The sequence below is a fragment of the Streptomyces sp. NPDC002276 genome (assembly GCF_053891435.1).
Genome location: NZ_JBSFCQ010000005.1, coordinates 278,330 through 491,396, shown reverse-complemented (window position 1 = coordinate 491,396; position 213,067 = coordinate 278,330). Strand labels below are relative to the sequence as shown.

Here is a 213,067-nt window from a genome sequence, read left to right as displayed (position 1 = left end):
GCGGGGGGGCCACGGCGGGGTGTCGAGAGCCCCACCGTGCTCGGCGCTGCGCGCCTCCGCGCGCTGGGGCTCTCGACACCGGCGCGCCCCTACGGCTCCCTCTCGGCCGGCGCGTGGGGACAGTGCAAGTGGGTGGGCCCTTGCCCCGAGTTACTCCGTGGCGATGGCTCGGAGTAGGTCCAGATGTGCGGCTCGGCGGGCTGGGCGGAGGCCTGCCAGTGCGCCTGCTGTTAGGCCTACCAGGGCTACCAGGAGGAGTTGTTGGGGTGGGATGGAGAAGGTGAAGGTGCTGTCGCTTGCTCCGTCCGAGGCCTTTACCAGGACCCAGCCCAGGAAGGCGCCGAGGGTTAGGCCGCCCAGTGTGCCGAAGGCGGCTAGCAGGATTGACTCCCAGCGGATCATGGCCCTGAGTTGGGGGCGGGTCTGGCCTACGGCCCTCAACAAGCCTAGTTCTCGGGTGCGTTCGTGGATCGCCAGGGTCAGTGTGTTGGCGATGCCCAGGAGGGCGATCAGGACTGCGAGGGCTAGTAGGGCGTAGACGAGGGTCAGCATCATGTCTATGCCGCCTGCCGAGGACTGGACGTATTCGTGGCGGGTCTGGACTTGTGGGGCTCCGTAACGGTCGGCGATCTGCTGGACGGCCGCTTTGCCCTTCGCCGTGCTCACGCCCTTCGTGAAGGAGACTGCGATCAGTGTGTCCGAGTCCTGGGTGCGGTGTGGGGCCCAGGCGGCTCGCGTGATGACGTAGTCGCCGGCGAGTTCGGACCGGCCGTAGACCGCGCGGACCGTGAAGGTCTTCTTCTTGCCGTCGGTGAAGGTGAGTTGGGTTTTGCTGCCGGGGGTGAGGTGTTGGCGGTTCGCCTCTGTGCGTGTGATGGCTATGCCGTCGGTACCCAGGGTGGTCAGGGAGCCCTGAACCTTGCCCAGGTCGAAGGTGCGGGCCAGGGCCGTGGGGTCCGTCACCGTCAGCGCCCTTCCCTTGCCGTTGACTTCGGCCACTCCTCGGCCCAGGCCCACTGCTGTGTCCACCTCGGGCAACTTGGCTATGGCTCCCGCCAGTTGAGGGCTCAGTCCGCTGCCGCCCGCGCCGAAGGACGGGGTGCTCACCGCCACGTCTCCGGCGAAGGACCGGGACACGGTCTGGTCCATCGTGGCCTTCAGTGAGGCTCCGAACACCGTGAAGAGGGATACCACGGCCACGCCGATCATCAGGGCGCTCGCGGTGGCGGCCGTGCGGCGGGGATTGCGTAGGGCGTTGCGGCGGGCCAGGGCGCCGGTGATGCCTCGCAGTCGGTCGAGTGGGATGCCCAGGACTCGTACTGCCGTGGACGAGGCTACCGGGCCCAGGACCACGAAGGCGATCAGGGCCAGCAGTGCCCCAAGTCCCGCCAGCGGCAAGGACGGTGAGACCAGTACGCCCGTGAGTGTCGCGGCTACCGCGAGGGTGGCCAGGGTCATTCCGGTCACTGCTCGGGTGCGAGATGCGCCGGACTCGTCGACCGCCGTCTCACGGAGTGCGGCCAGGGGGGCGGTGCGGCCCGCGCGGATGGCCGGCATGAGGGCGGAGGCCAGACAGACGATCGTGCCTACCAGGAGGGGGAGGGTGAGGGAGAGCGTGTGGATCACCAAGTCGCCGTTCGGGAAAGGGAATCCGATGGTCGGGAACAGTGCCTGGAGTCCGGCTGCGATGGCGATGCCGCCTGCAAAGCCCGCTGCCGACGCCGTTACGGCTACCACGCTCGCCTCGGTGACCGTGGCTGCGGTGACCTGGCGGCGGGAGGCACCCAGGGCACGCAACAGGGCGTTCTCGCGGGTGCGTTGGGCGATGACTATGGCAAAAGTGTTGTGGATGGAGAAGGTCGCCACCAGGAGGGCGATGCCTGAGAAGACGAGCAGGAACGTGGTGAAGATCGTCAGGAATTGGGAGGAGATCATGTCCGTGTTCTCCTGTGCCGACTGCTGGCCCGTGATCGCCTCAACTCCCTTGGGGAGGAAGGGAGTCAGGCGGTCTACCAGTTGGCGCTGGCTGATACCGGGGTCCGCGCGCACGCTGATGCTCGATGCCTCGCCGGGCTTGGCTGTGAGGTACTTCTCGGCGTCCGTCTGTGTCATGCCGGTGAACGTCACCTGCGCCATGCCGTCCTCGCCTGCGAAGGTCGCCAGGCCCACGATCTTCACCTTGACGGGGTTCGGTGTGCGCAGTGTCGTGGTGTCACCTAGCTTCAAGTGACCCTTGTCCGCGGCGCCTCGGTTGACCACCACCTCGCCGGGGGCGGTGGGAGTGCGGCCTTCCGCCAGGCGGTACGGGTTGAGTTTCGGGTCGGTGATCCAGTTGCCTGCGAGGGTGGGCGGGCCCTTGCCGCCGATCGGTTTGCCGTTGGCGCCCACCAGTTGGCCTGCGCCCTGGATGCTGGGGGCGGCGGCCGCGACGCCGGGGATCTGGGTGATGGTCTTTGCCAGGGATGTACTCACCGGTTGTCGTACGCCCTGGCTCTCGCCTGGGGTTGTGATGGCGTCCGCGCTGCGGACCACGGCGTCCGTGCCGCTGGTCGCGTCGCCGAACATCGTGTCGAAGTTGGCGCGGAGAGTGTCGCCCATGACCAAGGTCCCGGCGAGGAAGGCGACACCCAGGAACACGGCGAGGAACGTACCGGCGAAGCGCCTTTTGTGGGCCCGCAGGGAGGACATGCTCAGGCGTACGGACGCGTTCATGACCTCACCTCGAAGGCCTTGAGGCGGTCCAACACCCTGTCGGCCGTGGGAGATTCCATACGGTCCACCAGGCGTCCGTCGGCGAGGAAGACGACCTCGTCGGCGTGGGCGGCGGCGACCGGGTCGTGGGTGACCATGACGACCGTGCGGTCCGTCTGTCGTACGGCGCGGCGGAGCAGGCCGAGGACCTCGCCGCCGGAGCGGGAGTCGAGGTTGCCTGTCGGCTCGTCGGCGAAGACGACCTCGGGGCGGCCCGCGAACGCCCTTGCCACGGCGACGCGTTGCTGCTGGCCGCCGGAGAGTTCGGAGGGGCGGTGGTGGAGGCGGTCACGCAGGCCTACGACGTCGATGAGTTCGTCGATCCAGTCGTGGTCGCCGCTGGTGCCGGAGAGGTCGAGGGGGAGGGTGATGTTCTCTGCGACGGTCAGGGTCGGGATCAGGTTGAAGGCCTGGAAGACGAAGCCGACGCGGTCTCGGCGGAGGAGGGTGAGACGCCGGTCGTCCAGCGCGTCGAGTTGGGTGTCGCCTATGTAGGCGGCTCCGGAGGTGAGTGTGTCGAGTCCGGCCGCGCAGTGCATGAGGGTGGATTTGCCTGAGCCGGACGGGCCCATGATCGCGGTGAAGCGGCCGGCCGGGAAGTCGACGCTCACCCCGTCCAGGGCGCGAACGGCGGTGTCGCCGACGCCGTAGACCTTCACGGCGTCGACGACCCGCGCGGCCGTGCGGGTGGTGGTCCGGGTGGTCACGCCGGGCCGCCCTTGCCTACGCGGCCGAACTGCTCGTCCAGGACGGACAGTCGGCGCCAGTACTCGTCCTCTTCGATCTCACCGGAGGCGAAACGGCGGCCGAGGACGGCCAGGGGGGAGTCGCCGGTGGGTCGCATGTCGTTCATGGCGCGCCAAGGGGCTCCGCGTCCGCGCCAGGCCGTGCGGCGGAGCACGGTCACCACGCCTACCACCACGGCCGCCCAGATCAGCGGGAAGAACAGGATCCACGGGCCGGGGCCGCCGCCGTTCCAGTTCGCCAGAGTCTGCATGTCGATTCATCTCCAAGGAGTCCTGAGCCCTCAACGGGCTTCCTGTGATGTATCGAGACTGGCTCCGGGGAGGGGTCGGGGTCGTCGTACGGCCAGCGGCAGTGTGTGTACCTCCCGGGGAGTATGTGGGGTTGTTCCGGCTGCTTCTTGGGGTCTCGACTTCTGTAACTACTAGTATGTACAGTCGTTGTGTGAGCACTTCGGAGCGGTTGATCGAGTCCACTCGCGAGTTGTTGTGGGAGCGCGGGTACGTGGGCACCAGCCCCAAGGCGATCCTGGAGCGCGCGGGCGCCGGGCAGGGCAGCATGTACCACCACTTCAAGGGCAAGCCGGATCTGGCGCTGGCCGCGATCCGGCGGACGGCCGAGGAGCTGCGTGCTGCCGCCGAGGGAGTACTCGACGGGCCGGGCACGCCGTACGAGCGGATCGAGGCGTATCTGCGGCGCGAGCGCGATGTGCTGCGGGGGTGTCCGGTCGGGCGGCTGACGATGGATCCGGATGTGATCGCCAGCGCCGAGTTGCGTGAGCCGGTCGACGACGCGCTCGACGCGATCCGTGAGCGGCTCGCCGGAATCGTCGAAGAGGGCAAGGAGCAGGGGCAGTTCGGGACGGAGCTGGACGGTGAGGAGATCGCGTCGACGATCCTCGCGACCGTGCAGGGTGGGTATGTCCTGGCCCGTGCGTCCGGTTCGGCAGGGGCGTTCGACGCGGGTGTCCGGGGGCTGCTGTCCCTGCTCTCCCCCATGTCCTCCACTACTTCCATGTCCTCCCGATAGGAGTCCAGGCACGTGCAGATCAGCAGGAAGCGCCCCGACACGCGGCAGGGTCCGGCGGAGAACTTCACCGGCACGGTGTGGCTCGACGAGCTCGCGGCGCCCGAACCACCGTCCCGGATACGGATGTTCAGCGTGCACTTCACGCCCGGCGCGCACACCGCGTGGCACACCCATCCGCACGGCCAGGTGCTGTATGTGACGGAGGGCGAGGGGCTCGTGCAGCGCAGGGGCGGTGCCGTCGAACCGATCCGCGCGGGCGACACCGTGTGGATCGAGCCGGGCGAGTGGCACTGGCACGGCGCCGGACCGCGCACGTTCATGACGCATCTCGCCGTTGTCGAGGCCGCCGAGGACGGTACGACCGCCGACTGGCACGGGCCCGTCGATCCCGCGAACTACCCCTCCTGAGGAGGAACTTGATGCACGCCATGCAGTATGAACTCACCCTGCCCGCCGACTATGACATGGGCGTCATCCGGGGGCGGGTGGCGCGGGTCGGGCAGCTGCTCGACGACTGGGACGGCCTCGGCTTCAAGACGTATCTGCTGCGTGAGCGCGGGGTGCACGGTTCACCGGTCAACCAGTACGCGCCGTTCTACCTGTGGAACACGGTGGAGGGCATGAATCGCTTCCTGTGGGGCGGCGCCTTCCAGCGGCTCACCGACGACTTCGGGCGGCCGGAGGTGCGGCAGTGGACCGGCCTCGCCTACGAGGAGGGTGGGGCTGCGGGCTCCCCCGCCGCCGTCGCCGTGCGCAGTCGGCGGCCGATACCGGAGGGGGTTGAACTGGCCGCGGTCATGGAGGACGCCGTCGGTGAGACCCTGCGGCTGGCCGGGGAGGACGGCGCGGTGGTCGCCGCGTCGGCCGTCGACCCGCGCGGCTGGGAGCTGGTGCACTTCTCGCTCTGGGAGCACGACAGGCCGAAGGCGGAGGGGGACGTGTTCCAGGTGCTGCACGTTTCGGAGCCCGGGCGGGGCGCGTTGCCACGCGGTCGGCAGTGGTAGGGGGGAGTGGCGTCGCCGCCGTTCGTACGGTGCTGGGGGATGTGGAGCCAGGGGAACTGGGGGTGTGCGACGCGCACGACCATCTCTTTCTGCGCAGTCCCCGACTCCCGGGACAGGAGCTGGAGGACGCCTCGGCCGCGCGGGCCGAGTTGGCCGCGTTCCGTTCGGTGGGCGGTGGCGGTGTCGTGCAGTGGACGCCGTACGGGATGGGGCGGCGGGTCGCCGATCTGCCCTCGCTGTCCCGGGGCGCGGGTGTCCATGTGGTGTGCGCGACCGGGTTGCATCAAGCGGCCCATTACAGCCGGGAGTTGTTGGCCGGCCTGCGCGGTCGGCTGGCCGAGGTTTTCGTCGCCGAGTTGACGGAGGGCGTCGGGCCGTCGGGTGTCCGGGCCGGGGTGATCAAGGTCGCGGGCGGCTTTCACGGACTCGACGCGCATGCACGGTGGACGATGGCCGCTGCGGCCGAGGCTCACCGTGCGACGGGGGCGCCGATCGCCGTCCACCTGGAGATGGGCACGGGCGCGCTCGATGTACTCGACCTGTTGTGCGGGGAGTTGGGCGTCGAACCGCAGCGGGTGATCCTCGGGCATCTCAACCGCTCCCCCGATCTCGTGGTCCAGCGGCAGGCCGCGGAAACGGGGGCCTACCTCGCGTTCGACGGCCCGTCCCGCGCCCACCACGCCACGGACTGGCGGATGCCGGACGGAGTGCGGGCGTTGGCCGAGGCCGGTTTCGGTGACCGGCTGCTGCTCGGCGGGGACACGGTGGTCGCGGGCGCCCGCTCGGTGGACGGGGGTCCGGGGATGCCGTATCTGGTGCGGCGGGTCGCGCCACGACTCGCGCTGGAGCTGGGCGAGGAGCTGGTGGGGCGCGTTCTCAGGGAGAACCCCGCGCGGGCTTTCGCCGTCGACTGGCGTTGAGAGGAGGGTGCGGTACGCCTCCGCGCCGGAGGCGGTCGTCGAGGGGTGACGAGGGCCCGATATGTTCGACGCGGACATCGAACATGTGGAGCTCGTGTGCAGACGACAGTGGAGCCGCCCAGAGCGGCGGAGGCTGAGGATGTCGCGGCGGCGGGGTGGCCCAGGTCCTGGCCGCTGCTGTTGCTGGGGGCGGCCGTTCTTCCCGGGCTGCTGCTCTTCTCCGTCGGGCGGTGGCTGGACTCTCCGGCCGTGCAGGCCTGGCGGACCGTCTGTCTGGCCATCACCACGCAGGCGCTGCCCTTCCTGCTGCTGGGCACGGCGCTGTCGGGGGCGATCAACGCGTTCGTTCCGGCGCGGGTGTTCACGCGGATCCTGCCGAAGCGGGCCGCGTTCGCGGTGCCGGTCGCCGGAATGGCGGGGGTTGTACTGCCGGGGTGCGAGTGCGCGTCGGTGCCGGTCGCGAACAGTCTGATCGGGCGCGGGGTGACCCCGGCCGCCGCGTTCGCGTTCCTGCTGTCGGCGCCCGCGATCAACCCGGTGGTGCTGACCGCCACGGCGATCGCGTTCCCCGCCAGTCCGGTCATGGTGCTGGCCCGGCTGCTCGCCTCGCTCGCCACCGCCGTGGTGATGGGCTGGCTGTGGCTCTGGCTGGGGCGGGAGGAGTGGCTGCGTCCGGCCGTGCGGCATGCCGGGCACCAGCCGGGGCAGAGTCGCTGGACGGAGTTCCGGACCGGGTTCCAGCACGACTTCCTGCACGCCGGTGGGTTCCTGGTCGTGGGGGCGATGGCGGCGGCGACCTTCAATGTCGCCGTACCGCGTTCCGTGCTCGACACGTTCGCCGGTTCGCCGTGGCTGTCCGTGCTGTTCCTGGCCGCGCTCGCGATCATCCTCGCGGTCTGCTCCGAGGCCGACGCGTTCGTGGCGTCCTCGCTCACGGGCTTCTCCCCCACCGCGCGGCTGGCTTTCATGGTGGTCGGCCCCATGGTGGACCTGAAGCTGATCGCCCTCCAGGCCGGCACGTTCGGCCGGGCCTTCGCGGCCCGCTTCTCCGCTGCCACGACGGTCGTCGCGGTCCTGTCCAGCGCGCTGATCGGAGCCGTACTGCTGTGAGACGCCCCCTCCAGGTGACCCTGCTCGTCCTCAACGGCCTGGGCCTGCTGCACGCCTCGCTCTTCACCGACCTGTGCCTGCGCTACGTCAAGCCGAGCATGCGCCCGATGCTCGTCGTGTCGGGGTTCCTGCTGATCCTGCTGGGCATCGCGGAGGCATGGTCCCGCCCGAAGGCGGACGCCGGTCACGACCACGCCGAACCCGCTGAAGAGCACGCGGGCCACAACCACTCCAAGGTGCCCCGCGTCGCCTGGCTGCTCTTCCTCCCCGCGCTCAGCCTCCTCTTCTACGCCCCGCCCGCCCTCGGCGCCTACACCGCCTCCCGCGCCGCGCCCAAGGCCGTCCCCCAGCAGGACTCCTTCGATCCGCTGCCCGCGACCTCGCCGCTGCCGATGACCCTGACCGACTTCACCACCCGTGTGCAGCAGGACCGCAAGGGGACCATCAAGGGCCGCACCGTCCAGATGACCGGTTTCGTCACGCCCGACGGTGGAAGCACATCCTGGGACCTGACCCGCATCATGATCTCGTGCTGCGCCGCGGACGCCCAGTCCATCAAGGTGCGGGTCTACGGCATTCCCGCCCTGGCCGCCAACACCTGGGTGACGATCACCGGGACCTGGCACGCGGGCGGAACCCTGGGCACGAGTTCCGCCCCGGCCGCGCTCGACGGCGTCACCGTCGAGAAGGTCGCCAAGCCGGTGAACGCCTATCAGGACGCCCTGCCGTTCCCGACTTCCCGGTGAGCGGGGTCTAGGCCACGGAGATGTCCACGGACGGGCGCAGTTTCGACGCGGCGGCCAGTGCCTCGTGCATGGGGTGGGTGTCGAAGGCTGTCAACAGGGCTTCGTTCGGGGGGAGTTCGGACGCCGGGTAGGCGATCTGCTCGTAGGCCGCCTGGAAGCGCGGGCCCCAGCGGCGGGTGCCAAGGCGGGCCGTGCGGGAGCAGTTGTCGACCATGTACGCCACATCGCGGGCGTGCATGTAGGGCAGCAGGGAGTCCACCGCCTCGATGACCGACTCGTTGACGATCTCCGACCAGGGGTGGCCGCGCTCGGCGAACTCGTCGACCTGGGCGGTCATCGTCGCCACGAACACCCCGGCGGTGAACGGCTCGACGGGCAGGGCGCGTTCGGCCCGGCAGGCGCGGACCTCCGGTCCCGCGGCCCACATGGGTGAGCCGCCGATCCCGCTCATCTCCCGTGCGCCGAGCCGCCGTTCGGCGAGGACGACGCTGCGCAGTTCGGTGCCGTCGGCGACCTCGTCGTAGATCTCGGCGACGATCTCGCGGGCGGGGCCGTAGGTCGCCGAGTACGCGCGGTCGAAGACCTCGCGTCCGGCCGGGTCCAACTCCTCGCGGACGGCGCGGAGTCCGGCGTGCGAGATGGTCCGGGCGATGGGTCCGGTGACGTTCTCGCAGGAGCGCTCGTACGCGGTCACCGGGTCGTCGCCGGACAGGCGGTAGCGGGTGTAGAGGCTCTCGACGATGCCGTGGACAGCGCCGAGCAGGATGGCGCGTTCGCCCACGATGTCGGAGCGGTACTCGCTCTCCAGGGTGGTGCGGAAGGTGTACGGCGAGCCGAGCGCGACCGACCAGCCGAGCGCGCGGTCGGTGGCCTTGCCGTCGGGGTCGGCGTGGACGGCGTAACTGCTGTTGATTCCCGCGCCGTTGATCTCCGCGCCCTGTTCGTAGAGGCGGCGCACGGAGTCGCCCATGCCCTTGGGGCAGACGGCGATGACGCCGTGTCCGGACGGGAACTCGCCGCCGGTGGACCGGAGATGGCCGAGGAGGAAGCCGTGGGAGAGGCCGATGGTGGCGCCGGGCTTGAGGGCCGCGAAGATCTCCTCGTGGTGGGCGGCGAGGGCCGCGTCCGCGATGAGGAGGATGACGAGATCGCTGTCGGCGGTGACGGCGAGCCAGTCGCCGAGTGTGCCGTCCTCCTCGGTGAAACCGTGGGCGCGGGCGTCGGCGGCGGACGCCGAGCCGGGGCGCAGTCCGACGCTCACCGTGATGTCCGTACCGGCGAGGGAGTCGCGCAGGTTGCGGGCCTGGGCGCGGCCCTGCGGGCCCCAGCCGATGACGCCGATGCGGCGGACGCCCGCGAAGGCCCGCGGGAGCAGCGGGAAGAGGTGTCGGCCGCCGCGCAGGATGGTCTCCGTGCCGCCGGGCACGTCCATCGTTTCGAGGGTGAAGACGGCGGAGGTGTGCGTGGTCGAGGTCATGGTCGAGTTGTAGGCTCCGGGCGGGTGTTGCGGCAAGCGCAATCTGTGCAGCGGGCTGTTGCGAGAAGTGAAAGGGCGAGGTCGAGGGATGCGGGACGACCGTCGGGAGCTGCGTCTTTTCCTGCATCTGGCGCAGACGCTGAACTTCGGGCGGACGAGTCTGGACTGTCATGTCAGTCCGGCGACGCTGACGCGGACCGTGCAGCGGCTGGAGGCCGGCCTCGGGCACCGGTTGTTCGACCGTGGGGCGCGCGGGGTGTCGTTGACGGCGGAGGGGCACCGGTTCCGTGAATACGCCGTCCAGGCAATGGAGTTGTGGCGCGCCTACCGCGAGGAGCATCCCGACCCGGCCGAACTCACCGGCAGGCTCGCCCTGTTCGCCACGGTGACCGCCTGCCAGGCCCTGTTGCCCGACCTGTTGGCGCCCTTCCGGGCCGCCCATCCGCAGGTACGGCTCGATCTGCGCACCGGTGACGCGGCGGCCGCGCTGGCCCGGCTCGACGAGGGTGAGGTGGACGTGGTGGTCGCGGGCATTCCGGCGCGGCTGCCGGAGCCGTTGGTGAGCCGGACGGTCGCGGTGAGCGAGCTGGTGCTGGTCACCGCCCTGGACCGTCCCGATCCGGGGCTCGACGGCCCGTTCGTGCTGCCGCACCGGGGGCTGGTGCGGGAGGCGGCCGACCGCTGGTTCCGGGCCCGGGGCACGACACCGGACGTGGTCTGTGAACCGGACGGCCACGAGGGGCTGTTGACGCTGGTCGCACTGGGCTGCGGGACGGGCGTCGTGCCCCGGCTGGTGCTGGAGTGCAGTGCCGTACGGGAGCGGCTGGCGGTCGTCGCGGCGGATCCCGCGCCGGAGCCGCTCCCGATCGGGCTGTGCGTACGGCGGGCCGACCTGCGCCGCCCGCTGGTGGCGACGCTGTGGAGCCTCACGGCTCCCTGGTAGGACCGGTGCCTGCCTTCGGAGCGTCTGCTAGTCCAGGTCCACCGGACCGTCGTCCTTCTTGTCGTCCTTCTTCGCCGGGAGCTGGAGCAGGTTCTTGACGTCCTCGCCGGGGCGGCGGCCGTCGTTGTCCGCGTTGCCCAGGTTGCCCCGGACCGAGTCGAGGATCGTGAGGCCCTGCGAGACCAGTCCGGCCGCGATCTCGCCGAGGCCGTCCGCGCCGTTGAGGACGTTGACGTTGGCGCCGGCGAGGCCGCCCGCCGCTTCCTTCACGATCTGCGGGAGCTGGTCGATCAGCATGCGGTCGAGCGCGACCCGGTCGTAGGAGGCCGCCGCCTCGGCCTGGATCTTCATGCGCTCGGCCTCGGCGATGGCGAGCAGCTTGATCCGCTGGGCCTCGGCCTCGGCCGGCTTGACGATCTCGGCGACGAGCTGCTGCTGGCGCAACTCGGCCTGGCGCTGCGCGAGTTCGGTCTGCGCGGCGAGCACTTCCTGCTGGGCGTGGGCCTGCGCGAGCGGTCCGGCCTGCGCGGCCTGTGCCTGGGCGCGGTCCACCTCGGCGGAGTACTCGGCCTTGACGACGGCGGTCTGCCGGGCGTACTCGGCCTGGTTGCGGGCCGCGGCCTGCTGCGCCTCGGCGGAGGCCTGGGTGGCCTGGGCCTGGGCGATCTGGGCCTGCCGCTGGATGGCCGCCTTGTGCGGGGCGGACATGGCCTCGATGTAGCCGGTGTCGCCGTCGTCGATGGACTGGATCTGGAGCGAGTCGACGATCAGGCCGATCTTGGCCATCTCGATCTTCGAGGTGTCCAGCACCTCGGCGGCGAGCTTCTGCCGCTCGGTGACGATCTCCTCGACCGTCATCGAGCCGATGATGGACCGCAGGTGACCTGCGAAGATCCGGCCGGTCAGGACCGACATCTGGTCCTGGTCGGACAGGAAGCGCTGGCCCGCGTTGATGATGCTCTCGGTGTCGTTGCCCACCTTGAAGGCGATGACGGCGCGGACGTTCAGCGCGATGCCCTGCCGGGTCACGCAGGTCTCGGTGACCTCTGCCTCGCACATCGCCAGGGTGAGGAAACGGGTCTTGCGGAAAACCGGGAGCACGAACTTTCCGTGCCCCGTCACCACTCGGAACGGCGCGCCCCCCAGTCCCCGCCTGCCACCCGAGATCAGCATCGCCTCATCGGGAGCGGGAACGCGGTAACCGAACATTGGTACTCCTCACTCTGCGCCGGCGGGGTCCCCGCCCAGCGCGTCCAATGGATCCACCCATTCGATGACGTGGACCTCACGACCCCCACGCGACTCGATCACGAGCACGGTCGCCCCCGTGGGCAGAGGATCGTCAGACCAGGCGAGGAAGGTCTCGGAGCCGCCGCGGACGCGCACCAGGATCTCGCCGGGGCCCGCGCTTCCTCGGGTTCCGATGATCACCTGCCCCGTGCATCCGATCACGGGCTCATCCTGCGGCATCACCGGCCGCCCTCCATCCTCTGGCCTTAGGTTTCCGACGATAGACCTACTCTGCCCCGGCTCCCAACGGGCTGGTCGATTCCTTCCGTCACGTGCCGTCCGCGCGGTCAGGAAAGGGCCGCCAGCGGGTCGTCGAGCACGGGCTGCCACGCCAACTCGGCGGCGCCGACCAGGCTGTTGTGGTCGAGGGTGCAGGCGAGGATCGGCACGCCCCCGCTCTGCCCCCACAGGCTGCGGTCGGCGACGACCGCGCGCAGCCGCTCCGGGTCGGCGTCCAGGAGTGTGCGGTGCAGTCCGCCGAGGATGATCCGGTCGGGATTGAGGATGTTCACCAGCCCTGCGAGCCCCAGCCCGAGCCGGTCGATCAGGGTCTCGGCGGCCCTGCGGACGGACGGGTCGTCGTAGTGCCGGCGGATCAGGTCGTTGGACTGCTGGAGCAGGGACACCTCGGGGCCGGGCTCCCGACCGGCGGCCGTGAGGAAGGCGAGCGGGTCGGCCTCGACGTCGAGACAGCCGCGGCTGCCGCAGTAGCAGGGGCGGCCCTCGGGGTTGACGGTGAGGTGTCCGACTTCGAGCGCGAGCCCCGAACTCCCCGTGTGCAGACGCCCGTCGAGGACCAGCGCGCCGCCCACACCCCGGTGTCCGGTCGCCACGCACAGCAGGTCGCGGGCGCCCCGGCCCGCTCCGTGCCGGTGTTCGGCGAGCGCGGCGAGGTTGACGTCGTTGCCCGCGAACGCCGGTCCGGCGATGCCCGCCGCGCGCACGCACTCGGCGAAGATCCGCCGCACCGGTGCCCCAGCGGGCCAGGCGAGGTGGAGGGGGTTCAGTGCCAGCCCCTCGGGTTCGGCGACGGCGGACGGTACGGCGAGTCCGGCGCCCACACAGCGCCGACCCGTCTCGCGCAGCAGATCCGCACCGGCCTCCACCACCGAGCCGAGCACCTTCGCCGGGTCGGCGTCCACGGCCTCGCAGCCGGGGGCTGTCACCACGATCTGGCCGCCGAGCCCGACGAGCGCGGCCCGGAAGCCGTCGGCGTGCACCTGGGCGGCGAGCACGACGGGTCCGTCCTCGGCGAGGGCCAGCCGGTGCGAGGGGCGGCCCTGCGAGCCTGCCGCCGCGCCGGGCCTCGCGTCGACCCTGATCAGGCCCAGCGCCTCCAGCTCGGCGGCGACCGCGCCGGCCGTCGCGCGGGTCACGCCGAGTTCGGCGGTGAGCACGGCGCGGGTGGGGGCGCGGCCGGTGTGCACGAGCTCCAGTGCGGGGCCGAGGGCACCGCGGCCCCGGTCCAGCCGCGCTCTTGAGGTTGTCCCTTCGCCGCTCATGTGGGGGAGTCTCCCATGATCCGTAGAGAGCCGTTCGGGGCGTGTTCACAGTTGCGGCCGGTGGGGGCTGGTCGCGCCCCTGCTGAGTTTGCCCCCGTTTTAGAAGCCGCTGACCCTCAGCGTCACGTTAAGTCTCCCCCTCAGCCCCAACTCCCCCGGCGCCGTGCCCTCGTACACCCTCGGCACCCCGTGGTACGCCAGTCTCGACGCCCCGCCGAACACGAACAGGTCGCCGCTCCTCAACTCCACGTCCGTGTAAGGCTTCGTGCGGGTCTCCGTGTTGCCGAAGCGGAAGACGCAGGTGTCGCCGAGGCTCAGCGACACGACCGGTGCGGTGGACTTCTCGTCGCTGTCGCGGTGCATGCCCATGCGGGCGTCGCCGTCGTAGAAATTGATCAGCGCGATGTCGTACGACGCGGTCGGCGTCCCCAGTGTGTCGGTGACCGCTTGTCGCCCCAGCTCGTCGAGCCAGGCCGGGAAGGGTTTGACCGGGGTGCCGTCGCCGTCGGTCGTCGTGCGGGAGTAGGCGTACGGGTACCAGTGCCAGCCCAGGCACGCCTGGCGGGCGGTCATCGTGCCGCCGCCGGGGGTGTGGACCGTGCGCAGGCCTGCGGGTGGGCGGGCCCAGTCGCGGCAGGCGGTCAGGAGGTCGCGCTGGCGGGCCGGGTCGAGCCAGTCCGGCACGTGCACCGCGCCCGGCGCGATCTCCGTGCGGGCCCGGGGGAACAGCTCGGCGTCCATGCGCACCATCCTGCCCCGACCGGCCGTGAGCTGGTACTCGGTTAGCCTTGGCGCACGATGGACGACCATATCGACCGCATGACGACACCGTGGGGCGACCGCGCCCTGGCCCGCTTCCCCGAGGACCCGCGCGACCGGCTGCGCGCCTGGGACGCCTCCGACGAGTACCTGCTGCGACACCTCGCTGAACAGGACACCCCGCCGTCCGGGACGGTGGTGATCGTGGGCGACCGCTGGGGCGCCCTGGCCACGGCGCTCGCGCAGCACGGCCCGGTGCAGATCACGGACTCGTTCCTCACCCAGGAGGCGACGAGGGCGAACCTGGCCCGGAACGAGGTCGCCGCCGATTCCGTACGGCTGCTCACCACCCAGGATCCGCCGCCCGAGCGCGTCGACGTCCTGCTGGTGCGGGTGCCCAAGAGTCTCGCGCTGCTGGAGGACCAGTTGCTGCGGCTGGCGCCCGCGGTGCACGCCGGTACGGTCGTGGTCGGTACCGGCATGGTGAAGGAGATCCACACCTCGACGCTGAAGCTGTTCGAGCGGATCCTCGGCCCGACCCGGACCTCGCTGGCCGAGAAGAAGGCCCGGCTGATCCACTGCACGCCCCGGTCGTCGGGGGTCCGTGCCACGAATCCGTGGCCGCACAGCTACGTCCTGCCCGACGGCATCGGTGTGGTGTCTGGGCGGACCGTGGTCAATCACGCGGGTGTGTTCTGCGCCGAGCGCCTCGACATCGGCACCCGGTTCCTCCTCCAGCACCTGCCCTCAAGTCGCGGTCCCCGCCGGGTCGTTGACCTCGGGTGCGGCAACGGTGTCGTCGGTACGGCGGTGTCGCTGGCCGATCCGGAGGCCGAAGTCCTGTTCGTGGACGAGTCGTTCCAGGCCGTCGCCTCCGCCGAGGCCACGTACAAGGCCAACGGGGTGCCGGGGCAGGCCGAGTTCAGGGTCGGGGACGGGCTGACCGGGGTCCCGGCCGAGAGTGTGGACCTCGTGCTGAACAATCCCCCGTTCCACTCCCACCAGGCGACGACCGACGCGACGGCCTGGCGGATGTTCTCCGACGCGCGGCGCGCGCTGCGGCCGGGCGGAGAACTCCACGTGATCGGCAACCGGCATCTCGCCTACCACGTGAAGCTGAAGCGCTTGTTCGGCAACAGCCAACTCGTCGCCAGTGACGCGAAGTTCGTGGTGCTGAAGGCCGTCAAGCGCTAGGGCCTGGTGCGGCGAGCACGCCGATGATCCGGGAGACCGCCCCGGCCATCGCCTCCCGCCCCACGCTCAGGTACTTGCGGGGATCGACCGCCTGGGGATGTTCGGCGAGGTAGGCGCGGATCGCGCCGGTCATCGCGAGGTTGAGGGCGGTGCCCACGTTGACCTTGGTGATGCCGCCCGCGACGGCCGCGATCAGCTCGTCGTCGGGGACTCCCGAGGAGCCGTGCAGGACGAGGGGGACGTCCAGGGTGGCGGCGAGCCGCTTGAGGAGGTCGTGGTCGAGGGTGGCCGTACGGGTGGTCATGGCGTGCGTGCTGCCGATGGCGACGGCGAGGGCGTCCACGCCGGAGTCGGTGACGAAGGTGCGGGCCTGGGCCGGGTCGGTGCGGGCGCCGGGTGCGTGGGCGTCGAGCGGCGGCTCGCCGTTCTTGCCGCCGACCTCTCCCAACTCGGCCTCGATCCACAGTCCTTGGGAGTGTGCCCAGTCGGCGGCGGCGCGGGTCGCGGCGAGGTTGTCGGCGTACGGGAGGCGAGCCGCGTCGTACATCACCGAGCTGAACCCGGCGGCGGGTGCCTGTCGGAGCAGGTCGTCGCTCTGGACGTGGTCGAGGTGCAACGCGACGGGTACGGCGGCCCGTTCGGCGGCGGCTACGGCCGCGCGGGCGAGCGGGAGGAGGCGGCCGTGGCGGAACTTGACGGCGTTCTCGCTGACTTGGAGGACGACGGGGGCGTCGGCGGACTCGGCGCCGGTGATGACGGCCTCGATGTGTTCCAGCGTGATGATGTTGAAGGCGGCCACGGCGGAGCGGGCCTCGGCGGCGCGGGTGACGAGTTCGCCGGTGGTGACGAGGGGCACGGCTTCTCCTGTCCTTTCAGGGGGCGAGGATCACCGAGCGGGTGAGGTGGCGCGGGCGGTCGGGGTCGAGGTCGCGGTGTGCTGCGACGGCGACCGCGAGGCGTTGGGCGCGGACGAGTTCGGCGAGCGGGTCGAGGCCGCCCTCGATCCACAACCCGCCGGTGGCGCGCACCTGTTGGGCGAGTCCCTCGGGTGCCTCGCCGAGCATCCAGGTGGCGGTGCCGTGGGTGGTGATGCTGATCGGGCCGTGCCGGTACTCCATCGCCGGGTAGGCCTCGGTCCAGGACAGTGAGGCCTCGCGCATCTTCAGCCCGGCCTCGTTGGCGAGCCCGACGGTCCAGCCACGGCCGAGGAAGGTGAACTGGGTGCAGGCGACGAGCTGTTGGGGCAGTTCGGCGGCGAGTGCGGTGCGGGCGTCGGCGACGGCGGTGTCGGTGTGCAGGCCCAGGTGGGCGCGGAGCAGGGTGACCGCGGTGGTCGCGAACCGGGTCTGCACCACGGAGCGTTCGTCGGCGAAGTCGAGGACCACTATGTCGTCGGCGGCCGTCATGACGGGTGTGTGCGGGTCGGCGGTGATCGCGGTGGTGCGCGTGCGGCCCTTCAACTGGCCCAAGAGTTCCAGGACTTCAGTCGTGGTGCCGGAGCGGGTGAGGGCGAGGACCCGGTCGTACGGGCGGCCGTACGGGAACTCGGAGGCGGCGAAGGCGTCGGTCTCGCCCTGGCCCGTCCCCTCGCGGAGTGCGGCGACGGCCTGCGCCATGAAGTACGAGGTGCCGCAGCCGACGATCGCGACCCGCTCCCCCGGCACCGGCAGCACGTCCCGGTACTTCGGCGCCTGTGACGCGGCGCGTGTCCAGCACTCGGGCTGGCTCTTCAGCTCGTCCTCGACATAGGTCATGCCGTTCCCCTCCCCGGTGGTTATGCTCGTTCCTGCAAGATATAGCGAGCTTTCGAGCACAATCAAGCAATTGGACCGAGGGGGCGTGCGTTAGGGTCGCGGAGAATCGAGGAACGGAGAGTGCGGATGTCGCGCGACGCCCGCTGGAAGGCGCTGCTGGAGCTGCTCGTGGAGCGCGGACGGCTCGACGTCGAGGAGGCCGCGGCCGACCTCGCGGTGTCGGCCGCCACGATCCGCCGTGACTTCGACCAGCTCGCCGAGCAGCAGATGCTGGTGCGCACCCGGGGCGGCGCCGTGGTGCACGGGGTGTCGTACGAACTGCCGTTGCGCTACAAGACCGCCCGGCACGCCTCCGAGAAGCAGCGCATCGCCAAGGCGGTCGCGGAACTCGTCGCGCCGGGCGAGGCGGTGGGCCTGACCGGTGGCACGACGACCACGGAGGTGGCCCGCGCCCTGGCCGTGCGCGGCGATCTCACGACCGGAACCCCCGCGCTGACCATCGTGACCAACGCGCTCAACATCGCCAACGAGCTTGCCGTACGGCCCCAGTTCAAGATCGTGCTGACCGGTGGGGTCGCGCGCCCGCAGTCGTACGAACTCGTCGGGCCGCTCGCGGACGGGGTGCTCTCGCAGATCACCGTCGATGTGGCGGTGCTCGGTGTGGTCGCCTTCGACGTGACGCACGGTGCGGCGGCCCATGACGAGGCGGAGGCCGCGATCAACCGGCTGCTGTGCGAGCGCGCCGAGCGGGTGGTCGTCGCGGCCGACTCCAGCAAGCTCGGACAGCGGGCCTTCGCCCGGATCTGTTCGGCGGAGTCGGTGGACACGCTGGTGACGGATACGGCGGTGGCGCCGGAGACGGCGAGGCGGTTCGAGGAGGCGGGGGTTCGGGTCGTGGCGGTGTGACGGCCGGGCCGCGCCGGAGGTCCGAGTCGGTGCCCGGTCAGGGCTTCAGGACTTCGAAGCGCAGGTGGGTGATGTCCGGCGACTCGCGCGTCCAGAGCCGGCGGAGTTCGACGGGGCCGCCGAGATGGTCGAAGAGCCGTTTGCCCGCACCCAGCAGTACGGGGACGAGCATGATGTGCACCCCGTCCAACAGCCCGGCGTTCAGCGCCTGTTGGGCCGCACTCGCACCGTGGACGCCGACGTCCCCGCCGGCGGCGGTCGCCTTGGCGCGGGCCACCGCGGACTCGATGCCGTCGGTGACGAAGGTGAACACGTCGGGGGCGACGACGTCCGCCGGATCGGGGGCGTGATGGGTGAGGACGACACAGGGCACCTTTCCCACGGGCCCTCCGTCGCCCCACCCACCCTCGCCTTCGCACAGGTCGTAGGAATGCCGCCCCATGAGGACGGCGCCGACGCCGTCGGCCATCTCGGCGAGGACCCGGGCATCGGTGTCGTCCATCTCCCGGACCCATCGGTGCAGACGGTCGCCGCCGATGCCCAGCGGATGGGCACGAGTGTCGTCCGGCGCGGTGATGAAGCCGTCGAGGGACATGGACATACCTGAGATCACTTTTTCGCTCATGCCGGGTAGACCTCCCCCGGCGCCGGAACTCATCGGTCGTCGCGGTTCCTTTGGCCGCTCAGCAGTTGACGATGCGTCAGCCGAAGATCTTGACGGCCTGGTAGTACGTCCACGCCGTGCTGTCGCAGGCGGTCGCCGTGGCGCCGCTGTAGGCGGTGCAGACGCGCTTGAGGTCCTCGTAGAAGGCGCTGTCGAGGCGGGACTTGTTGGCGTCGAAGGCGCCTGCGGCCTTGTAGTTGCGGTAGCCGAAGTCGTGGCGGGCGCAGGACGTGGCGAAGGGGAAGCCGAAGGGGTTGTCGGGCGAGTCGGAGCAGTAGTCGGTGGACCAGTCGAACTCGTAGGCGGACCAGGCGATTTGGTTGGCGCGAGCCGCGGCCCAGAGGTTGTAGCTCGACGCGCTGGTCTGCGTCCAGCTGGAGAGGACCTGGGGCTTGTCGGCGGGTACGGCGGTGGCGGCTGTCGCGGTGGCGACGACGGCGACCAGGGCCAGAGTCGAGGCGGCGAGACCGGTGGCGAGTCTGCGGTGCATCCAACACCTCCATGAGACCGCGATCCGCCCGTCGGATCGCAGGTTCATGACAAGATGATTTCCGGCTCGACCCCACCTTCACACCGCATGTGCCCCAAGGACCCGTTAACTCTCGGATGTGGCAGGAGATCGGGACATGAACCCCGCGGGAGCGGTCGGCGGCGGGCTCGGGCGGCCGGTTCCGGGGCAGTGAAACCGTCGTGAAACCGCGCTGAATGCGGCCTGCCGCACGCTCTGCGGCATGACGACAACGACATCGCACTCACTCGGCATCGCGGCCAAGGGGCTGCGCAAGGCCTACGGGGACAAGACGGTCCTCGACGGCATCGACCTGGCGGTACCGGCCGGCACGGTGTTCGCCCTGCTCGGCCCGAACGGCGCCGGCAAGACCACCGCCGTCAAGATCCTCTCCACCCTCATCGCGGCGGACGCGGGCGAACTGCGCGTCGGCGGCCACGACTTGGCCGTGGACCCGCAGGCCGTACGGGCCGCGATCGGCGTCACCGGGCAGTTCTCCGCCGTCGACGGTCTGATCACCGGCGAGGAGAACATGCTGCTCATGGCCGATTTGCACCACCTGCCCAGGAAGGAGGGGCGGCGGGTGGCCGCCGAACTCCTGGCGCGCTTCGACCTCACCGAGGCCGCGAAGAAGCCCGCCTCCACCTACTCCGGCGGCATGAAGCGCCGCCTCGACATCGCCATGACGCTGGTCGGCAGCCCGCGGATCATCTTCCTCGACGAGCCGACCACCGGCCTCGACCCGCGCTCCCGCCACACCATGTGGGGCATCATCCGCGAGCTGGTCTCCGATGGGGTCACCGTCTTCCTCACCACCCAGTACCTGGACGAGGCCGACGAACTCGCCGACCGCATCGCGGTGTTGAACGACGGCAGGATCGCCGCCGAGGGCAGCGCCGAGGAACTCAAGCGGCTCGTCCCCGGCGGACACGTCCGGCTCCGCTTCACCGACCCGGCCGCCTACCAGTCCGCCGCCACCGCCCTGCGCGAGGTCACCCGCGACGACGAGGCACTCTCGCTCCAGATCCCCAGCGACGGCAGCCAGCGCGAACTGCGGGCCGTCCTCGACTGGTTGGACGCCGCCGGTATCGAGGCCGACGAGCTGACCGTGCACACCCCCGACCTCGACGACGTGTTCTTCGCCCTCACCGGCGACAGCAAGGTCCCCCACCAGCCGAAGGAGAACGCCCGATGAGTACTCTCGCCCTCGCCGTCCGCGACTCGTCCACGATGCTGCGCCGCAACCTGCTGCACGTCCGGCGCTACCCGTCGATGACCCTGAACCTGCTGCTCACGCCCATCATGCTGCTGCTGCTCTTCGTCTACGTCTTCGGCGGCGTGATGAGCGCGGGCATCGGTGGCGGCGGCGCCGACCGCTCCGACTACATCGCCTATCTCGTCCCGGGCCTCCTGGTGATGACCATCGGCAGCACCGTGATCGGCGCCGCGATCTCCGTCTCCATGGACATGAACGAGGGCCTCATGGCCCGCTTCCGCACGATGGCGGTCTACCGCGGCTCCGTCCTCATCGGGCACGTCGTCGGCAGCGTGCTCCAGGTGCTCGCCAGTCTGGTCCTCGTCGGTGCCGTCGCCGTGGCCATCGGCTTCCGGTCCACGGACGCCACCGTCCTGGAGTGGCTGGCGGCCTTCGGACTGCTCGCGCTGTTCGCCCTGGCGCTCACCTGGATCGCGGTCGGGATGGGCATGGCCAGCCCCAACCCCGAGGCGGCCAGCAACATGGCGACCCCGCTGATCCTCCTCCCGCTCATCTCCAGCGCCTTCACCCCGGCCGACACCATGCCGGGCTGGTTCCAGCCGATCGCCGAGTACCAGCCCTTCACCCCGGCCATCGAGACCCTGCGCGGCCTGCTGCTGGGCACCGGGATCGGCAACAACGGGTGGATCGCGCTCGCCTGGTGCGTCGGCCTCACCGCGCTCGGCTACCGCTGGTCGACGGCACAGTTCAACCGCGACCCGAAGTAACCGCCATGACAGCGCGGGCCGCCTCCCGCAGCTCGTCCCGCTCCAGGGCGGCGTACTCCGACACCGCGTCGGCGTACGCCGCCCCGTCGGCGTCCCGGGCCGCCCGCCGGGCACGCTCCGCCGACATGGTCGGCTGGAAGTCGCGCAGCACCCGCAGCCGTTCGCCGAGCGCGATCAGCCGTACGGCGGAGGCGTCGCCGGAGACGATCCCGGCCATGCCGAGCGCGTGCAACCCCGTCCCGAACACGGGGAGTTCCATGGGCGAGCGGGCCGGGCCCGCGAGCAGGTCGCGCAGCCGACGCCGCAGCCGGTCGGTCACGTCCGTGACGAGCCCGAGCCGGTCGGCGTGCGCGTGGGCCGTCACCGCCGCCGACTGGACCTGGAGCAGCCACCGGTCGTAGAAGGGGTCGTCGCTCCCCGTCGAACCGGCCGCGGTGATCGCCTCCACATTGCGGCGCCACAGGCCGAGTCCGACCTCCGTCAGCCCGCGGGCGAGCGCGATCTCGGCCCGGCCGCCGAAGTCGGGGCTGTAGACGTCGTCCTTGTGCGTGGGGTTGCGCTCCTCCGCCTGCCGCAGCCAGAACTCGGCCTCGTCGGGTTCGCCGCGTTGCAGACACGCGAGGACGAGACCCCAGCGGACGCCGATGGAGTCGTGCTCGTCACCGAGGCGCGGCAGCGCCGCGAGTGCCGCCTTGAGACTCTCGTACGCGGCCTCGCCCTGCTCCGTCTGTAGGCACAGCTCGCTCAGTCGGGCGTGCCCGAGGACCTGGAGGAAGGGGTGGTCGATCGGTGCCAGTGCCTCGATGCTGCGCCGGGCGGAGGCGAGCGAGCGGTCGATGTCGTGCTCGTACTCCCAGACGTAGGTGGCGACGCACTCGGCGATGCCGGCGAGCAACGGCCGCTCGCTGTCGCAGAGTTCGCGCAGCACGCCGTAGTCCGGGGGCAGCATCTCGGGGACCGCGCCCAGCACCGCCGAGATGGCGCGCAGCAGGGTGTCCGGCGGGGCCGGGGGCAGCCGCCGGAGGGTGACGAGCTGGCGTACGACCTGTGGGCCGTAGCCCATGAACAGGCTCGCCGTGCACAACACCGCGGCGGCGCGGGCGACTTCGACGTACTCGGGCTCGGGACGGTAGTGCGACAACGGCGGGCCGGTGTCCGCGGCGAGCGCGGTGAGGCGGGGGTAGCTGGAACCGGTCGACCACAGGGCGGCGAGGACCGCGGTGAGGGCGGCGATGGTGGGACAGTCCGTACGGGCCAGGGCGTACCGCAGGGCCAGCACGAGGTTGTCCTGCTCGACCCGAATTCGCTCCCAGGCCGCGCGCGGCTCCGAGCCGAAGAACCAGTCGTGGTAGGTGACCCCGAAGTCCCGCGCCCAGAGCAGGAATTGGTCTACGGCCGCCTCGTCCTCGCCCGCCTCGGTGCGGCGGGCCGCGCTGAACTCCCGTACGGTCTCCAGCATGCGGAACCGTACGCCCGCCGGGGTGTCGGCGACGGTGAGCAGGGACTGGTCGGCCAGTTGCTCCAGGAGCAACAGCGGGTCCTCGCCGAGGACTTGCTCGGCGGCCTCGGCGAGGAAGCCGCCGGGGAAGACGGACAGGGTGCGCAGTGCGGCCCGGGCGTCCTCCGCGAGGAGGTTCCAGCTCCAGTCGACGACCGCGTGCAGCGTGCGGTGCCGCTCGGGTGCGTCGCGGGCGCCGCCGCGCAGCAGCGCGAAGCGGTCGCCGAGGCGCCGGGCGATGTCCGGCACCGAAAGGACCCGGACCCGTGCCGCGGCCAGCTCCACGGCGAGCGGCAGCCCGTCGAGGTGGCGGCACAGCTCGGTCACCGCCTCCGACGGCAGCTCCACACCGGGCCGGGCGGCGCGCGCCCGCTGGGTGAACAGCTCGACGGAGGTGGCGAGGCCCAACTCCGGGAGCGCGTACACCACTTCCGAGGTCAGGCCCAGCGGGGCGCGGCTGGTGGCGAGCACCCGCAGGTCCTTCGAGGACGAGACGAGGGCCTGGACTAGGGCTGAAGCACCCCGGACGATCTGCTCGCAGTTGTCGAGGACCAGCAGCGCGGGCCCGGTGCCGAGGACGCCGAGGACGGCGGTCACCGGGTCGCCGGAGGCGGGCCCGCTCATACCGCCCGCGCCGAGCGCGGAGGCCACCTCGGCGGCCACGTCCGCGTCGGCCGTGACACCGGCGAGCGGCACGAAGTACACGACGCGCTGTTCGGCCCGGCGGCTGACGGCGTGCGCGAGCCGGGTCTTGCCGAGTCCGCCGGGGCCGACGACGGTGACGGCGCGGGAGGTGTGCAGCGCCCGCTCGACGGCCGCGATGTCCTCGTCCCGGCCCAGCAGCGGGTTCGGTTCGTGCGGGACGCCGTGTCTGACCGCCGGTGCCTCGCCGTTCAGCAACTCCTTGTGTACGGCCCTGAGTCCGGCGCCGGGGTCGGTGCCGAGGTCGTCGCGGAGTTCGCGGCGGTAGGCCTCGTAGCGCATCAGCGCGGCGGACGGGCCCGCCGACGCGGCCTCGCCGCGCAGGAGTTCGGCGAGCACCTCCTCGTCGCGCGGATACTCGGCGGCAGTTGTGGCGAGCGGGCCCGCCGCCTCCGCGTGCCGTCCCAGGCGGGCGAGCGCGAGGGCCCGTGCGCGGGCGAGCGTGGCGTGGACGGGGGCGCGTTCGGCGCGCAGTACGGCCACCGGGTCGGCGCTGTCGGGGTCGCCGTCGGGGGTGCCCTCCCACAGGGCGAGTCCGGCCTCGGCCGCGGCCAGCGCCGCCGCGTGGTCCCCGGCCCTGGACCGGTCGGCGCTGGCCGTGGCGTGCAGCAGCAGGGCGGAGCTGTCGACCTGGTCCTCGGCGAGGGTGAGCCGGTAGCCGGTCGGGGTGCTGGCGATGACGTCGGCGCCCAGCTGGGCCCGGGCCCGGGACACGAGGACCTGGACCGCCTTGCCCGGCCGCTCCGGCAACTCGTCCGGCCACAGTCCCGCCACCAGCCGCTCGGTGCTGCACCCCGTGCGCAGGTCGCCGGCGAGCAGCGCGAGGAGGCCGCGCAGCCGGGGCGCGGTGACCTCCTGTCCGCGGTGGGCGACGCGGGGCAGCAGGGTCAGGTCGGTGGTCACCCGTGCAGGTTAACCAAGGTCGGGGCGTCGCGACTCCCGCTGCCCCAACGCCCGTGTCGGCAGCGGCGGTTCGCGTCAGCGGGTGGGTGTGAGGGGCAGGTCGTCCGTGAAGGCGTTGACGGGTTGGGCGATGGGCCGGGTGCCGTGGACGTCGAGGGCCGCCGCCGCGGACTTCGTGCCGAGGGCGCCCTGGGTGTGCCAGGTTCCGGTGACGGCGAGCCAGGTGTTGGCGGGCGGGGCGGGGGTGCCGTACATCCGGATCTTGACCGTCTGGGCGTCGGCCGCGCAGCAGGTGAAGATGATGCGGGTCAGGTCCCAGCCGCCGTGTCCCGGTGTCACGAAGCCGGTCATCTCGACGGTACGGCCCTTGATGGCGCGTTGCTTGTCCTGCTGGACCCGGGTGGTGAAGTCCGTGAGGGTCATCGGGAGGGGTGAGGTGGCGGGCAGTGCGGCGAACCCCTTCTGCTGCTTGACGGTCTCGCTGCCGGCGTGCGCGGCCGTGTAGGCGCCGAGGGCGGGAGGGGCGTAGAGGAGGAGGCTGAGCGCGGGGAGGAAGAGGAGCCAGGCGATGCGGGGTGCGGAGGAGTGGTCGTGCCCGTGGCCGTGGTCCTCCTGTTCACCCGTGTCGTGGTCGAACGCCGCGTGGGCCAGGCCCAGGAGCAGCAGGAGAACACCCGAGATGATCAGGAGCGGGCGCAGGCCCTCCTTGACGTAGCGCAGGTAGAGGTCGGTGAAGAGGGCGGTGTGCAGCAGGCCCAGGCCGGTCAGGATCAGGAGCGGGATCTGTGCGGTGCGCTTCACAGGAGGGCGCCTCCGATCAGGACGCTGGCGGCCACGGCCACGACGGTGGTCGCGGTGGAGAAGCGGACCGCGAAAGCGCGGCCGAAGGTGCCGGCCTGGAGGGCGATCAACTTGAGGTCGACCATGGGGCCGACCACCATGAAGGCCAGCCGGGCGGTGGGTGAGAAGCCTGTGAGTGAGGCCGCCACAAAGGCGTCGGCCTCGGAGCAGACCGCGAGGACGACGGCGAGCGCGGCCAGGAACAGCACGGACAGCCAGGGCGAGCCGGAGAAGGTGTCGAGGACGGAGCGCGGGACGGTCACGTTGAAGGTGGCCGCGGCCATGGCGCCCAGCACGAGGAAGCCGCCCGCGTGCAGGAAGTCGTGCTGGAAGCCGAGCCGGAACTCGGTGAAGCGGCTGTGTCCGTGCTGGTGCCCGGTGTGCCGGACGACCGGGCGCAGCCATTCCGCGCGGCCGAGCCAGAGCCAGAGCCAGCCCATGACGGCGGCGGTGGCGAGCGAGGCGAGCAGCCGGGCCAGCACCATGGCGGGGCTGCCGGGGAAGGCGACGGCGGTGGCGGTCAGCACGATCGGGTTGATCGCGGGCGCCGAGAGCAGGAACGCGAACGCGGCGGCGGGAGTGACGCCCCGGCGGATCAGGCTGTTGGCGACCGGCACGGACGCGCATTCGCAGCCCGGCAGGACGGCTCCGGCGAGCCCGGCCACGGGGACGGCGAGCACGGCGCGCTTGGGCAGCACCTTGGTGAACAGGTCGGCCGGCACGAAGGCGTTGATCGCCCCGGACAGGGCGGTGCCCAGCAGGAGGAAGGGCAGCGCCTGCACGGTGATGGCCAGGCAGACCGTGCGCCAGGCGGCCACGGCGGGGCCGTTCAGCCACGGTGTGCCCGACAGCAGGAGGGCGGCGATCGCCAGACCGAAGGCGGTGAATGCGGCCGTCGCGGGCGAGGGTCTGCGACGCCGTCGCTCGGGTGGGTGGACGGTGGCCGGGGCCACCGCCGCCGTCACATCAAGCAGCTCATCCGTTTTTGGCATTTTTGCTCCGAATGTCTGATGTTGTGACAGAACATAGCGAGGAGTACGGCCGTCACCGCGCCCACACGCCGTGCGGCGGGCCCGGGCATGATGGCCGTATGCGCATCCGTATCGACGCCGTCGACCTGCCCGGCCGCACCTTCCCCGCCCCCGCCGACAGCTCCGTCCCGGGGTACGACGACGTCCATGTCGCCGTGCAGCGCAAGGACCGGCCGGCCGAACTGCTCGATCCGCAGGCGGGGGACGCGGCGTCCGCGACGTGGACGCTGGAGTGCGCGACGGAGGCCACGCCGGACGGGATCGTGGTCGAGGGCCCTTATGTGCAGCACCGGTTGGGCCGCCGGTTCGTCTATCTGTCGTGGGGCACGGTCGACGGGGACGGGGTCTTCACGATGTTCCGGCGCGCCAAGCTCATGCTCGACTCCGTGCCCGCCGACGTCCTGGCCGCCGCCGCGAGCGACGGCCTGCTCGTCGGCCGTCTCGGGCTGACCGACGCGAACGGCGGCCCGTTGTGCGCGCGGGTGGATCCCCCGCGCATCACCTGGACCGCCGCCGCGCGCTAGTTCTCGGTCAGGACGCCGAGTCCTTCTTGTTCGTCGCCGCCCGGTACGCCTGGGTCGGGGTCATCGCGACGCCGTTCAGGCTGACCGTCTTGTAGGGGCTGACCTTCGCGCAGGACTTCGACTGGTCGGCGGTCGAGGCCTGGGCGTTGGAGGTGGCCGCCTTGGTGTCGGCCGGGGCCGGGGACGAGGAGCCGCCGGGGAGCGTCGTACCGCTGGGCCAGTCCGTGCCGATCACCAGGGTCAGACCGGTACCCGTGCCCTGCTTGAGGTGCGCGGAGCCGAGGCCGATCGCCTTGGCCACGGTCTGGGCCTCGGCCTTCTGCCCGGTGCCGTAGGTGAGGGTGGTCGTGGTCGCGCTCACGGAGGCGTTGCCGGTGGTGGTGTCGGAGCTGAAGCCGCCGTCTATCAGGCCGGTGGCGACGGTGGAGGCCCGGCCGCTGATGCTGGTGCCGTTCTCCACCGTGACGGCGATCTGCGCGGCCGGTACGGCGACCGCCGTGGCGGTCGCGGTGGCCGCCGCCGACTTCTTGCCGGACGAGCTCGTCAGCGACTGGTCGTTGGCGATCGTCGCGAACAGGCTCTTCGCGGCGGCGGCCGGTACGACCCGGTTGGCGTTGGTCGGGTCGGCGCCGGTCTGCATCGTGGTGAACGTCATGCGCTTCGTCGGGACCTTGTCCAGGTCCGCGGCGAGCCCGATGAGCTTGTTGACGGTGCCGAGGCCCGTGTCGACCGTGAGCGCCTTGGTGGCGGCGTCGGCCAGGTTGTAGACCGCCGAGGGGTTGGTGAGGGTGCCCGCGCTCTTGAACTTGCGGATCATCGCGCTCAGGAACAGGTGCTGGGAGACGGTACGGCCGAGGTCGCTGCCGTCGCCGAAGCCGTGCCGGGAGCGCACGAACTCCAGGGCCGCGGTGCCCTTGAGGGTGTGGGTGCCCTTGGCGAGCTTCAGGTGCGAGTAGGTGTCGTAGACGTCGGCGTCGACGCACACCGAGACCCCGCCGACCGCGTCGGACATCTTCACCACACCGGAGAAGTCCATCTGCACGAAGTGGTCAATGGTGATGCCGGTGAGCGCGTGGACGGTCTTGACCTGGCACTCCTGCCCGTACTGGAGCGCGCTGTTGATCTGCCCGTAGTAGCCGGACGTCGACTGGCTGCTCTTGGGGTCCTTGCAGGCGGGGACCTGGGTCATGGTGTCGCGGGGGATGCTCATCACGGTGGCGTTGGAACGGTCCGCCGAGATGTGCACCACCATCTCCACGTCCGCGTTGCCGTTCCCGGACTGCACACCGGTCGTCGAACAGCCGCCGCCGAGCTTGCAGTCGGTCGCGCTGGACCGGGCGTCGCTGCCCATCACCAGGAGGTTGATCGGCGTCCGGCCGAAGGCGTCGGCCTTCTCCTTGCCGCCCGCGCCGTCGTCGATCGGGACGCTGTTGATGTTGCCGTTCAGGTGCTCGTAGAACCACCAGCCGGCGCCCGCGGTGACCATGATCAGCACCGACAGGGATATCGCGGTGATCTTCAACACCCGCCTGCCGCGCGGAGCCTGCTTACGGCGCGAGGCGGCACGACCGGCCGCACGGGATCCGCCGCGCGGCGCCTGGCGGGCCGCGGCGCGGGAGGCTGCCCGGCCGCCGGTGGGCAGCGGCTCGTCGGCCTCGCCCTCCCGCGGTCTGGGTACCCCTCGTGTGCGGCTGCGCGTGGCGTGTCCCACGGGGCCGTCCCCGAGGTCGGTCATCTGGCACTCCCACAAAACGGTCGGGCCGTTCAGGCCGTCGGTGCTGCGGCCAGGGGCGCGCGGCCATGTCAGGTCGGACGAGGCGGGGTTCCCGACTCGCTTGCGTGGTTGCGCAATATAACAATCTCAGATGAGAACACCGCAGGGGCTTTCTCATTTACGGACTTTCATTTTGCGTCAAGGTCGGTCAACTGGTCGGAATGCGGGCGCTGGTGAGGGTCATCGGAGTACCGGTGACGGCGATGAGAAAAAAGCGCGGATGCGAGCCGCCCGGCACCCGCCGCACACCGCCGGGCGGCTTCACGACATACGTCGCGGAGGCGTGCGGGGCGAGGGACGCCGGGCCGCCGGAGGCGGTCCACCAGTCGGAGGCGCCCTGCCCGAGGCGGCTGGCGAAGTGGGGGGTGAGCCGGGTGGCGGTCGTGTTGACGACCCGGGCGACGAGCCGGGTGATGTCACGGTGCCCGGAGCGCTCCACGATGTCCGCCGTGACGTTCATGCGCAGCGGCGGCGGACTGGCGGCGGCGATCGTCACGCACACGACGGCGGGCGCGAGGAGCCCCGCGGCGAGCACGGCCCGGGCCGGGCGTGCGGTCAGGTGCGGGATGCGGGGCTGCCAGGCCGAGGCGAGCGCGGAGGCGGGGACGGTCGCGGCGGCCGCGAGCCACAGCGGGGTCATCATCAGGAAGTAGCCGTCCTGGGACCTGGTGGCGAGGTAGAAGCTCAGCCAGGGCAGCACGGTGATCGCCGGGCCGAGCCGCCGCGCGAACAGCAGCGTGGCGGCGAGCAGGCCGAACAGGAGCAGGAGACTGCCGTAGGAGTAGTAGTCGAGGTGCCTGCTGCCCGCGGTGAAGTAGTACGAGATCCCCATCAGGCCCTGGCCGTGCAGGATCGCCTTCTGGGTGATCGGGAGCAGCAGTCCGTGCAGCCAGGTGGAGAAGTCCTCGGCGGCGAAGTAGGCGTTGATCGCGGCCCAGGTGAGTGCTGCGGTGCCGGTGTAGCGGGCGACGACGCCGAGGGCGAGCCGGGGGCCGAGGTCGCCGCGGCGGACGGCGTAGAGGCCGACGAGGAGGAACGGCGTGAGGAACCAGGCGAGTTGCTGGGTGGCGCAGGCCGCGCCGAGGCAGAGGGCCTGGAGCACTCCGGGGAGTCCGAGCCGGCCACCGGCTCCGGTGTCGGGCCACCTGACCACGACCGGGATGAGGAGCGCCAGGGCGAGGACGGCCGGGTAGCCGGAGTAGGCGTAGCCGGGGAGGAAGCCGAAGCCGAGGCACACGGCGGTGGCGGCGGACCGCCAGGGGGCCGGGAGCAGCAGCCACAGCAGGACGGCGCCCGCGAGGAGCGCGCCGGTGGTGACGAGGGTGGCGGCGGCCGTCGAGTGGATCACGGCGTGCACGGGGGCGGCGAGGAGTGCGGTCAGCGGTGGGTAGCCGTAGGTGTAGTCGGCGCCGCCCGACATGGTCTTGGTGATGCCGACGGACGAGGAGTCGAAGAGCCAGGGCCAGGGCTGGCCGTAGACGGGGTGGCCGTGCAGGATCTGGTTCGCGGCCTGCGCGGTGAGCACGCCCTCGTCGGTGCCGGCGTGGTTGAGCCAGTAGCCGCAGAGCACGAGCGCTACGGCGAGCAGCAGGACTCCGGCGTCGACCCTGGTCAGGGCGCGGCGGGTGCGGGTGGTGAGGGCGAGGACTCCGGCGACCAGGATCCCGGCGTAGCAGACGGAGATGATCCCGGCGACGGGCGGGCGGGAGGTCATCGCCCTCGTCCAGGCGTCGCGGGTGCCGATGAACAGGCTGATCGTGGCGATCAGTGTCATGCCCCGGTGCAGTTGCTGCGGAGCGGCGGGCCCGGTGGTGAGCGGCCGGGTCAGCGGCGGGCCGGTGGTGGCGGGCGCGGGCGCGTCACGGCGCCGCAGTCGCAGACCACCGCCGGCGCGGGGACCGTCATCCATGGCGTCCTTCTCCTCCTCGTTCCGCCCTCGTCGGCCGGTGGTTCATGCCGGGGCAACCTCTACTACATGTTGTAGAGGTGAAAGGAGCCGTCGAGGTTCATCAAGGGAAGGGAAGAGCTGGGCAAGAACCGCGGATCACATCGGCAGTGACTGGCCCCGATCAATTCGGCGGCGGCTCCGACGCGATGAAGCGCTCGAAGCCGGCGTGGAAGGCCGTGCCCTTTGGGTCGGTCGCGCTGTAGTGGAAGGCGGCCACCCCGCACCCCCGCGCGTCGAAGGCGAGGCCGGTGTACGAGGCGACCCGGGTGCCGTTGACGGCGAGTGCCACCTTGATCCGGCCCGTACCGGCCGAGGAACAGGTCATAGACATGTCGACCTGCTGCCCGCTGTCCACCTCCAGACCCAGGTCCGCGAGGTCGACCTCGACGACCCGGTCGTGCTGGAAGGCTCCCTTGTACCTGAACTCGCGCACGATCAAAGCTTCCTGATCCGTCGTCAGATAGGTCGCCCAGCGGGAGCCCTTGCGATAGTCCCCCGAGCCGTCGCACCACAGCCCGACCCCGCCCTCACCGCCGTACCACTCCGTCTGGGTGCTCAGCCGTACCGCGAACGACGACGGCTCGAAGGGGGCCTGCGGCCACACCTCCAGCTCGGACTTGGGATCCACCAGCATGGTCCCGCCCTTGTGCGTGATCGTCGCCAGGGTCGGGTCCTTGTACGACCAGTCGCCCGAGTCGGTCAAGTCGTCGGTGTACGTGAGGGGTTGGGAGCTGGTGGATGCCCCGGAGCCGTGCGTCTGCGGGCCGTTCTCCTTCGCGGAACCTCCCGAGGTGGTGCTGAGGACGATCGCGAGCAGCACGGCCACCGCGGCGCTGCCGGCGGCGAAGCCCCACAGGCGCAGCTGTTTGGCGCTTATGCCGGGGGCGGGAACGGGGTCGGGGCCGGATGCTGGAGGGGAGCCGCTGCTTCCGCCGCCGTTTCCGGGTGGTGGCGTGCGCGTCTCCGTGCGTGCGCCGTCCTCCCGCTCCACCGCTTCCGCGAGCCGGGTGACGAGTTGGGCGGCGGTGGGGCGTTCCGCCGGGTCCTTGCGGAGGCAGTCGGCGATGGCCGAGCGGACCGGTTCCGGTACCGCCGTGAGATCCGCGTCGCGGGTGGACACGGCGACCAGTACCTCGTAGTCGCTCTCCCCCTCGAAGGGATGTCTCCCCGTGGCGGCGAAGTAGAGCGTGCCGCCGAGGGAGAACACGTCGGTGGCGCTGGTGACGCGGAGAGACTTGACCTGCTCGGGTGACATGTACGCGGGTGAGCCGAGCACACTTCCCGGTGTGGTGAGCGCCGACTCCAGCAGGCGGTCGTCGCGGGCGATACCGAAGTCGATGATCCTCGGTCCGTCCGGGGAGAGCAGGATGTTGGACGGTTTGATGTCGCGGTGCACGACACCCGCCCGGTGCACCTGCGCCAGCGCGTGCGCGACGGCGAGCGCCAGGGACTGCAACCGCCCCGAGGACAGCGGGCCGCCCGCCGCCACATGCTGGTGGATCGTGGGACCCGGGACGAACTCGCTGACGATAAAGGGGTGTCGGCCGGACAGGTCCGCGTCGAGGACCCGGGCCGTGGCCAGTTCACCGACCCGGCTCGCCGCGCCGAACTCCCGACGCACCCGGGCGAGCGCGACCTCGTCGTACTCCTTGCCCGGCAGCAGGAACTTCACCACGACCTGCTGTCCCGCCCGGTCCCGGGCGAGCCACACCACGCCCTGTCCGCCGCGGCCCAACTCACGCTCGCAGACGTACCCGCCCACCGACAACTGCATTCGCGGATCCATGTCCACGCCCCCAGCCCCGCCCCCGACATGGCTGTCGTTCAGCGTATCGGCTCGCCGGTCACCCAACACCGGGGACGGACGGACACGTGCACCGTCATGCCGGCCGGTGCTTCAGCCGATGTCGATGCGCGCTCCCGCGCCGGCGACGCGGACACGCGGGTCGCCCGCGCGCAGCGTCACCGTGAGTTCGCCGGGGCGGCCCAGGTCCTCGCCCTGATGCAGCGTGAGGACGATGTCCTCGGGAACCAGGCCGAGTTCACGCGCGTACGCGCCGAACGCGGCGGCCGCCGCACCCGTCGCCGGGTCCTCTACGACACCGCCGACGGGGAAGGGGTCACGGACGTGGAAGACGGTGGCCGACTCCCGCCACACCAACTGGACCGTGGTCAGGTCCAGTTGGTGCATCAGGGCTTCCAGGCGCCCGAAGTCGTAGGCGAGATCTGCGAGTCGGGCCCGCGTCGCCGCCGCGAGCACGAGATGGCGGGCACCGGCGAAGGCGATACGGGGCGGGAACGCGGGGTCGAGGTCGGCTCGCGGCCAGTCGAGCGCGGCGAGCGCCTCGTCGAGGTCGGCGTCGGCGATCTCCTCGATGTGCGGTGCGACGCTGGTGAGCGTGGCCCGGAGCGTCCCGTTCTCCTCGGTCACCTCCACGGGTACGGTGCCCGCGCGCGTCGCGAACACCAGCTCCCCCGTGCCGGTCCGCTCGGCCAGCGCGACGGCGGTCGCGACGGTGGCGTGCCCGCAGAACGGCACCTCGGCCTTGGGACTGAAGTACCGGATGCGGTACGCCCGCCCGTCCGGACCGCCGAGCCCCTCCGGGGGTGCGGTCAGGAACGCGGACTCCGAGTATCCGAGCTCGGCGGCGATGGCCAGCATGTCGCTGTCGGCCAGGGCGGTGGCGTCCAGAACGACGCCCGCGGGGTTTCCGCCCTCGGGGTCGCTGGAGAAGGCGGTGTAGCGCAACACCTCGGGCTGCGGCGCGTTCGTCGTCATGGTCGTGGCAACGCGGCGCGGGCCCCCGACCATTCCCGGACGCGGGGACGCGGGTGAGGCGATCGCAGGTCAGGCGTCCCCCGTGGGACTGGTTCTCAGCCCAGTTGCTCGGCCAGTCCGACGATGATGCCCTCCGGGCCGCGGACGTAGCAGAGCAGGTAGCTGTCCTCGAACCGGGCGATCTCGCCGAGGAGTTCGGCGCCGTGCGGGCGCAGGCGGGCCACGGTGTCCTTGATGTCGTCGACGGCGAACATGACGCGGTGGGTGCCCAGGATGTTGTGCGGCCGGTCGCGCGGCCCGTCGCTGATCGCCTCGGGGCTGCGGTACTTCGCGAGTTCGAGCCGGCTGTGGCCGTCCGGGGTCCGGAGCATCGCGATGTCGCAGTGGACGCCGTCGAGTCCGGTGCACTGGTCGGCGAAGAGGCCCTGGACCTCTCCCCTGCCCTCCAGCTCCATTCCGAGTTCCACGAAGAACGCGACGGCGGCGTCCATGTCCTCGACGACGATGCCGACGTTGTCCATCCGCTGAATCGCCATGGTGGCTTCTCCTTCTTCCTCGTGCGGCCGGTGGCGGCCGGTAACGGCCGGTGGCGGCCGCCGCTGTCCCTGGGACGGAGTCGGTGGCCCGTTCTCGACATGCGCGGACCACCGACTTCGGAACAGGTTGCCGACTTCTCCGGTCAGGCCCCGGCTTCAGCGTCCTGCGCGGAGGCAGCGAACTCCTCGGGCCCCTGCTCGGCCGCCGCCGGGTCCATCCACATGACCTGCCAGCCGTGACCGTCGAGGTCGTAGAAGCTGCGTGAATACATGAAGCCGTAGTCCTCGGCACCGTCCACCTCGGTACCGCCCGCCGCGAGCGCGGCGGCGCTGACCGAGTCGACCTCCTCGCGGGAGGACACGCTGAAGCAGTAGAGCGCCAGCGTGTGCGTGGTGGGATCGGCCAGCGGCAGCTTCGCGAACTCCGCGAACTTCTCGCGGGTGAGCAGCATGACGAAGGCCTGCTCACCGACCAGCATGCAGGTGGCGGTCTCGTCGGTGAACTTCGGGTTGAAGCTGAACCCGAGCTTGGCGAAGAACGCCTTGCTGCGCTCCAGGTCCACCACGGGGATGTTCAGGAACAGCATGCGGCCGGGGTGTGCGGGAGTGGTCATGATGGGTCTCCGGTCAGTGGCTCGATGGTGTACGTCCTGGTAGACCGGGCCCGTCGGCAAAACTCATCGGTGCTCGTCGATGCCGCTGCTGCTGCCGCTGTCGGACGGCGACGGCCCGGAGCCGCGCGTCGCGCGCGTCGACCGCTTCCCACGTGGACGGCACGATGAGTTCGCCGCCGTCCGTGACGCTGTTCTGGGCGAACCGGGCGTCGAGGTCGCGGTGGTCGCGGTCGAGGAGCCTGGAACGCAGGAGGAACACTCCGAACGCCCTGTTCTTGTAGCGGGCGATGCTCGCGAGGTGGCCCGGGTAGTTGTACGGGGGGGGCTGGTCCGGTCGGCCCGCGCTTCGGTGGGCAGGTCGGTGAGCGCGTCGACGGAGTCGCCGTGGACGATGTCGGCCGACGTCGGCAGTGCGGCGGCGAGCGTGCGTATCAGGTCCTCGCGCGCGATCTCGATGTGGTCCCCGGAGTCGCTCGTCTCCTTGACCGGCAGACGGGCGGCCACGGAACCGTCGGCATGGACGAACACACGGTGCTCCGCGATCCGGAGGCGCTGCTCACGGATTTGGGGCAACACCCCCATCCTGTCAGCGAATTCGATGGCGTCGCCGCGGATGTCGATCGGAGCGCGGTCGTCCCGCAGGCGTGCGGCGCGTTCGACGAGCGTCACCTGGTGGCCATGTGTGACAGCGCCCCGGAATCAGGACACACCCGACACACCTGACACACCCGGGCCAGCAACCGCGCGGCGGCCTCGGGGGGCGCACGGCCCGCACACGTGCCGGTCCGCGCTACAAGGAGGTCGCCGAGCCGGCCGGAGTGCACCGGACGCGCCTCTACCGCAACTGGCCCGACCGCGACGGGCTCATGAACGCGGCTCTGCTCCAGCACTCGGGCACGGTGGAGCTGGAGGACACCGGGGACCTGCGTCACGACCCGGTCGACTACCTGGTGGCGCTCGCCGACCTGTTGTCCACCACGACCGGCCGTGCCCTGCAACAGGTCGTGGACCATGCCGTGGCCCGCGGTGAACTGCCGCCGGTCGACGGCTACTTCCTCGCCGGGCTGCGCCACACAGCCGGACACTACGGCCGCGCGCCGACAGCGCGCGGCCGGGTGTCTGACCGACGAGGCTTGTCGGTCAGACACCCGGCGTGTCCCAACTGATCGTCACTTCTTGACGATTGACTCCACCCAGCTGATGAAGTTCGTCGTCGGGTCACCGGTGCGTTCGGCCATGGTGTGCGCCATCGCCCACACCGTGGCGAAGTCGACGTCGCGGATGCCGTAGTTCCGCAGGGCCAACTGAAGGTTGATCTCAGTGGTGTTGGCCGTGTCGCCCTGCATGATGCCGGTGCGGATGCGCCAGTGGCGTGCCACCTTCGACTGCCGGTAGCCGGCGAAGGCGGGCGAGAGGAAGTACATCGGGTTGTACGCCTCGGCCCGCCAGGCCATGTCCTTGCCGACGCTGTCCTTCTTCGCGAAGTCGCTTTCGTAAGTCGCGGCGCCGTAAGCGGAGTTCCAGTCCGCGTACGTGGCGTACCTCGTCTCGTTCGCCTTGACGACATCACGGGTGAGGGGCGCGAAGTGCGAGGGGACGCCCAGCCCCATCGCGAAGACGCTGTTCTCGCCCTGCCCGCGGGATACCCCGTCGAAGGCACCGACCGGCTTGTTCGCGTTCTTCTGGCTGTTGACGAAGCCTTCGAGGCCGGACACCGTCGCGGTGTTGGTCGTGGCGTCGTAAGTGACCCATGTGCTGGCGGAGTTGAGGTAGGCGATGTAGTCGTCGACCGTCTCGTACGTCGTCGAGGTCCCCGTCTGGCCCGATCCGGGCGGCCCGCCCATCGTCGTGATCGTGTACGGGAAGGTGTTGTCCGACAGGAAGTGGTTCAGCGAGGTGGTGATCACCTCGATCAGGTGGTCGTAGTAACTTCCCGCCAGGTGAACGCCGTTGGTGGACTCGGTCAGCTCCAGGCGCCTGCCGTGCTCGTCGCGCAGCCCCAGCCGGTTGACGTACGTGGGCCAGGCCTTGGCGAGGTCCGTCGAGTAGGCGCTGGTCCACGTGCCGGACGCGCGCGTGCCGGTCGAGGCGAACTGGCCCATGTTCCACTCGTAGGACAGGTTGGCCTCGTGCAGGTTGGTGATCGGGCACCAGGCCATGACGCCGGCGACCGCGTCGCTCAGAGGGCGGCCCTGGGCGTCCTCCATCGCCGCGCCGATCGTGCGCAGGTACGGGTGGTACAGCGGGCTGTCACCGGACGTGCCCGCCACGGTGTCCTGGGCGCCGCCGCCGCTCATGCCGAACAGGACGATGTCGTCCGAACTGCCGGGCAGGACACTCTCGTTGTACCGGAGGAAGCGGACCGCGGCCTTCAGGTCGGTCACGCCCCAGGGTGCCGCGTCGGAGCGGGTGCTGGTCGAGCTGTCCCGGCCGCGCAGGCCCGGCCACACGTAGACGAGCCCGGCCTTGAGGTACTGCGACACGGCGGTGTAGCTGTAGGACGTGGCCGGCGCCTGCTGGGCGTAGCCGGGGGTGTTGACCGGGATCACGATCGGCGCCGTGCCTCCCGAGTACGGGCCGACGGTGCCCTTCCGGTTGGGCTTCGCGGTGTACGTGGTCCCGTCACTGTTCGCGGTCGCCGTCAGATAGGCGCCCGGCACATAGATCGACAGGTTCTCGTAGTCGCTCGCGGCCGGGTTGGCGACGTACACCTTCCCGATCTGGTAGTACACGTCGTTGGTCGCGTCGTACGACCAGGCGGTGGAATCGAACTCCAGCGAGTACGCCGAGGACGTGGTCGACGAGCTGTTCGACGACGAGGCGGCGGCGAACGCCGTGCCCGCCGCGCCCTCGGCGACTCCGAACGCGGCCATGGCTGCGGCGCCCCGGATAACGGTTCTGCGGTTGAACTCCACCCGTAGACCTCCTTGTACAGCGGGTTGCAAGTGCGGCTCATTCGAGTCCCTGACTGTAGGCAAGGAGGCCCAGGATTGTTGACAATTTCGATGATTATTTTGTTAGAAGGTTGCCCGCGGCCACCGCGCGGCCGACTCCCCACCCCTTGCCCCCGCGCCAGGACACACCTAGCCTGATTTTGTGCCGCAAATAAACAAACCCCGAACGCACAACGCCGTGCCGGGCACCGCCACCGACCTCACCCGGCTACGAGCCGTCCTGACCGCCTTCTTCGCCCTCGACGGCTTCATCTTCGCCGGGTGGGTCGTCCGCATCCCCGCCATCAAGGAGCAGACCGGCGCCTCCGCCGGCACCCTCGGCCTCGCGCTCCTCGGCATCTCCGCCGGCGCCGTCGTCACCATGATGCTCACCGGCCGCCTCTGCCACCGCTACGGCAACCACCAAGTCACCGTCGCCTGCGCCGTGTTGCTGTCCCTCAGCGTCTCCCTCCCGCCGCTCACGCACTCGGCACTCACCCTCGGCCTCGTCCTGCTGGTCTTCGGCGCCGCCTACGGAGGGATCAACGTCGCGTTCAACAGCGCGGCGGTCGAACTGGTCCGGGCCATGCGGCGGCCCATCATGCCCAGCTTCCACGCCGCGTTCAGCCTCGGCGGCATGGTCGGCGCCGGCCTCGGCGGGCTGGTCGCCGGTGCCCTGACCCCGACCCAGCACCTGTTCGGCCTCACCGTGACCGGTCTGCTCGTCACGGCTCTGATCGGCCCCGCCCTGCTGCGCCTCCAGCCCCCGGCACCTCCCGATCCCCCCGCGGACTCTCCGAAGGGCGCATCGCATCCCTCGTCCGTCGAGGCGGTCCCACCCCGCCGCCTCGACGCCCGCACCCGTGGTCTCGTCGTCACCTTCGGCCTGATCGCCCTCTGCACGGCCTTCGGCGAAGGCGCCCTCGCCGACTGGAGCGCCCTGCATCTGCGGCAGGACCTCGACGCCACCGCAGGCGCCGCCGCCATCGGCTACTCCTGCTTCGCGCTCGCCATGACCGCCGGCCGACTCAGCGGCACGCGGCTGCTCGAACGCCTCGGCCGGACCCGCACCCTCGTGTCCGGCGGCACGACCGCCGCCGTAGGCATGCTGCTCGGCGCGCTCGCGCCCACCCTGTGGGCGGCCGTCCTCGGCTTCGTGATCACCGGGCTCGGCCTCGCCAACCTCTTCCCCGTCGCCGTCGAACGCGCCGGCACCCTGGCCGGTCCCGACGGAGTGGCCATCGCCTCCACCCTCGGCTACGGCGGCATGCTGCTGGGGCCGCCCGCCATCGGTTTCATGGCGGACTGGTACTCCCTCCCCGCCGCCCTCACCAGCGTGGCCGTCCTCGCCGCCACGGCCGCGCTCATCGGATTCCTCACCCGGCACGCGGCGGAACGCTGACCCCCGTTCACCCGGGGTGGCAATCAAGCCAACGGGCGGCCGAACAAGGGTGGTTGGGACCGGCGGGGCGCATGAGGCGAGGCGTGGGGGAATAACGTGGGCCTCCACGACCGGTGTTCGACGGTTTCGTGGCTCCCACCACGGACTCACCGTCGCTCTCACCACGTACACACAGGAGTGACCATGACGGACGAGACAGCGAACTCCGAGCAGGAAGCGCTCTCCAAGTTCGACACGACGGTGCCGCAGTCGGCCCGGATCTGGAACTACTGGTTAGGGGGCAAGGACAACTACGAAGTGGACCGCGTCGCCGGTGACGCCTTCCGCGAGATCTTCCCCGGGATCGAGACCGGGGCCCGCGCCGCCCGCTACTTCCTCGCCCGCGCCGTTCGTCAACTGGCCGCCGAGGAGGGCATCCGGCAGTTCCTGGACATCGGCACCGGCCTGCCCAACGTGGACAACACCCATGAGATCGCCCAGCGGGTGGCCCCCGAGAGCCGCATCGTCTACGTCGACAACGACCCGCTGGTGCTGGCACACGCCCGCGCACTGCTCACCAGCACCACCGAAGGCGTCACCAACTACGTCGACGCCGATCTGCGCGACCCGGACACCATCGTGCGGGAGGCCGCGAAGACGCTGGACTTCGACCAGCCCGTCGCGCTCATGCTGATGGGCATCCTGGGCCACATCGAGGACTACGACGAGGCCCGCTCGATCGTGCGGCGACTGGTGACGGCCCTGCCCGCCGGAAGCTATCTCGTGCAGTACGACAGCACCGACACGAGCGCGGACTACGTCGACGCCATCCGGCAGTACAACGAGGGCGGTTCGATCCCGTACATCCTGCGCAGCCCCGAGCTGATCGCGGGCTTCTTCGAGGGGCTGGAACTGCTCGAACCGGGCGTGGCGTCGTGCTCGCGCTGGCGTCCCGACGACAGCGCCTGGGGCCTGCCCGCCGAGGTGCACCAGTACGGCGGAGTCGGCCTCAAGCGCTGACCCCGCCCGGTAGCCCGGTTCGGCACCCGTCCCGGCTCAGATCTCCTGAAGGATGCGGTGCAGGATCGTCGGAGTCTCCTCCGGCGATTCCGCCTCGACCACCAGCCGGTTCATGACGTCCCAGTAGCACTCGATCTCGTTCGGCCGGTCGGGATAGAGAGCCGTGACGCGCTGTTCGAGGTAGACCATGTCGGGCAACCGGCCGCCGGGCAGCCGCAGGATGGTCACCGGACCGGCCTCCGCGGCATGGCCGCCGGCGAGGAACGGCATGATCTGGACGGTGACTTGGGGCAGCCGGCAGATCTCGATGAGATGCCTGAGCTGGGCGCGCATCGTGCGGATGCCGCCCACCGGGCGGCGCAGCGCCGCCTCGTCGATCACGGCCCAGAGTTGCGCCGCGGGCCGCCGGCGCAGGATCCGCTGGCGGGTCATCCGCAGCATGACCCGCCGGTCGAGCTCCTCCCCGCGAGCGTCCGAGTGGGCGAGCCGCAGGGAGGCGCGCGCGTAGTCGGGGGTCTGGAGCAACTGGGGCACGCGCTGGACCTCGAAGCAGCGGATGAGGCTCGCCGCCTGTTCGGCACCGAGGTAGGCCTGCGTCCAGGTGGGCACCACATCGTTGAAGTACTGCCACCAGGCAGGGGCGTTGGCCTCTTCGGCCAGGGCCAGCAGGGTGGCGCGCTCGCCCTCGTCGCGGACGCCGTAGAGCGTGAGCAGGTCGGCCACGTCGCGCAGTTTGAATCCGTGTCGGCCTGCCTCAAGGCGGCTGATCTTGGACCGGGAGGCGCGGATCACCTCGCCCGCGGCCGTGCGGGAGATCTGTCGCTCCTCCCGCAGTTCACGCAGCCGCGCGCCCAGGACCAGACGCGGCACCATGGGGCCGGCCGAACGGCCGTCCAGGAGAGCGCTGTCGGGCGGTGTGGTTAAGACCTCGTCGGAACCCATGGTCGATCTCCCTGCGGTGCACGCGACGTTGTGTGGGGACGAACGCTACGGTCAGTCATCTTAAGGGCAGTTGGCTGTCATCTCGCCGTGCTCAAGAGTTTGCTTTCCTATACGATTTTTTCGATCAGTGGAAGCTTCAGGGACCAGGAACACCCTTGCCACCACCTGCCGTTGCCGCAACCCTTGACGCGCAAGGGTTCCTGTCCCACGATCGCCGCATCCATTTCCTATTTGATTTGGCGAGGGTCGGGCATGCACCTCCCAACCAGATCCGTCCTGCCCGGAGTTGTCGCCATCACGCTTCTCGGCACCGGGACGTCGGCCTGCGGCTGACAGCCCGCCCCCCAATCCCCACGACAGAAACCGGAACCGCCGGATGAGCATCATCACGACCGCGAGCGCCAGGTTGGTCGACATCGCCGTCGAGCAGGACCGCACCGACGCCGTCCAGTCGTTCGTCAAACAGGAGACGATCCTGGTCGACGTGGAGACCTGGGACGGTGCCACGGGAACCGGCTACTCCTACACCATCGGCACCGGCGGCACCTCCGTACTGGCGCTGCTGCGCGACCACTTGCTGCCCGCCCTCGTCGGACAGGACGCCCGCAACATCGAGGCGCTGTGGCAGCGGCTGTTCGCGCTGACCCGGGCGACCACCACCGGAGCCATCACCTCACTCGCCCTCGCCGCCGTGGACACCGCCCTGTGGGACCTGCGCTCCAGGCGGACGGGCGAACCCCTGTGGCGACTGGCCGGCGGCCACCGCCAGGAGGTGCCGGTCTACGACACCGAGGGCGGCTGGCTCCACCTGAGCACCGAGGAACTGGTCAAAGGCGCCCTGCGCGCCCAGGAGTTGGGCTGGGCGGGCGTCAAGATCAAGGTGGGCAAGCCGCACCCGGCCGAGGACGCGGAACGGCTGCGCGCCGTACGCGAGGCCGTCGGCTCCTCGCTGCACATCATGACCGACGCCAACCAGTCGCAGACGGGCTCCTCGGTGCTGCGGCTCGCGGCGGCGCTGGAGCCGTACGACCCGTACTGGCTGGAGGAGCCGCTGCCCGCGGACGACATCAGCGGGCACGCCCGGCTCGCGGCGGCGACCCGCGTCCCGGTCGCCGTGGGCGAGTCCATGTACTCGCTCATGCAGTTCCGCTCCTATCTGGAGTCCGGTGCCGCCTCCGTCGTGCAGGTCGACGCGGCCCGGATCGGTGGCATCACCCCGTGGCTGAAGGTCGCGCACCTGGCGGAGAGCCACAACGTCATGCTCTGCCCGCACTTCCTGATGGAACTGCACGTCAGCCTCGCCGCCGCCGTACCCAACGGCCAATACGTGGAGTACATACCGCAGTTGAGGGCGGTGACCCGGACCGAGCTGACCATCCGCGACGGCATGGCGGTGGCCCCGGACGTACCAGGCATCGGCATCGACTGGGACCCGGACGCGCTGGACGACCGGCGGGTGGCGTGACGACCTCCGTCGGCCCACCGGACACCGTTGTTGCGGGACACCTCCACCCTCACCGTGGTCGCGCTCCGCTTCCTCCACGGCGCTAAGCGCATCGGCCGCGAGTTGCTGCTCGCCGCGCTGGCCGGGTTCATGGCGGCGGCCGGCACGGGCACGTTCCGTGCCTCCATCGGCGACGACTTCATGCTGCATCGTCGTCATGACGGACCACCGGGTCCGCGGCGAGGTCGACAACTCCCGTGACTACGACCGTGACTACGACCGCGTGAGTGGCCGGGTGATCCGTCTGATCCACGACCGCGACGCGGTGCGCTCATGAGGCGGGCGGCCCAGGTGATCGCCGTACGCCCGGAACTGCAGGACGAATACCGGGAGTTGCACCGCGCCGTGCCCGAGCCGGTGCTCGACCACCACCCCCTGTTACGGGGGCGGGTCCCAACTCCGGCTGCTGCGGGGGCCGTTCAGGCGACAGGCTCCGCGCCGCCGTCGATCTGCCGCTCCAGGCTCCGGGTGAGATGCTCCGTCATCGCCTCGGCCGCCCGCTCGGGGTTGCGGCGCAGGATCGCGCGGACGATCCGTTCGTGCTCCGCGACGGTCGGGCCTTCGGCGCCGACCACTTTGCTGAGCCGGAAGATGTGCAGATGGGCGTGGAGCCGTTCCACCGCGTCCGCGAGCAGCGGTCGGTCCGTGGCCTGTCCGATCGCCTCGTGGAAGCGCTGGTCGAGCGCGGCGAAGTCACGGTAGGAGGCATACCGGTCCTTGGGGCTCGGGTGGGCCTGTAGTTCCTCGACGATCCGTTCCAGGCCGTCGAGTTGCGCCTCGGTGGCGTTCACGGCGGCCAGCGCGGCTGCCCTGGGTTCCAACAGCAGCCGCATCTCGAAGAGTTCCTCAAGGCCCCGGCGGGTCAGCAACTGCGTCGCCCGGTATCCGGAGAGCGCCCGCTTCACCACCAGGCCCTCGGACTCCAGCCGGGCGAGCGCCTCCCGGACGGGGGTGGGCGAGACCTTGAGCGTGCGGGCCAGCGAATCGATGCCGACCCGTGCGCCGGGGGCGATCTCGTGGTCCATGACCATCGCCTTGATGCTCTCGTACACGCTGTCCGACAGCGCCAGCCGGACGGGCGGCACGCTCGGCTCGTCGCCTTCGTCCGGAACCCCGGCCGCGGAAGGACTGTGCGGCGGCATCCCCACTCCCCCTCAAAGGCTTGGCGTATCCGCACAGTTTAGCCAGGTGGAGAGAGCGGGCCGCCGTGAACGGAACACCTCGGTCCGGCGACGGCGACCGTCACCCCGCCTCGGCGGGAACCGCCGCTTCCTCGCTCTTCTCGGCCAGGTCGAGGCTGCTGCGCAGGCCGGTCGGCTTCAGCAGGATCGCGGCGATCACCGCGAGCAGGGCCGCCCCGGCGGAGAGCAGGAAGATCTGCGCGGTGGCGTCTCCGTAGGCGACACGGACGATCTCCCGTACGGCACCGGCGTCCGATCCGGTGGCGGTGCTCCGCAGTCCGGCGTCGGCGAGACCGTGCGTGATCTGGTCCTGGACGTGCCGGGCCAGTACGGCGCCGAGCACGGAGACACCGATCGTGCCGCCGAGCGAACGGAAGAAGGACACCGTGGAGCTGGCCGCGCCGATGTCCTTCAGCGGCACAGTGTTCTGCACGACGAGCACGAGGTTCTGGAGCGTCATCCCGACGCCCATCCCGACGCAGAGCATCTCCACGCTGAGCAGGAGGATGGGCGTCCTGGAGTCGAGGGTGCCGAGACCGGCGAAGCCGACCGTGAGCAGGAGGGCGCCGGTGATGATGAACGGTTTGATCTTCCCGGTCCTGCTGATCAGCCGCCCCGCGACGGTGGAGGCGATGAGGATGCCGGCCATCATCGGAATGGTCAGCAGACCGGCCTCGGTCGGACTGTGCCCACGGCTGAGCTGGAAGTACTGGCTGAGGAAGACGGCGGCGCCGAACATGGCCGTACCGACGGCGAGGCTGCCGACGATCGCCAGGGCCGTCGTCCGCTGCCGCACGATGCCGAGCGGTACGACGGGTTCCGCGGCCCGCGACTCCACCCACACGGCGACCGCGATCAGCGCCAGCCCGCCGCCCACCATGGCCCCGGTCTGCCAGGAGGCCCAGCCGAAGGAGTTGTCGACGAAGGACACCCACACCAGCAGCACACTGACCCCGGCGGCGATCAGGGTCGCCCCCAGGTAGTCGATCCTGACGTTCTCACGGCGGATCACGGGCAGGTTCAGCGTCCGCTGGAGCAGGAACAGGGATACGACGGCGATCGGCACGCCGATGAAGAAGCACCACCGCCACCCCAGCCACGAGGTGTCGACGATGACCCCGCCGAGCAGCGGCCCGCCGATGGTCGAAGTCGCCGTGACACTGCTGAGGTAACCGCTGTAGCGACCGCGCTCGCGGGGCGGGATCATCGCCGCCAGGGATATCTGGACGAGGGCCTGCACACCGCCCACACCGACGCCTTGCAGGGCCCGCGAGGCGATGAGCTGCCCGGCTGTCTGGCTGATCCCGGAGGCCACGGCGCCCAGCACGAACACGGCGATGGACGCCTGCACGAGGGTCTTCTTGCTGAACAGGTCGGCGAGCTTGCCCCAGATCGGTGTCGTCGCCGTGGTGGTGAGCAGGGTCGCGGTCACGACCCACGTGTACTGGGTCTGCGATCCGTGCACCGCCCCGATGATCTTCGGCAGCGCGCTGGAGACGACCGTACTGCTGAGGGTGGACACGAACAGCGCGAGCAGCAGCCCGCTGAGCGCCTTCAGCACCTTGCGACGGGCCGCGGGGGACGTCTCCGTGGGACTCGCCCCGTTCACTGCCGTGCTCATCCGACGAACCCCCAGCGACCAGCTCGCTATACGCCATGTATAGCGACATCGGTTCACCATACATGGCGTCCAGCGGCGGGAGACAGTGCCGTCATGTCCGACCTGCTGGGACGCGGTACGACACGGTGATCGACGCGTGCGGGGCGCGCGGCGGCAGCGTGAGCGTCAACGTGTGGGTGGTTCGGTCGAAGTGGTAGTCGCCGGGCGGCAGTTGGACCCCTCCTGCGCGCACGGTGCTCGGGGCGGTGACGCCGAGCTGGGAGACGGTCCACCGGCGGGTGCGGACCGGTCTGTCCGGTGAAGTAGTCGGTCCACCCGCTGCCGGGCGGGAACCAGACCGAGGTCGTGGCCGTGGTGACGGGGGCGACGAGCAGGTCGGGGCCGTAGAAGCACTCGCCGCCGGAAGTGGCGTACGCCTGCGGCTCGTTGGGGTATTCCAGGTCGGTGGGAGTCCTGGTGCGGGACGTCGCCATGACCGCCCGCTACTGGGTTCCCATGCTCGATCCCACGTCCGCGGCGCCCCTCTACCCCGCGAGACCGGACGCCCCGACGCGACTTCGGATCCTCGCCGACAGCTACGGCCTCTCCCCGCAGGACCGCGGCGAACTGCCCGACGTCATCGAGCAGGCCACCGCGTCCTGCCGGGCCTTCGTCTCCGACCGAGTGGCCGACGGTGACCCCGTCTTCACCCAGGCGCTGTCCGAACGCGGTGGTTGGCGGCGGCGTTGGGACCGCGTCCAGGAGTGGCTGGTGGCTCAGCGAGGTGTTCACGGCCGCCCTGTCGGGCTGACGGCTACTTCAGGTTGAGGGTGTCTCCGGCCGACGCCTTCAGCGAGGTGGTCGTGGTGCCGGGGAAGTACCAGCGCCAGCTGCCCGCCGAGGTGACGGTCACCTTGGTGCTCAGTTGCCCGACGTTGCCCGTCGTGACGGTCTTGACCGTGGCGTAGTGGGCGGCACCCTTCTTCCTGAACTGGAGCTTGACCTGCTGTCCGGGGAACCCGTAGTACTTACAGTCCTCCCAGTTGGCCCGCGACAGCTTGCCGGTGACCGTCACCTTGGCGTTCTTGGCGACCTTCTCGGGGCCGATCACCGTGGTGAGCTGGGCGGCCCGCTTGACCTTGTACTCGGCGATGTGGTCGGAGATCCAGTAGTCGCCGTCGTTCGCCTTGACGGTCGCGTTGATCTGCCAGACGCCGGCGACCTTGTTGGAGTCGATGTCGTCGCTGTCGGCGATCCAGGCGGGGTCGATGGTCAGCGTGGCCCGGCACACCGAGGTCGTCGCGCTCTTCTTCGTGCAGGACGAGTCGTCGTTCCAGGTCGCGAAGGTGTAGGCGCTCGTCTTGTTGAAGGTGCTGACGTGCGTGAGCCCCTTCACCCCCGAGTTGTCCTTGACGGTGATGTCGACCGGGTAGCGGATCGTCCGCGCCGTACCCACGATGACGTTGCCGCCGCCGTTGACGACGGTCTTCACCACCCGGACGTCACCCCGCCCCTCCGCGTGTGCCCCCGTCGCCGTCACCAGCACCAGGGCCGCGGCCCCGCCGGCCGCGGCCCAGGCCGTTCTGCGTCTCATGGTCCTCCCCTTGTCGTGTGCGTGCCAGGAGAGGTTATGTGATCGGCCGCGGTGATTGTTCCGTCTACCGCCGGTCCAGGTGGGCCAGCAGCAGGTTGGGGTCCTCTGCGGTGACGTAGGCCGCGCTCAGGACGTAGGCCGTGTCGCCGCGCAGGGCGATGGAGGTGGGATTCCGCAGGCCGTCGGCCTTGGTCAGTACGACGGTGTTGCCGATGTGCGGCTCGACGAGGACGACCTCGTTCGAACCGTTGACGGTGGCGAGCAGTTGGTCCCCGCGGCCGGTGAAGGCGAAGTCGTCGATCCCCGGCAGGCCGGTGGCCTCGGTGCGGACCCGGCCCGCGCGTCCGTCGCGCAGGACGGGGATGCGTACGACGGTGCCCTGGTCGAGGTTGGTGACCCAGAGCGCCCCGCCCCGGATCTTCAGGCCGTTGGCACCGAGGAAGCCGGCCGAAGCCAGTTCCGGGGCGGTGGACCAGGCGGTGGGTGTTCCGCCGGAGACGGGCACCTTCCAGACGGTGCCGAGCACGGAGTCGGTGACGTACAGAGTGCGCGAACGGGCGTCCAGCGCAAGGCCGTTGGGCAGTCCGTCCGCCGGGAGCGCGGCGATCCGCTCCGGTGTGCCGCCCGGCCGCAGCCGCCATACGCCGGTGAGGTCGGCGGTGCCGGTGGCGTACAGGAAGTACAGCGTCCCGTCGTGGGCCCGGACGATGCCGGACGTCAGCGCGAACCCCAGGACGGGGGTGTGGACCCCGCCGTCCGCCGGCGCGGGCAGGGTGGCCAGGATCCGGGTGGCGCCCTTGGGCGAGAGCCGGGCGATCTGGCGGGCGGCGGCGAAGGTGACGTAGGCGCTGCCGTCCGGGGCCAGTGCGATGTTCTCCGGAGTCTGCCCCTTGGCCAGGTCGAAGTGGCGGGCGATCCGCGCGTCGTTCAGCGGCGCGGAGACGGCCGAGGCGGGAACCGAGGAGAGCACCGCGGTGGCGGCCGCGACGACGACGGCCGCGGAAAGGGCCGACTTGGTGAGCGTCTTGCGCATGGGTTGGTTCCTTCTTGAGAGGTGAATGGTGAATACGGACAGTGCTTTCGGGCACCGCTTTTGGGCACTGCTTTTGGGCATGCGGCAGCGCGGTGCCGATGCGCGGGTCACATTGAGCGGGCGGCGGTCGACCGCCCTGGACGGGGTCAGTCCGTACTGACCCGGGTCCGGTTCGACGCGGACTCGGCCGGTACGGCGGCCTGGGCGAGCAGGGCCAGTGCCGCGCGTGAGGGTGAGTCGGCCGGGGTGGTGGCGACGACGAGGCTGATGCCACGCCCGAGGCCGAGGCTCTGCTGCACGACCGTCAGCGGACCCACCAGCGGATGCCTCATGTCGTACGAGGCGAACATGTGCGACTTGACGCGGTGATCGGCCCACATCGAGGCGAACTCGCCGCTCTTGGCGCTCAGTTCACCGACCAGCGCGTGCAGCGCCGCGTCGTCGGGGAACCGGCCCGCCATCAACCGGAGGTTGCCCACCGCGACCCTGGCCTTGCTCGGCCAGTCCGCGTACAGATCGCGGGTGTGCGGGTCCAGGAACACCAGCCGGGCCAGGTTGGGGCGCTCGGCCGGCCGGTCCGGGGCCTCGGGGTCGAGGTGCCCGGCAAACAACGCGTGCCCCAGCCGGTTCCAGGCCAGCACATCGGCGCACCGGCCCTGCACGATCGCGGGAGTGTCTCCCAGTACGTCCAGCAGTTGGGCGTTCTCCTCGGTCACCCGCTCCGGCGGGAGCCGTCGGCCCCGGGGGCGCTGTCTGCCCGCGTGGGCCAGATCGTGCAGATACCGCCGCTCGGGTTCGTCGAGCCGCAGGGCACCGGCCAGCGCGTCCAGTACTTCCGGCGACGCGCTCGGCGACTGTCCCTGTTCCAGCCGCGTGTAGTAGGAGACGCTCACCCCCGCGAGCAGCGCCAGTTCCTCGCGCCGCAGACCGGGCACGCGTCGTCGTTCCCCGTAGGTGCTCACCCCGACGTCCGCAGGACGGAGGTGAGAACGCCGAGCCTTCAGAAAATCCCCGAGCTGCGTTTCTCCGTTCACGGAACTCAGTATGGGCAGCGATTGCACCCGTGAGCCTGACCCAACTCTGGGTAGGCAACGCCGGGTCAGGGTCCCCGGCCCGTCGCGCGCGCAATCTCGCCGTCACTCCAAGTGAGCCCGCTTGACACGATCTCGTTGTCGATTCGACAGTGTCGGGCGTGACATCCTCCGCGGTACGACCGGACGGACATCCGCTGCGTCTGCTCTGCGAATCGCTGCGGTCCCGGCTCGACGAACTCAGCGTCGAGCTCACCGACGACATCAGACGCGAGATCCCCTCGTACGCGGCGATGCCGCTCGCCGAGCAGCGCCGGACGGTACGGGTCCGCCTCGGCTATGTGCTGCGCGGCCTCGCTCTCGATGTGGAACCGACGGCCGAAGACCTGCTGGAGGTGCAGACCGCGTCCCGCAGGAGGGCGTACTACGGGCTGCCCGTCCAGGACGTGCTCGCGACCTTCCATCTCGTCTCCCGCCGGCTGTGGGACGAACTGCGCACCGCGGCGCGCGGTACGGCGGCCGAGGACACGGCGATCGAGCTGGTCGCGCCGCTGTGGCTGTGGGTCCAGGCGATGAGCGGTGTCGTCGCGGACGTGTACGCGGACGAGGCCGGGGCACGCTACGGCCGCGAGGCCGGTCTGCGTCAGCGCTTCCTGGAACTGCTCCGCACCGGTGGGGCACCCCGCGAGCACACCGCCGAGATCGCCCGTGAACTGGGCTTCGACCCGGACGGCGAGTTCCAGGCCCTGTGTACGACGGCCGCCGTGTGGTCCGCGGAAGGGCGCCTGGGCCTGTTGCAGCGCGCGGCACAGCAGGTCACCGGAAAGGTCTCCTGCGGCCTGAGCGGTGAACTGATGGTCGCCATCACCCAGCGGAGCGACCCGGCCGACCTCGTCAGCCGCGTGATCAAGCTGGGCGGCGACGACGCTCTCGTGGGCGTCGGCCTCGTACGGCCCGGGCTGGCGGGCGCGGAGATGAGCATCAGCGACGCCGAGCGGGCCCTGGTGGTCGCCGAACAGGGCGGCCGTGCGACGGCGTTCGAGGACGCCTGGCTGCGGGCTAGCCTGGTCGACAGCCGGGACCGGCTGCTGTCCCTGTTCACTGAAATCCGCCGGGTCGCGGGCGAACAGCCCCAACTGGCCGAGACCGTCCTCGCGTTCGCCGACGCCGGGCTGTCGCTCGCACATACCGCCGACGCGCTCCGGATCCACGCCAACACGGTGGCCTACCGGCTCGGCCAGTGGCCCCATCTGCACCTCAAGGTCGCGGCCCCGGGACACCAACTCATCACCACCCAGCTGTACTTCGAGGGCGGCGAGCACGTGGCCGACGACATCGCCACCGCGGTGAAGCCGGAGCTGATCCTGGCCCCCACCCCGGTCGCGGACGGCGACGGCCGGGAGGTCACGTACGACTTCGTTCTCGACAAGGCGTGATGCGGCGTGCTGTTCGCCGTACACACGCAGGTCTCCCTCCCCCGCGACCTCGCTCCCGAGATCCGCGACGACCTGGTGACCCGCGAGAAGGACTACTGCCGGGAACTTCAGGAGTCGGGGCGGTGGGTGCACATCTGGCGGTGCGTCGGCCAGTACGCCAACATCAGCGTCTTCGACGTCGCCGACAACGAGGCGCTGCACCAACTCCTGTGGGATCTACCGCTGTTCCCCTACATGACGATCGAAGTGACGCCTCTGGCACGTCACCCCTCGGCCCTCGCGGCGGACGAGAGATCGGCCTGAGGAACGGTGACCGCCGGTTCGAGCAACGACAACGTCCGCTGCCCGGCGTCCAGTTGGGCACGGACACCGACCGGCATCGGCAGATTCGGCCCGGCATGCCCGATCTCGACGTTGCCCAGGACCGGGATGTCACGATCGCCAAGGACATCGAGAACTACTTCCCGAAGGGTCGGGAGCCCGTCGTCGGGCGTCCCGAGCCCGTCGATCTCGTGCGGGACGCCCACGACCATGCCGGAGATCCGGTCGAGGATGCCGCAGTGCCGCAGCACGTGCAGATAGCTCCAGATATACGCCGCCTGGCCGCCCATCTCCTCCCAGAACAGCACCGCGCCGTCGAACCGTTCGAGCGGCGGCGCCTGCGCGAACACGATGCGATTGATCACCCCGCCGATCAGCGGGCCCTCGGCGCGACCGGGACGCCAGCACTCCCAGGACGGGGTGGTCGGCAGCGCGCCGATCGCCTCGCCGCCGGTCAGTAGCCTCAAGTAGAGCCGCTCAAGCACCACTTGGCGCGTGGTCGACGCTCGCTGCCAGTGGCCGCCGAGTCCCGGGGTGGCCAGGTCGGCGTGAAAGCCGACGAGACCGGTGCGCGCGTAGAGCACCAGGTGCAGCAGCGAGATGTCGCTGTAGCCGAGGACCGGCTTGGGATCGGCGACGACCGCGTCGAAGTCGATCAGGTCCAGATAGCCGAGCGCCGTCTGACCGCCGTCGTGCGCGACGATCGCGCGCACCTCGGGATCACGCAGGAGGCCGTTGAACTCCTCGGCGATCTCCGCGGGCCGCGCCGCACTCCACCAACGCTGCCGCCCCGCCCGCAGAAGGGGCGCCCGCCGCACCCGGAACCCCATCCGTTCCAGCACGACCTCCGCCTGCTCAAGGTCGGGCTCGTAGACGGCGTGCAGCGGCCCGGACAGCGAGGCGATGACGACGAGATCCCCGGGCACCAGAGCACGGGGCCGCAGCAGTTGAGGCAGCAGGGTACGGGTCACCGAGGCAGTGTCCCGACGCCCGCAACACCCCGCCACTCATTTACCGCCGGGTCCCCTGTGTACGCGCGCGTAACCCCAAAAACGTAACGGTCGTTGCGTAAGCGCACATCACAACCATCGCAAAAGACAAGAGGACCCGTTCAATGCCTCACGGCAGCGCACTGCGCAGCGCGATCACCGCTTCCGGCACGACTCCTCTGATCGGCGTGTACGACATGTACTCGGCGTCGATCGCCGCCCAGCACTACGACGGCCTCTTCGTCTCCGGGTTCGGATTCGCGGCGTCCTTCTACGGCCTGCCGGACATCGGTTTCATCGCGTGGCCGGACATCGTGGCCTTCACGGAACGGCTCCGCTGGGCCTTCCCCCGCCATCACCTGCTGGTGGACATCGACGACGGCTACGGCGATCCGGAGGTGGCCTGCCATGTCGTACGGCGGCTGGAGCGGGCCGGTGCCTCGGGGGTGATCCTGGAGGACCAGAAGCGTCCGCGCCGGTGCGGTCATGTGGCGGGCAAGCAGCTCCTCCCGCTCGACGAGTACCTCGACAAGCTCGAACGCGTGCTGGCCTGCCGGACCACCGATCTGACCGTGGTCGCGCGGACCGACGCGAGCGACGAGGCCGAGATCCTCACGCGCGCCAAGGCGCTCGCCGCCACCGACGCCGACGTGGTGCTGGTGGACGGGGTGCGCGACGTCGGCGCGATCCGCCGGATCCGCGACTCCATCGGCGACAAGCCGCTGCTGTTCAACCAGATCGCCGGCGGCCGCTCCCCCCGTTTGTCGCTGGGCGAGTTGGCGGAACTCGGCGTGGATGTCGCGATCTACAGCACGCCCTGTCTCTTCACCGCGCACGAGGCGATGGACAGGGCTCTGACAGACCTCAAGGTGACCGACGGACGGCTCCCGGAGACGGGGGACACCGGAGTCGGCGTACCGCAGTCCGTCGAGCTGCTCACCCGCAACCTCCAGGGATCACCGGGCACTCGCCACGGCTGACACTCCGGCGCTCTCTATCTCCGGTTGGACCCGGTGATCGTCCCGCGGCACGAGGACGGCGCCCCACCCCCGCCATAGCCTCGATCACATCGAGAAAGCGCGCGGCCCCTCGACGGAGCCGGCCGCCCGCTCTCCGGTACGCGGCGGCGCGGGCAGCACAGCGCGCCGCGTCGATCCCATCCCACGAGAGCGCGGAGGCGTTGTGCCCTTTTTCGGATTGCCCCCTTCCCCTGGCCGACGGTCGCGAAATCGCCGTACCGTCACGGCAGTTGTGGTCACCTCGGCCGCCGCGTTCACGCTGAGCGCGCCGACGGCGACCCCCATCTCGGCCGTGTCCGCCGGGACCTCGGTGGTCGGTACCGGCGGCGGATCCCCCTACGTGGCGCTCGGCGATTCCTACGCCTCCGGCGCCGGGCTGGCCGGGGTGAAGGACGCGGAGTGCGACCGGACGAGCGGCAGTTACCCCAGTCTGATCGCCAGGTTCTTCGCCGCCGTCGGACCGCGCCACGCCTTCAAGGACGTCACTTGCAGCGGTGCCACCACGCGCGACTTCTGGAACGGCAAGGGCGGCAAGCCTCCGCAGATCGACGCGCTCGCCCCCGACACGAGACTCGTCACCCTGACCCTGGGCGGCAATGACGTCGGCTTCTCCAGCGTGCTCGCCACCTGCGCGCACCTCGCCGCCTCCGACCGGGACGGCAGCCCCTGCGAGCGGTACTTCACGGCGGACGGCAAGGACGTACTGGAGGAGCGCGTCACCGCGATGGAGGGGCGTGTCCACGACGTGCTCGCCGACATCAGGCGACGCAGCCCGCACGCGAAGGTGATCGTCGTCGGGTATCCCGCGCTCTTCCCCGACGACGGCGTCGCCTGCGCCGAAGTCCCGTTCGCCAAGGGCGACTTCGCCTATCTGCGGGACACCACGAAGAAGGCCAACCAGGCGCTGGCGCGGCAGGCGGTGGCCGCCGGGGCCGGTACGTCCTTCGCGGACACCTATACGCCGACGATCGGCCACGACATGTGCCGGCCCCGCGACGAACGGTGGATCGAGTCCCTGAGCCCGGCCGCGAACACCGCGGCCGCGCATCCCAACTCCCTCGGGCAGTCGGTCATGGCGGCGTCGGCGCTGTGGCAGATCTACAAGCCGTTCCACAAGCCGTAGCGGTCGACTTCGCCGAAGCACCAGGTCAGGACGGCATCGCCGAACGGGCCGCGCCCCACCCGCCGTATAGTCGCGACATGCAAGAGACTGGGCGGATGGAGCCGACGCCCCGCAGGAACCTGCGCGAAGAGCAGAAGATCCTCACCCATCGCCGACTGCTCGAAGCGGCCGTCACGGTGTTCACCGAGAAGCCCTTCCTCGACGCGCGGATGGAGGACATCGCCCAGGCCGCTGGGGTGACCCGGGTGACGGTCTACGCCCACTTCCCCGGCAAGGCCGAGATCGTGGACGCACTGGTGGAGCGCCTGTACGGCCTGATGGGCGAGGCCTACGGCGAGCTGGCCGCGCTGCCCCGGTGGACGCCGACGGACATCCGGGCGTGGCTGGAGGATGCGGCGGACCGCTGGCGCGAGATGGCGCCCATCCGCCGTGTCGCCAACGCGGCGGCCCCGACGGCGCTGCGCAGCCTGGGCGACGGGCGGACGCAGTACGTCGAGGCGCACGAGCGGTATGTCGGGATGCTGGTCGGCGATCACGGGCGGTGGCGGGGCGTGGATCCCGCGGAGTCCCGGCAGCGTGCGCTGATGGCCGTACTACAGACGGAGTCGTTCTTCTCCGCCTGGATCGCCGTGGAGTGGCCGTTGGAAACCGCGGACCCGCTGCGGCTGTTGGCCGACTCGCTGTGTCATCTCCTCGCCCCAGCAGTGGAGAACGGCGACACCTCGGCCTGAACGGACCCTATGACAAGGGCGGTTGGCCGTCGGTGTCGTAGCCGAGGGTCAACCACCCCTGGAACAGCGGCCGTCGGTCAGCCGGTCTCGCCGACGGCCGTTGCCCCGGCGGCCGTTTGGGTGGCCACAACGGGCTCCGTGTGCGGGGCGCGGGCGCGGATGCCGATCGTGACGAGGGCTACGGCGGCTGCCACGAGCATGCCGACTCCGCCGACGAGGGCGCAGGTGTGCAGGGCGTCGGTGAAGCTCGCCCCGTAGGCGGTCAGGGCCCGGCCGGTCGCCTCGCCGGAGTCGAGGTGCAGGAAGGCGCCCGCCTGGATGCCGACGCCGTTCACCGTGCCGATGACCTGGCCCTGGTCGGCGGGGCTCAGGCCGGACGCGGCGACGTGGCCGGGCAGGGTGTCCAGGGTGCGGTTGGTGAGGATGACGCCGAAGATGGCCGGGCCCAGGGCGCTGCCGATCTGGCGGAGCGCGCTGTTGGCGGCGCCCGCGGTGCTGCCGAGGCGGCGCGGCAGGCTGTTCATGGCGATCGTGGTGATCGGGGCCATCGCGAGCGCGATGCCGATGCCGAACACCGCGATGACCAGGGCCGCTTCGCCGGTGCCGGTGGTGGCGTCGAAGAGGTTGACCAGGAGCGCGCCGATACCGCCGACGAGCAGGCCGGTCACCAGCACGAGGCCGGGCGAGAAGCGGTGCATGAGGCGGCCGACGACGGGGCCGAGGACGACGGTGAAGCCGTTGAGGGCGATCAGGCGCACTCCGATGTCCCAGGTCGAGGCGTGGTGGACGAGGCCGAAGTACTCGCTGAGCGAGAAGACCAGGCCGACCTGGGCGAACAGGGTGAGCGCCATGACGAACGCGGCCCCGGAGAATGCCGTGGACTTGAACAGGCGCATGTCCAACATCGGGCAGCGGGACCGCAGTTCGACGACCACGAAGGCCGGCAGCGCGAGAGCGGCCACGACGAACGCGGTCACGACCTCCGCCGAGCCCCAGCCCGGAGCGCCGCCACCCTCGATGACGCCGTAGACGATGGCGGTGACGGCGACGATCGCGAGGAGTTGGCCGGGGATGTCGAGGTGGCGTTCGCGGTCGGAGCGGGAGTCGACCAGGACGAAGGCGCCGACCAGGATCGTGAGGGCGCCGATGGCCAGGGTGGGCAGGAAGATCCAGCGCCAGGTGGTGTGTTCGACGATCAGGCCGTTGAAGAGGGGGCCGAGGGTCAGGCCGAGGCCGAGGGCTGCCGTCCACAGGGCTATCGCACCGGCCCGCTTGCGGTGGTCGGGGCAGACGTGGCTGATCAGGCCGAGGGTCGCGGGGAGCAGCGCGGCGGTGCCGATCCCGGTGAGCGCCTGGCCGACGCAGACCTGGACGACGCTGTGCGCGGTGAGGGCGACGAGACAGCCGACGCAGGACAGTGCCAGGCCGATCAGATACATCTTCTTGCGGCCGAAGAGGTCACCGATGACACCGCAGGTCAGGAGCAGGGCGGCGGTCGGGAGGATGAACGCGTCGGTGATCCACTGGAGCCCGGTGGTGGAGGCGTCCAGCGCCTGCTGGATCACCGGAAGCGCCACCGACACACCGACGACCGGCAGATAGGAGACGAAGACTCCCAGGCAGGCCAGCAGGATCGTGGCGGTGACGTGGCGGGACGGGGAGTCCGGCCTGGGGGACGGAGGCGAGACTTCGGAGACCAGGGTCGGCATGGCACCTCTAGACGTCGTCGTACGGGGCGTACGGGGCGGATTGACCGGGTGTGAACTGCGCGTGGCGTTCCGTGCCTGGCTACGGCGGGGGTGACGGTGCCGACTCCGTCAGTCGTGTCCCGTGGCCCGGAGGCTGACGTGGTTGTTCGGCTTGAATCTCCATTGACGTAAGCCATTTCGTTGCGGGAAATCGCTTCGGACCGTATACCGGGGACCCGGTCCTGGAGATGCCGTTGGACCTGCAAACTAAGCTGAACAGCGGCGACGACACACTGCTCCGCGGGGCGTGAACGCGCAGGTGGGAGGCCGGTCAGCCGGCGGCGACGTTGGCCGTGATCAGCCGGAGGAGCTGCTTCGCCAGGGCGTCCTGGTCGGGGGTCAGACCCATCGCGTCACCGATCGCGAGGGGCACGGCGGCGGCCCGCTCCCGCATCTGCGCGCCGGTGTCGGTGAGCCGGATGGCGACCGAGCGCTCGTCGTCGCGCCGGCGTTCGCGGCGCAGCAGTCCGTTCGCCTCCAGCCGCTTCAGTAGCGGGGAGAGCGTGCTGGATTCCAGCTGGAGCGCGGCGCCCAACTCCCGTACGGAGATCGAGTCCTGCTCCCAGAGGACGAGCATGACGAGGTACTGCGGGTAGGTCAGGCCCAGTTCGTCGAGCAGCGGCCGGTAGCGGGCGGTCACCGCGCGGGAGGCCGCGTACAGCGCGAAGCACAACTGGTCGTCGAGGAGCAGCGATCCCTCGGCCGGATCCGCGGCGGCTGGGCTCATGGTGCGACTCCTCGCTCCGGTTGCTCCGGTGCTCCGGTTGCTCCGGTGCTCTTCAGGGCGATCCCCACCATATCGTTCAGGTCCGGTCGATCCTATCGAGCACGCTTTAGTTGTGCACGACTTAATCGCACGCTACTCTCATCCTCGTGCCGCACCACCGGCCCGGACCCCACCGGGCCCGTCCGCGGCACCCGTTCGTGAGGAGACCGTCATGACCGACAGCACCGCACCCCGCCCCGTCCTGGAACCCGCGGCCCAGGCCTTCGCCGAGGCGACCGCGAACCCGCCCTACCTCTTCGACCTCGCCCCGGCCGAGGGCCGCAAGGCGGTCGACGAGGTCCAGTCCGGCGACATCGCCGAGCCCGCCGTCGACGAGGAGTGGATCACCGTCCCCGGCGGACCGACCGGCCAGGTCAGGACCCGTATCGTCCGCCCGGCCGGGGTCACCGGCCCGCTTCCCGTGATCATCTACATCCACGGCGCGGGCTGGGTCTTCGGCAACGCCCACACCCACGACCGGCTGGTGCGCGAACTCGCGGTCGGCGCCGGTGCCGCCGTGGTCTTCCCGGAGTACGACCTCTCCCCCGAGGCCCACTACCCCGTCGCGATCGAGCAGAACTACACCGTCGCCAAGTGGGTCGTGGAGCAGGGCGCGACCAAGGATCTGGACGCCACGCGCATCGCCGCGGTCGGCGACTCGGTCGGCGGCAACATGACCGCCGCGCTGACGCTGATGGCCAAGGAACGGGGCGATGTCCCCCTGGTCCAGCAGGTGTTGTTCTACCCGGTGACCGACGCGAGCTTCGACACCGCCTCCTACCACCAGTTCGCGGAAGGCTACTTCCTGCGCCGCGACGGCATGCGGTGGTTCTGGGACCAGTACACGACCGACGAGGCCGAGCGCGCCGAGATCACCGCGTCCCCGCTGCGCGCCACGACCGAACAGCTCACCGGGCTGCCCCCGGCCCTCGTCATCACCGGCGAGGCCGACGTCCTGCGCGACGAGGGCGAGGCCTACGCCAACAAGCTCCGCGAGGCCGGGGTCCCCGTCACCGCGGTCCGCTTCCAGGGCATCATCCACGACTTCGTGATGCTCAACGCGCTGCGGGAGACCCACGCCGCCGAGGCCGCCATCACCCTGGCCGTCACCACTCTGCGCAAGGCGCTCGCCACCGGCTGATCCCGGGAGCACCCGCCCCCGCCTTCCGTACGGCACACTCGCCCCCATGGACACCGATGCGTTCGTGGGGACCCTTGACCGGGAGGGCGGCCTGCTGGCCTCGGCCGCCGAGGAGGCGGGCGTCGACGCCGAGGTGCCGCCCTGTCCGGGCTGGCGGGTGCGGGATCTGCTGCTGCACACGGGGATGGTGCATCGCTGGGCGACCGCGTTCGTCGCCGAGGGGTACACCGCGTACCACCCCGACGGCGGCCTGCCGGAGCTGGACGGCGCCGAGCTGGTGGCCTGGTTCAGGGAGGGACACCGCTCGCTCGTGGACACCCTCGCCGCCGCCCCGCCCGACGTGGAGTGCTGGCACTTCCTGCCGGCGCCGTCACCCCTCGCCTTCTGGGCGCGGCGTCAGGCGCACGAGACGACCGTGCACCGGATGGACGCCGAGGCGGCGCGCGGCGGAATGGCCGGCGAGATCTCCGCGGACTTCGCGGCCGACGGCATCGACGAGTTGCTGCGCGGCTTCCATGGCCGCCGCCGGAGCGGGGTCCGCAGCGCGGAGCCCCGGGTGCGGGCGACGGACACGGACAGCACGGTGTGGACCGTACGGCTGTCCCAGGAACCGCCCGCCGCCGAGCGGGCCGACACCGGGAGTGCCGACTGCGAACTGGCCGGTCCTGCCGGGCAGTTGTACCGGGCGCTGTGGAACCGGGGGCCGTTCCCGAGTGTGACCGGCGATGTGTCGGTCGCCGCGCTGTGGCGGGAGAAGTCGGCGATCACCTGGAGTTGACGGGCCGTCAGTCGGACAGCATCCTCGTCAACACCGCGCGCTGGAGCGGGAGTACCTCGCCGTGCAGGTCGCGCCCCTTGTCCGTGAGGGTCACGCGTACGCCTCGGCGGTCCTCCGCGCACATGCCGCGCTCGACGAGACCGTCCTTCTCCAGCCGGGCGATCAGCCGGGAGAGGGCGCTCTGACTGAGGTGGACGCGCTCGGAGATCTCCTGGACGCGATAGGCGCACGCGTCACCGGCCAGCACGTCCAGCACCTCGAAGTCGCTGCCGCACAGGCCGTGTTGATGGAGGGTGCGGTCGAGTTCGCACTGCGTGCGGGCGTGCAGCGCCAGCATCTCCCGCCACTGGTCCACGAGCGCCTGCTCGGCCTTCTTCGCCGCCATGACAGGGCACCGTAGCAGAGAAGCGGGTTTATTGCATCGTAATTAAATGCGTTTGCATTCGATGCATGCGCATGTAGTCTCTGCGGCATGACCTCTCCGCTCTCCCCTTCCCTGTCCGAGGGACGCTGGACCCCACGGCTGTGGGGAACCCTGCTGGTGCTCTGCGCCGCGATGTTCCTGGACGCGCTGGACGTGTCGATGGTCGGCGTCGCCCTGCCCTCCATCGGCTCCGAACTGGACCTCTCCACCTCGACGCTCCAATGGATCGTCAGCGGCTACATCCTGGGATACGGCGGGCTGCTCCTCCTCGGCGGCCGGACCGCCGACCTGCTCGGCCGACGGCAGGTCTTCCTGGTCGCCCTGGGAGTCTTCGCGGTGGCCTCACTGCTCGGCGGGCTCGTCGACTCGGGTCCGCTGCTGATCGCCAGCCGCTTCATCAAGGGCCTCAGCGCGGCCTTCACCGCACCGGCCGGTCTCTCGATCATCACGACGACCTTCGCCGAGGGTCCGCTGCGCAACCGCGCCCTGTCCATCTACACCACCTGCGCGGCCACCGGCTTCTCGATGGGCCTGGTGCTCTCCGGCCTGCTCACGGAGGCCAGTTGGCGGCTCACCATGCTGCTCCCCGCGCCCATCGCGCTGATCGCCCTGCTCGCCGGCCTGAAGCTGCTGCCGCGCAGCGAACGCGAGAAGGACCACAACGGCTACGACGTCCCAGGCGCCGTCCTCGGCACCGCGTCGATGCTGCTGCTGGTCTTCACCGTCGTACAGGCGCCCGAGGCCGGATGGGCCTCTGCCCGAACTCTCCTGTCCTTCCTGGCCGTTGCCGTCCTGCTGACCGTCTTCGTCTACGTCGAACGGCGCTCCGCCGGGCCGTTGATCCGGCTCGGGGTGCTGCGCTCCGGCAACCAGATCCGCGCCCAGCTCGGCGCGATGGCGTTCTTCGGGTCGTACGTCGGCTTCCAGTTCCTCGTCACGCTGTACATGCAGTCGCTGCTCGGCTGGTCCGCGCTGCACACGGCGCTCGCCTTCCTGCCGGCCGGGGCGGTGGTGGCGGTGTCCTCGACGAAGGTCGGCTCGATCGTCGACCGGTTCGGCACACAGCGGCTGATCGCCACGGGCTTCGCGCTGATGGTCGTCGGGTACGCGCTGTTCCTGCGGGTCAGCCTCGACCCGGGGTACGCGGCGGTGATCCTGCCGTCGATGCTGCTGATCGGCGCGGCCTGCGCGCTGGTCTTCCCCTCGCTGAACATCCAGGCCACCAACGGGGTCGAGGACCACGAACAGGGCATGGTCTCGGGGCTGTTGAACACCTCGGTGCAGGTGGGCGGGGCGATCTTCCTGGCCGTCGTCACGGCCGTGGTCACCGCGCACGCCCCCGTACACGCCACCCCGCAGGCGGTGCTGGACAGTTACCGGCCCGGGCTGGTCGTGGTGACCTTCGTCGCGGTCGCCGGATTGTTGATCACGTTGCCGGGGCTGCGCGGCCGTCGCGACCAGCAGACCCTCGTGGTCGCCAAGTCCACTGCGAAGGAGGCGGAAGCGGAGCGCGTGGCGGTCCGTGACTAGGGGGACGCCTCCCAAGTGTGCGCCCGGCGGAGCCGATTGCTCCGCCGGGCGCACACGTGTGAGACTCGTGGAATGAGCAGGACCGGGGGACGGCGCACACAGGCCGAGCGGGACGCGATGACCGTCGAGATCGGCTACGCGCTGGTCAGCGCGGTGTTCGCGGCTGTCGTCGTGTTCGGGGCGGTCGCCGGTCCGGTGTGGCTGTTCGAACTGCCGGGCACGGTCGAGACGGTGCTGACGTGGGCGGGGCTCGCGCTGCTGCCCGTCGTGTTCTTCGTGCGTGTGGCGAGCGTGCTGTACCGGTATCGGCGGGCGGCGGGTCAGCCCAGCCAGCCGGGACGGACCAACCCGGACTCGTAGGCCAGCACGACCAGTTGGGCCCGGTCCCGGGCGCCCAGCTTCACCATCGTGCGGCTGACATGGGTCTTCGCGGTCAGCGGGCTGACGACGAGACGGCGGGCGATCTCCTCGTTCGAGAGGCCGATACCGACCAGGGCCATCACCTCCCGTTCCCGCTCGGTGAGTTGGGTGAGGGCGTCGGCCGTCGCCGGTTCCTTGGAGCGGGCCGCGAACTCGGCGATCAGCCGGCGGGTCACTCCGGGAGACAGCAGCGCGTCGCCGTCGACCACCGCCCTTACGGCGCGCAGGAGTTCGTCCGGTTCGGTGTCCTTGACCAGGAAGCCGGAGGCGCCGGAGCGGATCGCCTCGAAGACGTACTCGTCGAGTTCGAAGGTGGTCAGCATGACGACCTTCACGTCCTCCAGGTCGCCGTCCTCCGTGATGCGTCGGGTCGCCGCGAGGCCGTCGAGCAGTGGCATGCGGATGTCCATCAGGACGACATCCGGGCGCAGTTCGCGCACCTTGCGCACGGCCTCCTCGCCGTCGGAGGCCTCGCCCGCGACCTCGATGTCCGGCTGCGCGTCCAGCAGCGCCTTGAACCCGGCGCGGACCAGCGACTGGTCGTCGGCGAGCAGTACCCGGATCACCGGTCGTCCTCCTTAGGTGTGCCCTTCAACGTCAACGGCAGTACGGCGAGCACCCGGAAGCCCCCGTCCGGGCGCGGGCCCGCCTCGATGGTGCCACCGAGCGCGGCGGCCCGCTCCCGCATCCCGGCCAGTCCGTTGCCACTGCCACCCGCGTCCGTGCCGGTCGCGGGCCCGTCGTCGTCGACGCGCAGCCGCAGCTCCCGGTCGTCGTGGTCGATGTGCACGCACGCGTGCCGCGAACCCGAGTGCCGTACGACGTTGGTGAGCGCCTCCTGGACGACCCGGAAGGCGGCGAGGTCGGTGCCGGGCGGGAGGCGGGGCGGGGTTCCCTCGACCTCTACCGTGAGGCCCGCGCTCGCCGCCTGCTGCACCAGTTCGGGCAGCCGGTCGAGGCCGGGGGCCGGGGTGCGCGGCGCGTCGCCGGGGGCGCGCAGGCTGTCGAGGACCTGGCGGACCTCGCCGAGGGCCTCCTTGCTGGCGGCCTTGATGGTGGTGAGGGCCGTACGGGCCTGCTCGGGGTCGGAGTCGAGGAGCGCGAGGCCGACGCCCGCCTGGACGTTGATGACGGAGATGCTGTGCGCGAGGACGTCGTGCAGTTCGCGGGCCATCCGCAGCCGCTCCTCGTCGGCGCGGCGACGGGCCGCCTGGGCGCGCTCGGCGCGCTCGCGGCCCCACTGGTCGCGGCGGGTGCGGGCCAGTTCGGAGATCGCGGCGACGGCCACCAACCAGGTGGCGACGGCCAGTTCACGGCCCCAGGGCATCGCGTGGTCGTGGTGCGGGGGCAGCCACCGGTACAGCCAGTGCGCGATCAGGAGATGCGACGCCCAGAGCGCGCCGAGCGCGGTCCAGGCCGCCCGGCGGCGCCCGGCGACGACCGCGGCGAAGCAGCCGAGCGCGACGGGCAGGAAGACGGGGCCGTACGGATATCCGGCCCCGATGTAGAGCACGGCGGCGAGCACGGTCCCGAAGGCCACCCCTACGGGGTAGCGGTGGCGCCACAGCAGCAGCACCGAGCCGACGACGAGCAGCACGCGCGCGTAGAGGTCGAGTGGGACGCGGTCGGGCTGGCTGTGCGAGGCGAAGTTGCTGCCGCCCAGCACGAACACGGTGACCAGCAGCGTGGAACGCCACGGCCACCGGGCCGGGGCCGCCTCCCCGCCCCACGGCGGCCCGTGGCGCCACCACTGGGGCGGTCCCCCGCCGCGTACGCGCTGCTCGTCCATGCACGTCACGCTAGACGCCGGGCGGGGTCGGGGGCGTCAGCCGGACGGGGTGATCACGTGTACTTCCCGGGGAGTACGTCCGACGAGTGTTCCCCATGAACTCCGGCCCACCACAGCGCCCCGTCAGGGGCGCGGGGAACTGCGCGCCCAGCCCCCACCGGCCTGCACCCGACGAACTCACCCGTCCGCAAGCCCCACCCCAAGCGCAAGCCGCCGTACCGAATGACGAAAGAAAGGCTCACGGTCCTCCACCACCCGGCGGAACTGGCCGAAAAGCTCGAAGCTGACCAGCCCATACAGCTCGGCCCACGCGGCGACCAGAGCCACAGCCACCGCAGGCGGAAGGTCACCGGCGAAGTCCGCGACCATGCGCTCCGCCTCGGGATGGAGGTCCGCAGGCAGCTGGGGCTCGGTCAGCATGCCGGCTCGGTGAGCGTCACGCGAGATGCCAATGAGCAGGAGGGCAACGCGAGCGGCCGGCGGGACGGTGGACTCGGGAGCGACGTACCCCGGAACCGGTGAGCCGTAGATCAGGGCGTACTCGTGCGGATGCGCGAGCGCCCAGCCCCGTACCGCCTCGCACACGCTCGTCCAGCGCCGCAGCGGGCCCTCGTCGGCCACCTTGGCGTGGGCCACCTCCGCGCTCTCGCCGACGGAGTCGTACGCGTCGATGATGAGAGCGGTCAGCAGGTCGTCGCGGCTGGGGAAGTACCGGTACAGGGCGGAGGAGACCATGCCCAGTTCACGGGCCACGGCGCGCAGCGAGAGTTTCGCGGCGCCCTCGGCGGCGAGCTGTCTGCGTGCCTCGTCCTTGATGGCCGCGGTGACCTCGATCCTGGCTCGGGCGCGGGCGCCCTGTGTGGTGCTCATACGGGCAAGTGTGGCATGGATTCAGATCAGTGCACACAAACGAGAGCAGCGCATAAAAAAGAGAGCACCGCTCTTGCATTGGATCGCCGAGCCGATGCAGACTGTTCCCGAGAGCGAGAGCAGTGCTCACAAAAGTGAGCCGCGCTCTCCAAAACCCAGGAGTCGTCATGAGCACGCACGTCCAGAAGCCCGGCTGGTTCACGGTCAACGTCTTCAACCGCGCCGTCGCCTGGTTCACCCGCCGCGGTCTCAGCGTCTGGGGTTCACGGGTGCTCGCGGTCCGCGGCCGCAAGAGCGGCGAGTGGCGGACCACCCCGGTGAACCTGCTGACGGTGGACGGACAGCAGTACCTCGTCGCCCCGCGCGGCCACGTCCAGTGGACGCACAACATGCGGGCGGCGGGCGGCGGCGAGCTGCGGCTCGGCAAGAAGGTGGACGTGTTCACCGCGACCGAGGTCACCGGCGACGACAGGGTGCCGCTGCTGCGCGCCTACCTCAAGCGCTGGAAGGCCGAGGTCGGCGTGTTCTTCGGAGGAGTCGGCCCCGACTCCTCCGACGACGAACTGCGGGGCATCGCGGACGATCACCCCGTCTTCCACGTCACGGTAAGGAGCTGACCTCGCGGTCAGGAGCCGACCTCGCCCTCCTCCGACTCCAGCGCCTCCACGGACGCGACGGGTTCCGCGGTCCTGCGGTCGAAGGCGGTCAGCGCGCGCTGCGCCATGGGGTGGCTGCGCACCAGCTCGCCCAGCGTGGTCGAACCCCGGGTGATGTCCATGAAGGCCTTCCAGGCCGGCCGGAAGCCGGTGAGGGCCGCGTGGAACAGTCCGGGGCGGCGCTCGAAGACCGCCAGCATGGTCTTGCCGACGCTCATCTCCACGCCGAGGCCCGCCTTGATCGCGAACGCGTAGTTCAGCGCCTGGCGGCGGGTGTCCACCGCGTCGTGCGCCTCGGCGATCCGCACCGCCCACTCCCCCGCGAGCCGTCCCGAGCGCAGCGCGAACGAGATGCCCTCCCGGGTCCACGGCTCCAGGAGTCCCGCCGCGTCCCCGCACACCAGCACGCGACCGCGCGAGAGCGGCGAGTCGTCGGCCCGGCAGCGGGTCAAGTGCCCTGAGGAGATGCTCGGTTCGAAGCCGGCGAGGCCGAGCCGGGCGATGAAGTCCTCCAAGTACCGCTTGGTGGCGGCGCCTTCACCGCGCGCGGAGATCACGCCGACCGTGAGCGTGTCCCCCTTCGGGAAGACCCAGCCGTAACTCCCCGGCATCGGGCCCCAGTCGATGAGCACCCGGCCCTTCCAGTCCTCGGCGACGGTCTCCGGCACCGGGATCTCCGCCTCCAGGCCCAGGTCCACCTGGTCGGTCTTGACCCCGACGTGCGCCCCTATGCGACTGGCACTGCCGTCGGCGCCGACGACGGCCCGCGCGAGGACCGTCTCGCCGCCGCTCAGCACCACGGCGACCGTACGGCGGTCCGGTACCGCGGAGCCGTGCTGCTCGACTCGTGTCACTGTGACGCCGGTGCGCAGCTCGGCGCCCGCCTTCTGCGCGTGCTCGACGAGCTGCTGGTCGAACTCGGGCCGATTGATCAGCCCGAACAGCATCTGCCGGGACCGGCGGGTACGCGTGAAACGTCCGTTGTTCGAGAACGTTATGGCGTGCACCCGGTCCTTCAACGGCAGCTCGAAGCCGGGTGGCAGGGAGTCGCGCGAGGGTCCGATGATGCCGCCGCCGCACGTCTTGTAGCGGGGCAACTCGGCTTTCTCCAGCAACAGCACACGCCGTCCCGCGACGGCCGCCGCATAGGCGGCCGAGGCCCCCGCGGGTCCCGCGCCCACCACGACGACGTCCCACACCCGCTGTTCGTCGTCCGCCGAAGAGTTCTCGCTGCTCACGATGGTCTACTGCTCCCGATCAAGCCGCTGCCGCACCTGTCCCCCGCATCCTACGGCGGACATCGCCCCAGGCCGTTGTGGGAGGATCGACGGCATCATTCGTACAACGTCGCACCCACAAGGAGCGTGCCCATGTCGTCGAATCCGGTCGCCGAGACCGTCGCCTCGCTGATGCCCAGGGCAAGAACTGAGCTCGGCGAGCTGGTGGCCTTCAAATCGGTGGCGGACTTCGACCAGTTCCCGAAGAGCGAGAGCGAGGGCGCCGCGAACTGGGTCGCCGACGCGCTGCGCGCCGAGGGTTTCCAGGACGTGGCCCTGCTCGACACCCCGGACGGCACGCAGTCGGTCTACGGCTACCTGCCCGGCCCGGAGGGCGCGAAGACCGTGCTCCTGTACGCCCACTACGACGTGCAGCCGCCGCTCGACGAGGCCGGCTGGACGACCCCGCCGTTCGAACTGACCGAGCGCGACGGCCGCTGGTACGGGCGCGGTGCCGCCGACTGCAAGGGCGGTGTGATCATGCACCTGCTCGCGCTGCGCGCCCTCAAGGCCAACGGCGGCATCCCGGTGCACGTCAAGGTGATCGCCGAGGGCTCGGAGGAGCAGGGCACCGGCGGCCTTGAGCGGTACGCCGAGGACCACCCCGAACTCCTCGCCGCCGACACGATCGTGATCGGCGACACAGGAAACTTCCGCGTCGGCCTGCCCACGGTCACCTCGACCCTGCGCGGCATGACCCTGGTACGGGTCCAGATCGACACGCTCGAAGGCAATCTGCACTCGGGCCAGTTCGGCGGTGCCGCGCCCGACGCGCTGGCCGCGCTGATCCGCGTACTGGACTCGCTGCGCGCCAAGGACGGTTCGACGACCGTCGACGGGCTCGCCGCCGACGCGACCTGGGACGGACTGTCGTACGACGAGGGGCAGTTCCGCGAGGACGCCAAGGTGCTGGACGGTGTCGAGCTGATCGGTTCCGACGCGGTCGCCGACCGCATCTGGGCGCGCCCGGCCGTGACGGTCCTCGGCATCGACTGCCCGCCGGTCGTCGGCGCCACCCCGTCCGTGCAGGCCGGCGCCCGCGCGCTGGTCAGCCTCCGCGTCCCGCCGGGCGTCGACGCGGCCGAGGCGACCAAGCTGCTCCAGGCCCACCTGGAGGCCCACACCCCGTGGGGCGCCCGCGTCAGCACCGAACAGATCGGCCAGGGCCAGCCCTTCAGCGCCGACACGACGAGCCCGGCGTACACGGCGATGGCCGAGGCGATGGCGGTGGCCTACCCGGGCCAGGAGATGCAGTACGCCGGTCAGGGCGGCTCCATCCCGCTGTGCAACACCCTCGCCGCCCTCTACCCGCAGGCCGAGATCCTCCTCATCGGCCTCAGTGAGCCGGAGGCGCGGATCCACGCGGTCAACGAGAGCGTGTCTCCTGAGGAGTTGGAGCGGCTGTCGGTGACGGAGGCGCTGTTCCTACAGAACTACGCGGCCAACTGACCGTTCCCTGGGCCTGATCGGTACCTGCCCACCTCCGACTCGGTCTCGTTCGAGGGAGGTTGACGGCAGGTGCACGAGAATGGCGGCATGTCCCGCACCGCGCGCATCGCCGCCCACAGTGACATCGCCACCACCCTCGCCCTCCTCTCCGACCACGAACTCGCCGAACTGGTCGACGCGGGAACGCCGTTGGGGACCGGGATCGGCGGGCGCTCGGCGCTGATCGAGGTGGACGGCAGAAGGGTGTTCGTGAAGCGGATGCCGCTCACGGATGTGGAGCGGCGGCCGGAGAACGTCCGCTCGACGGCCAATGTGTTCGGTATGCCCGCCTACTGCCACTACGGCCTCGGAAGTCCCGGCTTCGGCGTCTGGCGGGAACTGGCCGTGCACACGATGACCACGAACTGGGTGCTGGCGGACCGGTTCCCGGGCTTTCCACTCATGTACCACTGGCGGGTACTGCCCGACACGCCCCAGCCGCCGCACGACGAACTGGCGGATGTGGAAAAGGTCGTGGCCTACTGGGGCGGCAGCCGACAGGTGCGCGAGCACATCGAGGCCCGGCGCACGGCGAGCGCGAGCCTGACCCTGTTCGTCGAGCACTTCCCGCACACGCTCCACGACTGGTTCGACGACCAGCTGCGAACCGGCGATCCGGACGCCGCCTGCACCCTCGTGGAGCAGCGGCTCAAGAGCACCACCGACTTCCTCCACGAGCACCGACTGCTGCATTTCGACGCCCACTTCGAGAACATCCTCACCGACGGCCGACAGCTCTACCTCACCGACTTCGGCCTGGCGGTCTCAGCACGCTTCCGACTCGCCCCCGAGGAACGGGAGTTCCTCGACCGGCACCAGCACTACGACCGCTCCTACGCCACCGCCCGGCTGGTGAACTGGCTCGTCGTCGCCCTGTACGGATACGACCTCCCGGAGCGCGAGGCCTTCGTGCGCGCCTGCGCCGACGGTGAGCGGCCCGGCGGAATCCCCGAGGCCGCCGCCTCGATCATCACCCGGCACGCGCCGCTCACCGCCGTACTGGCCGACTTCAACCGCCGTGTGCAGAACGAGAGTCGGCTCACCTCGTACCCCGCCGACGAACTGAGCCGCGCCTACAACAGCTCGACGCTCTCCGCGTAGTGACAGGCGACCGGGTTGCCCCCGCCCCGGTCCACCAGCGCCGGTACCTCCTCGACGCACGACGTCCGTTCGCTGTCGGTGAGTTGGCCCGCGAACTTCGGGCACCGCGTGCGGAAGCGGCAGCCGCTGGGCGGGCGGACCGGGCTCGGGACGTCGCCCTGGATGGTGATCCGTTTCCGGGCGCGTTCCTTGCGCGGGTCGGGCAGCGGGATGGCCGAGACCAGGGCCTGGGTGTACGGGTGCGCCGGGCGGGCGAAGAGCTGTCGGGCGGGGGCGATCTCGACCAGGCGGCCCAGGTACATGACGGCGACCCGGCCGGCCACGTGCCGCATCACCGACAGGTCGTGGGCGACGAACAGGAAGGACAGGCCGAGTTCGCTCTGTAGGTCCATCAGCAGGTTGAGGACGCCCGCCTGGATAGACACGTCGAGCGCGGACACGGGTTCGTCGAGGATGACGACCTTGGGCCGCAGGGCCAACGCCCTCGCGATGCCGATGCGTTGGCGCTGTCCGCCGGAGAACTCGTGGGCGAAGCGGTTTCCGTGCTCGGGGTTGAGCCCGACCAGCCGCAGGAGTTCGCTCACCTCGGCGCCCGCCCCGGATCCGTACCGCCCGTGGATGCGCAGCGGTTCGGCGACGATCTCGTGGACGGTCATCCGGGGGTCGAGCGAGGCGTACGGGTCCTGGAAGACGATCTGCAACTCCCGCCGCAGGGGCCGCATCTGACGTCTGCTCAGCCGGGTCAGTTCGTGCTGCCCGTAGCGGACCTGGCCCGCGGTCGCCCGTTCCAGGCCGAGGACGGTGCGGGAGATCGTGGTCTTGCCGGAGCCCGACTCCCCCACCAGGCCCAGGGTTTCGTTCTCGTGGAGGTCGAAGGAGACTCCGCAGACGGCGTGCACATCGCCGACTCGGCGCCGGATGACACCCTTGGACATGACCGGGAAGTGCTTGACCAAGTCCCGTACCTGGAGGACCGGTTCGCCGGTGCCGCCGTGGCCGGGCAGCGGCGGCAACGGGACGGCGGCCTGCGCGGGCGCGGTCATACGGCGTCCTCCTCGGGGTTCGTGGCGGGGGCCGCGTCGGCGAAGCGGGCCAGGGCCTCGGTGTCCGCGCCGACCGCGTCGAAGACCTGATCGGCGCCGGTGTCGACGAGTTCGTCGGCGAAGTGGCAGGCGCTGAGGTGCAGATCGCCGCCCGCCCTGCGCAGGACGGGTTCGTCCGTGTCGCAGACGTCCCGGCGCATCGGGCAGCGGGGGGCGAACGGGCAGCCGGGCGGCAGGTTGAGCAGGCTCGGCGGTGAGCCGGTGATGGGGGTGAGGCGTGCCTCCTCGCGGTCGAGGCGGGGCAGGGAGCCGAGCAGGCCGAGGGTGTAGGGCATGCGCGGGGTGTAGAAGATGTCCTCGACCGACCCCGTCTCCACGATCCGGCCGGCGTACATGACCGCGACCCGGTCGGTGTGGCCGGCCACCACCCCCAGGTCGTGGGTGATGAGGACGAGCGCCGCGCCGGTCTCGGCGCGGGCGGTCTCCAGGGCTTCGAGGATCTGCGCCTGCACGGTGACGTCGAGGGCGGTGGTCGGCTCGTCGGCGATGATCACGTCCGGGTCGTTGGCCATGGCGATCGCGATGACAACGCGCTGGCGCATGCCGCCGGACATCTCGTGCGGGTAGCTGTCGACGCGCCGTTCGGGGCTGGGGATGCCGACCGTGCCGAGGAGTTCGACGGCCCGTCTGCGGGCGTCCTTGTGTTTCATCTCGGGGTTGTGGCGCAGCAGGGTCTCGCCGATCTGATAGCCCACGTTGTAGACGGGGTTGAGGGACGTCATCGGGTCCTGGAAGATCATCGCGATGCCGCTGCCGCGCAGGTCGGAGAGGCGGGCGTCGGACAGGCCCAGCAGCTCGGTGCCCTCGAAGCGGACCGAACCGCGCACCTTGGCGCCGGTCGGCAGCAGCCCCATCAGGGCGAGGGCGGTCACCGACTTCCCGGACCCCGACTCGCCGACGATACCCAGCGATTCGCCCCGGTCGAGCCGGTAGCCGACGCCGCGCACGGCCCGTACCGTCCCGTCCTCCGTGCCGAACTCCACACTGAGGTCCTCGACTTCGAGCACGGCGGAGGTCACGGGGACCTCGCGCACTCCATGACTCGTGGTCGTCACTGTCGCACCCTTTGCTGCCGGGGGTCGAAGGCGTCGCGCAGTCCGTCGCCGATGAAGTTGATGGTCAGCGCGATGGCGATGATGAACGCGCCGGGGATGTAGAAGAGCCAGGGCCGGGTGTCGACCGCCGTCTGCGCCTGGGAGACCAGCAACCCCAGGGAGGTGTCGGGGGGTTGGACGCCGAAGCCGAGGAAGGAGAGCGCGGTCTCGGTGAGGATGCCGGTCGCCACCAGGATCGTCGCGTTGACGATGATCGGGCCGAGGGCGTTGGGCAGCAGATGCCGGAAGATGATCCGCGCGTCGGAGGCGCCGAGTGCCCGCGCCGCCTCGATGAACTCCTTCTCGCGCAGCGACAGCACCGAGGAGCGCACCACCCGGGCCACATACGCCCAGGTCAGTCCGGCGATCACGAGGGCGATCCAGTACCAGGAGCCGCCGGTGCGGGAGGAGATGACCAGGGCGATCGCGAACAGGGGCAGCGTCAGCACTAGATCGGCGATCCGCATCATGACCGCGTCGACGACGCCCCGGTAGAAGCCGGCGATGGCGCCCCAGATCGCGCCCAGCAGGGTGGAGCCGAGCGCGATCATGATGGCGATCTTGAGTGAGGTCTGGGTGCCGCGCATGACCTGTGCGTAGGCGTCGTATCCCGAGGAGTTGGTGCCGAACGGGTGCTTCCAGGACGGCGGTTTGGAGTTGTCCTCGGTGTACTTCTCGTAGGAGTAGTGCCACAGGTGCGGGCCGATGAACGCCCACAGCAGGATCAGCACGAACACGACCAGGCTGACCATCGCGGCCCGGTGCCGTACGAAGCGGCGCAGCACCAGCTGGGTCTGGGTGCGCTGCCGTACGGTGAACTCGCGGTCGCCGGGCGGCAGTTGCGTGCCCGCGGAGCCCGGTGCCTCGATGTCAGTCATAGCGGATCCTCGGGTCGAGTACGGCGTAGAGGAGATCGGCGATGAGGTTGAACCCGATGACGACGACGGCGGAGAGCAGCAGCCAGGCCATGGTGCGGTAGACGTCGAGCGTGGTCGCCGCCTGGACCAGCATCTCGCCCATGCCGTGCCACTGGAAGATCGTCTCCGTGATCACCGCGCCGCCCAGGATGATCGCGATGTCGAGCGCGGTGACGGTGGCGAGCGGGATGAGGGCGGTGCGCAGCGCGTGCCGGGTCATCACCCTGCCGCGCCGCAGCCCCTTGGCACGGGCGAGCCGTACGTAGTCGCTGTTGAGGACCTCCAGCATGGAGGCGCGGGTGTAGCGGGTCCAGGACGCGAAGGAGACCAGGGCGAGGGTGATGGTGGGCAGGATGAGGTGGCCGACGTGATCGGTGAACTCGTTCCACGTGGTGTCGACTTCGAGGTACGGGGACTTCTCGCCGATGGTGCCGAGGAACTGACTGCCGGTCTTCTCGTTGAGCCAGATTCCGGCCTGCTTGAGGAGGACCGCGAACCAGAACACCGGCATGGCGAGGAACAGGAAGCCGAAGAAGGTGATCGTGTAGTCGGCGGCGGAGTACTGGCGGATGGCGCTGAACACGCCGAAGACGACGGCCATGATCAGCGCGAGGATCATCGCCGCGGCGACCAGGGTGATGGTCACCTTGAAGCGGGTGAACAGGTCGTGTCCGATGTCCAGGTTGGCCTGCACGGACGGGCCGAAGTCGCCGTGCAGGACGCCGGTGATCCAGTTCCAATAGCGTTCCATCACCGGCTGGTTGGCGTGGATGTGCCGGGCGAAGGCGGCCACCGCCGCTTTGCTGGGCGCGGGTTGGCGTGAGGTGGCGAAATTCGCCACCGGGTCACCGGAGTTGATGACCACGAGGAACACGATGAACGTCGAGACGATGAGTACGGGTATGGAGACGAGGATGCGGCGCACGGTGTAGGCGAGCATGCGGTCTTCTCTCGGAGGCCGGCGGTTCGGGGATGCCGTCCGTGGTCGGGGCCCGGCCCCGGTGTCGCCGGAGCCGGACCCGACAGGCGTTGCTGCGGGGCTACTTCTTCAGGCCCCAGGTGCCCGTGTTGTAGGCCGGTCCCACATTGGTGGAGTTGTTCCGCATGTTCACGAACCGCGTCTGCGAGGCGAAGAACGTCGGCTTCTGGTAGAGCGGCAGGACGTAGGCGTCGTTCACCATGAGCTGGTCGGCCTGGTTGAGGAGGGCCGCGGCCTTCGTCGCGTCCGTCTCGCCCACGGCCTGGGAGATCAGGGAGTCGGCCGTCTTGTTGCTGTAGCCGCCGTAGTTGCCGCCACCGCCGGTGAACCAGTTCTGCTGGGCGTTGCTGGTCGGGAACGGTGCCGCGACCCAGGCGAAGACGATGATGTCGTACTGGTGCCCGGCGAGGACCGTGCCGAGGTCGGCCGCGCCGATCGGCTTGATGGTGATCTTGATGCCGAGGCTCGCCAGGTTGCTCTGGAGGATCTGGCACTCGCTCTGCCGGATCTGGTTGCCGGTGGTGTAGCGGCAGTCGAAGGGGCCGACGGCCTTGCCGTCCGGAGTCTTCAACGCCGTGCCCACACCGGTGAACTTGGCGTCCGTGAGGTACTTCTTGGCCTTCGTCAGATCACCGGATCCCTGGCCGGTGCCGGTGACCAGGTCCTTGTAACCGGCCTGCCCGGGAACGAAGTTGTGGCTGCCGAGCGGCTTCACGGCCGGGTCGAACTGGCCGACCGTCTTGGCGATGATGTCCTTGATGTTGATCGCCGTGAACATCGCCTGACGCAGCGCCAGATACTTGCCGAGCACCGGGTCGTGCAGGTTGAGGTCGAAGTGCTCCCAGGTCAGCCCGTTGCCGATGTTGTAGGTGATGCCGGGGATGTCCTTGACCTGGTTGACCAGGTCGACCTCGGGCTGCGGGTAGATGCCCTGAACCTCGTTGTTCTTCAGGGCGGTTGGCTCCTGGGTGGCATCGGAGATCACCTTGAAGATCAGCCGTTGCAGGGTCGCCTTCTTCGCGCCGTACCACTTGGGGTCGGGTACGTAGGTGGCGTGGTCGTTGTCGACCCACTGCTGCATCTTGTAAGCGCCCGCGGTCGGGTACTTGGTGGGCGGCGTCTTCAGGAAGTACTGCCAGGCCTGCGCCATCTGAGTGGCCGTCATGGCGGCGGCGTCACCGACCTTGGCGCCGGAGAGCTTCTCCGCGGTGTGGGCCGGGTAGAGCGGATAGCCCGCGCCGAACAGGGACTTCCAGTCGGAGTACGGCTTCGACATCACCATGGTGAAGGTCTTGCCGTTGTCGGACGGGGTGAGGGACTTGATCCGGTCGTAGCCCGCGGTGCTCTGCGGCAGACAGCCGTGGGTCTGGCTGGAGTCGCTGGCGGGCGGCGGCGGGCAGTCCTTGCCGTCGTTGGTGCGCCAGTAGTAGGTGAAGTCGTCGGCGGTGATGGGCGTGCCGTCGTTCCACGCCGCCTTCGGGTTGATCTTGTAGACGATGGTCTGCGGGCTGGTGCTGGTCTGCGTCGCCGAGGTCACCAGATCGGTGTTGAGGGCGACGGTGAAGTCCGGCTGGGGCACGAACACCTGCGGCAGGACGACCTCCAGGGCCTCCCCGTTCTCGAAGGTGTTGCCGTTGACGTCCTGGACGTTCCACTGCTGGATGTTCTTCTCCAGCACATAGGTGTACGTTCCGCCGGACTTGGTGGCGGCCGAGTTGCAGGTGTTGGCCTGTCCCACGGTGTTGCAGGACGTGAGTCCGGCCGAGCTGCCCTTGCTGGGGCTGCCGCCCCCACCACCGCCGCTGCTACAGGCGGTGAGCACCAGGGTGAGCCCGGCGGCGAGAGTGAGGGCCCGGGTGAGGGCCGAGGATGGCGCGCGCATGTTCCTCTCCTTCGACCGGCGAAATGTCCGGTCCCGTCGAGGCGGCCGGCGGCCGCGAGAGAACTGAGCTGCGCAAAGACGTTAGAGCTCCGATGTACCTTCTTCACGTTCCTGTTCATACCGGGACGGCGACAATTCGCCCTCGCTTTGTTATCGGAATGTCCCGTGCCCCGCAAAATCGCCAGGTCGCGTCCCCGAAAAGGCAAAGTCCCGTCCAACATCGTTGATCCGACCGCAAATTGACGGGTCGTCAGCCAACCGGTACGCCCGCCTCCAGATAGAGCGCGGCCCCGCGTTCCCGGGCGCGCAGCGCCCACCGCAGGCGCTCGTAGCGGACCGGCGGCAACAGGTCGGCGGCCTCCCGCTCACTGGCGAAGCACCAGCCGCGCAACTCCGGTCCCGGCAGCAGCAGTCGGTCCGCCTCGGCGGCGCCCAGCCGGCCGCCGTCGAAGAGGAGGCGCAGACCGCCGTAGCCGGGTGGTGCGGGTGGCTCCCAGTCGACGACGAGCAGGCGGGGTACGTCGTCGAGGACGAGGCCGGTCTCCTCGGTGACCTCGCGCATGCCGGCCCGGGCGGGTGCCTCGCCGGGTTCGACGACGCCGCCGGGGAACTCCCAGCCGGCCTTGTAGGTGGGATCGACGAGCAGCACCCGGTCCTGCTCGTCGAAGAGGAGCACTCCGGCCGCGATGGTCTCGGAGGTGGGCTCCGGGGTCTGCACGATGTCGCAGACGGGGACGGTGCCGCTGCCGACCGCGTCGGCGATCCGGCGGGCCGTCTCGTACGGGGTGAGGGCACTGGTGTCGACGAGATGAGCGTCGGCGGTGAGCCAGGAGGCGAGTGCGGCGCGGTACGGCTCGATGTGGTCGTACGCCCACTGCTGCATCCGCAGCTCGCCGTCGGGGAGGTCCGGCGGGATCTCCCGGCCGGCTATTCGCTCGCGCAGGATCGTTTCCGCCGGTGCCAGGAGAACATGCCGGACCGCGACCCGGCGGGCCGCGAGGCCGCCGAAGATCTCGTCGCGGTATTCCTGGCGCAGCAGGGTCATCGGGACGACGAGGGTCCCGCCGAGCTCGGCGAGCATGGCGGCGGCCGTGTCGATCACGAGCCGTCGCCAGATCTGCAGGTCCTGGAAGTCGCCGACCTCCGCGAGGCGCTTGGGCGGGAGCAGGTTCGGGAGTGCCCCGCCGATGATCTCGGGGTCGAAGAACGTGCTGTTCGGGATCAGGTCGATCAGTTCCCGTGCGGTGGTGGTCTTGCCTGCACCGAACGCACCGTTGATCCAGACGATCACGGACAGTTCCCCCTCTTCTATTGGCCCCCTGAGGCTTGCCCGTTCCACCCTGCCACGGAAACCAGCCGCAGTTGAGGGGGTACATACGACGGCGCCGGTGCCCCCTCCGACGGGGCACCGGCGCCGAGCTTTTCCGGCCGCTATCAGCTGTTCTGTCCCAGGGAGTTCTCGTCGACGGCGAGGCTGCCGTCGCTGACGAGGTGGTCCATGGAGCCCACGGTGTCCTTGACGTTGAGATCGCCGAGTACGTCGTGGTCGTGGGAGTGCGACGGACTGATCGCGGCGACGACGAACCCGGTGGCGAGGGAGGCGATGGCGAGCATGCTGCGCTTCTTCATGCCCCGTTCAACTGACGAAGCGCGCCGGGGTCACGCCCGGACCAGCCGCCGGGTGGAAACCGCTCCGCCGCGCGACCGTCGTACGAGGTCGACGGCCGCCTCGGGCCACTGCGGATGGTCGAAGGCGAACCCCTCCGCCAGCAGCCGCCCCGGGACGACCCGTCGGCTCTTCAGGAGGAGTTCGGTGTCCGAGCGCAGTGCGAGGGCGCCCAGTTCGGCCATCCACTTGGTGGCGGGCAGGCCTACCGGGATTCCCCGGGCGGCGCGCAGGACGCGCATGAAGGCGCGTTGCGGGAGCGGCCCCGGGGCGGCGAGGTTGACCGGCCCGGCGATGTCGTCGCGCGCGACGAGAAACTCCACCGCGCGGACGAAGTCCTGGTCGTGGATCCAGGACACGTACTGGGCACCGCCCGCGACCGGACCGCCGAGCCCGAGCCGGGCCAGCCCGAGCAGCACGTCGAAGACACCGCCCCGGTCGGGGCTCATCACCATGGCGGCGCGCAGGGCCACCTTGCGGGTGCCCGGGGTGTCGGCCCGTTCCTGCTCGCGCTCCCAGTTCTTGGCGATCTCGACGCTGTACGACCAGTAGCCGGGGACGTCCGGTTCGGCGCCGCCGATCAGGCCGGTGGCCTCGTCGTTGGAGGCGTCGTAGCGATGGGTGTAGACAGTGGCGGTGCTCATCTGTAGCCACACGCGCGGCGGGTGGGCGGCGGCCGCGATCGCCTCGCCGACCACCCGGGTGGAGTGCACGCGCGAGTCCATCATGGCCTTGAGGTTGGCGGGGGTGTAGCGGCAACTGACGCTGCGGCCCGCCAGGTTGATCACGACGTCGCTGCCGTCGATCTCCCGGGCCCAGGAGCCCAGGGTCTCGCCGTCCCACCACACTTCGCGGTCGCGCTTCGGCCGCCTGGTCAGGACGACGACCTCGTGGCCGGCCTCGGTCAGGGCGCGGTCGAGGATCGCGCCCACCTGTCCCGTACCACCGGGAATGACGATCTTCACAGGGCTCCCCCTTCTGTTCTGGAGTGAGCCTAGCGCAGAAAGTTGAACGTGTTCAAATCTTACTCGCGATGGAAAGTCGAACAATCAATACGCAACTCTTCCAACAGAGTTGGACACGTCCTACCGTAATCGCGCACATGACATGCACAGGAAGTGATCCCATCTCTCGCGAGTCCGGAGGAACGTCACCATGCGTCACCCCCACACCCGCACGGCCCGCCGAAGAGTGGTAGGAGTGCTCGCAGCAGGGCTGTTGTGCGCGGCGGGCCTCGCCGTGCCCGCGGTCGCCGCCCCCGTACAGGACCCCGTCTCCCCCGCCCTGGCCGACGGTCAGGCGCTCACACCTCCGATGGGTTTCAACAACTGGAACTCCACCCACTGCCGCGCCGAGTTCAACGAGTCCATGGTCGAGGGCATCGCGGACCTCTTCGTCGCCAAGGGCCTGAAGGCGGCCGGCTACCAGTACGTCAACCTCGACGACTGCTGGGCCCTGCCGTCCCGTGACGCCGACGGCCAACTCGTCCCCGATCCCGTCCGCTTCCCGCACGGCATCAAAGCCGTCGCGGACTACGTGCACTCCAAGGGACTCAAGCTCGGCATCTACACCAGCGCGGGCACCAAGACCTGCAACGACGCCGGATTCCCCGGCGGCCTGGGCCACGAGTACAGCGACGCACGGCAGTTCGCCGACTGGGGCGTGGACTACCTCAAGTACGACAACTGCAACAACCAGGGCGTGGACGCCAAGTCGCGCTACACGACCATGCGCGACGCGCTGAAGGCGACCGGCCGCCCGATCGTCTTCAGCATCTGCGAATGGGGCGAGAACAAGCCCTGGGAGTGGGCCTCGGACGTCGGGCACCTGTGGCGCACCACGGGTGACATCAGCGACAACTGGGGCTCGATGCTGTCGATCCTCAAGCAGAACCTGCCGCTCGCGCCGTACGCCGGGCCCGGGCACTGGAACGACCCCGACATGCTGGAGGTCGGCAACGGCGGGATGACGGACACCGAGTACCGCTCGCACTTCTCGATGTGGTCGATCATGGCCGCACCGCTCCTCATCGGATCGGACCTGCGCAAGGCGACCGACGCGACCTTCGACATCCTCGACAACAAGGAGGTCATCGCGGTCGACCAGGACCCGTTGGGCAAGCAGGGCAACGTTGTCACCTCCGAGGGCGGACGCTGGGTCGTCGCCAAGGAGATGAAGGACGGCAGCCGTACCGTCGCGCTCTTCAACGAGTCCGGCAGCGCCCAGCGCATCGCCACCACCGCGACGGCCGTCGGCCTCCCGAACGCCCGCGCCTACACCCTGCGCGACCTGTGGCAGCACAAGAGCTACAACACCGCGGGCACGATCTCCGCGACCGTCCCGGCCCACGGCACGGTCCTGGTACGGGTCTTCGCCGACCGGCAGTCGGTCAAGAATCCGCCCGCCGTCGAACTCGGCCTGGGCAGCACCCCGTTGGTCCAGGCGGCGACCGCGACCCCGCTCACGACGACGGTGACCGACCTCGGCCGCACGACCGCCGAGCACGTCTCCGTGACCCTGACCGGGCCCACCGGCTGGAAGATCCGGCCCAGGTCCTCGACGACCGCGAAGGCCGTGCGGACGGGCAAGTCGCTGCGCACCAAGTGGACGGTCACCGCTCCCCCGGAGACGCCTACGGGATCGTACGACCTTGCGCTGAAGGCGAGTTACCGCTCGCCGAGCGGTACGCGCGTCACCAACACCCTGCCGTTCACCGCGTCCGTGGTGGTCGCTCCGCCTGCCGGCACCTCGTACCTCGGTGACCTGCCGTGGATGTCAACCGCCAATGGATGGGGGCCCGTTGAGCGCAACACCAGCAACGGGGAGAGCGCGGCCGGGGACGGCAATCCCCTCACTCTCGGCGGAGTCGTGTACGCCAAGGGACTTGGCGTACACGCCGAGAGCGAGGTGGACTACTACACAGGGAAGACGTGCGAGAAGGTCACCGCGGACGTCGGTGTGGACGACGAGAAGGGGGCCAACGGGACCGTCGCCTTCGAGATCTGGGCGGACGGCACGAAGGTCGCCTCGACCGGCGTCCTCACCAACGCGATGCCCGCCCAGCCGGTCACGGCGGACGTGACCGGCGCCCAGGTGGTCCGACTCGTCGTCACCGACGGCGGCGACGGAATCGACTCGGACCACGCGGACTGGGCGAACGCTCAACTCACTTGCTGAGCAACGTACAACTCACTTGCCGGACAAGGGCGTAGGCCGCTGAACGAACGTTTCGTCCGTTCAGCGCCTCACACCCCGGCCGCGGTCGCGCTGCTCGCCTGCCCGGCGAGCGCGGCCGCGGCCGCTCCCACCAGCCCGGCGTCCGTGCCCATTTGGGCCGGTGTCACGGTCAACCGCCGTACGAAGGACAGCGTCGCGTAGTCGCTCAACGCCTTGCGCAACGGCGTGAAGAGCACGTCGCCCGCCTTGCCCACGCCCCCGCCGATCACGGCGATGTCGATCTCGACGAGGGTCGCGGTGGCCGCGATACCGGCCGCGAGGGCCTGCGCGGCCCGCTCGAAGGAAGCGACGGCGACCGGGTCGCCCGCGCGGGCGGCGGCGGCCACCGCGGCGGCCGAGGTGTCGCCGTCCGGGCCCGGCCGCCAGCCGCCCTCGACCGCCCGCCGGGCGATGTTGGGACCGCTGGCGATCCGCTCGACACAGCCGCGCGAACCGCACGGGCAGGCGTCGCCGTCCAGGTCCACGCTGATGTGGCCGATGTGGCCCGCGTTGCCGGTCGGACCGGGATGCAACTGCCCGTTGAGGACGAGACCGCCCCCAACTCCCGTGGAAACGACCATGCACAGCGCGTTGGCGTGCCCGCGCGCCGCTCCCTGCCAGTGCTCGGCCGCGGTGATGGCCACGCCGTCGCCGATCAGCTCCACGGGAAGGTCCCCGGCCGCCGCACGCACCCGCTCGACGAGCGGATAGTCGCGCCAGCCGGGCACGTTGACCGGGCTCACGGTGCCCGCGGAGGCGTCCACGGGACCCGCGCTGCCGATGCCGAGGGCGCTCGCGCGGGACCACGAGGGCGATGCGGTGAGTTCCGCGAGCACCTCCTCCACGGCCCGCATCACGGTGTCGCCGTCGTCCTGCGAGGGCGTCGGGCGCTGCGCGCGCACCAGGATCTTGCCGTGGCCGTCCACCAGCGCCCCGGCGATCTTGGTGCCGCCGATGTCGAGCGCGGCCACGAGGTCGGTGTGCATCAGTGTCAGATCTCCCCGTCAAACATGAGAACCACCAGAAGGTGAGTTGGACCGGTCTCGCGGTGGGGGCGCAGGCCGGAGATATCGGTGGACAGTCTCTCTCGCACATGACAACGTTGTCCAGGCTCTATGCTCGACGCCACATCCTCATACAAACCCATGGACCTATGCATCCCCCGTGGACGACAGGACAGGACAGCGCATCGTGCCAGAGACCGCCCGCCGCCCCGAGAACCGCTACGGCAACCGTCCGACCATGAAGGACGTGGCCGCGCGCGCGGGTGTCGGCCTGAAAACGGTGTCACGGGTGGTCAACGGCGAACCGGGCGTCACCCCCGACACCGAGCGCCGCGTCCAGGAGGCCATCGACGCACTGGGGTTCCGGCGCAACGACAGCGCGCGCGTCCTGCGCAAGGGCCGCACGGCCAGCATCGGCCTCGTCCTGGAGGACCTCGCCGACCCGTTCTACGGCCCTCTCAGCCGCGCGGTCGAAGAGGTCGCCCGTGCCCACGGCGCCCTGCTCATCAACGGCTCAAGCGCCGAAGACCCGGACCGGGAGCAGGAGTTGGTGCTCGCGCTGTGCGCCCGGCGGGTGGACGGTCTGGTGGTGATCCCGGCCGGGGACGACCACCGCTATCTGGAGCCGGAGATCAAGGCGGGCGTCGCGACCGTGTTCGTGGACCGGCCGGCCGGGCAGATCGACGCCGATGTCGTCCTGTCCGACAGCTACGGCGGCGCGCACGAGGGGGTCACCCACCTCATCTCCCACGGTCACCGGCGCATCGGCTTCATCGGTGACATGCCCCGCATCCACACGGCCGCCGAGCGTCTGCGCGGCTACCGCGCCGCCATGGAGGACGCCGGCATAGCGGTCGAGGACTCCTGGATGTCCCTGGGTGTGACCGACCCCGTGCGGGTCCGCCGGGCCGCCGAGGACATGCTGTCCGGCCCCTCCCCTGTCACCGCGATCTTCGCGGGCAACAACCGTGTGACGGTCACCGTGGTCCGCGTCCTCGCCGAACAGTCCCGCCGGATCGCCCTCGTGGGCTTCGACGACTTCGAACTCGCCGACCTGCTCCAGCCCGGCGTGACCGTCGTCGCCCAGGACGCGGCGGCCCTCGGCCGTACCGCCGCCGATCGCCTCTTCCGCCAGCTGGACGGCACGCTCATCGCCCCAGAACGCATCGAGTTGCCGACCCGGCTGATCACGCGGGGCTCGGGCGAGCTGCCGCCGTCGGACTGAGCCGACCCGTGAACGACCGTACGCTGGAGGCTCTGGGGCTGGCCCGGGCGCCGCGTGAGTTCCCGCTCGACTACCCGGGTGTCTGGCCCGCCACCTCCGGACTCCTCGTCGGGGACCGGCTGTTGCCCCTCGCCGACCGCTTCGCGTACGAGGACCGCACTCCGGTCCTCGCCATCGGTTCCAACGCCTGTCCCGGTCAACTGCGGCACAAGATGGCGGAGTTCGGGATCGGCTCCCCCGTGCCGATGGTGAAGGTACGGGTCACCGGTGTCGACGTCGGTGTCTCGGCGCATGTGAGCCGCGTGGGCTATGTGTCCGCGTCGCCGGTCAACTCACCGGGTGTTGTACGGGAGTTGTTCGTGACGTGGTTCGACGCGCGGCAGCTCGCGGTGGTGGACGCGAGTGAAGGGGCATACGACCGGGCGTGGTTGACCGGGCCCGAGTTCCGATTCGCGTCGTCGGACTCCGGGGAGTCACTGCTGGGCGCGTATGTCTATGTCAACCGGTACGGGGTGCTGCGTGACGCAACGGGTGTGCCGCGCCGGCATCCGGGCGAGCGCGCGCTGCTCACCGAACTTCTCGCCGCCTCACCGGAGTTGAGGAAGCTGTTCGGGCGGACGCCGGAGGAGTTCTGTGCGCGGGCACGCGGGGACCGGGAATTGTGCGAGCGGGGTACGCGGCTGTTCCGGGAGGAGGGGTTGGTGACGGTGTCGGGTCTGGAGCGCTTCGTACGGCCTCAGCAGACCGGGAGTCCCGGGACCGGCTCGTCGTTGCCCCCGCCCTTGATGTAGACGTCGCTGACATAGACGTCCGTGTTGCCGCTGTCGTCGTCCGTCTTCGCCCACCAGACGTTGGTCCACTGGCCGTAGGTCTCGCGGCGGCCCAGGTTCACCTGGCAGTAGAAGTAGTTGGTGCCCGCGCCGAGCACGCCCGCCTCGGTGCCGGACGCGGTGTAGGACTTGGCGGTGCGCCACACCTGGCAGTTGTATTTGCCGCCGCCGATGGACTGGCAGGCCGGGGCGGGGCTGGAGCTGGTTCCGTTGGTGGGGGTGCTGCTGCCGCCCGTGCTGCCTCCGCCGCCGGAGGACGTGGACCTGCTCGGCGAGGCGGTGGGAGATTGCTTGGCCGTCGGGTCGTCGCCCTTGTCGGTGTGCTGCTGGGTCGGTGTCTGGGTCCCGTCGGCGCCCTGTCCGGTGGGCTTGGCGGAGTCCGAGCGCTTGGCGTCCGCGCGTGCGGTGGGCGAGGAGGCGCCGACGTCCTGGACCGGGGGTGAGCCGCCCTGGGAAGTGACCGAGGCGTCACCGGAGTTGGCGTAGTGGGCGACGACCACTCCGGCACCGGCGAGGACGACCGCCGTGGCAGCGGCGGCGATCAGCACGCGTGCCTTGCGGCGGGGGCGGGCGGGGCGCGCTATGGGCCCGGTCGGTGGGGTCGGGTGGGGTACCGGGGCGAGGGGCGGGCCGAAGCCTTGGGGTGCGGAGGTGGGAGTTGGAGTGGAGGCGGGCGGAGGGGCATCGGCTCCAGTCGGCCGCGCCGAGGAACCGGGGGCCTGTTCTCCCGCCGCCGACACGGCGGCAGGCCCTCCCTCGGCCTCCCGCAACAGAGTCGTCGGCGAGTCCGTCTCCGGCGCCTGCGCCACCGCCTCCAGCAGACTGCGCGCCTGGTCGGCGTCGGGGCGGGACTCGGGGCGTTTGTCGAGGAGTTGACGCAGGACGGGGGCGAGCGGACCGGCGCGGTGGGGTTCCGGCAGGGGCTCGTCGACGATCGCCGTGAGCGTGGAGTACGTCGAGGTGCGGCGGAACGGTGAGGCGCCCTCGACGGCCGCGTACAGCGTGGCGCCCAGGGCCCAGACGTCGGAGGCCGGGCCGGGGTCGGCGCCCTGCGCCCGTTCGGGAGCCAAGTAGTCCAGGGAGCCGATGAGTTCGCCGCTGCGCGTGAGGTGCGTGGCGGAGCCGTCGCCCGGGTCGTCCATGGTCGCTATGCCGAAGTCCGTGAGGACGACCCGGCCCGAGCGCTCCAGCAGGATGTTCCCGGGCTTCACATCGCGGTGCAGCACACCGGCGGCGTGGGCGGCGGCCAGCGCCTCCATCACCTTCGCGCCGATCCCGGCCGCCTCGCGCGGGTCGACGGGGCCGCGCTCCCCCAGCACGTCGTCCAGGGAGGGACCGTCGATCAGCTCCATGACGATCAGCGGGCGACCGTCGACCTCAGCGATGTCGTGCACGGCGACGACACCGGGATGGCGGACCCTCGCCGCCGCCCGTGCCTCGCGCTGCATCCGCAGCCGCAGATCGGCGAGTTCGGGCGCGTAGTCGTCGGTGAAGGAGCGCAGTTCCTTGACCGCGACCTCACGGCCCAGGACCTCGTCGACGGCGCGCCAGACCACGCCCATACCGCCGCGCCCGAGCCGGGCCACGACGCGATAGCGTCCGGCCAGCAGTCGGCCGACTCCGTCCACGCGTCCGCTCTCCCCCGAAGACACTGCCGCTCCGTTTCTGTGGCACAACCATGAACGCCGTACAGCCTACGGGGCGGCAGTGACAACAGGAGGGGGCGGCGACAGCTGTGACAGGTCCGCTACTTGGCGGACGCCGTCAGGTCGCCCCGGCGTGGCGCGGCGAAGCCCTCCAGGTCCGTCCGGGTCAGCCCGGTCGCACCCGCCACCTCGGCGATGTCGAGCGCGCCGCAGTCCAGGCCGCGCAGCAGATAACCGCTGAGGGCCTTGGCGGTCGCGGGCTCGTCCATGACGTCGCCGCCGGCCCGGTTGGCGTAGCGGGCGAGGCGGGCGGCGGCCTGTTCGAAGCCCTCGCGGTAGAAGGCGAAGACGGCCGCGTAGCGGGTGGGGATGTGGCCGGGGTGCATGTCCCAGCCCTGGTAGTAGGCGCGGGCCAGCGCCCGCCTGGTGAGGCCGTAGTGCAGCCGCCAGGCGTCGTGGACCCGGTCCGTCGGACCGACCGGCAGCACGTTGGTGGAGCCGTCCGAGACGCGCACTCCGGTCCCGGCCGCCGCGACCTGCATGACGGCCTTCGCGTGGTCGGCGGCGGGGTGGTCGCTGGCCTGGTAGGCGGCGGAGACACCGAGGCAGGCGCTGTAGTCGAAGGTGCCGTAGTGCAGGCCGGTGGCGCGGCCCTCGGCGGCCTGGATCATGCGGGCGACCGTGGCGGTGCCGTCGGTGGCCAGGATGGACTGGCTGGTCTCGATCTGGATCTCGAAGCCGATCCGGCCGACGGCGAGTCCGTGTGCCTTCTCGAAGGCCTCCAGGAGTCGCACCATCGCGGTGACCTGCTCCGCGTAGGTGACCTTGGGCAGGGTCAGGACCAGCCCCTCGGGCAGTCCACCGGCCGCCATCAGTCCGGTCAGGAAGATGTCGAGGGTGCGGATGCCCCGGTCCCGTACCGGCGCCTCCATGCACTTCATCCGGATGCCCATGTACGGGGCCGCCGTGCCCTTCTGGTACGCCTCGGCGATCAGCCGGGCCGCGCGGGCGGCGGCCTCGTCCTCCTCGGCGTCGGGGCGGGGGCCGTAGCCGTCCTCGAAGTCGACGCGCAGGTCCTCGATGGGCTCGCGCTCCAACTTGGCCCGCACGCGCGCGTGGACGGGCTCGGCGAGTTCGTCGGAGAGGCCGAGGACGGCGGCGAAGGAGGCCGCGTCGGGTGCGTGCTCGTCGAGGGCGGCGAGGGCGCGGTCGCCCCAGGTGCGGATGGTGTCGGCGGCGAAGGCGTCACCGGGGACGTAGACCGTGTGGACGGGCTGGCGGGTGCCGGGGTCGCCGGGGTAGCGCCGCTCCAGTTCGGCGTCGACCGGTGCCAGGGAGGCGCTGATCTCCTCGCCGACCGCGCCCGCGAGACTCGTCGCCACCTTCTCCTGCTCGCCCTGACCCATTCCACAGCCTCCAGGTTTCCGCTCTACGGAATCAACAATCCGTAGAACGAAGTTATCCGTGGATCTTCCCGCCGGTCAACACCCTGTCCACGGCGTGAACCCACACCGTTCACTCCCGCCCCGAGGCCCTCTTCCGCCCAGCTCTCCGCCCCTTCATCCTGACTCCCAAGGGGAGGGGACGCACATGGCTACTGTCAGGACGGTGACGCGGCGCGCCGGGCTCACCACACTGGTGGCGGCCGCCGTCGCCCTGCCACTCATCGGAACCGCACGCTCCGGAACCGCCCGGAAGGAGACCCGCCTGCTGGACGTCATGACCTTCAACCTGCGCTACGCGAGCAGCGAGGAACCCAACAGCTGGAAGGTCCGCCGCCCGGTGATGCGCGACCTGCTGCTCCGCGCGGCCCCCGACATCATCGGCACCCAGGAGGGCCTCTACGCGCAGCTCCAGAACATCAAGCAGGACCTCGCGCCGCACTACGACTGGATCGGCGGCGGCCGCAAGGGCGGCAGCTTCGACGAGGAGACGGCGATCTTCTACGACACCCGCCGACTCGCGCCCGTCGAGTACGACCAGTTCTGGCTCTCCGACACGCCCTCGGTGATCGGCTCGAACACCTGGGGCGGAGACCACCCGCGCATCGCCACCTGGATCCGCTTCCGCGACCTCGGGGACGGCGGACGGCAGTTCTACGTCCTCAACACCCATCTGGACAATGCGAGTCAGTACGCGCGCGAGCGTGCCGCCACGCTCATCGCCCAGCGCCTCGCCCGTCTCGACCGCTCCCTGCCGATCGTGGTGACCGGCGACTTCAACACCGCCGCGTACACCACCTCGGTCTACGAGACGATGCTGGGCGCCGGCCTCAGGGACACCTGGGACGCGGCGGCCGGGCGCGGGCCGCTGTACGGCACCTTCCACGGCTATCGCGCGCTCATCCCCGAAGGGAACCGCATCGACTGGATCCTGGTCAGCGAGGGGATCACCGTGCGCCGTACGGCCATCGACACGTTCTCCGAGAACAGCCAGTTCCCCAGCGACCATCTGCCCGTGCAGTCCACGATCAGCCTGGGATGAGCGGCCCGGGAGATGCCGAAGCCCCCACGACCGCGCGGGTCGCAGGGGCCTGACGGCACTTGTGGAGATCAGCCCTTGCGGGTGTTGATCTCCTCGGTGAGCTGCGGGACGACGTCGAAGAGGTCGCCGACCACGCCGTAGTCGACGAGGTCGAAGATCGGGGCCTCGGCGTCCTTGTTGACGGCCACGATCGTCTTCGAGGTCTGCATGCCCGCGCGGTGCTGGATCGCGCCGGAGATGCCGTTGGCGATGTAGAGCTGCGGGGAGACGCTCTTGCCTGTCTGGCCGACCTGGTTGGAGTGCGGGTACCAGCCGGCGTCGACGGCGGCGCGCGAGGCGCCGACGGCCGCGCCGAGGGAGTCGGCGAGCGCCTCGATGATCGCGAAGTTCTCCGAGCCGTTGACGCCACGGCCGCCGGAGACGACGATCGCGGCCTCGGTCAGCTCCGGGCGGCCGGTCGACTCGCGCGGGGTGCGCGCGGTGACCTTGGTGCCGGTGGCCTTGTCCGAGAAGGTGACCGCGAGCGCCTCGACCGTACCGGCGGCCGGGGCGGCCTCCACGGCGGCCGAGTTGGGCTTCACGGTGATGACCGGGGTGCCCTTGGAGACACGGGTCTTGGTGGTGAAGGAGGCGGCGAACACCGACTGCGTGGCGACCGGGCCCTCGTCACCGGCCTCCAGGTCGGTGGCGTCGGTGATGATGCCGGAGCCGATGCGCACCGCGAGGCGGGCGGCGATCTCCTTGCCCTCGGCGGAGGACGGCACCAGGACGGCGGCCGGGGAGACGGCGTCGTAGGCGGCCTGGAGGGCGTCCACCTTCGGTACGACGAGGTAGTCGGCGTACTCGGCGGCGTCGTGCGTGAGCACCTTCACCGCGCCGTGCTCGGCGAGCGCGGCGGCGGTGTTCTCGGCACCGGAGCCGAGGGCGACCGCGACGGGCTCGCCGATACGGCGGGCCAGCGTCAGCAGCTCCAGGGTGGGCTTGCGGACGGCGCCGTCCACGTGGTCGACGTAGACGAGAACTTCAGCCATGGGAATGGTCTCCTGCGTGCTTGCGAAGTCTGAGGGGCGGTGAGGGAGCCTGCGGCGGGCCGTGGCCCTTGGGGCCTAGATGAACTTCTGGCCCGCGAGGAACTCGGCGAGCTGCTTGCCGCCCTCGCCCTCGTCCTTGACGATCGTGCCGGCGGTGCGCGCGGGGCGCTGGGCCGCGGAGTCGACGGCGGTCCAGGCGCCTTCGAGGCCGACCTCGTCGGTGTCGATCTCCAGGTCGGAGAGGTCCCAGGCCTGAACCGGCTTCTTCTTGGCGGCCATGATGCCCTTGAAGGACGGGTAACGCGCCTCGCCCGACTGGTCGGTGACGGACACGACGGCCGGCAGGGAGGCCTCCAGCTGCTCGGAGGCGCTGTCGCCGTCCCGGCGGCCCTTGACGACACCGTCCTCGACGGAGACCTCGGAGAGCAACGTGACCTGGGGGACGCCCAGGCGCTCGGCCAGCAGGGCGGGGATCACACCGGCGGTGCCGTCGGTGGAGGCCATGCCGGAGACGACCAGATCGAAGCCGGCCTTCTCGATCGCCTTGGCCAGTACCAGGGAGGTGCCGATGACGTCGGTGCCGTGCAGGTCGTCGTCCTCGACGTGGATCGCCTTGTCGGCGCCCATGGACAGCGCCTTGCGCAGGGCGTCCTTGGCGTCCTCCGGGCCGACGGTCAGGACGGTGATCTCCACGTCGTCGTCCGAGTTCTCGGAGATCTGCAGCGCCTGCTCGACCGCGTACTCGTCGAGCTCGGAGAGCAGACCGTCCACGTCGTCCCGGTCGACGGTCAGGTCATCGGCGAAGTGCCGGTCGCCAGTGGCGTCGGGCACGTACTTCACAGTGACAACGATCCTCAAGCTCACGCCGGCTCTCCTACTGCATCGTCATTTTTCGGCTGCCTACTTCCAGGCAGCATAGGCGCCTTGAACGGCCGTTCCCGGTGCGGGCGGCCGGTGCTCCGAGCGAAATATTACTCGCCAGTACGCAGCACTACGCTCCCTCAGCAGATGCCCGCTAAGCAAGCGCTTTGAACTGTGACCTGTGCAACGCAGCGTAATCGGAACTCGACGCTTCCGCAGGGTGGCCCGTCACCCATCGGGAGTGGTCTCAGTCACGCAGCCCGTTGAAGCGCCCCTGGTGGTAGAGGAGCGGACGGCCGGAGCCGGCGTGGTCACCGAGGACGACCTCGGCGATGACGATGCGATGGTCCCCCGCGGGCACGCGCGCGACGACCCGGCACACCAGCCAGGCGAGCACGCCGTCGAGGACCGGCACACCCTCGGGCCCCTCGTGCCAGACGGTGGGCGCCCCGAACCGGTCGGCGCCGCTGCGGGCGAAGGTGGCGGCCAACTGCTCCTGGTGCTCGCCGAGTACGTGCACGCCGACATGGTCGGCCCCGGATATCGCGGGCCAGCTGGACGCGCCGGTGCTGATCCCGAAGGACAGCATCGGGGGCTGGGCCGAGACGGAGCTGAGGGAGGTGGCGGTGAAGCCGACCGGACCGGCCTCACCGCGCGCGGTGATCACCGCCACACCGGCCGCGTGCTGCCGGAAGACGGAACGCAGCAGGTCGGGAGAGGCGAGCTGGGAGGTGCCGAGATCGGGCGTGGCCGTCATGGGGCTGTCCTTCTTGGGGAGGCGACGAGCGGGACCGTGGCTGCTCAACAGCCCGGACAGCACGCGCTCGCGGTGCGTGCGAGGTCGACGTGCACCCGCCCGAAAAGAAGGAGTTCCGAAGGCATACAGTCAGGCTGACGATAGGTGGTGTGCGCAGTCAAGTACGTTCCGGCATATGGGAGATGACTCACCGCTTCCGCCCGAATCGTCAAACCGCCTCCCCCAGGGCAGCGATGACATCCGCCTTGCGGGGGAGGCCGGTGGCGCGCCGCACGACGCGTCCGTCCGCGTCGAGCACCAGCACGGTGGGGGTCTTCAGGATGTCGAGTTCCCGTACGAGGTCCAGATGGTCCTCGGCGTCGATCTCGATGTGACGCACTCCGGGGACCATGCCGGCGACCTCGCCCAGCACCCGGCGGGTGGCCCGGCAGGGCGCGCAGAAGGCGCTGGAGAACTGCACCAGGGTGGCCTTCTCGCCGAGGTCGCCGCCCAACTCGGTGGCACCGAGCCGTTTTCCGCCGTCGCGCCCGCGCACCCGTACCCTCCCGCTCCGCCGCCGATGCAGCACTCCGTAGGCGCTCGCCACCGCGAGCACCGCCACGCACACCACGAGTCCGGTCATCCCCTGCTCCAGCGTTCACGAGACTGCAAAGATTCCCAGCACCACGAATCGTTTCCGCTGCGGAATCCTAGGTTCATGGACATCGATGTGAGAGGGCCGCGCTTCGGGGCGGCCCTGACGACCGCGGTACTGGCGGTCGTGCTGGTCACCGGCAGCTTCTGGCTGCTGGCCTGGCAGACCCTGGCGTTCGCGCTGGGCGCGGCGGGCGGCGTGGGCCGCTCGCCGTACGGCTGGCTGTTCCGGAAGGCCGTACGGCCCCGGATCGGGCCGCCGACCGAGTTCGAGTCGCCGGAGCCGCCGCGGTTCGCGCAGGCGGTCGGGCTGGTCTTCGCCGGGGTGGGTCTGGTCGGTTTCGGCGTGGGACCGACCTGGCTGGGGCTCGCGGCGACCGGTGCCGCGCTCGCCGCCGCGTTCCTCAATGCCGCGTTCGGGTACTGCCTCGGGTGCGAGATGTACCTGCTCGTACGCCGGGTGACGGTTCGCGCAGAGTAAAGGCAATTTAAAAGTACGAGGTGGATCAAGTGATGGACGTGACGAGGATCTCGCCGTTCTGGGGCACGAGGACTGGCCAGTCGTCCGTTCTTCGGGCACGATCTGCGCAATGCCGTAAACCTACGGCTGCGTAACTTTCCCGCCCGGAGAACCCCTTCAGGCAGAGAGAAGGGTCCACCCCGTCCATGGCTGAGCTTGTCTACCGTCCCGTCGTCGGTCTCGCCCAAACGTTGTTCAAGGTCTGGGACCTCAAGATCGACTGCAAGGGAACGGAGAACATTCCGCGCTCGGGCGGTGCTGTGCTGGTCAGCAACCACATCAGCTATCTGGACTTCATCTTCGACGGCCTGGCCGCCCTGCCCCAGAAGCGCTTGGTGCGCTTCATGGCGAAGGAGTCGGTGTTCCGGCACAAGATCTCCGGTCCGCTGATGCGCGGCATGAAGCACATCCCGGTGGACCGCAAGCAGGGCGAGACCGCCTACCAGCACGCGCTGGAGTCGCTGCGGTCCGGTGAGATCGTCGGCGTCTTCCCCGAGGCGACGATCTCGCAGTCCTTCACCCTGAAGAGCTTCAAGTCCGGTGCCGCGCGCATGGCCCAGGAGGCCGGCGTCCCGCTGATCCCGATGGCGCTGTGGGGCACCCAGCGACTGTGGACCAAGGGTCACCCGAAGAACTTCAAGCGCAGCCACACCCCGATCACCATCCGGGTCGGCGAGCCGGTGGAGGCCCCCCAGGACCAGTACGCGGGCGCGATCACCCGCCGACTGCGCGAGCGCATCCAGGAGTTGCTGGAAGCCGCCCAGCGCGCCTATCCGGTGCGGCCGAACGGCCCCGACGACACCTGGTGGATGCCGGCCCATCTCGGGGGTACCGCACCCACCGCCGAAGAGGTCAAGGCGGCCGAGGCTCGCTGAATCGTCACGCCGGGGCGTGGACGGTGATCCGTGCCCCGGGGCTGAACTTCTCCAGCAGTTCGGCGAGTTCGGCCCCCGCGCGCTCCACCTCGGCGACGGGCATCGGCGCCAGACCCTCCAACAGGAAGACCGCCGACGTCGATTGCTCGGTCAGCCTGGTGCGCGGCCCCTGTCGCCAGTTCCAGCGGCGGCAGGTGACACCGACCGCGTCGGTCCACACCACCTCGCCCGCGTCGGGGTGCTCGACGACCTCCTCGCCGCCCGCGACAGTGACGAACTCCTCGCCCCCGGTGGCCCGTTGGAGGGTCATGCCGCCCTGGACGCGGTCGGCGTCCTCACCGCCCACGGGGATCAAGTACGCGACGCTGATGGCGTTGTAGAGGTCGACCAGCACATTGATCCGGGGCAGTCCCGCGTCCGTGAGCGCCCTCTTGGCCAGCGCCTCCGCCGAGTTGCGGGTGCGCGACGGCTTCGACCCGAACGCCGTGTACACCTCGCGCCAGGCCACCATGTGCGGGTCCTCGTGCGGGGCACGACCGTCCAGCCGTACGGCCAGCCTGCGGGCCGCGTCGTCGAGCAGCGCCGAACTCGCTTCCGTGCTGGGCCCGTTGACCAGTCCCTGCGCCTCGATCACGACATGCGTGAAACCGGGTGCGAGGGCGTGGACTTCATCGGTCACGGTCAGGGTGAGCGTCATGAGGTGCCTCAGAGTGCGGTCGGGAGCGTCTGCCACAGGTGCGGCCGGTCGGGGGCGGCCTTGAGGGCGCTCAGCACGACCGGGTGCGGTTCAGCGTACAGGACCGGGTAGTCCAGCTCATTGAACTCCGGATCGGGTACGAAGGCCAACCGCTCGCCGTCGAGGGAGAACTGCGCGTCCACTCCCGGCTTGTTGCCGCGCGGATCCTGCCGGTGCCAGGCCCCGTTGAACCGCACGGCGACCAGCCCGTGCACCACGTCGAACTTCTGATAGCACAGGGCCGTCGGGATGTCCTCGGCCCGCAGCAGCGCGGCCAGCGCGTGCGCCTTGGCGTAGCAGATGCCGGCGCCCTGCTCCAGGACGTCGGAGGCCCGCCAGGTGACGCGCGGATCGCCGACGTCCTGCGAGTGGGGAATCCCGTCCCGCACGAACTCGAAGGCCAGCCGTGCATAGCCATACGAGTCCGCGGCGCCCGCGGCGAGACGCGCGGCCGCCTCCCGGACAAGGGGATGCTCGTGGTCGATGACCTCGTCAGCTGCCAAGTAGGCGGACAGGTCGGGGGTGTTCTGGATCAGCTCCATGACCGGAGAGCATAGGAAAGCGATCACCCGAGAGTCAATGACTTTTCAGGTTACCGCATACCTATGCAGTAATGCAAGAGGATCGACTACCGCGCCATCTCCTCCTTGAGCGCCGCCACGAACGCGTCCACGTCGTCCTCGGTCGTATCGAAGCCGCACATCCAGCGGACGTCACCGGCGGCCTCGTCCCAGAAGTAGAACCGGAAGCGCTCCTGAAGGCGCACGCTCACATCGTGCGGGAGGCGGGCGAAAACACCGTTGGCCTGCACCGGGTAGAGGATCTCCACACCGTGCACCGCGCGGACGCCCTCGGCGAGGCGCTGGGCCATCTCGTTGGCGTGGCGGGCGTTGCGCAGCCACAGGTCCTTGGCGAGCAGCGCCTCCAACTGCACAGAGACGAAGCGCATCTTGGAGGCCAGCTGCATGGACAGCTTGCGCAGGTGCTTCATGTGGCTGACGGCGTCCTGGTCGATCACCACGACCGCCTCGCCGAAGATCGCGCCGTTCTTCGTCCCGCCCAGGGAGAGGATGTCGACGCCGACCGCGTTGGTGAACGTCCGCATGGGGACGTCCAACGAGGCCGCCGCGTTGGCTATCCGGGAGCCGTCGAGGTGGACCTTCATGCCACGCGCGTGGGCGTGGTCGCAGATCGCGCGGATCTCGTCGGGCGTGTACAGGGTGCCGAGTTCGGTGCTCTGGGTGATCGAGACGACCTGCGGCATCGCACGGTGCTCGTCGTCCCAGCCGTACGCCTGCCGGTCGATCAGTTCGGGCGTGAGCTTGCCGTCAGGGGTGGGCACCGTGAGCAGCTTCAGGCCGCCCATGCGTTCGGGGGCGCCGCCCTCGTCGACGTTGATGTGGGCGCTCTCGGCGCAGATCACCGCGCCCCAGCGGTCGGTGACCGCCTGGAGTGCGACGACGTTGGCGCCGGTGCCGTTGAAGACCGGGAAAGCCTCGGCGGTGGCACCGAAGTGGCTGCGGATGATGCCCTGGAGGTTCTCGGTGTAGTCGTCCTCTCCGTAGGCGACCTGATGGCCGCCGTTGGCCACCGCCAAGGCAGCCAGCACCTCGGGGTGGGCGCCGGCGTAGTTGTCGCTGGCGAAGCCGCGGATCTCCGGGTCGTGGTGGCGCCGTGCGTCGGTCTTCGGAGGGTTCACGGCTTCTCGGTCAGCCACAGACGGTTTCCGTTCACTTCGGCGGCGGGCTTGCCCCAGACGCCGGCGATGGCCTCGGCGAGGTCCTTGACGTCGGTGAAGCCCGCGAACTTCGCGTTGGGGCGTTCGGCGCGCATCGCGTCGTGCACCAACGCCTTCACCACCATGATGGCGGCGGCGGAGGTGGGCCCGTCCGTGCCCCCCGCCTTGCGGTAGCCGTCGGCCATGGCGAGGGTCCAGGCCTCGGCGGCGGCCTTGGAGGCGGAGTACGCGGCGTTGCCCGCCGTGGGCTTGCTGGCACCCGCCGCGCTGATCAGCAGGTAACGGCCGCGGTCGCTGCGCTCCAGGCCGTCGTAGAAGGCCAGGGAGGTGTGCTGGACGGTGCGGATGAGCAGCTTCTCCAGCAGGTCCCAGTCGGCGAGGTCGGTCTCGGTGAAGGTGGCGCTGCCGCGCCAGCCGCCGACGAGGTGGACCAGGCCGTCGACGCGGCCGAAGTCCTTCTCGATGTGCTCGGCCCAGTCGCGGGTCGCCTGCGGGTCGAGCAGGTCGACGGTGTCGCCGACGACGGTGGCGCCTCCGTGCGCGTAGCGGGCCGCGTCCACGGCCTCCGCCAGGCGCTCGGGGTGCGCGTCCGCGCCCACTACGGTCGCGCCCGCCTCGGCGAGCCGCAGCAGCACGGCATGACCGGCCGGCCCGCCCGCTCCGGCCACCGCGATCACCGCGCCGTTGAGCGCCCCGTTCCCCATGGTCCTCGCCTCCTGAGCCACTTCGGTCGTACGGTCGCTCACGCGGCGATCCGCTCGGCACTCTCCGCCGTGATGCCCCGGGTCGAGGCGATCACGTTCTTGAGCTTCTTGGAGAGGGCCTCATAGAACATGCTCAGCGGAAACTCGTCCGGAAGCACGTCATCCACGAGTTTCCGCGGCGGCTGGCTCAGGTCCAGGGCGTCGGGGCCCTTGGCCCACTTGGAGCCGGGGTGCGGGGCGAGATAGGTGGCGACCAGGTCGTAGGCCTTGAACCAGTGGACGAGCTTGGGGCGGTCGATGCCCGCGCGGTAGAGGTCCTCGATCTCGGCGCACAGCTGGTTGGTGACCTCGGGGGCGCGCTGCCAGTCGATGTGCAGCTTGTTGTCGGTCCAGCGGACGACGTCGTGCTTGTGGAGGTAGGCGAAGAGGAGCTGGCCGCCGAGTCCGTCGTAGTTGCGCACGCGCTCGCCGGTGACCGGGAAGCGGAACATGCGGTCGCAGAGGACCGCGTACTGCACGTCACGGGCCTGCGGGACGCCGTCGGCCTCCAGCTGCACGGCCTCCTTGAAGGCGGTGAGGTCGCAGCGCAGCTCTTCGAGGCCGTACATCCAGAACGGCTGGCGCTGCTTGATCATGAACGGGTCGAAGGGCAGGTCGCCGTGGCTGTGGGTGCGGTCGTGGACCATGTCCCACAGGACGAAGGCCTCCTCGCAGCGCTTCTGGTCGTCGACCATGGTGGCGATGTCCTCGGGCAGCCGCATGCCGAGAATCTCCACGGCGGCCTCGGTGACCCGGCGGAAGCGGGCGGCCTCGCGGTCGCAGAAGATCCCACCCCAGGAGAACCGTTCCGGCGCCTGGCGTACGGCGATGGTCTCCGGGAAGAGCACGGCCGAGTTGGTGTCGTAGCCGGTCGTGAAGTCCTCGAAGGTGATGCCGCAGAACAGCGGGTTGTCGTAGCGGGTCGCCTCCAGCTCGGCCAGCCAGTCGGGCCAGACCATGCGCAGGACGACCGCTTCGAGGTTGCGGTCCGGGTTGCCGTTCTGCGTGTACATCGGGAAGACGACCAGGTGCTGGAGTCCGTCCCGGCGGTTCGCGGCGGGCTGGAAGGCCAGCAGCGAGTCGAGGAAGTCGGGCACGTGGAAGCCGTCGGCGGCCCACTGCTCCAGGTCCCTGACCAGAGCGGCGTGATAGGCGGCATCGTGCGGGAGCAGCGGCGAGAGCTCCTCGACGGCACCTGTCACCCGGCGTACGGCGAACTCGACCTCCACGCGGTCCGGGGCGCCCTCGGCCGTGAAGTCGATCGACCCGTCCTTGGCCTGCCATGGCCGGATCCGCTCCACGGCATCCTTGAGCACGGGCCATGCCGGATGCTCAACCACCCTGGTCACGGGAGGAACCTGCTCCTCCGAACCCACCTGCACAAGAATTTCCGTCATGTCACTTCCTCCACGGGAGAACCCAGCGTATGGAAACCGTATACATATGTGGTTTCTCCCAGCAAGGGGACCTTCGGGAAATTATCCTGTCGACCCCTGCTCGTGACCGAACTTTTTCCTGCCGGAAACCGTGAAGGCCGACGAAGAGCCATCGCGCGGCTACCCAGGGAGCGAGACGTCGAAACCGGCCACCGGTCAATCGCCCCGGAACTCGCCCACCCCGGGGTGACCTTCCCGACCGGTGCCGTGCGGGTCGGCCGCCGACGTCTCCGCGATCCTCCGCGATCCTCCGTGTACGCGCGGGTCCAACGCCGGGCCCGGCCGTTAGGCTGCGGCTCTGCCGCGTGGACGCCGATGTCCGGCCGCGCCCACGCGCGCGTGCCGAGCCGCCGTCGACGGAAGCGAGTCGAACCTTGAACTTCCTCACCATCGGTCATCGCGGAGTCATGGGTCTCGAACCCGAGAACACTCTCCGTTCCTTCGTCGCCGCCGAGCAGGCAGGCCTCGATGTCATCGAACTCGATCTGCATCTGAGCAGGGACGGCGCCCTCGTCGTCATGCACGACGCCGACGTGGACCGTACGACCGACGGGACCGGTCCGATCGCCGAACGGACCCTCGACGAGCTGCGCACCCTGGACGCGGGCCGCGGCGAGCGCGTACCGACCTTCGAGGAGGTGCTGGACGCCGTCCGGTCACCGCTCCAGGCGGAGATCAAGGACCTGGCGGCGGCCCGGGCGCTGGCCGAGGTCATGCACCGGCGGGACCTGGTCGGACGGGTCGAGGTGTCCTCGTTCCACGACGAGGCGATCACCGAGATCGCGCGCCTGGTGCCGGGCGTACGCACCGCGCTGATCGCGAGCCGCTTCGGCCCGGACGTGGTGGAGCGGGCCACCGAGGCCGGCGCCGAAACGGTCTGCCTCAACATCCGCAGGCTGACCCTTGAGGTCGTCGAGGCGGCCCGCAAGGCGGACCTGAAGATCATCGGCTGGGTGGTGAACACCCAGGACCAACTGCGGCTCGTACGCGCCCTGGGCCTGGACGGCGCGACCACCGACTACCCGGAGATCAAACGCACGGGCCGCTTCACGGCGTGAGGCCTACGCCAGTTCCTTGACCAGCAGCTCGAACTGAAGGTCGTCGCGCTGCGGAATGCCGAACCGCTCGTCGCCGTACGGGAACGGGGTCATCCGGCCCGTACGGCGATAGCCGCGGCGCTCGTACCAGGCGATGAGGTCGTTCCGTACGGAGATCACGGTCATGTGCATCTCCCCCACCCCCCAGGTCTCCCTGGCCGCGCGCTCCGCCTCCGCGATGATGACCTTGCCGAGGCCGCCGCCCTGGAGCTGCGGGCTGACCGCGAACATCCCGAAGTAGGCGTGGTCGCCCCGGTGTTCGAGCTGGCAGCAGGCGACCACCTGGCCGTCGCGTTCGACGACCAGCAGTCGGCTGTCCGGCGACTTGACGACCGCGAGCACGCCTTCGGGATCGGTCCGCTGCCCTTCGAGGATGTCCGCCTCGGTGGTCCACCCGGCCCGGCTGTCGTCACCCCGGTAGGCCGACTCGATCAGCACGACGAGGGCGTCCACATCGGCGTCGGTGGCGTCGCGGAAGGTGAGTCCGGTGGCGGCGGTTTCCATGGTGCACAACTCCGATCAGGGCGCGGCTCAGGCAGAGACGAGAGTAACCCGACCCCTGGGACTAGGCTCCGGCCGCATGGTGCACGTACTGAGCAGCCGTATCCTGCTGCGCCCGACCGATCCCGACCGCTCCCGCGCCTTCTACGGCGAGCGGCTCGGGCTGCCCGTCTACCGGGAGTTCGGCACGGGGGTCGAGCGCGGGACCGTCTACTTCCTCGGCGGCGGCTTCCTGGAGGTCTCAGGCCGCTCCGACACCCCGCCCTCGCCCCCCGTACGGCTGTGGCTCCAGGTCGCCGACGCGGGGGCCGCGTACGAGGAGTTGCGGGCGACGGGGGTCGAGATCGTACGGCCTCCGGTGAAGGAGCCCTGGGGGCTGGTGGAGATGTGGATCGCGGACCCGGACGGGACGCGGATCGTGCTGGTGGAGGTGCCGGCGGACCATCCGCTGCGGTACCGGCCGGGGATCTAGGCCTACGGCGGGCAGGGGCCGTTCCCTGTCGGTTGGCCGGGGTCGTGGCCCGGGCTTAGCGTGCTGGAAGGGGTACTTCCCGTGGAAGGAACGCCATGAAGCTCGACAGGCCGGTGACCGGCGGGCCCTGCTGGGTCGAGCTGGGGACCAGTGACCTCGATGCGGCCAAGCGCTTCTACACGGACGTCTTCGGCTGGCGTCCGGAGACCGATCCCCGGCAGGAGGCGGGCGGCTACACGGTCGCGCACGTCGGGGACTCGGCGGTCGCCGGTCTGACGCCGCTGTTCCAGGAGTCGCAGCCGGTGGCGTGGAACGTGTCGTTCGCGGTGGCGGACGCCGACGCGACCGCGGAGCGGGTGCGTACGGCGGGCGGGACGCTGCTGATGGAACCTGCCGAGGTGTTCGACATCGGGCGCTTCGCCGTTGCCCTGGACCCCGGCGGGGCCGTGTTCCAGATGTGGCAGGCGCGGGCCTTCCCCGGCGCCGGGCTGTTCAACTCGCCCGGCGCGCTGGGCTGGGTGGAGCTGCTGACGCGGGCGCCCGAGCGGGCCGAGAGCTTCTACACGAGCGTGTTCGGCTGGACCGTCCGGCCCTCGGCGTACTACCCGCAGTGGGGCATCGACGGCGCCGACTTCGGCGGCCTGATGGCGATGGACGAGAAGTTCCCGCCGCAGGTCTCACCGCACTGGCTGCCGTACTTCGCGGTGACCGACGTCCACGCGACCGCCGCCGCGACGACCGAGGCGGGCGGCGCGGTCCTCATGGAACCCCATTCCATCGCCGACGTACGGCGGATCGCGGTGCTGCGAGATCCGCAGGGCGCGGTGTTCGGGGTCCACGCGGCGGGCTGAGGCGAAGCCCTGCCCGCCACGACCTGCCTGAAGGGGAACCGATCGTGCGGGACCCTCGCGGGAGACGTCAAGGCGGCGGGCGACCACCGCGGGAACCTGGTGGGGTTGGACCGCGTTCGCCGGTCCGCAGCTGCGCTACCACCTGCTGGAGCGGACGCCCGAGCGTGAACTGCTGCCGCAGGCCCAGGCGAGGCGGACCGGCTCGACAGCCGGGGCGACCGGCCGAACTGGGAGTCGGAGGTCGTTCAGACCATCTACGGCGACCGAGGTCCTCTGGGCGCGCAAGTTCTGACACGCCGTCAGGCCAGTCGTGTCACCGTCACCTGGTCGATCACGGGGGCGTACGCGGAGCGTTGACCGTACTGGTTCCTGGACTTGCCGTCGTGGTCCGGGAGTTCCTCGGCGGTGAAGGTGAGGGTGTTGGCGCCCTCGTCGAGGGTGACGGGGACGGTCAGGTCGTGGAAGTTGTTGAAGTGGAAGGTCGTGGGGAACAGGACGCGCTGCGGGGCGGCCCCGTTGACCGCGATGTCCGCGTGGCGGCAGACCGGGTCCGGGTTGTAGTGGGTGGCGGGCGCCTGCTCGCCGTTGGAGTAGCGGATCGTGAGCGCGTGCCGGCCGGCCCGCTCCGCCGTCACGGTGAGGGTGAGGGCGTTGGCCGGTCCGGCGCCGATGCCGTCGACCGCCTTGCCGCCGGTGGCGAACGTGTGGGCGCCGGTGACCCGGGCACCGCCGGTCGCGATGCCCTCCTCGGCCGGGTACGTCGAGGTGGGCAGGAGGCCGCGTGACGGCGCGGTCCGGAGGCGGTCCAGGACGAGTTCGCCCGAAGTGGCGGTGACGGTGACCTTGTTGATGCCCGACACAAGGAAGAGGGAACGTGGGGATCGTTCAACAATCCCCACGTTCTCACCGTTGATCGTCAACTCGCCCTCCCCGGAGCCGATCCGGTCGACGGCCACCGTCGCCTCCCCGTAGTCCGCCGCATGCACCCAGAAGGTCGCGGTGCCACCCCGCGGCAGTACGGCGACACCAGGACCAGAGGCTCCCCGGATCGTGCAGTCGGCGCGGGCGCCACCCCCTAGGGCGGCGAACTCGGCGTCGTACACCGCCGACCCGCTCACCTCACCGTCGCGAAGGGCGAGGTCGAGCTTGTCGACGACCGCGTCGCCCCGCGTGACACCGAGGTCGGCGTCCTTGGCGGCGAGGGTGATCGTGTGCGCTCCGGCGGTCAGCTCGATCCGGGTGTCAGTGTGGCCCCACACCGCCCACTTGTAGCCGAGCGGCAGCCGGAGTTCGCGCGGCTGGCGGCCGTCGACACGCAGGAAGACATTGGTGGGTCCCTGCTCGCGCACCGCCTCGGCCAGGTTGTACGAGTTGGCGAAGACGCTCACGTCGTACGTCCCGTCCTGCGGGACCTCGACCTGGAAGGCGAGGACGCCGTCGGAGCCGGTGCGGAGTCCGCCCACGTGGTAGCCGGTCGACGTGGCGAACTTGTCGACGTCGGACGGGGAGCCCTCGGGCCCGTTCAAGGATCGGCCGTCACCGAGGTAGGTCGCGTCCTCGGCCTGGTACGTCCGCCGCCAGCCGACCGAGGGCGGCAGCGCCACGGCCCCCTCGCCGCCCGGGGACAGGATCACCTGGTACGCCGACATCTCCTCCAGGTCCGTCAGACGCAGCGTCACTTTCCCCTCCATGACGGGGAGTTGAGTGTCATCGAGCCGCAACGGCTGTGCGGAGGCGCCGACTTGCCCCGTCCAGGGGATCTCCAGGAGCCGTGCGTGAACAGTCGTACCGAAGATCTCGGGGGCGACGTGCTCGAACACGACGTCCGCCGAACCGCCCGCGCCACCGAACAGCACCCGTGCCTGCCGCTTGTCCCGGTCGAGCGCGGCGACGCCCTGGAGCGTGTACTGCACGTTCGGGTGGGGCGCGGTGACCTGGACGGTGTTGCCCGTGAACTGCCCATAGGCGTTGAACAGCCACCACTGCCCGTTGCCCTTGTTGGCCTCGACCGCCGAGTCGTTGAGGTTGCCGTCGATGTTCCAGTACGCCATGTCGGCGTCGACCTTGGACTCCTCGATGGCGGCGATCCACTGGATCATCTGCCCCGGGACGGACAAGTGGTAGTTGTGCGCGTACTCGTTGATGTTGACGGGGAGCGGGCCGATGTCCAACTCCCGTTCCAGCGCACGGTACTTGGCGACGTTCGTGCGGATCTCGTCCGGCGAGGACAGCTCGTGCCAGGTGACGATGTCGGGCAGGACTCCCTCGGCCGCCGCGAACTCCAGGAAGCCCTTGACCTCGTTGTACAGTTCGCAGGTGTTGGGACCGGCGATGCGGGCGTCGGGGTCGAGCCCCTTGATCAGGCGGTAGATGTCCCGCCAGGCGGTGAAGTAGGCGCGCGGGTCGGTGCGCCAGGAGGTCCCGTCGTAGCTCCACTCCTCCGTGCCGAACATGTTGCCCTCGGGCTCGTTGAACGGCACGTACACGACATGGGACCGGTACTCGCCGAGCGCCAGCACCTGTTCGACGTGCCTGCGGACGCGTGCCGTGAAGTCGGCGAGGCGCTCGGGGCCGGTGGCGCCGGGCCACTCGTAAGGAAAGCCGCGGTAGATGTCGGTGAGGTAGACGTAGACGTCCTTGCCGCCCGCCTCGACGAAGGGGCGCAGCATCTCCAGGGCGTCGGCGCCCGGGTGCTGGGTGCCGTCCTGGGCCTTGGTGGAGACCGTGCGGACGTACATGCCCTCGACGACGTTGCGGCTGGGGACACCGTCTCCGTAGAGGCCGTAGAGCGTGCCGCTCGCGCCTCCGTGGAAGGGGCCCGTGTCGGTGCCGAGGTCGATGGTGAGCTTCCCAGAGGTGGGGGTGGAGGAGGCTTCGGCTGCCACGGCATCAGTCCCTTGTTCGGCATGTCGCACGACAGTCGGCGTCCCGAACCGACCTGGTCGAACGTAGGGAGATCACGCGCCTCACGTCAACGGTCCGCCACCGCCCGACCGCAGCGGGTCAGACGCGCAACACGCCGAGCCGGCCTTCCAGCTGGACCAGCAACTCGCCGAGCAGCGTGGCGAGTTCGCCCTGTCCGGGAGTGTCAAGACCGGCGAGCACGGTGGTCTCGTAGGCGAGCTGCTCGGGCAGGATCGCGTCGACGAGTTCGCGGCCGGTGTCCGTCAGGCGGACATGCGCGACACGGCGGTCGCGGGTGTCGCCGCGCCGCTCGACCAGTCCGCGTTCGGTGAGCTGCTTGAGGCGCTTGGTGACGGCGGCCCCCGAGGAGAAGGTCTCCCGGGTCAGCTCGCTCGGCGTCAGCTCGTGTCCGGTGCGGCGGAGCGCGCCGAGCAGGTCGAACTCGGGGCGGCTGAGCCCGGCCCGGCGCAGCGGCGCGTCCTCGGCCTGCTGGAGCAGGGCGGCACACCGGTTGATCCGGCCGATGATCTCCATCGGCCCGGTGTCGAGACCGGGGTGCACGGCCTGCCACTGCCCGACGACGGCGGCGACGGTGTCGTGGCGGGGCGCGCTCGGTGAGGGGTCGTCGCGGGCCGTATCCGGAGAGGCACCGTTTCCGTCCGTCGGCCGTCCGTTCATTGACGTCATCCCCGTACGCCCTCCGTCTTCCTGCCCGTGCGCCGATCCGCGGTCGGCCAGGAGTGCGGCCCCCGGCGTCGTACCGTCGCGGCGAGCGTACGGTGTCCGGACTGCTCGGCGAGCACGACCCGCTCCTGGGGCAGGGCACGCTGCCACCACTCGCCGGACGCGGCGTCGACGGTGGCACGCAGTTCGACCAGCGCGGCGGCGAGCGCGCGGTGCGCGGAATCCAGGGCTCCGGGGGCGGGAACGGGCTCACCCAAGAGGCGTGCGGCCCGCCCTCGCGCCCCCTCGACCGCGGTGAGCGCCTCCTCGATACGGTCGGTCGCGCGCCGGTTGGTGACGGCGACCGCGGCCACGAGGCCGACCAGGGCACCGACGAGGGTGTCCACGACCCGCTCGGTGATCAGTTCCCCCGGCTGCTGGGTTCGGGCGAACTCGGTGATGAGCAGTGCCATCGGGGTCACACAGACGCTGCCGAGCCAGTAGTTGCGGCCGATCAGCGCCTCAGCGCCGAAGTTGAACGCGAGGCAGCACAGCACGAGAACCGCCGGACGGGTGTGGGCGAGCGGGGCCACCCCGGCGAAGACGAGCACGCCCAGGAGGTTGCCGACGACCCGCTGCACTCCCCGGCCCCAGGTGAGGGTGATGTTGGCCTGGTAGAGGGAGGCGGCGGTGACGAGGGCCCAGTAGGGGCGGCCGACGCCGAGGGCCAGGGAGACGTATCCGGCGAGGGCGCAACCGATCGCCGTACGCAACACGAGGGGAGTGAGCGGACCGAGCCTGGTCCACAACGGGCTTACGGGGGCGGCGAGTTCGACGTCCACGCCGAGCAGTTCGGCGGCTACGGCGTCCACCCGATCGTCGCCCCCTGGGACCGGTCCACTCCCCCTCAGCTCACGGGCCCAGGCGCGCAGCGGCTCCGGGTCGGTGTCCGCGGGTGCGGCGAGGGCGACCTCGGCACGGACGACGAGACGTTCGAGAGCGCGGCGGGGCTCGGTGCGGACCCCCGTGGCGAGCAGGGACTGCCAGGCCGCCTGGACGGCCGCTGCCGTGGCGGCACGCGCGCGTGCGTGGCCGTCGCCGGTGCCGTGCGTGGCGGCGTACCCGGCGGCGGCATCCAGCGCCTGAGCCGTGGCACGGCGCTCGGGGCCGTGCGGCCGGACCAGGCCGGGTGCCATGCCGACGAGCCACGCCCAGACGCCCGCCCCGGCGGCGAGCGTGAGGTGACCGGGGATCTGGGCGAGTGTCTGCGGCGCGAAGAGCGAGGCGGAGCTGATGAAGGTGAGGACGACGTTGCCGGGCGGGCCGATCCGGGTCGCGTCGCACAGGCCCTTCTGTACGGCGGCCAGTGCGGCGCCGACCGTGACCAGCACGACGGCGTTCGTGGTGAGGGAGGCGGTGACCAGTGCGACCCCGAGACCGCCGATCATCCCGAGCACCACCCACACCAGGGCGCGGGCCCGGGCGGCGTAGGGCTTGTTGTGGGCGTAGAGCGCGCACAAGGAGCCGGCCATCGTGTACATCGCCAGGTCGAGGCGGCCCAGGGCGAGCAGGGCCAGGTTCGGCGGAGCGACCGACGCGACCACGCTGAGCGCGGGCTTGAACCAGATGTCGGAGGGCCGGCCGAGGCGCAGCACACCGGCGAGCGGAAGACGTCGGACGCGCGGGGCCCGCGGGGTGGGGACGGGGGTCGCACTGCTCATGGAAGACAAGCTTAGTAGGTGTTTTACTCGTGAAATATATTCTCGCGCAGCGCCTCCGACCTGCCGCACTCCGCCGAGTGCTCCCCATGTACACCGTTGCGCTCGATTGCGCCCCGTGCGGCACGGGCAACCTGTGACCGATCGTCTACGAAGAGTGATAACTGGGGTCGAACGGGGGGATGCGCATGCACGGACCGGCTTCGCCCGGCTGGCTGCTGGTCGCGCTCTGCGCCGCGACCGGGGCCTACTGCCTGTTGCGGATGCGCAGCCCCGTCGAGGAACAGCGGCGGGCCGCCGGCGGCGAGGCGCTGATGGGCTTCGGGATGGCAGCGATGGCCGTGCCCGCCGCGGTGTTCGCACCGCCGTCATGGGCCTGGCCCGGCTACGCGGCGGTGTTCGGCGCGGCGGCGCTGCGCGCCCTGTGGACCGCGCGCAGGAGCCCGCACCATGTGCACCATCTGCTGGGCACCGCCGCCATGGTCTACATGGCGCTCGTGATGGGCACCTCCCCCGGTCACCACCATGAACACGAGGGCTCCGGAGTCCCGCTCGTGACAGGTGTGTTGCTCCTCTACTTCGTGGGATACGTACTGCTGTCGGGCATACGACTGGTGCCCGTCACCGGCGCGGCCGTCGGCGACGGCGGGAGCGTCGGGTGGGGCGACCGGCCGGAGTTGGCCCGGGCGTGCCGACTGTCGATGGGGATCGCCATGGTCGCGATGCTGCTGACGCTCTGAGGATCCGGGCATCCAGGAATCCGGGGCACTGTACGAAATCGTGGTCTGCGTCACTTTGCCGTAACAAGCCGTACCCCTGATCACCGCGGCGCTCATAGGGTGCTCCCATGATGGTCCCCGCGGCACTGTTGCTGCTCGGCGCCTTGGCCGCCGTCGTCGCCCCACGGCTGCTCGCCCGGGCCGACTGGCCGGACCATGAGCCGGTGCTCGCGCTGTGGGTGTGGCAGTGCGTCGTGGCGGCCGTCCTCCTGTGCTGCGCCCTGTCGATGACGCTCAGCGCAGCCGCCGCGTGGCAGGCCGTGCGCGGCCATGTCTTCGCCAACGCCCCGCACGCCGTTCTGGACGCCTATCCCCTTGTGACGACCGGGCCTTGGGCCGCGGCGACCGCGGTCGCCCTCGCGTGCGGCGGCGCGTGGACGGTGGCGATGCTGGTCCGCGAGGTCCTACGGTCCCGGTCGCGCCGTCGGCGGCGAAGGGCCGAACTCCTCGTGCGCGCGCCGCTGTTGCCCGGCGAGGAGCCGGGCGCCGAGCCGCTGGTCGTGCTGGAGGGCGAGCGGCCGGACGCGTGGTGGATGTCCGGTCCCGCACCCCAACTGGTCATCACCACAGCCGCGTTGCGCCGGCTCAAGGGGCGGCAGCTGGACTCCCTGCTCGCCCACGAGCAGGGGCACGCGCAGGCCCGGCACGACTGGCTGCTGCACTGTTCGAGCGCGCTGGCGACCGGATTCCCGCAGGTTCCGGTGTTCGCCGCGTTCCGCGACGAGATGCACCGCCTGGTCGAACTCGCCGCCGACGACATGGCATCCCGCCGCTTCGGCCGCCTCACGACCGCGCTCGCACTCGTCGAACTCAACGAGGACCGTGGGGTGTTCGGGCCGTGCCCGACCCCGCACGCCCATGTCCCGCAGCGCGTGCACCGGTTGCTCACGCCGCAGGACCGGCTCACACCGACCCGGCGCCTGGGACTGACCGCCACGGCCGCGCTGGTGCCGGTGATTCCGGTGCTGGTGGCGTTCGTACCGGGGCTGCGAGCACTCGGCTGAGGTCCGCGTAGATCGGCATGGAGTGGATCAGATCGGCGAGGATCGTTTCATGCGCTGTCCGTCCCGCCCGAGTCACCGGCACACCGCCCTCACCGCCCTGACCCTGTGCTCCGCGCTGCTCCTCACCCTGGTCGCGGTCGAGTGGCGTCCACTGATCGACCTCGACAACCGGATCGCCGTAACCACGCACCGCTGGGCGGTCGAGGACCACGGCGTGACGCAGATGTGCCGCATCCTGACGGACTGGGTCTGGGACCCCCTCACCCTCCGCCTTGTATGTGCGGCCACCATGGTCTGGCTGGTGTGGCGGTATTCCGCGTGGTGGACAGCACTGTGGCTGGCGGCCACATGTGCGCTCGGCACGCTGCTACAGCAGGCCCTGAAGGCACTGGTCGGCCGCCCCCGCCCGGTGTGGCCGGACCCCGTCGACTCGGCGCACTACGCGGCCTTCCCCTCGGGCCACGCCATGACCGCCACGGTGGTCTGCGGCCTCCTCCTGTGGCTGCTCCACCGCTCCGGTGCCGGACCTGCTGTGTGGCGTACGGCCATGGCTCTCGCCGTGAGCTGCGTGGTGGGTGTGGGACTGACCCGTGTGTGGCTGGGTGTGCACTGGCCGTCGGACGTGTTGGGCGGCTGGGTTCTCGGTGCGCTCGTGGTGGCGGTGGCCGTCTGGGTGCACGAGCGGCGGTGGGTGCGAGTGAGCGGCTGAGTAAGATCACCGCATGAGTGCCGTCCTCTTCGACTTCTCCGGAACCCTCTTCCGCATCGAGTCCACCGAGTCCTGGCTGCGTGCCGTCCTACGGGAGACCGGAATCGCGCTGCCCGAGCCGGAGTTGGCCGAGGTGGCACGGGCATTGGAGTCGGCGGGGGCGCTGCCGGGCGGGGCGCAGCCGGAGCAACTGCCCGCGGAGTTCGCCGAGATGTGGCCGATCCGGGACGAGAGTTCCGAACTGCACCGGGCCGCGTACACCGGCGTCTCCCGCCAAGTGCCGCTCCCCGACCCGGCGTTGCACGACGCGCTGTACGACCGGCACATGACGCCGGCCGCGTGGACGCCGTACCCGGACGCGGAGTTCGTGCTGCGGTCACTGCGCGAGCGCGGAATCGGCGTGGGTGTGGTGAGCAACATCGGCTGGGATCTGCGGCCGGTGTTCCGGGAGCACGGCCTCGACACCTACGTGGACGCGTATGTGCTGTCGTACGAACACGGCATTCAGAAGCCGGACCCGAGGTTGTTCGCGGTCGCCTGCGAGGCGCTCGGGGTCGAGCCGAAGGACGTGCTGATGGTCGGCGACGACCGGCGCGCGGACGGCGGGGCGGCGGCCCTGGGGTGCGGGGTGCACTTCGTGGACCACCGCCCGGTGACCGAACGACCGGACGCCCTGCGCCCCGTGCTTGATCTGGTCGGTCAGGGCTGAGCCGGGGGCGGCTCCAGAAGTCCAGGAGGCGCCCCCGCCCGCAGGGTCACCCCTGATATCCCTCCACCTCGGACTCCGGGCGCACCCGCGCCTCGTCCGGGTTCTCGCCGAACTCCACCTTGGCGCGGCGCTGCCTCAACAGGTCCCAGCACTGGTCGAGTTCGCGCTCCAGCTGGCCGAGGCGCTGGTGCTCCGTGGTGCTGTCGATCGTGCCGGAGGCGAGGGCCTCCCGGAGCTTGCGCTCGTCGTCGACCATCTCGTTGATCCGCGCGAAAATCTGCTGGTCCTGGTCCATGCCCGTGCGCCTCCTCGGCTCGTCACCCGTGCCCACTCTAGGGACGGATCACGTGCCGTGCGACAGATGTGCGAGAAGGCGGCACCGGACGCCGGGCCAAAGGTCGCCCGAGGTAACCATTGGGGTGAAAAGGAGCCGCCCGCCTGAGACGATCCCCCGCGTCGCCCCAGACGGACGGCAGCATTCGACGGACCCTCGCGACGGGGACCCGTACGCCCTGAGTATAGTTGGCTGATAGCCAGTCAACGCAGGAGTTACAGCATGTCCCCGCGAAGCGCATCGGTCAATGAAGAGTTGCGACGGCGTTCCCGGGAGCGGCTTCTACAGGCGGCGGTCGAGCTGGTCGGTGAGCGCGGCTTCGAGGCCACGACCTTGGGTGACATCGCGGACCGGGCCGGCTCGGCGCGCGGACTGGTGTCGTACTACTTCCCCGGAAAACGCCAGCTCGTGCAGTCCGCCGTGCACCGGCTGATGCACCGGACGCTGGAAGAGGCGCTGGAGCGCGAGCCGCGCACCACCGACGAGCGGGAGCGCATGGCGCGGGCCATCGACGCGATCCTGGGCCTCGCGCACGACCGGCCCGTGCTCATGCGCCAGCACATGGCGGGACTGCTCCAGGGCGAGGGCTTCGTGCAGTGCCCGGAGCAGCGGCGCCTGGCCGAACTGCTCGGGGAGACGATCGCGCGGTACAGGTCGGGGAACAACCCGTCCGACTACCCGATGCTGCGGGCCCTCCTCATGGGCTCGGTCTACGCGGCTCTCGTGCCCGGGGTGCCGATGCCGATCCCGGTGCTGCGTACCGAGTTGTTCCAACGGTACGGCCTCGACTGGGAGTTGGGGATCCCGCCCGAGGCCGGCGGCACGCCGAGCGCGGCAGCGGACACGGACCTTTCACGGTTCTTCGCGACGGACGACCGGTCGACGGACGAGCGGTCGAGCGACGAGCATCCCGCGGAGCCCACCGGCGCATAGCCCGGCCGTCGCCCCAACTCACCGGCTCAACGCCTCGCATGACGAGGTGTCAGATAGCCCGCGTCCCGCGCCTGGGAGATCAGCCGGAGAGAGCGGCGTCGGCTGTGTCCGGTCGCGCACATCACCGCGAGGACGGGATCGACGCCCTCCTCCTGCGCGGCGCGGTACTCCTGGGCGACCAGCCACCGCCCCTCGATGCCACGCGGCCAGGGCGGCCTGGCCCGGCGCGCCACGCCCGACTCGGCTCCCTCATCCCCTTCGTGCGCAGGCCCTGACTCCAGGCCGCACGCCTCGAAGAGCGGCCCCTCGATCCAGTCGGCGAGCACCGTCAAGTCGTCGAGGGACAGGGCCGGTTGGGCCCGTACGTCCTCGACGGAGACGCACTGTTCGGAGACCACGGCGAGGGCGTCGACCCGGGCTCCGTCGGTGAAGGACAGCCGGACGTGGAACCACGAGGTGGCTCCGTCGTGCTCCTGCACTTCCCACGCGGGCCACACGGACACCGCGCCGTCCTCGGGGCAGCGATCGGAAAGATTAACGAAGGATGCTTCTAGCACATACGCAACGTAACCGCATGATCACATTCCATACGAACGGACACGCGCGCCCCCGTCTCGTACGGGTACGCACGGCACCCTGTCAGCGGAGCCCCAGTGGTGGGACCCTGGAGTTGCCAGCGGTCTGACGATTCGCCGATCTCCTGTGTGCCTGACGGGTGAGGAGTTCCGCCTTGCTGCGTATCGCCGTCGTGGGTTCCGGGCCGAGCGGGGTCTACACCGCCCAGAGCCTGGTCCAGCGGGAGCCCGGGGTGCTGGTCGACGTCCTGGACCGGCTCCCGTGCCCGTACGGTCTGGTGCGCTACGGCGTGGCGCCGGACCACGAGAAGATCAAGTCACTACAGAACAATCTGCGGACGGTCCTGGAGCACGAGCGGGTGCGGTTCCTCGGCGGGGTGCCGGTGGGGCCCGGCGGGGTGACCGCCGCGCGGCTGCGGGAGCTGTACGACGCGGTCGTGTACTGCGTGGGCGCCGCCACCGACCGCCATCTGGGGATCCCCGGCGAGGAGCTGCCGGGCAGCTGGTCGGCGACCGAGTTCGTGTCCTGGTACAGCGCCCATCCGGACTCCGCCGCCGACGGTTTCGTGCTCGGCGCACGCTCGGCCGTCGTCATCGGCGTGGGCAATGTCGCGGTGGACGTCGCGCGGATGCTGGCGCGCGGCGCGACCGAGTTGAGCCGCACCGACATACCCCAGGCGGCGCTCGCCGCGCTGGCCGCGAGCGGGGTGACGGACATCCACATGGTGGGTCGGCGCGGTCCCTCGCAGGCCCGCTTCACGACCAAGGAACTGCGCGAACTGGGCGGTCTGCCGGACACCGAAGTGACCGTGGATCCGGCCGAGTTGGCGCTCGACCCGGACTGTCTGGACCCCTCCGCCCTGCCCGCCGCGCAACGCCGCAATGTGGAGACGCTGCGCAACTGGGCGGCCCTGCCACCCTCGGGCGCGGCTCGCCGTATCCACCTCCGCTTCTTCCTCCGTCCCGTCGAACTCCTCGCCGACGCGGGGCGGGTGGGCGCGGTGCGCTTCGAACGGACCGCGCCGGACGGGCGGGGCGGAGTGCGCGGCACGGGTCAACTGGAGGACGTCGAGGCACAGTTGGTGCTGCGTTCGGTGGGCTATCGCGGGGTGCCGTTGGACGGGCTGCCGTTCGACGCCGAGCTAGGTGTAGTGCCGCACCGGGCGGGCCGCGTCCTGCGCGCGGGGATGCCGGTGCCCGGCGAGTACGTGGCCGGCTGGATCAAGCGGGGACCGACCGGCGTCATCGGCACCAACCGCCCGGACGCCAAGGAGACGGTGACGTCCCTGCTGGAGGACGCCCCCACGCTCGTACGACACGAGGCGTCCGAAGACCCGCTCACCGCGCTGCGCGCCGAGGGGATCGAGCCGGTCGAGTGGGCCGGATGGGAGGCCATCGAGCGGGCCGAGGTTGAGCTGGGGGCCTCGCTCGGGCGCGGCGGTGTGGTCAAACTGCCTGGCTGGGAGGCCCTTCGGGAGGCGGTGCGTGCGTCGCGCGCATAACGGATGGGCATGACACACGGCGGCAACACCTCAGAAATCAACAAACTGTTCAAGGCGCTTACGGTCTCGTGCTGTCCCCGCTTTCCGCTCCCTCCGCCGCTCAGGAGTGCCCATGGCAACGACCACACCCGTGCATCCCGTCGACGAGGTCCCACCCGTACGCCAGTTGGCCGCCTTCGGGTTGCAGCACGTGCTCGCGATGTACGCGGGCGCGGTGGCGGTTCCGCTGATCGTCGGCGGGGCGATGAAGCTCTCGGCCGCCGATCTGGCATATCTGATCACCGCCGACCTGCTGGTGTGCGGTATCGCGACGCTCATCCAGTGCATCGGCTTCTGGCGGTTCGGGGTGCGGCTGCCGATCATGCAGGGCTGTACGTTCGCGGCCGTGTCGCCGATGGTGCTGATCGGTACGACGGGCGGTGGACTCCCCGCGATCTACGGTTCGGTGATCGTCGCGGGGCTCGCCATCGCGCTGCTGGCACCGGTGTTCGGCAAGCTGCTGCGCTTCTTCCCGCCGCTCGTGACCGGCACGGTGATCCTGATCATCGGTCTGTCGCTGCTGCCCGCGGCGGGCAACTGGGCGGCGGGCGGCCAGGGTTCGAAGAATCTCGGTGAGCCGAAGAACCTCGCTCTCGCGGCCTTCGTCCTCGTGGTCGTCCTGGGTGTGCAGCGGTTCGCGCCCGCGTTCCTGAGCCGGATCGCGGTGCTGATCGGCATGGCCGTGGGGTTGGTGGCCGCGGTGGTGTTCGGGTTCACGGACTTCGGCGGGGTCGGGGACGCCGACTGGGTCGGCATCAGCACGCCATTCCACTTCGGAACTCCTACCTTCCACGCCTCGGCGATCGTGTCGATGCTGGTGGTGGCGCTGGTGACGATGACCGAGACGACCGGTGACCTGATCGCCGTCGGCGAGATGACCGACCGGAAGATCGAGCCGCGCTCCCTCGCGGACGGGCTGCGCGCCGACGGCCTGTCCACCGTCCTCGGCGGCGTCTTCAACACCTTCCCGTACACGGCGTACGCCCAGAACGTCGGCCTCGTCGGCATGACCCGGGTCCGCAGCCGCTGGGTCGTCGCCGTCGCCGGTGGCATCCTCGTCGTCCTCGGTCTGCTGCCCAAGCTGGGCGCGGTCGTCGCCGCGATACCGGCTCCGGTGCTCGGCGGCGCGGGCCTGGTCATGTTCGGCACGGTCGCCGCGAGCGGCATCCGCACCCTGACCCAGGCCGACTTCAAGGACAACCACAACCTCACCGTCGTCGCCGTCTCGGTGGCCGTGGGCATGCTGCCGGTCGGCGTGCCGACGGTGTACGCGCAGTTCCCCAACTGGTTCCAGACGGTGATGAACAGCGGCATCAGCGCGGGCTGTCTGACGGCGATCGTGCTGAACCTGGTCTTCAACCACCTTCCGGTGAAGGGCAGTTCGGCCGCGGCCCCCGCCGCCGCGAAGGAGCCGGTCGTCTAACTCAGCAGTCCGGCGGGAACCGTCGCGGCCAGGACGGCGTACCCCGCCGGATTGAGATGCAGCCAGTCGCCCACCTGGAGGGACTCCAACAGGCGCCGCGGGTCGGCCGGATCGCGTACGGCGCGGTCGAAGTCGATGACCGCGTCGAAGTGGCCGCTCGTCCGGATCCAGGTGTTGACCGCCCGGCGGGAGAACTCGCGCACGCCCGCCGGGTCGTCGTAGGTGTTGCCGCCGAAGGGGAGCAGGGTCGCGCCGTAGACGCGGATGCCCTGGGCGTGGGCGCGTACGACGATCTGGTCGTAGGCGGCCAACAGGTCCTCGGTGAGCTGGTGTTGGGCGGCGGTGGTCGCGTCGGCGGTGCCAATGTCGTTGACGCCCTCGAAGACGATGAGGCGGGTGACTCCGCTGCGGGAGAGGACGTCGCGGTCGAGGCGGGCGAGGACGTTGGGGCCGAGGCCGTCGTTGAGGACCCGGTTTCCGCCCGCCGCCTGGTTCAGGATCGCTACGGCGGCGGTGGCGGGGTGGGCCCGGAGGCGGTCGTAGAGCTGGTCCGGCCAGCGGTCGTTGGCGTTGGTCGTGGAGCCGCGGCCGTCGGTGAGCGAGTCGCCCAGGATCGCCACGGCCGTGGTGGCGTGCGGGGCCAGCACCTCGACGTCGCTGAGCAGGTACCAGTGGTCGACCGGGGTCGCACCGGGCAGGTCCTCGTCCTGTGTGTGGTCTCCGAGTTGGAGATACGACGTCGTGCGCGAGCCCGGGTGCGAGGTGAGCGCGAGTGACGGCTGGCCCGTCGTGAGGTAGGTCGTCACGGTCAGGACGGATGCTGCGGGCAGGTCCAACTCCAGGGGATCCGAGACCAGTTGGGCACCGACCGGGACGGTCGCCGACGCGCGTCCGGCGAAGGTGACCGGTCTGCTGCTGCCGGGCACGATCGCGCTCGCGCCCGCCCTGCCGCCCAGTGGGAGTGCCACCGTCACTGCGGTGAGCGGCAGCGGGGTGTCGCCGTAGGCGTTGGAGAAGCGCAGCCGCAGGGTCCGGCCTCCGGTGGTGACGCGGAGCGTCTGTCGGAGCGTGGTGTCGACCAGGACCGACCTGGTCCCGGTGAACGGCGTCGGCGGCAGGTTGCCGGGCTCGGTGAGCTGGGGCGTCGCCGTCCAGGTGTTCACCCAGTGCGAGCCGGTGCGTGTCGAACCGCCTTCGACACGCACCGGGTTGGGGGCCGACAGCGCCGAGGTCACGGCGCCGATCACGGTCCGTCTCGTGAGGTGCACGGAATCCACCTTCCTCGGGAAGGAGTTGGGGAGCGAAGGGCGCCAGGTGCGGATCAACCGACTGTGCAGGCCGTCCCGTTGAGCGTGTAGGCGGTGGGCGCCGCGCTGTCGCCGGTGTGGTTCGCCTGGTAGCCGATGGTCACGCTCGCGTTCGGGGCGATCGTGCCGTCGTACGACGCGTTGGTGGCCGTCACCGTGCCGGAGGCCGGTGTGTACGTGGCGCCCCAGCCGTTGGTGATGGTCTGGCCGGCGGGCAGGGCGAAGCGGAGTTGCCAGCCGTTCACCGTGCTGGTACCGGTGTTGGTGATCGTCACGGAGGCGGTGAGGCCGGTGTTCCAGGCGCTGGTCGTGGCCGTCACCTTGCAGGGGCCGGTCGAGGGCGGGGGCGTGGTGGCGCCGCCGGACAGGCCGAAGAAGGTGAGGACGCGGGCGCCCATGCCGTAGGTGTAGAGGTCGTGGCTGCCGCCCTGGAGGCTGATCGCCTCGACGGGGGCCTGGTCACCGGTGGCGCCGTAGCGGGTGCGGGTCCAGCCGACGGCCGGGGAGTCGGTGGCGGCCGGGGTCTGGCCGACGCCCAGCACGTTCGTCCACTGTTTGATCTCCTCGCCGAAGTTGGGGTAGCGCAGGGTGTCGTCGGCGGTGCCGTGCCAGAGCTGCATGCGGGGGCGGGGGCCGGTGTAGCCGGGGTCGGCGCCGCGTACCAAGTCGCCCCACTGTTGCGGGGTTTGGACGACCGTCCCGTTGGCGCAGGCGGTGTTCCACTCCGAGCCGTCGGTGGTGGCGAAGCAGCCGAACGGTACGCCGGCGAACGCGGCGCCGGCCGCGAACACGTCGGGGTAGTCGCCGAGCAGGACGTTCGTCATCATCGCGCCGGAGGAGACGCCCAGGGCGAAGACGCGGCCCGGGTCGGCGGAGTAGGTGTTCTTCACCCAGTCGACCATGGAGTTGATGCCGACCGGGTCGCTGCCGCCGTCGCGGTGCAGGGCCTGGGGCGAGGAGACGTCGAAGCACTTGCTGGCGCGGGTGACCGACGGGTAGACGACGACGAACCCCAACTGGTCGGCCAGCGAGGCGTATTCGGTGCCTGAGTACATCGCCGGGCCCGATCCCCCGCAGTAGTGCAAGGCCACCACGACCGCCGGGTGGGCGGTGACGGCGGCCGGGACGTACACGTACATCCGCAGGTTGCCGGGGTTGGTGCCGAAGCCGGTGACCTCGGTGAGGGTCGCGGTGGGGACGGCCTCGGTGCGGGCGGTGGCCGGAGGTGCCAGGAGGGTCAGGGCCGCGAGTAACGGGACCAACGCTCCGAAGAGGGCGACGAGCACCGAACGCGGCGGCTTTCTCAAGGACTTGAGGGTGATTCCGGCTGCGGGCGCCATGGGTGCGTCCCTTCCTGATCGCGGCTCGTGGGGCATCGCTCAGGGAAAGCAATCGGGCGAACAATCGGCATCGTGACATGCACATGAGCGGCATGGAAGCGCTCCCACACCCCGAATAGTTTCGCGCGGAGCGTTGACTAGAAAGCGCTTGCACCCTACGTTCCGTTCAGAAGTGTGACCGCGCGGTCCTTCATGGCGTACATCGTTCACGTATCCGATCACCCATGCCCTCCCGAAGGGACGCACCCGCATGCGTACTCGAAGATCAGCCCTGGCGGCGGTCGCCCTCGCCGCTACGGCTGTGCTCGCACTCCCCCACTCCGCCGCCGCGGCCGATTCCTCGCCGGTCGGATTCGGCGCCGGGACGACCGGCGGCGGCAGTACCGCCGCGGTCACGGTGTCGACGCTGGACGCCTTCAAGTCGGCTGTCACCGGCAGCAGTTCGAAGGTGGTGAAGGTCAACGGCCTGATCTCGCTGAGCGGTCAGGTGGACATCGGGTCCAACACGACGGTCCTGGGCGTGGGTTCGGCGTCCGGGTTCACCGGTGGCGGGCTGCGCCTGAAGAAGGTGACGAACGTCGTGGTCCGCAATCTCACCATCAGCAAGCCGGTCGCGCCCACCGACGGCATCACCGTGCAGGCCTCGACGAAGGTGTGGATCGACCACAACGCCTTCTCGTCCGACCTCGACCACGACAAGGACTACTACGACGGCCTGCTCGACATCACACACGCCTCCGACTACGTCACCGTCTCCTGGAACACCTTCAAGAACCACTACAAGGGCTCGCTCGTCGGCCACAGCGACAACAACGCGAGCGAGGACACCGGGCATCTGCGGGTGACCTACCACCACAACTGGTTCGACCAGGTCAACTCCCGTATCCCCAGCCTGCGTTTCGGCACCGGGCACTTCTACGACAACTACGTCGTCGGCGCCGAGACCGCCGTGCACTCGCGCATGGGCGCCCAGATGTTCGTCCAGAACAACGTCTTCCGGGACACGGAGGTCGCCGTCACGACCAACCGGGACAGCGACGTGGACGGCTACGCCAACCTCAGCGGCAACGACCTCGGCGGAGCCGCCACCGAGATCTCGCAGGTCGGCACGTTCACCAGCCCGCCGTACAGCTACACCGCCGAGCCCGCCTCGGCCGTCGTCGCCTCGGTGACGTCCGGCGCGGGCACCGGAAAGCTCTGACCACTCCCCCACCTCGGAGAAGGAATCGGGACATGACTTCTTCCCTACGGCCACGCGTGCTGACCGGCGCGGTGACGGCCTTCGGACTTTCAATTGGCATGATCATGGCATCAGGTGCGCTCTCGCCGGCCAGTGCCGCGACCTGGCCCACCGCGAGCGGCAGCCAGGCGGTCACCTCGACCATCTCGGTCTCGGGCACCAAGGACTACGGGATGCTGCGCCTGTACGGCAGCGGCGACCTGGGCACCGGCAGCCAGGACGAGGACCAGGGCCCCATCCTGGAACTGGCCCCGGGCGCGGTGGTCAAGAACGTCATCATCGGCTCCCCCGCCGCCGACGGCATCCACTGCCTGGGCGCCTGCACACTCCAAAACGTGTGGTGGGAGGACGTCGGCGAGGACGCGGCGACCTTCCTGGGCTCCTCGTCGTCCAACGTGTACACCGTCAACGGCGGAGGCGCGAAGGAGGCCAGCGACAAGGTGTTCCAGTTCAACGGCGCCGGGACCCTCAACGTCTCCAACTTCGCGGCGCAGACCTTCGGTACGTTCGTGCGCTCCTGCGGCAACTGCAAGACGCAGTACAAGCGCACGATCAACCTCAACACCATCGAGGCCACGTACAAGGGCAGCCGGATCGTCGGCATCAACACCAACTACGGCGACAGCGCGACCCTGAAGGCGATCACGATCGTCGGGGACACCAGCAAGAAGATGATCCCCTGCCAGAAGTACATCGGGAACAACACGGGCGCGGAGCCGACCACCAACGGCACGGGCGCGGACGGCACTTACTGCAAGTACGCGGCCTCGGACATCACGTACAGGTGAGCCCACCGCGGTGACGGCGGCCGGGAACGAGGGCTAGGGCCTGGCGATCTCCTGCCGGAGTTGATGCGTGAAGCGACGCAACAGGTCCAGCGTCTCCCGGAATTCGGCCCGGCGGTCGTCCCTGCCGTCGGTGGGCCGGGTACTCCAGACCCGGCGCGCCAGAGCGTCGGCGAGATCGACGGTCTCGCCGGCGCAGAGCAGATAGAGAACCACGGCCGTGTTGAAGCCGATCCCCGCTTTCAGCTTCTGGTCGCGGAGCCACATGCGGTCCTGTCGGCGCGCGGTGAACCACGAACCGAACACCGCCCCCATGAGACCGATCGCGGCCCCGACGGCCACGGACACGATGTTCTCCACGGTCAACTCTCCACATTCCCCAGCACCGTCGCGGTCAACTCCCGCCGACGGCTGGTGTATTCGGCACGCAGGGCCGGGCCCGGCCAGTCGGCGGGCAGGAGTTCGGGGGGCAGGACCGGGTCGGCGAGCAAGTGGCGTACGACGGCGGCGAGTACGGTGAAACGGTCGGCAGGGCGGTCGGCGGTGGCGGTGATCCCCGTGAGCAGCGCCTCGGCCGTCTTGGCCCAGGCCTCAAGTGGCCACAGGTTCCTGGCGAGTTCGCGGGCGGGCTCCTCGGGGCGGGTGGTGAAATGCCGGGCCACCGTGCCGAGTTCGTCCGGTCGGGGTCGTAGCAGATTGGCCGGGCGGAGCCAGACGCCCTCGCGGAGTTCCGCGAGCCGCAGTGCGGTCAACTCCCCTCGCAGCTCGGCGCGTTCGGCCGGGCCGCGACCGGTCGCGGTGACGACGGTCATCTCCCAGTCGCCGTCCCAGGGTCGGGTCTCGGGGTGTACGGCGACGTCCTGGCGGCGCTGGCGTTCCAGCAGGCGGTCGCTGAGCCGGTAGACGGCGTCCGTGCTCCGCAGATCTCCGGCCGCGACCATCCGGCTGAGCGCGGCCCGCAGGGTGGATCCGGCCACGCCGAGCGGCTCGACGGCGCGCAGCAGATCCCGTACGGGCAGCTCGGGCGGATGCGTGCCCAGCAGCAGGCTGAGGACGACCGACCGCGCGGACAACGGACGCAGGTCCACCTCGCCGGGCCCTTCCGTCACGTTCATCCGCATGGCCTCGTACTCTACGGGGCGGCCGTCGTGTTACATCATTGATGCGACCGCAGAGATAGTGCAACACTTCCCGTATGGCCCAGACACTCGCGCACACACCGCCGCAGCCCCGGAACGCCACGCACGACGTCACCAACCAGCCCCCGCCCCTGACCCCGTACGACGCCTCCGAGGACACGGCCCTCCTTGAGGGGCTCCGCCGGGAGGGCGCCGGCTGGGCCGAGGAGGACGTACGGCGACTCGGCCGGACGGCGGGCGGTGCGGAGGCGCAGGAGTGGGGTGAGCAGGCGAACCGGCACGAACCGGAGCTGCGCACGCACGACCGGTACGGCAACCGGATCGACGAGGTCGAGTTCCACCCGAGCTGGCACCGGCTGATGGGTGTCGCCGTCGCCGAGGGGTTGGCGGGTGCGCCCTGGGCGGACGAGCGCCCCGGCGCCCATGTGGCCCGTACGGCGGGCGGGTTGGTGTGGGGACACACCGAGGCCGGGCACGGGTGTCCGACGTCGATGACGTACGCCGCCGTTCCCGCGCTGCGCGCCCAGCCCGAACTGGCCGCGGTCTACGAGCCGTTGCTCACCGGCCGGGTGTACGAACCGGGCCTGCGCGTACCGACCGAGAAGCGCGGGCTGCTGGCCGGGATGGGGATGACGGAGAAGCAGGGCGGCTCGGACGTCCGCACGAACACCACGGCGGCCACCCCCACCGCCGAACCCGGCGTGTACACACTGCGCGGGCACAAGTGGTTCACGTCGGCGCCGATGTGCGACGTGTTCCTGGTGCTGGCGCAGGCTCCGGGCGGGCTTTCGTGCTTCCTGGTGCCGCGCGTCCTGCCCGACGGCAGCCGCAACGTGTTCCGTATCCAGCGGCTGAAGGACAAGCTGGGCAACCGGTCCAACGCGTCCTCGGAACCGGAGTTCGACGGGACCGTCGCCTGGCTGGTCGGGCCCGAGGGGCGAGGCGTCAAGACCATCATCGAGATGGTCAACTGCACGCGCCTGGATTGCGTGATGATGTCGGCGACGCTGATGCGCAAGACGCTCGTCGAGGCGGGCCACCATGTGCGCCACCGCGGTGCGTTCGGCGCGCGGCTGCTCGAACAGCCGCTGATGCGCAATGTGTTGGCCGATCTGGCGCTGGAGTCGGAGGCCGCGACGACTCTCACCCTGCGGCTGGCGGGCGCGGCGGACCGTGCGGTGCGCGGGGACGACGCCGAGTCCGCGTTCCGCCGGATCGCCACCGCCGTCGGCAAGTACTGGGTCACCAAGCGCGGTCCGGCCTTCACGGCGGAGGCCCTGGAGTGCCTCGGCGGCAACGGCTACGTCGAGGACTCGGGCATGCCCCGCCACTACCGCGAGGCCCCCCTCCTCTCCATCTGGGAGGGCTCGGGGAACGTCAACGCCCTGGACGTACTACGGGCGTTGAGCCGGGACCCCGGCCCGGCGGAAGCCCTGTTCGCCGAACTCGCCCTGGCGCGGGGCGCGGACGCCCACCTGGACGCGGCGGTGAGCCGGTTGCGGAGCGCGTTGAGTGAGGCGACCGAGACCGGCGCCCGCCGCCTCGTCGAGCAGATGGCGCTCACCCTCCAGGCATCCCTCCTCGTACGACACGCCCCGGCCGCGGTCGCCGACGCCTTCTGCGCGACCCGGCTGGGCGGCGACTGGGGGCACGCCTTCGGCACACTCCCCGACTCCGCCGACCTCGGCGCGATCCTTACCCGCGCCCTGCCCGACGGCGGCTGACCCTCGGTCACCTCCCGATTCCGCTTCGTTGTCAGTGGCGTGGTGCAGACTCGCGATCAGGTGGCACTTCGTCTGGGGGAGGGCAACGTGTTCACGGGGATCGACGAGGTCGACTGGGCCTCACTGCGCCATGCGTACGGCAGTGCGGCCGACGTGCCGGAACTGCTCAGGGGACTGGCCGCCGAGGACCTCGCCGTGCGGGCGGGCGCGCTCGACGGGATGTACGGCGCGGTGCACCACCAGGGGCGGGTGTACGACTCGACACTCGCCTGCGTTCCGTTTCTGCTCGCACTCGCCACGGACGAGGGGGCCGCGGAGCGGGGCGAGTTGGTGGAACTTCTGATCAGCATCGGGCGGGGGCACGGGTCGGCCGAGGCCGTCCTCAAGGCGGAGGCCGAGGTCTTCGTCACGCTCGTAGGTGACCGGGACCCCGGCGTGCGCCGGGCCGCCACCGAGGGACTGGTCCGGTTCCTCGATCAACCCGCGCGCGTGCTGGGCCTGTTACGGCAGCGGATCACCGCCGAGCGAGACGACCGGGCACTGCTCGCCCTCGTCGAGAGCCTCGGTCTGTTCGTACGGCGGTACCCGGCCCACGCCGTCGAGGCGCTGGTCACCCTGCTGGCACTCGGCGTTCCGCCGCACGACCCCGGGCTACGGCTCGCCGCACTCGGCCAACTCGCGGGCTGCGCACCGGATCTGCTCCCCGCCGACCTGGTCCCGACGGTCGTGGACCTGCTCGGGGCGCGGTCCGAGCGGCGTCGGTCGGGGCTCCGTGCGCGGGACGACATCGACTGCCCGGACACACTCGCCGGGCGGTTACGGCGACTTCGTCCCTCGGACGAAGAGGGCGCCCAGCTCGTGCGCACGCTGCACACCGCGCTCGACGGGCGGGTGACCGACCGGATCGCCCTGCTGGAAGGGCAGTTGACCGCCCCGGACTCCACCGACCGGTGCAACGGGGTGTGGCTGTCGGCTGGCCTGTTCCGCGAATGGCGGGGCGACCACTCGGCACTCGTCGCGCTGGTCGGTGAGCAACTGGGCACCGAGGACTACCGGTTGCGCGATGCCGCGTCGTCGGTACTGGGGGAACTCTTCCACCTGGCGACACCGGCCGCCGATCACCTGCACACGCTGGTGAGCGCGCGCCCCGAACAGTGGACGCAGCGCCTGGAGCGTGGGGCGCCGGCCTTGGGCGGCGTGCTCAAGGCCCTTGCCCGCAGCGGTGATCCACGGGCGACACCGGTACTGGCCGAGGTGCTCGCGCGGCCGGTCGTACCCGACGACCTGGGACGGGTGATCGTCCACCTGGGCCGCTCGGCCGCACCGCTCGCCCCGGCGTTGCGGCACCGGCTCGGCCGTGTACCCCTCGACGCCCCGCAGACGTCCGACCGTGCCGTACCCCTGCTGTCCGGGCTGACCGCGCTCGCCGACCGGGAGGCCGTACCGGAGGTGCTGCGTCTGTTGCGCGGGATGCCGGACGGGGTGCGGTTCAGGGAGCGGGTCGTGGCCTCGGCGGTTCGGGCGCTCGACGCGTTCGGGGTCGTGGCGGAGGATGTCGTACCGGTGCTGCGCGGGCTGTTGGACTCCGAGTGTGCGGGTGTCGCGGCGGGTGCGTTGTGGTCGGTGGAGGGAGACGCGTCGGCCGTACTGCCGTCCCTGTTGCGGGAGTTGGCGGGTGCGGACGGGCGGCGGCGCCGGGTGGCCGCGGATGTGCTGGCCCGGGTGGGGGTGGCCGGACGGGTCGCGTCGGACGGGCTGGCGCGGATGGTCGGGGCGGAGTGTGTGGAGGAGCGGGTCGCTGGGGCCCGGGCGCTGTGGCGGGTGACCGGGGATGCGGAGAGGGTGCTTCCGGCGCTGCGGTCGGCTTGGACCGGGCATCCGCGTGTGCGGGGCGCTGTTGCCGCGTGCCTGGTTGGGATGAGGGCTGCCGGGGCACCCCTGCACGACCTGGTGGAGGCTGAACTCGCCGCTCCGCGACGGCATTTGGCGCGGAGCGGCGGGCATGGGAGCCAGGACGTTCTGGCGGACGAGAGGCTGTTGGGGATGTGCCGGGAGGTGGTGGCGGGCGGGGAGGGCACGTAGGAGAGGCATGACGAGGGCCCCTGCGTCGATCCGCGTGCCAGGGGCGCTCATGTCATGCCGGGGCCGGGCAGCCCGTCCTGCTCAGCCCGTCTTACGGCTCCACAGCGGGCCGAAGCGTGCCCACTCCTCGTCCCACTGGTCCATGCGCCGGCGTTCCAGCCTGATCCGCAGGGCGCGTGCGCTGATGAAGGGGACGGCTGCCGCGCCCATTCCCAGCAGGGTGCCGATCAGCGCGGCCCGCAGCTGGGCCTGGGACACGGAGGCGGGCTTGGTGACCAGATGGCCCTGCGGGTCGGTCCATATGGTCACCGGAGTGCCGATGCCACTGCCGGAGGGAACACGGATCTGGCCGGTGTGCGAGGAGCCGTCCACGGCCGTCCAGCGGACCTTCGCCCAGACCAGCTCGCTGTTCGTTCTGCCGGAATTGGCCGGGGAGAGGCCGGGCGCGTCCTGGGTCACCAGTGCCACCACCGGTTTCCACTCGGCGCGCTCCTGGGCCAGTTCGTTTTCGACGGACCGGGTCGCCGTCAGACCGACCAGCACGCCTGCCAGGACGGTGATCAGCCAGGCACCGAGCACGATCCACGACTCCACCGCATCGGCGCGGCGCTTGAGCGGATTGCGCCGCCACCGCCACAGCCACACCTTCGGACCTCGGAACGCCATCGAAGGCATCCTCCTCATGAACGCACTGATACGCCGAACCGCCCTCCCATACGGGAGACGTCTCCTCGATGCTCACGACGAATACCCCGACTCGACGGTCCCATGGTTGACGAGGTGCGCGCGGGCTTTTCGCGAGAGGTGTTCCCAGGATCTGCCCGTCGGGCCCGGAACAGGGTCCTGACCTGCGGTGACGCCGGTTCCAGGGGTGACTGTCAGTGGTGGGGTGCACACTGGCGGGTGAGGGGGTCGAAGTGGCCAAAAACGCGGTGGAGGTGATCGTCATGACCGAGGTGCTGCTCGCGGTGGGCACGCGAAAAGGCCTGTTCATCGGGCGCGGACGGGGTGGAGTCTGGGAGTTCGACGAGAGTCCGTACTTCAACGCGCAGGCGCTGTATTCGGTCGCTGTCGACACCAGGGGCCACATGCCGAGACTGCTGGCCGGTGGTGACAGCGCTCACTGGGGTCCGTCCGTGTTCCACTCCGACGACCTGGGGCGTACATGGGTCGAGCCGGAGCGGCCGGCCGTCAAGTTCCCGAAGGACACGGGGGCTTCGCTGGAGCGGGTGTGGCAACTGCACCCGGCCGCGGCGGAACCCGAGGTGGTGTACGCGGGTACGGAACCGGCCGCGCTGTACCGCTCCGAGGACCGCGGCGAGAGCTTCGACCTCGTCCGTCCCCTCTGGGAGCACCCCACCCGCTCGCGCTGGGTGCCGGGCGGCGGTGGAGAAGGGCTGCACACCGTCCTCACCGACGAGCGCGACCCGAAGGCCGTGACGGTCGCCGTATCAACTGCCGGAGTTTTCCGCACGCGTGACGGGGGCGCGAGCTGGGAGCCGTCCAACTCCGGTGTCTCCGCAGTGTTCCTGCCGGATCCGAACCCGGAGTTCGGGCAGTGCGTGCACAAGATCGCGCAGGACGCGGCGACCCCGGACCGGCTGTATCTGCAGAACCACTGGGGGGTGTACCGCAGCGACGACGCGGGCGCCCACTGGACGGACATCGGCGAGGGACTGCCGTCCACGTTCGGCTTCGCGGCGGTCGCCCATCCCCATCGCGGCGACACCGCCTATGTGTTCCCGATCAACGCGGACGCGGACCGGGTGCCCGCCGGACACCGCTGCCGGGTCTTCCGTACGGCCGACGCGGGGGCGAGCTGGGAGCCGTTGTCGGCGGGACTGCCGGCCGAGGACCACTACGGCACGGTGTTGCGCGACGCGATGTGCACGGACGGCGCGGACCCGGCGGGCGTGTACTTCGGCAATCGCAACGGCGAGGTGTACGCGTCGGACGACGACGGGGACAGCTGGCGGCAGTTGGCGTCCCATCTCCCCGATGTGCTGTGCGTGCGGGCCGCGGTGGTCGCATGAGGACGGCAACTGCCTTATGGGGAGGCTTCGTTCATGCGCGGTCACCGTCCGGTCGTTCTCGGTCGGGCTCGGACCACCGGTTGATCGTCGAGCCGTGTACGGCAGTAGGGTGACGCCCGTGGCACCACGACCGTTGCATGAGATTGTCGAACCGGGCTGGGCGAAAGCCCTGGAACCCGTGGCCGGACGCGTCGCCGAAATGGGGGACTTCCTGCGCGCGGAGATCGCCGCCGGGCGCACCTATCTACCGGCCGGGCCGAATGTGCTGCGGGCCTTCCAGCAGCCCTTCGACGACGTCCGCGTCCTGATCGTCGGACAGGACCCGTATCCGACTCCGGGGCACGCGGTGGGGCTGTCGTTCTCGGTGGCCCCCGAGGTACGTCCGCTGCCGCCGAGCCTGCTCAACATCTACCGGGAGCTGAACACGGACCTGGGGCTGCCCCAGCCGTCCAACGGTGATCTGACACCGTGGAGTCAGCAGGGGGTGCTGCTGCTCAACAGGGCGCTGACCACGGCCCCGCGCAGTCCGGCCGCGCATCGCGGCAAGGGCTGGGAGGAGGTCACCGAGCAGGCGATACGGGCGCTGGCCGGGCGCGGCAAGCCGCTGGTGTCGATCCTGTGGGGCCGGGACGCCCGCAATCTGCGCCCCCTCCTCGGCGACCTGCCCTCGGTGGAGTCCGCCCACCCGTCCCCGATGTCGGCCGACCGCGGCTTTTTCGGCTCCCGCCCCTTCAGCCGCGCCAACGACCTGCTGGTCCGGCAGGGAGGACAACCGGTGGACTGGCGCCTGCCGTGACAGGCACCGGGGACACCGGGTCGGCTGGGGCGGCGGAATCAGCAGGGGCATCAGCGGGGGCGCCGGACGGACCGGCTTCCGCGGACGAGGCCGCCGAGGTCGGCGCTCCGGACGGGACGGTGTCCTTCAGTCAGACCGCCGACGCCAGACGCAGCGCTGAGGGGGCTTCGGGCGGGCGGGTGTCCTCGGGCGGCACCGCCGAGACGGGCGCCGCCGCCGGGAGTTCGTCGGGCAGGCTCCCCGAGCCGGTTCCCCCCACGATTCCTTCCGCGGTGTCCCCATCGACACCCCCCGCACAAGACACCCGCGCCAGGTTTCTCGCCGTGGACTCCGGAGGCTCCGGGCTGCGGGTCGTCGTAGGGGAGGTCGGGCGGCCGGTGTCCTTGCCGGTCGCGTCCGGGGAGCCTGTGCGGACCGGTGCGCGGGGGATCGACGCCGGGCATTTCATGGAGCAACTGATGCCCATGGTGCGGGAGTTGGCCGGTGACGCCGGGCGCACCGAGTGGGGTACTGCCGTGATCGGGGCCACCGGGCTCGCCTCCCTCGGGGACGGGTTGCGGGAGGAGTTGCCGGGGGCGCTGGCGCGGGAGTTCGGGGTGCGGACGGTCGCGCTCGTCGCCGATGCCGTCACCGCGTATGTCGGTGCCCTCGGGGCGCGGCCCGGTGCCGTGGTCGCGGCCGGTACGGGACTCATATCGATCGGCACCGACCTCACCGGCTGGCGGCGGGCCGACGGTTGGGGACACCTGCTGGGCGACTGCGGTGGCGGGGCGTGGATCGGGCGGGCCGGGCTGGAGGCGGCGCTGCGGGCGTACGACGGGCGGGACGGCGGTTCCGGGCCGCTGCTGGCCTGCGCCGAGGAGCGGTTCGGGCCGATGCCGGGACTGCCCGGCACGCTGTATCCACGGCCGGATCGTCCCGCCGTACTCGCCTCCTTCGCGCCCCGCGTCGCCGAGTGCGCCCCGGACGATCCGGTGGCGGCGGGCATTCTGCGTGCCGCGGCCCGGCACATGGCCGAGTCGGCCGCCGCGGTCTGCCCGACGACCGGCGAGCCGCAGATCGCCCTCACCGGTGGCCTGTTCCGGATGGGCGACCCGCTCCTCGTACCCGTGCGCGAGGAGTTGGCGAAACGGCTGCCGCACGCCCATCCGGTCGCGGCGGCGGGCGATCCGCTGGACGGTGCCGTGCGGATCGCGCGCGACCTCGCGGCGGGTGCGCTCACCCTGCCGGCCGACGGCGTGATGGTGCACGTGGTGAGCGTGGCGGGGCGAGGTGATCACTTCTGATCCGTGCGTAACTCATCAGACAAAACAGGACGGATACCGCTCACCTGCACCCTCCCCGAACAGGGGAGCCCAAGAAGCCAGTAACATGCCTCGCCATGAGCTCCCCCACTGGGCCCGCGTCCGGCCTGCCAGTACGAATGCCGCGACCTCGCCAGCCCGGGCGGCACCGCCGACCCGAGCCGCTGGCGGCTCCCGAGGGCGCGCCCGCGCTGGTGCTCGCCGTGCCGGGCACGCCCAGCGCCGCCACGCGCAGCCTCGCCGAGGAGGTCGTGAGCATCGCGCGCTCCGAGCTGCCCGGTCTCGACGGGCGCATCGGTTACCTCGACGGGGACGACGCCGAGTTCCCCACGCTGACGGCCGTGCTCGCGCACGCGGCCGAGGAGCGCACCGCCCGCTTCGAGCAGGCCAGGGCCGCCGGCGCCGACGTCAAGGAGCCGGACGGTCCGGTGGCCGTCGTCGTGCCGCTGCTCGCCGGTCCGGACAGCGCGCTGCTGCGCCAGGTCCGCCAGGCCGTCATGGACAGCCGGGTCGCGGCCGATCTGACCGATTCGCTCGGCCCGCACCCGCTGCTCGCCGAGGCGCTGCACGTACGGCTCTCCGAGGCGGGTCTTGCCCGTGCCGACCGGGCCCGGCTGTTCACCGTGGCGACGGCCGCGGACGGCATCATCCTCGCGTCCGTGGGCGGCGAGGAGGCCGTGCAGGCGGCCGGTATCACCGGCATGCTGCTCGCCGCGCGCCTCGCCGTGCCGGTGATGGCGGCGGCGCTGGACCAGGAGGGTTCGATCGCGGCCATCGCGGAGCAGCTGCGCGGATCCGGATCGCAGCAACTCGCCCTGGCGCCCTATCTGATCGGCCCCGAGATCGACCCGGGTCTGCTCCAGGCGGCGGCTGCCGAGGCCGGCTGTTCGGCCGCCGAGGCGCTCGGCCCGTACCCGGCGATCGGCAAGCTCGCGCTCTCCAAGTACACGACGGCGCTGGGTATCGCGCCGCCGCAGCCGCAGGGCGCCCCGGTCCGCTGACCCGTTCCGGTCCGCACCGGGTTGTCCTGGCCTGGCACGTGTAACGCCGTAGCGCCGAAAGGGCCCCTCCTCACGCGGGAGCGGGCCCTTCGGCATGCCGTGGACACGGCCTGTGGGGTCAGTCGAACACCACGCAGGACGCGGCGGTCACGTCGATCGAGCCGCCGGGGCGCGGGATGCCGGTGGCGGGGTCGACGGCGAACCAGGTCACGTCGCCCGACCGCTCGTTCGCCACGTACAGGTAGCCGTCGGACTCGGTGAGCGCGCGCGGCCAGTGGCCGCCGCAGGGCACCGTCCCGACCAGGCGCAGCCCCTCCCCCTCGACGGCGAGCACGGACAGCACGTCCTCACCGCGGGTCGCCGTCCAGACGAAGCGGCCGTCCGGCGAGGTCACGATGCCGGAGGGGTAGGCTGCGTCGCCCGCCGGTGCGCCCGGCAGTACCGGGGTCTCGGCCAGCGGCTTCAGTGCGCCGCTCTCGGCGTCCCAGCGGCAGACGGTGACGGTCGGGGTGAGTTCGTTGAGGACGTAGGCGCGGTCGCCGTCGGGATGGAAGGCGAGGTGGCGGGGGCCCGAGCCGGGCCTGAGCGCGATCTCGCGGTGCAGTACGGGGCGTCCGTCGTCCAGCGCGCACACCAACACGGAGTCGGTGCCGAGGTCGATGCCGACGGCCCAGCGGCCGCTGGGGTCGGGCTGGATCTGGTGGGCGTGCGGCCCCTGTTGGCGTCGCTCGTGCGGGCCCGAGCCGGTGTGCCGGAGCTGTCCGGAGGGGCGGTCCGCCAGCGTGCCGTCCGGGCGGACCGGGACGGCGGTGACGCTGCCGGAGCCGTAGTCGGCGGTCAGGACGTGTCCCGCGTACAGGCTCAGGTGCGTCGGTCCCGCGCCGCCGAGGCGCACGGGCGGGCCGAGCGGTTCGGGCTTGTCGCCGTTGACGCGGTACGCGGCCACCGCACCCTCGTCCGTCTCGCTGACCGCGTAGAGGGTGTCCCCCTCGGGCGCCAGGGCCAGATACGAGGGGTCGGGGACGCCGTCGACACTGCTCAGGACGGTCAGCGCGCCGCTGTGCGCGTCCACGGCCGCCGCGACGACACCAGGGCCGCCCGCCGCCGTGAACGACCCGATGAAGGCCCGCCGTTGCCGCCTGCCGCCGTCTGTCACCGCTGTCCCCTCTCGGTTCAGTGCTGTCCGGGGTGACGGTAGCAGTCGATCATGAGCGGTCTAGACCAAAGCGCCGAGTCTGTTGCAGGGGCCCTGTCGGACCGCGCGCAAGGGTTGGGCGAGTTCCGCGCGGGGCGGTTCCGGACGGCACGGGTGAGCCGGCGCGGGATTGCCCGGTCAGGCGCCTCGCACGAGGCTCACCTCGACCGCTCAGGCGCGGTGCGCGGGGGGCTCCGCCTCCACCGGGCCGAACCCGCTCAAGCCCCACAAGCCACAAGCCCCGAACCTGAACCCGACCGCGCCCGCAGCGGCCCCGCGAGGCCCGCCTCCGCCGGTCAGACGCGGCGCACGAGACATCCACCCCCACCCGACCGAACCCCCTCACGCCCCCACAAGCCGCGCCCCCGTCGCCCGCAACGGCCCCGCGAGTTCCGCGAGCGCCCGTTCCAGGCCGTGGAGGTGGGCCAGCGCGGGTTCCGCCGGGCACCGGGACGGCATGGCCCCCAGCGGGGACGTGTCGCCGTCCGTGAGTGCCTCGACCGCGGTCTCGACGCGGCGGCACGCGGCGGCGAGGCGGGTGTCGTGGGAGGCCTGCGGGTCGGCGGCCACCGTGGCCAGGCCGCGGATCTCGTGGGCGCAGTCGTCGAGCAGGGCCAGCACCCGGCGGGCACGGCGCTTTCGGCCGAGCATCGGGTTCAGCGGGTGCACGAGGGGGGCCACGGAGAGCCGTACCCGGCCCAGGAGTTGTTCGAGCTCGGCGATGCGTGCGGCGGGGTCGGCCCGGCCGGAACCAGCGAGGCGGACGGCGGCCTCGGCGGTGCAGGCGTGGACACAGCGCAGGGCGCGCTGGATCCAGGCGTCCGTGGTGGTGTGGGTGGTCACCGGGAGCACCAGCAGGACGGCCAGTACGGCGCCGAGCGCGCCGACGCCGGTCTCGGCGAACCGCAGCGCCAGCAGGCCGGGGGTCAGGACGCCGAGGAGGCCGTAGAGCAGCTCGGCCATCAAGGTCACCGAGAGCATCATCCACGTGTAGGAGACGGCTGCCGAGTAGAAGATCCCGAAGACGCAGGCCGCCACCAGGATCGCGGTGGGGACGGGGGCGCCTTGCACCGGTACGGCGATCAGGAGGCCCAGGGCGATGCCGAGGACCGTGCCGAGGACGCGGCGGAAGCCTCGGACCACGGTCTCGCCGCGTGAGGCGGTGTTGACGAAGATCCACCAGGTGGCGCCGACGGCCCAGTACCAGCGCTGACCGGACACCAACTGGCCCACCACGAGGGCGAATCCGGCGCCCGCGGTCGCCTGGACGGCCTGTCGGGTGGTCACCCTGGCCAGGCCGCGCCCGGTCGGCGGGGCGGGTGTGGTGGGCGGGGGCAGTCGGCGTTCGTAGCACCACAGGCCGAAGCGGACCGTCGCCGCGGTGAGCACGGAGAGGGCCACGGCGGCGTAGAGCGCGGGCAGTTGGTCGGTCGTCGCGTGCAGGAACTGGGCCACGAAGAAGGTCATGAACGCGAACACACCGAGGCTGTGGCCGCGCGGTCCCCAGCGGCGGGCGTAGACGCCGGCGCCGACGACGGCGAGGAAGGTGAGGTCGCGGGCGACGGGGTGGGCGTGCAGTTCGGCCGCCGCGGCGAGCACGGGAAGGCCCACGCAGGGCAGGAGGGCGGTGGTGACGGCCTGTCCGCGCACCGTGGCGTCCGTGACCGTGAAGAGGGCGAGCAACGCGGCGAGGCCGCCGGTCACGGCACCCGCGAGGGACTGCCCGGTCAGCCCGCAGACCACCACCGCGAGGCCGATACCGAGCACGGCCCGCGCGGCGAACCGCAACCGCGTCCGCCCCGGATCCGGAGCCACGAACACCCGCTTCAGCACTGCTTCCCCGCCCCTTGCGCGCACCCACACGAAAAAGGCGCCGCGGAGGTCCGCAGCGCCATCGACGCGCCCATCACAACATCACCCGGCAGACTGGCTCAAGTGGCCTCCGAATCACTGGACCATTGGCACAGCGCAAAGCAATTGAGCCACTGGTACAGTCATGTGCCATGAGCGTGGACGAACTCGACACCCGCATCCTGCGACTGCTCCTGGAGCAGCCGCGTACCAGCGTGCGCGAGTACGCCCGGCTCCTCGGCGTCGCCCGGGGCACCCTCCAGGCCCGGCTCGACCGAATGGAGCGGGACGGAGTGATCACCGGTACGGGTCCCTTCCTCTCCCCCGCCGCCCTCGGCCACCCGGTGCTCGCGTTCGTGCACATCGAGGTCACGCAGGGGCATCTCGACGAGGTGGGGGACGCGCTGGCCGCCGTACCGGAGATCGTGGAGGCGTTCTCGATCACGGGTGGCGGGGATCTGCTCACGCGGGTCGTGGCGCGGGACAACGGCCATCTGGAGGATGTGATCCAGCGGCTGATCAGCCTGCCGGGGGTGGTGCGGACGCGTACCGAGATGGTGTTGCGCGAGCGCGTCCCGCACCGCTTGCTGCCGCTGGTGGAGGCGGTCGGCCGCGCGGCCGGCAAATGACCCCTCGGCCCCCTCAGCCCCTTCAGCCCCCTCGGCATCCCTTTTGGCATCCCTTGGCATCCTGATCCCATGAGCAACCTCCGCGGCCTCTCGGTCATCTTCGATCTCGACGGAACACTCGTGGACAGCGAGCCGAACTACTACGAGGCCACCCGGCGGACCCTCGCCGAGCACGGCGTCCCGGACTTCACGTGGGCGCGGCACGAGCGCTTCGTCGGCATCAGTACCCAGGAGACCCTCGCCCTCCTCAAAGAGCGCCACGGCCTGAGGGCGCCGGTGGAGGACCTGCTCGCGGAGACGAACAGCCGTTATCTGGCGCTGGCCCGGGCCGCCACGCACGCGTATCCGGAGATGCGGAAGTTCGTGGAACTGCTGGCGGCCGAGGGGGTGCCGATGGCGGTGGCCTCGGGTTCGTCGCCGGAGGCGATCGAGGCGATCCTGTCGGCGACCGGGCTCGACGCGGTGCTGCGGACGGTGGTCTCGGCGGACGAGGTGGCTCACGGCAAGCCCGCGCCGGACGTCTTCCTGGAGGCGGCCCGCAGGCTCGGGGCGCCTCCAGCCGACTGTGTGGTCCTGGAGGACGCGGCTCCGGGCGCGGCGGCGGCACACGCGGCCGGCATGCGCTGCATCGCGATCCCGTACGTGACCGCGCAGGCCGACGCCCCGGAGTTCGCCACGGCGGGACTGCTGCTGCGGGGCGGCCAGGCGGAGTTCGGCGCGCGGGCGGCGTACGACTGGCTGGTCGGCTGACCCCTGAAGACGTAAAACCCGAATGCGCCCGCTTGTTCGGTTCTGGGAGCATGCCGGAATGATCGACCGACTCGAACCGCTGGTCATCCGGCACACGCTCCGCGTCCCCACGCCCACGGGTCCCGTGGGTGAAGGCGCCACCGTCGCGCGGCAGTTCGACGCCGTGCTGCTGTCCGTGGGCTTCAAGCTCTCCCCGGAACTGCTGGAACGACTGTCGGGGCTGTCCGAGGAGACGGTCGTCCGGATCGCCGGCCGCACCCTGCGGACCGTCCGTGAGATGGTCGGCGACCACGTCCGGCACAACGTCTACTTCATCGATTTCCCGGCCGGCGTGCCCGACACCGTGGACTTCTGGATGGCGTGCGTCGCCGAGGCGCTCCACGACGAGGAGACCTCGTCCGCGACGCTCAAGCAGTTGCGGACCGGCGTGGTGAACCTGCTCGACCTGCCGACCTACGGCCGGTACCAGCACACGTACGCCGAAATGCTGGCCGCCCAGGACGAGTTGATCGCGGCGGCGGGCGACCGGATCACGGTGCTGCACGCGGGCGGCGACGTAGCCGATGAACTCACCGCCCTGTACCTGGCGTTGGCGGGCAGCGTCACTCCGCTCGGCGAGGAGCACCTGCACGATCTGCGGGCGCTGGCCGAGCGGTGTGCCGACGGGCCGCAGCCCGAGGCGATCCCGGTCCGGGAGAACCGCGCGGTCGTCAACCAGGCCCGCCTCAAGGTGGGTTCGGGCCTGCTGCTGGACACCGTCACCGATGTGCTGCGGCTGGCCTGCGCGCTGTCGGACGGCGATGTGGCACTGGCGGAGCCGACCCGTTTCCGGTCGCTGTCCCGGCCGGTACGGCGGGCGCTGCTCGCTGGGCTGGACTCGGTCATCGCCGCGGCGCCCGCCAAGCTGGCCGACGTGGCCGCGCACCGCGAGGAGTGGAAGCGGCTCGGTGAGCGGCTGCACCCGCACGAGTACCCGAAGTGGCCGCACGCCGCCGACGTGTTCGCGGTCGCGCGGGGCGAGCTGAAGGCGCGGTCGCTCGACGGCCGGGTCGAGGAACTCCTCGCGGAGAACGACGTGTTGGGGGCGGTGAAGCTGCTGAGGTCCGCGCCCGGCAAGCTGTACCGCGCGCTGGACCGGCTGCTGCGCACCGCGCTCACGCAGGAGGAGCGGGACGCCGTGGTGGCCGCCGCCGAGGAGGTCGCGCCCGAGGTGTCGGGCCGGGTGGTGCTGTCGGTGCGCGAGCATCTGCACAACAGGGCCCGGGAGACCGGGGAGTTGCGGGTGTTCGTGAACCGGCGCGGCCGTGCCTGGGTGACCGACGACGAGCGGACGGTCGTAGGACCGGCGGAGCGGACGCGGCTGATCGCGGTGCTGGACGACGAGACGCGGCGTCGACTGCCTTCTCCGGAGCGGCTTTTGATCGATCCGGACGTGCTCGACGTGGCGCTGCCGCTGAGCGGGAAGGCGACGGCGGCCGGGCTCGGGGTGCTGCCGCGCGGGTCCGTGTCGGCGGTGGAGGGCGAGTTGCTGCGCTTCTTCGTGTACTGGAAGGAGTCCGAGCAGCGGACCGACTTCGATCTGTCGGCGCTGATGCTCAACGCGGACTACTCCACGAACACCTGGTTGTCGTACACCTCGCTCACCGACGTCGAGGGTGCGCACTCCGGTGACATCACCGAAGCGCCGGACGGGGCCTCGGAGTTCATCGATCTGCGGCTGGGTGCCGTGCGCGGCGCGTTCATCGTGCCGCAGGTCAACATCTTCGCGGGCGAGGGCTTCGAGGAGGTCGAGGAGTCGTTCTTCGGGTTCATGCTGCGCGAGGGCGAGCAGAAGGGGCGGCCGTTCGAGCCGCGTACCGTGCGCATGAAGTCGGAGCTGCGCGGTGCGGGGCGGGTCGCGCTGCCGCTGGTGTTCCTGCGCGGGGAGGACGGCCGTTGGCGGGCGAAGTGGCTGCACCTGTACCTCAAGGGCAGCCCGTCCGCGAACCGGGTGGAGGAGAACCGGGTGACGGTGGCGAACCTGCTGCGTGGCATCGTCGAGCGTGAGCAGCTCACGGTGTGGCATCTCGTCGACCTGATGAGCAGGGGGACGACGGAGGTGACGTTCTGGGACGGCGGGACGGTGCCGGACGACGGTCCGGTGACGTACATCGGTCTGCGCCGCCCGGACGGGCTGCCCGAGGGCTCGCGGATCGTGACCCTGGAAAATCTGCGCGACCTGATCCCCGCCTGACTGGTAGCGTCAGCCGTGGCGAGGCCATGAACGGGCTTCCTTCTCATCTTCCTAATGAATTCAGTCCGTTCGCTTTCCTCGCCCTCGACGTCGCGTGAGGGGTGCCCCCAGGGCACCCCTCACGGCGTTCTCCCACTTGAAACGCACTTTCCCCACGTGTGGGACAATCCTCTATGCGCGGATGAAAGGCCACTTCAGTGAGCAGAGCGAACGACGGGGCCGACTACGGCAGCCTGCGGCTCGACCGCTCGGGTCAGGCCGAGGCCTTCGACGCCATCGGGGACCGCTACGACGAGGCCTTCCCGCACAAGGAGGGCCAGGTCGCCGCGGGTGACTGGCTGGTCGCGTCCCTCCGTCCGGGCTCCCGGGTGCTGGACCTCGGCAGCGGCACCGGTGTGCCGACCGCCCGGCAGCTGGCGGACGCGGGCTTCGACCTCGTGGGCGTGGACCTGTCCCGGCGGATGGTGGAGCTGGCCCGGAAGTACGTCCCGGCCGGTACGTTCCACCAGCTGGACCTGGCCGACCTGCGCCCGGGCGGCCCGACCGACCTGGGCCGTTTCGACGCCGTCGCCGCGTTCTTCTCCCTGCTGATGCTGCCGCGCGTGGAGATCCCCCTCGCCCTGCGCACGATCCACCACCTGCTGACCCCGGGCGGTCTGTTCGCCCTGTCGATGGTGGAGGCGCATGTGGACGACTTCGCGATCCCGTTCCTCGGCAACACGATCAGGGTCTCCGGCTACCTCCTCGACGACCTGCACAGGATCCTGGACGACGCGGGCTTCGAGATCGTGAAGGAGACCTCCTACACCTACGCCCCGGCGGTCGCCGACGTGCCGCCCGAGGAACAGGTCTTCCTCTGCTGCCGACGGCGCGACTGAGGCCGTAGCACCGACCCGGCGGCCCGGTGGGCCGCACCAGTGGACGGGACGAAGCGTGACGGAGCCACACAGCCCCCGCGAAGGCCCCGCCGGAACCGCCCGGCGAGGCGGATCGGCGAGCGGCCCGGCGCCGGTTCCGGACTGGAACCGGGCGCCCCTCGCGCCCGCACCGCAGACCGATCGGCTCCAGTACCTCGATGTGGCGACCCGGCGGATCGCCCGCGGGATGGACCTGGACGAGACGCTGCGGGAGCTGCGGTGGGCGGCGGTGCCCGCCTTCGCGGACGCGATCGTCATCCACCTGCACGATCCGCTGCCCGTCGGGGACGAGAAGTCGTCCGCGCCCGTCGTCCTGCAACTGCACAGCGTCGACCGGGCACCGGAGGCGAGGACCGCGCCGCTGATGCCGCACGCCGAGTACGCGGACGTGACCGACCGGGTGCAGCCGGTGCTCGACGGCCGACTGGCGAAACTGCTGCTGGCCGGGCAGCCGGCCTTCGGCGACGCGGACGACATCGGGCCCGCGGTGGCCGAGCTGCTGGGTCCCGCGGCGAGCGCGCCGGGGACGCTGCCGCAGGGGCGGAGGCTGATCATCGCCCCGCTGCACGGCCGCCACCACGTCATGGGCACGGTCGTCCTGCTACGCCGCCCCGACCGTTCCGTGTTCACCGGCGACGACCTCCTCGTCGCCTCCCAGCTGGCCACGCACACCGCGATCGGTGTCCAGAAGGCGGTGATGTACGGCCACGAGGCCTCCGTCGCGGACACGCTCCAGCACACGATGCTCCCGTCGTCGCTGCCCGAGCCGACCGGTGTGCAACTGGCCAGCCGCTATCTGCCCGCGTCGAAGACCGCGCAGGTGGGCGGCGACTGGTACGACGCGATACCGCTGCCCGGCAACCGGGTCGCGCTGATCGTCGGCGACGTCATGGGCCACTCCATGACCTCGGCCGCGATCATGGGCCAGCTGCGCACCATCGTGCAGACCCTCGCCGGTCTCGACCTGCCCCCGCACGAGGTCCTGCACCACCTCGACGAACAGGCCCAACGGCTCGGCAGCGACCACATCGCGACCTGCCTGTACGCGATCTACGACCCGATCTCGCACCGCCTCCTCATGGCCAACGCAGGCCACCCGCCCGCGGTCCTCCTCCGACCGAACGGCCACGCGGAGGTCCTGCGCGTGCCACCGGGCGCCCCGATCGGCGTCGGCGGAGTCGTCTTCGAGTCGGTGGAGATGCCCGCGCCCACCGGTACCACCCTGGTCCTCTACACCGACGGCCTGGTCGAGTCCCGCGACGTGGACGTGGGGACGGGCGTCGAGGCCCTGCGCACCCACCTCCAGTCCACCCGGCACGGGCACCGCCTGTCCTCGCTGGAGCGGCTGTGCGACCGCATCCTCGCCGCGCTGGCGCCGGGTCCCCGCGACGACGACATCGCGCTGCTCACCGCCCGCTTCGAGGGCTTCCCGCCGGACAGCGTCGGCTACTGGCACCTCGACCCGCACCCGCTCACCGCGGGCCAGGCCCGTCGGCTGACCCGCCGGGTGCTGCGCCGCTGGGGCCTGGACGCCCTGCTCGACACCACGGAACTCATGGTCAGCGAGGTCGTCACCAACGCCGTACGGTACGCCTCTCGGCCGATCTCGCTACGGCTGCTGCGCACCGACGTGCTGCGCTGCGAGGTGACCGACGACTCGCCCCAGGTGCCCCGGATGCGGGAGGCGGGGCCGAGTGACGAGGGCGGTCGGGGACTGTTCCTCGTGGACCGGCTCGCGCAGCGCTGGGGAGCGACGCGGCTGAGCACGGGCAAGGTGGTGTGGTTCGAGCAGCGGATCCCGAAGGAGCCGCCGTATCACGGGAGTTGACGCTCAGGTCGGCCCAACTCCCGTGCCGCCCTTAAGGCGTTCCAGGTCGGAGGGCCGGACCTGGATGACGACGACGGCGATCAGCGCGGCGACGACGGTGAAGATCGCCGCCATGACGAACGCGGCCGAGGCCCCGGCGGTGAGGACGTGATCGCCCCAGATGCCCGGGAGTTGGCCGGTGCGCTGGAAGCGGAGGCGCTCGGCCGGGGTCGCCCGGGAGAGGAACGCGGGGATTTGGTCCTTCGCCTCGTTCCTGCTGGCCGTGCCGAACATCGTGACCAGGATGGAGAGTCCGAGCGAACCGCCCACCTGCTGCATGGCGTTGAGGAGTCCGGAGGCCGCGCCGGTCTCCTGGACGGGGACGTCGGAGAGCGCCATCAGGGTCAGCGAGACGAACTCCATGCCCATGCCCAGGCTGAACACCAGCATCGGGCCGAGGACACTGCCGGCGTAGGTGGAGTGGACGTCCGTCAACGTCAGCCAGGACAGGCCTCCGGCGGCGAGGATGGCGCCCACCACCATGAACGGCTTGGGCCCGTAGGTCGGCAGGAACCGTGAGGCCAGGCCCGCGCCGACCGCGATCACGGCACTGACCGGCAGGAAGGCGAAGCCGGCCATGAGCGGGCTGAAGCCCAGCACGTCCTGCACGAAGAGGGTGAGGAAGAAGAACATGCCGAAGATCGCGGCGGAGAGGCACAGCATGATGGCGTACGTGCCCGCCCGGTTGCGGTCGCGGAACATGTGCAGCGGGGTGATCGGCTGCCGGGAGCGCCGCTCGACCAGGACGAACCCGGCGAGGACGACGACGGCCGCGCCGAACGAGGCCAGGGTGAGCCAGTCCCCCCAGCCCTCCTGCGCGGCCCGGATGAAGCCGTAGACCAGCAGCACCATGCCCACGGTGGAGGTCAGCGCGCCGGTGATGTCGAAGTGGCCCGGGTGGCGTTCGGACTCGCGGATCCAGCGCGGGGTGGCGAGGACGATGAGCAGTCCGATGGGCACGTTGACGAAGAGCACCCAGCGCCAGTTCAGCCACTCGACGAGGATCCCGCCCATCAGCAGCCCGATCGCGCCGCCGCCCGCCGAGACTCCGGCGAAGACCCCGAACGCCCGGTTGCGCTCCGGTCCTTCGCGGAACGTCGTGCTGATGAGAGCGAGGGAGGTCGGGGAGGCGATGGCTCCGCCGACGCCCTGGAGGGCACGGGCGGCGAGGAGTTCGCCGGAGTTCTGGGACAACCCGCCGAGCAGGGAGGCGACTACGAAGAGCAGCACGCCGAACACGAACACGCGCCGTCGGCCGAGGAGGTCACCGGCCCGGCCGCCGAGGAGCAGCAGACCGCCGAAGGTGAGGGTGTAGGCGTTGACGACCCAGGCCAGGCTGGTGGTGGAGAACCCCAGCGCGCTCTGGATGTGCGGGAGCGCGATGTTCACGATGGTGATGTCGAGGACCACCATGAGCTGACAGGAGGCGATCACCAGCAGCGCCATGGTGTTTCCGCCACCGCCCGTGTCCCGGGTGGTGACCGTCCGCGCTGGGGAGACTTGCCGAGGGCCGCTGCTCATGGTGCTTCGCACTCGCGAGAGGTCGGTGGACGTCGGGCCCACCGGATGCTCACCGTTCGACGGTACGCCCGGCCCCCGCTCCCCACCACTCGATCATCGGCGGCCCAGGGGCTAGGTTCACACATGACAGGACATGGGGAGAGAGCAGTGGTGACCGTGGTCGTCGTCGACGGCACACTCAACGCCTTGGCGGGAGAAGCGACATGACCAACGTCGACGTGCACCAGCATCTGTGGACCCCCTCGCTGGTGACGGCTCTGCGGGCCCGCCGCGAACCGCCGTATCTCGACGGCTGGACCCTGTTCCTGGACGGTGAACCGCCCTTCGAGATATCGCCCGGGGACCATGACATCGCCCGGCGCGCGGAACTCGCCGCCACCGACGGTCTCGACCGGGTGCTCGTCTCGCTGTCGGCTCCGATCGGCGTGGAGTGGCTGCCCGCGGCCGAGGCACGGCCGCTGCTCGACGCGTACCACGACGGCGCGGAGGCGCTGCCCGAGCCGTTCGGGGCGTGGGCCGCGGCCGGTGTGCGGGACATCGACGCGACGGCGACCGCCAAGGACCTCGACCGCGGCTTCGCCGGTCTCCAGCTTCCCGCCAACTCCCTCGCGGACTCGGTCGGTTACGAGCGCTGCGCCCCGCTCCTCGACCTGCTCGAAGAACGCGACCTCCCGCTCCTCGTCCACCCGGGGCCCGCGGTGGGTTCCCCGGCGGGCCCCGGCTGGTGGCCCGCGATGGTGCCGTACGTCCAGCAGATGCACGCCGCCTGGTACGCCTTCCACGCCTTCGGCCGGCCGCGCCACCCGCGCCTGCGGGTGTGCTTCGCCCTGCTGGCCGGACTCGCCCCGCTGCACGGGGAACGGCTGGCCGCCCGAGGCGGCGGACCCGCGCGGGCCGACCTCGGGGTGTTCGTCGAGACGTCGTCGTACGGCCCGACCGCTGTCGAGGCGACCGTCCGCGCCCTCGGTGTGAACGCCGTGGTCCAGGGCTCGGACCGGCCGTACGCCGAGCCGCCGCGGCACCCGGGTCACGGTCTGGGCGGAGCGGCGGCGTACGCCTTCCGCATCGCCAATCCGCGCAGGCTGCTGACCGGACAGGGGTGAGGGACCGGACACAGGGGTGAGGGACCGGATCCTCGCCCTTCCTACGTCGCGAACGTCCGGCGTGCGGACCGCGCTGCCGCCAGTGCCGCCATCGCCTCGCGGGCCCGGTCGGCCAGGTGGGTCGAACCCCAGGCGAGGGCGGTGCGCTCGGCCAGGGAGTAGTTGTCAGCCGCCTGACCGTCCTCGCCCAGGAGCCGGTACAGGTCGGCGAGGGCGTGGGCGAGGGGGCGGGTCGCGTAGGCGGCTCCGGCCGCGCCCGCGAGCTGGTCCCGGACCGGCAGCAGCCGCGGGACCAGTGCGGACGCCAGGTCCAAGTCGCCGTGCAGTACGGCGAGTTGGGCGCGGAAGTCGAGTTCCAGGCCGTACAGGTGGTCCGTCACGGGCTCCGGCGGGCAGCGCACGGCGAGTGACTCGTCCAGTCTGCCGAGGCGGGCCAGGACGAGGGCGAGGGCCACTCCGCAGGGGGCGCCGACGGTCTCGTAGACCTTCCGCATCACCGGTTCGATCTCGGCCACGCGGTCCTGGGCGAGCCGGATGGTGGTCAGTCCCAGCGTGCGCAGTCCGCGGGCGTGGTGCGAGCCGACGCGGCGCAGGAGGAGGTCGGCCTCGGCGTATCCGGCCTCCGCCGCGTCGAAGCGGCCGGTGACCGTCGCCAGCATGGCCGAGGTCGCGACGCCCAGGCCCTGGGCCCACACCATGCGGTAGCGGTGGGCGAGTTCGAGTCCCCGCCCGGTGTGTTGGCGTACCGCGGCGGGGTCGTTGAGCGTGCCGGCGGTCATGGCATCGAGGTGTTCGGGGACCCAGCGGTAGGCGGGCAGGTCGTGCGCGTGGGCGAGTCGGCGGAGTTCGGCGACCAGCGGGGTCCGCTCGGCGGCCTGTGTCTCCAGTGGCAGGAGCCTGGCCGAGGTCATCAACGCGGCGGCGAGCAGGCGTGGTTCGCCGGTGGCGCGGGCCAGCGCGAGTTGGGTGCGGGACGCCTCCAGAGCCCGGGGCGCGCTCTCGACCGCCACCGCTTCGACGTAGACCTGCAACACCCGTGCCCGGGTGGGGTCGTCGAGGCCGGGATCGGACGCGAGGCGTTCCAGGCGCTCCAGGGTGGTCCGGTCGCAGCAGCCCTCCAGTCTGCTGCGCCAGGGCGAGGGTTCGGTCCAGGCGCCGTAGACCGCGGCCACCAGGTCGCCCCGGTCGGCCTGTTCGGCGAGTTCGACGGCGCGCTGCCGGGTGCGGCGGGCCGCCTCGGTGGAACCGGCCCTGATCTGCGCGCCGAGAAGCCGCACCAACAGACCTACGGCGTCGTCCAGTTGGGCCGGTTCGTCGGTGGGCCCCGCGGCGGCGGCGCGGGTCTCTATCGCCTGCTGGATCAGGTCCACGGCGACGTCGTGGGCGTAGCGCCGTTCGGCCGCCTCGGCGGCGCGGAGCGCGTAGTCGACGGCGAGGGGCGCGTGCGCGGTGGTGCCGGAGTGGGCGAAGTGGTGTGCCAGGGCGGCGAGTTCGTGCGGCCGGTGGCGGCGGAGCGCCTGCGCGACGCGGGCGTGCAGGCGGGCCCGGCGTACTCCGGACAGGTCGGTGTACACGGTGTCGCGGACCAGTGCGTGCACGAACCGGACGCGTCCGGGCCCGGATTCGGTCAGCAGGTCCGCGGCGAGGGCCGCGTCGAGGCCCTCCAGTACGGTGTCCTCGTCGGTGTCGGCCGCGTCGATGAGGACGGTCGCGTCGGCCTCCAGGCCCACGACGGCGGCGAGTCGCAGGGCCGCGCGGGCGGTGGCGGGCAGCAGGGCGAGCCGTCTGCGCAGGACGTCGCGTACGCCCTGCGGGACCTCGGAGACGGCGACGAGAGCGCCCTCGCCGGCCAGCAGCCGTGCGCTCTCCAGGACGTAGAACGGGTTGCCGCCGGTCCGTTCGGCCAGAGCCGTGACCGTCCACGGGTCCACCGGTTCACCGCAGACGGCGTCGACGACGGTGGCGACGTCGTGGGGGGCCAGTCCGCTCAGCGCGATGCGGCGCGGTGCGACGGGGGCGAGGTGGGCGAGGGTCTTGCCCAGCTGCTCCCCCGCCTCCGCGGGCCGGTAGCTGGCGACGGTGAGCAGGGGTACGCCGGTGACGCCGGACGCGGCTTCGAGCAGGGCGAGGGTCTCGCCGTCGGCCCCGTGCAGGTCCTCCAGGACGACGGCGAGGGGGAACTCAGCGGCCGCCGCGCGGAGCCAGGCGGCGAAGGCGCGATGCATGCGGAAGCGGCCCGCGGTCGCCTCGTCCCGGGTCGTGACGGCCGCGCTGTCCTGCTCGCGGAGCAGTACGGCGAGTTCGTCGGGCCGGGTGGGCGGCAGTTCGCGGGCGAGCGCGCCGAGCGCCTCCGCCCAGGCCCAGGCGGGCGGCGCGCCCTCGTGCTGGGGGCAGCGCCCGACCACCACCGTCCATCCGGCGGCCCGCAGTCGTCCCTCGATCCGCCCGAGCAGGGCGGACTTGCCCACCCCGGCCTCACCGGTGACCAGTACGACGCCGCCTCGCCGCCGGGCGGCCCGCGCGGCGGTGTCCATCGCGTGGAGTTCACGGTCACGGCCCACGAAGAGGGCGGCTCCGGCGCGTGGTTCACCGCCGCGGCTCGGGACGAGGCCGGTCTCGCAGCCGAACTCGCCGGTCCTGGCCCGGTGTTCGCCATGCCGGGCGACCAACGAGCCTTGCTCGGCGCGCAGTTCGGCGCGGTGCGGCACCTGCGCGCGCAGCGCGTCGAGCCGTCCGCCCAGTACCGCCTGTTCCAGTTCGGCCAGTGCCGGGCCGGGGTCGCAGCCGAGTTCCTCGCGCAGGACGCGGGTCGCTCGCCGCAGCGCGGCGAGGGCGTCGGCCTGTCGGCCGCAGGCCCACTGGGCGAGGGCGAGCAGCCGCCATCCCTCCTCGCGCAACGGGCTTTCCCTTACGAGGAGTTCGGCGGCCGGTACCGCCTCGGCGGGGCGTCCGGTGCGCAGGTCGGCGGCGACGGCGAGTTCGCGGGCCTCGGCGCGCAGCGCGGTCAGGCGGGTCACTTCCGGCTCGGCCCAGGCCTCGTCCGCGTGTTCCGCGAAGGCCGGGCCTTGCCACCAGGCGAGCGCCTCGGCGAGCAGGGCGCGGGCCTCCTCGGCCGGGGCGTGCCGGGCGCGGGCCACCCAGGTCTCGAAGCGCCAGGCGTCCACCGCGTCCCCGGGCAGCCGCAGGGCGTAGCCGGGCGGCGCGGTGACCAGCACGGTCGCCGGGGTGCGCGGCGGCCGGCCCGGTTCGAGGGCGCGGCGCAGGTGGGACACATAGGTATGCAGGGAGACCGTGGCACGGCTCGGCGGGGCCCCTCGCCACAGCGCGTCCGTGATCCGGTCGACGGGCACGACGGTGCCGCGAGCCGCGATCAGCAGCGCCAGCACGGCCCGTTGGCGTGGAGCACCGAGTCCTACCGGTCGCCCCTCGTCATCGGCGCCCAACGAACCCAGGACTCGAATACGCAGCACGGCGCGGGAATCTACCCGAGCCCTGTCGCAGCCCGGTCAACAGACGCTAAACGCCCTTCCCCCGAGCCCGCGGAGATCACCTCGGCGACCGCGCCAAGTGGACGCCAAGAGGGCCGTACGACCCTGGGAGGCTGTTGCCGATATCCGATCGTTGGAGCAAGCAAGCGTGTCACCCACCAGCACGACGGACCAACTTCCCACCGCCGAGCGTCCGTACACCCACGAGATGATCGTGGTCCACCGGGTCTTCCGCCGCGAGTCGGCGTATCTGCCCCGCCTGGTACGGGCCGTCCCCGACGGCGACACGGCCCGCGCGACGAACGTCGCGGAGCATCTGCGCGAGTACGTGGCGGGACTGCACAGCCACCACTCCGTCGAGGACGACCTGATCTGGCCGCACCTCCAAAGCCGGGCCCCGGACGGCCGGTTGGTGGCCCGCATGGAGGAGCAGCACCAGCGCGTCGACGTGAGCCTGACGGTCGTGACGGAGTGGACGGCCGCGTGGGAGCGGGCCGCGGACACCGTCGCCGGGGAGGAGTTAGCGCTCGCACTGGAGCAGCACTCGGCCGTGCTGCTCGAACACCTCGACGACGAGGAGCAGTTGGTGCTGCCCCTGGTCGCGGAGCATCTGTCCGCCGAGGAATGGGACCTGGTCGGCCGCCGTGGCCTTGAACGGATCCCCAGGAACAGGCTGTTGATCGCGCTCGGCGCGATCCTGGAGGACGCCACTCCCGAGGAGCGGGAGTACTTCCTCGGCAGGACCCCGCTGGTCGGCCGAGTGCTGTGGAAGGCCGTCGGCCGCCGCCAGTACGCCGCCGCCTGCCGGGCGATACGCGGCCCGCTGGACGGGGAGCGGAGCCGATGAGCCTTCTCGACTCCGCGCCGCTCGACGTCCTGGACGCCTACCGCACCTGCGAGTTCGTCACCCTCGGCCGCGACGGCACACCGCTGGTCTGGCCGACCGCCGTGCGACGGCGGAAGGACGGCACGCTCCTGCTGAGCACGTCCCTGGCCTTCGCGCAGAAGGCGCTGAACATCCGTCGGGACGGCCGCGTCGCCCTCCTCTTCTCCGACCCCACCGGCAGCGGCCTGGACCACGCCCCGCAGATCTTCGTCGGCGGCCGTGCCGAGTGCCCCGACGAGATCATGACGGGCCCGCAGGGGGCCGAGGACTACTGGCGGATGCTCTTCGAACGGCAGCCGCACAGCAGGTCCTATGTCTCCGCTCCCCTGCGGCCGTTGACGACCTGGTACTACCTCCGGCTCCTGATCACCGTCACCCCGGACCAGATCGTCGTACGACCGCCGCTCCCCGCGTCGGACCAACAGGCCCCGGAGACGGAGCACTTGCTGCCGGGCGCGGCCCAACTCGCCCGTTTCTCCTCGGCGGTGCTCGCCGCGCGCGACGCGTCCGGGGCTCCGGTGCTCGCCAGGACCCGGCCCGTACCGGCCGGGGACGGCTTCGCGGTGGAGGTGCCCGCCGACTGCGCGGCGACCGAAGGCCCGGCCTCACTCCTGGTGCACCGGCACGACGAGCAGCTGAATAACATGCACAACGCCCTTGTCCGGGGCACCCTGAAGGCCGTGGACGGCGGCTGGCTGCTGGTCCCCGCCAAGGTGGTGGAGCCCATGGGCACGGGCCGCCCGGCCGACGCGATCCGCGTCCTGCGCGACACCCGCCGCGCCACCGCACGCTATCTGGAGCGACGCGGCCTGACTCGCCCCCAGGTGCGGTGGGACGAGTTCAAGGCCTTGGCGGCATCCGCGAAACGGAAGTGACGGATCGTCAGTTCGCCGCGTTCATCAGGTCGAGCGCGCTCTGTTGCCGGGCCGCGTCGGTGGAGTCCAGCGGCCCGGCCCAGTGCAGCCCGTACGCGTCGAGGGCGTTGCGGTCGTTCGCGTGGGCGGTGGTGGCCTGCCGCGCGATGTACGACGTGTAAGGGCGGTCGGACAGCCGGGAGTTGAAGGCGCTCAGCCCCCGGATGTACGCCCCCTTGAACGACGGCCCGTCACCACCGCACCCGCTCGCCTCGCACGGCTCCCGCAGAATCCCACCGGAGTTGAGGGCCGCCGACGTGGTCGACGCGTCACCGATCTGACGGCCGGTGGTGAGCAGTCCGGAGTCACCGGTCGCCCGGTACAGCTCCGACAGCCCGCCGAGCAGCACACCTTGGTTGTACGACCACGTCGTGTCGCCGTTGTTGCCGCAGGTCGCCAGGTTGATGCCGTCGTTGACCAGGTGGGAGCCGTTGATCATGCCGGTGCCCTTGAACCACGACCACTCCGCGTTGGCGCGCCCGAGGTACGTCGTGTCGCCCGCGACGCGGTTGTGCAGGGCCGCGTTCAGCTCCAGGTAGAGGGAGTTGGCGATCGCGTTCTTGTAGGTCTTCGCGGTGCTCCACCACACCCCGCCGCCACAGGTGGAGTCCCAGTAGCGGGCCATGTAATCGGCGTCCGCGCGGGCGGTGTCGAGGTAGCGGGAGTCGCCGGTGAGGTCGTACGCGTCGACCCACGCCAGTCCCCACCAGCCGGTGTCGTCGATGTAGTCGTTGGTGAAGTTGCCGCCCTGGGCGGCGAGGTTGCGGTCGTAGGTGTTGGCGATGGCGTACTTGTAGCTGCCCATCCCGGTGACGCGGATGTTGTCGACGAGGGCGGTCAGCGCGTTGGCGGAGTTCCACCAGCCGGTGGTGTCGAAGAGTCCGGTGCCCAGGTTGTAGGACTGCATCAGCGCGGTGGCGGCGGCCGTTGCGCGGCTGCCCGCGTTCCAGGTCGTCCGGGCCCACTGTGTGCAGGCGATCTCGGCCCGGTCTCCGGCCTTGCCGCAGGCGCGCAGGGCGCCGACGCCGAGGGCGTTCCAGTCGTCGACGTTGTACATCAGGGTGCGCCAACCGCCTTGCCCCGCAGGGATGGTGGTGTCGCCGAGTTTGCTGCCCGAGCTCCAGGTGCGGCCGCCGTCGAAGGAGCGGTCGAGCCAGACCTCGTCGCCGGGGCTGCCGTTGGTGACCGAGGCCCAGCCCATCGCGTCGGTGTCGTCGAAGTGCAGGGTGAGGGTGCGGGAGTAGATGGTCGCCGACACGGGCTGTCGGTCCCCCGGGGACAGGGCGGGGTCGCGGGCGTCGCAGTACTTGTTGCAGATCGTGGCCTCGGTGGCGGCGGTCGCGACGCCGGTGGAGACCGGCACGAACAGGGCCAGGGCGGCGATCAGTCCGGTCCCGACTCGCTTGACGCGTCCAGCTGTTGAGTTCATACCGGCTCCGTGGGTGTGGGGGGATGCGGGTGGTCAGCCCAGGCGCCACTGCTGGTTGGCGCCGCCGTTGCAGGACCAGAGTTCCAGCGCGGTGCCGTTGACGTTGCCCGCGGGCTGGTCGCCTCCGGTGACGTCGAGGCAGAGGCCCGACTGGGTGCCGGTGACGGTGCCGTTGGGGTTGAGGCTCCACTTCTGGTTGGCGCCGCCGTTGCAGGTGTAGAGCTGCACCTTGGTCCCGTTGCCGGTCTGGTTGTTGTAGGCGTCCAGGCACTGGGTGCCGCCGTAGAGCCGGAGTTCACCGGCTGCGGTGATGGTCACGGCCTGGTTGGTGCCGCCGCCGCAGTCCCAGATCTCGATCTTGGTGCCGGGGGTGGTCTCGCCGTTGTAGGCGTCGAGGCAGCGGTTGGAGGAGGCGCCGACGAGGGGGTGGGTGGTGCCGACGCTGGTGCCGCTGCCCGCGGAGACCCGGTACATCACCGAGCCGTGGCCGGGGACGCTCGCCGAGATGGTGCCGGTGGTGGAGCTGATCACGTGCGACCAGAGGTTGTTGAGCTTGTACGAGGACGCCGAGGGGAGGCCCGCCGCCGTCGCGGAGGTGGTGATGGTGGCGGCGGAGGAGTTCTCGTTGAAGAGGACCACTGAGACGTCGCCGTTGGCGAGGGGCTTGGAAAGGACGTGCAGGCCACCGGAGTTGGAGATCTCGGTGCCCTGTTTGCCCAGGGAGTCCTGGTCGACGGCGATGACGTCCTTGTCGCCGTAGAGGGAGAGGGTGGCGGCGGTGGCCTTGCGCAGGTCGGTGCCCGCGATCAGGGGTGCGGCCATCTCCGACCAGAGGCTGAAGTGGGTGCGGTCCTCGGTGAACGACATGCCGTTGCCGACTTCGAGCATGTCGGGGTCGTTCCAGGCGCCCGGCTTGGCGTAGGCGGCGAGTTTCACGTTGGCCTTGTAAATGGACACCACGGTCGAGAAGTTGACGTTGATGTCGTCGGTCGTGCGCCAGCTGTTGCCGACGCCCGCGCCCCAGGTCCACACGTCGGCGAGGCCCCAGTTGCAGAGGCTGTAGACGATCGGGCGGCCGGTGTTGGCGAGGGCGTCGCGCATCGCGGTGTAGCGCTGCTGGTCGGGCACGTTCTGGTGGTTGCAGTTGTCGTACTTGAGGTAGTCCACGCCCCAGGCGGCGAAGCTGTTGGCGTCCGTCTGCTCGTGGCCGAGGCTGCCGGGGTACCCGGCGCAGGTGGCGGTGCCGGCGCTCTCGTAGATGCCGAGCTTGAGGCCCTTGCTGTGGACGTAGGCGGCGGTGCCGCTGATGCCGTTCGGGAACTTGACGGGATCGGGGACGAGTTGGCCCGCCGCGTTGCGGGCCGAGGCCATCCAGCAGTCGTCGATGTTGACGTACTGGTACCCGGCGTCCTTCAGCCCGGAGGAGACGAGGTAGTCGGCGGTCTGCTCGACGAGCTGCTCCGTGACGTTGCAGCCGAAGGCGTTCCAGTCGTTCCAGCCCATCGGGGGCGTCCTCGCGAGCCCGTTGTCGAGGGCTCGGGCGGGCGGTGCGGCGCGCAGCACCAGCAGGGCCGGGACGAGGGCCAGCAGCAGCGCCATGGTGAGGGCGGCGCTCAGGCGTCTCTTGAACGGTGCCGGAACGGTCATGTCGAGGTCTCCTGCTTCGCCGTGGGGGGCTGCACGAACTCACCGTTGGAAACGTAACCATCGCGAGGGTTCCACCAGCCACCTCCGGCCGTCAATGGTCCGGACCACAATGCCCCGGGAGTGAACTGCCCGTGCCGTCAGAGGCGTTGACGGCCTCCTGAGTCAATTGCAAAGCCGGAACTGTCCCGACGGGCGGCGGCACAGGCGCACTATGGATTGAAGGCTCGGGCGCCGGGAATCCTCACAACCGCGCAATCGGCTGCCGCAGCCACTGACCCGTAGCGCGCTAGGAGGCTGGGCATGGGCTCCGTCATCGTTGGTGTCATCGGGACGTTGCTGGGAGTCTTCGTCGGCGGGGCCCTCCAGTTGCAACAGGCGGCGCGCGCACGTAGGTGGCGGCACGAGGACTCGCTCAGCGACACAAAACGCGTCGCCTATACCGAATACCTGAGGTCGATCAGTGCAAGCTACGCCCAGGCGACAGCCGGTCGAAGGGACCGCTCTGAAGACGCGAGACTGCGTGCTGCCACGGCGGAAATCACGATCCTTGCCGGGAGTGAGGTGTTCGAACCGGTCAGAGACCTCACCGACGCCATCTTGGGTGTGCACTCCCGCATAGCCGAGAACGCCGGCGTGACGGAGGGCGAGGTTGCCGAGGTCGATCGGCGCCGCCACCTGCTCATAGAGCTCTTCAAGTCAGATCTGGGTATCGGAACTCGCGCCTAGACCTTCCAGGCGTCGACCACCACGACCCCGCGATGCTGTACCGACGTTACGGGTGCCCGATCTCTCCCGTACCCCGTGCGATCAACTCCACCGGGAGGACGGCGCGTTGGGAGGGGGAGTCGTCGCCGTCGATGCGGTCCAGCAGGATGTGGGCGGCCCTGCGGCCGAGTTCCTCGGTGTCGGAGGTGACGACGGTGACCGGGGTGGGCAGCATGTCGGCGAGCTTGAAGTCGTCGAACCCCACTACCGCCACGGAGACTTGGAGTTCACGGCAGGCGCGCAGCACGCCCTCGGTGAGGAAGCCGGTGGTGGAGAAGACCGCGGTGGGCGGGTTCGCGGAGGTGAGCAGGGTGCGGGTGGCGGCCTCGGCCTCCTCGGTGGTGCCCGCGCGCAGGGTGACGACCAGGTCGTTGTCGGGCTCGATGCCGCTGCGGCGCAGCGCCTTGCGGTAGCCGCGCAGCCGGCGGCCGGTGCTGTAGTAGGAGGGCGCGACGAGGATCGCGATCCGGCGGTGGCCCTGGTCGACGAGGTGCTGGGTGGCCTTGCGTCCGCCCTCCTCGTTGTCGACGAGGACGACATCGGCCTCGGCGCCGGTGGCCGGGCGGTCGACGAAGACGATGGGCACGTGGTCGTGGCCGTTGATCTCGTTGAGGAACGCGTGGTCGCCCTGGTCGGGGACGATGATGAGCCCGGCGACCCGGCGTCCGATCAGCTCGCCCACGGCCCGGCGCTCCACCTCCGGGTCCTCGTCGGCGGTGCTCAACAGGACCGCGTAGCCAGCCTCGTTGGCGACTTCGACGGCGGCCTTGGCGAGGGAGGCGTAGAACGGGTTGGTGAGGTCGCCGAGCAGCAGGCCGATGGTCATCGAGTTCTGGCCGGGGCGCAGGGAGCGCGCGATCTCGTTGCGCTGGTAGCCGATGGCCGTGATCGCCGCGTTCACGCGCTCGGCCGTCTCCTCGCGGACCGTGCCGATGCCGTTGACGACGCGGGAGACGGTGACGACGGCGACTCCGGCCCGCTCCGCGACGTCGCGCATCGTGGGCCTGGTGTTCTGGCTGTGCGGGGGACGACTTCTCACGTGAGTTGAAGACCAACCTTCCATCGCGTACCGGGGGCCGGGACCGCTCCCAGGATACGTTTCGGGCCCCGGCCCGCCGCTCGGCCCGCGGCCCTAACCGTTGCTCTTGATCACATCGTTGATCTTGCCGGTCATCGTCTGGAGGTCGGACAACGGCTTCTTGCCGTTGAGGATGTCCAGCCAGTAGGCGGTGATCAAGTCGTTCGACTGGCTTGCCCACTGGGTGGTGAAGCGGACGCCGATGGTGGTCGGGGTGTTCAGGCCCGCCTCGACGGTGGACTCGACGGTCGTCAGACCGGCCTTGTCGAGGGCGCCGTAGTAGGCGCTCTGCGCCGAGAGATAGGCCGGGGCCGCGACCGGGGAGTCGGGCAGCACCTTGGTCCACACGGTGGAATCGAGGTACTTGAGGACCTTGAAGGTGGCGTCCGCGTTCTGGGTGTACGACGGGGTGCAGATGCCCACCGCGTCGTACAGGGTGGCGGGCTTCGTCTGCTGGGGAAGCGGTGCGAAGCCGTACTTGATCTTCGGCTTGTCGGTAAGGAAGCCAGCCGCCAGCCACTGGCCGCTCCACAGCATCGGGATCTGTCCGGCGGCGAACAGCGCCTGCTGGTTGCTGATGTCGTAGCCGGGCGGCGCGACGGCCCCGCTCTTGATCCCCGCCGCGACCTTGCGGACGCCGTCGGTGTACGTCGTGTCGATGGTCGTCTTGGTGGGGTGGTGGACGTCGTCGGCGAACGGCGCACCGCCCGCGGACAGTGAGTATGTGCTGAGGGAGAACGGGCCGTCCGTGGACGTCAACGCATCGGCTACGAGGCCGTACTTGGCGCCCTTCGCGTGCAGTTTCGCGGCGTCGGCGAACATCTGGTCCCAGGTCCAGCCCGCGGCGGGAAGGGTGAGGCCGGCGGCCTTGAAGGCGTCGACGTCGTACCAGATGCCGTAGGTGTTGAGCAGGGAAGGAACACCGCCGATCTTGCCGTCGGCGGTCTTCCAGTTCTTCATGGTGGAGGAGACGAAGCTGCTCGCACCGAAGTCGGTGGAGCCGGAGAGCCGGGAGGCCCAGTCGGTGAGCAGGCCCTGGCTGGTGTACTGCTGCTCGGTGTCGTTGCCGCACCAGAACAGGTCGGGGAGCTTCTTGGCCTGGGTGAGGGCGGCGAGTTTGTCGCTGTAGTTGCCGTTGGGGGTGTCGACGCGCTTGACCGTGATGTTCGGGTCGTGGAAGCCGGTGAGGGCCTGGTCGATGGCCTTGTTGGTGGTGGCGGACTCCCAGGTCATGAGGGTCACCGTCACCTTGCCGTCCGACTGCTTCCCGGACGAGCCGCCGCAGGCCGCCGTCGCGAGCAGTCCCCCCGCCGTAAGCAACGCTCCGGCGAGACGGGTCCGTCGTTTCATCATGGCCTCCTGGTGACTGGGTCGGAACTGGGCGCGGTTCAGCGCTGGTTGACGGTGCCCAGGGCGCTCAGGCCCTGGATGAAGTAGCGCTGGGCGACGAAGAACACGGCCAGTGGGGGGAGCATGTAGAGCAGGTTGGTGGCCATGTAGAGGTTCCAGTCCGGGGTCTGACCGGCGAACTGGGTGACGAAGGAGGCCATGCCGACGCTCAGCGGCCACTTCTGGGACGAATACAGGTAGATCAATGGGTTGAGGTAGTCGTTCCAGGACATCTGGAAGGCCAGGATTGACATCGTTATCCAGGCGGGCTTCGTGATCGGCAGCATCACACTGAAGAAGATCCGGACGTGCCCCGCGCCGTCGACCTTGGCGGCCTCGTCGATGGAGTGCGGGATCGACAGGAAGTACTGGCGGGCCAGGAAGATGAAGAGCGGGTTGCCGCCCAGGAAGGCCGGGACGATCAGCGGCAGCCAGGTGTCGTACCAGCCGATGTCCTTGAAGAGCTGGAACAGCGGGATGATGCCGATCACCGGGGGCAGCAGCATGCTGCCGACGAAGACGTAGAACCACACCTTGCGGCCGGGGAAGCGCAGCCGGGCCAGGGCGTAGCCCGCCATCATCGAGGTCATCACGCCGCCGATCACCGAAAGGCCGGTGATGACAAGGGAGTTGAGTAGCAGGCGCGGGAAGTGGATGACCTTCGGGCCGTCGATGAAGTTCTTGAAGTGGAACTCGTGGGGCAGGAGCCGGGGCGGGACTTCGAAGACCGCCGAGGGGCCCTTGAGCGCGACGGTGAGCATCCAGAGGATGGGCACGATCATCACCGAGCTGATCAGCAGCGCGACGGCGTACCAGGATGCCGTGCGTACACCACTGCCGCGCGGCTTGGCCGGGGCGGCCGCCTTCGGCTCCGTCGTCGGCGCCCTCGTGACGTCAGGAGACGTGGTCACTGTAGGTCCAAATCGACGAGAAGCGGGCGGTGGCGGCGATCACGACGACGATCACGAGGAACAGCACCCACACCTGGGCTGAGGCGTAGCCGAACTGGGAGACCTGGCCGAGCCGGGGGAAGCCGTTGTTGTAGATCGACAGCATCAGGGTCCTGGTGCTGAAGCCGGGTCCGCCCTGGTTGTCCGGCGAGAGGATCTTCGGCTGGTTGAACGCCTGGAGGGCCGTCACCATCTGCATGACGACCTGGAGCAGCATGATCGGGCTGATCAGCGGCAGGGTGATGCGGAAGAACACCGTGCGAGGCCCCGCGCCGTCGAGTCTTGCCGCCTCGTACAGCTCGGTGGGGACCGCCTGGAGCGCGGCGAGGAAGATGATCATCGTGGAGCCGACGCTCCACAGCATGACGATCACGATCGACGGCATCGCCGAGTCCGAGCCGGACAGCCACTCACTCGTGGGCAGGTGGAGCCAGTTCAACACCTGGTTGGCCAGGCCGACTTGGGGGTTGAACACGAACTTCCAGAGCGTGATCGTGGCGACCACGGGCAGCACGACCGGCAGATAGCACAGGGTGCGCAGCAGGCTGACGCCGCGCATCCGCTGGTTGCAGAACACCGCCAGGGCCAGCCCGATGGCCAGCGACAGCGGCACGTACAGGACGACGAGCAGCAGGGTGGCGCGCACCGAGGGCCAGAAGGACGGGTCGGTGGTGAACATCCGCCGGAAGTTGTCGAGGCCGATGAACTTCGGGTCCGACAGGCCGTTGTAGCTGGTCAGCGCGAAATAGGCGGAGCGGAACAGCGGGTAGACGACGAACGCCGTGAAGCCGATGAGCGCCGGGGCCAGGAACACGTACGCGGCCAGGGTGTCCGAGGACCGCCTGCGCCGCCGTCGCCAGGGGCGTCCGAAGCGCCCCGGGCTCCCCCGGTCGGGCGGTCGGTCCACGGGTGGTGCGGTGGTTCTCGTCTCTTGGTGCGGAGCGGCTGTCACACGCGCTCACCTTCTTCCTCCGAGGAGTTGACGAAGACCCGGACCGGGCCGACCCGACCGTCTGGTGGTCGCCGACCGCCGCAAGGTAACGTTTCCATTCCCTGGCGATCACACCGTGGCGCACGCCACATGAGGGAGTCAAGAGGCGCGATGGTAACGTTTCCCGGGTCAACATCCGGAACAGTGTGGGCAGTTCCGGAGTCGCTGAGCACGCTCGGGCGGCGGCTGGCGGGTGAGTTGCGGGGCGGTCCGGCGGCGGACATCGTCGAGCGGTGCCTGACCAACACCTGGACGACGTCGATGAGTTGGGGCACTCCGTCGGCGTACGGCCCGGAGGTGTTCGTCAAGACCGGTGACATCCCGGCGATGTGGCTGCGGGACAGCACGGCACAGGTCCGCCCCTACCTGGCGGTGGCCAGGTACCCGGAGGTCGGCGACGTCCTGGCCGCGGTCTCACGCAGACAGATCCGCTGCGTGCTCCTGGACCCGTACGCCAACGCCTTCAACGACGGCCCGACCGGCACGCACGGCGAACCCCGCGACCGACCCACTCCGGGCGACTGGATCTGGGAGCGCAAGTACGAACTCGACTCGCTCTGCGCGCCGTTGCAGCTGGCGTACGCGATCCGGCGGGCGACCGGCCGGGAGGACCATCTCGACGAGGCGTTCCACCGCGCGGCCTGGACGATCGTCCGGCTGTGGCGGGCGGAGCAGTCCCACGGGCGGGATTCGCCCTACGGGTTCGTCCGCCCGTCCGGCCCGTTCGCCGGTGACAGCCTGCCGCTCAACGGCCGTGGTGCGCCGGTGGGTTGGACCGGCATGACGTGGTCGGGCTTCCGGCCGAGCGACGACGCGTGCGTGCACGGCTATCTGGTACCGGCCAACGCGCTGGCGTCGGCGAGTCTCCACGGGCTGGCGGAACTGGCGGCAGCGGTCTTCGACGACACCGAACTCGCCCATGAGGCTTGGCGGTTGGCGGACGAGATCGACACCGGGATCCTGGCGCACGCGGTGACCGAGGTCGACGGGGGCTCCGTCCTCGCGTACGAAGTGGACGGCCTGGGGGCGGCACTGCTCGGCGACGACGCGAACCTGCCGAGTCTGCTGAGCCTTCCACTGAGCGGCTGGTGCGGACCGGAGGACCCGCTCTACCTGGCGACTCGGAACTTCGCGCTCTCCGAAGCCAACCCTTCGTACTTCAGCGGTAGTTACGCCGCTGGAATCGGCAGCACGCACACACCGGACCGGCATGTCTGGCCGCTGGCGATCGCCACGGCGGGCCTCACCGGGGACGAGGGCGAGGCGGCTCGGGCTCTGGAGATGCTTGCGGCCACGACCGCCGGTACGGGCCTGATGCACGAGAGCTTTCATGTCGACGCCCCCGGCCGCTTCACCCGGGAGTGGTTCGGCTGGGCCAACGCGATGTTCTGCGAGCTTGCCCTTGAGGTGTGCGGGGTGGGGGTGCGGCAGCTGTTTCCGGTGCATCCGCGGGCGTTGCCGGGGGCTCGGGGGCTCCTGTCTCCCTAGACCCGTCTCACCGGACCCGTCTCACTGGACCCGCGAAGGCATCGAACGGTCGCGTCGCAGCAGGTCGGCGACTCGGCCCAGCCACCCTCTGCGGGGCTGGTTGTCCCTGTCCATCAAGAAGCGCGCAGTCCGCAGCGGGTCACGCGGGGGCCGGCCCGTTTGGTGGCGGTGCCAGTAGACGGCCACCCTCCGCTCCAGATCGTCCAGGTCGACGCTGCCGGTCCTGGACACGACGACCGGCCCCTCCGGCCCTTCGGGGGCCGTGAGCGTCAGCACGCCGCCGTCCGGTGAGTACGCCGCCGTGTACTCACCCTCGTCTACGTCGATCGCCTCGATCCAGTCCGCGGCGCGCGTGAGGGTCTCGAAGACGAGCAGGCCCTCGTCGCGATCGAAGACGAGCACCGTGTCGGAAGGCAGTTCCATACCGATCACTGTGGCAGCCCCGCTCGTCGCGCTGCCACCGAAATGAACGGCGTCTTGGCCGAGGCAGCGTGTCGATCCGCGGATCCCCCGTTCGACGGGTAGGTGGAGGCGCGGTCCGCGAGGCGGAATCCGGACGGGTCGCGGCTCTGTGATCAGCACGTACTGTCCATGCGTCGACGAGAGGTTCGGGTTGCCGACCGTATGGCCGGTCGCCGGACGCCCCGAGGAGAGATCATGCAGATCCGCGCCCGTATGAGCATGAGTGCCGACGGCTATGTGACGACGCCGAACGGGTGGCCCGCCCAGACCGCCGATCCCGCGTTCGTCTCCGGCGAGAGCCACGGGATCCGGGAGTTCCTCGAAGGCTGCGAGACGGCGCTGATGGGCCGCACCACCTTCGAGCCCGCGCTCGCCAACAACCGCTGGCCGTGGCCGGACCTCGACGTGTTCGTACTCGGCTCGCGCCGTCCGGACGGCACCCCCGACCACGTCGTCACCGACAGCGACCCGGTGCGGCTGCTGGCGAAGCTCCGCTCGGCCAACCGGGGCGGCGACGTCCACCTCATCGGGGGCCCGCGAACGATCGGGACGTTCCACGCCCTCGGTGCGCTGGACACCCTCGAACTGGTCGTACTGCCCATGCTGTTCGGCGGTGGGATGCGACTGACGCCCCTGCTCAGTCCCGACACCGGGCTGGTCTTCCAACGTGAGCGTGCCCTCCCCGGTGGTTCGGTGGAGATCGTCTACTCGTGCAAGGGCAGTCGCGCCGAACTGCCCGGCAAGCCTGCCAGCCAACGCTGATCCCGGTCGGCCTCACGGTGTGATCGTCAGGCCGTCGTAGTCCGACAGGTTGGTGAGGTTCAGTTGGGTCGGGGTCGTTGCCCCGGTCGTGGTTCCCGGCATCACTATGTGGCTCAGGGTGACGTCTGAAATGGGCGCGCCCGGGAGGCCGTTGACGCGGGCGGCGGTCGTACCGGCGTCGCGGACACGGACGTTGGAGATCGTGACGCCGGTGACCGGGCCGATGCCCGCCGTGCTGCCGGTCATCATCGCGAGCCAGGTCCGGTTGCCGTCGTTGCTGAAGCTGAGCCGTTCGATGTCGATGTCGTCGAACGTGAGGTCGGTCACGGCGGCCGTGCCGTACTTGTGGTGGACGCCGATGCCCACGGCCGCGTCGTAGACGACGACGTGCTGGAAGGTGACCTTGTGCTGCGGCTCGTAGACGCCCTGGCCGACCTTGACCCCGTAGCAATAGGTCCAGGAGACAAGGTCGTTGAAGGTGACGTCGTCGAGAAGGCGGGGGGTGCCGGGGACCGTGTTGTAGATGTCGGCTCCGGCCGGCCAGGTCTTGGTGCTGAAGGGGTCGTCGAGGCCGATGCCGATGGCGTGGTCGACGGTGACGTTCGTGGACTCCATGACGTCGATGCCGTCGTTCTCGCCCATGTCGAACCTGTTGAACAGTTTGATGTTCCGGAAGGCCAGGTCCGAGGAGCGCAGCGGGATGACCGCCCAACTGCTGGACTCCCGGAAGGTGATGCCGTCGACGGTGAAGCCGCTCGTGTAGACGGGGGCGAGGAGGTTCACGCCGAGGTTGGCGGGCGCGAGCGCGGCCTGGCCGTCGCCGTCGATGATGCCGCGGCCGTAGATCTTGATGTTCGTCGAGGAGTACCGGGTGGAGATGAACCAAGTGAGGTCCCGGACTTGGGAGTTCTTGTGTCCGTTCACCGCGTAGTGGGCGGCCTCGCCCGTGTAGCGGAGGACCGCGCCGGGTGCGAGGTAGAGCGCGAGGTTGCTGCGCAGGTAGAGGTTGCCGAGGGTGTAGACGCCGGCCGGGACGTACACGGTGCCCTGGGTGCCGTTCGTGGAGCCGTACGCGGCCGCGTCGTCGAGGGCGGTCTGGAAGGCCGTCGTGGTGTAGGCGCCGGTGTTCGGCTGGGCCGAGTAGGGCGCGCTCCGCACGTTGAAGATGCCGGTTCCCGCGGTTGCCGGGCGGTTCGTCTCGGCCGGGTCTGCGGCGATGACCAGGTTGGGGCGGCCGTCGAGCTTGACGATCAGGTACTCGTCGTTCTGGACAGTGAAGGTGAGGGTCGGGCCGCTGACGGTCCCGGTGATGCCGAGTTTCTGCGGGCTGATGCTGTAGGCGCCGATGGCGGTGTTGTTGAGCTTGGTGACCGAGAGGGTGGCGGTGCCGGTCCCGAGGGCGAGTTGGGCGATGTCGTAGCCGGTGTACTTGGTGACGGGGACGGAGGTTGCGTTGACGGTCAACTTGTAGTCGGTGGACGCCGGGTAGATGGACGGGACCGGGTACGCGGTCACCGACCCCGCCGCGGCCTGGGCGGGGTGTGGGGTTCCCAGCAGTGCCGCCGCGCCCAGCAGGAGTGCGGTGAGTACGAGGGCCAGGCGGCGGCGGAAGGGGCTTTCGGCTCCGGCGATCGGCGTCAGTGGTGATCTCATCCGGTGTCCTCCCGAAGGGCAACGTTTCCATTGCCATGACAGCACAGTGGTCTGGACCACGGAACCCCCCAGCCCCTGCCGCCCCCTCGCCGATCCGTTGTCACCTCAGGACGAACCTCCGTCGCCCAGGACTCAACTCCCGCAAACAGAACGGCGATCCTCCGGTCCGTCGCCGAATCGCTGCCATATTCGAGAACCACTTCGGAGGTGGCTGTGACGCTAGAGGCGACGACATCCCTGACGGCAGTGACACCCGCGGCGGACCGAACCGCCGGACGCATCGCCGACCTGCAAGAGCGACGGGCGCGGGCGGTGGTCACGGGCGCGCCGAGAAGACACGGGGCGCTCGGTGCGCGGGAGCGGATCCAACGGCTGCTGGACACGGGCTCGTTCGCCGAGACCGGTGTGTTCGTGCGGGCGAGAGCGGTGGGGGACGGTGCCCAACGGCCGTACGGAGATGGGGTCGTCACGGGCTACGGCACGGTCGACGGACGGCCGGTCTGTGTGTTCGCGCAGGACTCCACGGTCTTCGGCGGCAGCATGGGCGAGGCCTTCGGCGAGAAGACCGTGGCGCTCATGGACCTCGCCCTGAAGACCGGGTGCCCGGTCGTGGGGCTCAACGACTCCGGTGGCGCCCGCATCCAGGAGGGCGTCAACTCCCTCGCCCTGTACGCCGAGTTGGTGCGGCGGAATGTGAAGGCGTCCGGGGTGATCCCGCAGATCTCCGTCGTCCTGGGCCCGTGTGCGGGCGGTGCCGCCTACTCCCCCGCGATCACCGACTTCACCGTGATGGTGGACGGCGCCTCGCACATGTTCGTCACCGGCCCCGACGTCATCGAGGCGGTGACCGGCGAACGCACCACCGCCGAGGAGCTGGGCGGCGCCCGCACCAGCAACTCCGTGAACGGCAACGCCCACTTCCTCGCCGCCGACGAGGAGGACGCGCTCGACACCGTACGCGACCTGCTGTCGTACCTTCCCGCCAACAACCTGGAGAAGCCCCCGGAGTACGCGCCGGGTGCCGTCGCCGCCGGGGATCCACTCGACGAGGTCGTGCCGGACCGGCTCGGTCACGCCTACGACATGCGGGACATCCTGCGCGCGGTCGTCGACGACGGTGAACTCCTCTACGTCCAGGAGCTGTTCGCGCCGAACATCATCTGTGCGCTGGCCCGGGTCGAGGGGGCGAGCGTCGGGGTCGTCGCCAACCAGCCGCTGCGCTCGGCCGGGGTCCTCGACATCGACGCCTCGGAGAAGGCCGCGCGGTTCGTGCGGTTCTGCGACGCGTTCGGCATCCCGCTGCTGACCTTCGCCGACGTCCCCGGTTATCTCTCCGGCGTGTGCCAGGAGCGGGGCGGCATCATCCGGCGCGGCGCCAAACTCCTCTACGCGTACGCCGAGGCGACCGTCCCCAAGGTCACCGTGGTGGTGCGCAAGGCGTACGGCGGCGGCTACGCGGTGATGGGCTCCAAGCACCTCGGCGCCGACCTCAACCTCGCGTGGCCGACGGCACGGATCGCCGTCATGGGCGCGGAGGGTGCCGTGGGAGTGCTCCACCGGCGTGAACTCGCCGCGGCCGACGACCCGGAGGCGCTGCGGGCCGAGCTGGTCGCCACCTACGAGGCCACGCACGGGACCCCGTACCTCGCCGCCGAACGCGGATACGTCGACGACGTCATCACGCCGCGCGACACCCGCGTCCACGTGAGCCGGGCCCTGCGCGCGCTGCGCGGGAAGCGCGCCCCCATGCCGGAGCGGCGGCACGGCAACATCCCGCTCTGACCGCCGAGTTCACCCCCCGCACACCACTCCCCCGCCACTCTCCCTGCTGTTCGTGAGGAGCCCGTCCGATGGACAGTCGCCGCCCGCCGCTCGCGCCCGCGTACCGGACCCTGCCCGAGTACGTGCGGCACTGGGCCGAACTCACCCCGCACCGCCGGGCGTTCACCTTCGTCGACCATCCCACCCCCAACTCCCGTGGCGTACACCGCACGTTGACGTGGCAGCGGCTCGATCTGCGGGTACGGGCGCTGGCCGCCCGGCTCACCGAGCGGGCCGAACCCGGGGCGCGGGTCGCCCTGTTGTGCCCGCAGGGGACGGAGTACATCACCGGGTTCCTGGCGGCACTGGCCGCGCGGATGGTCGCCGTACCGCTGTATCCGCCCGGTCTGCCGGGGCAGGGCGACCGGCTCGTCGGGGTGTTGGGAGACGCGCGCCCCGCGGTCGTGGTGACCACCGGCCGGGTCCTGGCCGAGGTGACGGACTTCTGCGAGCGCGCGGCGGTGCCGGTCCTCGCGGCGGACCGGGTGCCCGACACCGCCGCCCTCAACTGGCGCGCGCCGGAACCGGATTCGGACGCGACCGCCTATCTCCAGTACACCTCCGGGTCGACCCGGGCCCCGGCGGGCGTGGAGATCACCCACGCCAACGTCGTCGCCAACGCCCGCCAGGCGCTCGCCGCCTACGGCGCCGACGCGCACCCGGTGACCTGCGTGGGCTGGCTGCCGCTCTACCACGACATGGGGCTCGTACTGAGCGTGGCGGCCCCCGTCGTACGCGGGGTGCCGTCGGTCCTCATGGACCCGGCCGCGTTCCTGCACGAACCGGCGCGCTGGCTAAGGCTGTTGGCCGCGCATCCGCGCGCGCTGAGTGCCGCGCCGAACTTCGCCTACGACTACTGCGCCTCCACCGTCACCGAGGCGCAGAAGGAGGGGCTGCGGCTGGACGGGGTCGCCGCGCTGATCAACGGCAGCGAACCCGTCCGGCCCGGCACCGCCGACCGTTTCAACACGGCTTTCGCCGCACAGGGGTTGGCGGCGGAGACGCACTGTCCGTCGTACGGGCTCGCCGAGGCCACCGTGTTCGTCAGTGCCGCCCGGCCCGGCCGGCCGCTCGGCCGGTTCGCCCTCGACCGGGACGCCCTCGCCACCGGGAAGGCGCTGCCCGCGCGGCCCGAGGATCCGCGTGCCGTGCTGCTCGCGGGGTGCGGAACTCCGGTGGGGCAGCGGGTGCGCATAGTCGATCCGGTCGCCCACGCCCTGCTGGCCGAGGGGGAGGTCGGGGAGATCTGGGTGCAGGGCGCCAATGTGGGGCGCGGCTACTGGAACAACTCCGCGGGGACCCGGCGGGTGTTCGGCGCCTCGCTCGGCGGGGACGCGCCGGGCGGCTGGCTGCGCACCGGTGACCTCGGGACCGTCCTGGACGGGCAGTTGATCGTCACCGGCCGGCTCAAGGACCTCATCGTCGTCGACGGCCGCAACCACTATCCGCAGGACGTCGAGGCCACCGCGCAGGACGCGCATCAGGCCGTACGACGGGACCGGCTCGCCGCGTTCGGGGTGCCGGGCGGCGCGGGCGAGCGGGTGGTGGTCGTCGCCGAGCACACGCGCACCACCAGCCTCGCCGACCTCGACGTACCGGCCCTGACGCGTGCCGTGCGCGCGGCCGTCTCCGCGCGGCACGGGCTGCGACTCGCCGATGTCGTCCTGGTCGCCCCCGGCACCGTGCCCCGCACCTCCAGCGGCAAGGTGTCACGCGCCCTGACCCGCGCCCGGTACCTGGAGGGCGACTACGCGACGGAGAGCGCGGGATGACGGCCGTCGACGGGAGCGGGACGGGGGAACGGACGACGGCCGCCGACGAGAACGCGCTGCGGCTGCGGATCGTGGAGCGGGTGGCCGAGTGGCACGGCACGCCGACGCATGACGTGGCGACGGACCGGCCGCTGGCCGAACTCGGCCTGTCCTCGCGGGAAGCGGTCGTGCTGGCGGGCGAGTTGTCGCTGCTGACGGGGCACGACCTGCCGGCGACGCTGCTGTGGGAGGCGCCGACGGTGGACGCGCTGGTGGCGCGGGTGTGCGGCACGGACCTCCGGCCTTCCCCGCTCGGCGTTCCCGCACCTGCCGTGCGGGCAGCGCCGGGCGAGCCCGTCGCGGTCATCGGGGTCGGTTGCCGACTGCCGGGCGGAGTGCACGGCCCGGACGACTACTGGCAGTTGCTGATCGACGGCGTCGACGCGATCAGGCGCGTCCCCGAGGACCGATGGGGCGACTTCACGCCGTTCCCGCCCGCCGAAACACCCTTGTACGGCGGCTACTTGGACGACATCGCCGGGTTCGACGCCGACTTCTTCCGGATCACCCCGCGCGAGGCCGCGGTGATGGACCCCCAGCAGCGGATCCTCCTGGAGGTCGTCCGCGAGACGCTCGACCACGCCGCCGTCCCGGCCACGGCCCTCGCGGGCACGGCCACCGGTATCTACGTCGGTGTCTCGGCGCCGGAGTACGGCCGCCTCACCGGCGCCGACGCGCACGCCGTCGACCCCTGGGCCCCGGCGGGCGCGGCACTCAGCGTGACGGCGGGCCGACTGGCGTACGTCCTGGACACCCACGGTCCCAACATGGCGGTGGACACGGCCTGTTCGTCCTCCCTGGTCGCCCTGCACCAGGCCTGTATGAGCTTGCGCGAGGGCGAGACCGACACGGCGATCGCCGCCGGGGTCAACGTCCTGCTCTCGCCCGCCGTCGGTGTCGCCTTCGCCCGGGCGGGGGCGCTCGCGCCGGACGGCCGCTGCAAGCCGTTCGCCACGACGGCCGACGGCATCGGGCGCGGCGAGGGCTGCGCGGCGGTGCTGCTGAAACGGCTGTCCGACGCGGAGCGCGACGGTGACCGCGTCCTCGCGGTGATCCGCGCCACCGCCGTCAACTCCGACGGCCGCTCGGGCGGCCTGCTGGCCCCCAACCCGGCCGCGCAGCAAGCCCTGTTGGCCACGGCGTACGGGCGGGCCGGACTCGCCCCGGCCCACGTGGACTACGTGGAGGCGCACGGCACCGGTACCCCGCTGGGCGACCCGATCGAGGCGGGCGCGCTCGGCGCGGTGCTGGGCGCGGGCCGTGACCGTGAACAGCCCCTGCTGCTCGGCTCGGTGAAGGGCAACCTCGGCCATCTGGAGTGCGCGGCCGGTCTCGCCGGCCTGGTGAAGACGGTCCTCGCCCTCCACCACGACCTCGTCCCGCCGTCGCTGCACGGCACCTCGCTCCCCGACCCACGGCTGCGCCTGGTCACCGAGCCCGAACCCTGGCCCCGCTACGGCGGCACGGCCACCGCAGGTGTCTCGGGTTTCGGCTTCGGCGGCACCAACGCGCATGCGGTGGTGGAGGAATGGCGGCCTCCCGCTGAGAGGACCGGGGATTCGTCGGAGCCCGCCGCCCGCCTCCATCTCCTCTCCGACCTCGACACCGAGCGGGTCCGCGACACCGCCGCCCGGCTCGCCGCATGGCTGCGCACGCCCACGGGGAGCGCGGCCCGGCCCGCCGATGTGGCTCGCACGCTCGCGGGACGCACCGGGCGCGGACCGGTCCGCGCCGCCGTTGTCGCCCGCGACGGACGCGAACTGGCCGACGCACTGGGCGCGTTGGCGCAGGGCACCTCGGACCCGCGGGTGGTCACCGGCGACCGCGACCGGGTGGGACGCGGCGGTCCGGTGTGGGTGTTCTCCGGATACGGCAGTCAGTGGACCGGCATGGGACGCCAACTCCTGCTGGAGGAACCCGCCTTCGCCGCCGCCGTGGAGAAACTCGACGCCCAGCTCGCCGACGTCTTCGGCTTCTCGCTCCGCGAACACCTGGCCTCCGCCGGACCGCTCGACCGGCTCGACGTGTCCCAACCCGTCGTCTTCGGCACCCAGTTGGCACTCGCCGAGCTGTGGCGGTCCTACGGCGTCGAACCCGCCGCCGTGATCGGTCACTCTCTGGGCGAGGTGGCCGCCGCGGTGTGCGCGGACGCGCTGGACGTGGTGGACGCGGCGCGGGTGGTCGCCGTACGGGCCCGGTTGCTCGGTGGGCTGCGCGGGGGCGCGATGGCCGTGGTGGACCTGGAGGACGATGAACTCGCCGACCTGGAGCGGGAGTTCCCCGGTGTCCAGGTCGCCGTGCACTCCTCGCCCCGGCAGAAGGTCGTCACCGGTGACGAGGTGGCGGTCGCCCGGCTGGTGCGCCGACTGGAGAAGCGGGGGCGTGCCGCCCGGGCCATGCGGGTTGTCGGCGCCGGACATTCGCCCCAGGTGGACCCACTGTTACCGGAGCTGGTCGAGTCCCTCGCGGACCTCCGGGGCCGGTCGCCGCGTGTCCCCGTCTACTCCACCGTCCTGGACGACCCGCGTGGCGCCAGCGAGTTCGGCGCCGAGCACTGGGCCGCCAACCTGCGTCGGCCCGTGCGACTTGACCGGGCCCTCGCGGCTGCCGCGGCGGACGGTCGTACCGCGTTCGTCGAGATCTCGCCGCATCCGGTCCTGGCCCGGGCCATCACCGACACCGTGCCCGGCGCGCTCACCGTGGGCACACTGCGCCGCGACGCGGCCGGATCCGCCGCGTTTCTCGGGGAGTTGGGCGCCTTGTACACGGCGGGGCTGTCCCTGCCGGTGCCGACAGGCCGGGTCCTCGACCTTCCGCTGCCGCGCTGGCGACACGTCCGGTACTGGTGGACGGACGGGCGGGAACGTGTAACCGCTGATCGGTCGCCGGGACCCGCAACTGTCGTGGAGTCTCCACCCGCTTCGGTGGCCGCCCGCGTCGGTCACCACATCGCCGCCGTCACCGGCCATCCCACGGCCCGCATCACCCCCACCACCGCGTTGGCCGACCTCGGCCTGGATTCCCTGCTGGCCGTCCGCATCCGTACCGCACTGGACCGCGAGTTCGGGATCGAGCTACAGCTGCGCGACCTGTTCGAGGCCACGACGATCGACGAAGTGGCCGACCGAATACGGCAGTTGACCGATGACCCGGCCCCGCTCCGCACGCTGCACAGCGGCGGCACGCACGCCCCGCTCTTCCTCTTCCACGCCGCCGGTGGCACCACCGACGTCTATCGCGCACTCGCCCAACACCTGGGCGACGAACGGCCGGTGCACGGTCTCGACCGGATCGAGGACGCCCGTACGGTGTTGGAGAAGGCGCGGCGTTACACCGAGCAGATCACAGCTCTTCATCCCAACGGACCGTGTGTGCTGGGTGGTTGGTCCTTCGGCGGGTTCCTCGCCCAGGAGACGGCACGCCTCCTCGTCGCCTCAGGGCGGGACGTCGAACTCGTCGCGCTCATCGATTCCGTACGCCCTCTCCACCGGCCCGGCCGTGTCCGCGCCCATCTCACCGGCTTCGCCCGGCACGTCGCCGACACGTACGGCGTCCAACTGTCCTTGCCCTATGACGAGTTGGTGGCCATGGACGACGACCGCGCACGCATCGAGGCCGTACTGCGCACCCTGCGCGGGGCCGTGCGGGTGCCGTCCGCCGCGCTGGAGCACCAGCGTGCCTCCTACCTGGATCTGAGGATCGGCGAGGCGCACCAGCCCGGCCGGTACGAGGGCCCGGTGGTGCTGTACCGGGCCACGGAACCGGCGCCGCACACCGTGCGCGACCCGGCGTACGAGCGGGACGACGACGCGCTCGGCTGGGACGAGGTGTGCCCGCGGCTGACGGTCGTACCGGTGGCGGGGCATCACCTGTCGTTGCTCGACCCGCCGCACGTCGACGAGATCGCCGCCCATCTGCGGCGGGTGCTGGCCTCGCCGGGCGGACCCACCGCACCGGCCTGAGTTCCCGCCGACCCGACCGAGGAGCCGCCATGCCGCACCACCGCCCCGCCACACCGCAGCACCCTTCCGGAATCTCCGCGCGCGCGGCCCTCCCGCAGCGCCCTGGCGACGGGATGTCCCGGCGAGCCGCCACGCGGGTCGCCGCGGCCACCGGGCTCGCCGTGCTGTTCGGTGCCACGGCCGGTGTGGGCCGGGCCCGGGCCGCGACGCAGGTCTCGGCGCGGACCTTCGACGTGTCCGTGTCCTCGCCCGCGTTGGGCCGCAGTGCGCCGGTGCGGTTGATCCTGCCGTCGGACTTCGCCGCGCAGCCCGCCCGGACGTATCCCGTGCTGTATCTGCTGCACGGGGCGCACGACGACTACACGTCCTGGACCCGGGAGACGGACATAGAGGCCTTCACCGAGGGGCGCGAGCTGATTGTCGCGATGCCGGACGCGGGGCCTACCGGTATCCCCAGCGTCTGGCGTGACGGGCCGGACTACGAGACGTTCCAACTCCTGGAGGTTCCGGCGCTGTTGGCCCGTGACTACCGGGCGTCCGGTGTGCGGGCGGTCGCCGGGGTGTCCACCGGGGGCTACGGCGCGATGGCGCACGCGGCCCGCCACCCGGGCGCGTTCACCGCCGCCGCGTCCTACAGCGGCATCCTCGACACCACGGCACCCGGAGTGCCCTCCCTGGTGGACGCCATCGTGGCCCGCGAGAGCCTGTCGCCCCTCACGCTGTGGGGCAACCCCCTGTTGAACGGGCTGACTTGGCGGGCCTTCAATCCGCGCGCCCAGGCCGGCGGGCTGCGCGACACACCGCTGTACGTGTCCAACGGCAGTGGTCTGGCCGGGGGTTCGGGCGACTGGCTGCCCGAGGCGCTGGAGAGTCTGCTGTGGCCGTCGGCTCACAGTTTCACCGGTGTGCTCGCGCTGCTCGGCATTCCGGTCACCACCCACTTCTATCCGGGCGGAGGGCACAGCTGGGCCTACTGGAAAGGGGAGTTCACCGCCTCGTGGCCGATGCTCGCCGCCGCGCTGGGGCTGCCGGAGTGATGTCGGTGCAGCCGGGGCACGGAACGGAGCGCAGGGGACGGCCGTCCAACACAGGTCGTCCCCCTCGTTCCACGGGCAACAGTCCGTGGGCGAGCCGCCTCCGGGGGAAAGGAGTGTCCGTCGTGGCCGTCCCCACCCCGCGCGGAGTACCCGTCGATCCCACCAGCGCCTCGGTCCCGCCCGAACTGGCCGAGCTGCTGCGCGCCCAACTGCCGCGTGTGGCCGACGAGGTGGAGGAGGAGGTCCGCAGACAGGTGCCCGAGTACGGGCTGCCGTCAGGTGCCATCTACCGCGAGAATCTCCGCGCCGGTGTGGTGCAGGCGCTCACCCTGTTCGTCGACCACATCGCGGACCCGCGCGACCAGCGGTCCACGATGGCCACGACGTACTACGAGATCGGGCGCGGTGTGGCGCTGGACGGCCGCAGCCTGGACGCGGTGCAGTCCGCGTTACGGGTCGGCGGGTTGCACGCCTGGCGGCTGATGGGGCGGACGGCGGAGGAACTCGGCCTGGACTCCCAAGTCGTGGCCGCCCTCGGTGAGTTGGCGTTCCGGACCGTGCACGAGGTCGCCGAGGCCGCCGCCGCCGGTTACGCGGACGCGCGGTCCGGCAGCGCGGACGAGCTGGAGCGGCGGCGCCGACGGCTGCTCGATCTGCTGCTGGGCGACGGGCCGGTGTCCCCGGAGGAGGTGCGGGACCTGGCGCACGGTGCGCGGTGGCGGGTGCCTTCGCGAGTCGCCGTCATCGCGCTGGCGGGACCCGCTGATCCGCGTACGGAGGACCGGCCGCCGGCGATGCCCGGCGCCCTGGCCGACATGGAGTCACGGCCTCCGCGCGTGCTGGTTCCGGACCCGGAGGGCTACGGCCGGTTCGGCGGGCGGTCGTTCGTGCTCGGCCTGGGCGGCCGTCCGGCGGCGATCGGTCCTACGGTCCCGGTGTCGGAGGCCGGGAGGTCGTTGCGCTGGGCCACGCGGGCGCTGGGGCTGATGGGGCGCGGGGTGCTGCCCCGGCAGGGCGTGGTGCTGTGCGCCGATCATCTGTCGACGCTGCTGCTGCACGGCGACGAGCCGCTGCTCGCGCAGTTGGAGGCCCGGGTCCTGGCACCGCTCGACGCGGCGTCCGAGGGCCAACGCGCCCGGCTGGCCGAGACGTTGCTGGCCTGGCTGCTCAGCGGCAGCAACGTCCCCGATGTCGCCGCGCGGCTCCACATCCACCCGCAGACGGTCCGCTACCGCCTGCGGCAGCTGGAGAAGCTCTTCGGCGAGTCCCTGCACGACCCGGGCACCCGGCTGGATCTGATTCTCGCGCTGCGTTCGGCGGCGTCGCGGGAGAGCGAGCGCGACTCACGCGCCGACAAAAACAGGGACGGTTTCTGAATTCCCGTCCATAACACCCGGTGAAACAACGCGAATACCTTCGAGGTGTCCTTTCCACAGGCGCTTAGAACGCGCCCCACCCTCAAAGGATTCTCATGCGTATTCGCTTGTGCCTGGCCGCGCTCTCGCTGCTCGGCGGAGCCGGTCTCGCCACCCTCACCGCGCCCACGGCGTCGGCCGCCACCTGTGCGGACCTCGACGTCGTGGCCGCTCGCGGCACCTTCGAGCCGGGGACTCTCGGTCTGATCGTCGGCGACCCGGTGTACTCCGCGCTCCAGCAGAAAATCACCGGAAAAACCCTCTCCAGCTATGCGGTGAACTATCCCGCCGACCTTTCCCTGACGTCCGCCGCGACGGGGAATCTCGATGTGGTGAACCACGTCAACGCGCAGGCTGCGGCCTGTCCGAATCAGCGTTTCATTCTCGTCGGATATTCGCAGGGCGCGAATGTCGTCGACAACTCCATGGGGATCAGCAGCGACGGCGCGGTGGTCGGCGCTCCGATCGTGGCGACGATCCCGGCGGCGGTCGAGCCGAAGGTGGCCGCGGTGCTGCTGTTCGGCAACCCGATCCGCGCCCTCGGCAAGAGCGTCACCGGCACCTACCAGAGCCGCACCATCGACTTCTGTGCCACGGGTGACCCCATCTGCCAGAACGGCGGGACGGACGTACTGGCCCACCTCGGTTACACCTCCGACGCCGGTGCGGCGGCGACGTTCGCGGCGGGCAAGCTCTGAGCCACAACAGCACCGCGGGGCCCGGGAGTTGATCCTCCCGGGCCCCTGTCCGTGTGCTACTTGGGCGCTGCGGCGAATCCCGCGAGGCTGCTGGAGACGATCTCGGGCCGGCCGTTGTTCTGCACGGGCGCCGCCGTCAGGACGTCCAAGTGCTGGTATCCGGGGGCGATCACCGGGTGCAGGCCGGTCGGGATGCGGCCCGCGAGGAGTCCGTCGCCCGCGAGCACGGTGAGCGTCGGGTTGGCCGTCAACCCGCCTGGATGGACCACGAGTTGCTTGACCTGCGGTGAGGTGGCCAGCTCGATGTCGGTGACCAGCTTGGTCGGGAAGTACTGCTCGGTGAAGTCCAGCGGCTGCTCCCCCATGCTGCGGGCCAGCTCGTGGATGTCGGTGACCTCCTTGGAGGCGTTGGTGAAGGGGGTGCCGTCGGCCGACCGGTACCCGGGGTCGTCGGCGGCGCCGACCCGGTCGTAGTTCCGCCAGGTGTAGAGCGGACCGTGCGGCTGCGCCGGAATCGCCTTGTACTCGACGCCGAACAGCTGCGACTGGTCCGAACTCCCGTTGGCGGCGGGGAAGTTCTTGTCGGTGAGCGGTCCGCCGTCGAAGAGGCCCACGCTGCTCTGGAGGAACGCCAGCGGTTCGGAGTTGTCGTCCATGAGCGCCCCGAGCACGGCGTCGTTGGTGAGCCGGAAGTCCTTCACGGCGGGTGAGCCGGTGAGGAAGGTGGCGGTGTCCTTGGAGAACAGGAACCGGTTCGTGGCCTCGATGTTGACGCTGGCGGGGAGGTTGGCGGGCAGGTCCGACTCGCCGTCCGGGGCGCGTACGGCGCCCAGGCCCGCGATGGCGAGCAGGGTCATGGTCTCGGGGTTGAGCAGCACCGGCGCGGACAGGGAGCGGGACAGCAGCCCGCTGTCGAGCCCCGCCTGTACGACGGCGTAACCGAGCCCGATGTCGGGCAGGTCGGTGTCGTCGGGGATGCTGCCGCTCAGGTCACCGAGCGAGGTGGAGATCGTGGTGTCGAGGGCGAAGTAGCCGGCGCACTGGTCCTGTCCGGCGTCGGCCAGGGTGGCGGGGTCGCCGTCGAAGTCGGCCGCCGCGAAGTACCCGGTGATCACCCCGCCGAGCGAGTGCCCGCCGCACAGCACCTTGCTCTTGCGCAGGCTCTGGTCGGGCAACTCGGCGACGAGCAGGTCGTATTCGTCCCGCACGGTCTGCTCGATGCCGAGCTTCGCCATCCAGCCGAGCTTGTCGTTGCCGACGAACCCGGCGAAGGTCCGGCCGTCGACGGCCTTGCCTCGGTAGTAGTAGTCGACGGCCGTGTGCTGGTCGCCGGAGGCGATACCGGTGGGATCCTCAAGGCAGTTGGAGCGCCGGTCCAGGGCCCAGAACTCGAAGTGCCGTCCCTGGGCGGCGGCTTGGGCGACCGTGTCGCGGGCGACGCTGTCGAACGCTCCGGCCCCTTCGAGGATGCCGGGCTGGGCCACGAGGATCCGGTCGGCGTCGGCCGAGGCGCGCGGTCCGTCGGCGGAGCGGTAGCGCAGATACGACAGCCAGTCGCACGCCGCCGGGCGGGCGCCGAACGACTGCGGTAACGGCACTTTCACCCGCACCACCGACTCGACCACCCCGTCGGCGGGATGTGTCGACGCGACCGGGGTCTCGGTGCGCGCGCTCTCGCCCTGGGCCTGCGGGGCGGCGGCGGTGAGCGTGCCCGCGGTCACCAGTACCGCCAGCGCGGCACCGCGCCACGTCCTTGCCCTTGCCCTTGTCCGTCCTGTGCTGCGACTCGTCTTCATGGCCGGACCGTAGGCCGCTCGCGCCCCAGGGATCAGGCGGTGCTCACAAGAACGCAGCGCCCGGCGAACCGCTTGTCACCGGCCCGCAGAGAACGGGGGGCCTTCCGTGTCCGTCAGGCGTCCTTGATCGTCGCGGTGACGGGCGTGCCGGTCTCCACCGTGCGGCTGACCGTGCACAGCCGGTCGTGGGAGACGGTGACCGCCCGGGGCAGGATGGCGCGGGCCCGGTCCCCCGCCTCGCCCTCCGGGAAGGTCACGGCGAAGGTGACCGCGAGGTCGGTCATCCGGTTGCCCAGGTCGTCGCTGACCTTGTTGCCGGTCACGGTGACGGTGAAGCCGTCCGGCTCCGCGTGCCGGGTGGTGGCCACGTCGACGTCGGCCGCGGTGCAGCCCCCGATCGCGGCGAGCAGCAGTTCGACGGGGGTGAACTCGGTGCCGCCACCGTTCGCGGTGCCGAACTCGACGGTGCCGCCACGGGCGTTGGTGGCGGTGAACCGGCCGGGGCCGGTGCGGTCGACGGTGACGAGGCGCTGTGGGTTGTCGCTCATGGTGGCGATCCTCCCAGAGAAGCGGATCACCCGGCGGGGGACGTCGGGCCGTACAGGACGCGGACGACGGACACAGAACAGAACAACGCAAGATTCCGGTGTTCGACCTGTAGACCGACTCACTCGACTCTGCAATATTTCGATTAAACAACGCAAAATCCTGCCCCATGGTCCTCGCGCACAGCAGCCGAGCAGAAGAGCAGCCCAGCAGAAGAGCACCGCACCGATCCTCCCGCACCTTTCTGCACCACTCCGTCAGGAATGAGCCGCCCTCGCCGCCCCACCGGCGCGCGAGCCTCCGCAGGAAGCGACCCCCGCATGACTCGACACAAGCAGAGATCCCCCGGGCGGCGCGCAGCGACCGCCGCCCTCGCCGCCACCGTCATGGTCCTGGGCCTGCCCGCCGTCGCCGCCCACGCGGCCGGTGGCCCCAACGCCGCGGCCGACGCCAGGACTTCGGCTGGCAGCACGCATGGAAAGCACACCGCCGCGAACATCACCGACGGCGACCTCGACACCTACTGGCAGGCCGGGAAGAAGTCGGCACAGTGGGTGCAGACCGACCTCGGGAAGAGCAAGCGCGTCCGCCAGGTCGTGCTGCGGCTGCCGGAGGGCTGGCAGTCCCGCAAGCAGACGTTCGCGCTCCAGGGCAGCGACGACGGCAAGAGCTTCGCCACCCTCAAGTCGTCGGCGCAGTACGTCTTCGGTCCCGCCAACGACAACACGGTGAAGGTCTCCATCCCCGCGACCCTCGCCCGGTACGTACGCGCCGACTTCAGTGCCAACTCGGTCGCGGGCACCGCCCAGTTGGGCGAGATGCAGGTCCTCACGACCGCCGCGTCGACCCCCAACCTCGCGCAGGGCAAGCCCTTCAGCGAGAGCGGTCACGCGGACGTCTACGGCGCGGCCAACGCCGGTGACGGCAACCGCGACACCTACTGGGAGAGCACCAACAACGCCTTCCCGCAGTGGCTCCAGGTCGACCTGGGCTCGTCAGTGAAGATCAACCAGGTGACGCTGCGGCTGCCCAGCGGCTGGCCGAGCCGCAGCCAGACCCTCAAGATCCAGGGTTCGACCGACAACGCGAACTTCACCGACCTGACGGCCTCGAAGGCGTACACCTTCGACAGCACCAACGACCAGTCCACGACCATCAGTTTCGACACGACGACCACGCGGTACGTGCGTGCGCTGTTCACCGCCAACACGGGCTGGCCCGCCGGGCAGGCGTCCGAGCTGGAGGTCTACGGGCCGGTCACCGGCGACACCCAGGCGCCCACCGCCCCGACGAACCTGGCCTACACCGAACCGGCCACCGGGCAGATCAAGTTGACGTGGAGCGCGGCCACCGACGACACGGCCGTGACGGGCTACGACGTCTACGCCAACGGGCAGTTGAGGGCGAGCGTCGCCGGGAACGTGCTGACGTACACCGACACCCAGCCCGCCGCGAGCGACGTCACGTACTTCGTGCGGGCCAAGGACGCGGCGGGCAACGTCTCCGCGAACAGCAACAGCGTGACCCGCAAGGGGACGGGCGGCGACACCCAGGCACCCACCGCGCCGGGCAACCTCGCCTACACGCAGTCGGGCAGCGACGTGAAGCTGACCTGGCAGGCGTCGAGCGACAACGTCCAGGTGACCGGCTACGACGTCTACGCCAACGACCAGGTGATCAAGTCCCTTGCCGGTGACGTGACTTCGTACACCGACACCCCGTCGGCGACGGCCACGGTCACCTACTACGTGAAGGCGAAGGACGCCGCCGGGAACGTGTCGGTGGCGAGCAACAGCGTCACCCGGGCGGGCAACGGCGCGGGCTCCGACCTCGCGCAGGGCAAGCCCGTCGAGGCCTCCTCGTACGTCTTCACCTACGTGGCCGCGAACGCCAACGACGGCCAGATCGCGACCTATTGGGAGAGCGGGGGCGGCGCCTACCCGGCCACACTCACCACCAAGCTGGGTGCCAACGCCGATCTGAGTCAGGTCGTCGTCAAGCTCAACCCGGACCCCGCGTGGTCGACGCGTACGCAGAACATCCAGGTGCTCGGGCGTGATCAGGACGCGACCGCGTTCACGAGTCTCGTCGCGGCGAAGGACTACACGTTCAACCCGGCGACCGGCAACACGGTGACCATCCCGGTCTCCGGCGCGGCGGCCGACATCCAGCTCAAGTTCGCCTCCAACACGGGCGCTCCGGGCGGGCAGGTCGCCGAGTTCCAGGTGATCGGCACCCCGGCCGCGAACCCGGACCTGAAGGTCACCGGCATCACCAACTCGCCTGCGGCGCCTGTCGAGTCGGACGCGATCAGCCTCTCCGCGACGGTCACCAACAGCGGCAGCAAGGCGTCGAAGGCGACCGACCTGAACTTCACGCTCGGCGGCACGAAGGTCGCCACGGCCGACGTCCCGGTCCTCGCGGCCGGCGCGTCGACGACGGTCACCGCGAGCATCGGCGCCCAGGACGCGGGCAGTTACCCGCTCGGCGCCGAGGTGGACCCGTCGAACAAGGTCATCGAGCAGAACGAGGGCAACAACACCTTCACCCGCTCCGACGCCCTCGTCGTCAAGCCGGTCTCCAGCTCCGACCTGGTCGCCGCACCGGTGGCCTGGACCCCGTCCAGCCCCTCGGCGGGCGACAACGTCGCGTTCAGCGTGGCCATCAAGAACCAGGGCACGACGGACTCGGCCTCCGGCGCCCACGCCGTCACGCTGACGGTCCAGGACGCGAACGGCGCCACCGTCAAGACACTCACCGGCTCCTACAACGGCACCATCGCCTCCGGCCAGACCACCGCACCGATCGGCCTCGGCTCGTGGACCGCCGCCAACGGCAAGTACACCGTCAAGACCGTCATCGCCGACGACGCCAACGAGTTGCCGGTCAAGCGCACCAACAACACCACCACACAACCCCTGTTCGTCGGCCGGGGCGCCGACATGCCGTACGACATGTACGAGGCCGAGGACGGCACGGTCGGCGGTGGCGCCACGGTCGTCGGCCCCAACCGGACCATCGGCGACGTCGCGGGCGAGGCGAGCGGCCGCAAGGCGGTGACCCTCAACTCGACCGGCCAGTACGTCGAGTGGACCACGCGCGCGGCGACCAACACGCTGGTCACCCGCTTCTCGATCCCGGACGGCACCGACTCCACCCTCGACGTCTACGTGGACGGCCAGTTCCTGAAGGCGATCGACCTCACCTCCAAGTACGCCTGGCTGTACGGCAACGAGACCGCGCCCGGCAACTCGCCGAGCGCCGGAACCCAACGTCACATCTACGACGAGGCAAATCTCCTGCTGGGCAGGACAGTTCCGGCGGGCTCGAAGATCCGTCTCCAGAAGGACGCGGCCAACTCCTCCACCTACGCGATCGACTTCATCAACCTCGAACAGGCGACGGCGATCCCGAACCCCGACCCGGCCGCCTACACGGTCCCGGCCGGTTTCTCGCAGCAGGACGTGCAGAACGCGCTCGACAAGGTCCGTATGGACACCACGGGCAAGCTCGTCGGCGTCTATCTGCCGGCCGGTGACTACGAGACCTCCAGCAAGCTCCAGGTCTACGGCAAGGCGGTCAAGGTCGTCGGAGCGGGTCCGTGGTTCACCCGCTTCCGCGCCCCCTCCTCGCAGGAGAACACCGACATCGGCTTCCGCGCCGAGGCCACGGCCAACGGTTCGACGTTCTCCGGCTTCGCCTACTTCGGCAACTACACGTCCCGAATTGACGGCCCGGGCAAGGTATTCGACTTCTCCAACGTCTCCAACATCACCATCGACAACATCTGGGCCGAGCACATGGTGTGCCTCTACTGGGGCGCCAACACCGACAACATGACCATCTCGAACACCCGCATCCGGGACACGTTCGCCGACGGCATCAACATGACGAACGGCTCCACGGACAACCACGTCGTCAACAACGACGCCCGCGCCACGGGCGACGACAGCTTCGCGCTCTTCTCTGCGATCGACGCGGGCGGGGCCGACGAGAAGAACAACCTCTACGAGAACCTGACGTCGACGCTCACCTGGCGTGCGGCCGGTATCGCCGTCTACGGCGGCTACAACAACACCTTCCGCAACATCCGGGTCGCCGACACCCTGGTCTACTCCGGCATCACGATCTCCTCGCTGGACTTCGGCTACCCGATGAACGGCTTCGGGACCGATCCGACGACGATCGAGAACGTCTCCCTGGACAGAACGGGAGGCCACTTCTGGGGCTCCCAGGTCTTCCCCGCCATCTGGGCGTTCTCGGCCTCGAAGGTCTTCCAAGGCATCAGGGTCAACGACGTCGACATCGACAACTCCACCTACGGAGGGGTCATGTTCCAGACCAACTACGTAGGCGGACAACCGCAGTTCCCGGTGAAGGACACCATCTTCACCGACATCTCCATCACCAACTCCAAGAAGAGCGGAGACGCGTTCGACGCCAAGTCCGGGTGGGGCATCTGGGCCAACGAACTGCCCGAGCCCGGACAGGGACCGGCCGTCGGTTCCGCCACCTTCGTCAACCTGCGGATGAGCGGCAACGCCCAGGACATCCGCAACACCACGTCCACCTTCACGATCAACGTCCAGTAGCTCAGGCCGTCACCCCATGACGCGGGGCCGCCCTTCCTGACAAGGGCGGCCCCGCTTCACGTTGTCTCCTCAGTGCCTACCAGCCGACGGCGACCAGCAGCCACTGCGGACTGGCGTGCGAGATGAAGGAGGACTGGCCCGCGACGTCGTCGTAAGGGAAGCCGTAGGCAAGCTGGTTGATGGCGTTGTCGTGCCAGAACTTGGCGTAGTAGTTGGCGGGTGCCGCCTTGTAGAACTGCGCCGGGTCGGACTGCTGCGCCGCCGGCAGGGTGGCCACGTGGCGGTTGAGGGCGGCGCACATGTCGGGGTTGGCGGCGAGGGACGCGGCACAGCCGAAGATGTCGGAGGTGGCCGCGTTCACGCCCACCGACTGGGCGTAGGACGTGAAGTAGTTGGCGTTGGCGCCGCCCGCGCGGAAGCTCGGGTCGCTGCCGGGCGCGATGATCCGGTACGGCGCCTGGGTCTGGGCGAGCACCTTGAACTGGGACGGCACCGCGTCGGTGAAGCGCTGGAAGGTGGTCGCGCGGTCCTCGGCGAAGGTCGCCCGGTTCTCGCCGACCTCGGTGTCGTAACCGTCCTTGCTGTGCAGGCGCATGGCGAGTTTGAGGCCGAAGGCGTCGACGCGGGTGGTGTTGCCGTTGAAGACGTTGTTGCCGACCGTGAACTCGATGAAGTCGTAGTACGAGCTGGTGGGCGAGCCGAGGTAGAAGTACATGCGGCCCGCGGAGTTGGCGGGCATGTCGAGGTAGGGCTGCTCGGCGATGGAGTGCGTCTGGCCGTTGAAGCTCCAATACACCTGGCTGTCGGGGTACTTGCCGTTGGTGCGGTTGAGGATCTTCACCTCCACGGCGTTGTTGGCCGCGGGGATGTCGCTGGTGCTGCCCCAGAAGTCGTCGGGCGGGGTGGTGCTTCCGGGGCCGTAGACCTGGAACTCCCAGAGGGAGTAGCCCCATTGGGTGGCGCGGGCGGTGCCGTAGACGCGGACGTAGCGTCCGCTGCCGGTGAGGGTGATGTTCTGGGTGCCGCCCGTGGCGGTGGTGGTGGAGTAGACGGTGGTCCAGGTGGTGGCGTCGGTCGAGGTCTGGATCTGGTAGCCGGTGGCGTAGGCGGTCTCCCAGTTCAGTGAGACGCGGGTGAGTTGCTGGACGGAGCCGAGGTCCACCCGTATCCACTGCGGATCGGCGAAGGCGGAGGACCAGCGGGTGCCGGTGTCGCCGTCGACGGCGGCGCTCGCGGGGAAGGACGCGCTCTCGGTCGAGGACGCGGTGGCGGGCCGTCCCTGGGACAGGAGTTGGTCGGCGGCGCGGGCGGGCGAGGGGGTCAGGGCGGCGAAGCAGGCGACGATCAGGACGACGACCAGACCGAGAGCGGTGCGGGAGCGTAGGGCGGCGGGTGAAGGTCTGCCGGAGGTCTGCATGGGGGGTCTCCTCAGGTTTGGGAGCGCTCTCCCCGGGTTGTAACCGCGCCGCTGCCCGACGTCAACAACTGAAGCCGAACTGACGGGAGTTCGGGGTGACTCCGGGCATCGGTGCGGTATTCCGTTCAGGATCCGACCGCATGGCACATCTCAACTCGGCTCATTCATGCAGTACTTGACGCGTCTGGTATGGACCTACGGCGTGAAGTCATGTGGTGGGACAGGGTGGTTCGAAGTCCGTCGTCGTGAAGTACCTCGCCCATTCGGCTCTGGTGACCCGTGGGTACGCGGTGGCGCAGACGCGGGCGGCGACGCTGTCCGGGTCGGTGTTCCACAGCCGGATCGTGAAGTCGTTGCCGCCGGTGGCCAGGGTGTCGCCGTGCGGGCCGAACGCCACGGCCGGTACCGGGTTCGTATGGCCGCCGAGGACGACGGGAGCGGTCGTACCGCCTACGTGCCACAGCAGGGCCTTGGCGTCGGCGGCCCCGGCGACCAGTCGGCGGCCGTCCGGGGAGAAGGCCAGCGCGTAGAGCCAGGAGCCGTACGCCCGTAGCCGCTTCACCTTCGGTGAGTGGGCGGGGTCGCCGATGTCGATCAGCCAGACCGTCCGGTCCGGCCGGTGGATCGCGGCCAGGGTCCGGTCGTCGGGGCTGAACACGCCGTCGGTGAGCGGCTCGGACCGTAGTGGGGAAGGGAGTTCGCGGGGGTTGCGCGGCTCGCCGATGTCCCAGAACCGCAGGGAGCCGGTGGTGCCCGTGCTCGTCACCAGCGTGCGGCCGTCCGGCCGGAACGACACCATCGTGACATCCGGTCCGCCCTCGGCGAAGCGGCTCAGGGGTCGGGGGCGGCCGGGGTCGGTCAGGTCCCACAGTGCGGCTCCGTGCTGCGCCCATACGACCAGCAGGTGGCCGGAGGGTCCGAAGGCCGCCCCGGCGACCTCGCCCGCGCCGCAGGGGACGGCCGATCCGAGCCGGGGTCTGCGCGGGTCGGTCACGTCCCAGACGCGGACGGTGGTGTCCTCGCTCGCGGTGACGAGGGTGCGCCCGTCCGGGCTGAAGGCCACCGACCGGACGAATCCGGTGTGTCCGCGCAGGACCGCCAGCGGCCACAGGGCCCGGCCGCCGGTGACCCGCCACAGCCGTGCGGTGCCGTCCCAGCTCGCGCTGGCGAGCACACGGCCGCCGGGGGCGAACGCGAGGGAGGTGACGACGTCGTCGTGGGTCGCGAGCGACAGATCGCGCAGGTCCAGGAGTCGGTCGGCGTCGGCGAGCACGCGGCCGTCCGGGCTGAACACGGCCTGGTAGGCCCCACCGGGAATCGCGCTGACGCGCTGGGGACGGGCCGGTTCGGTGAGGTCCCAGAACAGGGTGGATCCGCCGACCGAGACGAGGGTGCGTCCGTCGGGGCCGAACGCCACCGACCAGACGATCGCGGTATGGCCGCGCAGGACGGTCGGTGGCCGCGTCCGGGGACCGCCGTCGCCGAGGGGCCAGACCCGTGCGGTGTGGTCCCAGCTGCCGGTCGCCACAGTCCGGCCGTCCGGGCTGAACGCCGCCGAGGTCACGGTGTCGGTGTGGCCGCGCAGCACGTCGAGTGGGCGCGGAGCGGCGGGATCGGTGACGTCCCACAGCCTGGCCGTGGTGTCGCCGGTGGTCACCAGCGTGTGCCCGTCCGGGCTGAAGGCCGCCGAGGTGACCGCGCCGGTGTGGCCGGTGAGGGTGGCCAGCCAGCGGGGACGCCGGGGGTCCCGTACGTTCCAGAGGCGGGTCACGCCGTCGGTGTGGCCGGTGGCGAGGACATCGCCAGCGGGCCGGAACGCCACCCACATCGGCGAGGCCGGCTGGTCCGGCAGGGTGCTCAGCGGGGCGGGCGCCCGCCGGTCCGTCACGTCCCACAGCCGTACCGACCCGTCGCCCGCGGTGGCCAGGACGCGACCGCCCCGCCCGAACGCGACCGACAGCATCCGCCAGGGCTGGCGCAGGACCGCGAGGCGGACCGGACGGTGGGTGTCGCGCACGTCCCACAGCCGGACCGTGCGGTCCCAACTCGCGGTGGCCAGCAGCGAGTTCCGGGGCGCGAAGGCGGTGGAGACCACGTCGGAGGTGTGGCCGGTGAGGCGGCTCGTGTACGGCGTGGCGAAGGTGTTCATGAGCTGGTCGCGGACGTCTGCCGTGGGGGCCAGCCGGTACGCGGCCAGGTTCAACTGCGCGGCCAGCGCGGGGTTCTGCTGCCGCAGCTCGGCCGCGTCCGTGGCGACCTTGCGGGCGACGGCCACATTGCGCTGCCGTACGGCCGAGTCGCGTGAACCGACCGCCAGCACACCGGTGGTGACCGCGGTGAGCGCCAACACGGCGAGCAGCGCGACCAGTTGGCGCAGCCGGACCGTCCACCGTCTGACCGCCGCCAGCTCGCCGGCCTGCGCTTCGCCGCTCGCGTCGAGGAAACTCCGTTCCCTGCGCGTCAGTCGGGCGGCGTCCGTGGCGGCCAGGTCCAGGGCGGCGGACAGGCGGGCCCCTCTCCACAGGGCGTGCGGGTCGCGGCCGTGCGCCTCCCAGCCGGCGGTCGCCTCGGTGAGTTGGCGGTGCAGGAGCAGCCGTTCCCGGTCCTCGGCCAGCCAGCCGCGCAGTCGCGGCCAGCATCGGATGATCGCCTCGTGGGTGATCTCGACATACCGCTCGTCCAGGGTCACCAGCCGTTGCCCGGCGAGGGATTCGAGCACGAACGCGGTGTCGGGGCCGGGGTCCAGTTCGTCCGGGGTGATACGGCGTCGAGTGTCCTCGGTGCCGTCGCCCAGCGCGGTCAGCCGGAGGAACAGGGATCGGGCGAGGTCCTGGCGCGGCGGCGACAGCGCCCGGTAGGCGGTCTCGGCGGTCTGCGCGAGCGCGTGCTGGATGCCACCGGCCGCGAGGTATCCGTCGAGGGTGAGGCGGCTGCCGCTGCGGCGGCGCCAGGTCTCCACCATCGCGTGCGAGACCAGGGGCAGCGCGCCCGGCTGACCGGTCGCGTCCGCGACGACGGCCGCGAGCAGCGGGCCGGTCACCGTGCAGCCGACGAGCCGGGCGGGCCGGGTGATGGCCTCGCGCAGCTCCTGGCCGCTCATCGGGCCCACGGCGAGCTGCGCGTCGCGCATCGCCTCGACCAGCCGGGGATCCTGGACGCAGTGGCCGTAGAAGTCGGCGCGTACGCCGAGCACCACTCGGGTCCGGCTGGTCGGCGCGGTGGTGGCGGTGGTCAACAGGGCGATGAACGCGTCGCGTTCGGCCCGGTCCCGGCAGAGGGTGAAGACCTCCTCGAACTGGTCGGCCACGATCAGGATGTCGGTGTCCGGTGCGCGGTCGACGGTGGCCTGCCGGATGCGCAGGTGCAGCGCCTCGGGGTCGTCGCGCAGTTCGGTGACGAGCGCGCCGGGTGTCTCGCCCGTCAGCGCGGCCAGGCGGACGGCGCACTCCTCCAGGGGGTGGGGGCCCGGCGTGAGGAGCAGCACCGGTCGGCCCGATGCCCGCGCGCGGGCGACGAGTCCCGCCCGCAGCAGCGAGGACTTCCCCGATCCGGACGGCCCGAAGACCGTGAGGAACCGGCGGTCGCGCACGCGCGCGAGGACCTCGTCGGTCAGCCGCTCACGCCCGAAGAACCGGTCGGCGTCCTCCGGTTGGAACGCGGACAGCCCGACGTACGGCGTGCCCTGTCCGCGGTCCTCGCGGGGCTCGCCGCCCTTCGCGCTCGCGGCGAGTTCGGCGGCGACGGCATGCCAGCGGGACTCCCACGCACGGCGCTCGCCCTGACACGCCTCGACATAGGCGAGCGTGACGCCCAGGCTCGGGAACGTGCGTCCGCCGGCCGCGTCCGACAGCGTCGTGGACGAGTAGTGCGCCTGCTTGGCCATCGTCCGGTACGGCGGTCCGCCCGCCTTCTCGCGCAGTCTCCGCAGGTCGGCCGCGAAGCACGTCAGTGGACCGCCGTCCAGGTCAAGCGGCCGTTCGGCGCGTGGCATGCCGTTCCCTTCCCGAGCACTTCCGGGGCGCCGACGGGCCCCGGTTGTCCGGCCGTTGATGTCCGGCGTCGACAGCCCGGCGCCGGACAACGCGCGGCGGATAGCCATGGATCAGCGCAACCGCGCAACGACCATGCGGAGGGACAACATGAAGGCCACGAAACGACTGGTGCCGTTCCTGGCGGCTATCGGACTCGCGATCGGCGGTGCCGTGACGGCCCCGGCGGCCCACGCCTCGGCACCCATGCTCACGTCCAACCTGGACGGGAGGTGCGCCGACATCTTCATGTTCCACAACGAGAACGGCGCCTCCACCGTGACGTGGGACTGCACCGGCAACACCAACCAGCAGTGGTTCTGGGACGGCGAGCAGATCCGTTCGAGCATGAACGGCAAGTGCCTGGAGATCTACGGTTCCAACCCCGGTGACCAGGCATCGGTGAACCTCTGGGACTGCAACGGCGGCAGCAACCAGCGGTGGTACTGGAACGGCGGCGAGCTGCGCAGCCGGATGAACGGAAAGTGCCTCGACATCCTGGCGGGCCGGTCCGGCAACGGCCAGCTCCTGGTGACCTGGAGCTGCAACGGAGCGAAGAGCCAGAGCTGGAGCCTCTGAACGGCGGCCCGGCCCGGCCCCTCGGGTGCCGGGCCGGGCCACGGTCGTTCGCGCACGGCACTCACGTCGATCGCACACGGGTCGAGAGTCGCGCACCGCGGACGAGGCGAGGTGCCGAACGGAACGCTGTCACTCGAAGAGGTCACGGCCCCGCGGCCGTGGCCGTCCGCCTCGGGGTTCCCGCGGGGCTAGTGTCTGCCGGGTGAGCACAGACGATGCGAACCGGCGGTGGACACGGTCCATGCCCGAGGCCTACGAACGTCACCTGGTGCCGGTCTTCTTCCGGCCCTTCGCCCTCGACCTGGCCGCCAGGGCGGCAGCGCTGCGGCCCCGCACGGTCCTGGAACTCGCCGCCGGAACCGGGGCGTTGACCTCGGCCCTGCTCACCGCGGCGCCCACGGCCTCGGTGGTGGCGACCGACCTCAACGAGGCGATGGTCATCGCGGGTTCGGCACGGGAACCGCGCGCGCACTGGCGCAAGGCGGACGCCCAGGACCTGCCCTTCCTGGACGGCAGCTTCGACCTCGTCATCTGCCAGTTCGGGGTGATGTTCTTCCCCGACAGGCCCGCCGCCTACGCCGAGGTGCGCCGGGTCCTGGCGCCGCGGGGGCGGTTCCTGTTCAACAGCTGGGGCCCGCTGGCCTCGCACGGATTCGGGGCCGCCTTCCAGGCCGCCCTGGAACAGTCCATGCCCGACGGAGCACCCCAGTTCCTGAAGGACGTGCCCCACGGCTACGCCGACCCGGCCGTGGTCACCGCGGACCTCACGGCCGCCGGACTGACCCTGGCCACTGCCGAGGAGGTCACGCTGGAAGGCGTGGCGGAGTCCGCGGCCTCCGTCGCCACCGGGTTCCTCACCGGCACACCGGTGAGCGCCGCCGTGCAGGACCGCGACGACGCGCGGTCCCTCCAGGCCGCCGTCACACGGAAGATGACGGACCGGCTCGGCACCGGCCGCATCACCGCGCCGATGACCGCGACCGTCTATACGGCGCACCGGTAGTCATGACCCTCCCCGTGAGGAGCGGCGCAGCGACTGTCAGGTGTGCTCCCGGTTCCCTCAGGTCGAGTTCGTCACCGGGCCGCGCGGCAGCATGAGGGCCGCGGCCGTGGTGGCCATCAGCATCACGGCCGCGACGCACAGGGCGACCCGCAGACCCGCAATGAACTCACCCCGGTCCGCGACCAAGGCTCCGAAGACGGCCACGGCGAGCGCGCCGCCCGTCTGCCGGAAGGAGTTCAGGATCCCGGCGGCCATACCGGCCCGATCCGCGGCGATGTCGTTCAGCAGGACGGCGGTCAGGGAAGGCACGAAGAAGCCCAGGCCGACGCCGACCGGGATGAGCATCGCCGCGATCACCGGTCTGCTGGTGCCCTCGTCGATCCAGAGCAGGCCGAGCATCGCCAGCGCGAGGATCGCCTGTCCCGTGGCGATCGGCATCCGCGGCCCGAAGCGTGCCGCGGCCCTGGCCGAGGCCAGGTTGGCTCCGGCGATCACGGCCATCATCGGTAGGAACATCAGCCCCGCGGCCATGGCGGACAGGTTCAGAACGTCCTGGAAGAACAGGCTCAGCACGAACACCAGCCCGTAGAACGCGGCATTGCCGACGAAGCCGATCGCGACCGAAACCGTCACCGCGCGCGAACGGAAGAGGTCGAGCGGGACCAACGGCGCCGCGGTACGTGCCTCGATCATGATGAACGCGGCCGTCGCCACCGCGGCGAGCCCCAGGCAGCCCAGCACCACGGGCTCGCCGAAGCCGTTCTCCCCTCCGTCGATCACCGCGAAGGTGAGCGCCGCGAGCGCGACGATCGCCGTGAGCTGGCCGTACGGATCGAGCGGCGCGGCCCGGCGCGGCGAGCGCTCCGCGCGGGTCAACACCGCGAGGGTGGCGATGCCGACGGGCAGGTTGACGACGAAGATCGCCCGCCAGCTCAGCGTGCTGGACAGCACCCCGCCGGCCACCGGGCCGGCGGCGACCGCGACGGCTCCGCCGACGGTCCACAGCGCGATGGCCCGTGCACGTTCGGCCGCGTCCGGGAAGGCCTGCCGGACGAGGGCCAGCGAGGAGGGCAGCATGATCGCCGCCGCGCCCCCCTGGATCAGGCGGGCGGCGATCAACTCGCCCAGCCCCGGCGCCAGTCCGCAGGCCGCCGAGGCGACCGTGAAGACCGCGACGCCGGCGCCGAACGCGCGGCTCGCCCCGATGCGGTCGGAGAGCGTGCCCGCGGACAGCAGGAGCGCGGCGAACATCAACGTGTAGGCGTCCACGATCCATTGAAGTCCCGCCGTGCTGCCGCCGAAGGTCCGCCCGATCCCGGGCAGCGCCACGTTCATCGCCATGGTGTTGAGGTTGAGCAGAAAGATGCCCATGAACGTGGTCGCCAGGATCAGCTTCGGTGCGGCCGCGCGTCGCCGGGCATCCTGTGACGCGCGGGCCGGTTCAAGAGTGGTCATCCGTCCAGAGTGCTGAGGCTCGCGCGGGCGAGGCAGACCGTGATCTTCCGGGGTGCGCCACAGGTGGGTGCGACAGGGCCAGGCTCCGGGCCGGATACCTGATCTCGCGCTGGCAGAATGACGACATGACCGAGTTCGGGAAATTTCTGCGGGCTCGCCGTGCCGACATACGCCCGGCGGACGTCGGCCTGCCCGCCGGAACCGGCACGCGCCGTACGCCGGGTCTGCGCCGGGAGGAGCTGGCGGCGCTGGCCGGTGTGAGCATCGACTACTACATACGTCTGGAACGCGGCAAGGAGACCCGTCCGAGCCCCTCCGTGGTCGAGGCGCTGGCCGACGCGCTCCGCCTCGACCAGGAGGAGAACGGCTTCCTGCACGAGCTGGCGGCACGGGCGGCACGGCGTGCGCCCGAGCCCCGAACCCTGCCGTCACGGCGAATACGTCCGACCGTCACACAGCTTCTGGAGACGCTCCGGCCCAACCCGGCATACGTCGTGAGCCGCACCAACGACCTGCTGGCGGCCAATCCCGGCGGGCTGCGGCTGCTCCACGGCATCGCCGACTGGCCGGAGCGGCAGCGGAACACCGTCCGGTACACCTTCCTGCACCCAGCGGCCCGCGAGCTGTGGGTGGACTGGGAACGGAAGGCCAAGGGGTGCGTCGCCCAGTTGCGGGCGATCGCGGGCACCGATCCGGATGCCCCTGATCTCGCCGCGCTCGTAGGCGAGTTGATCGTCAAGAGCCCCGACTTCAACCGGCTCTGGGAGCGGTACGAGGTGCACACGATCGGCGACGGCGAGAAGACGCTCCGGCACCCGGAGGTCGGCACGATGACGCTCTCGCACGAAGGGCTGTCCCTCAACCGCGCTCAAGGCCAGCGCCTCGTCGTCTACATGGCGCCGCCCGGCAGCCCGGACCACGACAGGATGACGCTCCTCGACCTCGCCGCCCCCGGCCCGTCCGTCGGTTGCGGCGAGACGGCGCCCGTCCCACCCTCCCGGAGCGAGGGCTAGGCGGTTTTGTCCGCAACCGGTTACGGATGTGGTGAGCCGCACGCACACCTTCATACGCCGATGCCCGCGGCAGACCCGTCACCCGTCGGATCAGCCGCTCGGCGTCACGGAGGGCGCGAGCGCGGACCGAATGCCGTCGAGCACGTCGAAGACCGCGATGGAGGCTCCGAGCGGGTGCCACTCGTGCTCCGTGTCGCCACGGAGGATCGCCTCCGTCACGGCGCGCAGCATGGGCACGTAGCCGTGGCCCTCGCGGTCGAATCGCGACATCTTGGGTGACGAGAAGAGTTCGCCGGACAGCCCGTCGCCCACGGCGTGGGTGGCGTACTGGGTGGACGCCCAGAACGGCGCGGGGATCGTCATCCATCCGCGGGTGCCGCTCACCGAGGCCGACGGCTCGATGAACTGCACCATGGACGCGGCCAGATGCGCGATCTCGCCCCCGTCGTACCGCAGCGTCACGTACTCCGTCAGGTCGACGCCGTCCTCGCGGACACGGCCCTCGGCGGTGATCCCGCTGGGCGTGCCGAGCAGTTCGAGTGCCAGTGTGACGGGGTAGATCCCCTGGTCGAGCAGGGTGCTGCTGGCGCGCTCGACCGTCCACCGGGGGGAATCAGGCGCCGCGAACGGAATCCCGAAATACCCGCGCACCGAACGGATCTCGCCGATGCGGCCGGATCGCGCCTCGTCCGCGAAGGCCCGGAAGCTCGGATTGAACTTCATCCACATCGCTTCCATCGCGAACACACCGCGCTGTCGCGCCGCCTCGGCGATCTTCCGGGCCTCGGTCCCGTTCACCCCGAGCGGCTTCTCGACCAGGACGTGCTTGCCGGCCTCGATGGCCCGCAGCGCCATCGGGGCATGGAGCGCGTGCGGTGTCGCGAGGTAGAGCGCGTCGACCTCCGGGTCGGCCACCAGGGCGTCGAGGTCGTCGTAGGCCTGCGCGAAGCCGAACTCGTCGGCGAACGCGCGAGCCCGTTCGAGGGAGCGGGACAGGACCGCCGCCCGCCCGGCTCCGGTGACGGCCGCGAAGTCCGAGGCGACCTGTCGGGAGATGTCGCCGGTGCCGACGATCGCCCAGCGGACCTCGCTGGACTGGCGGGTTTCAGGCATGCTTCGTTCCTCCGAGGGGTGATTTCGGTGCCGCGGTGATGTCAGAACTTGCCGTCGGGGCCCAGGGTGCGGACCGGCCGGCTGCCGTCCCAGTCGGCCGAGGCGGCACGCACCATCTCGGCGAAGCCGTCCGAGGCGGCCGAGCGCTCCATGATCTCGACGACCGGCGCCGGACCCGTGGGCGATTCGAGGTACACATACCGGATCGGGCTGGTAGCGTCGTCGCTGGACCACACGATCGGCCAGCCGGTGGCCGCGACGGTGGCCTCGACCGCCGTATCGAGGTCGTCCACCCACCAGGCGATCTGCTGGTATCCCTCCTGCCCGGACGCCAGGAACTCCGTGTAGACGCTGGGTGTGTCGTCCTCCTGGTGAATCAACTCGATCTGTACGTCACCGGAGTTGGACACGGCGAGGGTCACATTGGCCTTGACGGGCTGACCGCGGTGGAGCGCGTCCAGAGGCAGTCCGCGCATCACGTGCCAGGGACCGACCCCCAAGGCGATCCAGCTCTCCATCGCCTTGTCGAGATCGCGGACGACATATCCGATCTGGCGGATCGCTCCGGGCAGCGCGGCTGACTGAGGGGACTGGTGCATCGACTCACTCCCGTCGTTACTGAGTACCTATGAGGTACAAGGTAGGCTGCAAATTACAACATCGGATGTGCGCCGACAAGAGATGTGTTGATACGAAGGCCCGGTGAACATGGCTGAGGACGGACCGACTTACCGGCGCGACCGGACCCGGCTGCCGGCCGCGCAGCGGCGACGGCAGATCGTGGAGGCGACGACACGACTGATCGCCGAGCGGGGCTTCTGGGGTCTGTCGATGCAGGACGTCGCCGACCGCTGCGGACTCACCGTCCAGGGCCTGCTGCACCACGTCGGCTCGAAGGACGGGTTGCTCGTATCGGTCCTGGACCACGCCGAGACCGAGGACGCGCTGCGACTGGCCGCACAACTCGGCACAACCGGCGACGACTTGACGGCGGGCTCCGCGGACCGGGCATCGCGGAACCCGGTCGACCTGCCGCAGGTGTGCGCCGCCATCGTGCGCCACAACGCGGCGCAGCCCGAGATCGTCCGGCTGCACGCCGTACTGGCGGCCGAGTCGTTGGAGCCGCGCCACCCCGCGCACGCCTACTTCCTCGCCCGCCACCAGAGGGCGGTCGCCGGTCTCGTCCAGCTGGCCAAGACCGTCACCGACCACCCGCAGTCGCTCGCCCGGCAGATTCTGGCGACGATGGACGGCCTGGAGTTGCAGTGGCTGCGTGATCCGGATGGCGTCGACCTGATCCGAGAGTGGGAGGCCGCCGCCACGGTCATCTTCAGCCGGCCCGGCACTTGAGCGCTGCCCGCTACCCGAGCCCGAGCCCGAGCGGTCGCCCGCCGGGTGGACCCGCAGGGTGACCTGAGCGAAGGCGAGCCGGACACCCCCGCGGCACACCCCTCCCCACCCAACTCCCCACGCCCGCCTGTTCGTTGATCCTTCACTTGCGCGACATCCACGAAAGCTTGAGTTACTCAATCAAGCAGATGAGAGTGGCCCGGGCATACGAAGCAACCGCTTGCCCTCACCCCCCGCAGTCCTTCAGGAGGACTCTGTGCAGAGAAGTTCGCGTATTCGCCGCGCCTCGCTCATCCTCGGCAGCTCCGTCGCGCTGGTCCTCGCTCTGCCGAACAGCGCCCTGGCCGCCCCGCCCACCTCCCTCCCCGCCAACGCGGACGCGCTGGAACAGAAATGGCAGCCGGCGTACGACTACGACACCGACGGCTGCTACCCCACACCCGCGATCGGACCCGACGGCACCATCAACGGCGGCCTCAAGCCGTCCGGTTCGCCGAGCGGCGAGTGCCACGACAAGTCGGACCTGGACAACACCAACGGTTACTCCCGCGAAAAGTGCAACAACGGCTGGTGCGTGATCCTTTACGGTCTCTACTTCGAGAAGGACCAGGCCACCGTCGGCGGCCACCGCAACGACTGGGAGCACGTCGCGGTCTGGGTGCAGAACGACCAGGCGAAGTACGTCGCCACCTCGAACCACGGCAGCTTCACCGTCCACGCGGCCAGTGACGTCCTCTGGGACGGCACGCACCCGAAGGTCGTCTACCAGAAGGACGGCCTGGGCACCCACGACTTCCGGCTGGCGAACACGAACGACGAGCCGCCGGAGAACTACTACCACACGTGGCAGTACCCGGCCCTGGTCGGCTGGAACGGCTACCCGGCCGGTCTTCGCGACAAGCTCAGCGCCTACGACTTCGGCAGCGCCAACTTCGGTCTCAAGGACGCGAACTTCGCGACCCACCTCGCCAAGGCCATGCCCTCCGGCATCACCTTCGACCCCAACGCCTGATCGATCGGATGATCCACGGCCCGAGGTCGAAACAGGCTTCGCCCCAGGGGCGTTGACCTCGGCATCCGCCGAACGCTGAACGCTGAAGCGGCCTTCGTCTGGTCCTGTGCTCCGGCTAAGGGGCACCGCTCAGGGCGAAGGCCGCGAAGGTCGTACCCGCGGTCGGCGTGACCGCGATCGTCCCGGCGCGCGTCGGGACGGTGTCGCGGCCGACCCTCAACGCCGGCGCGGGACGGCCAACGTCCTTATGAGTTGGGCGAGTTCCTCTTGGAAGAGCTTCTCCGGGCTGATGGTCTGGTTGTGCATGTGGCCGTAGATCTCCAGTGACACCAGGCCGTGCAGGTGCCCCCAGATGCGCAGCGCCAGGGCGACGGCCGCCGGCGGCAGGTCAGGGAAAGCGGGGCGCACCTTGTCGAGCAGCCCGGGTTCGAAGTCGGACCACTCGAAGTCGCTGTCCTGGTAGAGGTGTTGGGCGTGGGGCCACGCGGCTGCCGCGAGCGCGGTGAGTCCGGTGCAGACGCGGCGCGCGGCGTCCGGGGCGGGGCCTCCCTCGGGAGCCTGATAGCCGGGGACGGGGTCGCCGTAGATGAGCCGGAAACCCTGAGGGTTCACCGTGGCCCAGGCGCGGAAGGCGTTGGCCCATGCCTCGATCCGGGCAGCGGGATCCGTGACGGGGGCGGCTGCCCACGAGGCGTCCACCGCGTCGGCCAAGTCCGTGTACACGTCGTCGATGAGCGTGGTGACCAAGTCGTCCCGGGTCGGGAAGTAGCCGTAGATGGCGTTGGCGGTCATGCCCATCTCGCGGGCGATGGCCCGCAGCGTGATGGCCGCCGGCCCACCCGCGGCCATCAGGGCCAGCGCCACGCTCTTGATCTCGATCGTGGTCTCGGCTCGGAGCCGCTCGCGCCTTCCGTTGCTGCCCGTGACTGTCACAACGGGCACTCTACAGCGCTGACTTACTGAGCTACGCACGGAAACTTCACGGCGTATAGTTTCTGCACGGCGTCACCTCTAGTGGCGTCCTACGTCCGCATGCCCAAGGGAGAGCCATGCTCATCGGAGTCATCGGAGCCACCGGGACCATCGGCAGCCGGGTCGTCACCGAGGCCCTCGGCCGCGGCCACCGCGTCAAGGCGTTCAGCCGTGACGCCGCCCCGGCACAGCGCGACGAGCGTCGGGACAACATCACCTGGGCGGGCGTCGACGTCCTGGATCCGAAGAGCGTCGCCGCTGCCCTGCCCGGCCTCGACGTCCTGATCAGCGGATTCCAGCCTGGCAACGCCGCAAAGGACTTCGAGGACACCGTACGGCGCTCGACGGCCGAACCCACCGTCTACGCGGCGGCGGCCCGGGCCCTGTTGAAGGCGCTGGAAAGCCACCCGCGGACACGGCTCATCGTGATCGGCGGCGCCGGCAGCCTTGAGATCGAACCGGGAGTCACGCGCGCCGATTCCGACGAGTCGCTGCACGCCTCCCTGGACCGACTCGGACTGCCCCGCGCATACGCCGCGGCGGTACGCGGTCACCGGGACGCCCTCGACGTCCTGCGGACCTCGAACCGGCTGTGGACCTACTTCAGCCCCGCGGAGGAGATCGCCCCCGGCGAGCGCACCGGGCGTTTCAGGGTCGGCGGCGACCAGCCCGTCCTGGACTCCGAGGGCCGCAGCCGCATCTCGGCGGAGGACGCCGCCGCGGCCCTGGTCGACGAGGCCGAGCTGCCTCGCTTCGTACAGCGTCGTTTCACCATCGGCTACTGAAAGCCGCAGCCCAGGAACAGGACGTCAACGGTCGGACCGTACGCCTCGGAGGTACGCCCGCCGAGCGCGCACAAGCCGGAACCAGGTGATCAGAGCGCCGGACCACCGCCGCGCGTGGCGTGGAAACCGGGCTCAACTTCTCGACACCGTACGGCCGTTGGAGCCGACGAGCCACCGCCGGAACCCGCCAGCGTCGACTCACGAGCGATCACCACGGAGTCGGCCGTGGTGTCTCGCGGGGGAACCGGGCGGCCGTCCGCCTCGTGCAGGGCGGAGGCGGCGAAGTGGCGGGCGAGACCGACGACGTCGACCCGCACGCTGGAAATGGAGGGGACGAAGAGGGCGGCCAGCGGCGTGTCGTCGTGGCCGATCACCGCGAGGTCGTCGGGGACGGACACACCCGCCCGTACCGCGGCGCCCACCACGGCCGCCGCACTGTCGTCGTTGTACGCGGCGACGGCGGTGACCTTCTCCTCGCGCCAGCGCCGGGCGGCCTCACCGGCGGAACCGTCGCCGTGATCCACCGGCCGGACGTCGATCGGATCGAGTCCGAGCCGGGCGGCCGTCCTCCGGGCCGCGCGTACCCGGGCGTCGAGCAGAACGGAGACGCGGGGATCGATCGGGGCGGCGAAACCGATCCGCCGATGGCCCCGCTCCCGCAGGTGCTCGATCTGAAGGGCCGTTCCCGAGGCGAGCGCCGGCCAGTCGTCCAGCATCGCCGGCCGCTCGGCGGCGGGAACGATCCTGGTGATGCCGCAGTCCCGCATCGAGGCCAGCTCCCCGGCGTCGAAGGGACCGAACCCGAGAACGACGTCCGGGGTGAGCAGTTCCCACAGGGGGCGGGTCCGGCCCCCGGCGTGGCGCGTGCAGGTGACCAGGGTGTACCCGGCCTCGTCCAGGGCGAGCGCGGCCTCGTCGAGGTGCCGCTGGAGAGTGAGACCGGTCGCCCAGTCCGGCAGGACGAAAAGGATCACCTTGCTGCTCCCGCGCCGCAGTGTCTGCGCCGCCCGGTGCGGGCGGTAGCCCATGCGCGCCGCCTCGGCGAGCACACGTCGGCGGGTGGCCTCGGGGATCGTCTGCCCGGGGGTGTCGTTCAGGACGAATCCCACGGTCGCCCGCGAGAGCCCCAGCGACCGGGCCACGTCCGCCGCCGTGACCCGCTTCGGATCCGCCACGCGCACCACTCCTCCCTGGGCCGCTCACCGGCCATCCACCCCACGACCTGCTCCCCTCATCCTATTTGCACGTGCTAGTGGGGTGGCGGCACGCCAGCGCGGTCCCATGACGTCCGCACGATGACCGACGGGATCGCCGATGCCGAAGACGGGCCCGTGCTGAGGTGTTCCGATTCACTAGCACGTGATAGTAACCAGCACGAGACAGCCGAGTCGTCCGACGGAGGAGAGACGAATGACCGAGATCGACTCGACCGAGCGCGCGGATGCCCTTCTGGCCCGGATGACCTTGGAGGAGAAGGCACTTCAGCTGACCTCGGTGATGGGGGCTAGCCTGTCCGGGCCCGGTGGCGCCGTTCCGGAGCGGCTGTCGGCGCGGCTGGAGCTCGGGATCGGCCAGGTCTCCGGTCTCGCGAGTTTCGGGGCGAAGCCGCCCGCCGATGTGGCCCGCACCGTCAACCAGATCCAGCGCTTCCTGGTGGAGAAGACCCGCCTCGGGATTCCCGCGGTCTTCCACAACGAGGCGCTCAACGGCGTCATGGCGCCGGGGTTCACCGTCTTCCCGACCGGCATCGCCCTCGCCGCCACGTGGGACCCGGAGGCGGTCGGACGGATGGCGGCCCTGACCGGCCGGCAGATGCGGGCGATCGGCATGCGCCAGGCCCTGTCTCCGGTCCTCGACGTGGCCCGGGACGCGCGCTGGGGCCGTGTCCACGAGACATACGGCGAGGACCCGTACCTGGTCTCCGCGCTGGGCGTCGCCTTCGTCCGCGCTCTTCAGGGCGAGGGTGTCCTCGCCACCGCGAAGCACTTCCTGGGCTACGCCGTGACCGAGGGCGGCCAGAACATGGCCGCGACCGCCGTAGGAGCACGGGAGTTGTACGAGGTCCACGCCCGCCCCTTCGAGGCCGCGATCCAACTCGCGGGCCTGGCCTCGGTGATGAACTCCTACTCCGAGTACGACGGCGTGCCCGTCGGCGCCTCCCACGCGATCCTCACCCAACTGCTGCGCGAGCGCATGGGGTTCACCGGCACCGTCGTCGCCGACTACATGACCATCGAGTGGCTCGCCTCCCGCCAGCGGGTCGCCGCCGACAACCAGGAGGCCGGCATCCTGGCCCTGGCCGCCGGACTCGACGTCGAGCTGCCCGAGATCGCCGGCTACGGCCCCACCCTCGCCGAGGCCGTCAAGGCGGGCCGGATCGGCGAGGACCTGCTGGACCGGTCCGTGCGCCGCGTGCTGCGCGACAAGTTCGCCCTCGGCCTCTTCGACCACCCCTACGTCGACGAGGACCCGGTCGTCATCCGGCGCACCGCCACCAAAGGCACCGCCCTGGCAAGGGAGTTGGCCCGCAAGTCGGTGACCCTGCTCAAGAACGAGGGGGCCGTCCTGCCCCTGTCGCCCGGCATCCGCAGGGTCGCGGTCGTCGGCCCGCTCGCCGACGACGTCACGGCCGCCTTCCCCACCTACACCTATCCGGCGATACGGAAGATGCTCATGCGGTCCGCCGCCGGTGCCGCGATGCCGGGCACCGAGTCCGTGTCGGACGCCTCGGCGCCGTCCCTGGCCGCCGAGTTGGCGTCCGTCCCGGACGGCGACGCCTGGATCCGCGCCGAGTACGACACGCTCTCCCTCGCCGACGCCGTACGGCGGGCCCTGCCCGACGCCGAGGTCACCGCCGCGCGGGACAGCGCCGCCGCCCGCGACGCCGACGTGGTGATCCTGGCCCTCGGCGGCCACGCGGGCTGGCTCCCCGACGGCACCGAGGGCGAGGGCCACGACACCACCGACCTCGAACTACCGCCCGCACAAGCACAGTTGGTCAAGGAGGTCGCCGCGACCGGCACCCCCGCCATCGCCGTCGTACAGACCGGGCGGCCGTTCACGATCACCTCCGTCATCGACCAACTGCCCGCCGTCGTCTGGGCGTTCTACGGCGGCCAGGAAGGCACCCGGGCCATCGCCGACGTCCTCACCGGCGCGGCCGAGCCGGGCGGCAGGCTGCCGTACAGCATCCCGCGGCATGTCGGCCAAGTCCCGCTCCACCACGGGCAGAAGACCGGCAGCGGCTACCGGCGCACCGACCAGGACATGCACCGCGGCTACCTCGACCTGCCCGCCACACCGCTGTTCGCGTTCGGGCACGGACTGGGCTATACGGCCTTCCGCTACGGCGAGTTGACCCTCGACCACGCCGAAGTGCCCGTCGACGGGACGGTCACCGTGTCCGTGCCGGTCACCAACACCGGTGGCCGGGACGGCGAGGAGGTCGTCCAGCTGTACTTCCACGACACCGCCACCGGCCTCACCCGGCCCGCCCAGGAACTCGTCGGCTTCCAGCGGATCCACCTCCCCCAAGGAGCCACCGCCACCGTCGAGTTCACCGTCCGCATGAGCCAGCTCGGGTACGTCGGGCTCGACGGCGCGTTCGTCCTGGAGCCCGGCCCCGTCGACGTGTCCGTCGGCGCCGCCTCCGACGACATCCGCACGACAGGCCGCTTCGAGATCACCGGCGACACCCTCACCCTCGACGGCCGCCGCACCTACCTCTCCCAGGCCGTGACACGGCAGGACTGAACCCGTACGCCCCCCATGTGAAAGGCGCCTCCATGAAAAAACAGATGTCGGTCTTCTCCCTGCTCCTGCTCTTCTTCGTGTTCATGGCCGGTATCGGCGCGTCCATCGCCGCCGGACAGGTATTCGACGGCACGGAGAAGCAACTGGTCACCGTCGGCGGGACGGTCGTCGCGTTCGTGACGAGCACCCTCCTCATGAAGCAGCGGCGGGTGCGGGACTTCCTCGGCTCCAGGCCGGTGCTGTGGTTCCTGTTCCTGTTCAACGCCGGTGTCGCCACGGGCTGCTACTTCCTCCTCGACGGCGTGAAGGGCATCGCGGCCACCGCCGGCATGGGCCTCGTCTCGCTCGGCGCGGGCACCGGCCTCCTCAAGAGCCCCAGGAAGAAGCCGACCCACGCCTGAGTGGGCCCCGCCTGCCTGGGCCGGGACGCGTCCGCGGCCGATCTCCGACGGTCTCCGCGCCGCGCGGGATCGGTGATCAGCGGACGTGGAGACCGTCCAGGCGTCCGCGCACCACAACGGGGCCGCTGACCGCGGCCAGCACGGACTGGGGGCGGGCCTTGTCCAGGGCGCCTACCGCTTCTGTCTCCATGACGGCAGCGGACAACGCGAAGATCTGGAACACGTATCTGTGGGGGCCGTGGCCCTTGATCGGCTCGGGCCCCATGTAGCCGTGCCCCCTGCCCGAGCGAAGCAACCGCACGCCTTGGACCGTGCTGCCCGTGTTCAGGGCACCGGCGGGAAGTGCGTCGAGTTCGGGCGCAATCAGGGCGACGCAGTGGACGTACGGGCTGCGGGTCGGAGTGTCGACATCCTGGACGACCAGCAGCAGCTGTGCGCAGTCGCGGGGCGTGCCGGTCCAGGCGAGGGACGGGGACACGTTCTGTCCACCTACCCGCCGACCGGTGTGGAGCACAGGGATGGTCCCGTTGTCCAGGAAGTCGTCACTGCGCAGGTCGATCGTTTCGGGCCCGGCCAGGGCCGGGAGATTCCATGCGAGTCGCGCTTCGCCCGCACGCACGCGCTTGAGCAGTGTTCCCAGGATCGCCATGTGCCGTCCTCCGAGTCGGGCGCGGTGGTGCGACGTGAGCGCCGACCGCCCCTCGACCACGCATTGCCATCATGAACTGTAGATCCTAGTGTGACACTCAATTCCATCAGTGGATTCACGACTCAGACGTGAATCCATGGTTCGCGGTCGCGTCAGGTGATTGACCGAGCGCCGGCCGCCCTCAGGAGCATTGCGATGAGTGATCACATGGAGACAGACCTTCAGGGCCGCACAGTGGTGGTCACGGGAGCGAGTTCGGGCATCGGCGCCGCTGCCGCCCGACGCTTCGCCGCGCTGGGAGCGAAGGTGGCGGTGATCGGTCGATCACCGGAGAAGACCGTCGCCGTCGCCCGGGAGATCGGCGCCCAAGCGCACATCGTGGACTACAACCGCCTGGACGACGTACGACGTCTGGCCGGGGAACTGCTGTCCGGATACCCCCGCATCGACGTCCTGGCCAACAACGCGGGCGGTTTCTTCACCAGCCGCAAGCAGAGCGAGGACGGACACGAACTGACCTTCCAGGTCAACGTCCTGGCGCCGTTCCTCCTGACGAACCTGCTGCTGGACCGACTCGCGGAGGCATCGCAAGGAGCCCGAGTGGTCAACACGGCCAGCATGGACCACAGCAAGGGACACATAGACCTGGACGATCTGGACAGCGCCCGCGGCGCATACCAGTGGCGGGCCGTGTACGCGACGGCCAAGCTCGCCACCGTCATCCTCACCCAAGAACTCGCGCGCCGGACGCGGGGCACCGCGGTGACCACGGCTTCCTTCCATCCGGGCGTCGTGGCCACCGACGTCGCACGGGACAGCACGGCACTGGGCGCATTGATGAGAACGCGACTGGCCAGAGCGATCATGGCCACTCCCGAACGGGGCGCGGAACCGCTGGTCCACCTGGCCACCCTCCCGAACGCCCTCGCCACCAACGGCGCTTACTTCAACCGCCTGGAGCAGGAGAAGTCCCAGAACGCGCAAACAGCCGACCCCGAGTTGGCCGGGCGGCTGTGGGAGCGCGCCGCGGAGCTGACCGGCCTGGCGAGCACACCGGGTGCCTGAGGGCTCCTGGGCGCCCGCCCTCACCACCCAAGTCGCATATCGAGAGCGGTCGTTGGCACGCACGGGCATCCGTCGATCTGGACTAACGCGCATCACTAATGCGCGTTACTGACTAACATGAGGGGCAGAGCCGCACCACGAAATCAACCACTCACGGCCGTCCTGCGGTGCCGCCGGGTCCCGTTCCGTCAGCAGGTCCAAGGAGTGAATGATGACGATCACCGCCTCCGTGGAAACAGCTCAAGGGAAGCTGGAAGGGCGGGTGTTGGCGGAAGGCGGGCTGCTCTTCGCGGGCATCCCGTTCGCGCAGCCGCCCATCGGACGACTGCGACTTCGGCCACCGCAGCCGCCGCGGCCATGGGCGGGCACCCGCGACGCGTCGGTCTTCGGCCCACCGCCACCGCAGAACCCCGGCTTCTCGCTCCCGCCCGACACCGTCCGGTCGGAGGACTGCCTGTACGCGAACATCTGGACGCCGGACGTCAGCGGCGCCCGACCCGTCATGGTCTGGATCTACGGCGGCGGCTTCGAAACCGGCAGCGCCGCACCGCCGGTCACCGACGGGAACCAGCTGATGCGCGGCGGGGACGTCGTCGTCGTGAGTTTCAACTACCGCGTCGGAGCACTCGGGTTCCTCGATCTGACCGGAATCGGCGGCGAGGCCTGGTCCGACACGGTCAATCTGGGACTCCAGGACCAGGTCGCGGCGCTGCGCTGGATCCGCGACAACATCGGGCGATTCGGCGGCGACCCGAGCAATGTCACCATCTTCGGCAACTCCGCCGGGGGTTGCGCCGTGGGCTGCCTACTGGCCATGCCAAGTGCACGCGGCCTGTTTCACCGCGCCGCGATGATGAGCCCGCCGATCTCCCGGATCTACTCACCGTCCACGTCGAAACGCCTGACCATCGGCCTCTTCGACGCCCTCGGCATTCACCGGCCCGAGGAGCTCGCGAGCGTCCCCGTCGAGCGCATACTCGCCGCCCAGTCCGGGATCGTCCCGGCCGACATGGGCACCCGCTCCCTCCCCGGTGGACAGTCCTGGGGACCGGTGCTGGACGGAACCGTCGTCCCCCGCACCCCCCTTCAGGCCGCCGACGCCGGCCTGACGGCGGATGTGCCGTTGCTGATCGGGGCGAACCGCGACGAGATGCTCGTATTCGAGCAGTTCGACGAAACACCGCGCACAGCGGACACCGTACGAGCCGATATGGCGGCCGCGATCGGAGAATCCGCCGCCCAGGCCCTCTGGGACAGCTATGAGGCGGCCGAGCCCGCCGCCTCGGTGACGCGACTCCGGCTGCGCTTCCTGAGTGACTACATCTACCGGATCGCCGCCTCACGCATGGCCGACGCGCACACCCGCGCCGGCGGCACCGCCTTCGAGTACCTCTTCACGGCCGACCTGCCCGGCGTCGGCGCGGGCCACGGCACCGAAGTGGCCCTCGTTTTCGGCACCTACGCCGATGCCGCGAACCTGCTCGCGCCGGCATACAGCCAGTGGCCCGCATCGCCCGAACTCAGCGAGCGCATGATGACGGCCTGGACCGCTTTCGCCCGCTCCGGCGACCCCGGCTGGACATCCCACACACCCGAAGCCCCGGATGTCCATGTGTTCGGCGGAGACGGCCCGACCGCCGAGCCGCCTGCCCACACCAGCAAGTCCTGGCAGCTGGCCACCCATCACGACACGGTCCCCGACGAGGCTCCCCGCACGGATTCCTTCAAGACGGCCTGACACCGGCAGCCAGAAGACCTGCGTGAGCCCCCAGCCTCCCGGGCCGCCTGTTACCTGAACGTTACGAACCGGCTACTTGTCGCCCTTCCGCAGGGGATCTAGCTTGCTAACGCGCGTAACTAACGCGCGTCAGTGACGTCACCCCGCAGCGTTCTGCCCGCGGTTCACAGCAACAGAGCCATGCCCGCTTCGGCTGCCATCACGAGTGGCGCGTCGAGGAGTTCGACGGACTCGGTACCTCTCCGAACGTTCGACGACGCAGCACCCGCACATACCCCTCCCGCTCCACATGCAGGAAAGGCCGCCATGCTCGACAAGACGATCACTCCCCCATCCGCAGAGGAAGCGACGGGTTTCAGCGCACGCCACGCGCTGGTCCTCTTCGCGCTTCTCCTGTCCGTCGCGCTGAGCCCGATCGTCGGCCTGGTGAGTGGCAACGCCCAGGCCGAGATAGCGATCCACTTCCACACCACCCAGATCGCCTGGTTCACCCTGACCGGCGCACTGGTCAGCACGTTCCTGCTGCCCTTCGTGGTCAAGGCCGCCGGGATCTACGGCAAGAAGCGCGTGATCATCATCGTCACCGCGCTCGGCCTGGTCGGTGACCTCATCGCGACCCTCGCGACGGACTACCGCACGCTGCTCCTGGGACGGGGCATCGCCGGCATCTACACCACGGCCGGCGCCGTGGCCTACTCCGCGGCCCGCGATGTGTTCCCGCGCAAGCTGGTCGGACCGTCGAGCGCGGTGCTCGCCGGCAGTGTCGGCATGGTCGGCGTCGGCGGCCCCTTCCTGTCGGGGTGGGTCATCGACACCTGGGGGTTCCGCGGCGCGCTGTGGTTCATGGTGATCGCCACCGCGTTCGGCCTCGCGGTCCTGCTCGCGTTCCTGCCCGAGAGCCCGGTGCGCGAAGCACGCGTCCGCATGGACTGGCTGGGCGGGTTCCTGCTGGGCGGTGCCCTCACCGCGATCGCCTACGCCGTCGGCAAGGGCTCGGAGTGGGGCTGGACCAGCGGCAAGTTCTTCGCCTACCTCGGTGTGGCCCTGCTGGCGCTGATCGCCTTCTCGTTCACACAGACCCGGACCGAGAACCCGCTGTTCCCGATGACCCTGCTGGCCCGGCGCCAGGTCTGGACCGTGCTGCTCGCCACCGGGGTGTCCGCGGGCGCGCTGTACTCCGTGGGCGTCGTGATGCAGCTGCTCGCGCTGATGCCGAAGATCCCCACCATCTCCGACGGTCTGGGCTGGTCGGCGACGCACAACGCGGTGGTCACCGCTCCGATCAGCGCCACGATCATCCTGTCGGCCGTCGCGACCGGCATCCTGGCCCGCAAGGTCGACCCCAGGATCATGCTGGCCACGGGCGGTGTCCTCACCACCGTCGGGTACAGCATCGGCGCCCAGTGGCACGACACGGCGGGCCACATCATCTCGTGGGGCGTGCTCAGCGGGCTCGGCATGGGCATGGTCGTCTCCAGTGTCCCGATCATGATCATCGCGGCCGTGTCCCCCGAGGAGCAGGCTCTGGGCAACGGCGCCCAGAACATGGTGCAGGGCATCACCCAGGTCGTCATCTCGCAGCTCGCCTTCGTGCTCATGGCCAGGGGCGGCAAGGTCCTGAAGGGCACGCAGTTCTACAACGACTCCGGTTTCAGCAACGGCTTCTGGCTGGTCGCGGGTTGCTGCGCGGTCGGGACCCTGCTGGTGCTGCTGATCCCGAAGACCAAGAAGCTCGACGAGGTCGAAGCCGGCCAGGCGGCGACCGTCTGACCGCCGCCGGGGTCGACTCCGCCCGACCGGAGTCGACCCCGGCGGATTCCACCGCGACACCGGTCGGGAAGTGACCCGCGCAGACGCAACTCGCTCACGGAGTAAGGACGTTCCTTTGATTCGCGTTTCCTTCAACGACGACTGGCAGTACAGGCCGAAGGTCAACCCCTTCGCCGAACTGGGCGGTCACTCGGTCCCGTTCCAGCCGGTGACCGTGCCGCACGACGCGATGATCGGGCAGGAGCGCGACGGCACGCGCCCAGAGAGTGGTGCCGGCGCCTACTTTCCCGGCGGCACCTTCGAATACCGCAAGACCTTCCACGTGCCCGAGGAACTCCGGGGCAAGCGGATCCTCCTGGAGTTTGAAGGCGTCTATCGCGACGCGACCGTCCACATCAACGGCGCCTACGCCGGCCAACGCCCCTACGGCTACTCGCAGTTCCTGATCGACGCCGACCGCTTCCTGCGGTTCGGCGAGGACAACGAGATCCGGGTCGAGGCCCGCGCCCACCGCGACTCCCGCTGGTACACCGGCTCGGGCCTCTACCGCGACACCTGGATGCTGATCGGCGACCCGGTCCGGATCTCGCCCGCCGGCGTCCGCGTCAACACCCCTGACATCGAGCGGGAGTTGGCCGTCGTCGAGGTCGCGACGAGGGTCGAGAACGACTCCCTCGCGATCCGGACCGTCGACGTGCGCACCGAGATCCACGACAGCGCCGGGACGCCGGTCGCGAGCGACGACTCGCGGATCACCGTGCTGCCCGGCGAACCCGCCGTATGCCGTCAGCGCCTCTACGTCGACGATCCAGCCCTGTGGAGTCCGGACTCCCCCGACCTGTACACCGCCGGTGTGACCCTGACGGACGGCGACGACGAGGTGGACACCGAGACCGTCACCTTCGGCATCCGCTCGCTCCACCTCGACCCCCGCCACGGTCTGCGCGTCAACGGCGAGAGCGTCAAGCTGCGCGGTGCGTGCGTCCACCACGACAACGGCGTGCTGGGCGCGGCGACTTACGCCCGCGCCGAGGAACGACGGGTCGAACTCCTCAAGGACGCCGGGTTCAACGCGATCCGTATGTCCCACAACCCCATGAGCAGGGCCATGTTGGACGCCTGCGACCGGCTCGGTGTGCTGGTGGTGGACGAGGCCTTCGACATGTGGACCTCGGGCAAGAGCGAGTTCGACTACAGCCTGAGCTTCCCGGAGTGGTGGGAGCGTGACATCGAGGCGATGGTCGCCAAGAACTTCAACCACCCCAGCGTGATCATGTACTCGATCGGCAACGAGATCCCCGAGACCGGCTCCCCGTCGGGCTCCGCCTGGGGCCGCCTGCTCGCCGAGAAGGTCCGCTCGCTGGACGGCACGCGCTATGTCACCAACGGGGTCAACGGGATGCTGGCCGTGATGGCCGAACTGGCCTCCCTGCGCAAGCAGTCGGCCGCGCCGGTCGAGGAGGGCGCCGGTATCAACACCCTGATGGCCGACCCGGCACAGGGAATGAACGCGATCGGCGCCTCGGAGTTGGTGACGCGTCGTACGGCGGAGTCCTTCGCCGTCCTGGACGTGGCCGGCATGAACTACATGGAGGCCCGGTACGCGCCCGACCGGGAGCTGTTCCCGAACCGGATCGTCCTCGGCACGGAGTCCTTCACCACGCGGATCGACGAGATCTGGCACCTGGTCGAGCAACACAGCCATGTCATCGGCGACTTCGCCTGGACCGGCTGGGACTACCTCGGCGAGGTCGGTATCGGCAGGGCGCAGTACATCACCCCGGACAGCCCCCGGGCTGCCTTCTCCGCGCCCTATCCGCACCTGCTGGCGGAGACCGGTGACATCGACATCACCGGCCACCGGCGGCCCGCCTCCTACTACCGGGAGATCGTCTTCGGTCTGCGCGCCCGGCCCTACCTGGCGGTCAAGCGGCCCGAGCACCACGGCAAGACCTTCGCCGGCACGCCTTGGGCCTGGAGCGACTCCATCGCCGGCTGGACCTGGCCCGGTTTCGAGGACGCGCCGATCACGGTCGAGGTCTACAGCGACGCCGACGAGGTCGAACTCCTGGTCAACGGGCGCTCGTTGGGACGGCAGGCGGTCGGAGCGGGCCACCGGTTCCGAACCGAGTTCGAAACGGTCTACGAGCCCGGCGAAGTCCTCGCGATCGCCTACCGGGACGGCACCGAAACCGGCCGTACCGCGCTGCGTTCCGCCACCGGCCCGGTGCGTCTGTGCGCCGAGGCCGACCGGCAGGCCGTCACGGCCACCGGCGGCGACCTCGCCTACATCACCTTCACCCTGACGGACTCCGACGGCACCCCGCACCCCGCGGCCGACCGTCTGGTGAGCCTCCAAGTCTCCGGCGCGGGGACGTTGATCGGCTTCGGGAGCGCCGTTCCCTCGACCGAGGAGCGCTTCGACGCCAAGGAACGGCACACGTACGAGGGTCGTCTCCTCGCCGTCGTCCGCCCGACGGGTACCGGCGAGATCCGTCTCACCGCCAGCGCTCCGGAGTGCGAGCCGGTCGAAGTCGTCGTCACCGTCCAGTAGGCCGTCGAAGCACCGGGCACAGCCGCAAGGAAGGCGCCGCGTTGAGCCATCACCCCGTCCTCCCCGGGTTCCATCCGGATCCGTCCATCTGCCGTGTAGGCGACGACTACTACCTCGTCAACTCGTCGTTCGAGTACCTCCCCGGTGTCCCGGTCTTCCACAGCCGGGACCTGCGGCACTGGGAGCAGATCGGGAACGTGCTCGACCGCGAGGACCAACTCGTCCTTCCCTCCGAGCAGGGCAGCGGGGGCATCTTCGCTCCGACCCTGCGCCATCACGGTGGCCTGTTCTGGCTGATCACGACGAACATCGCGGACGTCCGCAGGGGCCATCTCGTGGTGAGCGCCGAGAATCCGGCCGGCCCCTGGAGCACCCCGGTGTACACCGCGGGTGCGGTCGGCATCGATCCGGACCTCACGTGGGAAGTCGAGGGCACCTGCCATCTCACGTGGGCCTCGGGCCGGCCGGACAGGCCGATCCTTCAGGCGGTGCTTGATCCAAGTACCGGCGAACTGCTGTCGGAACCACGGGCGTTGTGGAGCGGGACGGGCCTGGCCCACCCCGAGGGCCCGCACCTTTACCGGCGTGGGTCCTGGTGGTACCTGCTCATCGCCGAGGGCGGCACCGAGCGGGGGCACGCGGTGTCGGTGGCGCGCTCCCGCTCCCTGACCGGCCCGTTCGAGGGTGCTCCGGCCAACCCCGTTCTCACGCACCGGAGTTCGAGCCACCCGGTGCAGAACACCGGTCACGCGGACCTCGTGGAGCTGCCGTCCGGCGAATGGGCCGCGGTCCACCTCGGCGTACGGCCTCGCGGGACCACACCCGGCTTCCACGTCAACGGACGGGAGACGTTCCTCGCCGCCGTCCGCTGGGAGGACGACTGGCCGGTGTTCGACGACGACTTCACCGCGCCCGTGCTGCACCCGCGCTGGATCTCGCCCGGCGTCCATCCGGCGCGGTTCGCCGCCCCGGCGACGGACGGCGGAGTCGCGCTCACGGCGGCCCAACAGCCCTCCGCAGCACGCCACTTGCTGGGTGTGCGCGCCAAGGACGCGGAGTGGGAAGCCAGCGCTGTGGTGGGCGGAGGCGACATTCGCCTGGTCCTGCGGCTCAACGACGCGCACTGGGCCGGCATCGAAAAGCGCGGCCCCTCACTCGTCGCCCGCGTGGTCATCGGCGGACTCGATCACGTGCTGGCGGAGGTCCCTCGCCCTGGCCGCACCGCGGTAACGCTGTGCATCCGCGCCGTCGAACCGAAACCGGAGTCGCCATACGCGGGTGGGCCCGACCTGATCGAGTTCGGCCACCTGGACGACGGCGAGTTCAGACGGGTGGCTCAGTTCGACGGACGCTACTTCTCGACCGAGGTCGCCGGAGGCTTCACCGGCCGGGTCATCGGCGTCGAACCCCTGACCGGTACCCGCGTGGTGCGGAGCTTCAGCTACCGCCCCGGATATGAAGGAGTGTCCGGTGACCTTTCTTGACGGATCTATCGACCGGGAATCCGTGGTCCGCCGCCACACCGTCGAGTTGACGGAGGCCATCGCGTCCTGCCCGCTGACGGTCGGCAACGGCGACTTCGCGTTCACGGCCGACATCACCGGTATGCAGACCTTCACCGCGTTCCACGACCAGGCCGCCGCCCACGCGCAACGCCGGCTCGCCGTGAACACCACCACGATGTCCTCCTGGGGCTGGCACTCGATGCCCAACCCCGAGGGATTCGTGCTCGCGGACGCGATGTCCAGCTACGAGACGGCCCGCGGCCCCGTGGAGTATCCGGACAGGTTCGACGTGGCGGCCATGTCCGGCCAGGAGGTCGCCGAGGACCACCGGGCCGGCACCTGGCTCCACATGAACCCACAACGGCTCGACCTGGGTCGCGTCGGTCTCGTCCTGCGGCAGGACACGGACGCGGCGCCGGAGACCGACCCGGCAGTACTGAGCAACCCACGCCAGCGGCTCGACCTGTGGACGGGGACACTCACCAGCGTCTTCGAGTACGCCGGAGAACAGGTGCGCGTCACCACCGTCGCCGATCCCCGTCACGCGCGGGTCGCCTTCCGTATCGAGTCCGAGCTGCTCACCGACGGCCGGGCTGCGGTAGCGGTGAGGTTCCCGTACGCCAGCGACGGCTTCTTCCTCGCCTCCGACTGGTCCGCCCCCGACCGGCACACCAGCACCAACGAGCCGGTGGGCGACCGCAGTTGCCGTATCGGCCGAGTGCTCGACGACACCGAGTACACGGTCCTTCTCGACTGGTCGCGGGGCACGCTCGCCACGACGGACGACCCGCATGCCTTCGAACTCTCCACCGATGGACCGGTGTTGGAGGTCGTGGCCGCCTTCTCCCCCGATCCGGAACCGGAGTTCACGCCCACCGGCTTCGCATCGATGGCGGAGGCGGCGTCGGAACGGTGGCGCGGCTTCTGGACCTCGGGCGCCGCGATCGACTTCGCCGACAGTACGGATCCGCGCGCCGCGGAACTCGAACGCCGAGTCGTCCTCTCCCAGTACCTGACCACCGTGAACTGCTCGGGCACCCAACCCCCGCAGGAGACCGGGCTGATCACCAACTCCTGGCAGGGCAAGTTCCACCTGGAGATGCACTGGTGGCACGCAGCGCACTTCGCCGCCTGGGGACGGCCCGAACTCCTCGAACGCAGCCTCCCCTGGTACCTGTCCATCCTCGACACGGCCCGCGCCACCGCACGTCGACAGCACTACGAGGGCGCCCGCTGGCCCAAGCATGTCGGCCCTGACGGACGGGAGAGCCCCAGCGACATCGGCGCCCTGCTGATCTGGCAACAACCGCACCCGCTCTACCTGTTGGAGCTGTTGTACCGAGGACGCGGTACGGCGGAGCGCGAACAACTGCTGGCCCGGTACGCCGAACTGGTCGAGGAGACCGCCCTGTTCATGGCGTCCTTCGTGGAGCGGCGGGACGACGGCTGTCACCTGCCCGCACCGCTGATGCCGGCCCAGGAGTTCTACACCGCCGCAGCCACCGAAGACCCCACCTTCGAACTCGCCTACTGGTGGTGGGGGTTGGAGATCGCCCAGCGCTGGCGTGAACGCCTCGGCAAGGAGCGGCACAAGCGGTGGCAGCGGATCCAGGACGGCCTGACCCCACCGCACCAGGACGCGGGCCGCTACACGGCGATCGCGACAGAGCCCTACCTACGGCGTGACGACCACCCCTCGATGCTGTGCGCCCTGGGCGTCGTACCGGCCACTCCGCTCATCGACGTCGCCACCATGCGGGCAACCCTGATGGACGTCCTCGACAACTGGGAGTGGGAGACCGCCTGGGGCTGGGACTTCCCGGTCATGGCGATGACCGCGGCGCGGACCGGCCGGCCCGACCTCGCGGTCGACGCGCTCCTCATGGACAGCCCGAAGAACGGCTACCTGCCGACCGGCCACAATCCGCAGATGGGCAGCGTCCTGCCCGTCTACCTTCCCGCCAACGGTGGCCTGCTCTCGGCCGTGTCCCTGATGGCCGCCGGTTGGGAGGGCGCCGACACCGACTGCCCCGGCTTCCCCGACGACGGGACCTGGTCGGTACGGCACGAGGGCTTCGTCCCGTGGCCCTGACCCCCGGATCCCGTGAGTCGAACCGAAGTCGTCGTCACCGCGCTGCCAGGAGAACGCCATGTCCCTGTCCAAGAACACCCTGTCCTGGGATCGCGAAGCCGTCTCGGGGCTCGTCTCCAAGCTGACGCTTGAGCAGAAGATCGCGCAGCTGACCGGTTTCGGCGTGGCGGAGATCTTCATCCGGTCGGCCGACGGCGCCGCGAAGGCCCCCGTCCCTGATCCGAGCCTCGTCCCCGTGCTGCGTCCGCACGGTGTGGGGCACCTGTCCATGGCGTGGTTCCTCGGGCACGACGCCGAAAGCCTGCGTATGGACCTCGCGCGCATCCAGGACGCGATCCGGGAGACCTCGCCGTTCGGCATCGGAGCCCTGGTCCACAACGAGGGCATCAGCGGGTTCCTGCACGTGTCGGGCTCGCAGTTCCCCACCGCCTGGGCGCAGGCCGCGACGTGGGACCCCGACCTCGTCGAACAAGCCGCCGCGGTGACCTCGGCGCACATGCGCCACTCCGGCGTCCAGCTCCTCTTCTCCCCCGTCATGGACATCAACCGCGATCCCCGCTGGGGCCGCGTCCACGAGACCTACGGCGAGGACCCCGAACTGGCGGCCAGGTTCTCCGTCTCCTTCGTGCGCGGCGTCCAGGGCGCGCACCAGGACAACGGTGTCCCGGAGAACGGCGTCCTCGCGACCGGCAAGCACTTCCTGGGCTACGGCGCCTCGGAGGCCGGACTCAACACCGCGATCACCCAACTGGGCCGACGGGCACTCGCCGACGAATACGCCGAGCCGTTCCGCCGGACGATCGCCGAGGCGGGGCTCTCTGTCGTCATGAACTCCTACAACGAGATCGACGGCATCCCCGCCGCCGCCAACCGCTGGCTGCTGACCGATCTCCTGCGCGGGCAGCTCGGCTTCGACGGCCTGGTCGTCAGCGACTACTCCGCCGTGAACCTCCTGCGTGTCGCCTACCGCACCGCCGTCACCGAGGGCGATGCCGCCCGGCAGGCGCTCACCGCCGGCCTGGACGTCGAACTGCCCGGCGACGACAACTTCGCCGCGCTCGTCGCCGAGGTGGAGAGCGGGCGGCTCGACGAGAGCGTGGTCGACACCGCCGTAGCGAGAGTCCTGACGACGAAGGCACGGGTCGGTCTGATCCCCGCCTTCCGTCCCGCACCGGCCGCCGCCGAGCGGCACACGGCCGGTCAACTCACCGACGTGGAAAGGCCGTTGCCCGCTCCCCCGGATCCCGAAGAGGCCGCCGCGATCCGGCGGTCGATCGCGGAACGCAGTCTGGTGCTGCTCACGAACGACGGGATCCTGCCTCTGACGCCCGGCGCGCGCCGCGTCCTCCTCGTCGGTCCGGCCGCGGACGAGCTGCGCATCCACTTCGCCGCCTACACCTCGGTCGCCGCCGGCGAGATGCCGATCGGGATGCGGGCCGTACGTGAGGGCAGGGTTCCCGGAGTGGATCCGGCGAACTTCGTGTTCACCGACATCTTCCAGACCCGGATCCCGAACCTCGACCCCGTCTTCGAGGAACAGGCCCGGAAGATCCACCCCGCCGCGCCGACCGTCCTCGACGCGCTGCGCGAGTTCGACTCGACGGTCGAGTTCGTGACCCTGGGCCGGTTCGCCACAGATACGGGTGAGGACCTGGATCCGTCGGTGGTGCGCGCGGCCGTCGGCGGCGCGGACCTGGTCGTCGCCGTCGTCGGCGAACGTACGGGCTGGGTGGGCGCCAACACGGCGGGCGAGGGCCAGTCGACGGCGGCTCCGGTGCTGCCCGGGGACCAGGAGGAACTCCTCGCGCTGCTCGCCGCGACCGGAAAGCCACTGGTGACCGTGGTCGTCTCGGGCCGCCCGCTGCTGCTCGAACCGGTCGCCCGGGTGTCGAACGCCGTCCTGCTCGCACCGCTCCTGGGCGAGGAGGCCGGCCGGGCCGTCGCTTCGACGGTCTTCGGGAAGACCAATCCCAGCGGCAAGCTGCCTAGCACCTTCCCCCGACACCTCGGACAGCTGCCCCTCTACCACGGCCACCACCACGGCAGCGGATACGACCACCCGACCGGGACCCGCCACGGCTACGGCGACCTCGAACACCAGGGCCCGCTCTACGCGTTCGGCCACGGCCTCTCCTACACGTCGTTCGCCCTCGACCTCGACGCGGAAGAGGGGCCGTCCGTGGAGCTGGTCGACGGGACGATACGGGCGGGGCTCCGGGTGGCGAACACGGGCGCCCGCGACGGCGAAACGGTGGTGCAGTTGTACGCGCGGGTCGAGGCCGCGTCCGTGGTCCGCCCGGTCCGGCAGCTGATCCAGTTCCAGCGGGTCGCACTGACCGCCGGCGAGAGCCGTCGGGTCGTCCTGGAGGCGCCGCTCGAACGGCTCCACCACACGCTGCCCGACGACCGCCGCGGAATCGAGGCGGGTGACGTCACCGTGCTCGCCGGATTCAGCAGTGCCGACATCCGCCGCGCCGCGACGATCACCGTCGACGGCCCCGACACCACGTTCTGACCCACCCGTTCGAGCACGAAGGATCTGGACGATGACCCGACTCGTACCCGGCTTCCTCTGGGGAGCGGCGACCGCGCCGCACCAGGTGGAGGGCAACAACGTCAACAGCGACTGGTGGCAACGGGAGTTGCGTACTCCCGGAATGGAGCGCAGCGGCGACGCCGTGGACAACTACCACCGTTACGCCGAGGACATGCGACTGCTCGCCGACGCCGGACTCAACAGCTACCGGTTCGGCATCGAATGGGCCCGTGTAGAGCCGAACCAGGGGCAGATCTCCCGCGCCGAACTCGCGCACTACCGGCGGATGATCGACACCGCCGTCGAGTTGGGACTCACACCGGTCGTCACCCTGCATCACTTCACGGGCCCGCGCTGGTTCGCCGAGGACGAGGGCTGGCTCGGCCCGAAGGCCGTCGAGCGCTTCGAGACCTACGTCCGGGCCGTCACCGGCATCCTCGGCGGCGTCGAGTGGGTCTGCACCATCAACGAGCCCAACATGCTGGCCCTGATGGTGTGGATGAGCGACCCCGTGCGATCGGCCGAGATACGCAAGCAGCTGATCACTCCCACCGTCGAGGACGGCGAGTACCCGGTGCTGCCGGATCCCGATCCCGAGGTCGGGTTCCGGTTGGCCGAGGCACACCACGCCGCCCGCGAGATCCTGAAGCGCGAGACGGACGCCAGAGTCGGGTGGACGGTGGCCAATCCGGCGCTCACCGCGACCCCCGGCAACGAGGCCAAGCTGCGCGAGGTGCGGTACATCAAGGAGGACCTCTATCTGGAGGCGGCCCGCGGCGACGACTTCGTCGGAGTGCAGTCGTACTCAAGTCAGGCCGTCGACGAGAACGGTGTCGTCCCGCATCCGGACGCCCCGAACAACACCCTCACCGGCAACGCCTACCGCCCCGACGCCATCGGGATCGCGGTACGGCACACCTGGGAGGTGACGGGCGGCGTACCGATCCTGGTCACGGAGAACGGCATCGCCACCGCCAACGACAACCAGCGCATCGCCTACACCTCGAAGGCGCTGCAACACCTGTTCGCGGCCGTCGACGACGGCATCGACGTCCGCGGATACCTTCACTGGAGCGCCCTGGACAACTTCGAGTGGGGTCACTGGAGGCCGACGTTCGGCCTCATCGCCGTCGACCGGGAGACCTTCGAGCGCAAGCCGAAATCGAGCCTGGCCTGGCTCGGCGAGGTCGCCCGCGGCAGCTACCTCTGAGCGCCGGCGCCATCGGCGCGCCGACGCTCGGGGCAGCCTTCTCGGCTAGAAGGCCTCGGCAACCGCGTTCGGGTCCTTGAGCCGCAGGAACGCGTGCAGCCCGAGGACGCTGGCACCGAGGATGACGGCGCCGCCGCCGACGTCCGAGACACGGATGGTGAGATCCTCGGTCGCCATCAGGAAGGCCTCGCGGTAGAGGGATTCACGGACCCCGTTCAGGAGTTCCGTCCCGACTTCCGCGAGGCTTCCGCCGAGCACGATCGACGCCGGGTTGAGAACGGAGACGTGCGGGGCCAGCGCGAGGCCTATCTTCCGTCCGCTCTCGCGGATCGCCGCCGTGACCACGGAGTCACCGTTCTCCGCGGCGGCGATGAGGGACGGCGTGGTGGGGCGCTCGATACGGTCGTGGAGTCGCCGGACCAGGGCGGATCCGCTGGCCACCGCCTCAAGGCACCCGTGTTTTCCGCACGTGCACTCGTCGTCCTCGGCCCAAGGACCACGCACGTGGCCGATGTGGCCGACCTGTCCCGTCGCGCCGCGCACCACCTTGCCGTCGACCACGACACCTGCCCCGATCCAGGTGGACGCGTTCACATAGATCATGTTCTCGGTGCCCGGGGCGGCGGTGGCCAACTCCCCGACCGCCATGAGGTTGTTGTTCCGGTCGATACGGACCGGAACGGGCAGGATGCGCGCGAGCCGGCCGGCGATGTCGTAGCCGTGCCACCGCGGCGTCCCCGGCGGATGCTGAGGGAGTCCGGTGCTGGGGTCGATGGGCGCCGCCAGCGCGACGCCGATCCCGCCCACCGGCGGGATGCCCGGCAGCGCGAGCAGCGAACGGAGCAGGCGCTCGACGACATCGAAGGTGACGTCGGGGTCCGGGTCTATGGGCTCGTCGAATCGCTCCTCGGCGAGGATCTTCTGGCGCAGATCGGTGAGCGCCACGCGCACATGACCTCCCGCGAGATCGATCACGGCGACGGTCGCATACGCGGGATTGAGCTGGAAGGTCATCGGACGGCGGCCGCCGGTCGCGGCCGAACTCCCGCCGTCCACGAGCATGCCCTGCCGGACGAGCGCTTCGATGCGCGGCCCGACGGTCGAGCGGGCGTGCCCGGACTCCGCCATGACCTCTGCCCGCGTGCGGGGCCGTCCATCCAGGAAGAGCCAGGTGAGCGGATCCAAGGGTGCGTCGGCACTCAAGGAAGGCAGGGCGGTCACATCTTCTCCTTCGCGGCAACGAAAGTATTGACTTCTAGCCTACGTCAGTCATCCTTATGACCGACGCACTACAGAAGTACGTCTCACTCACTACACTTGGCAGTCTCAACGAGGAGATCGCATGAACACCAGAACGCTCAGGGGCGTGGGTGTGTTCGCCGCGCTTGCCGTTGCGGGAGGCGGCCTCGCCGCTTGCTCGGGCAGCTCAGCCAACGCAGGTTCCAATTCGGGCAGCTCCATCGACATCGCCTACAGCGTCGATGTCCTCGACTCGACACAGAACGCCTTTCTTGAGGCCATGAAGGCCGAGGTCGCGGCCATCAACACCGGGTCCTCCGCCGTGAAGGTCAAGGCCGGGGTGAAGGTCAAACTCACCACCACCGACGCGCAGAGCAGCGTCGACAAGCAGCTCTCGGACGTGCAGACGGCGCTCGTCAAGCACCCGAACGTGCTGATCCTGAGCGCGGTCGACCCGAAGGGCTCCCTGCCGGCCGCCCAGCAGGCGAAGGCCGCGGGCGTCAAGGTCATCGACAAGCGGCCCTCGGATCCCGAGCCGTCCGTCTACGACGTGGCGTTCTACTCCAATGACGAGGCCCGCTACTCGGCCGCGACCAAGAAGTGGATCATGGGCTACCTCGCGGCCCACCCCTCGGTGACGCTGAAGGTCGGCCTCATCTACGGAGCCCCTGCCCAGACGGCACAGCTCGTCCGCGAGAACGTGATCAAGGACCTGGCGAAGCAGATGCCGGACCGCATCAAGATCGTCGCCAGCGGCTACGGGAACTGGCTCACCGCCACGGCCCAGAATCTCGCCCAGGACTGGATCCAGGCGCACCCGGACATCAACTACATCAGCGCCGCGAACGACATCATGGCCCTCGGGGCGGCCAACGCGATCAAGGCCCACGGGAAGTCCGGCTCGATCCTGCTCAGCGGCTACGACCTCACGAGCGACGGCGTGCAGCGGCTCAAGGCCGGACAGCAGGCGTTCGACACGGGAGTCAGCATCAGCGACGGCGGCAAGCAATTGATCGACACTGCGGTGAAGCTCGCGCAAGGCAAGCTCACGCAGAAGAAGGTCTACACGAATCCCGTCTATGCCGTGACGCCGGAGAACGTGAACTCGATCGCCGCCCTGAAGTAGGGACTGCACCAGAAAGCGGCGCGACTGCTCCTCGCGCGGTCGCACCGTCAGAAGGAGAAACCAATGACGGCACTGCATCTGGCGCCGACAAATCTGGGCGAACGCATTGCGACGTTCGTCCTCGGTGGCAACAAGGCACTGCTCTTCGCGATCGTCTTCGCCATCACGCTGACATTCTCGTCACCGTATTTCCTCACGACCACCAACATCGCGGGTCTGCTGGACCAGATCGTCGCCCTCACCATCGTCGCCCTTGCCTATACGTTCGTCCTCGGCGCCGGCGAGATCGACCTCTCCATCGGCGGAATCGTCGGTCTGACCGGTCTCGTCATGGCCAAGCTCGTGACCGAGGGCAATGTGCCGGTGCCCCTGGCGATCGTGATCGGAATCCTGCTCGGCGCGGCCTGCGGGGCCGTCAACGCCTGGCTGATCTCGTTCTTCGGGCTCCCCCCTTTCATCGTGACCCTCGCGACCAACGCCGTCTTCACCGGAACGATCTACATCGTCTCCAACCTGGTCCCGGTCACCGGCCTGCCCGACAGCTTCCTGTCGATCGCCCAGACCCGCTTCGGCTCCTTCACCCTGCCCGTGCTGCTCCTCGTCCCGATCACGGCGGTGCTGCTCCTGGTCGCCCGCCGTTCGGTGTTCGGCCAGCACGTCGTCGCACTCGGCGGAAACCCCGAAGCGGTCCGGAAGGCCGGCATCAGCGTCACGCGGCTGCGCTTCGGCATCTACGCGCTGACCGGCGTGTGCTGCGCGATCGCCGGACTCTTCCTCACCGCACGGTCCGCTTCCGCTCAGATCGCCGCCGGGTCCGATCTCCTGCTCCTCGTGATCGCCGCGGTGGTCATCGGCGGGACACCGCTGCTCGGCGGCAAGGCCCTGGTGGGCGGAACGGTCTTCGGCTGCCTGATCATCGGAATGATCTCCAACGGCCTCAACCTGATCGGCGTGAACGCCAACTACCAGATCATCACGCAGGGAATCCTGATCCTCCTCGCGCTGCTTGTCGACACCCAATCGACCCGGGTCATGACACGCATGGCCAAGAACGCGATGATCCGGGCCAAGGAGGCCGGCCGATGAACGCACCGAACAACGGCGACGTCGTGGTCGAGATGCGCGACATCAGCCGCGCCTTCGGCGGAGTACAGGCGGTCGACAACGTCTCCATCGAAATCCGCGCCGGCGAAGTACTGGGACTCCTGGGCCACAACGGCGCCGGGAAATCCACCCTCATCAGCATTCTCTCCGGAGCCACACTCCGGGACACCGGTGACATCCTGGTCGACGGAGATCCTGTCTCGATCAATTCACCGAAGGAATCCCGCGACCTCGGAATCGAGACGATTTACCAGAACCTCGCACTCGCCGACAACCTGGACGCCGCGGCCAATCTGTTCCTCGGACGCGAGCTGAAGCACTTCGGTCTGTTCCGTGACGTCAAGACGATGAAGACGGCGACGGAAGAAGTCCTGAGCCAGATCAACCCCCGGTTCCACAACCTCTCGGTACCCGTCGGGTCGCTCTCCGGAGGCCAGCGCCAGTCCATCGCCATCGCGAGGGCCGTCCACTTCAAGGCCCGCGTCCTGATCATGGACGAGCCGACCGCCGCGCTGGGGCCCAGCGAGACCGCGCTGTTCAAGGAGCTCGTCGCGCACCTGACCGCGCGGGGCGTGGCCATCGTGCTCATCAGCCACGACATCCACGACGTGTTCGAACTGGCCGACCGGCTCGTCGTCATGGCGGACGGACGTGTCGTCGGCAGGCTCCGGACGCACGAGGCGACCAAGGAGCAGGTGCTCGAAATGATCATCCTCGGAGGCTCGAAGGAAGCGACCTTGGGCGCCGCCGAACCGGCCCTCGCACAGCTGGTCGCCGACGAAGCCGCCGGCCTCACCCACAGCACGGAAGGAGCCACCGATGCCCATCGGCAGCGTTGACTGGATCGAGGACGGAATGCTCCAGGGCGAGCTGCGCCAGGAGGACGGCCGGTACTCGTTCGACGTGCGCAACCAGTTCTTCCATGGAGCCCATCCGCTCGGCTGGGTCCGCTCGATCACCGTCACGGTGGACGGAGTCCAGGCCCACGACATCTCCCTCACCGTCCGCGGGCAGCGCCTTCCCCTCGAACTGCTCCGCGCCACGAGCGACATCTGGTGGCACCCCAGGGAGGTGGCCACCGTCGGCGCCCGCCTCCCCGAGCCCGTCCGCTCCCGCGAACCGTACGTGGAGTGCACCTTCAAGGTCTCCACCTTCTTCTTCACCCCCGCGATCGACCGCGAGGACCGCTACCCGACCATGAGCCTGGACCTGCGCCGCCGGCTCTCGCTCCGTACGGAGGAGAACGCATGATCCGCTCGATCTCAGTCAGCCCGTGGTGGGCCGAGGGCAAGATGCTGCGGGGCGAGCTCACCTTCGAGGAGATCGTGGACCGCACCGCCGACATGGGCGTCG

Annotated in this window: 185 protein-coding genes and 1 pseudogene (1 of these 186 only partly in view); 94 read left to right on the top strand and 92 right to left on the bottom strand. The window is 70.5% G+C overall.

The genetic code is table 11. The features are described 5' to 3' along the window. Window positions 1-150: 150 nt before the first annotated feature. From ACWIHT_RS16815 to ACWIHT_RS16805, 3 genes are read right to left on the bottom strand one after another with little or no spacing between them, the layout of a single operon-like run. Window positions 151-2,712 carry an ABC transporter permease gene (locus ACWIHT_RS16815; RefSeq protein WP_456168819.1) on the bottom strand — a complete coding sequence of 854 codons (2,562 nt, stop codon included), beginning with the start codon at window positions 2,710-2,712 and terminating at the stop codon, window positions 151-153. Further along, window positions 2,709-3,458: an ABC transporter ATP-binding protein gene (locus tag ACWIHT_RS16810; protein ID WP_456168817.1), complete on the bottom strand. Its 750-nt coding sequence runs from the start codon at window positions 3,456-3,458 to the stop codon at window positions 2,709-2,711. Before ACWIHT_RS16810 ends, ACWIHT_RS16815 begins: the two co-directional genes overlap by 4 nt. Continuing rightward, entirely contained in the window at window positions 3,455-3,748 is a 294-nt protein-coding gene (locus ACWIHT_RS16805) for an SHOCT domain-containing protein (protein ID WP_456168815.1), read from the bottom strand. The genes ACWIHT_RS16810 and ACWIHT_RS16805 overlap by 4 nt, the downstream gene beginning before the upstream one ends. 176 nt (window positions 3,749-3,924) lie before the next feature. Here ACWIHT_RS16805 and ACWIHT_RS16800 point away from each other — a divergent pair, with 176 nt between their 5' ends. The 6 genes from ACWIHT_RS16800 (at window position 3,925) to ACWIHT_RS16775 (ending at window position 8,304) form a co-directional block, all read left to right on the top strand. Continuing rightward, window positions 3,925-4,524, top strand: coding sequence for a TetR/AcrR family transcriptional regulator (locus ACWIHT_RS16800; protein WP_456168813.1), 600 nt, complete (start codon window positions 3,925-3,927; stop codon window positions 4,522-4,524). A 12-nt stretch (window positions 4,525-4,536) separates the two neighbouring features. Next, entirely contained in the window at window positions 4,537-4,932 is a 396-nt protein-coding gene (locus tag ACWIHT_RS16795) for a (R)-mandelonitrile lyase (RefSeq protein ID WP_456168811.1), read from the top strand. A gap of 11 nt (window positions 4,933-4,943) precedes the next feature. Beyond that, entirely contained in the window at window positions 4,944-5,528 is a 585-nt protein-coding gene (locus ACWIHT_RS16790) for a DUF4865 family protein (protein WP_456168809.1), read from the top strand. Between the two features lie 41 nt (window positions 5,529-5,569). Then, on the top strand, window positions 5,570-6,448 hold the full coding sequence (locus ACWIHT_RS16785; protein ID WP_456168807.1) for a phosphotriesterase family protein: 879 nt from the start codon (window positions 5,570-5,572) through the stop codon (window positions 6,446-6,448). 96 nt (window positions 6,449-6,544) lie between these two features. Then, window positions 6,545-7,558 (top strand): permease, encoded by a 1,014-nt coding sequence (locus ACWIHT_RS16780; RefSeq protein WP_456168805.1) that lies wholly within the window; start codon window positions 6,545-6,547, stop codon window positions 7,556-7,558. Then, on the top strand, window positions 7,555-8,304 hold the full coding sequence (locus tag ACWIHT_RS16775) for a TIGR03943 family putative permease subunit (protein WP_456168803.1): 750 nt from the start codon (window positions 7,555-7,557) through the stop codon (window positions 8,302-8,304). Before ACWIHT_RS16780 ends, ACWIHT_RS16775 begins: the two co-directional genes overlap by 4 nt. Before the next feature lie 7 nt (window positions 8,305-8,311). Here ACWIHT_RS16775 and ACWIHT_RS16770 read toward each other — a convergent pair whose 3' ends face one another. Continuing rightward, window positions 8,312-9,781, bottom strand: coding sequence for a ketol-acid reductoisomerase (locus ACWIHT_RS16770; RefSeq protein ID WP_456168801.1), 1,470 nt, complete (start codon window positions 9,779-9,781; stop codon window positions 8,312-8,314). A gap of 88 nt (window positions 9,782-9,869) precedes the next feature. On the opposite strand from ACWIHT_RS16770, the gene ilvY reads away from it, so the two are divergent. Next, window positions 9,870-10,724, top strand: a complete 855-nt coding sequence (ilvY, locus tag ACWIHT_RS16765) for an HTH-type transcriptional activator IlvY (protein ID WP_456168799.1) — start codon at window positions 9,870-9,872, stop codon at window positions 10,722-10,724. A 27-nt stretch (window positions 10,725-10,751) separates the two neighbouring features. Here ilvY and ACWIHT_RS16760 read toward each other — a convergent pair whose 3' ends face one another. From ACWIHT_RS16760 to ACWIHT_RS16745, 4 genes are all read right to left on the bottom strand, one after another. After that, window positions 10,752-11,933 (bottom strand): SPFH domain-containing protein, encoded by a 1,182-nt coding sequence (locus ACWIHT_RS16760; RefSeq protein WP_456168797.1) that lies wholly within the window; start codon window positions 11,931-11,933, stop codon window positions 10,752-10,754. Between the two features lie 9 nt (window positions 11,934-11,942). Continuing rightward, a complete protein-coding gene (locus ACWIHT_RS16755; RefSeq protein ID WP_406450662.1) occupies window positions 11,943-12,194 on the bottom strand; it encodes a hypothetical protein in 252 nt (83 codons plus the stop codon). A gap of 107 nt (window positions 12,195-12,301) precedes the next feature. Next, complete coding sequence (locus tag ACWIHT_RS16750) at window positions 12,302-13,516, bottom strand: ROK family protein (RefSeq protein WP_456168795.1); 1,215 nt, start codon at window positions 13,514-13,516, stop codon at window positions 12,302-12,304. 99 nt (window positions 13,517-13,615) lie between these two features. Beyond that, complete coding sequence (locus tag ACWIHT_RS16745) at window positions 13,616-14,257, bottom strand: alpha-ketoglutarate-dependent dioxygenase AlkB family protein (protein ID WP_456168793.1); 642 nt, start codon at window positions 14,255-14,257, stop codon at window positions 13,616-13,618. Window positions 14,258-14,335: 78 nt separating this feature from the next. Between ACWIHT_RS16745 and ACWIHT_RS16740 the strand changes: the two genes are divergently transcribed. Then, complete coding sequence (locus ACWIHT_RS16740; protein ID WP_456168855.1) at window positions 14,336-15,469, top strand: methyltransferase; 1,134 nt, start codon at window positions 14,336-14,338, stop codon at window positions 15,467-15,469. On the opposite strand, the gene ACWIHT_RS16735 is transcribed toward ACWIHT_RS16740, so the two are convergent. Continuing rightward, window positions 15,459-16,325 carry a class II fructose-bisphosphate aldolase gene (locus tag ACWIHT_RS16735; RefSeq protein ID WP_456168791.1) on the bottom strand — a complete coding sequence of 289 codons (867 nt, stop codon included), beginning with the start codon at window positions 16,323-16,325 and terminating at the stop codon, window positions 15,459-15,461. The two genes, ACWIHT_RS16740 and ACWIHT_RS16735, sit on opposite strands and share 11 nt — an antisense overlap. Before the next feature lie 16 nt (window positions 16,326-16,341). Then, the gene (locus tag ACWIHT_RS16730; RefSeq protein ID WP_456168789.1) at window positions 16,342-17,223 is read right to left on the bottom strand and encodes an SIS domain-containing protein; all 882 of its coding nucleotides are present in this window, start codon (window positions 17,221-17,223) and stop codon (window positions 16,342-16,344) included. A 126-nt stretch (window positions 17,224-17,349) separates the two neighbouring features. Between ACWIHT_RS16730 and ACWIHT_RS16725 the strand changes: the two genes are divergently transcribed. Next, the gene (locus ACWIHT_RS16725; RefSeq protein ID WP_456168787.1) at window positions 17,350-18,129 is read left to right on the top strand and encodes a DeoR/GlpR family DNA-binding transcription regulator; all 780 of its coding nucleotides are present in this window, start codon (window positions 17,350-17,352) and stop codon (window positions 18,127-18,129) included. A 37-nt stretch (window positions 18,130-18,166) separates the two neighbouring features. On the opposite strand, the gene ACWIHT_RS16720 is transcribed toward ACWIHT_RS16725, so the two are convergent. Both ACWIHT_RS16720 and ACWIHT_RS16715 read right to left on the bottom strand, forming a co-directional pair. Further along, on the bottom strand, window positions 18,167-18,754 hold the full coding sequence (locus ACWIHT_RS16720) for a dihydrofolate reductase family protein (RefSeq protein ID WP_456168785.1): 588 nt from the start codon (window positions 18,752-18,754) through the stop codon (window positions 18,167-18,169). Between the two features lie 76 nt (window positions 18,755-18,830). Continuing rightward, window positions 18,831-19,283, bottom strand: coding sequence for a phospholipase (locus ACWIHT_RS16715; protein ID WP_456168783.1), 453 nt, complete (start codon window positions 19,281-19,283; stop codon window positions 18,831-18,833). Between the two features lie 241 nt (window positions 19,284-19,524). Between ACWIHT_RS16715 and ACWIHT_RS16710 the strand changes: the two genes are divergently transcribed. Together ACWIHT_RS16710 and ACWIHT_RS16705 are read left to right on the top strand one after the other, a co-directional pair. Further along, window positions 19,525-20,496 (top strand): ATP-binding cassette domain-containing protein, encoded by a 972-nt coding sequence (locus tag ACWIHT_RS16710; protein ID WP_456168781.1) that lies wholly within the window; start codon window positions 19,525-19,527, stop codon window positions 20,494-20,496. Continuing rightward, complete coding sequence (locus tag ACWIHT_RS16705; protein WP_456168779.1) at window positions 20,493-21,284, top strand: ABC transporter permease; 792 nt, start codon at window positions 20,493-20,495, stop codon at window positions 21,282-21,284. Before ACWIHT_RS16710 ends, ACWIHT_RS16705 begins: the two co-directional genes overlap by 4 nt. Here ACWIHT_RS16705 and ACWIHT_RS16700 read toward each other — a convergent pair. From ACWIHT_RS16700 to ACWIHT_RS16690, 3 genes are all read right to left on the bottom strand, one after another. Beyond that, entirely contained in the window at window positions 21,265-24,387 is a 3,123-nt protein-coding gene (locus ACWIHT_RS16700) for an ATP-binding protein (RefSeq protein WP_456168777.1), read from the bottom strand. The two genes, ACWIHT_RS16705 and ACWIHT_RS16700, sit on opposite strands and share 20 nt — an antisense overlap. A gap of 75 nt (window positions 24,388-24,462) precedes the next feature. Further along, window positions 24,463-25,188: a TIGR03943 family putative permease subunit gene (locus tag ACWIHT_RS16695; RefSeq protein WP_456168775.1), complete on the bottom strand. Its 726-nt coding sequence runs from the start codon at window positions 25,186-25,188 to the stop codon at window positions 24,463-24,465. Then, window positions 25,185-26,219 carry a permease gene (locus tag ACWIHT_RS16690; protein WP_456168773.1) on the bottom strand — a complete coding sequence of 345 codons (1,035 nt, stop codon included), beginning with the start codon at window positions 26,217-26,219 and terminating at the stop codon, window positions 25,185-25,187. The genes ACWIHT_RS16695 and ACWIHT_RS16690 overlap by 4 nt, the downstream gene beginning before the upstream one ends. 98 nt (window positions 26,220-26,317) lie before the next feature. On the opposite strand from ACWIHT_RS16690, the gene ACWIHT_RS16685 reads away from it, so the two are divergent. Further along, window positions 26,318-26,782, top strand: coding sequence for a DUF5990 family protein (locus ACWIHT_RS16685; protein WP_456168771.1), 465 nt, complete (start codon window positions 26,318-26,320; stop codon window positions 26,780-26,782). Window positions 26,783-26,789: 7 nt separating this feature from the next. Here the strand turns inward: ACWIHT_RS16685 and ACWIHT_RS16680 are convergent, their stop codons facing one another. The 6 genes from ACWIHT_RS16680 to ACWIHT_RS16655 all read right to left on the bottom strand — a co-directional run bounded on the left by ACWIHT_RS16680 (window position 26,790) and on the right by ACWIHT_RS16655 (window position 34,433). After that, window positions 26,790-28,517 carry an LCP family protein gene (locus ACWIHT_RS16680; RefSeq protein ID WP_456168769.1) on the bottom strand — a complete coding sequence of 576 codons (1,728 nt, stop codon included), beginning with the start codon at window positions 28,515-28,517 and terminating at the stop codon, window positions 26,790-26,792. A gap of 187 nt (window positions 28,518-28,704) precedes the next feature. After that, complete coding sequence (locus ACWIHT_RS16675; protein ID WP_456168768.1) at window positions 28,705-30,465, bottom strand: hypothetical protein; 1,761 nt, start codon at window positions 30,463-30,465, stop codon at window positions 28,705-28,707. A gap of 160 nt (window positions 30,466-30,625) precedes the next feature. Next, on the bottom strand, window positions 30,626-32,290 hold the full coding sequence (locus tag ACWIHT_RS16670) for a serine/threonine-protein kinase (protein ID WP_456168767.1): 1,665 nt from the start codon (window positions 32,288-32,290) through the stop codon (window positions 30,626-30,628). Window positions 32,291-32,401: 111 nt separating this feature from the next. Next, a complete protein-coding gene (locus ACWIHT_RS16665; protein WP_456168765.1) occupies window positions 32,402-33,283 on the bottom strand; it encodes a PhzF family phenazine biosynthesis protein in 882 nt (293 codons plus the stop codon). A 95-nt stretch (window positions 33,284-33,378) separates the two neighbouring features. Further along, window positions 33,379-33,819 (bottom strand): VOC family protein, encoded by a 441-nt coding sequence (locus ACWIHT_RS16660; RefSeq protein ID WP_456168763.1) that lies wholly within the window; start codon window positions 33,817-33,819, stop codon window positions 33,379-33,381. A 143-nt stretch (window positions 33,820-33,962) separates the two neighbouring features. Continuing rightward, a complete protein-coding gene (locus tag ACWIHT_RS16655) occupies window positions 33,963-34,433 on the bottom strand; it encodes a VOC family protein (protein ID WP_456168761.1) in 471 nt (156 codons plus the stop codon). Window positions 34,434-34,817: 384 nt separating this feature from the next. Between ACWIHT_RS16655 and ACWIHT_RS16650 the strand changes: the two genes are divergently transcribed. Both ACWIHT_RS16650 and ACWIHT_RS16645 read left to right on the top strand, forming a co-directional pair. Then, window positions 34,818-35,156 carry a hypothetical protein gene (locus ACWIHT_RS16650; protein WP_456168759.1) on the top strand — a complete coding sequence of 113 codons (339 nt, stop codon included), beginning with the start codon at window positions 34,818-34,820 and terminating at the stop codon, window positions 35,154-35,156. 95 nt (window positions 35,157-35,251) lie between these two features. Beyond that, on the top strand, window positions 35,252-35,599 hold the full coding sequence (locus ACWIHT_RS16645) for a hypothetical protein (RefSeq protein WP_456168757.1): 348 nt from the start codon (window positions 35,252-35,254) through the stop codon (window positions 35,597-35,599). A 3-nt stretch (window positions 35,600-35,602) separates the two neighbouring features. Here the strand turns inward: ACWIHT_RS16645 and ACWIHT_RS16640 are convergent, their stop codons facing one another. After that, the gene (locus ACWIHT_RS16640; protein ID WP_456168755.1) at window positions 35,603-37,306 is read right to left on the bottom strand and encodes an esterase; all 1,704 of its coding nucleotides are present in this window, start codon (window positions 37,304-37,306) and stop codon (window positions 35,603-35,605) included. A gap of 259 nt (window positions 37,307-37,565) precedes the next feature. Between ACWIHT_RS16640 and ACWIHT_RS16635 the strand changes: the two genes are divergently transcribed. Both ACWIHT_RS16635 and ACWIHT_RS16630 read left to right on the top strand, forming a co-directional pair. After that, on the top strand, window positions 37,566-38,768 hold the full coding sequence (locus ACWIHT_RS16635; RefSeq protein ID WP_456168753.1) for an MFS transporter: 1,203 nt from the start codon (window positions 37,566-37,568) through the stop codon (window positions 38,766-38,768). A 183-nt stretch (window positions 38,769-38,951) separates the two neighbouring features. After that, window positions 38,952-39,767 (top strand): SAM-dependent methyltransferase, encoded by an 816-nt coding sequence (locus tag ACWIHT_RS16630; RefSeq protein ID WP_456168751.1) that lies wholly within the window; start codon window positions 38,952-38,954, stop codon window positions 39,765-39,767. Between the two features lie 36 nt (window positions 39,768-39,803). Here the strand turns inward: ACWIHT_RS16630 and ACWIHT_RS16625 are convergent, their stop codons facing one another. Beyond that, window positions 39,804-40,709 (bottom strand): helix-turn-helix domain-containing protein, encoded by a 906-nt coding sequence (locus tag ACWIHT_RS16625; protein ID WP_456168749.1) that lies wholly within the window; start codon window positions 40,707-40,709, stop codon window positions 39,804-39,806. A 376-nt stretch (window positions 40,710-41,085) separates the two neighbouring features. On the opposite strand from ACWIHT_RS16625, the gene ACWIHT_RS16620 reads away from it, so the two are divergent. Both ACWIHT_RS16620 and ACWIHT_RS16615 read left to right on the top strand, forming a co-directional pair. Further along, complete coding sequence (locus ACWIHT_RS16620) at window positions 41,086-42,174, top strand: mandelate racemase/muconate lactonizing enzyme family protein (protein ID WP_456168747.1); 1,089 nt, start codon at window positions 41,086-41,088, stop codon at window positions 42,172-42,174. Window positions 42,175-42,204: 30 nt separating this feature from the next. Beyond that, a complete protein-coding gene (locus tag ACWIHT_RS16615; protein ID WP_456168745.1) occupies window positions 42,205-42,414 on the top strand; it encodes a hypothetical protein in 210 nt (69 codons plus the stop codon). Between the two features lie 218 nt (window positions 42,415-42,632). Here the strand turns inward: ACWIHT_RS16615 and ACWIHT_RS16610 are convergent, their stop codons facing one another. The 3 genes and pseudogenes from ACWIHT_RS16610 to ACWIHT_RS16600 form a co-directional block, all read right to left on the bottom strand. Continuing rightward, complete coding sequence (locus ACWIHT_RS16610; protein ID WP_456168743.1) at window positions 42,633-43,355, bottom strand: GntR family transcriptional regulator; 723 nt, start codon at window positions 43,353-43,355, stop codon at window positions 42,633-42,635. 100 nt (window positions 43,356-43,455) lie between these two features. After that, entirely contained in the window at window positions 43,456-45,015 is a 1,560-nt protein-coding gene (locus ACWIHT_RS16605; protein ID WP_456168741.1) for an MFS transporter, read from the bottom strand. Between the two features lie 91 nt (window positions 45,016-45,106). Next, a pseudogene (locus ACWIHT_RS16600) lies at window positions 45,107-45,464 on the bottom strand (TIM-barrel domain-containing protein); the annotation flags it as partial. Between the two features lie 7 nt (window positions 45,465-45,471). Between ACWIHT_RS16600 and ACWIHT_RS16595 the strand changes: the two are divergent. Beyond that, window positions 45,472-45,822, top strand: a complete 351-nt coding sequence (locus ACWIHT_RS16595) for a hypothetical protein (protein ID WP_456168739.1) — start codon at window positions 45,472-45,474, stop codon at window positions 45,820-45,822. Here the strand turns inward: ACWIHT_RS16595 and ACWIHT_RS16590 are convergent. The 3 genes from ACWIHT_RS16590 to ACWIHT_RS16580 form a co-directional block, all read right to left on the bottom strand. After that, the gene (locus ACWIHT_RS16590) at window positions 45,809-46,588 is read right to left on the bottom strand and encodes a hypothetical protein (protein ID WP_456168737.1); all 780 of its coding nucleotides are present in this window, start codon (window positions 46,586-46,588) and stop codon (window positions 45,809-45,811) included. The two genes, ACWIHT_RS16595 and ACWIHT_RS16590, sit on opposite strands and share 14 nt — an antisense overlap. Window positions 46,589-46,652: 64 nt before the next feature. Beyond that, window positions 46,653-47,621 carry an SMP-30/gluconolactonase/LRE family protein gene (locus ACWIHT_RS16585; protein ID WP_456168735.1) on the bottom strand — a complete coding sequence of 323 codons (969 nt, stop codon included), beginning with the start codon at window positions 47,619-47,621 and terminating at the stop codon, window positions 46,653-46,655. Window positions 47,622-47,767: 146 nt separating this feature from the next. Further along, complete coding sequence (locus ACWIHT_RS16580; RefSeq protein ID WP_456168733.1) at window positions 47,768-48,655, bottom strand: helix-turn-helix domain-containing protein; 888 nt, start codon at window positions 48,653-48,655, stop codon at window positions 47,768-47,770. Window positions 48,656-48,813: 158 nt separating this feature from the next. Between ACWIHT_RS16580 and ACWIHT_RS16575 the strand changes: the two genes are divergently transcribed. Both ACWIHT_RS16575 and ACWIHT_RS16570 read left to right on the top strand, forming a co-directional pair. After that, complete coding sequence (locus ACWIHT_RS16575) at window positions 48,814-50,088, top strand: dioxygenase family protein (protein ID WP_456168731.1); 1,275 nt, start codon at window positions 48,814-48,816, stop codon at window positions 50,086-50,088. A 6-nt stretch (window positions 50,089-50,094) separates the two neighbouring features. Continuing rightward, on the top strand, window positions 50,095-50,391 hold the full coding sequence (locus ACWIHT_RS16570; protein WP_456168729.1) for a muconolactone Delta-isomerase: 297 nt from the start codon (window positions 50,095-50,097) through the stop codon (window positions 50,389-50,391). On the opposite strand, the gene ACWIHT_RS16565 is transcribed toward ACWIHT_RS16570, so the two are convergent. Continuing rightward, window positions 50,352-51,380: a S66 peptidase family protein gene (locus ACWIHT_RS16565; protein WP_456168727.1), complete on the bottom strand. Its 1,029-nt coding sequence runs from the start codon at window positions 51,378-51,380 to the stop codon at window positions 50,352-50,354. The genes ACWIHT_RS16570 and ACWIHT_RS16565 overlap by 40 nt on opposite strands. 143 nt (window positions 51,381-51,523) lie before the next feature. Between ACWIHT_RS16565 and ACWIHT_RS16560 the strand changes: the two genes are divergently transcribed. From ACWIHT_RS16560 to ACWIHT_RS16550, 3 genes are all read left to right on the top strand, one after another. After that, on the top strand, window positions 51,524-52,378 hold the full coding sequence (locus ACWIHT_RS16560) for an isocitrate lyase/PEP mutase family protein (RefSeq protein ID WP_456168725.1): 855 nt from the start codon (window positions 51,524-51,526) through the stop codon (window positions 52,376-52,378). Window positions 52,379-52,649: 271 nt separating this feature from the next. Continuing rightward, complete coding sequence (locus tag ACWIHT_RS16555) at window positions 52,650-53,540, top strand: SGNH/GDSL hydrolase family protein (RefSeq protein WP_456168723.1); 891 nt, start codon at window positions 52,650-52,652, stop codon at window positions 53,538-53,540. 77 nt (window positions 53,541-53,617) lie between these two features. Then, a complete protein-coding gene (locus ACWIHT_RS16550) occupies window positions 53,618-54,271 on the top strand; it encodes a TetR/AcrR family transcriptional regulator (protein WP_456168721.1) in 654 nt (217 codons plus the stop codon). 77 nt (window positions 54,272-54,348) lie between these two features. On the opposite strand, the gene ACWIHT_RS16545 is transcribed toward ACWIHT_RS16550, so the two are convergent. Continuing rightward, on the bottom strand, window positions 54,349-55,980 hold the full coding sequence (locus ACWIHT_RS16545) for an MFS transporter (protein ID WP_456168719.1): 1,632 nt from the start codon (window positions 55,978-55,980) through the stop codon (window positions 54,349-54,351). A gap of 310 nt (window positions 55,981-56,290) precedes the next feature. Next, the gene (locus tag ACWIHT_RS16540; RefSeq protein WP_456168717.1) at window positions 56,291-56,746 is read right to left on the bottom strand and encodes a MarR family winged helix-turn-helix transcriptional regulator; all 456 of its coding nucleotides are present in this window, start codon (window positions 56,744-56,746) and stop codon (window positions 56,291-56,293) included. A 211-nt stretch (window positions 56,747-56,957) separates the two neighbouring features. Here ACWIHT_RS16540 and ACWIHT_RS16535 point away from each other — a divergent pair, with 211 nt between their 5' ends. Both ACWIHT_RS16535 and ACWIHT_RS16530 read left to right on the top strand, forming a co-directional pair. After that, window positions 56,958-57,926 (top strand): alpha/beta hydrolase, encoded by a 969-nt coding sequence (locus ACWIHT_RS16535; RefSeq protein ID WP_456168715.1) that lies wholly within the window; start codon window positions 56,958-56,960, stop codon window positions 57,924-57,926. A gap of 46 nt (window positions 57,927-57,972) precedes the next feature. Then, entirely contained in the window at window positions 57,973-58,704 is a 732-nt protein-coding gene (locus tag ACWIHT_RS16530) for a maleylpyruvate isomerase family mycothiol-dependent enzyme (RefSeq protein WP_456168713.1), read from the top strand. Window positions 58,705-58,711: 7 nt separating this feature from the next. On the opposite strand, the gene ACWIHT_RS16525 is transcribed toward ACWIHT_RS16530, so the two are convergent. After that, window positions 58,712-59,089: a MarR family winged helix-turn-helix transcriptional regulator gene (locus tag ACWIHT_RS16525; RefSeq protein WP_359612612.1), complete on the bottom strand. Its 378-nt coding sequence runs from the start codon at window positions 59,087-59,089 to the stop codon at window positions 58,712-58,714. An 87-nt stretch (window positions 59,090-59,176) separates the two neighbouring features. Here ACWIHT_RS16525 and ACWIHT_RS16520 point away from each other — a divergent pair, with 87 nt between their 5' ends. Further along, window positions 59,177-60,658, top strand: coding sequence for an MFS transporter (locus tag ACWIHT_RS16520; RefSeq protein ID WP_456168710.1), 1,482 nt, complete (start codon window positions 59,177-59,179; stop codon window positions 60,656-60,658). Window positions 60,659-60,730: 72 nt separating this feature from the next. Continuing rightward, window positions 60,731-61,018, top strand: a complete 288-nt coding sequence (locus ACWIHT_RS16515; RefSeq protein WP_456168708.1) for a DUF6332 family protein — start codon at window positions 60,731-60,733, stop codon at window positions 61,016-61,018. On the opposite strand, the gene ACWIHT_RS16510 is transcribed toward ACWIHT_RS16515, so the two are convergent. The 3 genes from ACWIHT_RS16510 to ACWIHT_RS16500 form a co-directional block, all read right to left on the bottom strand. Then, window positions 60,979-61,644 carry a response regulator gene (locus ACWIHT_RS16510; RefSeq protein ID WP_456168706.1) on the bottom strand — a complete coding sequence of 222 codons (666 nt, stop codon included), beginning with the start codon at window positions 61,642-61,644 and terminating at the stop codon, window positions 60,979-60,981. The genes ACWIHT_RS16515 and ACWIHT_RS16510 overlap by 40 nt on opposite strands. Then, window positions 61,641-62,867, bottom strand: coding sequence for a sensor histidine kinase (locus tag ACWIHT_RS16505; protein ID WP_456168704.1), 1,227 nt, complete (start codon window positions 62,865-62,867; stop codon window positions 61,641-61,643). The genes ACWIHT_RS16510 and ACWIHT_RS16505 overlap by 4 nt, the downstream gene beginning before the upstream one ends. Window positions 62,868-63,044: 177 nt before the next feature. Beyond that, window positions 63,045-63,737, bottom strand: coding sequence for a TetR/AcrR family transcriptional regulator (locus ACWIHT_RS16500; RefSeq protein ID WP_456168702.1), 693 nt, complete (start codon window positions 63,735-63,737; stop codon window positions 63,045-63,047). Between the two features lie 167 nt (window positions 63,738-63,904). Here ACWIHT_RS16500 and ACWIHT_RS16495 point away from each other — a divergent pair, with 167 nt between their 5' ends. Next, window positions 63,905-64,354 (top strand): nitroreductase family deazaflavin-dependent oxidoreductase, encoded by a 450-nt coding sequence (locus tag ACWIHT_RS16495; RefSeq protein WP_456168700.1) that lies wholly within the window; start codon window positions 63,905-63,907, stop codon window positions 64,352-64,354. Window positions 64,355-64,362: 8 nt separating this feature from the next. On the opposite strand, the gene ACWIHT_RS16490 is transcribed toward ACWIHT_RS16495, so the two are convergent. Next, window positions 64,363-65,631, bottom strand: coding sequence for a geranylgeranyl reductase family protein (locus tag ACWIHT_RS16490; RefSeq protein WP_456168698.1), 1,269 nt, complete (start codon window positions 65,629-65,631; stop codon window positions 64,363-64,365). A gap of 132 nt (window positions 65,632-65,763) precedes the next feature. Between ACWIHT_RS16490 and ACWIHT_RS16485 the strand changes: the two genes are divergently transcribed. Both ACWIHT_RS16485 and ACWIHT_RS16480 read left to right on the top strand, forming a co-directional pair. Further along, the gene (locus ACWIHT_RS16485) at window positions 65,764-67,119 is read left to right on the top strand and encodes a M20/M25/M40 family metallo-hydrolase (RefSeq protein WP_456168696.1); all 1,356 of its coding nucleotides are present in this window, start codon (window positions 65,764-65,766) and stop codon (window positions 67,117-67,119) included. Between the two features lie 87 nt (window positions 67,120-67,206). After that, window positions 67,207-68,259 (top strand): protein kinase family protein, encoded by a 1,053-nt coding sequence (locus ACWIHT_RS16480; protein ID WP_456168694.1) that lies wholly within the window; start codon window positions 67,207-67,209, stop codon window positions 68,257-68,259. On the opposite strand, the gene ACWIHT_RS16475 is transcribed toward ACWIHT_RS16480, so the two are convergent. From ACWIHT_RS16475 to ACWIHT_RS16440, 8 genes are all read right to left on the bottom strand, one after another. Then, window positions 68,232-69,302, bottom strand: a complete 1,071-nt coding sequence (locus ACWIHT_RS16475) for an ABC transporter ATP-binding protein (RefSeq protein ID WP_456168692.1) — start codon at window positions 69,300-69,302, stop codon at window positions 68,232-68,234. The genes ACWIHT_RS16480 and ACWIHT_RS16475 overlap by 28 nt on opposite strands. After that, a complete protein-coding gene (locus ACWIHT_RS16470; RefSeq protein ID WP_456168690.1) occupies window positions 69,299-70,417 on the bottom strand; it encodes an ABC transporter ATP-binding protein in 1,119 nt (372 codons plus the stop codon). Before ACWIHT_RS16470 ends, ACWIHT_RS16475 begins: the two co-directional genes overlap by 4 nt. Continuing rightward, window positions 70,414-71,334, bottom strand: coding sequence for an ABC transporter permease (locus ACWIHT_RS16465; RefSeq protein ID WP_456168688.1), 921 nt, complete (start codon window positions 71,332-71,334; stop codon window positions 70,414-70,416). The genes ACWIHT_RS16470 and ACWIHT_RS16465 overlap by 4 nt, the downstream gene beginning before the upstream one ends. Then, a complete protein-coding gene (locus ACWIHT_RS16460) occupies window positions 71,327-72,313 on the bottom strand; it encodes an ABC transporter permease (protein ID WP_456168686.1) in 987 nt (328 codons plus the stop codon). The genes ACWIHT_RS16465 and ACWIHT_RS16460 overlap by 8 nt, the downstream gene beginning before the upstream one ends. Before the next feature lie 100 nt (window positions 72,314-72,413). Continuing rightward, window positions 72,414-74,234: an ABC transporter family substrate-binding protein gene (locus tag ACWIHT_RS16455; protein WP_456168684.1), complete on the bottom strand. Its 1,821-nt coding sequence runs from the start codon at window positions 74,232-74,234 to the stop codon at window positions 72,414-72,416. Window positions 74,235-74,484: 250 nt separating this feature from the next. Then, on the bottom strand, window positions 74,485-75,525 hold the full coding sequence (locus ACWIHT_RS16450) for an NUDIX hydrolase (protein ID WP_456168682.1): 1,041 nt from the start codon (window positions 75,523-75,525) through the stop codon (window positions 74,485-74,487). A gap of 143 nt (window positions 75,526-75,668) precedes the next feature. Continuing rightward, window positions 75,669-75,863: a hypothetical protein gene (locus ACWIHT_RS16445; protein WP_456168680.1), complete on the bottom strand. Its 195-nt coding sequence runs from the start codon at window positions 75,861-75,863 to the stop codon at window positions 75,669-75,671. 30 nt (window positions 75,864-75,893) lie between these two features. Then, complete coding sequence (locus tag ACWIHT_RS16440; RefSeq protein ID WP_456168678.1) at window positions 75,894-76,865, bottom strand: TIGR01777 family oxidoreductase; 972 nt, start codon at window positions 76,863-76,865, stop codon at window positions 75,894-75,896. A 190-nt stretch (window positions 76,866-77,055) separates the two neighbouring features. Between ACWIHT_RS16440 and ACWIHT_RS16435 the strand changes: the two genes are divergently transcribed. Continuing rightward, window positions 77,056-79,077: an NPCBM/NEW2 domain-containing protein gene (locus ACWIHT_RS16435; RefSeq protein WP_456168676.1), complete on the top strand. Its 2,022-nt coding sequence runs from the start codon at window positions 77,056-77,058 to the stop codon at window positions 79,075-79,077. A gap of 68 nt (window positions 79,078-79,145) precedes the next feature. On the opposite strand, the gene ACWIHT_RS16430 is transcribed toward ACWIHT_RS16435, so the two are convergent. Further along, window positions 79,146-80,102, bottom strand: a complete 957-nt coding sequence (locus ACWIHT_RS16430; RefSeq protein ID WP_399120907.1) for an ROK family protein — start codon at window positions 80,100-80,102, stop codon at window positions 79,146-79,148. Between the two features lie 205 nt (window positions 80,103-80,307). Between ACWIHT_RS16430 and ACWIHT_RS16425 the strand changes: the two genes are divergently transcribed. Both ACWIHT_RS16425 and ACWIHT_RS16420 read left to right on the top strand, forming a co-directional pair. Beyond that, complete coding sequence (locus ACWIHT_RS16425) at window positions 80,308-81,345, top strand: LacI family DNA-binding transcriptional regulator (protein ID WP_456168853.1); 1,038 nt, start codon at window positions 80,308-80,310, stop codon at window positions 81,343-81,345. Between the two features lie 8 nt (window positions 81,346-81,353). Then, window positions 81,354-82,136, top strand: coding sequence for a hypothetical protein (locus ACWIHT_RS16420; protein WP_456168674.1), 783 nt, complete (start codon window positions 81,354-81,356; stop codon window positions 82,134-82,136). Here the strand turns inward: ACWIHT_RS16420 and ACWIHT_RS16415 are convergent. Further along, window positions 82,082-83,827 carry a protein kinase domain-containing protein gene (locus ACWIHT_RS16415; protein ID WP_456168672.1) on the bottom strand — a complete coding sequence of 582 codons (1,746 nt, stop codon included), beginning with the start codon at window positions 83,825-83,827 and terminating at the stop codon, window positions 82,082-82,084. The genes ACWIHT_RS16420 and ACWIHT_RS16415 overlap by 55 nt on opposite strands. 95 nt (window positions 83,828-83,922) lie before the next feature. Further along, entirely contained in the window at window positions 83,923-85,227 is a 1,305-nt protein-coding gene (locus tag ACWIHT_RS16410) for a DUF6986 family protein (protein ID WP_456168670.1), read from the bottom strand. Between the two features lie 184 nt (window positions 85,228-85,411). Between ACWIHT_RS16410 and ACWIHT_RS16405 the strand changes: the two genes are divergently transcribed. Beyond that, on the top strand, window positions 85,412-86,305 hold the full coding sequence (locus ACWIHT_RS16405; protein WP_456168668.1) for an endonuclease/exonuclease/phosphatase family protein: 894 nt from the start codon (window positions 85,412-85,414) through the stop codon (window positions 86,303-86,305). A 68-nt stretch (window positions 86,306-86,373) separates the two neighbouring features. Here the strand turns inward: ACWIHT_RS16405 and ACWIHT_RS16400 are convergent, their stop codons facing one another. The 4 genes from ACWIHT_RS16400 to ACWIHT_RS16385 all read right to left on the bottom strand — a co-directional run bounded on the left by ACWIHT_RS16400 (window position 86,374) and on the right by ACWIHT_RS16385 (window position 89,576). Next, window positions 86,374-87,336, bottom strand: coding sequence for an electron transfer flavoprotein subunit alpha/FixB family protein (locus ACWIHT_RS16400; RefSeq protein ID WP_200687898.1), 963 nt, complete (start codon window positions 87,334-87,336; stop codon window positions 86,374-86,376). Window positions 87,337-87,411: 75 nt separating this feature from the next. Next, a complete protein-coding gene (locus tag ACWIHT_RS16395) occupies window positions 87,412-88,200 on the bottom strand; it encodes an electron transfer flavoprotein subunit beta/FixA family protein (RefSeq protein WP_200711508.1) in 789 nt (262 codons plus the stop codon). Window positions 88,201-88,444: 244 nt separating this feature from the next. Further along, entirely contained in the window at window positions 88,445-88,954 is a 510-nt protein-coding gene (locus tag ACWIHT_RS16390; protein ID WP_456168665.1) for a flavin reductase family protein, read from the bottom strand. A gap of 208 nt (window positions 88,955-89,162) precedes the next feature. After that, window positions 89,163-89,576 carry a TlpA family protein disulfide reductase gene (locus tag ACWIHT_RS16385; RefSeq protein WP_200711506.1) on the bottom strand — a complete coding sequence of 138 codons (414 nt, stop codon included), beginning with the start codon at window positions 89,574-89,576 and terminating at the stop codon, window positions 89,163-89,165. A gap of 75 nt (window positions 89,577-89,651) precedes the next feature. Here ACWIHT_RS16385 and ACWIHT_RS16380 point away from each other — a divergent pair, with 75 nt between their 5' ends. Together ACWIHT_RS16380 and ACWIHT_RS16375 are read left to right on the top strand one after the other, a co-directional pair. Then, on the top strand, window positions 89,652-90,068 hold the full coding sequence (locus ACWIHT_RS16380; RefSeq protein ID WP_456168663.1) for a DUF4395 domain-containing protein: 417 nt from the start codon (window positions 89,652-89,654) through the stop codon (window positions 90,066-90,068). Window positions 90,069-90,253: 185 nt separating this feature from the next. Further along, window positions 90,254-90,982: a lysophospholipid acyltransferase family protein gene (locus tag ACWIHT_RS16375; protein ID WP_456168661.1), complete on the top strand. Its 729-nt coding sequence runs from the start codon at window positions 90,254-90,256 to the stop codon at window positions 90,980-90,982. 4 nt (window positions 90,983-90,986) lie between these two features. On the opposite strand, the gene ACWIHT_RS16370 is transcribed toward ACWIHT_RS16375, so the two are convergent. From ACWIHT_RS16370 to ACWIHT_RS16350, 5 genes are all read right to left on the bottom strand, one after another. Continuing rightward, on the bottom strand, window positions 90,987-91,679 hold the full coding sequence (locus ACWIHT_RS16370) for a B3/B4 domain-containing protein (protein WP_456168659.1): 693 nt from the start codon (window positions 91,677-91,679) through the stop codon (window positions 90,987-90,989). Window positions 91,680-91,687: 8 nt separating this feature from the next. Continuing rightward, entirely contained in the window at window positions 91,688-92,260 is a 573-nt protein-coding gene (locus tag ACWIHT_RS16365; protein ID WP_456168657.1) for a transglutaminase domain-containing protein, read from the bottom strand. Between the two features lie 86 nt (window positions 92,261-92,346). After that, window positions 92,347-93,417 (bottom strand): threonine aldolase family protein, encoded by a 1,071-nt coding sequence (locus ACWIHT_RS16360; RefSeq protein ID WP_456168655.1) that lies wholly within the window; start codon window positions 93,415-93,417, stop codon window positions 92,347-92,349. After that, window positions 93,414-94,160: an SDR family NAD(P)-dependent oxidoreductase gene (locus ACWIHT_RS16355; RefSeq protein ID WP_456168851.1), complete on the bottom strand. Its 747-nt coding sequence runs from the start codon at window positions 94,158-94,160 to the stop codon at window positions 93,414-93,416. The genes ACWIHT_RS16360 and ACWIHT_RS16355 overlap by 4 nt, the downstream gene beginning before the upstream one ends. Window positions 94,161-94,198: 38 nt before the next feature. Next, the gene (locus ACWIHT_RS16350; protein ID WP_456168653.1) at window positions 94,199-95,596 is read right to left on the bottom strand and encodes a DUF6421 family protein; all 1,398 of its coding nucleotides are present in this window, start codon (window positions 95,594-95,596) and stop codon (window positions 94,199-94,201) included. Window positions 95,597-96,009: 413 nt separating this feature from the next. Between ACWIHT_RS16350 and ACWIHT_RS16345 the strand changes: the two genes are divergently transcribed. Further along, window positions 96,010-96,693 (top strand): glycerophosphodiester phosphodiesterase, encoded by a 684-nt coding sequence (locus ACWIHT_RS16345; RefSeq protein WP_456168651.1) that lies wholly within the window; start codon window positions 96,010-96,012, stop codon window positions 96,691-96,693. Window positions 96,694-96,696: 3 nt separating this feature from the next. Here ACWIHT_RS16345 and ACWIHT_RS16340 read toward each other — a convergent pair whose 3' ends face one another. Next, complete coding sequence (locus ACWIHT_RS16340) at window positions 96,697-97,236, bottom strand: GNAT family N-acetyltransferase (RefSeq protein ID WP_456168649.1); 540 nt, start codon at window positions 97,234-97,236, stop codon at window positions 96,697-96,699. Window positions 97,237-97,312: 76 nt separating this feature from the next. On the opposite strand from ACWIHT_RS16340, the gene ACWIHT_RS16335 reads away from it, so the two are divergent. Beyond that, entirely contained in the window at window positions 97,313-97,705 is a 393-nt protein-coding gene (locus ACWIHT_RS16335; RefSeq protein WP_456168647.1) for a VOC family protein, read from the top strand. A gap of 95 nt (window positions 97,706-97,800) precedes the next feature. Then, the gene (locus ACWIHT_RS16330; protein ID WP_456168645.1) at window positions 97,801-98,556 is read left to right on the top strand and encodes a VOC family protein; all 756 of its coding nucleotides are present in this window, start codon (window positions 97,801-97,803) and stop codon (window positions 98,554-98,556) included. Between the two features lie 299 nt (window positions 98,557-98,855). On the opposite strand, the gene ACWIHT_RS16325 is transcribed toward ACWIHT_RS16330, so the two are convergent. From ACWIHT_RS16325 to ACWIHT_RS16315, 3 genes are all read right to left on the bottom strand, one after another. Continuing rightward, complete coding sequence (locus ACWIHT_RS16325) at window positions 98,856-101,441, bottom strand: cellulosome protein (protein WP_456168643.1); 2,586 nt, start codon at window positions 101,439-101,441, stop codon at window positions 98,856-98,858. 118 nt (window positions 101,442-101,559) lie between these two features. Beyond that, window positions 101,560-102,147 carry a MarR family winged helix-turn-helix transcriptional regulator gene (locus ACWIHT_RS16320; RefSeq protein ID WP_456168641.1) on the bottom strand — a complete coding sequence of 196 codons (588 nt, stop codon included), beginning with the start codon at window positions 102,145-102,147 and terminating at the stop codon, window positions 101,560-101,562. Further along, window positions 102,144-103,844 carry an FUSC family protein gene (locus ACWIHT_RS16315; protein WP_456168639.1) on the bottom strand — a complete coding sequence of 567 codons (1,701 nt, stop codon included), beginning with the start codon at window positions 103,842-103,844 and terminating at the stop codon, window positions 102,144-102,146. The genes ACWIHT_RS16320 and ACWIHT_RS16315 overlap by 4 nt, the downstream gene beginning before the upstream one ends. Window positions 103,845-104,029: 185 nt before the next feature. Between ACWIHT_RS16315 and ACWIHT_RS16310 the strand changes: the two genes are divergently transcribed. The 4 genes from ACWIHT_RS16310 (at window position 104,030) to ACWIHT_RS16295 (ending at window position 107,042) form a co-directional block, all read left to right on the top strand. Continuing rightward, window positions 104,030-104,581, top strand: a complete 552-nt coding sequence (locus ACWIHT_RS16310; protein WP_456168637.1) for a DUF5134 domain-containing protein — start codon at window positions 104,030-104,032, stop codon at window positions 104,579-104,581. 107 nt (window positions 104,582-104,688) lie between these two features. Then, complete coding sequence (locus ACWIHT_RS16305; protein WP_456168635.1) at window positions 104,689-105,624, top strand: M56 family metallopeptidase; 936 nt, start codon at window positions 104,689-104,691, stop codon at window positions 105,622-105,624. Between the two features lie 49 nt (window positions 105,625-105,673). Next, window positions 105,674-106,333 (top strand): phosphatase PAP2 family protein, encoded by a 660-nt coding sequence (locus ACWIHT_RS16300; RefSeq protein WP_456168633.1) that lies wholly within the window; start codon window positions 105,674-105,676, stop codon window positions 106,331-106,333. Window positions 106,334-106,346: 13 nt separating this feature from the next. Beyond that, on the top strand, window positions 106,347-107,042 hold the full coding sequence (locus ACWIHT_RS16295) for an HAD family hydrolase (protein ID WP_456168631.1): 696 nt from the start codon (window positions 106,347-106,349) through the stop codon (window positions 107,040-107,042). Between the two features lie 46 nt (window positions 107,043-107,088). Here ACWIHT_RS16295 and ACWIHT_RS16290 read toward each other — a convergent pair whose 3' ends face one another. Continuing rightward, window positions 107,089-107,337, bottom strand: coding sequence for a DUF2630 family protein (locus tag ACWIHT_RS16290; protein ID WP_019069429.1), 249 nt, complete (start codon window positions 107,335-107,337; stop codon window positions 107,089-107,091). Between the two features lie 261 nt (window positions 107,338-107,598). Between ACWIHT_RS16290 and ACWIHT_RS16285 the strand changes: the two genes are divergently transcribed. Continuing rightward, window positions 107,599-108,309 carry a TetR/AcrR family transcriptional regulator gene (locus tag ACWIHT_RS16285; RefSeq protein WP_456168629.1) on the top strand — a complete coding sequence of 237 codons (711 nt, stop codon included), beginning with the start codon at window positions 107,599-107,601 and terminating at the stop codon, window positions 108,307-108,309. 26 nt (window positions 108,310-108,335) lie between these two features. Here the strand turns inward: ACWIHT_RS16285 and ACWIHT_RS16280 are convergent, their stop codons facing one another. Continuing rightward, window positions 108,336-108,812 (bottom strand): DUF6214 family protein, encoded by a 477-nt coding sequence (locus ACWIHT_RS16280; RefSeq protein WP_456168627.1) that lies wholly within the window; start codon window positions 108,810-108,812, stop codon window positions 108,336-108,338. A 227-nt stretch (window positions 108,813-109,039) separates the two neighbouring features. Between ACWIHT_RS16280 and ACWIHT_RS16275 the strand changes: the two genes are divergently transcribed. Both ACWIHT_RS16275 and ACWIHT_RS16270 read left to right on the top strand, forming a co-directional pair. Then, window positions 109,040-110,386, top strand: a complete 1,347-nt coding sequence (locus ACWIHT_RS16275; RefSeq protein WP_456168625.1) for an FAD-dependent oxidoreductase — start codon at window positions 109,040-109,042, stop codon at window positions 110,384-110,386. Window positions 110,387-110,498: 112 nt separating this feature from the next. Further along, entirely contained in the window at window positions 110,499-111,848 is a 1,350-nt protein-coding gene (locus ACWIHT_RS16270; RefSeq protein ID WP_456168623.1) for a nucleobase:cation symporter-2 family protein, read from the top strand. Here ACWIHT_RS16270 and ACWIHT_RS16265 read toward each other — a convergent pair. Both ACWIHT_RS16265 and ACWIHT_RS16260 read right to left on the bottom strand, forming a co-directional pair. Next, entirely contained in the window at window positions 111,845-113,116 is a 1,272-nt protein-coding gene (locus ACWIHT_RS16265) for an SGNH/GDSL hydrolase family protein (RefSeq protein ID WP_456168621.1), read from the bottom strand. The genes ACWIHT_RS16270 and ACWIHT_RS16265 overlap by 4 nt on opposite strands. 53 nt (window positions 113,117-113,169) lie before the next feature. After that, complete coding sequence (locus ACWIHT_RS16260) at window positions 113,170-114,495, bottom strand: extracellular catalytic domain type 1 short-chain-length polyhydroxyalkanoate depolymerase (RefSeq protein ID WP_456168619.1); 1,326 nt, start codon at window positions 114,493-114,495, stop codon at window positions 113,170-113,172. Between the two features lie 250 nt (window positions 114,496-114,745). Here ACWIHT_RS16260 and ACWIHT_RS16255 point away from each other — a divergent pair, with 250 nt between their 5' ends. Together ACWIHT_RS16255 and ACWIHT_RS16250 are read left to right on the top strand one after the other, a co-directional pair. Continuing rightward, window positions 114,746-115,696, top strand: coding sequence for a pectate lyase family protein (locus tag ACWIHT_RS16255; protein ID WP_456168617.1), 951 nt, complete (start codon window positions 114,746-114,748; stop codon window positions 115,694-115,696). Window positions 115,697-115,728: 32 nt separating this feature from the next. Beyond that, window positions 115,729-116,523 carry a pectate lyase gene (locus ACWIHT_RS16250; RefSeq protein ID WP_456168615.1) on the top strand — a complete coding sequence of 265 codons (795 nt, stop codon included), beginning with the start codon at window positions 115,729-115,731 and terminating at the stop codon, window positions 116,521-116,523. A gap of 33 nt (window positions 116,524-116,556) precedes the next feature. On the opposite strand, the gene ACWIHT_RS16245 is transcribed toward ACWIHT_RS16250, so the two are convergent. Continuing rightward, complete coding sequence (locus tag ACWIHT_RS16245) at window positions 116,557-116,880, bottom strand: hypothetical protein (protein ID WP_456168613.1); 324 nt, start codon at window positions 116,878-116,880, stop codon at window positions 116,557-116,559. A gap of 2 nt (window positions 116,881-116,882) precedes the next feature. Beyond that, complete coding sequence (locus tag ACWIHT_RS16240) at window positions 116,883-117,641, bottom strand: PaaX family transcriptional regulator C-terminal domain-containing protein (RefSeq protein ID WP_456168611.1); 759 nt, start codon at window positions 117,639-117,641, stop codon at window positions 116,883-116,885. A 74-nt stretch (window positions 117,642-117,715) separates the two neighbouring features. Between ACWIHT_RS16240 and ACWIHT_RS16235 the strand changes: the two genes are divergently transcribed. Together ACWIHT_RS16235 and ACWIHT_RS16230 are read left to right on the top strand one after the other, a co-directional pair. Beyond that, window positions 117,716-119,383 (top strand): acyl-CoA dehydrogenase family protein, encoded by a 1,668-nt coding sequence (locus ACWIHT_RS16235; RefSeq protein WP_456168609.1) that lies wholly within the window; start codon window positions 117,716-117,718, stop codon window positions 119,381-119,383. A gap of 87 nt (window positions 119,384-119,470) precedes the next feature. After that, complete coding sequence (locus ACWIHT_RS16230) at window positions 119,471-121,465, top strand: HEAT repeat domain-containing protein (protein WP_456168849.1); 1,995 nt, start codon at window positions 119,471-119,473, stop codon at window positions 121,463-121,465. Window positions 121,466-121,546: 81 nt separating this feature from the next. On the opposite strand, the gene ACWIHT_RS16225 is transcribed toward ACWIHT_RS16230, so the two are convergent. Continuing rightward, window positions 121,547-122,131: an Rv1733c family protein gene (locus tag ACWIHT_RS16225; RefSeq protein ID WP_456168607.1), complete on the bottom strand. Its 585-nt coding sequence runs from the start codon at window positions 122,129-122,131 to the stop codon at window positions 121,547-121,549. Window positions 122,132-122,346: 215 nt separating this feature from the next. Here ACWIHT_RS16225 and ACWIHT_RS16220 point away from each other — a divergent pair, with 215 nt between their 5' ends. Then, a complete protein-coding gene (locus ACWIHT_RS16220; protein ID WP_456168605.1) occupies window positions 122,347-123,498 on the top strand; it encodes a WD40/YVTN/BNR-like repeat-containing protein in 1,152 nt (383 codons plus the stop codon). Between the two features lie 118 nt (window positions 123,499-123,616). Further along, the gene (locus ACWIHT_RS16215) at window positions 123,617-124,294 is read left to right on the top strand and encodes a uracil-DNA glycosylase (RefSeq protein ID WP_456168603.1); all 678 of its coding nucleotides are present in this window, start codon (window positions 123,617-123,619) and stop codon (window positions 124,292-124,294) included. 130 nt (window positions 124,295-124,424) lie between these two features. Here ACWIHT_RS16215 and ACWIHT_RS16210 read toward each other — a convergent pair whose 3' ends face one another. Continuing rightward, window positions 124,425-124,553 carry a hypothetical protein gene (locus ACWIHT_RS16210; RefSeq protein ID WP_456168601.1) on the bottom strand — a complete coding sequence of 43 codons (129 nt, stop codon included), beginning with the start codon at window positions 124,551-124,553 and terminating at the stop codon, window positions 124,425-124,427. Window positions 124,554-124,617: 64 nt separating this feature from the next. Here ACWIHT_RS16210 and ACWIHT_RS16205 point away from each other — a divergent pair, with 64 nt between their 5' ends. Continuing rightward, complete coding sequence (locus tag ACWIHT_RS16205; protein WP_456168599.1) at window positions 124,618-125,580, top strand: N-acetylglucosamine kinase; 963 nt, start codon at window positions 124,618-124,620, stop codon at window positions 125,578-125,580. Window positions 125,581-125,675: 95 nt separating this feature from the next. Further along, window positions 125,676-126,599 (top strand): sirohydrochlorin chelatase, encoded by a 924-nt coding sequence (locus ACWIHT_RS16200; protein ID WP_262062790.1) that lies wholly within the window; start codon window positions 125,676-125,678, stop codon window positions 126,597-126,599. A gap of 118 nt (window positions 126,600-126,717) precedes the next feature. Here ACWIHT_RS16200 and ACWIHT_RS16195 read toward each other — a convergent pair whose 3' ends face one another. Further along, entirely contained in the window at window positions 126,718-127,755 is a 1,038-nt protein-coding gene (locus ACWIHT_RS16195) for a lactonase family protein (protein WP_456168597.1), read from the bottom strand. A 381-nt stretch (window positions 127,756-128,136) separates the two neighbouring features. Continuing rightward, on the bottom strand, window positions 128,137-129,627 hold the full coding sequence (locus tag ACWIHT_RS16190; RefSeq protein WP_456168595.1) for an FUSC family protein: 1,491 nt from the start codon (window positions 129,625-129,627) through the stop codon (window positions 128,137-128,139). A 170-nt stretch (window positions 129,628-129,797) separates the two neighbouring features. Here ACWIHT_RS16190 and ACWIHT_RS16185 point away from each other — a divergent pair, with 170 nt between their 5' ends. The 5 genes from ACWIHT_RS16185 to ACWIHT_RS16165 all read left to right on the top strand — a co-directional run bounded on the left by ACWIHT_RS16185 (window position 129,798) and on the right by ACWIHT_RS16165 (window position 136,002). Next, complete coding sequence (locus ACWIHT_RS16185; RefSeq protein ID WP_093630529.1) at window positions 129,798-130,274, top strand: Lrp/AsnC family transcriptional regulator; 477 nt, start codon at window positions 129,798-129,800, stop codon at window positions 130,272-130,274. Window positions 130,275-130,343: 69 nt separating this feature from the next. Continuing rightward, entirely contained in the window at window positions 130,344-131,024 is a 681-nt protein-coding gene (locus ACWIHT_RS16180; protein ID WP_456168593.1) for an HAD family hydrolase, read from the top strand. Window positions 131,025-131,082: 58 nt separating this feature from the next. After that, the gene (locus ACWIHT_RS16175) at window positions 131,083-133,257 is read left to right on the top strand and encodes a hypothetical protein (RefSeq protein WP_456168591.1); all 2,175 of its coding nucleotides are present in this window, start codon (window positions 131,083-131,085) and stop codon (window positions 133,255-133,257) included. A gap of 197 nt (window positions 133,258-133,454) precedes the next feature. Next, window positions 133,455-134,135, top strand: coding sequence for a class I SAM-dependent DNA methyltransferase (locus ACWIHT_RS16170; RefSeq protein ID WP_456168589.1), 681 nt, complete (start codon window positions 133,455-133,457; stop codon window positions 134,133-134,135). Between the two features lie 226 nt (window positions 134,136-134,361). Then, window positions 134,362-136,002, top strand: a complete 1,641-nt coding sequence (locus ACWIHT_RS16165) for a SpoIIE family protein phosphatase (protein WP_456168847.1) — start codon at window positions 134,362-134,364, stop codon at window positions 136,000-136,002. 3 nt (window positions 136,003-136,005) lie between these two features. Here ACWIHT_RS16165 and ACWIHT_RS16160 read toward each other — a convergent pair whose 3' ends face one another. After that, window positions 136,006-137,487 carry an MFS transporter gene (locus ACWIHT_RS16160; protein WP_456168587.1) on the bottom strand — a complete coding sequence of 494 codons (1,482 nt, stop codon included), beginning with the start codon at window positions 137,485-137,487 and terminating at the stop codon, window positions 136,006-136,008. Between the two features lie 278 nt (window positions 137,488-137,765). On the opposite strand from ACWIHT_RS16160, the gene ACWIHT_RS16155 reads away from it, so the two are divergent. Then, window positions 137,766-138,665, top strand: coding sequence for an amidohydrolase (locus ACWIHT_RS16155; RefSeq protein ID WP_456168585.1), 900 nt, complete (start codon window positions 137,766-137,768; stop codon window positions 138,663-138,665). A 41-nt stretch (window positions 138,666-138,706) separates the two neighbouring features. On the opposite strand, the gene ACWIHT_RS16150 is transcribed toward ACWIHT_RS16155, so the two are convergent. Further along, window positions 138,707-142,135: a BTAD domain-containing putative transcriptional regulator gene (locus tag ACWIHT_RS16150; RefSeq protein WP_456168583.1), complete on the bottom strand. Its 3,429-nt coding sequence runs from the start codon at window positions 142,133-142,135 to the stop codon at window positions 138,707-138,709. Between the two features lie 166 nt (window positions 142,136-142,301). On the opposite strand from ACWIHT_RS16150, the gene ACWIHT_RS16145 reads away from it, so the two are divergent. Continuing rightward, entirely contained in the window at window positions 142,302-143,000 is a 699-nt protein-coding gene (locus ACWIHT_RS16145) for a hemerythrin domain-containing protein (protein ID WP_456168581.1), read from the top strand. Further along, complete coding sequence (locus ACWIHT_RS16140; RefSeq protein ID WP_456168579.1) at window positions 142,997-143,914, top strand: pyridoxamine 5'-phosphate oxidase family protein; 918 nt, start codon at window positions 142,997-142,999, stop codon at window positions 143,912-143,914. Before ACWIHT_RS16145 ends, ACWIHT_RS16140 begins: the two co-directional genes overlap by 4 nt. A 7-nt stretch (window positions 143,915-143,921) precedes the next feature. On the opposite strand, the gene ACWIHT_RS16135 is transcribed toward ACWIHT_RS16140, so the two are convergent. Together ACWIHT_RS16135 and ACWIHT_RS16130 are read right to left on the bottom strand one after the other, a co-directional pair. After that, the gene (locus tag ACWIHT_RS16135) at window positions 143,922-145,382 is read right to left on the bottom strand and encodes a glycoside hydrolase family 76 protein (protein ID WP_456168577.1); all 1,461 of its coding nucleotides are present in this window, start codon (window positions 145,380-145,382) and stop codon (window positions 143,922-143,924) included. Window positions 145,383-145,415: 33 nt separating this feature from the next. Further along, window positions 145,416-147,029, bottom strand: a complete 1,614-nt coding sequence (locus ACWIHT_RS16130; protein ID WP_456168575.1) for a glycoside hydrolase family 27 protein — start codon at window positions 147,027-147,029, stop codon at window positions 145,416-145,418. 300 nt (window positions 147,030-147,329) lie between these two features. Here ACWIHT_RS16130 and ACWIHT_RS16125 point away from each other — a divergent pair, with 300 nt between their 5' ends. Further along, complete coding sequence (locus ACWIHT_RS16125) at window positions 147,330-147,755, top strand: hypothetical protein (RefSeq protein WP_456168573.1); 426 nt, start codon at window positions 147,330-147,332, stop codon at window positions 147,753-147,755. Window positions 147,756-147,801: 46 nt separating this feature from the next. Here ACWIHT_RS16125 and ACWIHT_RS16120 read toward each other — a convergent pair whose 3' ends face one another. The 4 genes from ACWIHT_RS16120 to ACWIHT_RS16105 all read right to left on the bottom strand — a co-directional run bounded on the left by ACWIHT_RS16120 (window position 147,802) and on the right by ACWIHT_RS16105 (window position 152,118). Continuing rightward, the gene (locus ACWIHT_RS16120) at window positions 147,802-148,791 is read right to left on the bottom strand and encodes a LacI family DNA-binding transcriptional regulator (protein ID WP_456168571.1); all 990 of its coding nucleotides are present in this window, start codon (window positions 148,789-148,791) and stop codon (window positions 147,802-147,804) included. Window positions 148,792-148,926: 135 nt separating this feature from the next. Then, window positions 148,927-150,225: an ABC transporter substrate-binding protein gene (locus tag ACWIHT_RS16115; protein WP_456168569.1), complete on the bottom strand. Its 1,299-nt coding sequence runs from the start codon at window positions 150,223-150,225 to the stop codon at window positions 148,927-148,929. Between the two features lie 35 nt (window positions 150,226-150,260). Next, entirely contained in the window at window positions 150,261-151,172 is a 912-nt protein-coding gene (locus ACWIHT_RS16110; RefSeq protein ID WP_456168567.1) for a carbohydrate ABC transporter permease, read from the bottom strand. Further along, on the bottom strand, window positions 151,156-152,118 hold the full coding sequence (locus ACWIHT_RS16105; RefSeq protein WP_456168565.1) for a carbohydrate ABC transporter permease: 963 nt from the start codon (window positions 152,116-152,118) through the stop codon (window positions 151,156-151,158). The genes ACWIHT_RS16110 and ACWIHT_RS16105 overlap by 17 nt, the downstream gene beginning before the upstream one ends. 228 nt (window positions 152,119-152,346) lie before the next feature. Between ACWIHT_RS16105 and ACWIHT_RS16100 the strand changes: the two genes are divergently transcribed. Beyond that, complete coding sequence (locus ACWIHT_RS16100; protein ID WP_456168563.1) at window positions 152,347-153,690, top strand: glycoside hydrolase family 125 protein; 1,344 nt, start codon at window positions 152,347-152,349, stop codon at window positions 153,688-153,690. A gap of 21 nt (window positions 153,691-153,711) precedes the next feature. Here ACWIHT_RS16100 and ACWIHT_RS16095 read toward each other — a convergent pair whose 3' ends face one another. Beyond that, window positions 153,712-154,113: a hypothetical protein gene (locus tag ACWIHT_RS16095; RefSeq protein WP_456168561.1), complete on the bottom strand. Its 402-nt coding sequence runs from the start codon at window positions 154,111-154,113 to the stop codon at window positions 153,712-153,714. Between the two features lie 234 nt (window positions 154,114-154,347). Between ACWIHT_RS16095 and ACWIHT_RS16090 the strand changes: the two genes are divergently transcribed. Then, window positions 154,348-154,914 (top strand): dihydrofolate reductase family protein, encoded by a 567-nt coding sequence (locus ACWIHT_RS16090; RefSeq protein WP_456168559.1) that lies wholly within the window; start codon window positions 154,348-154,350, stop codon window positions 154,912-154,914. A 12-nt stretch (window positions 154,915-154,926) separates the two neighbouring features. Here ACWIHT_RS16090 and ACWIHT_RS16085 read toward each other — a convergent pair whose 3' ends face one another. Next, on the bottom strand, window positions 154,927-156,567 hold the full coding sequence (locus ACWIHT_RS16085) for a glycosyl hydrolase family 28 protein (protein ID WP_456168557.1): 1,641 nt from the start codon (window positions 156,565-156,567) through the stop codon (window positions 154,927-154,929). A 246-nt stretch (window positions 156,568-156,813) separates the two neighbouring features. Between ACWIHT_RS16085 and ACWIHT_RS16080 the strand changes: the two genes are divergently transcribed. From ACWIHT_RS16080 to ACWIHT_RS16055, 6 genes are all read left to right on the top strand, one after another. After that, window positions 156,814-158,349: an acyl-CoA carboxylase subunit beta gene (locus ACWIHT_RS16080; RefSeq protein WP_456168845.1), complete on the top strand. Its 1,536-nt coding sequence runs from the start codon at window positions 156,814-156,816 to the stop codon at window positions 158,347-158,349. Window positions 158,350-158,417: 68 nt separating this feature from the next. After that, window positions 158,418-160,160 (top strand): fatty acyl-AMP ligase, encoded by a 1,743-nt coding sequence (locus tag ACWIHT_RS16075; protein WP_456168555.1) that lies wholly within the window; start codon window positions 158,418-158,420, stop codon window positions 160,158-160,160. Further along, window positions 160,157-164,161 carry an acyltransferase domain-containing protein gene (locus ACWIHT_RS16070; protein ID WP_456168553.1) on the top strand — a complete coding sequence of 1,335 codons (4,005 nt, stop codon included), beginning with the start codon at window positions 160,157-160,159 and terminating at the stop codon, window positions 164,159-164,161. The genes ACWIHT_RS16075 and ACWIHT_RS16070 overlap by 4 nt, the downstream gene beginning before the upstream one ends. Before the next feature lie 113 nt (window positions 164,162-164,274). Then, complete coding sequence (locus ACWIHT_RS16065) at window positions 164,275-165,198, top strand: alpha/beta hydrolase (protein ID WP_456168843.1); 924 nt, start codon at window positions 164,275-164,277, stop codon at window positions 165,196-165,198. A 122-nt stretch (window positions 165,199-165,320) separates the two neighbouring features. Then, window positions 165,321-166,574 carry a PucR family transcriptional regulator gene (locus tag ACWIHT_RS16060; RefSeq protein WP_456168550.1) on the top strand — a complete coding sequence of 418 codons (1,254 nt, stop codon included), beginning with the start codon at window positions 165,321-165,323 and terminating at the stop codon, window positions 166,572-166,574. Window positions 166,575-166,669: 95 nt separating this feature from the next. Next, a complete protein-coding gene (locus ACWIHT_RS16055) occupies window positions 166,670-167,311 on the top strand; it encodes a cutinase family protein (protein WP_456168548.1) in 642 nt (213 codons plus the stop codon). A gap of 56 nt (window positions 167,312-167,367) precedes the next feature. On the opposite strand, the gene ACWIHT_RS16050 is transcribed toward ACWIHT_RS16055, so the two are convergent. Together ACWIHT_RS16050 and ACWIHT_RS16045 are read right to left on the bottom strand one after the other, a co-directional pair. After that, window positions 167,368-169,107: a hypothetical protein gene (locus ACWIHT_RS16050; protein WP_456168546.1), complete on the bottom strand. Its 1,740-nt coding sequence runs from the start codon at window positions 169,105-169,107 to the stop codon at window positions 167,368-167,370. Window positions 169,108-169,220: 113 nt separating this feature from the next. Next, window positions 169,221-169,655: an OsmC family protein gene (locus tag ACWIHT_RS16045; protein WP_456168544.1), complete on the bottom strand. Its 435-nt coding sequence runs from the start codon at window positions 169,653-169,655 to the stop codon at window positions 169,221-169,223. A gap of 318 nt (window positions 169,656-169,973) precedes the next feature. On the opposite strand from ACWIHT_RS16045, the gene ACWIHT_RS16040 reads away from it, so the two are divergent. After that, window positions 169,974-174,245 carry a discoidin domain-containing protein gene (locus ACWIHT_RS16040; protein ID WP_456168542.1) on the top strand — a complete coding sequence of 1,424 codons (4,272 nt, stop codon included), beginning with the start codon at window positions 169,974-169,976 and terminating at the stop codon, window positions 174,243-174,245. A gap of 76 nt (window positions 174,246-174,321) precedes the next feature. Here ACWIHT_RS16040 and ACWIHT_RS16035 read toward each other — a convergent pair whose 3' ends face one another. Then, window positions 174,322-175,662: a beta-1,3-glucanase family protein gene (locus ACWIHT_RS16035; protein WP_456168540.1), complete on the bottom strand. Its 1,341-nt coding sequence runs from the start codon at window positions 175,660-175,662 to the stop codon at window positions 174,322-174,324. A 208-nt stretch (window positions 175,663-175,870) separates the two neighbouring features. Continuing rightward, a complete protein-coding gene (locus tag ACWIHT_RS16030) occupies window positions 175,871-179,653 on the bottom strand; it encodes an nSTAND1 domain-containing NTPase (RefSeq protein WP_456168538.1) in 3,783 nt (1,260 codons plus the stop codon). Window positions 179,654-179,801: 148 nt separating this feature from the next. Between ACWIHT_RS16030 and ACWIHT_RS16025 the strand changes: the two genes are divergently transcribed. Continuing rightward, window positions 179,802-180,269 (top strand): RICIN domain-containing protein, encoded by a 468-nt coding sequence (locus ACWIHT_RS16025; protein WP_456168536.1) that lies wholly within the window; start codon window positions 179,802-179,804, stop codon window positions 180,267-180,269. 241 nt (window positions 180,270-180,510) lie between these two features. Then, entirely contained in the window at window positions 180,511-181,272 is a 762-nt protein-coding gene (locus ACWIHT_RS16020; protein WP_456168841.1) for a class I SAM-dependent methyltransferase, read from the top strand. Window positions 181,273-181,329: 57 nt separating this feature from the next. Here ACWIHT_RS16020 and ACWIHT_RS16015 read toward each other — a convergent pair whose 3' ends face one another. Next, window positions 181,330-182,727 (bottom strand): MFS transporter, encoded by a 1,398-nt coding sequence (locus ACWIHT_RS16015; protein ID WP_456168534.1) that lies wholly within the window; start codon window positions 182,725-182,727, stop codon window positions 181,330-181,332. A gap of 125 nt (window positions 182,728-182,852) precedes the next feature. On the opposite strand from ACWIHT_RS16015, the gene ACWIHT_RS16010 reads away from it, so the two are divergent. Next, window positions 182,853-183,740: a helix-turn-helix transcriptional regulator gene (locus ACWIHT_RS16010; RefSeq protein WP_456168532.1), complete on the top strand. Its 888-nt coding sequence runs from the start codon at window positions 182,853-182,855 to the stop codon at window positions 183,738-183,740. A 90-nt stretch (window positions 183,741-183,830) separates the two neighbouring features. Here the strand turns inward: ACWIHT_RS16010 and ACWIHT_RS16005 are convergent, their stop codons facing one another. Next, complete coding sequence (locus ACWIHT_RS16005; RefSeq protein WP_456168530.1) at window positions 183,831-184,853, bottom strand: Gfo/Idh/MocA family protein; 1,023 nt, start codon at window positions 184,851-184,853, stop codon at window positions 183,831-183,833. A 41-nt stretch (window positions 184,854-184,894) separates the two neighbouring features. Continuing rightward, a complete protein-coding gene (locus tag ACWIHT_RS16000) occupies window positions 184,895-185,452 on the bottom strand; it encodes a VOC family protein (RefSeq protein ID WP_456168528.1) in 558 nt (185 codons plus the stop codon). A gap of 109 nt (window positions 185,453-185,561) precedes the next feature. Here ACWIHT_RS16000 and ACWIHT_RS15995 point away from each other — a divergent pair, with 109 nt between their 5' ends. Further along, a complete protein-coding gene (locus ACWIHT_RS15995) occupies window positions 185,562-186,203 on the top strand; it encodes a TetR/AcrR family transcriptional regulator (RefSeq protein ID WP_456168526.1) in 642 nt (213 codons plus the stop codon). Window positions 186,204-186,459: 256 nt separating this feature from the next. Continuing rightward, on the top strand, window positions 186,460-187,215 hold the full coding sequence (locus ACWIHT_RS15990; RefSeq protein WP_456168524.1) for an NPP1 family protein: 756 nt from the start codon (window positions 186,460-186,462) through the stop codon (window positions 187,213-187,215). A gap of 216 nt (window positions 187,216-187,431) precedes the next feature. On the opposite strand, the gene ACWIHT_RS15985 is transcribed toward ACWIHT_RS15990, so the two are convergent. Further along, entirely contained in the window at window positions 187,432-188,148 is a 717-nt protein-coding gene (locus ACWIHT_RS15985; RefSeq protein WP_456168522.1) for a TetR/AcrR family transcriptional regulator, read from the bottom strand. Between the two features lie 116 nt (window positions 188,149-188,264). On the opposite strand from ACWIHT_RS15985, the gene ACWIHT_RS15980 reads away from it, so the two are divergent. Beyond that, a complete protein-coding gene (locus tag ACWIHT_RS15980; RefSeq protein ID WP_456168520.1) occupies window positions 188,265-188,972 on the top strand; it encodes an NAD(P)-dependent oxidoreductase in 708 nt (235 codons plus the stop codon). A gap of 89 nt (window positions 188,973-189,061) precedes the next feature. On the opposite strand, the gene ACWIHT_RS15975 is transcribed toward ACWIHT_RS15980, so the two are convergent. Continuing rightward, complete coding sequence (locus ACWIHT_RS15975; protein ID WP_456168518.1) at window positions 189,062-190,147, bottom strand: LacI family DNA-binding transcriptional regulator; 1,086 nt, start codon at window positions 190,145-190,147, stop codon at window positions 189,062-189,064. A 235-nt stretch (window positions 190,148-190,382) separates the two neighbouring features. Between ACWIHT_RS15975 and ACWIHT_RS15970 the strand changes: the two genes are divergently transcribed. Both ACWIHT_RS15970 and ACWIHT_RS15965 read left to right on the top strand, forming a co-directional pair. Further along, on the top strand, window positions 190,383-192,725 hold the full coding sequence (locus ACWIHT_RS15970) for a beta-glucosidase (RefSeq protein WP_456168516.1): 2,343 nt from the start codon (window positions 190,383-190,385) through the stop codon (window positions 192,723-192,725). A gap of 32 nt (window positions 192,726-192,757) precedes the next feature. After that, window positions 192,758-193,126 (top strand): hypothetical protein, encoded by a 369-nt coding sequence (locus ACWIHT_RS15965; protein WP_456168514.1) that lies wholly within the window; start codon window positions 192,758-192,760, stop codon window positions 193,124-193,126. A gap of 76 nt (window positions 193,127-193,202) precedes the next feature. Here the strand turns inward: ACWIHT_RS15965 and ACWIHT_RS15960 are convergent, their stop codons facing one another. Next, window positions 193,203-193,775 (bottom strand): YbhB/YbcL family Raf kinase inhibitor-like protein, encoded by a 573-nt coding sequence (locus ACWIHT_RS15960; protein WP_456168512.1) that lies wholly within the window; start codon window positions 193,773-193,775, stop codon window positions 193,203-193,205. Window positions 193,776-193,970: 195 nt separating this feature from the next. Between ACWIHT_RS15960 and ACWIHT_RS15955 the strand changes: the two genes are divergently transcribed. The 8 genes from ACWIHT_RS15955 to ACWIHT_RS15920 all read left to right on the top strand — a co-directional run bounded on the left by ACWIHT_RS15955 (window position 193,971) and on the right by ACWIHT_RS15920 (window position 208,245). Next, the gene (locus ACWIHT_RS15955) at window positions 193,971-194,840 is read left to right on the top strand and encodes an SDR family NAD(P)-dependent oxidoreductase (RefSeq protein WP_456168510.1); all 870 of its coding nucleotides are present in this window, start codon (window positions 193,971-193,973) and stop codon (window positions 194,838-194,840) included. Window positions 194,841-195,048: 208 nt separating this feature from the next. Next, window positions 195,049-196,578, top strand: a complete 1,530-nt coding sequence (locus ACWIHT_RS15950) for a carboxylesterase/lipase family protein (RefSeq protein WP_456168508.1) — start codon at window positions 195,049-195,051, stop codon at window positions 196,576-196,578. 306 nt (window positions 196,579-196,884) lie between these two features. Next, a complete protein-coding gene (locus ACWIHT_RS15945; RefSeq protein ID WP_456168507.1) occupies window positions 196,885-198,348 on the top strand; it encodes an MFS transporter in 1,464 nt (487 codons plus the stop codon). A gap of 115 nt (window positions 198,349-198,463) precedes the next feature. Then, window positions 198,464-200,902, top strand: a complete 2,439-nt coding sequence (locus tag ACWIHT_RS15940; protein ID WP_456168505.1) for a glycoside hydrolase family 2 TIM barrel-domain containing protein — start codon at window positions 198,464-198,466, stop codon at window positions 200,900-200,902. A 41-nt stretch (window positions 200,903-200,943) separates the two neighbouring features. After that, the gene (locus ACWIHT_RS15935) at window positions 200,944-202,386 is read left to right on the top strand and encodes a family 43 glycosylhydrolase (protein WP_456168503.1); all 1,443 of its coding nucleotides are present in this window, start codon (window positions 200,944-200,946) and stop codon (window positions 202,384-202,386) included. Further along, window positions 202,373-204,499 carry a hypothetical protein gene (locus ACWIHT_RS15930; protein ID WP_456168501.1) on the top strand — a complete coding sequence of 709 codons (2,127 nt, stop codon included), beginning with the start codon at window positions 202,373-202,375 and terminating at the stop codon, window positions 204,497-204,499. Before ACWIHT_RS15935 ends, ACWIHT_RS15930 begins: the two co-directional genes overlap by 14 nt. A 58-nt stretch (window positions 204,500-204,557) precedes the next feature. Next, a complete protein-coding gene (locus ACWIHT_RS15925; protein ID WP_456168499.1) occupies window positions 204,558-207,014 on the top strand; it encodes a glycoside hydrolase family 3 N-terminal domain-containing protein in 2,457 nt (818 codons plus the stop codon). A gap of 31 nt (window positions 207,015-207,045) precedes the next feature. Then, a complete protein-coding gene (locus tag ACWIHT_RS15920) occupies window positions 207,046-208,245 on the top strand; it encodes a glycoside hydrolase family 1 protein (RefSeq protein WP_456168497.1) in 1,200 nt (399 codons plus the stop codon). A gap of 45 nt (window positions 208,246-208,290) precedes the next feature. On the opposite strand, the gene ACWIHT_RS15915 is transcribed toward ACWIHT_RS15920, so the two are convergent. Beyond that, a complete protein-coding gene (locus tag ACWIHT_RS15915; RefSeq protein ID WP_456168495.1) occupies window positions 208,291-209,466 on the bottom strand; it encodes an ROK family protein in 1,176 nt (391 codons plus the stop codon). Between the two features lie 121 nt (window positions 209,467-209,587). Here ACWIHT_RS15915 and ACWIHT_RS15910 point away from each other — a divergent pair, with 121 nt between their 5' ends. From ACWIHT_RS15910 to ACWIHT_RS15890, 5 genes are all read left to right on the top strand, one after another. Then, on the top strand, window positions 209,588-210,610 hold the full coding sequence (locus ACWIHT_RS15910) for a sugar ABC transporter substrate-binding protein (RefSeq protein ID WP_456168493.1): 1,023 nt from the start codon (window positions 209,588-209,590) through the stop codon (window positions 210,608-210,610). 63 nt (window positions 210,611-210,673) lie between these two features. After that, entirely contained in the window at window positions 210,674-211,696 is a 1,023-nt protein-coding gene (locus tag ACWIHT_RS15905) for an ABC transporter permease (RefSeq protein WP_456168491.1), read from the top strand. Further along, window positions 211,693-212,553, top strand: coding sequence for an ATP-binding cassette domain-containing protein (locus tag ACWIHT_RS15900; RefSeq protein WP_456168489.1), 861 nt, complete (start codon window positions 211,693-211,695; stop codon window positions 212,551-212,553). The genes ACWIHT_RS15905 and ACWIHT_RS15900 overlap by 4 nt, the downstream gene beginning before the upstream one ends. Further along, the gene (locus ACWIHT_RS15895) at window positions 212,534-212,965 is read left to right on the top strand and encodes a hypothetical protein (RefSeq protein ID WP_456168487.1); all 432 of its coding nucleotides are present in this window, start codon (window positions 212,534-212,536) and stop codon (window positions 212,963-212,965) included. The genes ACWIHT_RS15900 and ACWIHT_RS15895 overlap by 20 nt, the downstream gene beginning before the upstream one ends. After that, window positions 212,962-213,067: the start of a sugar phosphate isomerase/epimerase family protein gene (locus ACWIHT_RS15890; RefSeq protein WP_456168485.1), read on the top strand. 806 nt of this gene lie beyond the right edge of the window; the window shows 106 of its 912 coding nt (coding positions 1-106); it begins with the start codon at window positions 212,962-212,964; its stop codon lies beyond the right edge, outside the window. Before ACWIHT_RS15895 ends, ACWIHT_RS15890 begins: the two co-directional genes overlap by 4 nt.

What these genes read in the sequence shown, in the direction of transcription:
- ACWIHT_RS16525 (WP_359612612.1), bottom strand. Translation starts at nt 59,089, where the DNA reads ATGGCGGCGAAGAAGGCCGAGCAGGCGCTCGTGGACCAGTGGCGGGAG.
- ACWIHT_RS16465 (WP_456168688.1), bottom strand. Translation starts at nt 71,334, where the DNA reads ATGACTGACATCGAGGCACCGGGCTCCGCGGGCACGCAACTGCCGCCC.
- ACWIHT_RS16550 (WP_456168721.1), top strand. Translation starts at nt 53,618, where the DNA reads ATGCAAGAGACTGGGCGGATGGAGCCGACGCCCCGCAGGAACCTGCGC.
- ACWIHT_RS15995 (WP_456168526.1), top strand. Translation starts at nt 185,562, where the DNA reads ATGGCTGAGGACGGACCGACTTACCGGCGCGACCGGACCCGGCTGCCG.
- ACWIHT_RS16300 (WP_456168633.1), top strand. Translation starts at nt 105,674, where the DNA reads ATGCGCTGTCCGTCCCGCCCGAGTCACCGGCACACCGCCCTCACCGCC.
- ACWIHT_RS16290 (WP_019069429.1), bottom strand. Translation starts at nt 107,337, where the DNA reads ATGGACCAGGACCAGCAGATTTTCGCGCGGATCAACGAGATGGTCGAC.
- ACWIHT_RS15920 (WP_456168497.1), top strand. Translation starts at nt 207,046, where the DNA reads ATGACCCGACTCGTACCCGGCTTCCTCTGGGGAGCGGCGACCGCGCCG.
- ACWIHT_RS16040 (WP_456168542.1), top strand. Translation starts at nt 169,974, where the DNA reads ATGACTCGACACAAGCAGAGATCCCCCGGGCGGCGCGCAGCGACCGCC.
- ACWIHT_RS16690 (WP_456168773.1), bottom strand. Translation starts at nt 26,219, where the DNA reads ATGCCAAAAACGGATGAGCTGCTTGATGTGACGGCGGCGGTGGCCCCG.
- ACWIHT_RS16515 (WP_456168708.1), top strand. Translation starts at nt 60,731, where the DNA reads ATGAGCAGGACCGGGGGACGGCGCACACAGGCCGAGCGGGACGCGATG.
- ACWIHT_RS16380 (WP_456168663.1), top strand. Translation starts at nt 89,652, where the DNA reads ATGGACATCGATGTGAGAGGGCCGCGCTTCGGGGCGGCCCTGACGACC.
- ACWIHT_RS15980 (WP_456168520.1), top strand. Translation starts at nt 188,265, where the DNA reads ATGCTCATCGGAGTCATCGGAGCCACCGGGACCATCGGCAGCCGGGTC.
- ACWIHT_RS16320 (WP_456168641.1), bottom strand. Translation starts at nt 102,147, where the DNA reads ATGACGTCAATGAACGGACGGCCGACGGACGGAAACGGTGCCTCTCCG.
- ACWIHT_RS16705 (WP_456168779.1), top strand. Translation starts at nt 20,493, where the DNA reads ATGAGTACTCTCGCCCTCGCCGTCCGCGACTCGTCCACGATGCTGCGC.
- ACWIHT_RS16560 (WP_456168725.1), top strand. Translation starts at nt 51,524, where the DNA reads ATGCCTCACGGCAGCGCACTGCGCAGCGCGATCACCGCTTCCGGCACG.
- ACWIHT_RS16305 (WP_456168635.1), top strand. Translation starts at nt 104,689, where the DNA reads ATGATGGTCCCCGCGGCACTGTTGCTGCTCGGCGCCTTGGCCGCCGTC.
- ACWIHT_RS16295 (WP_456168631.1), top strand. Translation starts at nt 106,347, where the DNA reads ATGAGTGCCGTCCTCTTCGACTTCTCCGGAACCCTCTTCCGCATCGAG.
- ACWIHT_RS16540 (WP_456168717.1), bottom strand. Translation starts at nt 56,746, where the DNA reads ATGAGCCCAGCCGCCGCGGATCCGGCCGAGGGATCGCTGCTCCTCGAC.
- ACWIHT_RS16005 (WP_456168530.1), bottom strand. Translation starts at nt 184,853, where the DNA reads ATGCCTGAAACCCGCCAGTCCAGCGAGGTCCGCTGGGCGATCGTCGGC.
- ACWIHT_RS16050 (WP_456168546.1), bottom strand. Translation starts at nt 169,107, where the DNA reads ATGAAGACGAGTCGCAGCACAGGACGGACAAGGGCAAGGGCAAGGACG.
- ACWIHT_RS16240 (WP_456168611.1), bottom strand. Translation starts at nt 117,641, where the DNA reads ATGCGGATGAACGTGACGGAAGGGCCCGGCGAGGTGGACCTGCGTCCG.
- ACWIHT_RS16430 (WP_399120907.1), bottom strand. Translation starts at nt 80,102, where the DNA reads ATGCACACCGACCTCGTGGCCGCGCTCGACATCGGCGGCACCAAGATC.
- ACWIHT_RS16715 (WP_456168783.1), bottom strand. Translation starts at nt 19,283, where the DNA reads ATGCACCGCAGACTCGCCACCGGTCTCGCCGCCTCGACTCTGGCCCTG.
- ACWIHT_RS16410 (WP_456168670.1), bottom strand. Translation starts at nt 85,227, where the DNA reads ATGGGTCAGGGCGAGCAGGAGAAGGTGGCGACGAGTCTCGCGGGCGCG.
- ACWIHT_RS16685 (WP_456168771.1), top strand. Translation starts at nt 26,318, where the DNA reads ATGCGCATCCGTATCGACGCCGTCGACCTGCCCGGCCGCACCTTCCCC.
- ACWIHT_RS16375 (WP_456168661.1), top strand. Translation starts at nt 90,254, where the DNA reads ATGGCTGAGCTTGTCTACCGTCCCGTCGTCGGTCTCGCCCAAACGTTG.
- ACWIHT_RS16175 (WP_456168591.1), top strand. Translation starts at nt 131,083, where the DNA reads ATGATCGACCGACTCGAACCGCTGGTCATCCGGCACACGCTCCGCGTC.
- ACWIHT_RS16590 (WP_456168737.1), bottom strand. Translation starts at nt 46,588, where the DNA reads ATGAGACGCAGAACGGCCTGGGCCGCGGCCGGCGGGGCCGCGGCCCTG.
- ACWIHT_RS16760 (WP_456168797.1), bottom strand. Translation starts at nt 11,933, where the DNA reads ATGTTCGGTTACCGCGTTCCCGCTCCCGATGAGGCGATGCTGATCTCG.
- ACWIHT_RS16770 (WP_456168801.1), bottom strand. Translation starts at nt 9,781, where the DNA reads ATGACCTCGACCACGCACACCTCCGCCGTCTTCACCCTCGAAACGATG.
- ACWIHT_RS16155 (WP_456168585.1), top strand. Translation starts at nt 137,766, where the DNA reads ATGACCAACGTCGACGTGCACCAGCATCTGTGGACCCCCTCGCTGGTG.
- ACWIHT_RS16800 (WP_456168813.1), top strand. Translation starts at nt 3,925, where the DNA reads ATGTACAGTCGTTGTGTGAGCACTTCGGAGCGGTTGATCGAGTCCACT.
- ACWIHT_RS16045 (WP_456168544.1), bottom strand. Translation starts at nt 169,655, where the DNA reads ATGAGCGACAACCCACAGCGCCTCGTCACCGTCGACCGCACCGGCCCC.
- ACWIHT_RS16390 (WP_456168665.1), bottom strand. Translation starts at nt 88,954, where the DNA reads ATGACGGCCACGCCCGATCTCGGCACCTCCCAGCTCGCCTCTCCCGAC.
- ACWIHT_RS16075 (WP_456168555.1), top strand. Translation starts at nt 158,418, where the DNA reads ATGGACAGTCGCCGCCCGCCGCTCGCGCCCGCGTACCGGACCCTGCCC.
- ACWIHT_RS16030 (WP_456168538.1), bottom strand. Translation starts at nt 179,653, where the DNA reads ATGCCACGCGCCGAACGGCCGCTTGACCTGGACGGCGGTCCACTGACG.
- ACWIHT_RS16435 (WP_456168676.1), top strand. Translation starts at nt 77,056, where the DNA reads ATGCGTCACCCCCACACCCGCACGGCCCGCCGAAGAGTGGTAGGAGTG.
- ACWIHT_RS16185 (WP_093630529.1), top strand. Translation starts at nt 129,798, where the DNA reads ATGAGCGTGGACGAACTCGACACCCGCATCCTGCGACTGCTCCTGGAG.
- ACWIHT_RS15960 (WP_456168512.1), bottom strand. Translation starts at nt 193,775, where the DNA reads ATGGCGATCCTGGGAACACTGCTCAAGCGCGTGCGTGCGGGCGAAGCG.
- ACWIHT_RS16545 (WP_456168719.1), bottom strand. Translation starts at nt 55,980, where the DNA reads ATGCCGACCCTGGTCTCCGAAGTCTCGCCTCCGTCCCCCAGGCCGGAC.
- ACWIHT_RS16125 (WP_456168573.1), top strand. Translation starts at nt 147,330, where the DNA reads ATGGGCTCCGTCATCGTTGGTGTCATCGGGACGTTGCTGGGAGTCTTC.
- ACWIHT_RS16500 (WP_456168702.1), bottom strand. Translation starts at nt 63,737, where the DNA reads ATGAGCACCACACAGGGCGCCCGCGCCCGAGCCAGGATCGAGGTCACC.
- ACWIHT_RS16140 (WP_456168579.1), top strand. Translation starts at nt 142,997, where the DNA reads ATGAGCCTTCTCGACTCCGCGCCGCTCGACGTCCTGGACGCCTACCGC.
- ACWIHT_RS16530 (WP_456168713.1), top strand. Translation starts at nt 57,973, where the DNA reads ATGGACACCGATGCGTTCGTGGGGACCCTTGACCGGGAGGGCGGCCTG.
- ACWIHT_RS16090 (WP_456168559.1), top strand. Translation starts at nt 154,348, where the DNA reads ATGCAGATCCGCGCCCGTATGAGCATGAGTGCCGACGGCTATGTGACG.
- ACWIHT_RS16225 (WP_456168607.1), bottom strand. Translation starts at nt 122,131, where the DNA reads ATGGCGTTCCGAGGTCCGAAGGTGTGGCTGTGGCGGTGGCGGCGCAAT.
- ACWIHT_RS16120 (WP_456168571.1), bottom strand. Translation starts at nt 148,791, where the DNA reads ATGCGCGACGTCGCGGAGCGGGCCGGAGTCGCCGTCGTCACCGTCTCC.
- ACWIHT_RS16755 (WP_406450662.1), bottom strand. Translation starts at nt 12,194, where the DNA reads ATGCCGCAGGATGAGCCCGTGATCGGATGCACGGGGCAGGTGATCATC.
- ACWIHT_RS16730 (WP_456168789.1), bottom strand. Translation starts at nt 17,223, where the DNA reads ATGACCTATGTCGAGGACGAGCTGAAGAGCCAGCCCGAGTGCTGGACA.
- ilvY (WP_456168799.1), top strand. Translation starts at nt 9,870, where the DNA reads ATGCGGGACGACCGTCGGGAGCTGCGTCTTTTCCTGCATCTGGCGCAG.
- ACWIHT_RS15955 (WP_456168510.1), top strand. Translation starts at nt 193,971, where the DNA reads ATGAGTGATCACATGGAGACAGACCTTCAGGGCCGCACAGTGGTGGTC.
- ACWIHT_RS16355 (WP_456168851.1), bottom strand. Translation starts at nt 94,160, where the DNA reads ATGGGGAACGGGGCGCTCAACGGCGCGGTGATCGCGGTGGCCGGAGCG.
- ACWIHT_RS15925 (WP_456168499.1), top strand. Translation starts at nt 204,558, where the DNA reads ATGTCCCTGTCCAAGAACACCCTGTCCTGGGATCGCGAAGCCGTCTCG.
- ACWIHT_RS15950 (WP_456168508.1), top strand. Translation starts at nt 195,049, where the DNA reads ATGATGACGATCACCGCCTCCGTGGAAACAGCTCAAGGGAAGCTGGAA.
- ACWIHT_RS16055 (WP_456168548.1), top strand. Translation starts at nt 166,670, where the DNA reads ATGCGTATTCGCTTGTGCCTGGCCGCGCTCTCGCTGCTCGGCGGAGCC.
- ACWIHT_RS16610 (WP_456168743.1), bottom strand. Translation starts at nt 43,355, where the DNA reads ATGCCGCCGCACAGTCCTTCCGCGGCCGGGGTTCCGGACGAAGGCGAC.
- ACWIHT_RS16200 (WP_262062790.1), top strand. Translation starts at nt 125,676, where the DNA reads ATGAGCTCCCCCACTGGGCCCGCGTCCGGCCTGCCAGTACGAATGCCG.
- ACWIHT_RS16740 (WP_456168855.1), top strand. Translation starts at nt 14,336, where the DNA reads ATGACGACACCGTGGGGCGACCGCGCCCTGGCCCGCTTCCCCGAGGAC.
- ACWIHT_RS15910 (WP_456168493.1), top strand. Translation starts at nt 209,588, where the DNA reads ATGAACACCAGAACGCTCAGGGGCGTGGGTGTGTTCGCCGCGCTTGCC.
- ACWIHT_RS16710 (WP_456168781.1), top strand. Translation starts at nt 19,525, where the DNA reads ATGACGACAACGACATCGCACTCACTCGGCATCGCGGCCAAGGGGCTG.
- ACWIHT_RS16665 (WP_456168765.1), bottom strand. Translation starts at nt 33,283, where the DNA reads ATGACGACGAACGCGCCGCAGCCCGAGGTGTTGCGCTACACCGCCTTC.
- ACWIHT_RS16270 (WP_456168623.1), top strand. Translation starts at nt 110,499, where the DNA reads ATGGCAACGACCACACCCGTGCATCCCGTCGACGAGGTCCCACCCGTA.
- ACWIHT_RS16315 (WP_456168639.1), bottom strand. Translation starts at nt 103,844, where the DNA reads ATGAGCAGTGCGACCCCCGTCCCCACCCCGCGGGCCCCGCGCGTCCGA.
- ACWIHT_RS16385 (WP_200711506.1), bottom strand. Translation starts at nt 89,576, where the DNA reads ATGACCGGACTCGTGGTGTGCGTGGCGGTGCTCGCGGTGGCGAGCGCC.
- ACWIHT_RS16630 (WP_456168751.1), top strand. Translation starts at nt 38,952, where the DNA reads ATGACGGACGAGACAGCGAACTCCGAGCAGGAAGCGCTCTCCAAGTTC.
- ACWIHT_RS16160 (WP_456168587.1), bottom strand. Translation starts at nt 137,487, where the DNA reads ATGGCGCTGCTGGTGATCGCCTCCTGTCAGCTCATGGTGGTCCTCGAC.
- ACWIHT_RS16350 (WP_456168653.1), bottom strand. Translation starts at nt 95,596, where the DNA reads ATGACGGAAATTCTTGTGCAGGTGGGTTCGGAGGAGCAGGTTCCTCCC.
- ACWIHT_RS16370 (WP_456168659.1), bottom strand. Translation starts at nt 91,679, where the DNA reads ATGACGCTCACCCTGACCGTGACCGATGAAGTCCACGCCCTCGCACCC.
- ACWIHT_RS15945 (WP_456168507.1), top strand. Translation starts at nt 196,885, where the DNA reads ATGCTCGACAAGACGATCACTCCCCCATCCGCAGAGGAAGCGACGGGT.
- ACWIHT_RS16475 (WP_456168692.1), bottom strand. Translation starts at nt 69,302, where the DNA reads ATGACCGCGCCCGCGCAGGCCGCCGTCCCGTTGCCGCCGCTGCCCGGC.
- ACWIHT_RS15895 (WP_456168487.1), top strand. Translation starts at nt 212,534, where the DNA reads ATGCCCATCGGCAGCGTTGACTGGATCGAGGACGGAATGCTCCAGGGC.
- ACWIHT_RS16605 (WP_456168741.1), bottom strand. Translation starts at nt 45,015, where the DNA reads ATGAGCACGGCAGTGAACGGGGCGAGTCCCACGGAGACGTCCCCCGCG.
- ACWIHT_RS15900 (WP_456168489.1), top strand. Translation starts at nt 211,693, where the DNA reads ATGAACGCACCGAACAACGGCGACGTCGTGGTCGAGATGCGCGACATC.
- ACWIHT_RS16250 (WP_456168615.1), top strand. Translation starts at nt 115,729, where the DNA reads ATGACTTCTTCCCTACGGCCACGCGTGCTGACCGGCGCGGTGACGGCC.
- ACWIHT_RS16405 (WP_456168668.1), top strand. Translation starts at nt 85,412, where the DNA reads ATGGCTACTGTCAGGACGGTGACGCGGCGCGCCGGGCTCACCACACTG.
- ACWIHT_RS16790 (WP_456168809.1), top strand. Translation starts at nt 4,944, where the DNA reads ATGCACGCCATGCAGTATGAACTCACCCTGCCCGCCGACTATGACATG.
- ACWIHT_RS16400 (WP_200687898.1), bottom strand. Translation starts at nt 87,336, where the DNA reads ATGGCTGAAGTTCTCGTCTACGTCGACCACGTGGACGGCGCCGTCCGC.
- ACWIHT_RS16010 (WP_456168532.1), top strand. Translation starts at nt 182,853, where the DNA reads ATGACCGAGTTCGGGAAATTTCTGCGGGCTCGCCGTGCCGACATACGC.
- ACWIHT_RS16495 (WP_456168700.1), top strand. Translation starts at nt 63,905, where the DNA reads ATGAGCACGCACGTCCAGAAGCCCGGCTGGTTCACGGTCAACGTCTTC.
- ACWIHT_RS16015 (WP_456168534.1), bottom strand. Translation starts at nt 182,727, where the DNA reads ATGACCACTCTTGAACCGGCCCGCGCGTCACAGGATGCCCGGCGACGC.
- ACWIHT_RS16480 (WP_456168694.1), top strand. Translation starts at nt 67,207, where the DNA reads ATGTCCCGCACCGCGCGCATCGCCGCCCACAGTGACATCGCCACCACC.
- ACWIHT_RS16365 (WP_456168657.1), bottom strand. Translation starts at nt 92,260, where the DNA reads ATGGAGCTGATCCAGAACACCCCCGACCTGTCCGCCTACTTGGCAGCT.
- ACWIHT_RS16235 (WP_456168609.1), top strand. Translation starts at nt 117,716, where the DNA reads ATGGCCCAGACACTCGCGCACACACCGCCGCAGCCCCGGAACGCCACG.
- ACWIHT_RS16815 (WP_456168819.1), bottom strand. Translation starts at nt 2,712, where the DNA reads ATGAACGCGTCCGTACGCCTGAGCATGTCCTCCCTGCGGGCCCACAAA.
- ACWIHT_RS16585 (WP_456168735.1), bottom strand. Translation starts at nt 47,621, where the DNA reads ATGCGCAAGACGCTCACCAAGTCGGCCCTTTCCGCGGCCGTCGTCGTC.
- ACWIHT_RS16260 (WP_456168619.1), bottom strand. Translation starts at nt 114,495, where the DNA reads ATGGCGCCCGCAGCCGGAATCACCCTCAAGTCCTTGAGAAAGCCGCCG.
- ACWIHT_RS16255 (WP_456168617.1), top strand. Translation starts at nt 114,746, where the DNA reads ATGCGTACTCGAAGATCAGCCCTGGCGGCGGTCGCCCTCGCCGCTACG.
- ACWIHT_RS16310 (WP_456168637.1), top strand. Translation starts at nt 104,030, where the DNA reads ATGCACGGACCGGCTTCGCCCGGCTGGCTGCTGGTCGCGCTCTGCGCC.
- ACWIHT_RS15970 (WP_456168516.1), top strand. Translation starts at nt 190,383, where the DNA reads ATGACCGAGATCGACTCGACCGAGCGCGCGGATGCCCTTCTGGCCCGG.
- ACWIHT_RS16180 (WP_456168593.1), top strand. Translation starts at nt 130,344, where the DNA reads ATGAGCAACCTCCGCGGCCTCTCGGTCATCTTCGATCTCGACGGAACA.
- ACWIHT_RS16070 (WP_456168553.1), top strand. Translation starts at nt 160,157, where the DNA reads ATGACGGCCGTCGACGGGAGCGGGACGGGGGAACGGACGACGGCCGCC.
- ACWIHT_RS16340 (WP_456168649.1), bottom strand. Translation starts at nt 97,236, where the DNA reads ATGGAAACCGCCGCCACCGGACTCACCTTCCGCGACGCCACCGACGCC.
- ACWIHT_RS16485 (WP_456168696.1), top strand. Translation starts at nt 65,764, where the DNA reads ATGTCGTCGAATCCGGTCGCCGAGACCGTCGCCTCGCTGATGCCCAGG.
- ACWIHT_RS16165 (WP_456168847.1), top strand. Translation starts at nt 134,362, where the DNA reads ATGGACCTGGACGAGACGCTGCGGGAGCTGCGGTGGGCGGCGGTGCCC.
- ACWIHT_RS16025 (WP_456168536.1), top strand. Translation starts at nt 179,802, where the DNA reads ATGAAGGCCACGAAACGACTGGTGCCGTTCCTGGCGGCTATCGGACTC.
- ACWIHT_RS16445 (WP_456168680.1), bottom strand. Translation starts at nt 75,863, where the DNA reads ATGAAGAAGCGCAGCATGCTCGCCATCGCCTCCCTCGCCACCGGGTTC.
- ACWIHT_RS16020 (WP_456168841.1), top strand. Translation starts at nt 180,511, where the DNA reads ATGCCCGAGGCCTACGAACGTCACCTGGTGCCGGTCTTCTTCCGGCCC.
- ACWIHT_RS16750 (WP_456168795.1), bottom strand. Translation starts at nt 13,516, where the DNA reads ATGAGCGGCGAAGGGACAACCTCAAGAGCGCGGCTGGACCGGGGCCGC.
- ACWIHT_RS16625 (WP_456168749.1), bottom strand. Translation starts at nt 40,709, where the DNA reads ATGGGTTCCGACGAGGTCTTAACCACACCGCCCGACAGCGCTCTCCTG.
- ACWIHT_RS16745 (WP_456168793.1), bottom strand. Translation starts at nt 14,257, where the DNA reads ATGGACGCCGAGCTGTTCCCCCGGGCCCGCACGGAGATCGCGCCGGGC.
- ACWIHT_RS16035 (WP_456168540.1), bottom strand. Translation starts at nt 175,662, where the DNA reads ATGCAGACCTCCGGCAGACCTTCACCCGCCGCCCTACGCTCCCGCACC.
- ACWIHT_RS16115 (WP_456168569.1), bottom strand. Translation starts at nt 150,225, where the DNA reads ATGATGAAACGACGGACCCGTCTCGCCGGAGCGTTGCTTACGGCGGGG.
- ACWIHT_RS15965 (WP_456168514.1), top strand. Translation starts at nt 192,758, where the DNA reads ATGAAAAAACAGATGTCGGTCTTCTCCCTGCTCCTGCTCTTCTTCGTG.
- ACWIHT_RS16285 (WP_456168629.1), top strand. Translation starts at nt 107,599, where the DNA reads ATGTCCCCGCGAAGCGCATCGGTCAATGAAGAGTTGCGACGGCGTTCC.
- ACWIHT_RS16805 (WP_456168815.1), bottom strand. Translation starts at nt 3,748, where the DNA reads ATGCAGACTCTGGCGAACTGGAACGGCGGCGGCCCCGGCCCGTGGATC.
- ACWIHT_RS15905 (WP_456168491.1), top strand. Translation starts at nt 210,674, where the DNA reads ATGACGGCACTGCATCTGGCGCCGACAAATCTGGGCGAACGCATTGCG.
- ACWIHT_RS16335 (WP_456168647.1), top strand. Translation starts at nt 97,313, where the DNA reads ATGGTGCACGTACTGAGCAGCCGTATCCTGCTGCGCCCGACCGATCCC.
- ACWIHT_RS16620 (WP_456168747.1), top strand. Translation starts at nt 41,086, where the DNA reads ATGAGCATCATCACGACCGCGAGCGCCAGGTTGGTCGACATCGCCGTC.
- ACWIHT_RS16065 (WP_456168843.1), top strand. Translation starts at nt 164,275, where the DNA reads ATGTCCCGGCGAGCCGCCACGCGGGTCGCCGCGGCCACCGGGCTCGCC.
- ACWIHT_RS16725 (WP_456168787.1), top strand. Translation starts at nt 17,350, where the DNA reads ATGTCGCGCGACGCCCGCTGGAAGGCGCTGCTGGAGCTGCTCGTGGAG.
- ACWIHT_RS16455 (WP_456168684.1), bottom strand. Translation starts at nt 74,234, where the DNA reads ATGCGCGCGCCATCCTCGGCCCTCACCCGGGCCCTCACTCTCGCCGCC.
- ACWIHT_RS16655 (WP_456168761.1), bottom strand. Translation starts at nt 34,433, where the DNA reads ATGACCACTCCCGCACACCCCGGCCGCATGCTGTTCCTGAACATCCCC.
- ACWIHT_RS16520 (WP_456168710.1), top strand. Translation starts at nt 59,177, where the DNA reads ATGACCTCTCCGCTCTCCCCTTCCCTGTCCGAGGGACGCTGGACCCCA.
- ACWIHT_RS16330 (WP_456168645.1), top strand. Translation starts at nt 97,801, where the DNA reads ATGAAGCTCGACAGGCCGGTGACCGGCGGGCCCTGCTGGGTCGAGCTG.
- ACWIHT_RS16660 (WP_456168763.1), bottom strand. Translation starts at nt 33,819, where the DNA reads ATGGCGATTCAGCGGATGGACAACGTCGGCATCGTCGTCGAGGACATG.
- ACWIHT_RS16505 (WP_456168704.1), bottom strand. Translation starts at nt 62,867, where the DNA reads ATGGACGAGCAGCGCGTACGCGGCGGGGGACCGCCCCAGTGGTGGCGC.
- ACWIHT_RS16670 (WP_456168767.1), bottom strand. Translation starts at nt 32,290, where the DNA reads ATGGATCCGCGAATGCAGTTGTCGGTGGGCGGGTACGTCTGCGAGCGT.
- ACWIHT_RS16675 (WP_456168768.1), bottom strand. Translation starts at nt 30,465, where the DNA reads ATGGATGACGGTCCCCGCGCCGGCGGTGGTCTGCGACTGCGGCGCCGT.
- ACWIHT_RS16000 (WP_456168528.1), bottom strand. Translation starts at nt 185,452, where the DNA reads ATGCACCAGTCCCCTCAGTCAGCCGCGCTGCCCGGAGCGATCCGCCAG.
- ACWIHT_RS16680 (WP_456168769.1), bottom strand. Translation starts at nt 28,517, where the DNA reads ATGACCGACCTCGGGGACGGCCCCGTGGGACACGCCACGCGCAGCCGC.
- ACWIHT_RS16135 (WP_456168577.1), bottom strand. Translation starts at nt 145,382, where the DNA reads ATGAACTCAACAGCTGGACGCGTCAAGCGAGTCGGGACCGGACTGATC.
- ACWIHT_RS16460 (WP_456168686.1), bottom strand. Translation starts at nt 72,313, where the DNA reads ATGCTCGCCTACACCGTGCGCCGCATCCTCGTCTCCATACCCGTACTC.
- ACWIHT_RS16095 (WP_456168561.1), bottom strand. Translation starts at nt 154,113, where the DNA reads ATGGAACTGCCTTCCGACACGGTGCTCGTCTTCGATCGCGACGAGGGC.
- ACWIHT_RS16130 (WP_456168575.1), bottom strand. Translation starts at nt 147,029, where the DNA reads ATGACCGTTCCGGCACCGTTCAAGAGACGCCTGAGCGCCGCCCTCACC.
- ACWIHT_RS16085 (WP_456168557.1), bottom strand. Translation starts at nt 156,567, where the DNA reads ATGAGATCACCACTGACGCCGATCGCCGGAGCCGAAAGCCCCTTCCGC.
- ACWIHT_RS16640 (WP_456168755.1), bottom strand. Translation starts at nt 37,306, where the DNA reads ATGGCCGCGTTCGGAGTCGCCGAGGGCGCGGCGGGCACGGCGTTCGCC.
- ACWIHT_RS16720 (WP_456168785.1), bottom strand. Translation starts at nt 18,754, where the DNA reads ATGAGCGAAAAAGTGATCTCAGGTATGTCCATGTCCCTCGACGGCTTC.
- ACWIHT_RS16535 (WP_456168715.1), top strand. Translation starts at nt 56,958, where the DNA reads ATGACCGACAGCACCGCACCCCGCCCCGTCCTGGAACCCGCGGCCCAG.